This is a genomic window from Corticimicrobacter populi, assembly GCF_003123725.1.
GTDB lineage: Bacteria > Pseudomonadota > Gammaproteobacteria > Burkholderiales > Burkholderiaceae_B > Corticimicrobacter > Corticimicrobacter populi.
This window is the reverse complement of sequence record NZ_QETA01000002.1, coordinates 343,131-555,334: the sequence shown is the minus strand read 5'-3', so window position 1 is coordinate 555,334 and position 212,204 is coordinate 343,131. Positions and strand designations below refer to the sequence as shown.

General features: G+C 60.9%; 192 protein-coding genes, 4 tRNA genes, 1 other RNA gene and 2 pseudogenes (1 of these 199 only partly in view). 65 read left to right on the top strand and 134 right to left on the bottom strand.

The window, feature by feature from the left end; genetic code table 11:
* The coding region (locus tag DD235_RS16920; RefSeq protein ID WP_204524212.1) for a hypothetical protein at positions 1-193 on the top strand (193 nt) is incomplete at its 5' end.
* Positions 194-396: 203 nt separating this feature from the next.
* On the opposite strand, the gene DD235_RS07865 is transcribed toward DD235_RS16920, so the two are convergent.
* The 9 genes from DD235_RS07865 to DD235_RS07825 all read right to left on the bottom strand — a co-directional run bounded on the left by DD235_RS07865 (position 397) and on the right by DD235_RS07825 (position 14,006).
* Complete coding sequence (locus DD235_RS07865) at positions 397-2,049, bottom strand: AMP-binding protein (RefSeq protein WP_109061541.1); 1,653 nt, start codon at positions 2,047-2,049, stop codon at positions 397-399.
* A gap of 71 nt (positions 2,050-2,120) precedes the next feature.
* On the bottom strand, positions 2,121-2,657 hold the full coding sequence (locus tag DD235_RS07860; protein ID WP_109061474.1) for a PaaI family thioesterase: 537 nt from the start codon (positions 2,655-2,657) through the stop codon (positions 2,121-2,123).
* Between the two features lie 4 nt (positions 2,658-2,661).
* Positions 2,662-3,864: an acetyl-CoA C-acyltransferase gene (locus DD235_RS07855; protein ID WP_109061473.1), complete on the bottom strand. Its 1,203-nt coding sequence runs from the start codon at positions 3,862-3,864 to the stop codon at positions 2,662-2,664.
* A 13-nt stretch (positions 3,865-3,877) separates the two neighbouring features.
* Positions 3,878-6,274 (bottom strand): 3-hydroxyacyl-CoA dehydrogenase/enoyl-CoA hydratase family protein, encoded by a 2,397-nt coding sequence (locus tag DD235_RS07850; RefSeq protein WP_109061472.1) that lies wholly within the window; start codon positions 6,272-6,274, stop codon positions 3,878-3,880.
* 15 nt (positions 6,275-6,289) lie between these two features.
* A complete protein-coding gene (locus tag DD235_RS07845; protein ID WP_109061471.1) occupies positions 6,290-7,564 on the bottom strand; it encodes an OmpP1/FadL family transporter in 1,275 nt (424 codons plus the stop codon).
* Between the two features lie 84 nt (positions 7,565-7,648).
* A complete protein-coding gene (locus tag DD235_RS07840; RefSeq protein WP_239990076.1) occupies positions 7,649-9,637 on the bottom strand; it encodes a 3-hydroxyacyl-CoA dehydrogenase NAD-binding domain-containing protein in 1,989 nt (662 codons plus the stop codon).
* Positions 9,634-10,965: an acetyl-CoA C-acetyltransferase gene (locus DD235_RS07835; RefSeq protein WP_109061470.1), complete on the bottom strand. Its 1,332-nt coding sequence runs from the start codon at positions 10,963-10,965 to the stop codon at positions 9,634-9,636. The genes DD235_RS07840 and DD235_RS07835 overlap by 4 nt, the downstream gene beginning before the upstream one ends.
* The gene (locus DD235_RS07830; protein ID WP_109061469.1) at positions 10,962-13,301 is read right to left on the bottom strand and encodes an acyl-CoA dehydrogenase; all 2,340 of its coding nucleotides are present in this window, start codon (positions 13,299-13,301) and stop codon (positions 10,962-10,964) included. The genes DD235_RS07835 and DD235_RS07830 overlap by 4 nt, the downstream gene beginning before the upstream one ends.
* A 33-nt stretch (positions 13,302-13,334) precedes the next feature.
* Complete coding sequence (locus DD235_RS07825; protein ID WP_109061468.1) at positions 13,335-14,006, bottom strand: TetR/AcrR family transcriptional regulator; 672 nt, start codon at positions 14,004-14,006, stop codon at positions 13,335-13,337.
* Positions 14,007-14,190: 184 nt separating this feature from the next.
* On the opposite strand from DD235_RS07825, the gene DD235_RS07820 reads away from it, so the two are divergent.
* Positions 14,191-14,631, top strand: coding sequence for a universal stress protein (locus tag DD235_RS07820; protein WP_162300441.1), 441 nt, complete (start codon positions 14,191-14,193; stop codon positions 14,629-14,631).
* Position 14,632: 1 nt separating this feature from the next.
* Here the strand turns inward: DD235_RS07820 and DD235_RS07815 are convergent, their stop codons facing one another.
* Complete coding sequence (locus tag DD235_RS07815) at positions 14,633-15,856, bottom strand: MFS transporter (protein WP_109061466.1); 1,224 nt, start codon at positions 15,854-15,856, stop codon at positions 14,633-14,635.
* 171 nt (positions 15,857-16,027) lie between these two features.
* Here DD235_RS07815 and DD235_RS07810 point away from each other — a divergent pair, with 171 nt between their 5' ends.
* Positions 16,028-16,891 carry a formylglycine-generating enzyme family protein gene (locus tag DD235_RS07810; protein ID WP_162300440.1) on the top strand — a complete coding sequence of 288 codons (864 nt, stop codon included), beginning with the start codon at positions 16,028-16,030 and terminating at the stop codon, positions 16,889-16,891.
* On the opposite strand, the gene DD235_RS07805 is transcribed toward DD235_RS07810, so the two are convergent.
* The gene (locus DD235_RS07805; protein ID WP_109061464.1) at positions 16,839-17,567 is read right to left on the bottom strand and encodes a Crp/Fnr family transcriptional regulator; all 729 of its coding nucleotides are present in this window, start codon (positions 17,565-17,567) and stop codon (positions 16,839-16,841) included. The genes DD235_RS07810 and DD235_RS07805 overlap by 53 nt on opposite strands.
* Positions 17,568-17,829: 262 nt before the next feature.
* Between DD235_RS07805 and nirK the strand changes: the two genes are divergently transcribed.
* Positions 17,830-18,969: a copper-containing nitrite reductase gene (gene nirK / locus DD235_RS07800; RefSeq protein WP_193519577.1), complete on the top strand. Its 1,140-nt coding sequence runs from the start codon at positions 17,830-17,832 to the stop codon at positions 18,967-18,969.
* 115 nt (positions 18,970-19,084) lie between these two features.
* Here nirK and DD235_RS07795 read toward each other — a convergent pair whose 3' ends face one another.
* Positions 19,085-20,545 carry a PepSY-associated TM helix domain-containing protein gene (locus DD235_RS07795; protein ID WP_109061463.1) on the bottom strand — a complete coding sequence of 487 codons (1,461 nt, stop codon included), beginning with the start codon at positions 20,543-20,545 and terminating at the stop codon, positions 19,085-19,087.
* A gap of 196 nt (positions 20,546-20,741) precedes the next feature.
* On the opposite strand from DD235_RS07795, the gene DD235_RS07790 reads away from it, so the two are divergent.
* The 3 genes from DD235_RS07790 to DD235_RS07780 all read left to right on the top strand — a co-directional run bounded on the left by DD235_RS07790 (position 20,742) and on the right by DD235_RS07780 (position 24,871).
* Positions 20,742-21,272 carry a sigma-70 family RNA polymerase sigma factor gene (locus DD235_RS07790; RefSeq protein WP_109061462.1) on the top strand — a complete coding sequence of 177 codons (531 nt, stop codon included), beginning with the start codon at positions 20,742-20,744 and terminating at the stop codon, positions 21,270-21,272.
* An 18-nt stretch (positions 21,273-21,290) separates the two neighbouring features.
* Complete coding sequence (locus DD235_RS07785; protein WP_162300439.1) at positions 21,291-22,301, top strand: FecR domain-containing protein; 1,011 nt, start codon at positions 21,291-21,293, stop codon at positions 22,299-22,301.
* Positions 22,302-22,381: 80 nt separating this feature from the next.
* Positions 22,382-24,871 (top strand): TonB-dependent siderophore receptor, encoded by a 2,490-nt coding sequence (locus DD235_RS07780; protein WP_109061460.1) that lies wholly within the window; start codon positions 22,382-22,384, stop codon positions 24,869-24,871.
* 78 nt (positions 24,872-24,949) lie between these two features.
* On the opposite strand, the gene DD235_RS07775 is transcribed toward DD235_RS07780, so the two are convergent.
* Positions 24,950-26,068: an NADH:flavin oxidoreductase/NADH oxidase gene (locus tag DD235_RS07775; protein ID WP_109061459.1), complete on the bottom strand. Its 1,119-nt coding sequence runs from the start codon at positions 26,066-26,068 to the stop codon at positions 24,950-24,952.
* Between the two features lie 215 nt (positions 26,069-26,283).
* Between DD235_RS07775 and DD235_RS07770 the strand changes: the two genes are divergently transcribed.
* From DD235_RS07770 to epsC, 3 genes are all read left to right on the top strand, one after another.
* Positions 26,284-27,177: an HlyC/CorC family transporter gene (locus DD235_RS07770; protein WP_109061458.1), complete on the top strand. Its 894-nt coding sequence runs from the start codon at positions 26,284-26,286 to the stop codon at positions 27,175-27,177.
* A gap of 22 nt (positions 27,178-27,199) precedes the next feature.
* Entirely contained in the window at positions 27,200-28,789 is a 1,590-nt protein-coding gene (gene lnt / locus DD235_RS07765; protein WP_109061457.1) for an apolipoprotein N-acyltransferase, read from the top strand.
* A gap of 163 nt (positions 28,790-28,952) precedes the next feature.
* Positions 28,953-29,918: a serine O-acetyltransferase EpsC gene (gene epsC, locus DD235_RS07760; RefSeq protein ID WP_109061456.1), complete on the top strand. Its 966-nt coding sequence runs from the start codon at positions 28,953-28,955 to the stop codon at positions 29,916-29,918.
* A 61-nt stretch (positions 29,919-29,979) separates the two neighbouring features.
* On the opposite strand, the gene recO is transcribed toward epsC, so the two are convergent.
* From recO to clpB, 20 genes are all read right to left on the bottom strand, one after another.
* On the bottom strand, positions 29,980-30,642 hold the full coding sequence (gene recO / locus DD235_RS07755; RefSeq protein WP_109061455.1) for a DNA repair protein RecO: 663 nt from the start codon (positions 30,640-30,642) through the stop codon (positions 29,980-29,982).
* Positions 30,635-31,525, bottom strand: a complete 891-nt coding sequence (era, locus tag DD235_RS07750; protein WP_109061454.1) for a GTPase Era — start codon at positions 31,523-31,525, stop codon at positions 30,635-30,637. The genes recO and era overlap by 8 nt, the downstream gene beginning before the upstream one ends.
* Positions 31,522-32,304 (bottom strand): ribonuclease III, encoded by a 783-nt coding sequence (gene rnc, locus DD235_RS07745; protein ID WP_109061453.1) that lies wholly within the window; start codon positions 32,302-32,304, stop codon positions 31,522-31,524. The genes era and rnc overlap by 4 nt, the downstream gene beginning before the upstream one ends.
* Before the next feature lie 26 nt (positions 32,305-32,330).
* Positions 32,331-33,215, bottom strand: coding sequence for a signal peptidase I (gene lepB / locus DD235_RS07740; RefSeq protein ID WP_109061452.1), 885 nt, complete (start codon positions 33,213-33,215; stop codon positions 32,331-32,333).
* On the bottom strand, positions 33,212-35,005 hold the full coding sequence (lepA, locus tag DD235_RS07735; RefSeq protein WP_109061451.1) for a translation elongation factor 4: 1,794 nt from the start codon (positions 35,003-35,005) through the stop codon (positions 33,212-33,214). The genes lepB and lepA overlap by 4 nt, the downstream gene beginning before the upstream one ends.
* 91 nt (positions 35,006-35,096) lie before the next feature.
* Entirely contained in the window at positions 35,097-36,578 is a 1,482-nt protein-coding gene (locus DD235_RS07730) for a DegQ family serine endoprotease (protein WP_109061450.1), read from the bottom strand.
* 55 nt (positions 36,579-36,633) lie between these two features.
* Positions 36,634-37,623, bottom strand: a complete 990-nt coding sequence (locus DD235_RS07725) for a MucB/RseB C-terminal domain-containing protein (protein WP_162300438.1) — start codon at positions 37,621-37,623, stop codon at positions 36,634-36,636.
* A gap of 56 nt (positions 37,624-37,679) precedes the next feature.
* On the bottom strand, positions 37,680-38,186 hold the full coding sequence (locus DD235_RS07720; RefSeq protein ID WP_109061448.1) for a sigma-E factor negative regulatory protein: 507 nt from the start codon (positions 38,184-38,186) through the stop codon (positions 37,680-37,682).
* Between the two features lie 12 nt (positions 38,187-38,198).
* Positions 38,199-38,798, bottom strand: a complete 600-nt coding sequence (rpoE, locus tag DD235_RS07715; RefSeq protein ID WP_109061447.1) for an RNA polymerase sigma factor RpoE — start codon at positions 38,796-38,798, stop codon at positions 38,199-38,201.
* The gene (locus DD235_RS07710; protein WP_146193455.1) at positions 38,795-39,307 is read right to left on the bottom strand and encodes a hypothetical protein; all 513 of its coding nucleotides are present in this window, start codon (positions 39,305-39,307) and stop codon (positions 38,795-38,797) included. Before DD235_RS07710 ends, rpoE begins: the two co-directional genes overlap by 4 nt.
* A 1-nt stretch (position 39,308) precedes the next feature.
* Positions 39,309-40,538 carry a beta-ketoacyl-ACP synthase II gene (gene fabF / locus DD235_RS07705; protein WP_109061445.1) on the bottom strand — a complete coding sequence of 410 codons (1,230 nt, stop codon included), beginning with the start codon at positions 40,536-40,538 and terminating at the stop codon, positions 39,309-39,311.
* Between the two features lie 232 nt (positions 40,539-40,770).
* A complete protein-coding gene (acpP, locus tag DD235_RS07700) occupies positions 40,771-41,010 on the bottom strand; it encodes an acyl carrier protein (protein ID WP_109061444.1) in 240 nt (79 codons plus the stop codon).
* A 200-nt stretch (positions 41,011-41,210) separates the two neighbouring features.
* Entirely contained in the window at positions 41,211-41,966 is a 756-nt protein-coding gene (fabG, locus tag DD235_RS07695) for a 3-oxoacyl-ACP reductase FabG (RefSeq protein WP_109061443.1), read from the bottom strand.
* Between the two features lie 2 nt (positions 41,967-41,968).
* The gene (fabD, locus tag DD235_RS07690) at positions 41,969-42,901 is read right to left on the bottom strand and encodes an ACP S-malonyltransferase (protein ID WP_109061442.1); all 933 of its coding nucleotides are present in this window, start codon (positions 42,899-42,901) and stop codon (positions 41,969-41,971) included.
* Between the two features lie 58 nt (positions 42,902-42,959).
* Entirely contained in the window at positions 42,960-43,946 is a 987-nt protein-coding gene (locus tag DD235_RS07685) for a beta-ketoacyl-ACP synthase III (RefSeq protein WP_109061441.1), read from the bottom strand.
* Complete coding sequence (gene plsX / locus DD235_RS07680; protein WP_109061440.1) at positions 43,946-45,031, bottom strand: phosphate acyltransferase PlsX; 1,086 nt, start codon at positions 45,029-45,031, stop codon at positions 43,946-43,948. The genes DD235_RS07685 and plsX overlap by 1 nt, the downstream gene beginning before the upstream one ends.
* A gap of 74 nt (positions 45,032-45,105) precedes the next feature.
* A complete protein-coding gene (rpmF, locus tag DD235_RS07675; protein WP_109061439.1) occupies positions 45,106-45,288 on the bottom strand; it encodes a 50S ribosomal protein L32 in 183 nt (60 codons plus the stop codon).
* A 72-nt stretch (positions 45,289-45,360) separates the two neighbouring features.
* Positions 45,361-45,930 carry a YceD family protein gene (locus DD235_RS07670; RefSeq protein WP_162300437.1) on the bottom strand — a complete coding sequence of 190 codons (570 nt, stop codon included), beginning with the start codon at positions 45,928-45,930 and terminating at the stop codon, positions 45,361-45,363.
* Positions 45,931-45,987: 57 nt separating this feature from the next.
* Entirely contained in the window at positions 45,988-47,214 is a 1,227-nt protein-coding gene (locus DD235_RS07665; protein WP_109061437.1) for a GGDEF domain-containing protein, read from the bottom strand.
* Positions 47,215-47,399: 185 nt separating this feature from the next.
* Positions 47,400-50,000 carry an ATP-dependent chaperone ClpB gene (gene clpB, locus DD235_RS07660; protein ID WP_109061436.1) on the bottom strand — a complete coding sequence of 867 codons (2,601 nt, stop codon included), beginning with the start codon at positions 49,998-50,000 and terminating at the stop codon, positions 47,400-47,402.
* A gap of 229 nt (positions 50,001-50,229) precedes the next feature.
* On the opposite strand from clpB, the gene DD235_RS07655 reads away from it, so the two are divergent.
* The gene (locus DD235_RS07655) at positions 50,230-50,955 is read left to right on the top strand and encodes a helix-turn-helix domain-containing protein (protein WP_109061435.1); all 726 of its coding nucleotides are present in this window, start codon (positions 50,230-50,232) and stop codon (positions 50,953-50,955) included.
* Between the two features lie 157 nt (positions 50,956-51,112).
* Here the strand turns inward: DD235_RS07655 and DD235_RS07650 are convergent, their stop codons facing one another.
* The 10 genes from DD235_RS07650 to aceA all read right to left on the bottom strand — a co-directional run bounded on the left by DD235_RS07650 (position 51,113) and on the right by aceA (position 60,237).
* Entirely contained in the window at positions 51,113-52,039 is a 927-nt protein-coding gene (locus tag DD235_RS07650; protein ID WP_109061434.1) for an AEC family transporter, read from the bottom strand.
* Between the two features lie 69 nt (positions 52,040-52,108).
* Positions 52,109-53,248, bottom strand: coding sequence for an oxalate decarboxylase family bicupin (locus DD235_RS07645; RefSeq protein ID WP_109061433.1), 1,140 nt, complete (start codon positions 53,246-53,248; stop codon positions 52,109-52,111).
* 420 nt (positions 53,249-53,668) lie between these two features.
* Positions 53,669-53,920 (bottom strand): FixH family protein, encoded by a 252-nt coding sequence (locus DD235_RS07640; RefSeq protein WP_109061538.1) that lies wholly within the window; start codon positions 53,918-53,920, stop codon positions 53,669-53,671.
* 132 nt (positions 53,921-54,052) lie between these two features.
* Positions 54,053-54,979, bottom strand: coding sequence for a cytochrome-c oxidase, cbb3-type subunit III (gene ccoP / locus DD235_RS07635; protein ID WP_109061432.1), 927 nt, complete (start codon positions 54,977-54,979; stop codon positions 54,053-54,055).
* A complete protein-coding gene (locus DD235_RS07630; protein ID WP_109061431.1) occupies positions 54,972-55,151 on the bottom strand; it encodes a cbb3-type cytochrome oxidase subunit 3 in 180 nt (59 codons plus the stop codon). The genes ccoP and DD235_RS07630 overlap by 8 nt, the downstream gene beginning before the upstream one ends.
* 12 nt (positions 55,152-55,163) lie before the next feature.
* Entirely contained in the window at positions 55,164-55,829 is a 666-nt protein-coding gene (gene ccoO, locus DD235_RS07625) for a cytochrome-c oxidase, cbb3-type subunit II (protein WP_109061430.1), read from the bottom strand.
* 12 nt (positions 55,830-55,841) lie between these two features.
* Positions 55,842-57,338, bottom strand: a complete 1,497-nt coding sequence (gene ccoN, locus DD235_RS07620) for a cytochrome-c oxidase, cbb3-type subunit I (protein WP_109061429.1) — start codon at positions 57,336-57,338, stop codon at positions 55,842-55,844.
* A 77-nt stretch (positions 57,339-57,415) separates the two neighbouring features.
* A complete protein-coding gene (gene ccoS / locus DD235_RS07615) occupies positions 57,416-57,604 on the bottom strand; it encodes a cbb3-type cytochrome oxidase assembly protein CcoS (RefSeq protein ID WP_109061428.1) in 189 nt (62 codons plus the stop codon).
* A gap of 122 nt (positions 57,605-57,726) precedes the next feature.
* The gene (locus DD235_RS07610) at positions 57,727-58,611 is read right to left on the bottom strand and encodes a P-type ATPase actuator domain-containing protein (protein WP_239990089.1); all 885 of its coding nucleotides are present in this window, start codon (positions 58,609-58,611) and stop codon (positions 57,727-57,729) included.
* 312 nt (positions 58,612-58,923) lie between these two features.
* Positions 58,924-60,237, bottom strand: a complete 1,314-nt coding sequence (aceA, locus tag DD235_RS07605; protein ID WP_109061427.1) for an isocitrate lyase — start codon at positions 60,235-60,237, stop codon at positions 58,924-58,926.
* Between the two features lie 311 nt (positions 60,238-60,548).
* On the opposite strand from aceA, the gene queF reads away from it, so the two are divergent.
* The 4 genes from queF to yfaE all read left to right on the top strand — a co-directional run bounded on the left by queF (position 60,549) and on the right by yfaE (position 65,485).
* The gene (gene queF, locus DD235_RS07600) at positions 60,549-61,373 is read left to right on the top strand and encodes an NADPH-dependent 7-cyano-7-deazaguanine reductase QueF (RefSeq protein ID WP_109061536.1); all 825 of its coding nucleotides are present in this window, start codon (positions 60,549-60,551) and stop codon (positions 61,371-61,373) included.
* Positions 61,374-61,730: 357 nt separating this feature from the next.
* On the top strand, positions 61,731-64,010 hold the full coding sequence (gene nrdA, locus DD235_RS07595) for a class 1a ribonucleoside-diphosphate reductase subunit alpha (protein WP_109061426.1): 2,280 nt from the start codon (positions 61,731-61,733) through the stop codon (positions 64,008-64,010).
* 18 nt (positions 64,011-64,028) lie between these two features.
* Positions 64,029-65,162: a class Ia ribonucleoside-diphosphate reductase subunit beta gene (gene nrdB, locus DD235_RS07590; RefSeq protein ID WP_109061425.1), complete on the top strand. Its 1,134-nt coding sequence runs from the start codon at positions 64,029-64,031 to the stop codon at positions 65,160-65,162.
* A complete protein-coding gene (yfaE, locus tag DD235_RS07585; RefSeq protein ID WP_109061424.1) occupies positions 65,159-65,485 on the top strand; it encodes a class I ribonucleotide reductase maintenance protein YfaE in 327 nt (108 codons plus the stop codon). The genes nrdB and yfaE overlap by 4 nt, the downstream gene beginning before the upstream one ends.
* A 60-nt stretch (positions 65,486-65,545) precedes the next feature.
* Here yfaE and DD235_RS07580 read toward each other — a convergent pair whose 3' ends face one another.
* From DD235_RS07580 to DD235_RS07565, 4 genes are all read right to left on the bottom strand, one after another.
* The gene (locus DD235_RS07580) at positions 65,546-67,201 is read right to left on the bottom strand and encodes a methyl-accepting chemotaxis protein (protein WP_109061423.1); all 1,656 of its coding nucleotides are present in this window, start codon (positions 67,199-67,201) and stop codon (positions 65,546-65,548) included.
* A 178-nt stretch (positions 67,202-67,379) separates the two neighbouring features.
* Entirely contained in the window at positions 67,380-68,219 is an 840-nt protein-coding gene (locus DD235_RS07575) for a M90 family metallopeptidase (RefSeq protein WP_109061422.1), read from the bottom strand.
* A 54-nt stretch (positions 68,220-68,273) separates the two neighbouring features.
* On the bottom strand, positions 68,274-69,485 hold the full coding sequence (locus DD235_RS07570) for a multidrug effflux MFS transporter (RefSeq protein ID WP_109061421.1): 1,212 nt from the start codon (positions 69,483-69,485) through the stop codon (positions 68,274-68,276).
* Between the two features lie 158 nt (positions 69,486-69,643).
* On the bottom strand, positions 69,644-70,255 hold the full coding sequence (locus tag DD235_RS07565; RefSeq protein WP_109061420.1) for an NAD(P)-dependent oxidoreductase: 612 nt from the start codon (positions 70,253-70,255) through the stop codon (positions 69,644-69,646).
* Between the two features lie 159 nt (positions 70,256-70,414).
* Between DD235_RS07565 and DD235_RS07560 the strand changes: the two genes are divergently transcribed.
* Positions 70,415-70,783: a winged helix-turn-helix transcriptional regulator gene (locus tag DD235_RS07560; protein WP_109061535.1), complete on the top strand. Its 369-nt coding sequence runs from the start codon at positions 70,415-70,417 to the stop codon at positions 70,781-70,783.
* Between the two features lie 60 nt (positions 70,784-70,843).
* On the opposite strand, the pseudogene DD235_RS17220 reads toward DD235_RS07560, so the two are convergent.
* Positions 70,844-71,119 (bottom strand): annotated as a pseudogene (locus DD235_RS17220) (tripartite tricarboxylate transporter permease); the annotation flags it as partial.
* 85 nt (positions 71,120-71,204) lie between these two features.
* A complete protein-coding gene (locus tag DD235_RS16715; protein WP_146193453.1) occupies positions 71,205-72,389 on the bottom strand; it encodes a hypothetical protein in 1,185 nt (394 codons plus the stop codon).
* Between the two features lie 251 nt (positions 72,390-72,640).
* Between DD235_RS16715 and mutS the strand changes: the two genes are divergently transcribed.
* The 3 genes from mutS (at position 72,641) to DD235_RS16870 (ending at position 77,149) form a co-directional block, all read left to right on the top strand.
* A complete protein-coding gene (gene mutS / locus DD235_RS07540) occupies positions 72,641-75,289 on the top strand; it encodes a DNA mismatch repair protein MutS (protein WP_420810449.1) in 2,649 nt (882 codons plus the stop codon).
* Positions 75,290-75,318: 29 nt separating this feature from the next.
* Positions 75,319-76,518 carry a cupin domain-containing protein gene (locus DD235_RS07535; RefSeq protein WP_109061416.1) on the top strand — a complete coding sequence of 400 codons (1,200 nt, stop codon included), beginning with the start codon at positions 75,319-75,321 and terminating at the stop codon, positions 76,516-76,518.
* 253 nt (positions 76,519-76,771) lie between these two features.
* Positions 76,772-77,149, top strand: coding sequence for a hypothetical protein (locus DD235_RS16870; protein WP_193519574.1), 378 nt, complete (start codon positions 76,772-76,774; stop codon positions 77,147-77,149).
* A 63-nt stretch (positions 77,150-77,212) separates the two neighbouring features.
* Here DD235_RS16870 and DD235_RS07525 read toward each other — a convergent pair whose 3' ends face one another.
* The 5 genes from DD235_RS07525 to DD235_RS07505 form a co-directional block, all read right to left on the bottom strand.
* Positions 77,213-77,680 (bottom strand): DUF4186 domain-containing protein, encoded by a 468-nt coding sequence (locus tag DD235_RS07525; protein ID WP_239990074.1) that lies wholly within the window; start codon positions 77,678-77,680, stop codon positions 77,213-77,215.
* Between the two features lie 95 nt (positions 77,681-77,775).
* Positions 77,776-78,918 (bottom strand): outer membrane protein assembly factor BamC, encoded by a 1,143-nt coding sequence (gene bamC, locus DD235_RS07520; protein ID WP_162300436.1) that lies wholly within the window; start codon positions 78,916-78,918, stop codon positions 77,776-77,778.
* A 14-nt stretch (positions 78,919-78,932) separates the two neighbouring features.
* Positions 78,933-79,838: a 4-hydroxy-tetrahydrodipicolinate synthase gene (dapA, locus tag DD235_RS07515; protein ID WP_109061414.1), complete on the bottom strand. Its 906-nt coding sequence runs from the start codon at positions 79,836-79,838 to the stop codon at positions 78,933-78,935.
* A 91-nt stretch (positions 79,839-79,929) separates the two neighbouring features.
* Entirely contained in the window at positions 79,930-80,580 is a 651-nt protein-coding gene (locus tag DD235_RS07510; protein WP_109061413.1) for a site-2 protease family protein, read from the bottom strand.
* Positions 80,581-80,631: 51 nt separating this feature from the next.
* Positions 80,632-81,258 carry an L-threonylcarbamoyladenylate synthase gene (locus tag DD235_RS07505; protein WP_109061412.1) on the bottom strand — a complete coding sequence of 209 codons (627 nt, stop codon included), beginning with the start codon at positions 81,256-81,258 and terminating at the stop codon, positions 80,632-80,634.
* Positions 81,259-81,380: 122 nt separating this feature from the next.
* On the opposite strand from DD235_RS07505, the gene DD235_RS07500 reads away from it, so the two are divergent.
* The 5 genes from DD235_RS07500 to DD235_RS07480 all read left to right on the top strand — a co-directional run bounded on the left by DD235_RS07500 (position 81,381) and on the right by DD235_RS07480 (position 82,963).
* Positions 81,381-81,457, top strand: a tRNA-Pro gene (locus DD235_RS07500).
* A 16-nt stretch (positions 81,458-81,473) separates the two neighbouring features.
* A tRNA-Arg gene (locus DD235_RS07495) sits at positions 81,474-81,550 on the top strand.
* A gap of 33 nt (positions 81,551-81,583) precedes the next feature.
* Positions 81,584-81,659: transfer RNA gene (locus tag DD235_RS07490), tRNA-His, on the top strand.
* Between the two features lie 57 nt (positions 81,660-81,716).
* Complete coding sequence (locus DD235_RS07485; protein WP_109061533.1) at positions 81,717-82,424, top strand: UPF0149 family protein; 708 nt, start codon at positions 81,717-81,719, stop codon at positions 82,422-82,424.
* Between the two features lie 32 nt (positions 82,425-82,456).
* Positions 82,457-82,963: a nucleoside 2-deoxyribosyltransferase gene (locus DD235_RS07480; RefSeq protein ID WP_109061532.1), complete on the top strand. Its 507-nt coding sequence runs from the start codon at positions 82,457-82,459 to the stop codon at positions 82,961-82,963.
* Here DD235_RS07480 and DD235_RS07475 read toward each other — a convergent pair.
* A complete protein-coding gene (locus DD235_RS07475) occupies positions 82,954-83,868 on the bottom strand; it encodes a LysR family transcriptional regulator (protein WP_109061411.1) in 915 nt (304 codons plus the stop codon). The two genes, DD235_RS07480 and DD235_RS07475, sit on opposite strands and share 10 nt — an antisense overlap.
* A gap of 223 nt (positions 83,869-84,091) precedes the next feature.
* Between DD235_RS07475 and DD235_RS07470 the strand changes: the two genes are divergently transcribed.
* Positions 84,092-84,400 (top strand): DUF4148 domain-containing protein, encoded by a 309-nt coding sequence (locus DD235_RS07470; RefSeq protein WP_162300435.1) that lies wholly within the window; start codon positions 84,092-84,094, stop codon positions 84,398-84,400.
* 4 nt (positions 84,401-84,404) lie between these two features.
* Here DD235_RS07470 and DD235_RS07465 read toward each other — a convergent pair whose 3' ends face one another.
* From DD235_RS07465 to DD235_RS07390, 16 genes are all read right to left on the bottom strand, one after another.
* A complete protein-coding gene (locus DD235_RS07465) occupies positions 84,405-84,701 on the bottom strand; it encodes a hypothetical protein (RefSeq protein ID WP_109061409.1) in 297 nt (98 codons plus the stop codon).
* Positions 84,702-84,768: 67 nt separating this feature from the next.
* Positions 84,769-86,046 carry an ArsB/NhaD family transporter gene (locus DD235_RS07460; protein WP_109061408.1) on the bottom strand — a complete coding sequence of 426 codons (1,278 nt, stop codon included), beginning with the start codon at positions 86,044-86,046 and terminating at the stop codon, positions 84,769-84,771.
* A 76-nt stretch (positions 86,047-86,122) separates the two neighbouring features.
* Positions 86,123-88,117, bottom strand: coding sequence for a TadE/TadG family type IV pilus assembly protein (locus tag DD235_RS07455; RefSeq protein WP_109061407.1), 1,995 nt, complete (start codon positions 88,115-88,117; stop codon positions 86,123-86,125).
* A 35-nt stretch (positions 88,118-88,152) separates the two neighbouring features.
* Positions 88,153-88,809, bottom strand: a complete 657-nt coding sequence (locus DD235_RS07450; RefSeq protein ID WP_162300434.1) for a TadE/TadG family type IV pilus assembly protein — start codon at positions 88,807-88,809, stop codon at positions 88,153-88,155.
* Positions 88,810-88,822: 13 nt separating this feature from the next.
* Complete coding sequence (locus tag DD235_RS07445; RefSeq protein WP_162300433.1) at positions 88,823-89,314, bottom strand: TadE/TadG family type IV pilus assembly protein; 492 nt, start codon at positions 89,312-89,314, stop codon at positions 88,823-88,825.
* Between the two features lie 5 nt (positions 89,315-89,319).
* Positions 89,320-90,345 carry a tetratricopeptide repeat protein gene (locus tag DD235_RS07440; RefSeq protein WP_162300432.1) on the bottom strand — a complete coding sequence of 342 codons (1,026 nt, stop codon included), beginning with the start codon at positions 90,343-90,345 and terminating at the stop codon, positions 89,320-89,322.
* Between the two features lie 22 nt (positions 90,346-90,367).
* Positions 90,368-91,315, bottom strand: coding sequence for a type II secretion system F family protein (locus tag DD235_RS07435; protein ID WP_109061403.1), 948 nt, complete (start codon positions 91,313-91,315; stop codon positions 90,368-90,370).
* A gap of 4 nt (positions 91,316-91,319) precedes the next feature.
* The gene (locus DD235_RS07430; protein ID WP_109061402.1) at positions 91,320-92,303 is read right to left on the bottom strand and encodes a type II secretion system F family protein; all 984 of its coding nucleotides are present in this window, start codon (positions 92,301-92,303) and stop codon (positions 91,320-91,322) included.
* Positions 92,300-93,808 carry a TadA family conjugal transfer-associated ATPase gene (locus DD235_RS07425; RefSeq protein ID WP_109061401.1) on the bottom strand — a complete coding sequence of 503 codons (1,509 nt, stop codon included), beginning with the start codon at positions 93,806-93,808 and terminating at the stop codon, positions 92,300-92,302. Before DD235_RS07425 ends, DD235_RS07430 begins: the two co-directional genes overlap by 4 nt.
* Entirely contained in the window at positions 93,805-95,013 is a 1,209-nt protein-coding gene (locus DD235_RS07420) for a CpaE/TadZ family protein (RefSeq protein WP_109061400.1), read from the bottom strand. Before DD235_RS07420 ends, DD235_RS07425 begins: the two co-directional genes overlap by 4 nt.
* Before the next feature lie 18 nt (positions 95,014-95,031).
* Entirely contained in the window at positions 95,032-95,442 is a 411-nt protein-coding gene (locus DD235_RS07415) for a CpaD family pilus assembly lipoprotein (RefSeq protein WP_109061531.1), read from the bottom strand.
* 21 nt (positions 95,443-95,463) lie between these two features.
* Entirely contained in the window at positions 95,464-96,825 is a 1,362-nt protein-coding gene (locus DD235_RS07410) for a type II and III secretion system protein family protein (RefSeq protein ID WP_162300431.1), read from the bottom strand.
* An 18-nt stretch (positions 96,826-96,843) separates the two neighbouring features.
* Positions 96,844-97,761, bottom strand: coding sequence for a Flp pilus assembly protein CpaB (cpaB, locus tag DD235_RS07405; protein WP_109061398.1), 918 nt, complete (start codon positions 97,759-97,761; stop codon positions 96,844-96,846).
* A 71-nt stretch (positions 97,762-97,832) separates the two neighbouring features.
* Positions 97,833-98,321 carry an A24 family peptidase gene (locus DD235_RS07400; protein WP_109061397.1) on the bottom strand — a complete coding sequence of 163 codons (489 nt, stop codon included), beginning with the start codon at positions 98,319-98,321 and terminating at the stop codon, positions 97,833-97,835.
* A gap of 21 nt (positions 98,322-98,342) precedes the next feature.
* On the bottom strand, positions 98,343-98,528 hold the full coding sequence (locus tag DD235_RS07395) for a Flp family type IVb pilin (protein WP_109061396.1): 186 nt from the start codon (positions 98,526-98,528) through the stop codon (positions 98,343-98,345).
* A 355-nt stretch (positions 98,529-98,883) separates the two neighbouring features.
* Positions 98,884-99,813, bottom strand: a complete 930-nt coding sequence (locus tag DD235_RS07390) for a LysR family transcriptional regulator (protein ID WP_109061395.1) — start codon at positions 99,811-99,813, stop codon at positions 98,884-98,886.
* An 84-nt stretch (positions 99,814-99,897) separates the two neighbouring features.
* Between DD235_RS07390 and DD235_RS07385 the strand changes: the two genes are divergently transcribed.
* Positions 99,898-100,536, top strand: a complete 639-nt coding sequence (locus tag DD235_RS07385; RefSeq protein ID WP_109061394.1) for a DsbA family protein — start codon at positions 99,898-99,900, stop codon at positions 100,534-100,536.
* Positions 100,537-100,591: 55 nt separating this feature from the next.
* Entirely contained in the window at positions 100,592-101,497 is a 906-nt protein-coding gene (locus DD235_RS07380) for an MBL fold metallo-hydrolase (protein WP_109061393.1), read from the top strand.
* Positions 101,498-101,591: 94 nt separating this feature from the next.
* Here DD235_RS07380 and pstB read toward each other — a convergent pair whose 3' ends face one another.
* The 5 genes from pstB to ppk1 form a co-directional block, all read right to left on the bottom strand.
* A complete protein-coding gene (pstB, locus tag DD235_RS07375) occupies positions 101,592-102,371 on the bottom strand; it encodes a phosphate ABC transporter ATP-binding protein PstB (RefSeq protein ID WP_109061392.1) in 780 nt (259 codons plus the stop codon).
* A 9-nt stretch (positions 102,372-102,380) separates the two neighbouring features.
* Positions 102,381-103,244, bottom strand: coding sequence for a phosphate ABC transporter permease PstA (gene pstA / locus DD235_RS07370; protein WP_109061391.1), 864 nt, complete (start codon positions 103,242-103,244; stop codon positions 102,381-102,383).
* 20 nt (positions 103,245-103,264) lie between these two features.
* Entirely contained in the window at positions 103,265-104,203 is a 939-nt protein-coding gene (gene pstC, locus DD235_RS07365) for a phosphate ABC transporter permease subunit PstC (RefSeq protein WP_109061530.1), read from the bottom strand.
* A gap of 129 nt (positions 104,204-104,332) precedes the next feature.
* Positions 104,333-105,376: a phosphate ABC transporter substrate-binding protein PstS gene (pstS, locus tag DD235_RS07360; RefSeq protein WP_109061390.1), complete on the bottom strand. Its 1,044-nt coding sequence runs from the start codon at positions 105,374-105,376 to the stop codon at positions 104,333-104,335.
* A 140-nt stretch (positions 105,377-105,516) separates the two neighbouring features.
* The gene (ppk1, locus tag DD235_RS07355; protein ID WP_109061529.1) at positions 105,517-107,592 is read right to left on the bottom strand and encodes a polyphosphate kinase 1; all 2,076 of its coding nucleotides are present in this window, start codon (positions 107,590-107,592) and stop codon (positions 105,517-105,519) included.
* Between the two features lie 165 nt (positions 107,593-107,757).
* Between ppk1 and ppx the strand changes: the two genes are divergently transcribed.
* Positions 107,758-109,251: an exopolyphosphatase gene (gene ppx, locus DD235_RS07350; RefSeq protein ID WP_109061389.1), complete on the top strand. Its 1,494-nt coding sequence runs from the start codon at positions 107,758-107,760 to the stop codon at positions 109,249-109,251.
* Positions 109,252-109,333: 82 nt separating this feature from the next.
* Here the strand turns inward: ppx and DD235_RS07345 are convergent, their stop codons facing one another.
* The 5 genes from DD235_RS07345 to DD235_RS07325 all read right to left on the bottom strand — a co-directional run bounded on the left by DD235_RS07345 (position 109,334) and on the right by DD235_RS07325 (position 115,114).
* On the bottom strand, positions 109,334-110,122 hold the full coding sequence (locus tag DD235_RS07345) for a GNAT family N-acetyltransferase (protein ID WP_109061388.1): 789 nt from the start codon (positions 110,120-110,122) through the stop codon (positions 109,334-109,336).
* Positions 110,123-110,199: 77 nt separating this feature from the next.
* Positions 110,200-111,549 (bottom strand): phosphoglucosamine mutase, encoded by a 1,350-nt coding sequence (glmM, locus tag DD235_RS07340; protein ID WP_109061387.1) that lies wholly within the window; start codon positions 111,547-111,549, stop codon positions 110,200-110,202.
* 23 nt (positions 111,550-111,572) lie between these two features.
* Entirely contained in the window at positions 111,573-112,406 is an 834-nt protein-coding gene (gene folP / locus DD235_RS07335) for a dihydropteroate synthase (RefSeq protein ID WP_109061528.1), read from the bottom strand.
* A 52-nt stretch (positions 112,407-112,458) separates the two neighbouring features.
* The gene (ftsH, locus tag DD235_RS07330) at positions 112,459-114,387 is read right to left on the bottom strand and encodes an ATP-dependent zinc metalloprotease FtsH (protein ID WP_109061386.1); all 1,929 of its coding nucleotides are present in this window, start codon (positions 114,385-114,387) and stop codon (positions 112,459-112,461) included.
* Between the two features lie 94 nt (positions 114,388-114,481).
* Positions 114,482-115,114: an RlmE family RNA methyltransferase gene (locus DD235_RS07325; protein WP_109061385.1), complete on the bottom strand. Its 633-nt coding sequence runs from the start codon at positions 115,112-115,114 to the stop codon at positions 114,482-114,484.
* Between the two features lie 17 nt (positions 115,115-115,131).
* On the opposite strand from DD235_RS07325, the gene DD235_RS07320 reads away from it, so the two are divergent.
* The gene (locus DD235_RS07320; RefSeq protein ID WP_109061384.1) at positions 115,132-115,767 is read left to right on the top strand and encodes a YhbY family RNA-binding protein; all 636 of its coding nucleotides are present in this window, start codon (positions 115,132-115,134) and stop codon (positions 115,765-115,767) included.
* A 124-nt stretch (positions 115,768-115,891) separates the two neighbouring features.
* On the opposite strand, the gene greA is transcribed toward DD235_RS07320, so the two are convergent.
* The 4 genes from greA to DD235_RS07300 all read right to left on the bottom strand — a co-directional run bounded on the left by greA (position 115,892) and on the right by DD235_RS07300 (position 122,577).
* On the bottom strand, positions 115,892-116,371 hold the full coding sequence (gene greA, locus DD235_RS07315; protein WP_109061383.1) for a transcription elongation factor GreA: 480 nt from the start codon (positions 116,369-116,371) through the stop codon (positions 115,892-115,894).
* Between the two features lie 357 nt (positions 116,372-116,728).
* Positions 116,729-119,974 carry a carbamoyl-phosphate synthase large subunit gene (gene carB / locus DD235_RS07310; protein ID WP_109061382.1) on the bottom strand — a complete coding sequence of 1,082 codons (3,246 nt, stop codon included), beginning with the start codon at positions 119,972-119,974 and terminating at the stop codon, positions 116,729-116,731.
* A 16-nt stretch (positions 119,975-119,990) separates the two neighbouring features.
* Positions 119,991-121,121 (bottom strand): glutamine-hydrolyzing carbamoyl-phosphate synthase small subunit, encoded by a 1,131-nt coding sequence (gene carA / locus DD235_RS07305; protein WP_420810454.1) that lies wholly within the window; start codon positions 121,119-121,121, stop codon positions 119,991-119,993.
* Positions 121,122-121,320: 199 nt separating this feature from the next.
* Entirely contained in the window at positions 121,321-122,577 is a 1,257-nt protein-coding gene (locus DD235_RS07300) for a sensor domain-containing diguanylate cyclase (RefSeq protein ID WP_109061527.1), read from the bottom strand.
* Between the two features lie 258 nt (positions 122,578-122,835).
* On the opposite strand from DD235_RS07300, the gene tal reads away from it, so the two are divergent.
* Positions 122,836-123,786, top strand: a complete 951-nt coding sequence (gene tal / locus DD235_RS07295) for a transaldolase (RefSeq protein ID WP_109061526.1) — start codon at positions 122,836-122,838, stop codon at positions 123,784-123,786.
* Positions 123,787-123,801: 15 nt separating this feature from the next.
* On the opposite strand, the gene DD235_RS07290 is transcribed toward tal, so the two are convergent.
* The gene (locus DD235_RS07290) at positions 123,802-125,001 is read right to left on the bottom strand and encodes an MFS transporter (RefSeq protein ID WP_109061380.1); all 1,200 of its coding nucleotides are present in this window, start codon (positions 124,999-125,001) and stop codon (positions 123,802-123,804) included.
* 95 nt (positions 125,002-125,096) lie between these two features.
* On the opposite strand from DD235_RS07290, the gene DD235_RS07285 reads away from it, so the two are divergent.
* Positions 125,097-125,909, top strand: a complete 813-nt coding sequence (locus DD235_RS07285; RefSeq protein ID WP_109061379.1) for a helix-turn-helix transcriptional regulator — start codon at positions 125,097-125,099, stop codon at positions 125,907-125,909.
* A 25-nt stretch (positions 125,910-125,934) separates the two neighbouring features.
* On the opposite strand, the gene DD235_RS07280 is transcribed toward DD235_RS07285, so the two are convergent.
* The 11 genes from DD235_RS07280 to DD235_RS07230 form a co-directional block, all read right to left on the bottom strand.
* On the bottom strand, positions 125,935-126,729 hold the full coding sequence (locus DD235_RS07280) for an ABC transporter permease (protein ID WP_109061378.1): 795 nt from the start codon (positions 126,727-126,729) through the stop codon (positions 125,935-125,937).
* A 6-nt stretch (positions 126,730-126,735) separates the two neighbouring features.
* On the bottom strand, positions 126,736-127,545 hold the full coding sequence (locus DD235_RS07275) for an ABC transporter ATP-binding protein (protein ID WP_109061377.1): 810 nt from the start codon (positions 127,543-127,545) through the stop codon (positions 126,736-126,738).
* Positions 127,538-128,575, bottom strand: a complete 1,038-nt coding sequence (locus DD235_RS07270) for an ABC transporter substrate-binding protein (RefSeq protein ID WP_109061376.1) — start codon at positions 128,573-128,575, stop codon at positions 127,538-127,540. The genes DD235_RS07275 and DD235_RS07270 overlap by 8 nt, the downstream gene beginning before the upstream one ends.
* 217 nt (positions 128,576-128,792) lie before the next feature.
* The gene (locus DD235_RS07265) at positions 128,793-129,125 is read right to left on the bottom strand and encodes a DMT family transporter (protein WP_109061375.1); all 333 of its coding nucleotides are present in this window, start codon (positions 129,123-129,125) and stop codon (positions 128,793-128,795) included.
* A 30-nt stretch (positions 129,126-129,155) separates the two neighbouring features.
* Entirely contained in the window at positions 129,156-129,776 is a 621-nt protein-coding gene (recR, locus tag DD235_RS07260) for a recombination mediator RecR (protein WP_109061374.1), read from the bottom strand.
* A gap of 9 nt (positions 129,777-129,785) precedes the next feature.
* On the bottom strand, positions 129,786-130,112 hold the full coding sequence (locus DD235_RS07255) for a YbaB/EbfC family nucleoid-associated protein (RefSeq protein WP_109061373.1): 327 nt from the start codon (positions 130,110-130,112) through the stop codon (positions 129,786-129,788).
* 55 nt (positions 130,113-130,167) lie between these two features.
* On the bottom strand, positions 130,168-132,276 hold the full coding sequence (locus DD235_RS07250; RefSeq protein ID WP_109061372.1) for a DNA polymerase III subunit gamma/tau: 2,109 nt from the start codon (positions 132,274-132,276) through the stop codon (positions 130,168-130,170).
* 21 nt (positions 132,277-132,297) lie between these two features.
* An RNA gene (gene ffs, locus DD235_RS07245) (signal recognition particle sRNA small type) lies at positions 132,298-132,395 on the bottom strand.
* A 37-nt stretch (positions 132,396-132,432) separates the two neighbouring features.
* A complete protein-coding gene (locus DD235_RS07240) occupies positions 132,433-132,933 on the bottom strand; it encodes a GNAT family N-acetyltransferase (protein WP_109061371.1) in 501 nt (166 codons plus the stop codon).
* A gap of 48 nt (positions 132,934-132,981) precedes the next feature.
* The gene (locus DD235_RS17140; protein ID WP_109061525.1) at positions 132,982-134,847 is read right to left on the bottom strand and encodes a methyl-accepting chemotaxis protein; all 1,866 of its coding nucleotides are present in this window, start codon (positions 134,845-134,847) and stop codon (positions 132,982-132,984) included.
* A 197-nt stretch (positions 134,848-135,044) separates the two neighbouring features.
* Positions 135,045-135,545: a hypothetical protein gene (locus DD235_RS07230; RefSeq protein WP_109061370.1), complete on the bottom strand. Its 501-nt coding sequence runs from the start codon at positions 135,543-135,545 to the stop codon at positions 135,045-135,047.
* A 137-nt stretch (positions 135,546-135,682) separates the two neighbouring features.
* On the opposite strand from DD235_RS07230, the gene DD235_RS07225 reads away from it, so the two are divergent.
* Positions 135,683-137,617 carry a DUF8189 domain-containing protein gene (locus tag DD235_RS07225; protein WP_109061369.1) on the top strand — a complete coding sequence of 645 codons (1,935 nt, stop codon included), beginning with the start codon at positions 135,683-135,685 and terminating at the stop codon, positions 137,615-137,617.
* 139 nt (positions 137,618-137,756) lie between these two features.
* Entirely contained in the window at positions 137,757-139,073 is a 1,317-nt protein-coding gene (locus DD235_RS17255; RefSeq protein WP_109061368.1) for a methyl-accepting chemotaxis protein, read from the top strand.
* Positions 139,074-139,152: 79 nt separating this feature from the next.
* On the opposite strand, the gene DD235_RS07215 is transcribed toward DD235_RS17255, so the two are convergent.
* Positions 139,153-139,227, bottom strand: a tRNA-Val gene (locus tag DD235_RS07215).
* Between the two features lie 164 nt (positions 139,228-139,391).
* Between DD235_RS07215 and DD235_RS07210 the strand changes: the two genes are divergently transcribed.
* Positions 139,392-140,408, top strand: a complete 1,017-nt coding sequence (locus tag DD235_RS07210; protein WP_109061367.1) for a hypothetical protein — start codon at positions 139,392-139,394, stop codon at positions 140,406-140,408.
* Positions 140,409-140,449: 41 nt separating this feature from the next.
* On the opposite strand, the gene dnaQ is transcribed toward DD235_RS07210, so the two are convergent.
* Genes dnaQ through DD235_RS07185 form a run of 5 tightly spaced genes read right to left on the bottom strand, consistent with a single transcriptional unit; the run spans position 140,450 to position 146,613 of the window.
* Positions 140,450-141,169: a DNA polymerase III subunit epsilon gene (gene dnaQ / locus DD235_RS07205; protein ID WP_109061366.1), complete on the bottom strand. Its 720-nt coding sequence runs from the start codon at positions 141,167-141,169 to the stop codon at positions 140,450-140,452.
* Entirely contained in the window at positions 141,169-144,219 is a 3,051-nt protein-coding gene (locus DD235_RS07200; RefSeq protein WP_109061365.1) for an efflux RND transporter permease subunit, read from the bottom strand. The genes dnaQ and DD235_RS07200 overlap by 1 nt, the downstream gene beginning before the upstream one ends.
* Positions 144,216-145,307 (bottom strand): efflux RND transporter periplasmic adaptor subunit, encoded by a 1,092-nt coding sequence (locus tag DD235_RS07195; RefSeq protein ID WP_109061364.1) that lies wholly within the window; start codon positions 145,305-145,307, stop codon positions 144,216-144,218. The genes DD235_RS07200 and DD235_RS07195 overlap by 4 nt, the downstream gene beginning before the upstream one ends.
* Positions 145,308-145,354: 47 nt before the next feature.
* On the bottom strand, positions 145,355-145,846 hold the full coding sequence (gene rnhA, locus DD235_RS07190) for a ribonuclease HI (RefSeq protein WP_109061363.1): 492 nt from the start codon (positions 145,844-145,846) through the stop codon (positions 145,355-145,357).
* Positions 145,843-146,613 carry a class I SAM-dependent methyltransferase gene (locus DD235_RS07185; protein ID WP_109061362.1) on the bottom strand — a complete coding sequence of 257 codons (771 nt, stop codon included), beginning with the start codon at positions 146,611-146,613 and terminating at the stop codon, positions 145,843-145,845. Before DD235_RS07185 ends, rnhA begins: the two co-directional genes overlap by 4 nt.
* A gap of 14 nt (positions 146,614-146,627) precedes the next feature.
* Here DD235_RS07185 and gloB point away from each other — a divergent pair, with 14 nt between their 5' ends.
* The 3 genes from gloB to fabI all read left to right on the top strand — a co-directional run bounded on the left by gloB (position 146,628) and on the right by fabI (position 149,689).
* Positions 146,628-147,425, top strand: a complete 798-nt coding sequence (gloB, locus tag DD235_RS07180) for a hydroxyacylglutathione hydrolase (RefSeq protein ID WP_109061361.1) — start codon at positions 146,628-146,630, stop codon at positions 147,423-147,425.
* A 7-nt stretch (positions 147,426-147,432) separates the two neighbouring features.
* On the top strand, positions 147,433-148,836 hold the full coding sequence (locus DD235_RS07175) for a transglycosylase SLT domain-containing protein (protein WP_239990072.1): 1,404 nt from the start codon (positions 147,433-147,435) through the stop codon (positions 148,834-148,836).
* Between the two features lie 67 nt (positions 148,837-148,903).
* Positions 148,904-149,689 carry an enoyl-ACP reductase FabI gene (gene fabI / locus DD235_RS07170; RefSeq protein ID WP_109061360.1) on the top strand — a complete coding sequence of 262 codons (786 nt, stop codon included), beginning with the start codon at positions 148,904-148,906 and terminating at the stop codon, positions 149,687-149,689.
* A 103-nt stretch (positions 149,690-149,792) separates the two neighbouring features.
* Here the strand turns inward: fabI and DD235_RS07165 are convergent, their stop codons facing one another.
* Complete coding sequence (locus DD235_RS07165) at positions 149,793-150,155, bottom strand: YbaN family protein (RefSeq protein WP_193519572.1); 363 nt, start codon at positions 150,153-150,155, stop codon at positions 149,793-149,795.
* A 232-nt stretch (positions 150,156-150,387) separates the two neighbouring features.
* Here DD235_RS07165 and DD235_RS07160 point away from each other — a divergent pair, with 232 nt between their 5' ends.
* The 9 genes from DD235_RS07160 to DD235_RS07120 all read left to right on the top strand — a co-directional run bounded on the left by DD235_RS07160 (position 150,388) and on the right by DD235_RS07120 (position 157,614).
* Entirely contained in the window at positions 150,388-150,675 is a 288-nt protein-coding gene (locus DD235_RS07160; RefSeq protein ID WP_109061359.1) for a co-chaperone GroES, read from the top strand.
* A 76-nt stretch (positions 150,676-150,751) separates the two neighbouring features.
* The gene (gene groL / locus DD235_RS07155) at positions 150,752-152,392 is read left to right on the top strand and encodes a chaperonin GroEL (RefSeq protein WP_109061358.1); all 1,641 of its coding nucleotides are present in this window, start codon (positions 150,752-150,754) and stop codon (positions 152,390-152,392) included.
* A 267-nt stretch (positions 152,393-152,659) separates the two neighbouring features.
* Positions 152,660-153,871 (top strand): tyrosine-type recombinase/integrase, encoded by a 1,212-nt coding sequence (locus tag DD235_RS07150; protein WP_109061357.1) that lies wholly within the window; start codon positions 152,660-152,662, stop codon positions 153,869-153,871.
* Positions 153,872-153,918: 47 nt separating this feature from the next.
* Positions 153,919-154,305 (top strand): type II toxin-antitoxin system RelE/ParE family toxin, encoded by a 387-nt coding sequence (locus DD235_RS07145; RefSeq protein WP_109061356.1) that lies wholly within the window; start codon positions 153,919-153,921, stop codon positions 154,303-154,305.
* Complete coding sequence (locus DD235_RS07140) at positions 154,286-154,591, top strand: helix-turn-helix domain-containing protein (RefSeq protein WP_109061355.1); 306 nt, start codon at positions 154,286-154,288, stop codon at positions 154,589-154,591. The genes DD235_RS07145 and DD235_RS07140 overlap by 20 nt, the downstream gene beginning before the upstream one ends.
* Positions 154,592-154,642: 51 nt before the next feature.
* Entirely contained in the window at positions 154,643-154,870 is a 228-nt protein-coding gene (locus DD235_RS07135; RefSeq protein ID WP_109061354.1) for a hypothetical protein, read from the top strand.
* Between the two features lie 208 nt (positions 154,871-155,078).
* Positions 155,079-155,573: a hypothetical protein gene (locus tag DD235_RS07130; RefSeq protein WP_204524211.1), complete on the top strand. Its 495-nt coding sequence runs from the start codon at positions 155,079-155,081 to the stop codon at positions 155,571-155,573.
* On the top strand, positions 155,570-156,304 hold the full coding sequence (locus DD235_RS07125) for a hypothetical protein (protein WP_109061352.1): 735 nt from the start codon (positions 155,570-155,572) through the stop codon (positions 156,302-156,304). Before DD235_RS07130 ends, DD235_RS07125 begins: the two co-directional genes overlap by 4 nt.
* Positions 156,301-157,614 carry a hypothetical protein gene (locus tag DD235_RS07120; RefSeq protein ID WP_204524210.1) on the top strand — a complete coding sequence of 438 codons (1,314 nt, stop codon included), beginning with the start codon at positions 156,301-156,303 and terminating at the stop codon, positions 157,612-157,614. The genes DD235_RS07125 and DD235_RS07120 overlap by 4 nt, the downstream gene beginning before the upstream one ends.
* 125 nt (positions 157,615-157,739) lie before the next feature.
* On the opposite strand, the gene DD235_RS07115 is transcribed toward DD235_RS07120, so the two are convergent.
* From DD235_RS07115 to DD235_RS07105, 3 genes are all read right to left on the bottom strand, one after another.
* Positions 157,740-159,755: a hypothetical protein gene (locus tag DD235_RS07115; RefSeq protein ID WP_109061351.1), complete on the bottom strand. Its 2,016-nt coding sequence runs from the start codon at positions 159,753-159,755 to the stop codon at positions 157,740-157,742.
* Positions 159,756-159,849: 94 nt separating this feature from the next.
* Positions 159,850-161,649 (bottom strand): UvrD-helicase domain-containing protein, encoded by a 1,800-nt coding sequence (locus DD235_RS07110; protein ID WP_109061350.1) that lies wholly within the window; start codon positions 161,647-161,649, stop codon positions 159,850-159,852.
* Between the two features lie 2 nt (positions 161,650-161,651).
* Positions 161,652-163,790, bottom strand: a complete 2,139-nt coding sequence (locus tag DD235_RS07105) for an ATP-dependent nuclease (protein ID WP_109061349.1) — start codon at positions 163,788-163,790, stop codon at positions 161,652-161,654.
* A 443-nt stretch (positions 163,791-164,233) separates the two neighbouring features.
* Here DD235_RS07105 and DD235_RS07095 point away from each other — a divergent pair.
* Positions 164,234-164,584 (top strand): annotated as a pseudogene (locus DD235_RS07095) (DUF2958 domain-containing protein).
* 144 nt (positions 164,585-164,728) lie between these two features.
* Here DD235_RS07095 and DD235_RS07090 read toward each other — a convergent pair.
* Both DD235_RS07090 and DD235_RS07085 read right to left on the bottom strand, forming a co-directional pair.
* A complete protein-coding gene (locus tag DD235_RS07090) occupies positions 164,729-165,733 on the bottom strand; it encodes a hypothetical protein (protein ID WP_204524209.1) in 1,005 nt (334 codons plus the stop codon).
* Positions 165,734-165,777: 44 nt separating this feature from the next.
* Positions 165,778-166,925 (bottom strand): IS3 family transposase gene (locus DD235_RS07085; protein ID WP_109061348.1). Its coding sequence is split into 2 segments (ribosomal slippage): positions 165,778-166,685 and positions 166,685-166,925, totalling 1,149 coding nucleotides; the frame shifts between segments, so codons are not numbered across the junction.
* Positions 166,926-167,008: 83 nt separating this feature from the next.
* On the opposite strand from DD235_RS07085, the gene DD235_RS07080 reads away from it, so the two are divergent.
* Positions 167,009-167,254: a DUF2274 domain-containing protein gene (locus DD235_RS07080; protein WP_109061347.1), complete on the top strand. Its 246-nt coding sequence runs from the start codon at positions 167,009-167,011 to the stop codon at positions 167,252-167,254.
* 324 nt (positions 167,255-167,578) lie between these two features.
* Here DD235_RS07080 and DD235_RS07075 read toward each other — a convergent pair whose 3' ends face one another.
* From DD235_RS07075 to DD235_RS17210, 5 genes are all read right to left on the bottom strand, one after another.
* Entirely contained in the window at positions 167,579-169,915 is a 2,337-nt protein-coding gene (locus DD235_RS07075) for a TonB-dependent receptor (protein WP_109061346.1), read from the bottom strand.
* A 113-nt stretch (positions 169,916-170,028) separates the two neighbouring features.
* The gene (locus DD235_RS07070; protein ID WP_162300430.1) at positions 170,029-171,024 is read right to left on the bottom strand and encodes a FecR domain-containing protein; all 996 of its coding nucleotides are present in this window, start codon (positions 171,022-171,024) and stop codon (positions 170,029-170,031) included.
* Between the two features lie 12 nt (positions 171,025-171,036).
* Positions 171,037-171,537 carry a sigma-70 family RNA polymerase sigma factor gene (locus tag DD235_RS07065; protein WP_109061520.1) on the bottom strand — a complete coding sequence of 167 codons (501 nt, stop codon included), beginning with the start codon at positions 171,535-171,537 and terminating at the stop codon, positions 171,037-171,039.
* A 177-nt stretch (positions 171,538-171,714) separates the two neighbouring features.
* Entirely contained in the window at positions 171,715-172,542 is an 828-nt protein-coding gene (locus DD235_RS17215) for a methyl-accepting chemotaxis protein (protein WP_193519570.1), read from the bottom strand.
* Positions 172,543-172,546: 4 nt separating this feature from the next.
* The gene (locus DD235_RS17210; RefSeq protein ID WP_193519569.1) at positions 172,547-173,314 is read right to left on the bottom strand and encodes a cache domain-containing protein; all 768 of its coding nucleotides are present in this window, start codon (positions 173,312-173,314) and stop codon (positions 172,547-172,549) included.
* Positions 173,315-173,514: 200 nt separating this feature from the next.
* Between DD235_RS17210 and sugE the strand changes: the two genes are divergently transcribed.
* Complete coding sequence (gene sugE, locus DD235_RS07055; RefSeq protein ID WP_109061344.1) at positions 173,515-173,829, top strand: quaternary ammonium compound efflux SMR transporter SugE; 315 nt, start codon at positions 173,515-173,517, stop codon at positions 173,827-173,829.
* A gap of 60 nt (positions 173,830-173,889) precedes the next feature.
* Entirely contained in the window at positions 173,890-174,708 is an 819-nt protein-coding gene (gene pyrF, locus DD235_RS07050) for an orotidine-5'-phosphate decarboxylase (RefSeq protein WP_109061343.1), read from the top strand.
* Here pyrF and DD235_RS07045 read toward each other — a convergent pair.
* Genes DD235_RS07045 through ribBA form a run of 6 tightly spaced genes read right to left on the bottom strand, consistent with a single transcriptional unit; the run spans position 174,692 to position 178,980 of the window.
* Positions 174,692-175,213, bottom strand: coding sequence for a CinA family protein (locus DD235_RS07045; protein WP_109061342.1), 522 nt, complete (start codon positions 175,211-175,213; stop codon positions 174,692-174,694). The genes pyrF and DD235_RS07045 overlap by 17 nt on opposite strands.
* A gap of 9 nt (positions 175,214-175,222) precedes the next feature.
* Positions 175,223-175,759, bottom strand: a complete 537-nt coding sequence (locus tag DD235_RS07040) for a phosphatidylglycerophosphatase A family protein (protein ID WP_109061519.1) — start codon at positions 175,757-175,759, stop codon at positions 175,223-175,225.
* Positions 175,760-175,799: 40 nt separating this feature from the next.
* Positions 175,800-176,768, bottom strand: coding sequence for a thiamine-phosphate kinase (gene thiL, locus DD235_RS07035; protein WP_109061341.1), 969 nt, complete (start codon positions 176,766-176,768; stop codon positions 175,800-175,802).
* Between the two features lie 5 nt (positions 176,769-176,773).
* Positions 176,774-177,277, bottom strand: a complete 504-nt coding sequence (gene nusB, locus DD235_RS07030; RefSeq protein ID WP_109061340.1) for a transcription antitermination factor NusB — start codon at positions 177,275-177,277, stop codon at positions 176,774-176,776.
* Complete coding sequence (gene ribH / locus DD235_RS07025; RefSeq protein ID WP_109061339.1) at positions 177,255-177,776, bottom strand: 6,7-dimethyl-8-ribityllumazine synthase; 522 nt, start codon at positions 177,774-177,776, stop codon at positions 177,255-177,257. The genes nusB and ribH overlap by 23 nt, the downstream gene beginning before the upstream one ends.
* A 22-nt stretch (positions 177,777-177,798) precedes the next feature.
* The gene (ribBA, locus tag DD235_RS07020) at positions 177,799-178,980 is read right to left on the bottom strand and encodes a bifunctional 3,4-dihydroxy-2-butanone-4-phosphate synthase/GTP cyclohydrolase II (protein ID WP_109061338.1); all 1,182 of its coding nucleotides are present in this window, start codon (positions 178,978-178,980) and stop codon (positions 177,799-177,801) included.
* Between the two features lie 121 nt (positions 178,981-179,101).
* On the opposite strand from ribBA, the gene glpD reads away from it, so the two are divergent.
* On the top strand, positions 179,102-180,631 hold the full coding sequence (gene glpD / locus DD235_RS07015; protein ID WP_239990071.1) for a glycerol-3-phosphate dehydrogenase: 1,530 nt from the start codon (positions 179,102-179,104) through the stop codon (positions 180,629-180,631).
* A gap of 76 nt (positions 180,632-180,707) precedes the next feature.
* The gene (locus DD235_RS07010; protein WP_109061336.1) at positions 180,708-182,342 is read left to right on the top strand and encodes a CYTH and CHAD domain-containing protein; all 1,635 of its coding nucleotides are present in this window, start codon (positions 180,708-180,710) and stop codon (positions 182,340-182,342) included.
* Between the two features lie 66 nt (positions 182,343-182,408).
* Here the strand turns inward: DD235_RS07010 and ftsY are convergent, their stop codons facing one another.
* Entirely contained in the window at positions 182,409-183,689 is a 1,281-nt protein-coding gene (ftsY, locus tag DD235_RS07005) for a signal recognition particle-docking protein FtsY (RefSeq protein WP_109061335.1), read from the bottom strand.
* A 46-nt stretch (positions 183,690-183,735) separates the two neighbouring features.
* Here ftsY and DD235_RS07000 point away from each other — a divergent pair, with 46 nt between their 5' ends.
* The 3 genes from DD235_RS07000 to DD235_RS06990 are packed head-to-tail and all read left to right on the top strand — an operon-like array spanning position 183,736 to position 185,149.
* Entirely contained in the window at positions 183,736-184,359 is a 624-nt protein-coding gene (locus DD235_RS07000) for an RsmD family RNA methyltransferase (protein ID WP_109061518.1), read from the top strand.
* The gene (coaD, locus tag DD235_RS06995; RefSeq protein WP_109061334.1) at positions 184,356-184,856 is read left to right on the top strand and encodes a pantetheine-phosphate adenylyltransferase; all 501 of its coding nucleotides are present in this window, start codon (positions 184,356-184,358) and stop codon (positions 184,854-184,856) included. Before DD235_RS07000 ends, coaD begins: the two co-directional genes overlap by 4 nt.
* The gene (locus DD235_RS06990) at positions 184,847-185,149 is read left to right on the top strand and encodes a YfhL family 4Fe-4S dicluster ferredoxin (RefSeq protein WP_109061333.1); all 303 of its coding nucleotides are present in this window, start codon (positions 184,847-184,849) and stop codon (positions 185,147-185,149) included. Before coaD ends, DD235_RS06990 begins: the two co-directional genes overlap by 10 nt.
* On the opposite strand, the gene DD235_RS06985 is transcribed toward DD235_RS06990, so the two are convergent.
* Positions 185,100-185,507, bottom strand: a complete 408-nt coding sequence (locus DD235_RS06985; protein ID WP_109061332.1) for an MOSC N-terminal beta barrel domain-containing protein — start codon at positions 185,505-185,507, stop codon at positions 185,100-185,102. The genes DD235_RS06990 and DD235_RS06985 overlap by 50 nt on opposite strands.
* A 19-nt stretch (positions 185,508-185,526) precedes the next feature.
* Positions 185,527-188,271 (bottom strand): AsmA family protein, encoded by a 2,745-nt coding sequence (locus DD235_RS06980; RefSeq protein ID WP_109061331.1) that lies wholly within the window; start codon positions 188,269-188,271, stop codon positions 185,527-185,529.
* A 397-nt stretch (positions 188,272-188,668) separates the two neighbouring features.
* Here DD235_RS06980 and DD235_RS06975 point away from each other — a divergent pair, with 397 nt between their 5' ends.
* Positions 188,669-189,715: a fatty acid desaturase gene (locus DD235_RS06975; RefSeq protein ID WP_420810453.1), complete on the top strand. Its 1,047-nt coding sequence runs from the start codon at positions 188,669-188,671 to the stop codon at positions 189,713-189,715.
* A 46-nt stretch (positions 189,716-189,761) separates the two neighbouring features.
* On the opposite strand, the gene DD235_RS06970 is transcribed toward DD235_RS06975, so the two are convergent.
* Both DD235_RS06970 and DD235_RS06965 read right to left on the bottom strand, forming a co-directional pair.
* On the bottom strand, positions 189,762-190,928 hold the full coding sequence (locus DD235_RS06970; RefSeq protein WP_239990069.1) for a hypothetical protein: 1,167 nt from the start codon (positions 190,926-190,928) through the stop codon (positions 189,762-189,764).
* A gap of 64 nt (positions 190,929-190,992) precedes the next feature.
* Positions 190,993-192,180 carry an MFS transporter gene (locus DD235_RS06965; RefSeq protein WP_109061517.1) on the bottom strand — a complete coding sequence of 396 codons (1,188 nt, stop codon included), beginning with the start codon at positions 192,178-192,180 and terminating at the stop codon, positions 190,993-190,995.
* Positions 192,181-192,252: 72 nt separating this feature from the next.
* Between DD235_RS06965 and DD235_RS06960 the strand changes: the two genes are divergently transcribed.
* Entirely contained in the window at positions 192,253-192,756 is a 504-nt protein-coding gene (locus tag DD235_RS06960) for an Lrp/AsnC family transcriptional regulator (RefSeq protein ID WP_109061516.1), read from the top strand.
* 91 nt (positions 192,757-192,847) lie between these two features.
* Here DD235_RS06960 and DD235_RS06955 read toward each other — a convergent pair whose 3' ends face one another.
* On the bottom strand, positions 192,848-193,483 hold the full coding sequence (locus tag DD235_RS06955; RefSeq protein WP_109061515.1) for a TetR/AcrR family transcriptional regulator: 636 nt from the start codon (positions 193,481-193,483) through the stop codon (positions 192,848-192,850).
* An 88-nt stretch (positions 193,484-193,571) separates the two neighbouring features.
* Between DD235_RS06955 and DD235_RS06950 the strand changes: the two genes are divergently transcribed.
* Together DD235_RS06950 and DD235_RS06945 are read left to right on the top strand one after the other, a co-directional pair.
* Positions 193,572-194,603, top strand: coding sequence for an SDR family oxidoreductase (locus tag DD235_RS06950; protein WP_109061328.1), 1,032 nt, complete (start codon positions 193,572-193,574; stop codon positions 194,601-194,603).
* Positions 194,604-194,736: 133 nt separating this feature from the next.
* Complete coding sequence (locus DD235_RS06945) at positions 194,737-195,075, top strand: hypothetical protein (protein ID WP_109061327.1); 339 nt, start codon at positions 194,737-194,739, stop codon at positions 195,073-195,075.
* Positions 195,076-195,081: 6 nt separating this feature from the next.
* On the opposite strand, the gene DD235_RS06940 is transcribed toward DD235_RS06945, so the two are convergent.
* From DD235_RS06940 to DD235_RS06930, 3 genes are read right to left on the bottom strand one after another with little or no spacing between them, the layout of a single operon-like run.
* Positions 195,082-196,560, bottom strand: coding sequence for an efflux transporter outer membrane subunit (locus DD235_RS06940; RefSeq protein WP_338028409.1), 1,479 nt, complete (start codon positions 196,558-196,560; stop codon positions 195,082-195,084).
* Positions 196,553-199,723, bottom strand: a complete 3,171-nt coding sequence (locus DD235_RS06935; RefSeq protein ID WP_109061326.1) for an efflux RND transporter permease subunit — start codon at positions 199,721-199,723, stop codon at positions 196,553-196,555. Before DD235_RS06935 ends, DD235_RS06940 begins: the two co-directional genes overlap by 8 nt.
* Before the next feature lie 7 nt (positions 199,724-199,730).
* Positions 199,731-200,930 carry an efflux RND transporter periplasmic adaptor subunit gene (locus DD235_RS06930; RefSeq protein WP_109061513.1) on the bottom strand — a complete coding sequence of 400 codons (1,200 nt, stop codon included), beginning with the start codon at positions 200,928-200,930 and terminating at the stop codon, positions 199,731-199,733.
* A 228-nt stretch (positions 200,931-201,158) separates the two neighbouring features.
* Between DD235_RS06930 and DD235_RS06925 the strand changes: the two genes are divergently transcribed.
* From DD235_RS06925 to DD235_RS06915, 3 genes are read left to right on the top strand one after another with little or no spacing between them, the layout of a single operon-like run.
* Positions 201,159-201,701, top strand: a complete 543-nt coding sequence (locus tag DD235_RS06925) for a TetR/AcrR family transcriptional regulator (protein WP_239990067.1) — start codon at positions 201,159-201,161, stop codon at positions 201,699-201,701.
* A gap of 54 nt (positions 201,702-201,755) precedes the next feature.
* A complete protein-coding gene (locus tag DD235_RS06920; protein ID WP_109061324.1) occupies positions 201,756-202,397 on the top strand; it encodes a hypothetical protein in 642 nt (213 codons plus the stop codon).
* Entirely contained in the window at positions 202,390-202,845 is a 456-nt protein-coding gene (locus tag DD235_RS06915; protein ID WP_109061323.1) for a DUF4304 domain-containing protein, read from the top strand. Before DD235_RS06920 ends, DD235_RS06915 begins: the two co-directional genes overlap by 8 nt.
* Positions 202,846-202,936: 91 nt before the next feature.
* Here the strand turns inward: DD235_RS06915 and dnaJ are convergent, their stop codons facing one another.
* The 5 genes from dnaJ to hrcA form a co-directional block, all read right to left on the bottom strand.
* Positions 202,937-204,070 carry a molecular chaperone DnaJ gene (gene dnaJ / locus DD235_RS06910; protein WP_109061322.1) on the bottom strand — a complete coding sequence of 378 codons (1,134 nt, stop codon included), beginning with the start codon at positions 204,068-204,070 and terminating at the stop codon, positions 202,937-202,939.
* Positions 204,071-204,189: 119 nt separating this feature from the next.
* On the bottom strand, positions 204,190-206,118 hold the full coding sequence (dnaK, locus tag DD235_RS06905) for a molecular chaperone DnaK (RefSeq protein ID WP_109061321.1): 1,929 nt from the start codon (positions 206,116-206,118) through the stop codon (positions 204,190-204,192).
* 101 nt (positions 206,119-206,219) lie between these two features.
* Positions 206,220-206,750, bottom strand: coding sequence for a nucleotide exchange factor GrpE (gene grpE, locus DD235_RS06900; RefSeq protein ID WP_109061320.1), 531 nt, complete (start codon positions 206,748-206,750; stop codon positions 206,220-206,222).
* 58 nt (positions 206,751-206,808) lie between these two features.
* Positions 206,809-207,825, bottom strand: a complete 1,017-nt coding sequence (gene hemH, locus DD235_RS06895; RefSeq protein WP_109061319.1) for a ferrochelatase — start codon at positions 207,823-207,825, stop codon at positions 206,809-206,811.
* 16 nt (positions 207,826-207,841) lie between these two features.
* Positions 207,842-208,846: a heat-inducible transcriptional repressor HrcA gene (gene hrcA, locus DD235_RS06890; RefSeq protein WP_109061318.1), complete on the bottom strand. Its 1,005-nt coding sequence runs from the start codon at positions 208,844-208,846 to the stop codon at positions 207,842-207,844.
* Between the two features lie 142 nt (positions 208,847-208,988).
* Here hrcA and DD235_RS06885 point away from each other — a divergent pair, with 142 nt between their 5' ends.
* The 3 genes from DD235_RS06885 to DD235_RS06875 all read left to right on the top strand — a co-directional run.
* Complete coding sequence (locus DD235_RS06885) at positions 208,989-209,888, top strand: NAD kinase (RefSeq protein ID WP_109061512.1); 900 nt, start codon at positions 208,989-208,991, stop codon at positions 209,886-209,888.
* Between the two features lie 6 nt (positions 209,889-209,894).
* The gene (gene recN / locus DD235_RS06880) at positions 209,895-211,544 is read left to right on the top strand and encodes a DNA repair protein RecN (RefSeq protein WP_109061317.1); all 1,650 of its coding nucleotides are present in this window, start codon (positions 209,895-209,897) and stop codon (positions 211,542-211,544) included.
* 623 nt (positions 211,545-212,167) lie between these two features.
* Positions 212,168-212,204, top strand: partial view of an outer membrane protein assembly factor BamE gene (locus tag DD235_RS06875; protein ID WP_109061316.1) — the start only. Its footprint extends 392 nt past the window's final position; the window shows 37 of its 429 coding nt (coding positions 1-37); it begins with the start codon at positions 212,168-212,170; the stop codon falls past the right edge of the window.

Here is a 212,204-nt window from a genome sequence, read left to right as displayed (position 1 = left end):
CGGAACCAATTTCTTAGCCCCTTCCGGGTTTTCCCGGATCACCCTCAAACTCGAGGAGCGAAACTATAACACCTTTTCACTCTTCAGGTACCGCATCCGGCATATTTATTTCAAACCTCAAAACAAACCTGCCAAATCCCTTCACATCCCCAACTACCACCTGGGCGTTTGCCTCAAGGTCTGGTTCGTCTGAACTGCGAAGGAGCGGAACTATAGCACCACCATTTCCATCATGTCAAACTGATTACAGCCAACATGATATTTTCTGATCCACTCATGCAACCATCCGCCACATGCCCTTGGCGGCATCAGTCCGGAGGCGGTTTGAACGCGCTGCCGCGTGAGGCACTGAACTGTCTACGGATTTGGCGGAATCTCAACAACAGAACAATAGGGTCACCGAAGATTGCGACGCATGATCTTGCCCACATTGGTACGCGGCAGGTCTTCACGGAACTCGACATGACGCGGGACCTTGTAGCCCGTCAGTTGTTGGCGACAATAGGCGATCAATGTTTCGGCGGTCAGGGAGGGATCCTTGCGGATCACGAACAGTTTGACGGCTTCGCCGGAACGTTCGTCCGGCACACCCACTGCGGCAACTTCGCGAACACCGGGATGCGTAGCCACCACGTCTTCGATTTCGTTGGGATAGACATTGAAGCCGGACACCAGGATGATGTCTTTTTTCCGATCCACCAGGAATACGAAACCCTGCTCATCTATATAGCCGATATCGCCCGTGCGCAGATAGCCATCCGGCCAGAAGGCCAGCGCGGTTTCTTCCGGGCGCTGCCAATAACCGGCCGTGACCTGCGGGCCGTGCACGCAAATTTCGCCCGCCTCGCCTTGTGCGACCTCCTGGCCATCATCATTGCGGATCGACAGATCGGTCGAAGGCAGTGGCAGCCCGATGGAGCCATCAATATGGTGACCATCCATGGGATTGATGGTCACGGCAGGTGAGGTTTCGGTCAGGCCATAGGCCTGCACCAGCGGTGTACCGGTCACTTCTTTCCAGCGTTCGGCCACGACCCGCTGGACCGCCATGCCACCGCCCAGCGTCAGGCGCAGGCTGGAAAAATCCAGACTGGTGAACTGGGGGTGATTGAGCAATGCATTGAAGAGCGTATTGACACCCGTGAACGCCGTCATGCCGGCATGACGCATGAGCTTGATGAGACCAGGAATATCCCGAGCATCCGTCACCAGGATATTGCGGGCCCCCAGCTTCATGAAGACGAGGCAGTTGGCCGTCAGTGCGAAGATATGATAGAGCGGCAACGCGGTAACGATGCACTCCTTGCCTTCCCGCACCACGGGACGGATCCAGGCATATGCCTGGCAGACATTGGCGATCAGATTGCCATGTGACAACATGGCGCTTTTGGCCACCCCGGTCGTCCCCCCCGTGTATTGGAGGAAAGCCAGATCCTCGTGCCCCAGTTCCGGTTGCGCGAAGTGATGTCGTGCACCTGCCTGCATCGCAGCATCGAGCTGGACATGGCCGGGCAATTTCCAGGCCGGCACGCCTTTCTTGATATGGCGCACGACGAAATTGACCAGCGGTCGCTTCAGCCCGCCCAGCATATCGCCCACGGCCGTTACCACAATGTGTTTGAGGTAACGTCGATCCTTGACCTGGTCAAGCACACTGGCGAAGTTTTCAGCAATGACGACGACCTTGGCCTGAGAATCGACCAGTTGGTATTCGAGTTCACGTGGTTTATAGAGCGGATTGCAATTGACCATGACGCAACCGGCCCGCAGGATGCCGAACAGGCAGACCGGATACTGAAGCAGGTTCGGCATCATCAGGGCAACGGCATCACCGCGCCCCAATCCCTGGCTCTGCAGCCAGCCGGCAAAGGCACGGCTTTGCCGATCCAGTTCGGCATAGGTCAGTTCCTTGCCGAGCGATACATAGGCTACCTGGTCTGCATAGCGCCGGCAGCTTTCTTCGAACAGATGTACGAGAGACGTGTATTGCCCGGTATCCACTTCAGCCGGCACGCCTTCCGGATAATGCTCAAGCCAGATCTTGTCCATATTGTCTCCTTTGCCTGCCGGCGGATCCATTCCGTGAGGATGTCCTTGTTATGGTGTCACTATATATATACTTACTGCGACTGCCTGTCGTCCATCGTTTCCTTTTCTCGCTTTTTGCGTGCATAGTGCGTGCGCGTTGCGATGTACAGCGTGCGCTCGACCGTTGCATACACCGCACCCTGCCCATCAATGAGATCCACGCTATAGGTACGCGTGGTCTCCTGATCCCGATCCAGTGCGCTGCGAATGTCCTCGACTTCGCTGTCGCGCACCGCAAACTCGGCATACAACGCCTGGTAGGCGGGACGGCGGAAGCGGATCGAGGCCTGCTTGTCCCATATGATTACGTCCCGCCCCAGTCGCAACATCAGCAACAACGGATGCGGCCCATCGGTGACACCGAACAACGACCCACCGTAGATCGCCCCCAGGGCATTGCGGGTACGCCAATGCCAGGGCAGGCGCACCCGCATGGACGAAAAGTCGGACTCGACGCGAATGACCTTGCCGCCCATGCCCCGAAACCCAGGGTGTAGATTGAAGCCCAGTCGCAATGCCCGACCGCGCCAGCGATAGGGCAAACGATGCAGCCACTCCAGCTTTACCATGACCTCAAAGCGCCTCGAACACGCCGGCAGCCCCCATACCGGTGCCAATGCACATCGTGACCATGCCGTACTTGCCGCTGGTACGCCGCAGGCCATGGGTCAGCGTGGCCGTCCGGATGGCACCCGTGGCCCCCAGCGGATGGCCCAGGGCAATCGCCCCCCCCAGGGGATTGACCCTGGCCGGATCCAGACCCAGCTCCCGGATCACCGCCAATGCCTGCGCCGCGAAAGCCTCGTTCAGCTCGATCCAGTCCAGTTGCGCCTGTCCGATGCCGGCCTGCTGCAGGGCGCGCGGAATGGCCTCGACGGGTCCGATGCCCATGATTTCAGGTGGCACGCCGGCCACGGCGTAGCCGGCAAAACGTGCCAGGGGCTGGACATTCAGCTCCTTGATCATGCGCTCTGACATCAATACGATCGCCGCCGCCCCATCCGACATCTGCGAGCTATTGCCTGCCGTGACCGTACCGCGTGCCGCGAATACCGTACGCAGGCGCGCCAGTGCCTCGATGCTGGAATCCGCTCGCGGACCTTCATCCTGCGCAGCAGTACGACGCGTGATCTTTGGCGTACCGTCAGCAACGTTGCCCGGCTCATGCACCACGATCTCGAAAGGCGTGATTTCCTGCCCGAAGTAGCCTGCCTGCTGTGCCGCCACGGCCCGACGATGCGACTCCAGGGCGAAAGCATCCTGATCCTCCCGGGACACCTTCCAGCGCTGGGCGACCTTTTCGGCGGTCAGCCCCATGCCGAAAGCCATCCCCAGATGATCTTCCCTGTCGAAGATCGCCGGGTTCATGGAAATCTTGTTGCCCATCATCTGCGACATGACGCTCATCGACTCGGCACCTGCCGCAATCATCACATCCGCCTCGCCCAGCCGGATACGACTGGCTGCATCGGCCACGGCCTGCAGGCCGGAGGCGCAAAAGCGGTTGATGGTCAATCCAGGGACCTGCTGCGGCAAGCCAGCCAGCAGCAGGCCCATGCGGGCCATGTTCATGCCTTGCTCGGCCTCCGGCATGGCGCATCCGGCAATGACATCGCCAATCCGGCCAGCATCCAGCCCAGGCACCTGGGCCAGCACAGCCTGCAGTGCGGCCGCCAGCAGGTCATCCGGCCGGGTCCGGCCATACATGCCACCACGCTTGCCCACCGGCAGCCGCGTTGCGGCCACGATATAGGCATCCTGTTTCTGCATATTCATGAATGCTCCTCGATCAGTTGCGCAACGGTTTGCCGGTGTCCAGCGTATGGCGGATGCGAGCCTGGGTTTCAGGCGTGCGCAACAGCGCCATGAATTCGCGCCGCTCGACCGCCAGCAGCCACGCCTCGTCCACTCGGCTACCGGTATCGACATCGCCACCACACAGCGCCACGGCAGCCGCATGAGCCACCCGATAATCATGCGGGCTGATCATGCCGCCTTCGCGCATGTTGACCAGCAGCATGTCGAAATTGGCAATACCGCTGCGCCCGGCAACCGGGATGTCACGCGGGTGCGCCGGCACTCGATGCCCCACATCCGCCATCGCGCGGGCACGTCGCAACGCCGTCCACAACAGCTCATCGGGATGGAAGACCACCGTATCCGATGGTTGCCCAAAACCGGCCTCGATCGCCAGCCAGGCGCTCTTGGACACTTGTGCCATGGCGATATTGCGAAAGGCCGGCTGCAGATAGGGGAAGACTTCTGCCGGCGTCTCGGTCTGTGCGGCCAGTCGTGCTGCCCTCACCGCGAACGCCTTGCTGCCGCCCCCCGCCGGAATCAGACCAACCCCAGCCTCCACCAGTCCCACATAGCTTTCCAGCGCCAGGACCCGCGCACTGGCATGCATGAGAAATTCGCAACCGCCGCCCAGCGCCATGCCCTGCGCGGCAGCCACCACCGGCACCTGGGCATAGTGCAGCGCCAGCGAAGCCTGCTGAAAGCGAGCCACCGTCTGCTCCAGGCGCTCGAACTCGCCGGCTGCCACGGCTTCTGACACCTGTTTGAGGTTGGCTCCAACGGCAAACGGTGCCTCGTGCCACAGCACCAGTGCATCGCTGTCGCGCTCGGCCTGGGCCACGGCATGCAGTACGCCTTCGAGCACCTCGTCGCCAATCGTGTGCATCTTGGACTTGAAGGACAGAATCGCGACACCGGCATCGATATCCGGCAGGCGCCACAGTCGAACCCCTTCGTTTTCCCAGAAGATATCCTGCCCTGGTGACACGACATCCTGCCCCCCCAGCACACGTTCCGGAAACACCTGGCGGGTATAAACGGGCAACGATGAGGGTGCGACGAGACGCCCATCGCGGGGCGCATAAGACCCTTGCGGCACATGCACGCCACGTCGGTCGGACTCGACAGCCCAATCAGGCAAAGGCACGGTGGCCATGCTTGCCTTATGGTCGATGTCCTCGCGAATGGCCTGGGCCACGGCTTGCCAACCGGCAGCCTGCCAGGTTTCGAGCGGTCCCAGTGACCAGCCGAACCCCCAGCGCATGGCCAGATCGAGGTCACGCGCATTATCCGCAATCCCTGCCAGATGGTAGGCACTATAGTGGAACGTATCGCGCAGCACCGACCACAGGAACTGCGCCTGAGGATGGGTGCTGGCACGTAGATCCCGCAACCGGGCAGCCGGATCCTTCTGCTTCAGGATGCTGGCCACCTCATCGGCCACCTGTCCCGTCGAGGCACGGTACTCGCCCTGCTTCAGATCAAGCACGAGAATATCGCGCCCCTCTTTGCGATAGACACCGCGCCGGGTCTTCTGGCCCAGGGCTCCCTGGTCGATCAGTTGCTGCAACCAGCCAGGCACCTCGAAAAATGCGTGCCACGGGTCATCGGTCGCACCGTCGCGCAGCGTATCGATCACATGCGCCAGCGTATCCAGTCCCACCACATCGGCCGTGCGATAGGTCGCGCTCTTGGGACGCCCGATCAGCGGACCGGTCAAAGCATCGACCTCGTCAAAGCCCAGCCCGAGCCTGACCGTGTGATGCATCGCGGCCAGCATGGAAAACACACCGACACGGTTGGCAATGAAATTGGGCGTATCCAGCGCCCGGATCACGCCTTTGCCCAGATGGCTGGTCAGCCATGACTCCAGGTCATCCAGCACGTCGGGGCGGGTCTCCGGTGGCGCGACCAGTTCGACCAGCTTCATGTAGCGCGGTGGGTTGAAGAAATGCACGCCGCAAAAACGCGACCGCAATTTCTCGGGCAATGCCTGTGCCAGCACGCCCACCGACAGGCCGGATGTATTGGAGGCCAGAATGGCCTGGTCGCCGATATGCGGTGCCACACGATGGTACAGCTCGGTTTTCCAGTCCAGCCGTTCGGCAATGGCTTCGATGACAAGGTCGCACCCGCCCAGTTGCTCCAGATGCTGGTCATAATTGGCCGGCGTGATCCAGTCCAGACTGGCCGGACTGGCCAGGGGAGCCGGCTCGAGCTTGCGCAGTCCAGCCAGCGCCTTGAGAACGATCCCGTTGGGATCGCCCTCCCTGGCAGCCAGGTCATACAGCAGCACCGGCACACCGGCATTGGCCAAATGCGCAGCGATCTGCGCGCCCATCACGCCTGCCCCCAGAACGGCGGCACGTTTGATTTGCAGTTTGCTCAAGCGACTCTCCTTTTATCAGAACCGGCTGGATACCTGCAGGCCAATGATGTGCCCGCTGCTCTTGTATTCGCCAGAAACCAGCCCCCGGCGCGCAGGTTCGCCATTGTCGTTGTTGATGGGCGTATCCTTGAGATGCAGGTAGGTATAGCCAAGATCGATGGTGGTATTGGCCCCATGGCGATACTGCACGCCAGTCGACAGCCACAGCCGATTGTTGTCAGGCAGGGACGTGGGGCGATACTCCGCACTGCGGATCGGCGACTGGTCGATGGCAACACCGACTTTCCAGGTCCAGCGCTCGTCGACGCGGTAGTTGGCCCCGATGGCGGCTCGCCAGGTATCCCGGAAACGCAGATCCAGGGAGCTGGTCGCGTTGATATTGCCGCCGCTGTGGATATCCAGCTTGGGAATGCTGCTCCAGCCGGTCCACGACACATCACCCAGCAGGGTCCAGCGCGAATTCAACTGATGCATGGCGCTCAGCACGAAGGTATCGGGCAGATCGACGTCTGCGCGGGCCTGACCGCTGCGGACCGTAGTGCCATTGAGATCGATATCTGTATCGCCCTTGGCCGAATGCTTGATCTTGGACCTATACGACAGGCCAATGCGGGTCGCCTCGGTCGGCTGGAAGATGACCCCGGCATTCCAGCCCCAGGCATCGCCATGCATCTTGACCCGCGCATCACCGGGCATGAAGACACCAGGCGCGACCGGCAGGACTTGCGCCAGCTTGTATTCGGCATCGATGCGCTGCCAATTGACGCCGAACCCGAACGACCACTGATCATTGGCCTTGTAGGCTACGGACGGATTGATATTGATGGTCCGGATGTCGAACTTGCGCGAATGGAAGCGCCCCGCCCAGTTGTCGTCGTATTCGGTCATCAGGCCAAACGGTGCGCCGATCCCGACCCCGGCGAACCATTGCGGGTTGATCTGCCAGGACAAATAGGCATTGGGCACGACGCCCCAACTGCCGGCATCTCCGCCATTGGGCCCAACCGCCCCCAGCGGTACCGTACTGCGGTCATCATTGCGAAATTTGAAAGACGGCTTGATGGCCGTGACACCGCCCGATACGTTTAACCCAGGCAAATAGGTCATGCCAGCCGGATTGAAATAGATGATGCTGGCATTCTCGGCATTGACCGCCGACCCGGCGTAGGCATTGCCCAGGCCGCTGGCATTCTGCTCGAGCAGTTGGAACCCCGCACCGTACCCGGCAGCGGAGAATCCGCCCAGTAGCGCCAGAGAAAGTACGCGTCCTGTCAGTAAGCGTGTTTTCATTGCATGTCTCCTGGTGTAATTGGCCCCCTCTGCGGGATGGCCTTGCCGCCGGTGATCCGGCTTTGTTGAACAACGATCTCTATCTCATGACGACAGCCTGTTATGGTGATGCAGGGGCCCACCCGTGAAAGGTGCGTAGCCCGTTCCGAAAATCATGCCGGCATCAGCCAGATCGGCATCCTCGACCACGCCCACCTCAAGCTGCAGCCGGACCTGGTCGGCCAGCACACGGGCCAAGCCGGCCGCCAGCAAAGCTGGATCATTCCCGGCCCCGGCAACGCGCGGCATGTGCCCGGCATCCTTGACGACCTTGCCATCGCGCCAGACGTAGAAACCACGTTCGTTCTTGCGTCCCAGGTGTCCCCGCTCGATCCGTTGCAACAGGCAACGGGGCGGCTCGGCATCGGGTGCCAATTGACGCCCTGCCGCAAGCGCAACATCGAGACCGACGGTATCGGCCAGTTCGATCGGTCCCATCGGCATGCCAAAATCGGTCATCGCAGCATCGACAGCGGCTGGACTGATACCTGCATCCACATGGCGCATGGCAGCCAGCATGTAGGGAGCCAGGGCCGCATTGACGAGGAAACCCGGCGCGCTGTTTACAGGCAAAGGCAGTTTTCCGATTTGCCCGACGAACCCGCAGGCTCTTGCCACCGCAGCCTGGTGCTCGGCATCGCCATCACGCGCCCCCACGACTTCGACCAGCGGCATGCGGGCCACCGGGTTGAAGAAATGGATCCCGATCAATCGCTGGGGACGTTGCAGCACGGTGCGCAGCGTCTCGAGCGACAGGCTGGACGTATTGGTCGCCAGCAATGCATCGGGCCGCATCCTTGCTTCGACCTGCCGATAGAGTGCCTGCTTGGCCTCCAGGTTTTCACTGATGGCCTCGATCACCAGATCGGCACGCGCCACGCCATGCCCGTCTACATCAGGAATCAGTCTGTCGAGGGCTGCCTGAATCCGCCTGCGGTCCTTCAGACGGCGCGTATATAACTTGCCCGCCCGTGCCAGCGCCGGTGCAATGCGCTCGACATTCTGGTCCTGCAGCGTGACGCTCAGCCCCTGAAGCGCACACCAGGCTGCGATATCGCCCCCCATCACGCCGGCCCCCACCACATGCACGTGGCGAACAGCTCGCATCCCGTTCGGTTTGCCCTGGCTCTTGAGCCGCTCCTGCAGCCGATAGACCCGCAACAAGTTGCGGGCCGTGTCCGACGACAGGATGGACTCAACCAGATCCGGAGCCTGCAGGGCATTGCCATCATGCTCGGCCCACAGGGCCAGGATGGCACGGGGCGCAGGATAGTGTCCAAGCGGGTCTTTGCTGTCGAGTTGCCGCGCCGCCTGCCAACGTACCAGCCGCTTCAGCGGCCAGGCATTCATCCAGGCACGCCAGCCGCTGACCTTGCGCACCCGCTTGCCCGACAACACCCATTGCCTTGCCGCTGCATCGCGTACTCGCAGCGGCACGCAGGCATCGACCAGTCCCAGCCGTGCCGCCCGGCGTGGATCGATGCGACGACCGGTCAGCATCATGTCGAGCGCCGCCTGAACGCCAACCACCCGGGGCAACCGCTTGATACCGCCCCAGCCCGGAAAAATACCCAGCATGACCTCAGGCAGTCCCAGCGCAGCACTGGCATCCTCCACGGCCAGCCGATAGCGGCACGCCAGGGCCAACTCCAGCCCACCGCCCAGGCAGTGTCCCTGGATCAATGCCAGTGTCGGATAGGGCACCGCCGCCAGCCGCTCGAAAAGCTTCCAGCCACGCGCCACCAGCGCCTGCGCCGCAGTGCCTTCACCCAGATCGGCAAACTCATCGATATCCGCGCCGACGATGAAACCGGTGTCCTTGCCCGAACGAATGATGAGCCCGGCAGGCGGTGCCTGGTCCAGGCTGTCCAGGACGGCTGCAAGCTCGGCCATGACATCGGCCGACAATGCATTGACGGCACTGCCGGCCCGGTCCAGGGTCAGCCAGGCAAGGCCCTGCCCGTCACGGTCGATCCGCCAGTTCCGCCAGCCGCCAGCCGCCGCCGCAGGCAATGTCTGTACTGTCGCCATCATGCCGCCTCCTGTTCGACCAGTTGTGCCGGCCCGACCGGATCGTCGCCCAGCGCCTCGACCAGCATGGCACCGCCCTGTCCCCCACCAATGCAGATCGAGGCCATGCCCAGCTTGAGTCCACGGGCCTTCAAAGCATGCAACAGGTGCAACACGATGCGCGCCCCCGATGCGCCGACCGGATGGCCCAGCGCAATCGCGCCGCCATCGACATTGAGCCGACCCTGGTCCAGAGTGCCCCATGCCGGTGTGCCGAGCTGTGCCTGACAGTAGTGCTCGTCCTGCCAGGCAGCCAGACACCCCAGCACCTGGGCAGCAAACGCCTCATTGATTTCCCACAGATCCGGCCCGTCCAGCCCCAACTGCTGGCGCTGCAGTATAGGGGTGGCGGCATGCACGGGTCCCAAACCCATGCTGGCAGGATCGAGACCTGCCCATTGCCGATCAACGATACGGCCCAGCGGCTGCAGCCCCCAGCGGGCAACGGCGTGCTCGGAAGCCAGCAACAGCATGGCGGCTCCATCGGTCACCTGTGAACTGTTGCCTGCTGTAATACTGCCGCCCACGCGGTCGAATACCGGCTTGAGCCGTCCCAGTCGCTCCAGGGTCGAATCGGTTCGGATGCCATCGTCTTCCAGGTAGCACTGGCCCTGCCGGTCGATCAGCGGAGCAAGCTCGGCGGCAAACTCACCCGCCGACCTGGCCGCCTGCGCGCGCTGGTGGCTGCGCTCGGCATAGGCATCCATGCTTGCGCGGCTGATGCCGAACTGCATGGCCAGGTTTTCGGCCGTCTGCCCCATCGACAGTCCAACGACCGGATCGGTAAGCCCCTTGAGCAGGCCAATCACCGGCTTGAGAAATGCGGGACGAAAACGCCCCAGTTGACGCAGCCTCTGTCCGGTGGAGCGGGCTGCCATCCAGTGTGCCAGCCAACGCGTCATGTCTTCGGAAAACAGCAGCGGCGCATGTGACAGCGCATCGACGCCACCTGCCAGGACAAGGTCGGCACGTCCGGCCTGAATATTGGTCATGGCAGAATCGAGCGCCTGCATCCCGGAGGCGCAGTTGCGCATGACCGTCCAGCCCGGGACTTTGGGCCCGCAACCCAGACGCAGGGCAATGACCCTGCCTATATTGATCTCGTCGGGCGATGGCGCGGCACAACCGACAATGACCTCGTCAAGATCTTCCGCTGAAAACGACTGTCGCAGCAACAATTCGCGCCCGGCCTGCACGGCCAGATCGGCGGCGGAGAACGGCCCCGGGCCCGTCCGGACCTTGAGAAAGGGCGAACGTGCGCCATCCACGACATAGACTGGCTGAGTACTCATGCCTGGCCTCCTGGAGGCGTGCTGTCAGTCGACAACACATCGAACGGAAAGTCATCGACCCGGACCACGGTATCCCTGAGGGTATCACGCCGCCGCAGCACTGCATATTCGTCATCCGTCAGCGCACCTGCCGCATGGGCGGCTTCGGTCATATCGCGCACATTCGCCAGGGGGTTGCCCGCCAGCAGTCCGCTTTTGTCGATCTGGCGCAGCTTGGCCTGCGCCTCTTCGGCAGCCAGCGTAGCAGCCAGGGCCATTTCGATGGCACCGACGGGCTCATCCGCCGTAGCCGGCAGATAGCAGTCACGGGTCAGTCTGTCACGCGCCGGCCCCGGCTCGGTCAGCAGACGGGCAATTTTCTGCCCCAGCCGATCATCGGGCACAGCAAACGGCAATCCCCAGAAAAAGACCCATCGACGCAGGACAACCGCTGCCAGCCTGTTGGGAAAATTGCGCAGCAGGCCATCCATGGCTGTCTGTGCCCGAAACAGCGCATCCTGCACCGCCCAGTGCAGCAAGGGCAGATCATCACCCTGGCGTCCTTCGTCCTCATAGCGCTTGAGTGCCGCACTGGCCAGGTACATCTGCGACAGGACATCACCCAGCCGGGCCGACAGGCTTTCACGGCGCTTGAGACTGCCACCCAGGATCAGCATGGACATGTCCGACAGCAGGGCAAACGCACTCGACACCCGACTCAGTTGCCGATAATAGTGTCCAGTCGCCGCATCCGCATTGCTCGGTTGTGCGGCCCAGCGTCCGGCGGTCAGCCCATGCCAGCCTGCCCGCAATACGTTACTGATCACGAAGCGGACATGGCCCCAGAAAGCGGCATCGAAATCGTGCAGTGCCTTTTGGGGCGAAGGTTCGCGCACTGCCTGCATTTCAGCCAGCACATACGGATGACAACGTGTCGCCCCCTGGCCAAAAATGATCAGGCTGCGGGTCAAGATATTGGCCCCCTCCACCGTGATACCGATGGGAATCTGCTGATAGGCACGCCCCAGGAAATTGGATGGCCCCAGGCAGATCCCCTTGCCACCGATCACGTCCATGCCATCATTGACCACCAGGCGGGCACGCTCGGTCACGTGGTACTTGACGATGCCGGAGGCCACCGAAGGTTTTTCCCCAAGATCCACTGCACCCGCCGTCATGGTACGGGCGGCCTCTGCCACATAGGCGTGGCCACCGATGCGGGCCAAGGCCTCCTCGACGCCCTCGAAACGTCCGACCGGCACGCCGAACTGGCTGCGTACACGCGCATAGCCGCCGACGGCACGCGCCGTCATGCGTGCCATGCCCGCATTGGAAGACGGCAGTGATATGGATCGCCCGGCCGCCAGACACTCCATCAGCATACGCCAGCCCTGGCCGGCCATTTTGGGTCCGCCAATAATGAAATCCAGCGGCATGAAGACATCGTGCCCACGTGTGGGCCCATTCATGAACATGGCATTGAGCGGAAAATGACGGCGGCCGGTTTCCACGCCAGGGTGATCGGACGGCACCAGGGCGCAGGTAATGCCGATATCCTTCTGATTGCCCAGCAGGCCCTCCGGGTCGTACAGCCTGAACGCCAGTCCGAGCAGCGTGCAGACCGGTGCCAGCGTGATGTAGCGCTTGTCCCAGGTCACGCGCATGCCCAGCACTTCGCGCCCCTGCCATTCTCCACGGCATACGACGCCATAGTCGGGTATGGCGGCCGCATCCGAGCCCGCCCAGGGGCTGGTCAGCGCGAAGGCCGGAATTTCATCGCCGTTCGCCAGCCGGGGCAGATAGTGGTTTTTCTGGTCATCGGTCCCATAGTGCAGCAGCAATTCGGCTGGCCCCAGGGAGTTCGGCACCATGACCGTCACGGCCAGCGCCGACGAACGCGTCGACAGCTTGGTCATGACCTCCGAGTGCGCATAGGCGGAAAAACCCAGCCCACCGAAAGACTTGGGAATGATCATGCCCAGGAAGCCTTCTTTCTTGATGTAGGCCCAGGCTTCGGGTGGCAGGTCGCCGGTCCGGTGCGTGATCTCCCAGTCATCGACCAGGGCGCAGGCCTGCTCGACCTGAAGGTCCATGAAGGCGCGTTCTTCCTGTGTCAGTTGCGGCTTGGGAAACGCCAGCAGCTTGTCCCAGTCGGGACGCCCCCGGAACAACTCACCTTCCCACCAGACCGTGCCCGCCTCCAGCGCATCACGCTCGGTATCGGACATCTGCGGCAGGATGCGCCGGAACTTGCCCAGCAACGGCCGGCTCAGCAACGACTTGCGAATCGCCGGGATACCCAGTACGACCGCCCCCACCACGACCAGCAACAACACGATCCATCCAATGACTTGCATGATTCCGTCTCCTGCCTGTTATTAGAATGAGGGTTACTGCAAGGGTGCCCGCAGCCCTCCGAGCAAGAACCGCATGAGGCGTGGCAGCAGTTGCCGCTCATCTTCGGCCGGGTCGTCGGCATTCGACTGCCACCCCATGACCGCACGCAGTTCTTCGGTACCGGTCAGCGCAAACGACGAAGCCCCCAGCATGAACTGAAAACGCCAGACGATCTCATCCTGCGGCACGCCTGGCAGTGCCTTGTGGAACGCCTGTTTGTAGCGCTCCAGGACATCAGCCGACTCTTGCGCGAACAGGGTCCGTATGAATGCAGTCGGCTCCGTCATGGAGCGCTCCAACAAAGGCCAGATTCCGGCCCGATCCTGGCGTGCCATGCGAATCAGTGTGCCAAAGAAAGCATCGACAATCTGGGAGGGCTTGACCGCCTGCCCGCTGGCCTCGGCCTGGCGTTCCAGATTTTCGAGCAAGCGCAGCCGCTCCTGATTCAGGGCAGCCAGACGGCGCCTGAGCACAGCCTGCACCAGCCCCTCCTTGGAGCCGAAGTGATAGTTGACCGCTGCCAGGTTGACGCCAGCCAGCGTCGTGATCTGTCGCATGGACGTGGCCTCGTGCCCCTGGCGGGCGAACAGCGTTTCTGCGGCCTGCAGGATGGCATCGGGTGTGGATGCCGCCTGCGGGGTTGTCTCCTCGATGACTGTCGACATGTCGCGCCACCTTCTATTCAAACGTTTGTTTGAATTATGGACGGGCATCGTGCCTGCAACCATGATGGTTTACCCTGATCGTGGCGAATGCATAGCGGCCATCACTTGAGAGAAGTCAACAATCGACCGTATCGCAATGTCATAATGAATGCTTGCAAATCACAACAACGACATGAAGGTGACTATGAAAATCGTATTGCTGCCCTACGATGGTTCCGAGCCCGCCAAGCGCGCGCTGGAGTACCTGACCAATTTTGCCAAGGAACACTCCAGTTTCACGGTCCACATCCTGAACGTGCAGCCTGAACCGCGCATGTACGGGCGCGGCCGTACCTCGATCCTGATCGACGTGCTCCAGCAACTGCGCGACGATGCGCGTGAACATGCTGCCGAAATCGCCGAAGAGGCAGCCGTTCAACTGCGGGCGGCGGGCCTCGAGTGCACGACGCACGCCAGCGTCAGCCCCGACACCGTGCATGAGGTCAACCGGATCATCAAGGAAAACGGCTGCGACACAGTAGTAATGGGCACGCGCGGCATGGGTGGCCTGGGCAACCTGTTGCTCGGTTCGATGGCGACCCAGGTCATCCACAGTGTGGATATCCCGGTCATGCTGATCAAATAATTCAGTTCTGCGCCGGTGCGACAGGTCGTGCCGGCGCTTTCACCCACCACGCAGCCAGCCAAGCAACCGCCATCAGTCCTACCAGCACGGCAAATGGCATGTAGCGATTCTGTTCGTACAACAGCGTACTGCCCAGCGGTGCGATGATCGCGCCCATCCCCTGGGTCGAGGCGATCAGGCCAGCAACGGCCCCCTGTCGTGCCGGGCCGACACTGAGCGATGCACCCGACATATAGCCAGGGAACAGCATGCCGGCCCCCATCCCGATCAGCACATAGGCCGCATAGTAGGCCGCTTCGCTCTGCGTCAGCAGCATGACCAACAAGCCTGCCGCAACCAGGGGTGAACCGGTCAGCGCCATGCAACGGGACTGCCACTTGAGATAGCGAATCTGGACAAACTGGGTCACCATCAGCGTCACGCCGACCAGGGTCAGCGAAGTCGCCAGCATGCGGGCCGTCTGCGTGCCCGTCAGCCCCAGTTGATCCTGGAAATAGAAGCCAGCACTGATCTGCAGGGTGACGATGGTGGTCATGGTCATGAGGCCGATGAGCAACCAGCCTCGCACATCCGGATCGAACGGACTGATCTTCTGGACAAGCCCCGCCTGCCGCACTGGCGCATCCGGCAATACCCGGCCGATCACGAAAAAGGCCAGCAGCGGCAAGATCACCACCAGCAACAATGGCCAGATCAGCCCGAACATGGCCAGTATGCCTGCCAGCGCAGGCCCGACCACCATGCCGACACCATTGGCGGCACTGATCAGCGCCATGCCGGAGCTACGTTCCTGCGGCGTGGTGACATCGGCCATATAAGCCTGGGACGCCGATGGCACCGCCGGCAGAAATGCACCCACCAGAGCCCGAGCCACCAGCAGGGCAGCAAACAGACCCACGCCGACCAGGGCACCACTGAACCCCAGCCAGACCACAGTCGTGAAAATTGCATAAGAAAGGAACAGGCCCAGGAATCCCGCCAGGATGACCGACTTGCGGCCGAGCCGGTCGCTGCGTCGCCCCCAGAACACACCGATCAGCGCCATCACGACTGAACCGATACTGACCATCCAGCCCCCCTGACTCTCGCTCAGGCCCAACTCGCGGATCAATGGTGCCAGGATGGGCAGGATGACCGTCATGGCCAGCCCGGAAAAGCAGATGCTGAGGAAAATGGTGGTACGCACCCGACGGCGCTGGGCGTCGGGAGAAACAGCCTGGTTCATGGCAACCCTTTGTGATCAAGCGGGAATATCTCGCATTTTCATTATAGCCAAGCCAGCCATGTCGGCATTTTGGGACTTGTTTGCGCCGACACAAAGACAGCATGCCCCCTCTCGGGCCTAATGACATGGACAGGGTGCCTGCAGCAATGCGCCCTGCTCCGGAGAAATCGCATGCCATTACCCCTGTTTTCCTCCCGTGTCAGCCTGATGCTGGTGCCTGCATTGGCAGCCTTGCTAGCAGCTTGCAGCCCTCCGGTGGCCGAACCTCCCGCGCCGGATCTGTTCATTCGGGTATCGGCGGGCACGGTCGATATGATCCCCGTTGGCGAATTCCTGCAAAACGGCATGCCCACGGTACCCGAGCGCCAGCAACTGCAGATCGCCCAGGATATCGAGATCATGCGTCGGCAGGTCAGCCAGGCCGAATATGCCCGCTGCGTGCAAGCACAAGCCTGTCGCAAGCTGGACAAGCAGGAGCAGCAAGTCGAACCGCGCCCGGACCTGCCCGTCGTGGGTGTCAGTTGGGAGGATGCCACGGCCTATGCAGACTGGCTATCACGCGACACTGGCCAGCTCTATCGGTTGCCCACTTACGAAGAGTGGGCCTGGATCGCGGGTAACCATTATCGCGAAGACACGCCACTCTCGCCGTTCGACCCTCAGAATCCAGCCCGTCGCTGGCTGGAGGAGTATCAACAGGAAATCTCGCGCAGCAGGACGACCGACGACAAGGCCCCACAGCCATTCGGGCATTTCGGTGCCAACGAACATGGTATTCAGGATCTGGGCGGCAACGTCTGGGACTGGACCGACAGCTGCTACACACGCTATGCCGTCATGGCAGACCAATCGGTCATGAGGCTGGGCGAGAACTGCGGCATCCGCGTGCTGGGCGGGGAGCACCGCAGCTATATGACGGACTTCATCCGCGATCCGGTGAGCGGAGCCTGTTCGGTCGGTTTGCCACCTGCCAACCTGGGATTCAGGCTGGTTCGGGATGCCGTGAACCCTGGGCACCCTCGGCGTAACGGATAAGCTCGTCGGGCTGGAGAACGATCACCCGCTTGCGGGCATTTTCGACGATGCCGCGCTCTTTCCAGAGACTCAGAATGCGGCTGACTGTGTGCAGTGTAGTACCGGTCATCTCGGCAATATCCTGCCGGGTGATCGGGAAGTCGATTTCGATGCGACCTTCATCAGAAGTGCGGCCGGACTGGTCCAGCAGGCGCAGGATGGCACGCGCCACGCGCTGCTCGACTTCCTCAGTAGAAAGCTCACGAATCCGGCTGTGCGCGCTCTGCAGGCGCTGGCCTACCGTCTGCAAGGCATTGCCGGTCAATTGGGGGTTGGCCGCCACCATGCGCTCCCATTCCGACGACGGCCAGGCCAGCACCAGGCTTTCCTGGACCGCCAGGACGGTCGCGGGATAGTCAGGACGGCGCATCATGCGCGCGATGCCGAAAACATCCCCCGGGCTGACGAAGCGGACCACGACCTGCTCACCCTCGGCCGTGGCTTGTACCACCTTGAGGGTGCCATGCAACAGGATGAAGAAATAGCCGGCCAGTTCACCCTGCCGGTAGACGGCATCGCCAGGCAGCAGTCGGCGAGGCTGGGCATGTTCCAGCGTGCGGTCCAGTTCATCGTCGGACAGTGCCCGGAACATTTCCATGTTCTGGATGAGCGAGCGGTGCAGTTTAGGTGCTGTCATCGCAGATGATGCCAAAAGTCGTTGATACAGCAGAAAATTTTATCACGCACTGCTCATATTATGCGCAACATTGGTTATGGTATTCCCTCAAGACAGACAATCTGCAACCAATTTGCGTTACAACAATGAGTGTCAGCGCACCGTAAGGTGTAATGAACCCGTCAGACTCATTGCATGCACGACAACACCGCAAACAAGAATCGTCGGGTTGCAGACCATGCAGGTAGTCTTGTTACCATGACTTTGCGGATGGAGCTTTATCATGGAAAGACGTTCGTTTCTCAAGACTGCCGGACTGGGCGCAATGTCCGCCGGCGCACTGGCCGCTGTTACCACGGCTCCTGCTCGTGCCGCTGCGGCACCGACCCCGGCTCGCACAGCCGAAGAAATCGCCAAACTGCCCCACGTGAAGGCACACTTGGTCGCACCGCCTTTCGTGCATGAGCACGAGCAAGTCGCCACTGGTGGCCCCAAGGTCGTGCAGTTCCGCATGGAAATCGAAGAAAAGAAAGTCGTGGTCGACAATGAAGGCACGACCCTGCAGGCCATGACCTTCAATGGTTCGCTGCCCGGCCCGACCATGGTCGTGCACGAGGGCGACTACGTCGAACTGACGCTGGTCAACCCGGCCAGCAACGCCATGATGCACAACGTCGACTTCCACTCCGCCACTGGCGCACTGGGCGGTGCCAAGCTGACCAACGTCAACCCTGGCGAGGAAGCCGTACTGCGCTTCAAGGCAGACCGCCCCGGTACCTTCGTGTATCACTGCGCACCAGAAGGCATGGTGCCCTGGCACGTGACCACCGGGATGCACGGCACGATCATGGTGCTGCCGCGCGAAGGCCTGAAGGATGCCGATGGCAATCCGCTGCACTACGACAAGGTGTACACGATCGGTGAACTCGATTTCTACATCCCCAAGGACGAAAACGGCAAGTTCAAGGATTACGCCAGCGCGGCTGAAAGCTTCCCGGAAACGATGGAAGTGATGAAGAGCCTCACGCCGTCGCACGTTGTGTTCAACGGCAAGGTCGGCGCACTGACGGGCGAAGGTGCCATGAAGGCCAAGGTCGGCGAGACGGTGCTGTTCATCCACTCGCAAGCCAACCGCGACACCCGTCCTCACCTGATCGGTGGTCACGGTGACTGGGTCTGGGAAACGGGCAAGTTCAACAACCCGCCCGAAAAGGACCTCGAGACCTGGTTCATCCGGGGTGGCTCGGCCGGCGCTGCGCTCTACACCTTCAAACAACCGGGTGTGTATGCCTACGTCAACCACAACCTGATCGAAGCCTTCTATCTGGGCGCTGCCGGTCACGTCGTGGTCGAAGGCGACTGGAACAATGACCTGATGACGCAGGTCAAGGCACCGGGTCCGATCACCAGCAAACCCTGGTAATCGCGTATCCGAAGGCTGGCGCGGCCGCCGTCTCCCACAACAGGGAGCGGCGGTCGCGTCGCATCTCAGGCTCGGGCGAACACACCGCCGAGACAACGGCCCCCGATAAGGATCGCTATCCAGCCAACCTGCCGCGCAGCCAGTCAATCAGCACAAACACCGCCAGGCTCGCCCCCATCACCGGCAGGCACCATGCCAGGATGATAGCCAGCAACAGCACGCCTCCCTTCCAGGGCAGCGACAATGCCTTCCAGGCATGCCCCAGAGTCTGCCCCGGCACCGGCACCGCAGGCCGGCGACTCCACCACATGCGGTAGCCCAGCACGATCATGAACATGAGTGCAATCCCCATGGATGCCATCAGCACTTGATTGACAACGCCAAAGAGAACGCCCATGTGCGCATCGATGCCCCAGCGAATCAGCTTGGACACCATCGGAAATTCGGCAAAATCGGCACGGCTGGTCACCTGCATCGTCGCGGGATCCACCGCCACGGTATCGACCTGAGTCGGCCAGCTCCGATCGATTTCGCTGATCCTCCAGGCCTGCCGGTCATTGCGGGGGGGACGTATTTCGAGCATGCCGGCATCGATACCGGCGGCACGGGCTGCCGCCAGTACCGCATCCAGTTGGGCGGCCTCGCCTGCAGGCGCATGTAGAACATGAGACGGCACGGAGGTGTGCCCACTGTGCCCGCCATGTTCCGCATGGATCATGGCATTGTCATGGGACGCATGGCCTTCATGCCCCTCATGGCCTTGTTCATCGTGCCCATCATGCCCTTCATGCCCGGCATGTGGGTCCGTCAGCGCGGGCGCATCGACCGGCCTGTCCAGCGCCACGGTGATGGCCGGGGTGATCCACCCCATGTAGTTGCGCAGCATATCCACCCGCTCCCCGGCCCAGCGCGACCAGGTCAGCCCGGTTGCCGAGAAGAACACCAGCCCGAGCGCCAGCCACAGTCCGATCAAGGCGTGCAGGCGACGACGCCGCAAACGGGGGCTGCGTGTTGCCACGCCAGCCTGGTTGCGCCGGCCTCCCTGCCACCACAGGAACAGTCCGCCCAGAACGGCAATCCACAGCCAGGAGGCAGCCAGTTCACTGTAGTTGCGCCCCAGGTTGCCGAACAGCAGGTTGCGGTGCAGATAATCCAGAGTCATGCGCAGCGGCAGGATGCCACTGGTACCGTAGACGATCTCCTCGCCCAGCACGGTCAGGGTTGCAGGATCAACAAATACGGCACGGGTTTCGGATTCCCCCAGGCCTGGCTGGGTAAACATCACTCGCGTGGTCGCCCCCGGAGCCGGCGCTGGCCGTATCGCAAACAGGCGCGGGCCCTCGCCGACTGACATGCGCGCAGCCGCGACCTGACGCGCCAGCGGCTGTGGCGGACCTTCAGCGTCACTCTGCAGCACATCGGCATAGACATACTGTTCGAGTTGAGGCGTCAGTACATAGAGCGTACCCGTCAGGGCGGCAATGAAAATAAACGGGCCGACGAAAAGACCGATATAGAAATGCATGCGCGTCACAAATGCGATCAGCGCATGCCTGCCGGGATTCAGGGTTTTCATGATTCAAATCTGTATCGATACGGTCGCACTACATGGCAACCGGAGCAGAAGCGCCATTGCAGGCAGTACGGGAATGGCCGCGATTCTAGCATCGGCTCCCGGTGTCTTTACGCCCATATAACCAGGCCAGCTTCCCCGCCCGGGCGACCGGCATTTGCTATAGAATTAGTCCCGATTCTCATTTGCATAAATAACCATGCCGCTGCCGCCCCCTCTGTCCAGCCATGATGCGGAGCATGCCGCCACACTCTGGGTTGCTCATCAGCCCTGGCTGCTGGCACGCCTGCAGCAACGGTTGCGCAATCATGCGGAAGCGGAGGATGTCGCATCTGAAACCTTCGAACGCATCCTGCATACGCGACGGTTGCGTAGCCTGCACGAGCCCCGTGCCTATCTGACCACCATTGCCAAGCACATCCTGCTGCGCAACTGGCGGCGGCGCGATCTGGAACAGGCCTGGCTGGAAGCACTGGCCCAGTGCGCCCCAGCATGCCACCCGAGCGTCGAGGAGCGCGCCATCCTGCTGGAGTCGCTGACACGCATCGACCAGGCACTGGAGGGCATGTCGCCAAAAGGCCGGACCGTGTTCCTGCTGAGCCAGCTCGATGGCCTGACCTACGCACAGATTGCCGACCGCATGGGCCTTTCCATCAGCATGGTCCGCAAATACATGGCCCAGGGTCTGCGCCAGTGCATGCAGGCCATGGACCAGCAGGCGGCAGGCTGACGCAGGATGCCGCATCGCATGCCTGCCAGCCCGACCCGCACCACGGACGAAGACAGTGCCATTGAGTGGATGGTAGAACTGCGTGCCGGCGACATCACACCCGACACACACCAGGCCTTCCAGCGCTGGCTGGACGCCCGCCCCGAACATCGGCAGGCCTGGCAGCGGCTGGGCGGCGCACTGGAATACGCCTTTGGAGATCTGCCTCAGGTACCACGCCAGGCAGGCCTGGATGCCGGCACCGTCGAGGCGACGTTGCGACAGGCCGAACAACACCGGCACCAGCGTCGGCGTCTGCTGCGCAACGCCCTGATCCTTGCCGGCACGGGTATTGGCCTGGGCTGGCTGGTACCACGCACGGCTTTACAGTTGGGCCTGGCCCCTGATCTGCTGGCCGACCTGCATACCGGCACCGGCGAACGCCGCCGCTATACCTTGCCCGACGGCAGCCTGCTGACGCTGGACGCCCGATCCTCGGTCGACCTGATCTTCGACGCTACCCTGCGTCTGGTCCGCCTGCGCCAGGGACAGTTGATCGTCAGCGTCCAGCCTGGACAGACTGCGCCTTTCATTGTCGAAACGGCCCAGGGGCAGGCGCAGGCACTGGGCACGCGCTATCTGGTCAGGCAGGAAAGCGACCTGACCCGGGTTGACGTACTCGCACACCGCGTAGCTGTGCGCCTGCGCGACCACGAAGCCTCGCAGATACTCGAGGCCGGTCAGGGAATATTGATGCGTGCACAGACATTCGAGCGCCTGCCCGAGAGCGGCACACAGCAACCTGATGCCTGGCTGCACGGACAGTTCATCGCCCACGATCGCCCGCTGTCCGACGTGATCGATGCCCTGCGTCCCTATCACCGCGGCTTGCTGCGTCTCAGTCCTCAGGCTGCCGCGTTGCGGGTTACGGGCAACTACTCACTGGATCATCCACGCGCCACGCTGACCGCACTGGCCGAGACGCTGCCCCTCGACATCAAGACATATGCCAACGACTGGATAATACAAATAGATACAAACTTATCCTGAAATCAGGGTGTCACTTCTGGCACCTCGTGACTCATGACAGACAAAGGCCTTGAGTTTTTCCTGTTCACACGATTTCCGGGATGAAAATGTCTATCGTTCTGTCACTGAAACCCTTGCCGTTGGCACTGGCGATCTCGCTGCTGGCTGCACCGGTTCTTCTCGCCCCTGGGCCGGCCCAGGCCCAATCTCCCGGCAACCCGGCTGATACTGCCGCACGCCAAGGACCACAGGTTCGCCATCCATTCAACCTGCCGGCCCAGCCACTGGCACACACGCTGACGCAGATCGCCGAAGCCGGCCAGGCCAGGCTGTCACTCGATGCGACCCTCGTCCGCAACTTGCAGGCTCCCGCAATCCGGGGTGAGCTCTCGATGGAAGAAGCCTGGCGCACCGCTTTGTCTGGTACGGACCTGGCGATCCGGCGTACCGGCAGCGGAGCCTGGACTGTAGAAAAAGGCCTGCAGGACAGCGTGACGTCCTTGGCCCCCATCATGATCCGGGGTGCCCATCCCGCCACGACCGAGGGTTCAATGTCCTACACGACTGGCAGCATGAGTACGGCTACTAGGCTGCCGCTCTCTATCCGGGAAACACCCCAGTCGGTTACCGTCATCACCCGGCAACGGATTGAAGACCAGGGGCTGGGCAGCCTCAGCGATGTCGTGCAGGCGACCCCGGGACTGACGCTGACCCGATGGGGAGGCGAACGCTACCGATTTACCTCGCGCAACTTCCAGATCAATACACTGATGGTGGATGGCCTGCCGATCCAGTATGAAGAAGCCGCGCTTTCCACGGGTGCCCTCTCCATGTATGACCGGGTCGAAGTCATGCGCGGCGCGGCCGGCCTGATGGAAGGTGCAGGCACACCGGGAGGTTCGATCAACCTGATGCGCAAGCGACCAACCGATGCTTTCCAGGGAGAATTCACCGCCAGCGCAGGAAGCTGGGACAACGGGCTGGGCTCCCTGGACATGGGCGGCCCGATCAATGAAGCCGGCACCCTGCGCGGCAGGACAGTCCTCAGTTATCAGGACAAAGGTTCCTTCATCGACGAATACCGCAACAAGCGGACATTGTTCTATGGCATTCTGGAGGCCGATCTGACCCCGTCGCTGACAGCCACGCTGGGGGCTTCCTACAGCAAGGAAGACAACCCCGGTGTCGACTGGAATGGCCGGGGCACCTGGCCCGATGGCCGCTTCCTGGGCATCCCTCGTTCGCAACGCATGAGTCCCGACTGGTCTTACTGGGACCGCAGGAGCACGACGCTTTTTACCGACATCGAGTATCGGCTGGACAACGGCTGGATCGCCAGGGCAGCGGCCACAACCCTCGACAGCAGGATGTCCATGCTGGGCACCTTCATCCGGGGCAATAGCGTCAATGCCCAGGGACAGCCCGTCATCGATCTGGGCGGTGGTGCCTACAAGTACGATCGCACCCAGCGCAGCCTCGATGCCTCGCTGAGCGGCCAGTACGAACTGTGGGGCCAGTCTCATGATTTTGTCCTGGGTGCCAGCTACCGGCGCAGCCGCTGGAATGATACCGGCGGGCCTGCCACGCAAAACGGTAATTTCACGATTGGTACCTTCAATCCGCTGACCGGCATGCCGGACATCGCCATGCCCCAGATCGGCTGGGGCTTGTGGTCACGTCAGGCGAGGATGACCCAGACCAGTGCGTACGGATCAACCCGGGCACACCTGGGAGATGCCACTCACCTAATCCTGGGAGGACGTCTGGATTGGTATGAAAACGAGCAGATCCAGTATGACGGTGACTGGCCCTACGGTGGCACCAAACAGAAGGCCACTCGCCGGTTTACGCCCTACATCGGACTTATCCGGGATTTGGATGAACATCATTCCGTCTACGCCAGTTGGACCAGCATCTTCAATCCGGAAAGCTACCCATCTGCTGACGGCGGCACGCTGCCGCCCCAAGTCGGGCACAACTACGAGTTGGGCCTGAAAGGCGAATACCTGGATGGTCGCCTCAATGCCAGCATTGCCGTCTTCCGGATCGATCTGGAAAACCTGCCCGATGAACTGCCCATCATCGCCTGCGTCCAAGGGATGAACAGTTGCTATCAATCGGCAGGCAAGGTACGCAGCCAGGGCTTCGAGCTTGAAATCGGTGGAGAACTGCTGCCGGGCTGGCAGCTAGCAGCAGGCTATACCTATGCTTCGGCCAAACGTCGCAGCGATGCCTCCGGCTACGATCCCATCGGTACATACACCATGGGCAAGCGTTATGCCACCAATATCCCGCGCAGGCAATTCAAGCTGTCGACGACCTATCGCCTGCCTGGAGATCTCAACCGCTGGCGTATCGGGGCCAGTCTGCACGCCCAGGACGCCATTTCCAGCCCGTGGGGCCCCAGGCAGGACGGCTATGCCACGGTGGGTCTGCATGCCGGCTATAGCGCCAGCCGCCAGCTGGACTTCGGCCTGAACATCAACAACCTGTTCGATCGAAAATACTACAGTAACATCGGATCCCACACGGATGCGAATTTCGTGGGCGACCCGCTCAACGTCCTGCTGACTGCCCGCTACAGGTTCTGATCACCTGGATGCGCACTGGCCTGCCCAAAATCCTTGAGCAGGTCACCACGACCACTGCAAAATGAATGTCGATACACCCTAACCATGCGGCCACGGTGCCGCCGGCACCAGCACGCCTTTGACATCATGCGGTTCGGCACGCAGGTACTGGGGCGCGACCGGCACCGTCCGACCCAGTGCCGCGGCGGCATGCCAGGGCCAGCGAGGGTCGTACAGCACACCCCGGGCAATGCCGATGGCATCGGCCTGCCCCTGGTCGAGAATGGCCTGCGCATGATGGGGCTCAGTGATCAGGCCCACGGCAATCACCGGCGTGCCGACCTGCCGGCGTATCTCCTCCGCAAACGGCACCTGGTAGCCGGCATGCAACGGGATCTGCTGCAACGTGCTCAAGCCGCCACTGGAAACGTGGATGAAATGGCTGCCCCGCTGCTCCAGTTGCCGGGCCAGCTCTATGCTCTGGGCTACATCCCAGCCCCCCTCGACCCAGTCGGACGCCGAGATCCGCACGCCAACGGCTCGCGACGCGGGCACGGCAGCTCGCACTGCATCGAACACCCGCAGGGTCAGGCGCAGCCGGTTCTCGAGCGTCCCGCCGTAGTCATCCTCGCGCCGGTTCGCCAGCGGCGACAGGAACTGATGCAACAGGTATCCATGCGCGGCATGGATCTCAATCACCTCGAAACCCAGCGCAGCAGCACGGCGGGCGGCAGCGGCGAAGGCCTGGACGATATCGTCCAGATCGGACAGACTGGCAGCCTGGGGGGCGGGCCCATCCGGCAGAAATGGCAGGGACGAAGGGGCAATGGTCTGCCAGCCGTGCGGATCACCGGGTGGCAGCGGCAGGCCGCCTTCCCAGGGACGCGCCACGGAAGCCTTGCGGCCGGCGTGTGCCAGTTGAATACCCAGCGGCACATGGCTGTAGCGACGCACCGAAGCCAGCACGCGTGCCAGCGCAGCCTGCGTAGCATCATCCCACAGACCAAGATCGGCCCAACTGATGCGGCCACATGGCTCGACTGCCGTCGCCTCAAGTATCAGCAGGCCGGCACCGGACTGAGCAAGCCCCCCCAGATGCTGCACATGCCAGTCGGACGCCAGGCCATTTTCGGCCGAATACTGACACATGGGCGCGATCACGATACGGTTGGGAATCTCGACCGGCCCAAGTGTCAGGGGTGAAAACAGGGATGTCATGCCAACGCTCCGTCAGAATGAAAAAAGGTATATCGACTATAGAAGCAAATCGTAGCCGGCGGTCATGACGATCCGGCACAACCTCATTCCATCTGCTCATATCCCGGGAGAAGCGCCTGGTAAATGCCTCAATGGCGCAAAAAGACCGCTTGTGTTACAAACGACGCATACCGTTTCGGTTATGCTCACTTTTCCTCAACTTGTCCGGAAGGACGATGTCAGATCCCAACTCTAGCGGGGCGGATACCGCCCAATCCTCCAAATCTCCCAAGCCTTCCCTGCTGGACCGGCTCCAGAACATGCTGCGGCGCGAGCCCAGCGACCGTGAAGGTATCAAGAACCTGCTCGATGACGCCCGCGCCCGCGAGCTGATCGACGCCGAGTCCTACGCCATGATCAAGGGGTCGCTCGCCATTTCGGAGCTGACCGTCGACGATGTCATGGTGCCGCGTTCGCGCATGGACATGCTCGAAGTCACGCAGCCGGTCAATGAACTGGTTACTACCATCATCGAGACGGCGCACTCGCGTTTTCCCGTCTACGAAGATGATCGCGAAAACATCCTTGGCATTCTGCTGGCCAAGGACTTGCTGCGCAGCCTGCTGGATCCGGATCAGGATATCCGGACCCTGTTGCGGCCGGCCATGTTCGTCCCCGAGACCAAGCGACTCGACGCATTGCTGCATGATTTCCGTCGCACCCGCAACCACCTGGCTATCGTCATCGACGAGCATGGCGGCATTTCGGGACTGATTTCGATGGAAGACGTGCTGGAACAGATCGTCGGAGCCATCGAAGACGAATACGACGAGGACAGCGAGCAGACCATTTTTGCCGAATCCGACAGCCGCTGGCGTGTCCTGGCCACGACCGATATCGACCAGTTCAATGCCTCTTTCGGCACGGACTTGCCCGAGGACGAATACGACACCATCGGTGGCTGGCTGGCGAGCGAACTCGAGCGCATTCCCCAGCGTGGCGACCAATGCGAGCGCGGCAACCTGACCATCGAGGTGATCCGCGCCGACAGCCGGCGGGCATTGTGGCTGCGTGTCCAGCGCAACCAGCCCGGACTCCAGCCTGCGCCGGACGCCTTACCCCACGACTGACCTGAAACAACGAAACAGAAGCATGCGCACACTCCTGCTGATCCTGATTGGCGCTTTGTGCGCGCTGAGTTTTGCCCCTGGCCCACTGCCAGCCAGTTTGCTGTCGGTACTCAACCTCCTGTGCCTGGCCTTCCTGGCGCGTCTTGTCCTGCAGGCCCGCTCGTCACGACGGGCGGCTGCCGATGGCTGGGGGTTCGGCACCGGCCTGTTCGGTGTCGGCCTGTACTGGCTGTACATCAGCATGCACGATTACGGCAACATGCCCGCTGCCCTGGCAGGGCTGGCTGTATTCGTACTGGCAGCCTTGCTGGCGTTGTATCCGGCACTGGCCTGCTCACTGACGCGCCTGCTGGCAGGCGCTGATCCCCTGCGCCGCCCCATGACTGCAGCCTTTGTCTGGGCGGCCTGCTGGACAGGCGCAGAATGGCTGCGCGGCACGGTGCTGACAGGATTCCCCTGGCTCAATGCTGCCTATGCCCATGTCGACAGTCCCTATGCCGGCTGGGCCCCGGTCCTGGGCAGCTATGGCGTTGCATTCATGGCAGCCCTGAGTGCGGCAGCTCTGGCTCTGCTGACCTTGCCAGCCGAACCCCGCTACGGGCAACGCAACGGCAGCACACGCAAGCTGAGCCCGCTGCTCATCGTATTTCCCGTCCTGCTGACTGGCTGGTGGAGTCTCTCCAATCGCTGGGCAGAACCTTATGGTGCCCCCCTGCAGGTTCGGCTGGTCCAGGGCAACATAGACCAGGGCGTCAAATTCAACCCCGAGACACTGGCCTCAACACTCGCGCATCACCAGCAACTCAGCCTGAACCCTTTCCCTGCAACTCCGCCGGAACTGATCGTTCTCCCCGAGACTATCGTGCCGGCCTTCCAGAACCAGATTGATCCGGCGCTGTGGGACGACTGGCGCATGCTGGCTCGCTACACCGGCGCAACCGTCATCCTGGGTGCGCCACTGCTTGATCCTGCCAGCGGCGAATATGCCAACAGTGTCATCGGCATCGACCGAGACACCTCCCATGAGGCCCTGCTGGCTGGCCGTCCCGACATGCGCTACGACAAGCGTCACCTGGTGCCTTTCGGTGAATTCGTCCCGCCCGGTTTCCGCTGGCTGGTCGACAGCATGCGCATTCCGCTTGGGGATTTCACCCGAGGCACGACCGCACAGGCCCCTTTCCCGCTCAAAGGACAGTACCTGGCCCCCAACATCTGCTACGAAGACGTCTTCGGCAACGAGCTGCTGCCTGCCCTGCAGCCAGATGCAGCAACCGGAACACCAGGTGCCACGATTCTGGTCAATGTCAGCAACCTGGGATGGTTCGGCGATTCATGGGCCCTGCGCCAGCATCTGCAGATCGCCCGCATGCGTGCGCTCGAAACCGCCCGCCCCATGCTGCGCGCCACCAATACCGGTGTCACGGCCGCCATTGACGACGGTGGTGTCGTGATCGGCCAGTTACCGGTCTACGAAGCAGGCGTACTTGATGCCCAAATACAGGGCATGACGGGCCTGACACCCTATGCCCGCTGGGCCGATCGACCCGTGCTCATCCTGTGCGGACTGATCCTGGTGCTGGCCCTGCTGGCACGCCTGCGCCGGCGCGACTGATCCTGCAACCGCGACGCGCCTTTATAGCCTGTTGAAAGGTCGGCAGGCGCGTTCATTCAATCTGGAAATAATCTTTCAATTTCCCGGTATTTCACCCTGGGCGCAATTCTGCCTAAGCTGTCGGCATCCGATTCCCGAATATCCGATACCACGGCCTATCACCATGACAGAACTCCGCTCGGGCATCCTGCCCTACTCCGGCCCCTCGCGCTGGAATATCGACCAGATCGTCGCTGAACTTTATACGGTACGTGCCCGCTGGCGCAGTCGCCAGCAACGCAACCAGGAAGAAACCAACCGCGAATTTCCCTCACGCGAGGTGCTGCGCCGACTGGTCCAGCAACTGACCGGGGCGCTCTTCCCGATGCGCCTCGGCCCGGCCGACCTGAAGCAAACCCGCGAAAACTACTACATCGGCCATACACTGGGCACGGTGCTTGACGAACTGCTGGCACAGGTAAAACTGGAACTGCGCTATGCGGCTCGCCATACCGACCCCACGCCCGAGGAGGAACAGCGCGCCGTGGATATCGTGGCCGACTTCGCCGCGCAATTGCCGGACCTGCGTGCCCTGCTGGATACCGACGTGCAGGCCGCCTTCGACAACGACCCGGCCGCACGCAGCGTGGACGAGGTCCTGCTCTGCTATCCGGGCATCACCGCCATCATCCACCACCGTCTGGCCCATGCCCTGTATCGCCTTGGGGCCCCCCTGGTCGCCCGCATCGTGGCCGAGATCGCCCACGGCGACACCGGCATCGACATTCATCCGGGCGCGGCCATCGGCGGCAGCTTTTTCATCGATCACGGTACCGGGGTGGTCATCGGCGAAACCACGGTAATTGGTGAGCGGGTCCGTCTTTATCAGGCCGTCACCCTCGGAGCCAGACGTTTTCCGACAGACCAGAACGGCGTATTGCAAAAGGGCGTTCCCCGCCATCCGGTGATCGAGGACGATGTGGTGATCTATGCCGGAGCCACGCTGCTGGGGCGGATCACGGTAGGAAGCCGTTCGGTCATTGGCGGCAATGTCTGGCTGACGCACAGCGTCGATGCCGACACGCACATCACGCAGAACAGCCTGCTCAACACACCTGCTGCCGAGATCCTGGCTGAGCCTGCAGGATGAGTGCGTGCGAGGCGACACACAGTAAATTCTGCCCGGGCGGTCGATAGCGCCGCACAGCTCGTCAACCCAAGCGCTGCAGATCCATCAACACCTTGCGCGTGGCCAGTTCCCGACCACTGAGATGCTGCTCCAGCCGTTCACGCAACTGCTGGCGCAACTGCGGTGCCAGCGCCGGGTCCCCGAAATCCGGCATGGCCTCATCCACGCCATAGCCATTCTCGTGCAACAGAATCCATTCGAAGCGACGCAAGGCCGCCGCCGGCCGCCGCCCTGCTGCCAGGGACAGCAACGCATACTCGTAGGCGTCATACAGCGCGGGATGGGGATCTTCGCGCGGCAACATGCGCAGCAGCAGTTCGTTGAGGTACCAGGCCGACATCCAGGCCGTACCCTGCAGCGGACGGATGCCTGCTGACTCGCCATGAGTCATCGTCTTGACCTCGGCGGCACCACTCCAGGACAGCAGCAACGGTTGGAAGGCCGATAAAACAGGACGCAGCAGGGAATGGGGACGCTTGGCACCTTTCGCAACCAGCGCCAGCAGGCCATGCTCACGAGAAAAAGCCTGCACGACCAGTGATGTTTCCTTCCAGGCGGTGCTGTGCAGAATATATGCAGGCGCATCCTGCACCCGCTGAGTCCGTGCCCGGGGGCGTGACGGGCGGCGTTCACGCCCGGCGACCGGAGCGGCCTCGGGCGCAGTTGTCACCACCGGGCTATTCATACCCCAGTTCGCGCAATGCGCTTTCCTTGTCCGACCAGCCCTTGCGCACCTTGATATAGACCTCCAGGTGCACGGGCTTGTCGAGCAGCTTGATCAGTTCCTGACGCGCTTCGGTGGCGATACGCTTCATGTGCTGTCCACCCGCGCCCAGCAGAATGGGGCGATGGCTGTCGCGCTCGACCACGATACAGGCCGCTACGCTGGCACCTTTCTCGGTTTCTTCCCATTGCTCGATGACCACGGTGCAGGCGTAGGGCAACTCGTCGCCGACCAGACGGAATATTTTCTCGCGAATCAGCTCGGCTGCGATGAAACGAGTGGAGCGATCGGTCAGCGCATCCACTTCGAACATGGGCTCGCCTTCCGGCAGGCGTTGCGCGATTTCCGTCAGCAGATGATCCAGCTGGCGCGACTTGAGCGCACTGACAGGCACGACGGCATCGTAGGGATACAGGCTGGCCAGCTTGCCGACATAGGCAAACAGGTCATCGCGATTTTTGAGCGCATCGATTTTGTTGACGGCCAGGATCACCTTGGTACCATCCTTGGGCAGCAACGGCAGCAGGTTGGCATCGCCTGCCGACCACTTGCCGGCTTCGACCACATGCACCACCACATCGACATCGGCCAGCGTCTGCGTGACCACCCGGTTCATCATCCGGTTCATCGCGCCACCATGGCGGGTCTGAAAGCCAGGCGTGTCGACAAACACGAATTGCTCGTGCTCGCGCGTCAGCACGCCATGAATACGGTGCCGCGTCGTCTGCGCCTTGCGCGAGACAATCGACACCTTGGCACCGATCAGGGCATTGCTGAGCGTGGACTTGCCGACGTTGGGCCGACCGACCACTGCCACAAAACCACAACGGAAAGGCGTACTCATCGGGATTCTCCTTGTGCCGCCCGTCCATGGGTAGCCTTGAACTGTGCCAGGCGTTCAGCCTGCTGGCGCGCCTTGCCGGCGGCCTGGCGACGCTTGATGTCGACCGGCGACAACGGCAGAAGCTGCTCCAGCACCTGCCCGGCGGCTGTCTGTTCGGCCGCACGGCGGCTGCTGCCGTTAGCACGAATATGGATATCGAAGGCCGGTACGGCGCACTCGACCTCGAACTGCTGATCATGGGCCACGCCGTGGATGCAAACCACCTGATACTGCGGCAATTCAAGATGCCGTCCCTGCAACCACTCCTGCAGCAAGGTCTTGGCATCTTTGCCCTGCGTATCGGGATCGACCTTGTCGAGCAACTCACGATACAAGCCGGCAATGACCTGCCGCACGGCCTCGAAGCCCTGATCGAGATAGATGGCCCCCAGAATGGCCTCGACCGCATCGGCCAGGATAGAAGGCCGGCGAAAGCCACCGCTCTTGAGTTCGCCCTCGCCCAGGCGCAGATAGCCCGAGAGGTCCAGTCGCTGCGCGATATCGGCCAGCGTGGATTGCTTGACCAGGCTGGCCCGAACGCGCGACAGGTCCCCCTCGTCAATGTTCTGGAAACGCTCGTACAGCAGCGCTGCCACCACAAAGTTGAGGACGCCGTCGCCCAGGAATTCCAGGCGCTCGTTGTGACGGGCACTGTGGCTGCGATGGGTCAGCGCCTGCTGCAACAGTGCAGGATTGGCGAAGGTGTAATTCAGGCGGCGCTCTAGGGCGGCAAACGACATGCGAAAGTCTATCTAAGTAAAAACGGTTAATCGAAGCGGCCAATACGGCCCAGGTCGCTGAAGTTCATCCAGATGAAGAACGCTTTGCCGACAATGTTCTGGTCGGGCACGAAGCCCCAGTAGCGGCTGTCCTGGCTGTTGTCGCGATTGTCACCCATCACGAAGTAATGCCCCTCGGGCACCGTGCAGCGCACCCCATTGCGGGCATACTCGCACTGATCACGGAACGGGAAATTGGTGATCGGCCCCAGTGCCTGGTAATTGCGCTCGTCGAGCAGGATGCTGTGATCGACATCGCCCAGGTGCTCTTTGTAGCGGGTGGTATACAGCATGCGATCCGGCTCGAAATACTCGTCGGCACGCTCGTGCTTGACCTCCTGCCCATTGACGAAGAGCCGCTTGTCCAGATAGGCCACCTCGTCACCCGGCAGGCCGACGACGCGCTTGATGTAATCGACTTCGGGCTCGACGGGATAACGGAACACGACCACGTCGCCACGCTCCGGCTGCCCGGTCTCGATCACCTTGCGGTCAATCACCGGCAGGCGAATGCCATAGCTGTACTTCTTGACCAGAATCAGGTCACCCGATTGCAGCGTCGGCAACATGGAGCCGGACGGGATTCGAAACGGCTCGACCACGAAGGAACGCAGCACGAACACGAACAGGATGACCGGAAAGAAGCTGACACCGTACTCGATCCACCAGGGCACGTGGCGTGCTTCCTCGAGGGCGCGTTCGCGCTCCTGTGCCACCACTTCGGCCGGACCGGCGGCAATGGCATCGTAATGTGCCATGACATCGGCTACGCGCTGGCGACGCCTGCGCCGCCAGACTGCCACGTCCAGCCCCCAGATCACGCCAGTGACCAGCAACAGGATGAACAGGATCAAGGCAAAGTTCCAACTCATTTTTCTTCCACCTGCAAAATGGCCAGGAAGGCTTCCTGCGGAATCTCGACGCTGCCGACCTGCTTCATGCGCTTCTTGCCGGCCTTCTGCTTTTCGAGCAGCTTCTTCTTGCGGCTAATATCGCCACCGTAGCATTTGGCCAGCACGTTCTTGCGCAGGGCCTTGACGTTTTCACGCGCGATGACCTCGGCACCGATGGCAGCCTGGATCGCCACATCGTACATCTGGCGCGGGATCAGCCCACGCATTTTGGAAACCACTTCACGGGCCCGATAGCGGGCATTGGACCGATGAACAATCAGCGACAGCGCATCGACCCGGTCTCCGTTGATCAGGATATCGACCTTGACCACATCGGCGCTGCGATATTCCTTGAACTCATAGTCCATCGATGCGTAGCCGCGCGAGACCGACTTGAGGCGATCAAAGAAATCGAGCACGATTTCCGCCAGCGGGATTTCATAGATCAGGTGTACCTGCCGGCCATGGTAGGACATATCGATCTGAATCCCACGCTTGGCGGTACACAATGTCAGGACCGGACCGACATACTCCTGCGGCATGAACAGCGTGACTGTCACCACAGGCTCGCGGATATCGAGCAGCCTCCCCACTTCGGGCATGCGTGCCGGACTGTCGACCGAGATCGTAGTGCCATCACGCAGATCAACCTGATACACCACTGACGGCGCGGTCGTGATCAGGTCCATGTCGAATTCGCGCTCCAGGCGCTCCTGCACGATTTCCATGTGCAACAGCCCCAGGAAGCCGCAACGCACGCCGAAGCCCAACGCCTGGGACACTTCGGGCTCGTACTGCAGGGCGGCATCGTTGAGCTTGAGCTTGTCGAGCGAATCTCGCAACGCATCGTACTGGCTCGACTCGACCGGGAACAGGCCGGCAAACACCTGCGGCTTGACCTCTTTGAAACCGGACAGCGCCGAGCTTGCTGGCTTGTTGGCCAGCGTGACTGTATCGCCGACCTTGGCATGCGCCAGGTCCTTGATGCCTGTGATCAGGAAGCCTACCTCGCCTGCCGACAGACTCTGGCGTGGTTCGGCCTTGGGCGTAAACACACCGATCTGCTCGCAGGGATGGGCAGCGCCAGTCGCCATCAGCAGGATTTTGTCGCGCTGCTTGAGGGAACCATTGAACACGCGCACCAGCATGACCACGCCGACATAGTTATCGAACCAGGAATCGACAATCAGCGCCTGCAGCGGCGCATCCGGGTCGCCCTTGGGAGCCGGGATGCGCTCGACGATGGCCTCAAGGATATCGTCGATGCCCATGCCGGTCTTGGCGCTGGCAGGAATCGCGCGCGTGGCATCAATGCCGATCACATCCTCGATTTCCTCGACGGCAGCTTCAGGATTGGCCGACGGCAGATCCATCTTGTTGAGCACCGGCACCACCTCGACCTCAAGGTCGATGGCGGTATAGCAGTTGGCAACGGTCTGTGCCTCGACACCCTGCGAGGCGTCGACCACCAGCAGCGCACCTTCGCAGGCCGCCAGGGAACGGCTGACCTCGTACGAAAAATCGACGTGCCCCGGGGTATCGATCAAATTCAGGTAATAGGTATGGCCGTCACGGGCCTTGTAGCTGAGCGAGGCCGTCTGAGCCTTGATGGTGATGCCGCGTTCGCGTTCAATGTCCATCGAATCAAGCACCTGCTCGGACATTTCACGGTCCTGCAGGCCACCACAGCGTTGGATCAGCCGGTCAGCCAGGGTCGACTTGCCATGGTCGATGTGAGCAATAATCGAAAAGTTGCGTATACGCTGCATGTAGTGTGAAGGGCAATCAGAGAGAGGTCCGTCAGCCAGGACAAAAAAAGGGGCGCAGCGCGCCCCTTCGCGTCAATCCACCATTTTAGCGTTACTTGGCGGGCTGCACAGCGACCCATTGCGTCTGGTCGCCACGGCGCACCAGCAATGCGGCTGCGCGGGAGGTATCCAGACCCGAAACCAGCTGGTTGAACTGGCTGGGCGAGGTCACATCCTGGTCATTGAGCGCCAGGATTACATCCCCCTGGGTCAGGCCTGCCGATGCTGCGGCACCTTCAGCCGATTGCACCAGCACACCGCCACGCACACGCAGGCGCTCACGTGCCTCGGCCGTCAGTTCGGTCACCGCCAGGCCCAATGCGTTGGTCTGCGCAGGTGCGGCACTCTCGGTGCTTTCGCTGTCGGTGGCAGCGGCATTGCCATCTTCCATCTGGGCCACAGTGACCTTGAGCGTACGAGCTCGGCCCTTGCGCCAGACTTCAAGCGAAGACTCGGTGCCCGGCTTGACCTGGCCTACGATGCGCGGCAGGTCGGACCAGCGGGTGATCGGCTGCTTGTTGAACTTGATGATCACGTCGCCCGCCTCGACACCCGCCTTGTCGGCAGGACCATCGGGCTCGACCATACTGACCAGTGCGCCTTCCGCCTTGGACAGGCCAATGGCATCGGCCACTTCCTTGCTGACTTCACCGATCTGCACGCCGATACGACCCCGGGTCACGTGACCGGTGGCACGCAACTGGTCGACCACCTGCATGGCCTCATCAATAGGAATGGCCAGCGAAATGCCCATGAAACCACCGCTGCGCGAAATAATCTGCGAGTTGATACCCACCACTTCGCCATTCAGGTTGATCAACGGTCCGCCCGAATTGCCGGGATTCACTGCGACATCGGTCTGAATGAACGGCAGGTACTCTCCCGTATCGCGGCCCGTGGCACTGACGATACCCGCCGTCACGGTAGACTCAAGACCGAACGGCGATCCGATGGCCAGCACCCATTGCCCCTTGCGCAACAGCTTGGGATCACCGATATCGAGGGGCGTGATGTTCTGGTCGGAATCGATCTTGACCAGCGCCACGTCGGTACGGGCATCGGAGCCGATCAGCTTGGCCTTGAATTCTCGGCCATCGCTGAGCGTGACGAAAATGTCAGTTGCCTCGTCCACTACATGGGCATTGGTCAGGATATAGCCATCGTTGGAGATGAAAAACCCCGAGCCTACGCCACGTGGCACCGTCCGCTCTTCCTGCGGTGCCTGGGGTTGCTGCGGCTGTTGCTGACGGCCGCGCGGACCGGGTGCACCCTGTCCACCCGGATTGAAATCCGGGCCGAAGAACCAACGGAACATGTCATAGGGATCGCCATTGCCGCCAAAATTGCGCACGGGAACGGTCGCAGTGGTACGGATGTTGACGACAGCAGGATCGGTCTTTTCGACGATCTGGGTGAAATCAGGCAGACCCGCCACCGGCTGGGCCATTGCGACCGGCGCCTGCAGCAGGCTGATGGCAGCCGCTGCGGCGGCAATCAGCCGCAGAAAACGATGAGAAACTTTATCAATGTGCATGTGTCATGCTCCGAAAATGATACTGCAATACCAGATGGGGACTGGCATACGATTATCAACGGGGCGCTGCATCCTGCCTGGGCACATATTCACTATCCTGCACCAGACGCTGCAGTGTCCGGGCCGGCACCTCGCCGACCGCCGTCAGCCAGAAATCCGCCAGCCGCGCGCCATATACATGGACAGCGCCAAACTGCAAAGTTCCCTTGGGGTGGCGTTCAGCATCCTGATCTTTGTAAAGTTCGATAAAGACCGACAACGCAGACAGCCCATCAGACAAAACCCATTGGCTGACAGGCCGCTCCGGCCCCATCATGCGCTCGACTTCCAGCACGGGCCTGAACCCGGGAGGCACCGGTATGCGCCAGCCCTGCCCGGCGAGATCGACCGACGACACCACTGGCTCAACCACTTTCCAGTCTCGCGGTGCCCAGTCGCTCTTGAGCCAGTCGGTCTGAACCTGATCCCCCAATTGCAGCATGTTGAAGGCTACCTGCTCGACCAGTTGCCCGTCGGTGTCAAATGTCTGCCGCTTGAGCAGGAGATCATTATCGGTATCAACACACAGGCGATAGCCATAGCGCAGGTCATCCACAGGCTTCAAGGCAAACCAGTTGCAGGCATGGCCTGCGACCCGCTCCTGCTCACCCGTAGACACAACGGTGTAATGGCTGCCGATGTCATGGCTGTCTTCGCGCAGCAGACCCGGAAAGCGATCCTGGCGATGCTTTTCCATATAGACCGTTTTCTGTTCCGGCATCAGGCACTGCACTTCCTCATTGTGACGCAGGAATTCACGGCGTTCGCCATCAAGGGACTCGACCCGCTCCCTTTCACCGGTACCGTCGAGGATATGAACAATCCGAGACGCATACAGTTCGTTGCCATACTGCCGGGTAAAAATACCACTGTAATCCAGGCGGGCTGCAGCCCGCTGGATACGATCCAGCAACGCGACCGCATCCTCGCCAGCCTGCGGGGCATCCTGTGGTGCTGGAGCCTGTGCCTGCACCAGGCCCGCCGCCAGCAACAGACACAAAGCCATGCATCCCCGTGCCAAACCGCCCCGCTCGCTCACAGCCACTGCCAGTCGCGCCGACATTATCGCGGCACCCCGTAGGATGCCTGCTGCACCATGCCACTGCCTGCAAACTGTCTGTGCGCATCAAGATAGCCATGCAGCTTGCTGGCATCCGCGGCCTCGACAGGACCCGTAGAGGCTTCGGCCAATATCCGCGTATTGTCCGGCGCTGGCGTCACCATGTAGGGTTGGGCAATCCAGACGACCGTAGCCACTGCGGCGGCAACTGCCAGCCCGGACAGGCTGGCACGGATAAAGCGTTGCCTGCGTGACAGAGAAACGATGACTGCTTCCTGCTCCAGCGCTGCCGCCATGTTCGCCCGGAAGCGCGCACTGGGGCCTGCAGAAAGCTGTTCGCTGCGCAGCACATCGCCGATCAGGTGCCAAGCCTCCCATTGCGTACGCCCTGCTGCAGTGTGCAGCACATCCGGCAGTGGCCCCGCATGTTCGCCATCCATCCAGGCAGACAGCAGCTCCTGCCGGTTCGGCGAGGCAGCCTGATCGTCAGTTTTTACAGCAGCTTGCATTTTTTGTGACTCCTACCAGCGACGCTCGGCGTCGGTATCCAGCAATGGCCGCAGGCGTGCGGAAATAGCTTCGCGTGCCCGGAAAATTCGTGAACGCACCGTGCCGATCGGACAGCCCATGCTCTGGGCAATGTCCTCATAGCTCATACCTTCAATCTCGCGCAGAACGATTGCCGTACGCAACTCGTCCGGCAAGGTCTCGATCGCATCATTGACTGCAGCGGCGACCTGACGGCTTGCCAGCACGGATTCAGGGGTGCTGATATCGGTTAGGTTGTCGGTTTCGTCAAAAGTTTCACCGTCTTCCGTTTCGATTGCGCTGGGCGCACTCGGACGGCGGCCTGCCGATGACAACCAGTTGCGTGCCGTATTGATGGCGATTCTGTAGAGCCAGGTGTAAAAGGCACTGTCGCCGCGAAACTGGGGCAGCGCCCTGTAGGCCTTGATAAAGGCCTCCTGCACGACATCCTCGACCTCAGCCTGATCGCGCACCATGCGGGATACAAGGCGCATGATCTTGCGCTGGTACTTGAGCACCAGCAGATCGAATGCGGCCTTGTCCCCGCGCTGAACGCGAACGACCAGTTCGTTATCCACATCGCGTTCGGTCATACATATTCCTGTTGGCGGACATCCACCATGCTGCGCTGCCCCTGCCACATGGCGATAAGCTGGAGCCGACGCCAGTCGGGTGCCGGCATGCTGTCACGCCACAGCGTAAACCAGAACGGCCTGCCCGTGGGTGCGAAGGCAGATGTCCCATCATTGCACGGCAGCACCCTGACACGTAGCCAACCCGCTCCGCGCGCAAAGCCGAGCGCCCTGCCACAGCACCAGCCGGTACGGGCCGTCCTGAATTGCCAGGGTGCGCCAGGAGCGGCGGCGATCGCCGTGATGCGTCCACGCCATGCATGGCAACATGCCGCCGTCGCCACAGATACGCCGGCCAGCAACACCAGCCAGGATGTCATCACAGACAGATCCCGGCTCAGCAGCATCATGGAGAGAAGGAAAAGCAGCGCCAGCGACAACGCTGCCAGCGCCATGAAGCGGGACGGCCGGACGGTGGCATTGACCGTCCGGACTGCTGTCGTAGAAACAGGCCCCCGTGCCGCCGTCAACTCAGACCTTGCGTACGGCCATGGAACCGTTGGTTCCACCGAAACCGAAAGAGTTGGACATTGCGATGTCGATCTTCATCGGCCGCGCCTCGTTGGCGCAGTAATCCAGATCGCAATCCGGATCCTGATTGAAGATATTGATAGTCGGCGGCGAAATCTGGTTGTAGACAGCCAGTGTCGTGAATACAGCCTCGATACCGCCCGCTGCACCCAGCAAATGGCCGGTCATGGACTTGGTGGAGTTGACCGTGAGCTTGCGCGCATGGTCGCCAAAAGCCAGCTTGAGCGCCTCGGTTTCGTTACGGTCGCCCAGCGGCGTGGAGGTACCGTGTGCATTGACATACTGCACCTCATCGGGGTTGAAGCCGCCGTTGCGCATCGCATTGAGCATGCCGCGACGCGGACCATCACGATCCGGCGCAGTGATGTGGTGGGCGTCGGCACTCATGCCGTAGCCAGCCAGTTCACCATAAATACGGGCACCGCGCTTCTTGGCATGCTCGTATTCCTCGAGCACCAGTACGCCAGCACCTTCGCCCAGCACGAAGCCATCACGATCCTTGTCCCAGGGGCGAGACGCGGTCTGCGGATCATCGTTGCGCGTCGACAGTGCACGTGCAGAGGCAAAGCCACCTACGCCCAGAGGAGATACGCTCGATTCGGCACCGCCGGCCAGCATGACATCAGCATCGCCGTATTCGATCAAGCGAGCAGCATCACCAATGCAATGCAGGCCCGTGGTGCAGGCAGACACGATCGAATAGTTGGGCCCCTTCAGGCCGAACTGGATCGACAGATGTCCGGAAATCATGTTGATGATGGACGCAGGCACGAAGAACGGCGAGATGCGCCGTGCGCCACGCGCCTGATATTCCATTTGGGTCTGTTCGATCAGCGGCAGACCGCCGATGCCGGAGCCGACCACGACGCCGATACGTTCGGCATTTTCCTCGGTAACGACAATGCCGCTGTCACGCCATGCCTGCATACCTGCGGCCACTCCATAATGGATGAAGGTATCCATATGGCGGGCTTCTTTTTCGGAAATGTACTGGCCGATATCGAATCCCTTGACCTCGCCGGCGATGTGGCAGTTCAGGCCCGAGGCATCAAAACGGGTGATCCGGTCGATACCGGAGCGTCCATTGATGATGTTGTCCCAGGCGGTGGCAATGTCGTTGCCTACGGGAGAGACAATGCCCAGGCCGGTGATGACGACGCGTCGCTTCACGCAAGACTCCTAAAACATACAAACAATGCCCCCATGCGGCACCATCGGCTGGCAGCATGCCGTAAAGCACGCCGTTGCCAGAGGTGCAGCCTGGCGACAAAAAAAGGTGGCCGAGGGATCCGGGAAGCATGAGCCGCTTCTGCGCCCATCATGCAACACGCCGGACCCGCCTGCGCCACCCATGTAGACTGAGCCATGCCGAGACGACATGACCAGCTTCGAACATGCAAGATTACTGCTTGGAATTGGCAGTAATGTAGCCGATGGCCTGTTGCACGTTGGTGATTTTCTCGGCTTCCTCGTCGGGAATCTCGGTTTCGAACTCGTCTTCGAGCGCCATTACCAATTCGACCATGTCGAGTGAATCGGCACCGAGGTCGTCAAGAAAGGAAGATTCGTTCTTGATCTCGGCTTCATTGACGCCAAGTTGTTCAGCGACGATCTTCTTGACGCGCTGTTCGATGCTTTCCATGCAGATCTCCAATAAGGGACAAGTCCCGCGAATTATAGCCAAGCGTAGGCGCTTGCATACACCGGCCATGACAAAAAAACCGCATTGAGTGGGGAAAAAAGCCTTCCGGACAGCGTTTGTCCGGGTTAGCCCCATGTTCAACGCACCTCAAAACCCGGTTTCCGGCCCTGCGCATCGGCGTGCCCAGACCGGATACGGTTTTATTCCATGTACATACCACCATTGACGTGCAACGTCGCGCCCGTCACATATTCAGCACGCGGGCTTGCCAGGAAGCCTACGGCATGGGCGATATCGGCAGCCGCCCCCAGGCGGCCCAGCGGAATCTGCCCCAGCAGCGCAGCCGTCTGGTTTTCGCTCAGGCCACGCGTCATGTCCGTCTCGATGAAGCCGGGTGCGACACAGTTTACCGTAATATTGCGGCTGCCCAGTTCACGTGCCAACGCACGGCTCATCCCAGCAACACCCGCCTTGGCAGCAGCATAGTTGGCCTGGCCGGCGTTGCCGCTGGCACCCACCACCGAGGTGATATTGATGATGCGGCCCCAACGAGCCTTCATCATATTGCGCAGTACGGCCCGCGACAGACGGAATACGGCAGACAGGTTGGTATCGATCACATCCGACCACTCGTCGTCTTTCATACGCATGGCCAGCATGTCGCGCGTGATGCCTGCATTGTTCACCAGGATGTGAGGACCAGCGGCAGCTTCCTTGTTCAGCTCGGCCACCAGCGCCTCGCTGGCTGCCGCATCAGTCACATTCAGCACCACACCACGACCACCGAACGGTGCCAGAGAAGCGCTGATCGCCTCGGCACCTGACTCGGAAGTTGCCGTGCCGACCACGACCGCACCGGCACGCGCCAGTTCGAGCGCAATGGCCTGGCCGATACCGCGGGTGGCTCCGGTCACCAGCGCAACCTTGCCGGTCAGCTCAAGAGTGGTTTCAGACATGTTCATGCTCCCAAAGCAGTCAAAGCGGCATCGAGAGATGCCGGATCGGTAATCGACAATGCAGTCAGGTCAGCATCAATACGCTTGACCAGGCCGCTCAACACCTTGCCCGGGCCACATTCGACCACGTGTGTGACACCCTGCGCCTTCATGGCCTGGATAGTCTCGACCCAGCGCACAGGATGCCAGGCCTGCCGGACCAGTGCATCACGGATGGCATCCGCGCCGGCCTGGGCAGCCACATCCACATTATTGATGACAGGCACCTGCGGCACATTGATCTCGACACCCGCCAGGGCCGACTTCAGCACATTGGCTGCCGGCTCAAGCAAGCTGGAATGAAAGGGAGCAGACACGGGCAACAACAAGGCGCGCTTGGCACCGGCAGCCTTGGCAGCCTCGCAGGCGCGCTCGACGGCAGCCTTGGCACCCGCAATCACAACCTGGGCAGGCGCATTGAAATTGACAGCCTCGACCACCTCGCCCTGCGCTGCCTGCTGGCAGGCGGCAACGACAGTCGCATCATCCAGGCCCAGAATGGCGGCCATCGCGCCGGTGCCTACCGGCACTGCAGATTGCATGGCATCGGCACGTATGCGCACCAGGCGCACAGCATCTTCCAGCGACAGCACGCCGGCAGCCGTCAAGGCTGCATATTCACCCAGGCTGTGTCCTGCCATGACTGCGGGCTGCGCGCCCCCTGCAGCAACCCAGGCGGCATGAATTGCCACATCGGCCGCCAGCATCACAGGCTGAGTATTGGTGGTCAGGTTGAGCTGCTCGGCGGGTCCCTGTGCGATCAGGGTAGCCAGATCCTGGCCCAGTGCCTGACCAGCACGCTCGATGACAGCCGACACAGCAGCATTGCCGGCCCATGCATCAAGCATGCCGACAGACTGGGAACCCTGGCCCGGAAAGACAAAAGCAATTTTCATGAATGGATTTGCCTCGCTTGCAAATGATTGATCGCAGAGAACGCACAGCCCGGCTACATTACATGCGGGCCAGCACGGATCCCCAGGTAAAACCACCACCAACACCCTGCATCAGCACATGTTGTCCTGGCAGGATGCGGCCTTCACGGCGAGCGACATCCAATGCCAGCGGCACACTGGCAGCCGACGTATTGGCATGACGATCCAGCGTGACCACGACCTGCTCCATGGGGACACCCAGCTTGCGCGCCAGCATATTGAGAATGCGCAGATTGGCCTGGTGAGGAATCATCCAGTCGACCTGATCGAGCGCCACGCCAGCCTCTTCGCATACTGCACGTGCCGATTTCTCGAGTACGGTCACGGCCTGCTTGAATACAGCCTGACCATCCATGCGCAGGAAAGGATCGCCCGTCACCTGCCCATAGGCAACGTTACCCGCGGCACAGAGAATTTTCATCTGACTGCCATCCGCATGCAGGCTGGCCGCCTTGATACCCGGCTCGTCGGCCGCACGCAGGACGACAGCACCCGCACCATCACCGAACAGCACGCAGGTACTGCGATCACTCCAGTCAAGAATGCTGGAGAACACTTCGGCACCGATGACCAGTGCACAACGTGCGCGTCCGGCACGAATAAAGCTGTCAGCCGTCGTCAGCGCATAGACGAAGCCACTGCAAACGGCCTGAACATCGAACGCAGCGGCCCCGACCGAGCCGAGTTTTCCTTGCACCAGGCAGGCCGTACTGGGAAACACGAAATCGGGCGTGGATGTGGCCACGATAATGAGATCGATCTCATCCGCCGTCGCCTCGGCATCCTCAAGCGCCTGCCGGGCTGCCTTGGTCGCCAGTTCGCTGGTGGTCACACCTCGCTCGGCGATATGACGCTGCCGGATACCCGTACGCTCGACGATCCACTGATCGGAAGTTTCGATGCCACGACCGGCCAGTTCTTCGGCCAGCATGTCATTGGAGACGACGCGCGGAGGCAGATAGCTGCCCGTACCGGCAATCTGAGCATATTTCATGATGACTCCCATCAAGCGACAGCGCCTCCCTCTGCGCCGTTCGCATCATGCCGCGCATCGGCGGCCGGCAATACACCTGCAGCATCAAGGCTGCGCCGAATCTCGGCAACCTGCTGTGCAGTGCGTGCCAGCAGACCATTGGCCACTGCCTCTCGGGCACGTTCAAGCGCGCAACCGTAGGCATAGACATCGGCCGAACCGTGGCTCTTGATGACCACACCGCGCAACCCCAGCAGGGCCGCGCCATTGTAACGACGATTGTCCACGCGCGTGCGCAGGCGCCCCAGCACGGGACTTGCCAACAGACCAGCCAGCTTGCTCAACAGACCGCGATGAAATTCTTCGCGAATGATGCCCGAAAGCATGCTGGCCAAGCCCTCCACCGATTTGAGCACGACATTGCCGACGAAGCCATCGCAAACCACGACGTCGACCGTACCCTTGAAAATATCGTTACCTTCGACGTTGCCATAGAAATTCAGTGGGCTGGCACGCAGCAACTCTGCCGCATCCTTGACCACCTCATTGCCCTTGATGGCTTCTTCGCCGATATTGAGCAACCCCACGCTGGGCCGTTGCCCTGAGGTCTGGCACTGCACCAGTGCTGCCCCCATCACTGCGAACTGCAGCAGGTGCTCGGGCGTGCAATCGACATTGGCCCCCAGATCGAGAACGGTCGTTCCACCGCCCTTGCGATTCGGCAACGCAGTCGCAATCGCCGGCCGGTCTATACCGTCCAGCGTTTTGAGAACATAGCGCGACACCGCCATCCAGGCACCGGTATTGCCCGCAGAGATACAGGCATCGGCTTGGCCATCTTTGACAGCCAGAGCAGCCAGCCGCATGGACGAATTCTTCTTGCGACGCAGGGCCACTTCGACAGGATCATCCATGGTGACAACCTCGTCGGCATGAACAATCTCGATGCGATCCCTGGGCGCAGCAGCATCGGCCGCAACAAGCGCGCCAATGGGCTCGGACAGGCCAACCAGCAGCACCTGAACATCCGGATAGCGACGCAAAAAATCAAGCGCTGCAGGTACAGTTACGGGCAAGCCCGCATCTCCACCCATGCAGTCAATGGCGATACGTATCACGATGTCAGCTTTTCAGGACCAGAAAGAAGTCGGCGCCGGACCTGCCGGCGCCACTATTCGACCTGACAGGCAGATCAGTCTTCGCTGTTGGTCTTGAGCACCTTGCGACCACGGTAGAAACCGTCGGCGCTGATGTGGTGACGCAGATGGACCTTGCCCGTCGTCGGCTCGACGGCCGTGGGCGGGTTGGTCAGAAAGTCGTGGGAACGATGCATGCCACGCTTGGAGGAAGACTTCTTGTTTTGTTGAACAGCCATGATAACTCCTGGAAACGGATCGTATTGTACGCGATGTACGCAACGGGCGACCCGCAAGTGGTTCAAAAACGATTACTGCTTTTTATCTTTCAATGCCGCCAGCGCCGCAAAAGGTGACGGACGCTCGGGCAACTCGGGTGCCGGCTCGACATCAACCGGCAATTCACACTGCGCATGGCGAGGCACATAGGGCACCGCCAGCACCAATTCATCTTCAATCAGGCTCATCAGATCGAACCGACCAGAGCACAGCAATCGCTCGGGCTCTTCCAGCACCTCGCCGTCTTCATCGACAGGCACTTCGGCATTCAGTTCAGCCTCGCTGTCAACCAGATCGAATGTGGCATGCACATCAATCGGCCAGGGGAAAGGTTCCAGACAACGCTGGCATTCAACCAGCGGATCGGCCTTGACCTCAAGCTCGAAACGCGGCTCGCCACGGACACCCCTGACACAACGGGCAGACCAAGACACACTGGCCTGCGGCAACTGTTCCGGCATACCATCAAGCAGCCTGGAAAAACGCGCCAGTGGCAACTGACCTTCTGCAGAGAGTGACAACCTGCGCCACTCGATCAGGTTCACACTGTGCAGGTTCTGCTCCGCAGCCTGCCGCCCCGCTTTCTGCAATGATTTTTGCAATTTATCCTGGGGTGATCCACTCATTACAGAGGCCTAGCCGACGAAAAACATTGGATTCTAGCTTTTTCTAGCCTGACTGGTCAAATCCTGCCTGCTGACCATCGTCAGTTTCACGACACTATGATCAGGCATCACGATACACGAACGGCCTTCATGCTTGGCCTGATACATCCGGTGATCGGCCAGTTCGACCAACGATGTCCAGTCGCCCGCACCATCGGCGCGCCGCTCGGCAATACCGACAGAGGCCTCCAGTGCACGACCATCAAGCCGGTGCCCCAGCCCGCCCGCCTGTATCCTGCCCAGGAAAATAGGCAATTGCGATACTGCCATATCCGGCAGCACAACGACAAACTCTTCTCCTCCCCAGCGCACCAAGGCATCCCCTCGCCTCAGGTATTTCTTCAACTCCGCCACCAGCGATCGCAACGCCTGGTCGCCCGCATCGTGTCCGAACTGGTCATTGATCGCCTTGAAATGGTCAATATCAAAAAATGCCAGGGCCAATGGCGCATTCGTCTGCTCTGCCAGCAAAAACAGCCGCTCCAGGGTCTCAACCCCTGAACGCCGCGTCAGCGCTCCGGTCAGCGGATCGGTCGTGGCCTGATGTACCAGACTCTCCATATAGTGAGACTGACTCATCCCCGAAAACATGGAGACCCCCGTCATCATGCACATGAACCACAGCGCAGCGCCGTGCTGCGTCCACGACAACACATGATCGGACAATTGCAGGCCCGCAATCGCCGTTGCCAGCGCAGGCAGGGACAGCAGCAGGATTTCGAGCGCAGACAACGGAAAAATCGCCAGGCCACCCAAGACGATGGTCGGCATCAGGGCATACAACTGCACAACCAGCCGCTGCTCCTCGGTCAGGCGTGCCGTATCCACGGCCTGCAACACACCCAGATAAAACAGCGAAGGCACCAGCAGCATGCAGAACAGCATCCACATGGCCCGGCGATAGGGCCTGCGTGGCGGCAGATTGCGCGGCCAGGCCAGCATGGCAAAGATGCCTCCGGCAATAAAACGCAGAATGGTCAGCTTGGTTGCCTCGACCGCATCAAACACCCACCAGTCAACGACGGCACACAATGGCACCAGCCAGGCAAACAGGAAGCAGATCAACTGCACCCGGGCCATGATGACCGACGCAGCATGCCGACGAATGGAAGGAGAGCGCCCAAACGGCACAATCAACCGCAGCAATTGTCGAAACGAAGGATGCGTCGGCCCAACAATATTTTGCAGGATATGGGCCCAGGAGTGCTTGATGTTCAGCATATCGGAACTGCTCCTTCTCAACGAGCAATCGCGTTTTTTTGCTCCTCGATATCCTATTTAATCAAATAGAAACAAAAAATGTCTTGTTCCATATCAACGAGTCCGAGCCCTGGTTGGTCAAAAACGACGACAGGGTCGCACCCCGCCTGGAGATGCGACCCTTCGAGACACCGCCCGGGCCGTATTTATTGCAACACACGCGAGAACACGAACTGCTCGTCGCGCCAGTCTACCGGCACGACATCGCGCGGCCCGAAACGTCCCTCCAGAATCAACCTGGCCACGGGATTCTCGATATGCTGCTGGATCGCACGCTTGAGCGGACGCGCACCGAACACAGGATCGAAGCCTGCCTTGGCGATCTGCGCCAGCGCCGCCTCAGAGACATCAAGCTCCATATCCATTTTCTGAAGCCGCTGAGCCAGGCGCTGCAGCTGGATACGAGCAATCGATTCAATGTTCTTGCTGTCAAGCGCATGGAACACGACAACTTCGTCGATCCGATTCAGAAACTCGGGCCGGAAGGCCTGTTTCAGCTCATCCCACACCACCGCCTTGACTGCCTCGTAAGGCTGGTTCGCCATGCTCTGAATCTGCTGCGAGCCCAGGTTGGATGTCATGACGATAACGGTATTGCGGAAATCGACCGTCCTGCCCTGCCCGTCCGTCAGACGACCATCATCAAGCACCTGCAACAGTACATTGAAGACATCCGGATGCGCCTTTTCGACCTCATCGAGCAACACCACACTATAAGGCTTGCGGCGCACGGCCTCGGTCAAGTAGCCACCTTCCTCGTAACCGACATATCCCGGTGGCGCACCAATCAGGCGGGCAACCGAATGCTTTTCCATGAATTCGCTCATATCGATGCGGATCAGGTGATCCTCTGCATCGAACAGGAACTCGGCCAGCGCCTTGGTCAGCTCGGTCTTGCCGACCCCCGTCGGCCCCAGGAACAGGAATGAACCATAGGGCCGATTTGGGTCAGACAGGCCGGAACGGGAACGACGAATGGCGTCCGACACCAGCCGTACCGCTTCATCCTGCCCGACGACACGTTTGTGCAGAAAACTTTCCATCTCGAGCAGCTTGGTGCGTTCGCCCTGCATCATCTTGGCTACCGGAATGCCAGTGGCACGCGACACGACCTCAGCGATTTCTTCGGTCCCGACCTGGGTGCGCAACAGACGCGGACGCTCGCTGCCCCCCTCGCTGGCAGCCTTTTCGCTACCCTCGGCAGTACGCAGTCGTGCTTCCAGCTCAGGCAACTGGCCATATTGCAGCTCGGCCAGTTTGTCGAACTGTCCCTTGCGCTGTGCCTCCGCCATCTCGGCACGCAGACGCTCAATCTCTTCCTTGATCGCCTGGGTTCCCTGCACGGCGGCCTTCTCTGCCTTCCAGATCTCTTCGTAGTCGTTGTACTCGCGCTGCAGGCTCTCCAACTCGTCCTCGATGGCCTTGAGCCGGCGCAGGGATGCCTCATCGGTCTCCTTGCGCACAGCCTCGCGCTCGATCTTGAGCTGAATGATCCGCCGATCCAGCCGGTCCATTACTTCCGGCTTGGAGTCGATTTCCATGCGGATGCGTGCCGCGGCCTCATCGATCAGGTCAATGGCTTTATCGGGCAAAAAGCGGTCGGTAATGTAGCGATGCGACAGCTCGGCCGCTGCCACAATGGCCGGGTCGGTAATCTGGACGCCATGATGCAACTCATAGCGCTCCTGCAGACCGCGCAGAATTGCTATGGTCGACTCGACATCCGGCTCTCCGACCAGCACCTTCTGAAAACGACGCTCCAGTGCGGCATCTTTCTCGATATATTTGCGATATTCATCGAGCGTGGTGGCACCAATGCAATGCAATTCGCCACGCGCCAGCGCAGGCTTGAGCATATTGCCGGCATCCATGGCTCCCTCGGCCTTGCCGGCTCCCACCATGGTGTGAATCTCGTCGATAAAGACAATGCAATTGCCAGCCTCCTGGGCCAGCTCCTTGAGCACAGATTTCAGGCGCTCCTCGAACTCACCACGGAATTTGGCACCTGCCAGCAGGGCCGCCAGGTCGAGTGACAGCACACGCTTGTTCTTGAGCGTCTCGGGCACCTCATTGTTGACAATCCGCTGCGCCAGCCCTTCAACGATAGCCGTCTTGCCGACACCTGGCTCGCCAATCAGGACCGGATTGTTCTTGGTACGGCGCTGCAGAATCTGGATGGCACGGCGGATTTCATCATCACGACCAATGACCGGATCAAGCTTGCCTTCCCTGGCGCGCGCCGTCAGGTCGAGCGTGTACTTGCCCAGCGCCTCGCGATTGGCTTCACCTTCGGCATCCTGTACCGATGCACCGCCACGAACGGCCTCGATGGCCGCTTCGAGCGGCGCACGCTGCAATCCCGCATCGCGCAGGATGCGGCCCGCCTCACCCTTGTCATCGGCCAACGCCAGCAAGAACAGTTCGCTGGCAATATAAGTATCGCCGCGCTTGGCAGCTTCCTTGTCGGTGCGGGCCAACACCGCCTGCAAATCGCGGCCAACCTGCACATTGCCATCCCCGCCTTGCACCTGCGGCAACGCCTTGAGTGCACCATCAAGCGCTGCACCTACGCGGTTGACCGCCACCCCGGCACGCGCCAGCAGGCTGCCTGCACCGGAGTCGGTATCCGCCAGCAATGCCGAGAGGACATGTACCGGCTCTATATATGGATGGTCGTTGCGTACTGCCAGGCTCTGGGCATCGGCCAGCGCCTGCTGGAACTTGGTCGTGAATCTGTCGAATCGCATGATTTTTTCCCTGTTTGTTTCCACATCCGCGCGGCAAGGCTGGTCAGCCTTGCCCGGACATTGCTGATGGACAATTAGATAAGGGTGAACCCGCAAAACTCAAGACATACCACCACAATCAACAGAGATATGGTAAAAGCGAAGATAGCCGAAAAAGGGGCAGCCTGCCTATCTTCATAGATACAGACTACAATAGCCTCCACTGTTGACCAGATATTCACGCAGATACATGCAAAAACGGGTACCCATCACTGGCGATTCCACCCTATGTTCGACCTGTATGCTCGGGCATGTCTGTCTGCCGGTCGGCATGCCGGCCGAAGACATCGACAAGCTGAGCACGCTGGTGCGCGAACGGGTCCGAGTGGAAAAAGGCCGTACGCTCTACACATTGGGCGACGAGCTGGATGCCGTGTACGGCGTCCGTTCGGGTTCAATCAAGACGCAGATCGAACGCGCCGAAGGCCAGCTCCAGATCACTGGCTTTCATTTGCCGGGCGAACTGGTCGGCATGGACGGCATGCTTGAGGGCCATCACATGTCCACGGCCGTGGCCCTTGAAGACACCGAGATGTGCGTCATCCGCCTGGCCGACCTCGATCGCATCGCATCGCACGTACCTGCCCTGCAGCCACAGTTCCGCCGCTTCATGAGCAAGGAAATCATTCGTTCGCAGCATATGCTGCTGACGGTAGGCTCGCTACGCTCCGAACAACGGCTGGCCGCCTTTCTGCTCAACCTGTCACAACGTCTGGCGATGCTGGGCTATTCGGCCAATGAATTCGTACTCCGCATGAGTCGCGAAGACCTGGGCAATTATCTCGGACTCACGCTGGAAACCGTCAGCCGGCTGTTCTCGCGCTTTGCCCGCGAAGATATGATCCGCATCAACCAGCGCGAAGTCGAAATTCTCGACATGCCCCGCCTCAAGAAGCTCATCGGCCAGGACAGCTAGGGTTTTTCCCGGTCAGGCTGCTCACTGGTGCAGACTCGCCTGCCGGAACCGGGCACGCATCGCAGGCAAAGCCATTCATGCAAAAAACAACGGACTCCATATGGAGTCCGTTTTCATGTCCGCAAGGGATGGGCACTTCTACACCAGTGATCTCTGATCAGCCAGCCGCGAGCACATGGCGGACAATCGCGATCCAGCCGGGCGCGGCAGCAGCAAAAGCCAGCACGCAGACAATCAGAGTCGATGACGCCTCGTTGATATAAGTCTGAAAGCGACCTGCCATCACGATACCCGTGAATGCCGGGGGCAATGCGGCCAGCAACACCATCTGTTCCAGATGCGCATCCGGCACGCCAAGCAACAGGCAAACCACCAGCATGCTGGCAGGCATCAGGACCATCTTGACGATGCTGTTCCAGATGACTTCCAGACTGATCTGGAATTTATGTGCAGACAGCACCAGACCAGCGGCAAAGACCGCCACACCGGAGTTGGCATGCCCGATCAGCGACAACGGTGGGTCGATGGCCTCCGGCACTCTGACGCCAACCAGCACCAGCACGAAGCCAATCAGTGGTGCCAGAACAACCGGCTCCTTGATGGCCTTGATCAGCGCCGCCGTAGGCTTGGTACCCGCAGGTGCCACGAAAAACATGCCCAGCGGCACCAGCAGCACATTGACGATCAGCGCCATGATAGCCACAGTCATGGCCGCAGAACCACCGAAAATCGGCGTCAGCACTGCAATTCCCAGAAAACCGACTGTCGGTGCCCCAGCACTCAGGCCAGCCAACCCCGCTTCTTGCTTGTCATGCTTGAACACCAGACGGGCACCAATCAGCGCAATGAAATACCAGGCGATCAGCACAGCAAAGGCCGCAATGAAAAGGCGGCTGTCGGCAAACAGCTCTTCACGCGAAGACTTGACGATGGATACGAAGAGGACTGCCGGCAAGCAATAATCCAGAACCAGTTTATTGAAGCCGGCGGCCTGGGTCTGGTCAAAAATATTGCGCTTGCCCGCCAGAAAACCCAACAGCAGGACGAAAAATATCGAAACGATATCCTGGATGATTGCAGTCATGACAATGCTCCCTTGCCTGTTGAAAGCCGGGCTTTCCGGCGCGATGCCGAAAAGCCCGGGCACCCACGCTTACTTGACGACGGAGCGTCGTTCGCGGCGCAACGCAGCCATGGCCACATCATCGAGATTGAGATGCCCACGCACCAGGTCCGGCGGAGTCAACGCCAGCCATTGGTTCAGGGAGATATCCTTGTAGATTGGCGTATTGAAAACATTGAGCACCCTGACAGGCTTGTCACCCGTGTTTTCGATGTAATGCGCCAGCGTGCGCGGCACATAGCCCACATCACCAGCCCGATAATTGAAGGTGCGTGCCTTCGACGTTGCATCGAATACGGTCATGCGTGCCTCGCCCGACAGGTAATACTGCCACTCGTCCCCATCCGGATGCCAATGGATTTCACGCAGTGCGCCCGGCTCCAGATCGATGATCAGGGCCGACATATTCGTGATAGGGAAATTCTTCGCATCGATAATGGTCGTGGCACCCGCCGGCCCCCATTGGGTAGGCTTCAGTTCAGACGCATGAATCGTGTAGGGATTGTGCGGACGCTGATTGGGCAGGCCCTTCAACACTTCATCCAGCGGTGCCGGAACAGGCAGGCGGAAGATATACTTTTCCTTGGGCGGCAAATTGTCAAAATGCTCGGCAGGAATGCCGAAGTTCTTGGCAATGACATCGCGCGGCATATGTGCCATCAGCTCGGTAACCAGCAATGTCTCATTTTCCGAGAAATTGCCATCATCGAACACCAGCAAAAACTCGCAGCCCCCTTCCAGCCCCTGGATCGAGTGCGGCGTCCCCGACGGGAACAGCCAGATATCACCGGCCTCCAGATCATCGATGAACACGTTGCGGTCAGGATCGACCACCGTGACGCGACAGCGGCCTTCCAGCACATAACCCCACTCCGCCTCCTTATGCCAGTGCAGTTCGCGCACCACACCCGAGTCCAGGCGCATGTCTACCCCAGCCAGACCCTTGGCTGCCGGCAATTCGCGCACCGTGACCTCACGGGCCCAGCCGCCCTCTTCCAGGCGGTTATGCGCCATGCCGAAGGAGAATTTGAGATTGGGGATGGAGCCGTTGTCGGTTTCGGGAGGAATCAGAATGTCGGGGTTTTGACGATCAAGTTCAATATTGCGAGGGCCAGGGTCAGTCGCACCTTTGTCACCACGAATCGGCTGCAGAGCGTCTTTCTCAGTCATACATATCACCTCGATCAAGTTGTGTCCGGAAAAGCCATTGATCTATTTATCCGATAGATCAAGACTAAATCGATATTATCAGTAGCAACATGACCATTCAAGGTAATACTGAAATTCAATTCCTTATAGGGGAAAACACCTAGTCAGTTTTGAAATATACAAAAACAATGGATTAATATTTGACCGATCAAAATCAAAGCAAAAAAAACCCACAAGATTATGAATACACGATGAATTTATAAAAATAAAACATATTCAAAATATTCCAAAACAATCCACAACAAATAATAAAAACAGCGCCATAACGCGCAGTCGATTCTGCCGCCCCACATATATGATCCGCCACCAGGGTTGTATCGCGCGGCAAAAAAAATGCCTGCCCCAAATCGGGCAGGCATTTTTGTATCAGCAGATGACCTATCAGCGTTCCGTCACATCTACCTGCTCGATCACAACAGACGTTGTGCCAGCCTGGGCAGGCTGCACCCGCTCGATCACCAGTCCGCGCTTGAAGCCATCATTCAGAGGCTGATCGCTGAACTGCTGCAGCGCAAGGGTAATGGTCACGGCACAGGCAATGATCGCAATAGCCGGTCCCGCCATCAGAAACCAGGGCCAGGGCTCACGCCACCACGGGCCGGACTGCAGATTCGTCGCTTTTACTGTTGCCATGTTGACCACCCAAATAAGTGCATGTTGAAACGAAAACGCCGCCCCCGTTTCCTGATGCCGATATCGTCATGATACGCGCAATGGAAAGGGTGCGGCAGGGATCACACCGACTGGTGTGATCCATCTAGCTGTTTACTGCTGCGCCACGGGGGGCACAGGATTGTCCGGGCGACTCCAGACCCAGGCAGCCAGGATCTTGATCTGTTCGGGCGTCAGGATCTTCTCGTGTGCCGGCATGCGGTTGGTACGACCATTCTGGATCGCCTCGACGATCTTGGCTTCGGAGCTGCCGAAGATCCAGACGTCATCCGTCAGGTTGGGCGCGCCCAGCAACTGGTTGCCCTTGGCATCTGCGCCGTGGCAGGCCACGCAGGTTTCCATGAAGGCCCGCTCACCACGAACGGCGCGCAGTTGGTCATGAGCCAGACCGGACAGCGAACGCACATAGTTGGCGATATCCACAGCCGTTGCACCGTCGATCACATCACCCAGCGGTGCCATGATGCCATGACGGCCGTAGGTAATGGTCTGGACGATGGTGTCAGGATCGCCACCATATTGCCAGTCATCGTTGGCCAGGTTGGGAAAGCCGGTGCTGCCGCGTGCATCGGAACCATGGCACTGTGCACAGGTGTTCAGGAACAGCCGCTGACCAATGGCCATGGCATCCGGATCCTGAGCAATCTCGGTGACGTCCATCGCACCGAACTTGGCATAGATCGGACGAACCCGCTCAGCCTCTGCAGCCAGTGCATCCTGGACTTCCTTGGCCTGCGTATGCTGCAGGTAGCCACCATAACTGCCCAGGCCCGGATAGAGCACCAGATAGCCAATACCGAAAACGCACATCAGCAGATACATCCAGGTCCACCAGCGCGGCACCGGATTGTTCAGCTCGGCCACACCATCCCATTCATGGCCCGTGTTTTCGGCAGTGTTGGGCGGCCGCTTGCCCAGCCAGGCGCGCTGGGTCCAGAGCAGCCAGACGCACCAGAGAATACCGGCCAGGGAAATGCCGCCAACGTAATATCCCCAAAAGCCGCTGACATAATCATTCATGCCCGTTCTTCCTTTCTTTTTGTTCCACGGTATCTTCTTCCGGCAGATCGAATGGCAGCATTGCTGCTTCTTCGTTGGCCTTCTTGCGACCCTTGGAAAAAGCCCACCATACGATGCCGATGAAGAACACCAGCCCGACCAAAGTCATGATGCCATTCAGAGTGCCGTTCATATAAGGATCCTGTTATTGCTGAGCAGCCTGCGCTGCCTGTTCACGAGCGTCACGCACGCCCACCCCAAGTCCCTGGAGATATGCGACCAGGGCGTCCTCTTCCGTATAGCCTTGTCCATCTACCTGAGCAGGTGCCGCGGCAATCTGCTCTTCGGTGTAGGGCACGCCCAGGAAGCGCAGTGCATTCATGCGTGACTGGAGTTCGCTGGTATCCAGAGCCGTATTCTGCAGCCAGGGATAGGCAGGCATGTTCGACTCAGGCACCACGGCACGGGGGTTGCGCAGGTGAATACGGTGCCACTCATCCGAATAGCGCTCACCCACACGGGCCAGGTCAGGACCGGTACGCTTGGAACCCCACAGGAAGGGGTGGTCGTAAACCGACTCACCCGCCACCGAGAACTCACCGTAACGCTGAACTTCGGCACGCAGCGCACGAATCTGCTGCGAGTGGCAGCCGACACAGCCTTCGCGAATATAAATGTCGCGACCCAGCAGGCGCAGCGGTTCGTAGGGCTCGACACCCGGCGTTGGCGTGGTGGTCGAGTGCTGGAAGAACAGCGGCACGATTTGCACCAGGCCGGCGAAGGAGACGACCAGAATGCTCAGAATGATCATCAGGCCGACGTTCTTTTCAATCGTTTCGTGCGAAAAGAATTTGGATTTTTTTTCTGACATGACCTTTCTTCCTCAAACTTGAGCTGTCGCGACAGAAGCGGGTGCCGCCGGCTGTGCCTTCGAGTGATCAGCCAGGCTCTCCGGGATCACAGGATTGTTGACAGCCTCGCCAGCCATTGCAGTCTTGAAGGTATTCCAGGCCATGACCAGGGCTCCCACCAGGAACAGCACACCACCCATCAGACGGATCAGGTAGAACGGATAGGTCGCCTTCACGCCTTCGACGAAGGTGTAGGTCAACGTACCGTCAGGCTCCGTGGCACGCCACATCAGACCCTGCATCACACCGGCAATCCACATTGCAGCGATGTAGAGCACGATACCAATGGTCGCAACCCAGAAGTGCAGCTCGATCAGCGAAGTGCTGTACATCTTTTCACGACCGAACATGCGCGGAATCACATAGTAGAGCGAACCGAAGCTGATCATTGCCACCCAGCCCAGGGCACCGGAGTGCACGTGGCCAATGGTCCAGTCGGTATAGTGCGACAGTGCATTGACCGTGCGGATCGACATCATCGAACCTTCGAAGGTCGACATACCGTAGAAGGACAGTGACACCACCAGGAACTTGAGGATCGGGTCGGTGCGCAGCTTGTGCCATGCGCCGGACAGCGTCATGATGCCGTTGATCATCCCGCCCCAGGAGGGAGCCAGCAGGATCAGTGAGAACACCATGCCTAGCGACTGCACCCAGTCAGGCAGCGAGGTGTAATGCAGATGGTGCGGGCCCGCCCACATATAGGTGAAGGCCAGCGCCCAGAAGTGGACGATGGAAAGGCGATACGAATAGATCGGACGATCAGCCTGCTTCGGCACGAAGTAGTACATCATGCCCAGGAACGCGGTGGTCAGGAAAAAGCCCACGGCATTGTGGCCGTACCACCACTGCACCATGGCATCCTGCACGCCGGGATAGGCCGAGTAGGACTTGAACCAGCCCCAGGGCACTTCCAGGTTGTTGAAGATGTGCAGAATTGCAATGGTCAGGATGAACGAACCATAGAACCAGTTGGCCACATAGATGTGGCGCGCCTTGCGCTTGACGATGGTGCCGAAAAACACGATCGCATAGGCCACCCAGACCAGCGTGATCAGAATGTCGATGGGCCATTCGAGTTCAGCGTATTCCTTGCTGCTGGTGTAACCCATGGGCAGGGAAATGGCGGCTGCCACGATCACGGCTTGCCAGCCCCAGAAAGTGAAGGCGGCCAGCTTGTCGCAGAACAGCCGCGCCTGACAGGTGCGCTGCACCACGTAATACGACGTTGCGAACAGTGCGCTGCCGCCGAATGCAAAAATCACTGCATTGGTATGCAGCGGCCGCAGACGACCATAGGTCAGCCAGGGCGTATCGAAGTTGAGTGCAGGCCAGATCAGCTGGGCGGCAATAATGACCCCCACAAGCAAACCTACAACCGCCCACACCACCGTCATGATGGCAAATTGCCGGACTACCTTGTAATTAAAGGTATCCGCAATATTTGCGCTTACCGCGCGATCACTCATGGTCCATCCCCTATTAAGGAACACAAATTTACGGATGCTATTTTGCCTATAAGCATCCGCTATTGTGTTGACCTATATCAACGCCCTTCAGTCTGCTCCGGAGACTCGTTGGACGTATTGGATGGCTTGTCATCGTCCAGCAGGACGGATTGAGCGGCTTTATCGGTTCCTTCGAACTGACCAGAGAAGATCGCCCACCAGAGCGCCCCGCCGATCAACAGCACGAACCCCATGGAAATGGGTAGCAGCAAGTACAGAATTTCCATCGCGCTCCCCTATTTCACACAACCAACGCGTTGTTTTTTGTCACAAAATACCGCTTGCCTGTTCATGCCTTGCACATGAAATGGACGTAAAGAATAGCACATGCATAGCCCCACACTTGGCATCAGGCCATGGCCTTGATGGTATCCAGTGTCGCCGTCTGCGAGCGCCAGCTCAAGCGCCAGGCATTGATTACCACGGCAAGAGACGAAAGCAGCATGCTCAGCGCCGCCAGCCAGGGAGCTACCCAGCCCATGGCTGCCAGTGGCAATGCCAGCAGATGCCATGCGAGCGAGCCATAGAGATTCTGGTTGGCCACACGGCGCACTTGTGCATAGTAAGCCTGCAACTGGCTTTCCCCCAGGCCACCCATACGGGCAACTGTCGCATCACCGGCAGCCATGGCGGTCGGAACCGCCATCGCCAGGGCGCAGGGACAACTCATGACCAGCAGTGCAACACTGATCGGCAGCACCTGCGCTGGATCCAGTCGCCACCAGACCAGCGCAACCACCAGGGTAATGCTGATCTGCAACGTGACGAAGAGACCCGCAATGCGATCCGCCTGCGCCTCCATGCGACGACGCACCTGGATATCATCCGGCAGACGCAAGCCTTCACACGATTGTCGGGCAGCCAATTCAAGATAGCGGGCCGTCAGCAGGAACGAAACAAACATGACCACAGAGTCAAAATAGACATGGCCATTCTGCGTCCAGGTGGCGTAGGCACTCGGAAAAAAAGCCGCCACGATCCCCAGCGCCACCGGCACGTCCATACCCATCCGACCCTCGCGCAACGCAGCCAACGCGCCACGCCAGATCGGCAAGGCCGAATAGAGAACAACGGGCAGCGTCATGACCAGGCTGGCCCAGTTCATCAGATAGATCGCCCAGTCCAGCGTGATCAAGGTATCTTCGGCCATCGAGCTGCTGCGCAGGTAGCCGGGCAGGGCCAGCGTACTGACCTGCATCATCATCAACCAGGCCAGTCCCAGCTTGGCCAGCATGCGCCGCCGCTCAATACGGGATTCAGGGGACAGGCGCTCCCCTGCCTTGAACAGGCCCTCGAGAAAGGACGCCCTTGGAGCGACCGCTTCCGGCTCGGAAGAATTGGGTGCAGAACTCATGATGAGCATGATAAATCAATGCCGCCCTGCCGATTTGATGCATCTCAAGATTGACACGCATCAATACACTTGAGCTACAAAAGCAAAAAACCACCCGTCCTGGGACGGGTGGTTCCATATGTGCCATGCCCCGCCTGGATGACGGACAGCACCTGGACAAACCGACTACGCTCTACCGCAAGGGCTGTGCCATCAGGCGACGGCCGCAGCCTCGAACTGAGCCTCTTCTGTCGAACCGGTCAGTGCCGTGGTCGACGAGCGCCCACCCTCGATCGTCTGGGTCACGACGTCAAAATAGCCGGTCCCGACTTCGCGCTGATGCTTGACGGCGGTAAAGCCGCGCTCGGCTGCATCGAACTCCTTCTGCTGCAGTTCGACAAAGGCGCTCATCTGGCGGCGTGCATAGCCGTGTGCCAGATCGAACATGCCATAGTTGAGCGCATGAAAGCCAGCCAGCGTGATGAACTGGTACTTATAACCCATGACCCCCAGTTCGCGCTGGAACTTGGCGATGGTGGCATCGTCGAGGTTCTTCTTCCAGTTGAATGACGGCGAGCAGTTGTAGGCCAGGAGCTTGCCCGGGAACTGGCGATGAATGGCGTCGGCAAACTGGCGGGCATACTCCAGATTGGGCGTAGCGGTTTCGCACCAGATCAGATCGGCATAGGGCGCATACGCCAGCCCCCGAGAAATCGCCTGTTCGATCCCCGCGCGGGTCCGATGGAAACCTTCCACTGTCCGCTCGCCAGTCAGGAAAGGCTGATCATTTTCATCCACATCACTGGTCACAAGGTCGGCCGCATCCGCGTCGGTACGCGCCAGCAGCAAGGTGGGCACATCCAGCACATCGGCAGCCAGACGCGCGGCGATCAGCTTTGACACCGCCTCGCGAGTCGGCACCAGCACCTTGCCGCCCATGTGACCACACTTCTTGACCGAAGCTAACTGATCCTCGAAATGCACCCCCGAGGCACCCGCCTCGATCATGGCTTTCATCAGTTCATAGGCATTGAGCACGCCACCGAAACCTGCCTCGGCGTCGGCCACGATAGGTGCGAAGAAATCGAGATAGCCCTCATCGCCGGGATTGCGCCCTTCCGACCACTGGATCTGGTCGGCACGCTGCAAGGTATTGTTGATGCGACGCACCACCTGAGGCACCGAGTTGGCAGGATAGAGCGACTGGTCGGGGTACATCTCGCCCGCCAGATTGGCATCGCCTGCCACCTGCCAGCCCGACAGGTAGATGGCCTTGAGACCCGCCTTGACCTGCTGCATGGCCTGGTTGCCGGTCAGCGCCCCCAGCGAATTGATGAAGGGTTCGGTATGCAGCAGTTTCCAGAGTTTTTCGGCTCCACGACGGGCCAGCGTGTGCTCGATGTGCAGCGAACCACGCAGGCGGATCACCTCCTCGGCACCGTAGCCGCGCTTGATACCCTGCCAGCGGGGATCCTCGGCCCACTTCTTCTGCAGATTGCGGATTTCGGTTTCTCGGGTATTGCTCATGGCATCGTCTCCAGTAATGACAGAAAGGGAATCTGTACGCGGGCCTGTCTGCGGCCATCCGTTGAGAAACAGTGTATGCCTATGCTGCGCAGCAATAAATACTTATATCTTATACAAGACAATAAATTTAATTCTTTATTATCAATAAAATAAGAAAATAAATTCATAATATGAAAAGAAAATGCAGCCTATGAAATCGACTTTCATTGCTGCGCAACATGCTTTTTCATATTATGAAACAGACTGCCCGGCATATGAAATCAGCGATCCCCTACAATCGTTTCATCCCGCTTTCTGGCAACTCCGACATCATGACGACACACCTGTCCGCACTGGGCCGCACGGTGCACTACCCCGATCAATACCAGCCCGACATCCTGCAGGCAATTGCGCGTGCCGAGGGACGCCACCGCATTGGCCTGGATGCCTCACCGGCCTTTCATGGCGGCGACATCTGGAATGCCTACGAACTGTCCTGGCTCAACGCGCGCGGCAAACCCGTCGTGGCACTGGCCGAATTCGACTTTCCCTGCGACACACCCTGCCTGATCGAATCCAAGACATTCAAGCTTTACCTGAACTCGTTCAACCAGACCCGCTTTGCCGACACCGACACCGTACTCGGTCACCTGCGCCAGGATCTCGGCACCGCCGCCGGCGGCCCGGTCGAGATCCGGCTGCACCTGCAGGACACACTGGCACAGGCACGCATCGCGGAGCCCGACGGTACCTGCCTGGACCTGCTCGACATCGACATCCACGACTACCACCCGGCCCCCGCACTGCTTCAATGCCTGCCCGAAGCCCCTCACCTGGAGGAACGGCTGTATTCAAGACTGCTGCGCTCGAACTGTCCTGTCACCGGCCAGCCCGACTGGGGCCACGTGGAAATCCACTACCGGGGTCGGCAGATCGACCACGCCAGCCTGCTGCGATATATCGTCTCGTTCCGCCTGCATACCGGCTTCCACGAACTGTGCGTGGAGCAGATCTACAACGACATCATGGGCCATTGCCGCCCCGATGAACTGTTCGTATATGCACGCTATACCCGGCGCGGCGGCCTGGACATCAATCCCTGGCGTGCCAGCCATGCACGCGCAGCGCCGCCGAACGTACGCAGTGCGCGGCAATAACAACGCACACATTTACAAAAAGATTCATTTAATACAGAGCGTTCCACCAGCCGCCGTCCACAGGAAAAGTGGCGCAGCATCCCGCTCTGACTGCTTTTCGGAAATTAGGCGCATATAAATTCACTGTTTTCAAGACTACGCATATCGCCTCGAAAAGGGTACACTCCGGCTCATCAACAGGCGATCGATATCTACCATATATATGGCTCAGGCTATCGGCACGCCGCTACATGTAGTTAATTCCACGATTCATTCCAGACAGTACCCGCAGGTGCCCGCCGGCCATCCGGCGCATTGCGCCCGGCCCGGCACTTGCAGAGTCAACTCTATATTCACGTACAGCAAAAGGTTTTTGCCATGACCAAATACGAGACGATGAAAGTCACCAAGCGCGACGGCCGTCTGGAGCCGATTGAGCTCGACAAGATTCATCGCGTTATCGACTGGGCCGCCAAGGATCTCAACAATGTCTCCGTCTCGCAGGTCGAACTGCGGTCGCACATCCAGTTCTACGACGGCATTCGTACCGACGACATCCACGAAACCATCATCAAGTCGGCAGCCGACCTGATTTCCGAAGAGACGCCTGACTATCAGTACCTGGCCGCACGCCTGGCAATCTTCCACCTGCGCAAGATCGCTTATGGCCAGTTCGAGCCACCGCACCTGTACGACCACGTCCAGCGCCTGACCGAACTGGGCAAATACGATCCGCACCTGCTGGCCGACTACAGCCGTGCCGAGTTCGATGAGCTGAACGACTACCTCGACCACTGGCGCGACATGAATTTCTCGTATGCCGCCGTCAAGCAGCTCGAGGGCAAGTATCTGGTCCAGAACCGTGTCACCAAGCACATCTACGAAAGCCCCCAGTTCCTGTACATCCTGGTGGCGATGTGCCTGTTCGCCAAATATCCGGCAGAAACCCGGCTGACCTACATCAAGCGCTTCTACGACGCCGTATCGCAGTTCAAGATCTCGCTGCCGACGCCGATCATGTCAGGTGTGCGCACACCCACCCGCCAGTTCAGCTCGTGCGTCCTGATCGAGTGTGGTGATAGTCTGGACAGCATCAATGCCACCACCAGCGCCATCGTGCGCTATGTGTCGCAACGTGCCGGCATCGGCATCAACGGCGGGCGCATACGCGCCGTCGGCAGTGAAATCCGGGGGGGTGAAGCACAGCATACCGGCTGCCTGCCTTTCTTCAAGATGTTCCAGGCTGCGGTCAAGTCCTGCTCTCAAGGCGGCGTCCGAGGCGGTGCGGCCACCCTGTTCTATCCGCTGTGGCACCTGGAAGTCGAGTCGCTGCTGGTGCTCAAGAACAACCGCGGCGTCGAGGAAAACCGTATCCGCCACCTCGACTACGGCGTGCAGATCAATCGCCTGCTGTACCAACGCCTGATCAAGGGCCAGAACATCACGCTGTTTTCGCCGCATGATGTGCCCGGCCTTTACGATGCCTTCTTTGCCAATCAGGACGAATTTGAACGCCTGTACGAACAGTACGAGCAGGATACATCCATCCGCAAGCGCAGCCTGCCGGCCGTCGAACTGTTCTCGCTGATGATGCAGGAACGTGCCAGCACTGGCCGTATCTACATCCAGAACGTCGATCACTGCAACACGCACAGCCCGTTCAATCCGGACAAGGCCCCCGTGCGTCAGTCCAACCTGTGCATGGAAATCGCCCTGCCGACCAAACCGCTGGACGACATCAACGATGCTGAAGGCGAAATCGCGCTCTGCACGCTGTCGGCCTTCAACCTGGGCGCGCTCGAATCGCTGGATGAACTCGACGGCCTGTCCGACCTGATCGTGCGTGCGCTCGACGCCCTGCTCGACTACCAGGACTATCCGGTCAAGGCGGCGCTCAACGCCACCGAAAAGCGCCGCTCACTCGGCGTGGGCGTGATCAACTATGCCTACTACCTGGCCAAGAACGGCACCCGCTATTCCGACGGCTCGGCCCTGGGCCTGACGCATCGCACCTTCGAAGCCATCCAGTACTACCTGCTCAAGGCCTCGGTCCAGCTTGCCCGCGAATACGGCCCCTGCAAGGCTTTCGACGAAACCACCTACGCAGCCGGCCTGCTGCCCGTCGATACCTACAAGAAAGATATCGATGCCATCTGTACCGAACCGCTGCACCTGGACTGGGAAGCGCTGCGCGCCGATATCCTGGCCCATGGCCTGCGCAACTCGACGCTGACGGCGCTGATGCCCTCCGAGACCTCCAGCCAGATCGCCAACGCCACCAACGGCATCGAGCCACCCCGGGGCCTGGTCTCGGTCAAGCAATCCAAGGATGGCATCCTGCGCCAGGTGGTCCCCGAGTTCGAACGTCTCAAGGACCAGTACGAGCTGCTCTGGAAAATTCCCAGCAACGACGGCTACCTCAAGCTGGTGGGCGTCATGCAGAAATTCGTGGATCAATCGATCTCGGCCAATACCAACTATGATCCGCAGCGCTTCGAAGGTGGCCGCGTCCCCATGAAGCAACTGCTCAAGGATCTGCTGCAGGCCTACAAGTACGGCGTCAAGACGCTGTACTACCACAACACGCGCGATGGTGCCGAAGACGTCCACGGCGAAGTCGAAGACGACGGCTGCGCAGGCGGCGCGTGCAAGATCTGACGAAAGGCGTACACCACCATGGCATACAGCATTTTTTCCAAGGCCGACAATGACCAGCTCAAGGAACCGATGTTCTTCGGTCAGCCGGTCAACGTGGCGCGCTACGACCAGCAGAAGTATCCAATCTTCGAAAAGCTGATCGAGAAGCAGCTCTCGTTCTTCTGGCGTCCCGAGGAAGTCGATATATCGCAAGATCGCATCGACTACCAGAACCTGCCGGATCACGAAAAACACATCTTCATCAGCAACCTGAAGTACCAGACCCTGCTCGACTCCATCCAGGGGCGCAGCCCCAACGTGGCACTCCTGCCGCTGGTGTCGTTGCCGGAACTGGAAACCTGGATCGAAACCTGGGCGTTTTCGGAAACGATCCATTCGCGCTCGTACACACACATCATCCGCAACATCGTCAATGATCCGTCGATCATCTTTGACGACATCATGCGCAACGAGCAAATCAGGCTGCGTGCCAGCGATATATCGTCGTACTACGATGAACTGATCCACGACACCATGCTGTATTCGCAGTTGGGCGCTGGCGAACATGTCATCAACGGTGAAACGCGCCACGTGAGCGAGTACGAACTCAAGAAGAAGATGTACCTGTGCCTGATGAATGTGAACATTCTCGAGGCCATCCGCTTCTACGTGAGCTTCGCCTGCTCGTTCGCCTTTGCCGAGCGCAAGCTGATGGAAGGCAATGCCAAGATCATCCGCCTGATCGCACGCGACGAGGCTCTCCACCTGACCGGCACCCAACACCTGCTGAACATCATGCGCTCGGGCCAGGATGACCCCGAGTTTGCCAAGGTAGCCCAGGAAGTCGATCAGGCCTGTTTCGAGATGTTCAAGCAGGCTGCGATCCAGGAAAAGCAGTGGGCGGAGTACCTGTTCCGCGATGGCTCCATGATCGGCCTGAACAAGGATATCCTCAGCCAGTACGTCGAGTACATCACCAACATCCGCATGACGGCGGTGGGCCTGAAACCCGCCTTCGAGCAGGTCAAGCACAATCCCATTCCCTGGATCAATACCTGGCTGGCATCCGATACCGTACAGGTCGCTCCCCAGGAAGTGGAACTGAGTTCGTACCTGGTGGGCCAGATCGACGCCGAGGTTTCGGCCGATGATCTGAATGACTTCGAGCTATGACGCCACTTGTCACCACTTGGGACAAGCAATTCACGCTGCGCGAAGGGGAAACCTTACTGGAAGGTCTGGAGCGCACCGGCCATGATGTCGAGTACCAATGCCGCAGTGGCTACTGCGGCATGTGCCGCCTGACCCTGCTGGAAGGCCAGGTCAGCTACCGGGAAAAGCCACTGGCCTTTGTCGGCCCCAGCGAAGTCTTGCCGTGCTGCTGCACGCCACTGGAACCTGTCATGGTGGAATGTGGACTGCGCACCGACCACGACAGCCAGTTCGAACTTTTTCCAACCGACCTGCTCGGCACCTCGGACGCCCCTTCTGCATAATCCCGAGGCTGGCACAAACAAGTTGCCCCGCCCCGGAATCAAATTTGTCCCTGATGGCAGCTATGCCAGCGCCCGTTGCCCTGCCGGCAGGGCAGCAGGCCCGGCCTCATCTTCCATATCGATGATCTGACCGCCCTCGGGCAGTCGGAACACGGCAACAGACTGCTGCAACTGATCGGCCTGCTGCTCCAAAGAGCTGGCAGCCGCAGCAGACTGCTCGACCAGCGCCGCATTCTGCTGCGTCACCTGATCCATCTGGCCAACGGCAAGATTGACCTGTTCGATACCGCTGGATTGCTCCCTGGCAGCCGCCGCCATTTCACTCACCAGTCCGTTGACATCGCGTACAGCCTTGAACAGTTCGTCCATGGTCCGCCCCGTGGACTCAACCAGGCGCGCACCGTTATCGACCGTCGACACCGATGATCCGATCAGTTCCTTGATCTCGCGGGCAGCATTGGCGCTGCGCTGCGCCAATGCCCGAACCTCACTGGCTACCACCGCAAAGCCCCTGCCCTGATCGCCGGCACGGGCAGCCTCGACGGCGGCATTGAGCGCCAGGATATTGGTCTGGAAGGCAATGCTGTCGATGACGCCGACGATCTCGCCGATCCGCTTGGAGCTATCGGAAATTTCGGCCATAGTCTGCACCACCTGCTCAAGCGCCTGCCCACCGCGCTCGGCTACCTGGCCGGCCGTCGTCGCCATATGATTGGCCTGCACGGCATTGTCGGCGCTGTGCCGCACCGTAGAGGCCAGCTCTTCCATGCTGGCAGCCGTTTCTTCAAGGGAGGCAGCCTGCTGCTCGGTACGACTCGAGAGATCCGTATTGCCCATTGCGATCTCGCGAGCGCCTGTATGGATTTCATCCACGCCTTGTCGCACGGTACCTACGGTACGGATCAGGTTGCCCTGCATATCGCGCAGGAAGGGAATGATGCGCCCCACACAATTCCGCCCGAACAGCTCGATCCGTCCTGTCAGATCACCTGCGGCAATGCGCTGAAAATGTCCGCGCAGTTCGTCAAGAGGCCTGCGCACATATTTGACAACATAACGATCAGCCAGCAGCACGACCAACAGGCAGAATCCCAGCACGGCCAGCATGGCAGTAATGGCCCGCTGCCGATCCTCATTGGCCTGTGATATCTGATCGACTTCGTATTCTTCTATGGTCTTGATGTAGGCACTGACACGCTGATCGAAGGCACGGCTCAGGCTGACCATGGTATCGACATTATGCTTGCTGAAGCCCTGCAAATCGCCACGTGCCAGAAACTGCACCAGTGGTTCCACCCCCTGGTCGAAGACGGTCTTGAAGGCATCTCCCAGTTGGCTGACTTCTTGCGTGAAACGCGGCTGTCGCGAAGCCAGTTCCTGGAAGCGCTGAAAGCTCTGACGCGAAGCCTCGATGGCGGCCCTGACGCTCTCACCCTCGGTACGCACCTGCTCGGTACGCCCATCTTCCACGTATTCATATTGTCGATTCAGCCGCAACCGGGCCCGCATGAACTGGTCATTGCTCTTGCCCAGTTCTGCCACTTCCATGAGGTAACTATGGCTGCCATCGAGTACCCTGCCGGCACTGTTGAGTGCACCGATACCAAGAGCCGATAATGCCAGAACCAATACGCTGATCAACAGCAGAATAAAAAGAACCAGTGCGCGTATCGTGACATTACGCAAAAAGCCATCCAAACCCCGAACCTGCTTCATGATGCTTCATCCTATTGTCATGCGAGCTACTGGGGGCAGATGCTAACACGAAGGTGTTTCATAAGGTTATGTCGTTATCGATAATAGGAAAATTGGTAAAAAAACGACGTGCATGGGGTGTTGAATGGCCACAGAACAAGCCATTAATGACAGTAAAATTTCTATTTATTGCCAATTATCACGTTTGCGGAAATCGTGACAACGGGTCTTGCCGATAGAACTTCGAGAGCAGCGCATACCAGTCGGGAAACCAGTCGGCCAATGGCACCGGGTCAGCGAAGAACACCTCGGAACTGACTGCAAAGAACTCCGCTTCGTCCGTTGCCGCATAAGGATCCATGGGCAGGCTGGCATACCACGGAAACGCCTCCTCAGACTCCGGATCCACGTCTGAAGGAATGGCAGCCCCGACCTGCAGGACAGCCGCCTCGAAAGCATCCAGAGCCTGTTGCAGGGTCTGCTGCCAGACAGCAGGTGAAATGCCCGTCCCCACCAGGCTGGGCATCCCCTCCATGTCGCCACTGCGCAGATCCAGCTTGTGGGCGAACTCATGGATGACCACATTGTCACGCAGCGCCTGTCCCGGCTCCGCATCTTCCCAGGACAGGATGACCGGCCCCCCCTCCCAGGCCTCGCCCGAGGCTTCCTGCAGGTACTCGTGCACGACACCACTATCCTCCTGCTCACGACGCGGGATCATGAAGCCACCAGGATAGATGATGATCTCGACCCACCCTTCGTACCATGCGGGATCCAGCGCCAGAATGGGCAATGCGGCCTGAATGGCGATCGACAGCATGATGTCGTCAGTGACCACCATGCCATGTGCACCGCTGAAGGTTTTGCTGGCCAGCAGCCAGGCTGCCCGGGCCCTCAGACTGGCATCCTCTTCGGCGCTCAGCCCCACGAGGAAGGGCAACGCCGCACATGCAGCCTGCCAGGCCGCATCCTCGATGCGAGCCTGCTGCAATGCCGTATCACGCGATGTCGCACCTCGACCCGCCAGCCATCGAAACATCGCCCCTCCAGCGCAAAGAAATGCATTGTACCCATGGCATGGGCAAGGCCGCGATCATCCCTGCCGCCGCCCCCGAAGGCACAATGCGAAAGCAAGAGCACCGCACAGGGCGATGACCACCGGCAAGGCTGCCGGCCCGGACGGTGCCATGCTGAGACCGTAGCCGACCAATGCCGACATCAGATACTGCACCATCCCCATCAGCGCCGAGGCCATGCCAGCCTGTGGCCCTGCGCTGGCCATGGTCAATGCCGTCAGATTGCCAAACACCAACCCCAGTGCACCTATCGCCAGTGCAATCAAACCGATGTACACACCCAGCGTCGCCATGCCAGCCTGCACCACTCCCCAGAGCGCCAAGCCTGCCACCGTATGCACGGCCAGCCCAAGATACAGGACCCGCTGCTCTCGGATACCTCTGCGCAGCAGGAGGTTGCAGATCTGCCCCCCAGCCACCAGGCTCAGGGAATTCGCAGCGAACAGATAGCTGAACTGTGCAGGGGTCAGCGAGAAATGCCCACTGAAGATAAATGCCGCACCACTGATATAGGCAAACAGTGAGCTGAGAACAAAGCCGCCCGCCAGCACATAGGCCATGAAGTCGCGGTTGCCCAGTTGCTGCATCCATGTTCGGAACAACGGGCCTGGTCGCAATGCGACCTGTGCCGATGGTGCCAGGGTTTCCGGCAGGGCCCGCCATGTCCAGATGAGTCCCAGAACCGATAACCCCGCCAGCGCCCAGAAAATGGCACGCCACCCACCCAACACCAGCAACTGGCTGCCCAGCAGGGGGGCCAGGATGGGCGCAATCATCATGACCTGCATCAACAGCGAGAAAATCCGCGCGGCCTCGAGGGTGGAGCAGCAGTCTGCGACCACGGCCCGAGGTGCCACCAGGCCTGCCGCCGCACCCAGTGCCTGCAGAAAACGGGCTGCCATCAGCCATTCGATGCTGGGTGCCAGAGCTGCCAGCGCCGACCCCAGGGCAAAAACCAGTACACCCACCAGCAACGGCAGGCGCCGTCCATAACGATCCAGCAAAGGCCCATAAAGCCCCTGACCGATCGCCAGCCCGATCAGGAATACAGACAGCGTCTGTTGCGCCTTGCCTGCCGGCACGCCGAAATCCTCGGCAATAGCCGGCATGCCTGGCAGATACATATCGATTGCCATCGCATCCAGTGCCGTCAACAAGGCCAGCAAAAGAATCATTGATGTGCCAAGCGGCAGTGAACGCGCTCCAGCGCCTGCTGCGACGGTTTTCATACCAGTCCTTCCTGTGCCAACCATGTAGCCATGTTGGCGTTTTATATACAATAAGAGGCCGAATGCTACCTATCGTTAGGTAGGCTGTCAAATTCAAAGTAGCCGGTCAATCCTGCCGTGGCTTGGCGACCACGACAGGTGTGGCCTGCCTCCTGATATCAATAGCCGACGGTGAAGCGGCGGCGCGAATGCGCCGGCTTTTCGATTTCATCCACCATGGCAACGGCGTAGTCCTCGAAAGAAATACGGCTCCCCTCTTTACCTACCAGCAACGCATCATTTTCGAGACGAAATTTTCCAGTGCGCTCACCCGGCACGAACTCCGCCGATGGCGACAGAAAAGTCCAGTCAAGATCAGGCTCTTCTTTCAGACGTGCCAGAAAAGCGGCACCACGAGAGGCTTCGGGACGATAGGCCTCAGGAAAATCAGGCTGGTCGATCAGACGCTGGCCCGGGGCAACCTCCAGACTGCCCGCCCCGCCTACAACCAGATAACGCGGCACACCCGCCTCCTTGACCGCACCGATCAGCACCTCAGGGTTCGACTGACCGAACATCACGGCACTGACAACAGCATCGTGCCCCTGGAGCAGTTGAACCAATGCCGCACGATCCTGCGCATCCCCCTGGCGTGCCGTCACACCAGGCAGTACAGCGATTTTCTCGGGATGGCGCGCGATAGCGGTAATCGTATGTCCGCGATCCGACAACTCCTTGAGAATACGTGCCCCTGCCCGACCCGATGCGCCGATCAATGCGATATGTGCCATGCTCCAGACTCCTTGAAATCACATATAAGAAAAAGGTCTACAAAATAGACCATTGAGATAAGCGATGCTACAGTAGCCCAGCAGCAGACACAAGAAGTCACCACCGTGTGACCTGGTACCTGCATACTGACCTTTGCCCTCATCCTCCTTACGACACACATGTCCACCTCCGAATTGCCCAGCTTCGATCAACCCTGTCCGATCCGCGATGTCCTCGACCGGATCGGCGACCAGTGGAGCCTGCTGATTCTGGAGGCATTGGCGCAACGTACACTGCGTTTCAATGAGCTGAATCGGGAAATCGGCGATATCTCGCGCCAGATGTTGTCGCGCACGCTCAAACGCCTTGAATATGATGGTTTCGTCAGTCGCACGCTGTATGCAGAAGTGCCACCTCGCGTGGAATATGCACTGACTGACCTCGGACGCTCGTTCCTGGAGCCCATGCAGCGATTGGTGGAATGGGCCGACCATCATCACGCGGCTATTTGCGAGGCCCGCCGCGCGGCTATGATTCATCCGGTCTGAGCGGGGTCCGAACAGGCAATGTCCGTATAATCGGGAGGGGGGAACCATATCGATGATGCTGCTGTTGACGTAGGTTCCGATGGCGATGAGCATCCACACCGACGGATACAGATAGTGATAGGGATCGGTCAGCACCTTCACCCAAACACCGATCAGGGGAACATTCAGGATGACCAGCAGGATGTTGCCGATTCAGAAGCTCATGACCAGGCTCCAGAACAAGGACGGCTGCCCAGTCATCAGTTGCGGACCCAGCGCAATGCCGTGAATCATCAGGGCACCCAGCATCAACGTCATCGTGGGGCTTCCGGGAATTCCCAGCGACAGCGTCGGAATGAACGAGGTCTAGTCGGCGGCGCTATTGACGGACTCGGGGCCGGCACCGTCTTCGATGGCACCGCTGCCGAATTTTTCCGGGCGATTACTGTCTCCGGCTTTTTAAGGGTTTTTCGGGTAAAGGCTCCAACTTATCCTCAGCCAACAGCCCATGCAGCCATTGTGAGACTTGCTGAAGTCGCTTCACAACATGCTTCTGCGCTATAGAGGCAGCGAGAAGGGCATTCCTGAAATCATTGGCGGTCCATACTTCAGCAGCGGGAGCATAGATACCCATAGGATTGTTGAAGGTCATGTTAAACGCTTCAATCCTAGAGGGACTGTTTTGTCGCGACATTACCATTTTGAAGATAGTTCGTGCGTCGACCTCGGACAGGCTTGACCCTCCCTCTCCAGCCACAATCCGCGTTAACGTTTGCGCTTCCTCATCGGCATGTCGATGACCTAAAAGTTGCGAGAGTGCTGCGTGACCAATCAGTTGATCCTTTGGATTAGCAAGAAGTAATGCATCGGGCAGCGCAGGACATTCACCCCAAATATGATGTGCAAAGGCATTACGTATTTCGTAAATGGGTTTTGAAAATCTATATGCCCACTCGATTGTCTCTGACACTCGTGGACGACCGGTCTCTTTTGCAAATGATCGGATGTATTTTGCTTTTTGCTCATCACTTTTAAGCATTGGGAATGCAGTCCCAATTGCCAGTAACGACTCACTTCCGTGCTGACTTACCGCAGTGCGCAACATCTCGAGATCAAGTAAAGAAACAGTACCAATTACATGTGCGACCACAGCGCCAAATTCCGGAAATTTTGCGAATGGCCCTGCATGCTCGCTGAAGTAGACTCCTTTAGGCATGTCCCTAAGAACGAGCCGCTTCGGAACCTTGATTTCATAGTTATCTTCAGTAGTTTCGAGGTTCTTATTTTCAGCCAATTTCGCGGCAACAGCTATGAGAAGATCTTCATGATCCTCGTCAGGCCCCTCATAAGGAGGAAGCTCAACTGGTCCGTCGGTAGACACACTAATCGGGTCAGGAAACCGCGTCGCGCGGGGAGCAGGCGATCCGTGTGGAAGAATTACAGTGACTGACCAACCGCCTTCAATGGCTTCCGGTCGCCCAACTATCCACTGGCAGCTAGGCCGTTTTTCATCATATGCTAACGGGTCGAATAACTCTCCATTAAAGAGCAGGGTAGCCCCGCGCTTTTCAAGGTGCAGACGATCATCCCGCCCCTGTGGCGAAAGTTTAATGAAAAAGGTAGTCATCGTGTTCCATTGACCGTTCTAACATCATCATTTGGTCAAGATGCTAACAGAATGGTAGCAACGATAAGTGCCAGGCAGCTGTCTGAGCTTGGGTAGCGCCGCTATTATTGGCGGCTTACTCGGACGGCAAGCATACTCATTACAATGTCTGTTCTGTGAGCACATGCCTTCCTCTCATGAACACAGCAATATCGGAATTGCACTGAATTTGCCCCAGCCTGCCACCCAAAAAAAGTAACTTATTGATCTTAATGGAAAAACAAGATTTATCCTCGCACACGCCGATGATGCAGCAATACCTCCGTCTCAAGGAGGAGGCAGGCCCCCTGCTGCTGCTCTATCGCATGGGCGACTTCTATGAGCTGTTCTATGAAGATGCCGAACGGGCCTCGCGCCTGCTCAATCTCACGCTGACCAAGCGCGGTACCTCCAATGGCGTTCCCATTCCAATGGCAGGCGTTCCGGTGCATGCACTGGAACAATACCTTGGCCGGCTGGTGGCGGCTGGGGAATCGGTCGCCATCTGCGAACAGATCGGCGATCCGGCCGCCAGCAAAGGCCCCGTCGAACGCAGGATCGTACGCATTGTCACGCCCGGCACGCTGACCGACGAAGCCCTGCTGCCTGCCAAGGCCGACCGCGTACTGGCGGCCGTGCAGGTCGGACGCCGCAGCGCACGACAGTCGCCGGAAAATACACCAGTCGGGCTGGCATGGCTCAACCTGGCCAGCGGTGAGTTCCGCCTGACCGAATGCACGCTGGCGCTGCTCGACTCCGAACTGCACCGCATCGATCCGGCCGAAGTCGTGCTGCCCGACAGCCTGGAACTGCCCATCGATCTCGATGGTGCGCGCAGCCGTGCCCCAGACTGGCATTTCGAAGCCGACAATGCCCGCAGCCATCTGCTGGCGCATTTCAGGCTCGATAGCCTGGACAGCTTCGATGTAGGTGACATGCCGGTTGCCATATGTGCGGCCGGTGCCCTGCTGCGCTATGCCGCGCGCACCCAGTCACAGGCACTGAGCCATATCCAGACGCTGAGTTCCGACCGGGCCGGTCAGTACGTCATTCTCGACCCGGTGACCCGGCGCAACCTGGAACTGACGCTGACCCTGCAGGGCGAAGAGGCCCCCACCCTGTTCTCTATCCTTGACCATTGCCGCACGCCCATGGGCAGCCGCATGCTGCGCCGCTGGTTGCACCATCCCTTGCGGGACAACGCGCCGGTACAGGCGCGCCAGCAGGTCATCGCCACTTTGCTGCAACACCATGAATACAGCCTGCAGCACGGCACAGCCGGCAGCCTCGACCTGCTGCAGGACGCATTGCGGCGCATGCCGGATCTGGAACGGATCTCCAGCCGCCTGGCGTTGCGCGCCGCCCGTCCCCGCGAACTGGCCAGCCTGCGCGATGCACTCCATACGCTGCCCGCGCTGCACGAGCTGCTGCACCATATCGATACCGCCACAGGTTCGACCGATGCCCGTCTGACGCAGCTTTGCCAACCACTGGCACTGGATTCCGCCCTGGCAGCCCTGCTGACGGCATCTATTGCCGAAGAGCCCGCCCTGCTGATCCGTGATGGCGGAGTCGTCGCCCCCGGCTACGATGCCGAGCTGGATGAACTGCGCACGCTGGCTGCTGACAATGGCGACTTCCTGCTGCAGATCGAGGCACGCGAGCGCGAGCGCACCGGCATCCCCAACCTGCGGGTCGAATACAACCGGGTGCATGGCTTCTTCATCGAAGTCACGCGTGGCCAGACCGACAAGGTGCCTGATGACTACCGACGGCGGCAGACGCTCAAGAATGCCGAACGCTACATCACCCCCGAACTGAAAAGCTGGGAGGACAAGGTACTGTCCGCCAAGGATCGCGCACTGGCACGCGAAAAATGGCTGTTCGAGCAACTGCTCGACGCACTGGCACAGTATGTCCCCAACCTGTCGGCTGCCGCCACGGCGCTGGCCGAACTCGATACCCTGGCGGCACTGGGCGAGCATGCACGCACGCACGGCTGGGTGGCCCCCGAACTTGACGAACAGGCAGGCATCCACATTGTCAGTGGCCGCCATCCGGTCGTCGAACTCAGTATCGAGCGGTTCACGCCGAATCACTGCACGCTCGACAATACCCGCCGCATGCTGCTGATCACCGGCCCCAACATGGGGGGTAAATCGACCTACATGCGCCAGATCGCGCTCATCGCACTGCTGGCGCGCACGGGCAGCTTCGTCCCCGCGCAGCAGGCCCGCATCGGCCGCATCGACCGCATTTTCACCCGCATCGGTGCTGCCGACGATCTGGCCGGCGGTCGCTCCACTTTCATGATGGAGATGACCGAAGCGGCCGCCATTCTTGCTGCCAGCACCCCCAACAGTCTGGTCCTGATGGATGAGATCGGTCGTGGCACCTCGACCTACGACGGTCTGTCGCTGGCGTGGGCGATTGCCTGGCGACTGCTGACGCACAACCAGGCCCTGACCCTGTTTGCCACCCACTATTTCGAACTGACGCGCCTGCCTGCGGAACAACCCCTGGCGGCCAACATCCACCTGGCCGCGGCCGAATCGGGCAGCGGCATCGTCTTTCTGCACGAAGTGCGCGAAGGCCCGGCCAGCCGCAGCTACGGTATCCAGGTCGCCCAGCGGGCCGGCATTCCCCAGCCTGTGATACGCATGGCGGCCCGCGAACTCGAAAAACTTGAAAGCCAGGGCGCACCCTCGCCACAACTGGGCCTGTTTGCCGCCCATCAGGCGACAGAAACCAGCGAGCCCGTGGCCCCTGCCCTGCAGGCACTGCACGACGAACTGGCGGCACTCGACCCCGATGCCCTGACGCCGCGTGAAGCCCTGGATGCGCTATATCAACTCAAGAACCGTTTTGCCGATCTATCCTGATCTTTTTCTCCGGACACCAGCCACCTGCCATGCATGCACCCATCGACATCAATCAGCCCCTGGCCCTGCTGGGCGGCCTGACACCCAAGACTTTCATGCGGGAATACTGGCAGCGCAAGCCGCTGCTGATCCGCCAGGCCATTCCGGGCTTCAAGCCCCCCGTTTCCGTCGCCGACCTCAAGCGCATGAGCAAGCAGGACGAAGTCGAATCGCGCCTGGTCTGGAAGGAAAATGCGCGCTGGCAACTTGAGAAAGGCCCATTCTCACGCCTGCCCAAGGCCAGTGAACCAGACTGGACCCTGCTGGTGCAAAGCGTCGACCAGCATGTCGATGCTGCCGCCGCGCTGACGCACCAGTTCCGTTTCGTGCCGGATGCGCGCATGGACGACCTGATGATCAGCATTGCCACCGATGGCGGCGGCGTAGGGCCCCACTACGACAGTTACGACGTCTTCCTGCTGCAGGGCGTCGGCCAGCGCCGCTGGCGCATTGGTGCCCAGCAGGATCAGGCCCTGATCCCCGGCCTGCCGGTCCGTATCCTGCAGAATTTCCAGCCCGAAGCCGAATATGTGCTGGAGCCGGGCGACATGCTCTACCTGCCCCCGCAGTATGCCCATGATGGCATCGCAGTCGGCGACTGCATGACATTGTCCATCGGTTTCCGCACCCTGACACAACAGGCGCTGGCACAGGGCATGCTCGAAGCCGCGCTCGACCGGATGGCTGCCAGCGCCGGCATGCAGGGCGGCCTCTATGCTGATCCACCGCTGCCCATGCCGCGCCTGGACAATGTGTACTATCGTGATCCCGGCCAGCCAGCCGTCACCACGCCTGCGGCCCTGCCCGACGGTATGATCAAGGCCGCCCTGCAGGCCGTCGGCAAGATCCGTTTCGACGAAAAGCTCGCGATCCGATTCCTGGGATGCTGGCTGACCGAGCCAAATGCGCTGGCCGAGTTCGACAGCCCGGAAGACGCCCCCGACTTCACGGAGGCATGGCCAACCTCCGGCTCACTGCGACTGGACCGGCGCAGCCGCCTGCTCTACCGCGACAAGAGCTTCTTCATCAATGGCGAAACGCTCCAGCATGCTGCCCATCCCCTGCTCTACGCCCTGGCCGACCAGCGTACGATTGCCTGCGCAGACTATCGACGCCTGCCTGCCTCGCTGCGCGATCTGCTGACGGCCTGGGTCGAGGATGGCTGGCTGCATTACGACGACGCGCAGTAGGCTGAGCAGCCGCTTCCTGCTGGCAAAGGGGCAGCAGGAAGCGCATGAATTCACACCCGCCCAAAAGAAACATAAAGTCACTATAGATACTATTTTTAGTTTCTTGTTGCATTGGCGAAGCCAGCGCTTTAACTTTTCTACTTTTCCTACTAGGGTTTTCCGGTAATCTGCTTTCCATGCCGGGACACATGAATGGTCATGAGAATTATCCCGCCCTGTATTCACACAGATGCTTCCTCATAGGAGAATATATATGCACAAGTCCCTGATTGCCGGTGCCATCATTGCTTTCGGTCTGGCTGCTTGCGGCCAGAAAGACGACGCCACACCCCCGGCAAGTACCAATGCACCTGCCGCCACCACACCGGCACCTGCTGCAACGCCCGCTCCCACGGCACCTGAGACCCAGGCACCTGCAACGACAACTCCGGCCAGCACAGAAGGCACCACTGAATCCCAGCTCGACCAGAAGATCGATCAGCTCTCGCAAAGCGCCGATCAGTTGAAGGAAGACGCCAAGACTGCTGCCGGCGACGTCAAGGATGCCGCTGCCGAACAGATCGATCGCGCCAAGGAAGCCATCGACGAACACCGCGATGCGCAAAAGGCCGAGGAAACCAAGGCCAACTAAGCGATACAAGCCCGCAGGGCGAAAGTTGAAAACGGCGTTCTCTCAAAAAGAGAACGCCGTTTTTTATGCTTCAGTCTTCATGTGCCAGGCGATCCAGGCCATCAGGATATCCACCAACCACGCCTGCTCGATCGTCGACAGGGCACGCCCCAGGGGCAATCCATGCCATTTTTCGAGACATCCTCGGCAACAGGTGGCTGTGGCGTGCTGAGCGACAAACACAGGATGTCCACGCATTGGGGTCTGCCGACCGTCGTTGGACAGATTGGCTGGCGCTAGTCGTTGCGCAATGAAGTCAGCCGCATGGAGGCGAATGGTTACCATGCCTCGTGAAAGACAATAGGCCGACTCCTGTGAGCCGAGCCGAAACCGCTGGCGAAAACGCGAACGCGCAAGCCTCGCGAACAGGGCCTCCATGTTTGCCGGCACTACAGGATCCGGCCATTCATGGATGAACTGCGCCGCGGACTCGGGAAACAATTCACCCTGGCCTGCCTGCATGGCAGAAAAAACGTATCTGGACTCTTTCATCCTTTGATCCTCCGCCAGCCTTCTTGAAATCTAGCGCAGGAAAATAAAAACCCGCCTGACCATATCGATCAGGCGGGTTTCCATGTCAATTACAGTCAGCGGAGGCTATCAGCCAACACACTCAGCATGCGGCGCGCCGTGGCGCTCTGATCAGGCTGACCATTGGGATCAAGCACCGACACCGTGGTACGCCCCTGATCCGATTTCAGAACCAGGCGATAGACAGGCTCCTTGGAGGGATCGCTGCCACCGAAGAGACGACCGAAGAAGCCCGGCTTGTCATCACCTGCGCCCGTATCGGTATCGTTGTAGCGCATGTAGTATTCACCGGTGCTGCGATTGCGATCCTCGACGGCAAAGCTGGCCTGATCCAGTGCCAGGCCCACGCGACGCCAGGCCTGGTCGAACGAATCGGACAATACCAGTACGGGATCGCCACCCGAGACTTCCTGGACCTGGGCACGCGCCGGCGTATTGCGGCTTTCTGCCGCCTCGACCATGGCGCGGGCACGCTCCTGATCAGTACCCAGCTGCACCATCAGACGGGCCAGCATCACAGCATTAAGACCAGGGTCCTCATCGGCCATCTGCCACATGACATTGCTGCCATCCTTGGAAAGCTGCTCACGCATCTGACGGTGGCTGATATAGATTTCCGTCGAACCATCGGGCATGCGCTCCAGGCGCGTACGGAAGCGCTCACGCTCGCCGCTGTCAAACACCGAGTCCAACACCCGGCCCAGCATGTTGCGCAACCAGCCCTCGGGTACCTTGGCACGATTTTCGGCCCAGTCCGTCTCGACTACACCGATATTGGGATCATTGATCGCCAGCGTGAAGCCTTGCTCCACCCAGAAATCGCCAACCTCAGGGAAAATGGACTCGACCGGACGCTGCACCACCAGCCAGCGCATGTCGCCATCCCGCATGATGCGGATATCGTCGCGCTGCGGCAGGACGGTAGTGGCCGTAGGTGCCTGTTGCTGCTCCTGAGCCAGTTGGGTCTGGCCCTGGGCGTATTCGGAGAACGTGGTACTGCCAGAAGCAGGAGCCCGGTAACGGGGATCACTGGCAGCCTGGGTCAGGTCGGGAGGGATGCTGAGCGTCTCACGCGGCGCAGAGGCCGTGCTCTTGTAGTCGATGGAATCTTCGGTACCCAGCAGTTCATTGACTTGGCTGCAACCGCTGAGCAGAGCCAGTCCAACCAGGGCCGACAGGCCCGTGTAACGCTTATTCATGCAATTCCTCATAATCAGGCCGTCTGTGCGGCACCAATATCCAGCAAGGCACGACGCACCACATCGTGATGCACCGCAGACAGTTCACACAGCGGCAACCGGTATCCCAGTTGTGTACGACCCATTTCGGCCAGCGCCCACTTGACCGGAATGGGATTGGACTCGATAAACAGCACCTTGTTCAACACAGACAGGCGATTGTTCAGTTCGCGCACCCGGGGCAGATCGCCCTCGAGCGCTGCCACGCAGAGTTCATGCATCAGTCGCGGTGCCACATTGGCGGTCACCGAGATATTGCCCTCTGCGCCCATCAGGATCAGGGAAGCCGCCGTAGGGTCATCTCCGCTGTACACGGCAAACCCCTCGGGACGATCACGCAGCAGTTCGATACCACGCGGCAGGTTGCCGGTTGCGTCCTTGATGCCGATGATGCCCGGCACCTCAGCCAGTCGCAACACGGTCTCGTTGGCGATATCGGCAACGGTGCGTCCCGGCACGTTATAGAGAATGATGGGCAGGTCGACCGCTTCGGCAACTGCCTTAAAATGGCGATACATCCCTTCCTGGGAAGGCCGGTTGTAGTAAGGCACCACCGACAGACCAGCATCTGCACCCACGCTCTTGGCATGTTCAGTCAGGTGGATAGCCTCGGAGGTGGAATTGGCCCCCACACCGGCGATGACCGGTACGCGGCCTGCCGTATGCTCGACGGCAATTCGGATCAGCTCTTCATGCTCCATGATGGAGACCGTGGGCGACTCACCCGTCGTACCCACCACCACCAGCGCATCGGTGCCTTCCTCGATGTGCCAGTCGATCAGGGCACGGTAGGCATCGAGGTCAAGCTTGCCATCCGGTTTCATGGGGGTCACCAGCGCGACCAGACTGCCCCGGATCATTGTCCCTGTATCGGTTGCCATTTGAAATTACTCCTGACCCTGCGGTATGCAAACGCGCCAGTCACCGTGGCGCATGAAAGAAAAATCGTATTATGCAGCAAGCGGCACTGCGTCATGGAAGAAATAATCGCACAATCATCGTGCCTACGGCCATGATCGGGCGCAAAAGCGGCCACAACACCCCGGTTACCAGCAAGAGAATGATGATCATCATGCCGTAGGGTTCGAGCTTGGCATACTGCCACGCTGCGCGACTCGGCAGCAGGCTGAATACAATACGTCCGCCATCGAGCGGTGGCAGCGGGAACAGGTTGATGGCCATCAACACCAGATTGACGCTGATACCGGCCAAGGCCATCTGCCCCCAGAAACCCGATATGCCCTCGCTCTGATAGAGCAAACGCAAGCTGATGGCCCAGATAATCGCCATGATCAGGTTGGACATGGGACCCGCCAGCGCCACCCACAGCATGTCGCGCTTGGGATGACGCAACCGCCCCCAATCCACCGGCACCGGCTTGGCCCAGCCGAACAGCATCCCCGCCCCCCCGGCCAGCTTGGACAGCAACAGCATGCCCAGCGGCACCAGGATCGTGCCAACGAGATCGATATGAGGAATGGGATTGAGCGTGACACGCCCGGCCTGATAGGCAGTGGGATCGCCGAACATGCGGGCGACATAGCCGTGAGCGGCTTCATGCACCGTGATCGCAAAAATCACGGGCAGTGCATATACCGTAATGGTCTGTATGAGTTCGTTCATGGCGCCGATTGTACGCTGACTGCGCGAGCATCGCCCCTGGCGTGAACGTGCTCAGCTCAGCCCAAGCGTGGCCGGATCGCCCGCCCCGAGCCGCTGGATTTCGACCGGGGAAGTGGTGAGATCCAGCACGGTAGTGGGCTGCAACGGGCAACCACCACTGTCGAGGATGGCAGCCAGCTCGTGGCTGTACCGCGACTCGATCTGCTCGGCATCATTGAGCGGTTCATCCTCACCATCGGGAATCAACGTGGTGGAAATCAGCGGTGCTCCCACGGCCTCGAGCAGACCAAGCGTGACGGCATGCTGCGGCACGCGGATACCGATGGTCTTGCGCGACGGATGCGAAACGCGGCGCGGCACTTCCTTGGTGGCTTCGAGAATGAAAGTCCACGGTCCCGGCGTAGCGGCCTTGAGCAAGCGGTACTGGCTGTTGTCGACGCGGGCGAAATGACCAATCTCGGTCAGGTCACGACACAGCAGCGTAAGATGATGGCGCTCATCCAGACCTCGCAGCCGTCTCAAGGCATCGGCCGCATTCTTGTCGTCGAGCCGGGCCACGACAGCGTAGCTCGAGTCGGTCGGCACGGCCGCCAGGCCACCATTCTGGAGCAGCATGGCTGCCTGCCTCAGCAGGCGCGGCTGCGGATTCTGGGGATGGAGTGAGAATATCTGAGCCATATGCCTATGCTAACTGATTCTCGCCCGGTGAACAGTTTTTTTTGGCATTAGCCCAATTCGCCGACTCGTTGTACAATGCGCCTCCGCCTTCCTCTGGAAAGCGGAGCACGTTGTAATGTCGTCGGGGCGTAGCGCAGTCTGGTAGCGCATCTGGTTTGGGACCAGAGGGTCGTAGGTTCGAATCCTATCGCCCCGACCATGAACAGAGCGGCGAACTGCCCATAGCTCAGTTGGATAGAGCAGCGGTCTTCTAAACCGCAGGTCGGGGGTTCGATTCCCTCTGGGCAGGCCAGAAAAAATGTGCTAGAATATTTTTCTTTCAGCGGTGGCTGTAGCTCAGTTGGTAGAGTCCTGGATTGTGATTCCAGTTGTCGTGGGTTCGAGCCCCATCAGCCACCCCAAGTATTTCAAAAAAGGCCCGTCCACATGGATCGGGCCTTTTTTTCAGGAATTTTCACATGCAGAACGCTCCGCTTACTCAACCGCTCGCCGACGAAGAACTCGACCAGCTGGATGCGCTGCTGGCGCAGATCGGCCCCAACTCCATGACGCTCGAAATGGTCGATGGTTATTTCGCCGCCCTGCTGTGCAGCCCGGAACTGGTACAGCCCAGCGGCTGGCTGCCACGCATCTGGGGTAAAGGCTACAGTCTGGAAAGCGAAGAACAGTTCACGCTGGCTACCACCCTGCTGATGCGCCACTGGAATGCCGTGGCCGCATCCCTGCGTGCCATGCAGGATAGCGAGACCCCCTATCAGCCTGTCGTACAGGAAGACGATGACGGCGTGATCCTGGGCAATGACTGGGCCATGGGTTTTCTGGAAGGCATCGATACCAGCCCAGCCGGCTGGGATGAACTGCTCGACAGCGATGACCCGGAAAATCCCCTGATCCCCTTCATGATCCTGGCCTACGAAAACGATCCGGATCCGGAAATGCGCGCCAAGGAAATTTCCCCCGAGGAGCGCGAATTCGTACTGGGTGCCATGATCGACGGCCTGGAGGCCGTCTACAACTACTTCGAACCCATGCGCCAGACCGGCAACGCCTCGCGTGAGCCAGTAAGGCGCAGCGAGCCCAAGACAGGCCGCAACGATCCCTGCTCCTGCGGCAGCGGCCGCAAGTACAAGCAATGCTGCGGCGCAGCCACCCCGACGCAACACTGATCCCGGCAGGCCATGATGGCGCTCACACAACCATGCTGAAGAAACGCATCTACCTGGCTGGTTTCGATGTATTCCGGCCTGATGCAATCGCCTATGGTCAATATCTGCGCACGCTCTGCAGCGAGCATGGTTTCGAAGGCCTGTATCCCCTCGACAACGCCGCCCCGGCAGACCTGCGCAGCACAGAACTGGCACACTGGATCTGCCGCGCCAATCTCGATCTGATTGATCGTGCCGATATGGTAGTAGCCAATGCCAATCCCTTCCGGGGGGCTGAACCGGACTCCGGCACGGTCTTCGAAATGGGCTACGCCCACGCCCTGGGAAAACCGGTATGGTGCTATACGGACATGGCCGACTCGCTGATCGAACAGCTCGATGCCGAATGGCACGAAGACGAGCAACGCCATACCGACCTCCAGGGCTACACCGTGGAAGACTTCGGCCTGAATCTCAATCTGATGCTGGCGTGCTCGACTACCGTGGTCCAGGGTGATATTGCTGTCTGCCTGGCACAGATGGCGACACGCTACGCCTGAACCACTGTCCTGCCCAGGGCCAGGCGTGCCTGCAGAAATTCGATGAACACGCGCGTCTTGGCTGGCAACATGCGCGAAGGGAAAAGTGCCAGGAACGGAATTGGGGGAAACGTCCAGTCCGGCAATACCCGCACCAGATTGCCTCCGGGAGACTGAGCCTGCATGTCTTCCGCGTTGAGCGGCACGATCCCCATGCCCAATTCGGCCAGTTGCCGCAGCATCGATACATTGTTGACGGCCATTTTTCCTGCCACAGCCACCTTTTCGCGCCGCCCCTGATTCTGCAGTGTCCAGAACGTGCCTTCGCGACCACCTGAACTGCGCAGGCAGTCATGACGCACCAGATCGCCCGGCTCCTGGGGCACACCATGCCGTTCGATATAACTGCGCGAAGCATACAGCCCCAGATCAATCACGCCGATCTGCCGTGCAACCACGTTGGAGTCCGGCTGACGACCAAAACGCAGCACGATATCGTAAGGGTCCGACAGCAGGTCAATATGCTGGATGCTGAGGTCGATCTCGCAATGGATACCTGGGTATTTTTCCTGAAACTCGCACAACAGCGCCGGCATGCGCAGCAACGCAAAGCTGGCCGGCATTGAAATCCGCAATTCCCCCTTGGGTTGCTGGGCCACCTCGACCAACGCCTCGTGGGCAATCGCAGCCTCGGCCACGATTTCACGACAGCGCTCGAAGTACACCCCGCCAGCCTCGGTCAGTTCCACTTTGCGGGTGCTGCGCTTGAGCAACTTGACGCCGATGCCACGCTCGAGTCCAGCAATCCGGCGCGACAGCGTTGAGGCCGGCATGTGCAGGGCATCGGCTGCCCGCGTAAAGCTTTTGGTCTTGGCGATCTCGACAAACAGCGCCATATCGTCCAGCGACGGGCGTGTTGCATCCATACCCTGTTTTCCTTGAAGCAGGCACGTGTCGACAATATGGCAGCGCCTTTGGTTCCCTAATAATTATTCCATAAATGGAATTGTATTTGCGCAAAACACCTATTTTTCAACCTAGGGGAAACGCGCACAATTCACCCATCGAATCGAGCTTGAAACCAACAGGGACAAGGGTCCCGACAAGCCCGACTCTAAATTCCTTTATCCTGATTACGGAGTAATGAATATGAACACCCTGCTCAAGACCGCCGCCCTTTCCCTCTCCCTGAGCCTGGCTGCCGGTGCTGCCTATGCCGATACGGTTGAATTTACCGAACTGACCTACCCGGTCATTCAGGACACGAGCAACAAGAGCCGCGCCGATGTCGTTCATGAACTGGATGCGGCCCGCGCTGCCGGTCAACTCAACTTCACCGAGTTGAGCTATCCGGTGACCGCTGCCGGCCAGCAAGACAGCAGCCTGAGCCGCGCTCAGGTCCGCGAAGAGCTGCGCGCCTACCGCACGCAGCACCCCGACGAGCACATTGCTTCGTAATGGCTCAATGGCCTGCGATGCGCAGTGCCTTGTCAACGGACTGCTGCCATGCTGGCGAGCAGTTCTCTCCGCCGTCGTCGCGCACACCGAACACCCGCCAGTGCGCGGCGCGGCACCATTCGGCTGAACCATAGTCAGGACCATGTCCCTGGCCATCGGACACGCCAGCAGCCTCATCCACCCAGGCATACCAGGCTTTGCTGCCTATTTCAGGATGTGCCTTGGCACTCGATGCACTGCCTGCATGCTGGCAACCGGCAAGCAATCCGGCCAACGCCAGCAGGACGATTGTTTTTTTCATGTCTGACTCCTTGTGCCGACGATTTTAGATATACAGGCTAAAGTAACACAATGCTGCCGCCTGTTTGCTACAGCATCAGTATCCAGCCTGCGGCGAGCACCATGCAGGCCAGCGTGACAGGAACGCCCGCACGGGCAAACTCTCCGAACGAAATCTTCACCCCGCAGGTCGCGGCCTGCTCGACCACAATAATTCCGGCCAGGCTGCCGAACACGATCAGGTTGCTGGAAAACCCGGTGCCCAGCACCAGCGCTGCACCCAATGCATCAGCATGACCTGCTGGATTCAATACGGGCACCAGCAGCATGACTGCCGGATTATTGCCAACGATATTGCTCAGCGCGCCCCCTACCAGAAACAGTGAAATCGGGTCATTCAGGTTGATGCCTGCGCTACGCAGGTCAGCCAGCAACATCTGCGGCAGGCCGGTGGTTGCCATAGCCCCGTTGACGACGAACAGCCCCATGATCAGCAGCAGCAGGTTGCCATCCACATGCCCCAGCATGTCACTCGAGGCAATTTTGCGATTGATGAGCAGCACACTGGCCGCCCCCAGCGCGATCAACTCCTTGGGCCAATCGCTCAGCACGAAAGCAGTCACCACCGCCAGCGTCACAATACCGGCCTTGCAGGTTTCCCAGACGTTGAGCACGACCTCATCCCTGGTCGCATCCGACGTATTCTCGTTTGTCGTACATGCATCTGCTGTCGACTCAGTTGCCGCCCCCCCTGCTGTGGCTGGCAGCGTCCAGCATCCCCGGTACATGAGTGCCACGATCCCCCAGATAATGGGCAGAGACAACAGTGCAGGCAGCAGGGTAACTTCCAGGAAACCGTTGAAAGACAAGCCCAGCCCCTGGGCAGCAATCATGTTCTGCGGACTGCCGATCAGGGTACCCGAGGAGCCGGTATTGGCAGCAAAGCAGAAAGCCAGCAGAAAAGGCACAGGATTGAGGCCACGCGCCAGCGTCAAGGCCACCAGCAACGGCGTCATCGCCACAACCACAACATCATTGGTCAGCAGAGATGACAACAGACCGGCCACGCCGATGAGCACCGCCAGCAGCACCGGCGGACTGACCGGAAGCAGTGCCACGCGACGCGCTGTCCAGGCGTAGAACCCGGAGACGACAAAGGCGGCCGACACCACCATCAGGCCGAACAGCATGCCGACGCTGCGATAGTCGATAGCCTCCCAGGCCGCCTTGGGCGTGATGCTGCCGGTCGCCATCAGTGCCAGGGCCCCGACCACCGCAGCGCCGGTTCGGTCTACCTTGAACCCGGGCAGTTTGCCGAACCCCATGGCGACATAGACCAGCAGGAAAATCAGGAGTGTCATATCCATGGCAGAAGGGTCCACTGGCGGACATCATGAGGTGGAAACGGCATCATGATACGCGATGCACAGACGGACTATGCACTCAGTCGGTGAGCCGCAATTCCGTCAGGCTCCCGGCAATGGTCGCAAACACCTCTGGCAGGTCGTTGACGTTGCTTGCATCGAAGAAATAGCCAGGGCCGCTGGCGCAATTGCGCATCAGGTTGATGGCAGCCTGCCCGACATCCTTGCCCAGCGTCACGGTATAGACCCGGATACCGTTGCCGTCGGTTTTGACGTTGGCGCACAGTTCAGCCATATATCGGTTATAGGCGCTGGCGCTCAGCCGACCACGCCGGGCCGCCGTATCGTTGCCATCCTTACCTGTGTCCCAGCCCGTGTGGTAGCCGATATCCGTATCATGGCTGCGGCAGTCCTGTGCATAATTGTCCGGCCTCATGGCACGCGGATCATGCGGTTTCAAGGCATCGACAGGACACTGCGAGAAATTCGGTACCTCATTGCTCCTGACCTGGATATCCTCTTCGACACGCACTGCCTGCGACTCGGGCACCCAGCTCACGCAGACATCACGCCAGCCCATGACGGGCCGCCCCCACCAGTCGGTACCGGTCTGTACATATTTGCGTTCCGTACGGGAACAGGCCTGGTAAGCATAGGTCAACCTGAACCAGGCCTGCCTTTCTGCGTTGATTTCACGCGTCACCACAGGCGCATTATCACCATCGGTCAGCAGCACAATCACTTTATTGAGCCGTCCGGGGTCAGGATCACGAGGCATATCACCACTGCCCCAACCTGCCGCGCCGCGCCAGGCCGGCGACAGCATGCGCCAGGCCCACAGCAGCCCGGCCGGTACACCCGTACCGCCATAGGATCGCATATCGTCAATGGCAACATCCAGCGATTGGCGTGTGTTATCCAGAAAACGTACCGGGGTATCCAGACAGTACTGTGGCTCCATGGCCAGATTGATCTGGAAGACATTCTGTCCCACCTGCTTGACGGCGGAAACACGGCGGTCATAGTTGCTCCGGCCAGGCACGGCCACAAACTCCGGATAGGCAACGCCTGGCCGTTGCAGCTGAGGAGGATAAGCGTCCAGAATTTTGGCATCGCTGGGCAGGCGGGCAAGCTTGCTTTCGTTCAACACATAACTGTATGTTGCGATCAGGGGCTGAAAACGGGCAGCGGGTGTCAGTGCCTGTGCGGGCAGCGGATGCCCTGCCTGCCAATTGCCGGCAGGCTCGGCGATACATCCTGACCAACGCTGCTGGATATAGTTGTCGGAAACCGCAGCGCCATTGAGCCAGCCCCGCGCACTGGGCACACTCCCTACATTGACGACATCGGTAAACGGTACCAGCCCGATGAACACGCCACTCGGTGCGCCCTGCTGCCGGGCCACATCGGCCGCATCCAGCACCGTCTTGACCAGACTCTTGGCGGCCTGCTTGAGCACGGTCATTCGTTTGGGGCTATCGAAGTCCATCGAACCCGTATTGTCCAGCGCCATGACCAGTTCCAGATCGCTGCGCGTACGTCGCACGGCCTGGTTACTGGCCGATAGCGCCCAGGCGGTCTGCTTGAAATAGCCGGTGCTGATCAGGGGCAGTTCGCCGTTGACGCTCATTTTCACGAACTGGCCGGACAGGTAGCTGTTGTTGGCTCCCCCCCGCTCTTCGATGTATTCGATATGAAAGTCTTCCAAGGCCACCTGACTGCTCAGGAAGCCAGCCGGCATATTGCTCAGGAAATAATGATAGGCATCGTTGCGCCATGCCGCCTCGTCCTTGGAACCCTCGACGGGTGCGTTATAGACCGACAGGCTGCGTCCAGCAGAAATGACTGCTGCATCAAGCGCATTCTGCAGGCGGGATTGCGCCACGTTGTAGCGAATCATATCGATGGCACCGAAGGTTCCCCCCAGCATCAGGGTGGCACTCACCAGAAAAGTCAGCGCGACCGCACCGCGCTCGCCGCCACGCAAGTGCCAGCCCGCCCTCAAACGGCGACCGATCCGACGACACCATCCTGCATCCTGACGCTGCAGCCTCGTCTTTATGGAAGCCACCATGTCGCTCTCCTGTGCCAGCACTTGTGCGAGCAGGGTTATTGCAATGTACTCAAATCCGCAAAGCGCGGCCGATAGAACGCCCGGCTTTCCAGAAGCCGCTTGCCGCCCAGTGCCTGCCAGAAGGCACCGCTGATGGCAAACGGTTCGAAATCCAGGAAGGTCTCGACCACCACCACACTGTCGACCTCGCCTGCCACCACTGGTTTTGTCATGGGCTGGGGAAAACCGTCTGGCGGTGTCAGCCTGCTGGCCACTGTGCCCCCATAGCTGTCACCGGCATAGGTCCGGCGCCACTGCGGCGCATTTTTCCAGGCGGCACCCTTGCCTTTATCCTCGGCCACATACAGGCTGATGACCATTCGTCCATGTGCCCGATAATTGAGCGGCGTCATCAGGTCGGTCATGATTGCGCCATAGGCACAGACATCATCGGTATCCGCACAACGTCCCTGATCCTTCAATCCACGCTGCATGGCCACACCATTGGCCACGGTAAAGGCCGCGCGATCCAACACGGAGGCCGCCCTGAAATACTGATACAGCTCAAAAGAGCCGATGATAATGAACACCATCAGGGGAATCACCAGCGCGGCCTCGATGGAAACAGCCCCGCGCTGCCCCAGGATCACAGGCCGCAGCGCAATGCGGCAACGCTGCACGAGCATGGAAATTTTTTTTGACCAGGGTTGCATGTCCACGCTTCCGTCAGGGCTCATTCTGGATCAGCACCACCCGTTCGAACCTGAACAGGCGGATGCCGAACCAGTCCAGCACACCGCTCAGGCCGGCTCGGTCGAATCCCAGGCGATAGATCACCATATCGCCCCGCTCTCCGGCATCGCAAACCGGCTGGTAGTTTTCATCATCAATATCACCAAACCCGTTGTCCGCGCCCGGGGTGTAGCGCTTGACATCGGCACGCAGCTCGGCATCGCCGGCCACCCAGTTGGACAGTGTCTCGCGCATCACACGCTGCACAGCTTCCTGGCAGTCTCCCTGGATGCCCAGCTTGCCCAGGCGCGCCACGCGGTTGGCCGCCGTCTCCAGGCTGGCATCAGCCATCATCATCACGATCATTTCGATGGAAAAGATCAGGACGGCCATCAGCAACGGGGCCACCAGCGCATACTCAAGCGCGGCCAGACCGCGCCGGTCCCCGAGCAGGCGTTTCAGGCAAGTGCGACTGCGGACAGGCATGGCACTCATTGCATGACCGCGCCGCTGGCATCGGGACGGCCTGCCACCAGCCGCCCATGCTCACCCGACGCCCAGCCCGTGCGCGGCATACTGCCTGCCGGCACAGACGCGGGCATACGCCCGGCATCCACGGGCAATACCTGGACTGCAACAACCGGCACGGCAGGTTCCACCGCTGCACGAGGCGTCACGACAGGTGCAGTCTGCTGCGACGGGGCTGCTGCCGGTACGCTACGCTGTTCCAGTTGCTGACGCAGATAACGATAGAAAGCCAGATTGTCCTGCACCACACCGGCGGGCTGATAGCTGGCCAGAATATCTTCGGCGGCATCTTCACGCCCCATCAGGCCATAGGCCAGGGCCAGGTTGTCGCGCTCCTGGGGTAACGGCCCGGACAGCCCGGTTGCCCCCAGCAGGATGTTGATGGCCTCGCGGGGTTGGCCATTGAGGGCCAGTGACAGCCCCAGATTGGTACGCAATGCCGTGTTGTCCGGATGCGCCCGCAACCCCTGGCGATAGATGGCCTGGGCCTGTGCCGCCCTGCCGGCCAGATCCTGCGCCACCCCGAGCCCGGCCAGGGCCAGGGGATGATCGGGCATGCCCATCAGGATGGCCTGAAAACGCTCGGTCGCTTCCTCCAGCCGGCGCTGGCGCAAGGCGATCCGTGCCTGGCCCAACTGGGGTTCCAGCATGTCCGGGCGCAACTCGCCGGCCTTGAGATATGCCTGGCGTGCTGCCTCCAATTCTCCCCCCAGGAAATGCGCATCGCCCAGCCCCATCCAGACAATGGCCTGCCCGGGGTGAGCCTGCACCAGTCGCCGATAGACCGACATGGCCACGCTGAGATCGCCGCTTTGCAACGCGCTTTCTGCAATTCTCAGATCACTGGCCTGCAGCGTGGCCTCGTCGTAGACCGTCTCGGCCGGACGCACGCCGTCATGCGGACGCAGCCCGGTACAACCGGACAGCAGCGCAGCCAGTGCCAGGCACAGGATCACGCCCGTCCTTGGCAGATTCAGGTTCGTCCTCATGCTCATACCGTTCCTCTCTCACTCACTGCGTCGCAAAAAATTGCATCAGGCCCAGCACCGCTGGCCCAGCCGCCACGATCAGTACCGTGGGCAGGATGAACAGCATCATGGGCAGGGTAATCTTGACCGACAGCTTGGCAGCAGCCTCTTCAAGCCGCATCATGCGGGCCGTACGCTCCGTGCGCGCCAGAATGCGCAACGCCTGGGTAATGGCCGTCCCATACTGACGCGACTGCAACAGCGTCGTCACCAGGGTACGCACGGCTTCGAGCTGGGTACGCTGTGCCAGCCCCTTGAGCACGGCCTCCATGTCGCTGCTGATTTTCAGTTCGCTGGCGGTCAGTTTGAGTTCATCGGACAGGGCCGGATAGACGATTTCCAGTTCATCGGCCACCCGCTGCAGGGCACTGTTGAGTCCAAGACCGGCATTGGTGCAGATCACCAGCAGATCCAGTGCATCAGGCAAACTTTGCTGGATGGCCTGCTGCCTTTGTGCCACCAGCCGATCCAGAATCACGCGCGGCAGCAGGCTGCCCAGGTAGACACCCATCAGGCAGGACAGAGCCTTGAAAACCACCTGGTCATCCAGCACTGGCCAGACAAACAGCACCGGCAGCAATGCCAGCATCAGCACCGAAATCAGCGACAGCGCCATGATGGTGACCAGCGCCTGCGGACTGCGAAAACCCGCCGCGACCAGCTTGGTGAGGGTTTCCGATCGTTGCGCCGCACTGAGCATGGGTGCCTGTCGGCCCAGCCAGCGCAACAACCGTGCAATGCGCTCCGACAGTGACTGGCGCACCTGCCCACGCCGTCCCTGCTGCTGCATACCCTGGCGCTGCACTTCCGTTCGTGCGCGCTCGGCCAGCCGAGCCCGCACTCCGGCGCGCCCATACAGATACAGGCCCACACCCGCCAGCGCCAGCAGAATCGGCAGGGCATCCAGCCAGGGCAACAGCGCCGTCATCATCGTGCTATACCTCCAGCTTGGCCAGCTTGCGGATCGACAACACACCGATTGTCAGCATGACCCCGGCCACGCCCAGCAAGCTATGACCGGTATCGGTCTCGAACAGGATACGGATGTAGTCCGGGCTGGAGGCAAACAGCGTGGCCCCAATCACGAATGGCAAGGCCGCCAGGATCATGCCGGACAAGCGCCCTTCGGCCGTCATCGCTTTGGCCTTGAGCCGCAGATCGCGTCGCGCCCGGATCACGCCGGCCAGGTTTTCCAGCGCCTCGACCAGCGAACCGCCGGTATCGCGCTGCAGAGACAGGCAAACCGAGAAGAACGAGAAATCCGGCAGCTCGATACGCAGCACCGCTTCGTCGAGCACTTCCTGCAGATCGTTACCCAACAGCAAGCTGTCACCAACCTTTCGAAACTCAGGCCCCAGGGGCGCACTGAAATGTTCACCGATATTGCGGATCGACTGATTGACCGGCACCCCCGCCTGACTGGCGCGCACAATCATGTCCATGGCATCCGGCAACTGCCCCAGGAAACCATGTTCGAACCGTTCCAGCATCTTGTGATAGGCCAGCCAGCCGGCCAGCAGCGGCACGCCGCCCAATGCCAGCGGCCACGACCACCACGACAACGGCAGAATCCCCAGCATCAGCCCCAGCAAAGCCAGCATGGCCGCCGCGCCCATGGCCAGCAGGACATTGCGGCTCCCCTTGCCCAGCCCCACCGTGTCCAGCCGGTTCAGGTAATAGCCCAGACTGCCCATGGCCTGACGCCGACGCCGACGACGCGCCTCGCTCTGCGCCCGCTCGAGATCGGCCAGGATTTTCTGGCGCGCCAGATTGCGCGACACACCGACCGAGGCACGCAAGCGCGCCCGGATCCGGTGTCCGGCCCGCTGCCGCAACGCATCGCCCAGCACCAGGAAGGCCAGACCCGCCAGCACACTGGCCATGAAAACAAACAGTGTCAGCACATCCGTAGTACTCATGGCCGCATCGCCTCCAGCAGCGCAGTTTCCATCCCGTAGTAGCGGGCCCGGTCGGCAAAGATCGGACGCATGCCACTGCTGTCGTATGATCCCTTGACCTCATCGTCATAACCACTGGTGTCGTAACTGAAGCGAAAAAGCTCCTGGGTCACGATCACATCGCCTTCCATGCCGGCCAGCTCGACGATGCTGGTCACGCGCCGGGTCCCATCGCGCATCCGCTCGGCCTGCACCAGCAGATTCACGGCGCTGGCGATCTGGCGTCGGATGGAATAGAGCGGCAGGTTGCCGTTGGCCATCATCACCATGCTTTCCAGCCGGATCAGGGCGTCGCGCGGATTGTTGGCGTGCAGCGTCGTCATCGAACCGTCATGGCCGGTATTCATCGCCTGCAGCACATCCAGCGCCTCGGCTCCTCGCGTTTCACCCAGGATGATGCGGTCGGGACGCATCCGCAAAGCATTGCGCACCAGATCGTTCTGCGTGATCGCGCCTGTCCCCTCCAGATTGGCCGGCCGGGTTTCCAGCCGTACCACATGGGGTTGCTGCAATTGCAACTCCGCTGCATCCTCGATGGTCACGACCCGTTCATCTTCCGAAATGAACCGCGACAGAGCATTGAGCAACGTGGTCTTGCCCGACCCGGTCCCGCCCGAGACGATGATGTTGAGCCGGCAGGCACCGGCAATTTCGAGCACACGGGCCATGCTCGGCGACATGCTGCCGCGCGCAGCCAGACGCTGCAGGGTCAGATCCTTGCGCGAAAACTTGCGGATCGAGATCGAGGCCCCATCGATGGCCAGTGGCGGCAGGATCACATTGACGCGACTGCCATCGGCCAGCCGGGCATCCACCATCGGGCTGCTTTCATCCACGCGCCGACCAACCGAGGAGGCAATGCGCTGTGCCACATTGATGACATGAGCATTGTCGCGAAACTTGAGAGAGGTCAGTTCCAGCTTGCCGAAACGTTCCACATAGATCTGGTCCGGCCCGTTGACCATGATGTCGGACACGGTATCATCCTGCAGCAGCGGCTCGATCGGGCCGACGCCAAACATGTCGTTCAGTATCTCGCGCCCCATCAGACGCTGCTCGGACTGGGTGACGGGCAGATTTTCGGCCAGTACCGACTCGGCAATGATGGTATCGACCTCGAGCGCCACCTCGTCACGCGTCCGATTCAGGGCGGCCGAGACATCGATCGTGGCAAATACTGCCTGGCGGATACGGGCATAGTATTCGGAACGCACGACATTGGCGTCCGTCTGCCGGGGACGGCTGCGCACAGCCGCCACAGGCTGGGCGGATATCTGGGCAGCAGGCGGCCGCCCTGCCTCGACCTGCCTGGGCGATGCGACAGATACAGACACCGGCATGGGGGCAGCAACAGATGTCACCTCCCCGACGGCCGGCACGGGTACTGTAGCCGGAGAAACAGGCATTGCCACATTCGGCGACTGTGGCTCAGCCGGAGCAATAACAGGTTTGCGTCCAAAACTCATACCGGCCCCCTGTGCAGCACACGCTGCCACCAGACCGTCTTGGCCTGACGCACCGCCTCGCCTGTCACCAGGCTGGACAATGTACGCACGCCTGCGGCAAACGGCCCCTGCCCGGCCAGCGGCTCACCCAGGTTTTCGGCCAATGCCGTGGTTTTCGGGTCATAACCAATCTGCACCTGTACCGGCAGTTCAACCGCTGCCAGGAAATCCTTGGGCAAAACACGCCCCTGCAGGGAAGGCTGGGTTTGATTGAGCACGCTGTAGACGGTTGGCGGATGCGGTCGCGCCTCGATGTGACGCACCATCCTCACCAGCGTCCGCGCCGAATGCACCGACAGGTCTGCCACTACACAGGCCAGGCCGGCGTGCGCAATGGCCTCGTTGGCCAATGCGCTACCGCAGGATGGCACATCGATCACGACATAGTGGAAATACTGGCACAGTGTATCCAGCACATCACCCAGCACACCAGGAGCCGGCACGAACTCATCGGCATAGGCCAGTTCCGAAGCCAGTACATATAGTCGGTTGTCCGTCGTCGCCAGGGTCCGCTCCAGGTACTGGGGATCCAGGCGGCTGACATTGCCGATCACTTCGGCCAGGGCGTTGCCGCCCGCCATGCCCAGCAGACTGGCACCGCAGCCATCATGGGCATTCAGATCCATATAGACAACCCGGCGCCGCGCCCCGCCTGCAGCCAGGTCACGGGCCAGATGGGCCGCAATCGAGGTCGCACCTACGCCGCCACGCGTACCCATGACGGCAATCGCCTTGCCATGTCGCCCTTTGCGCACGGCCCCGCTGTCACTGTCATCAAGGGCACGGCGCAGCAACTCGGCATTGAGCGGCTTGACCAGATAATCCTGCACGCCACGCATCAGCAGATTGCGGTAAAGACCGACATCATTGCGATCCCCCACCACATAGACCTGCACCGATGGTTCGCAGGCGTTGGCCAATCGGTCAAGCTCATCCAGTGGCGCACTCGATCCGGCGATATCAACCAGCAGGCGCTGAGGCGAACGTCCCGCCTTCTGCAACCAGGCGATGGCGGCATCGATATCGCCTCGACCCACGCGGGTATCGGTCAGCGTACCGGTCTTGAGATAACGTCCCAGTTCCTCTTCGCTGTCGGCATCCTTGACGAATGCGGCAAACGTGATATTACGCAGATCATCCCGGTCCTTGTCTACCAACCCTGCCATGTCCGCTCTCCCTCGTGTCTAGTTGCCGGTCTTGGACATGGAATCGGTTTCGCGCAACGGTTCCACCTCGTTCTCGCGATAACGCTGCACCGCCAGCGTGGCAGCATCGGTCTGAGCACCGCCGTATTCGGCCGGCTGCACCAGATCCTGCGGACGTGCCACACTGGCTGCCAGATTGGTATAAGTCGCACAGCCGAATGCAACCTGCGGCCGGTCGTCGTGTGCCAGCCGGCGACGGGCCGGATACAGCAATTCACAGTCAGGAGGACTGGCCTTCCAGCCCTGCGCCCCTTGTTCGACCCGGATCACCCGGTTGTCCGGCATGAAGCCATAGTCCCGTTCAGGAAAAGTGCAGCCGGCCAGCAGCAGGAGCGATGCGCCGAAAAGAATCGGCACGCCACGTCGTGCCATGTTCATTGTCAGATTCATGATGCGATTCGCTCCCATGCCTCAATAGACGAAACCTGCAGAGCCCGTCAGGCGCGGCACTGTCCCGGACAGGGGATCGAAACCGATCCGCTCCTGCAACACATATTCGATATCCGTATTGGCCCGCATGCTGGCCAGCGGCGTGGTCAACTGATCGGGACCGGTCGGCCGCACCAGGTATGGGGTCACAATCACCACCAGCTCGGTCTTGTTGTTCTGGTATTCCGACGAGGAAAAAAGCTTGCCCAGTATCGGCAACGATCCCAGCCCAGGCACCTTGCTGAGCACGTCGCGCACATTGTTCTGCAGCAGGCCGCCGATGGCGAAACTCTGGCCGCTGGCCATCTCGACCGTTGTCTCGACGCGCCGTACCGTCAGACCCGGAATGGACAGACCGTCCATGACAATGCTGCTGTTGGGATCGATTTCACTGATTTCCGGGCGCACCTTGATGCTGATGCGGTCATCGGACAGCACCGTCGGCGTAAAATCCAGCGCCACGCCAAAGGGCTTGAACTCGACTGTCATGGTGTCCTTGTCCTGCTTGACCGGTACAGGAAATTCACCGCCGGCCAGAAAACTGGCCGTCTGGCCCGACACGGCCGTCAGGTTGGGTTCGGCCAACACGCTGACCAGCCCTTCCTTGTCCAGCGCATCAATCATCGCCTGCACCGAATTGCCATTCTTGGAATAACCGCCCAGGAACGAATAGCTGCCATCTGCCGCCATCATGTAGGTCGGCACGCCATCGACGTCCTGCAAAAAGTCGCGACCATTGATCAGCCCCCAGGTAAAGCGTCCCGGCGTGGCCAGTGCCTGCCAGTTCACCCCCAGCTTTTGCGTGACCGACTTGGATACTTCGGTCACCCGCACCTGCAGGTAGACCTGGGTCGGACTGCTGATCGCCACCCGGTTGATCACCTGCTCCTTCTCACCCAGGTAGGGCTGGACCGTACGGGCAATAGCCTCGGCCGTCTCGGCATCCGGCACGCTACCCTTGACCATCATGGAGCCCGGCGCAGACTCCAACGTCAGCCGTAGCGCAGGAAAGCGCTGGCGCAAAATCCCCTGCAGTTCATCTACATTGTGGCGCACGACAATGCGACGCTCCGCCAACCGGCGGCCACCGGCATCCAGCACATACAGCGCCGTGGTACCCGCCTTGCGGCCCAGCACCAGCACCGCCCCCGGGCCGGGCACCTGCACATCGGCGATCTCGGGATCCGCCACGAATACCGTGGCAATATCACCCGCGACCTGCAGCAACTGACTATCGCCAACGGACACGGCCGTTTCGGCACGCGCCTGCACCGGAACCGGCCACGCCAATGCTGCCGCAGCAGTGAGCAGACTGCTCGCCGCCGCATATCCCCTGAAGGTCATCATTGTTCCCATCGCAGTTCAACGGGCAGAAATGCCCAGCTCCTGTTCCTGTATCTGGTTGCCGCGCATAATCACCACTCGGCGTGGTACGGCAGACAGCGCTACAGCACTGGTTTCCTCATCCTGGCTGCCCAGAGCCCTGGAGACATCTCCGCCCCAGACCGGCCCCTCCGGCACGGGTCCGGTCACAGCCTCCCAGGCCACCACGGCCGCATCGCTCCCCGCAGTTCCCTCCGGTACGACCGTGCGATCTTCGATGGCAAAACTGCGCAGCGCCATTGACAGGCTGCCCAGTTGGGCGGCCACGGTGACAGCCTCGGCCGCGCGCGGAGCCACCTCAATGGTCACGGTACGGGCCCGGATCGGCTGGTTGCCGTCGGACTGGCGCTGAAAACTCGACCCCACCGCAATAATGCGGGCGTGCTCGACCACGGTTTCACTGACCACCTGGCGCTGGCCCCGCCGTTCAGCATCACCACGAGTCAGGCTCTGTGTCAGGATCATGTCCACATAATCGCCCGGCTGAATCAGACCGGCATTGCCGGACACATCATCCACCGGCACGGATACCGCCCGCATGCCCGGCTTGAGCGCCGCCGCCAGAAAACCCGGCGTATCGGCACGGATCACATCGCTGACCAGCAGCACGCGATCTGCTGCCACGCGATGACGCAGCAAAGCCCCTCTCAAATCAGCTTCGGTACTGCCCTGCACCAGGGCTCCAGAAGGAATGCGCGAACGCGGATAGGCCTGCCAGGCAAAATCACTGTCGCGCAACAGCAGGCCAGCCGGCAGATCGGCCGCCGCAATCAATACCGACACATCAGGCGCTTCGACGGCGACAGGCTGGCTACTGTTGATGAACCACATCCGTCCCATCACGGCCAGCATGGCTGCCGCCAGCAGAATCAGGGCGAACTTCAGCACCGATGACATAGAAGATTATCTCCACGCATCGCATCCTCCATTGCAGAATCCGGATCCGACGTACCGCAGTCGGCATCCCGTCAAGACCAGAGTGCGCACAGGCCGCCCGCTGCCAGCGCCACCCCGTAGGGGACGCCGCGCCGAGCCGACAATGCATGCAGCACACACTTGCCGGCCAGTGATCTGCCATTTTTCATATACAAGGCTGCGTAGCGATCGCACAGCCAGCCCAGAATACCGATCAATGCGCCTGTCCACGCGACGACGGCAATGACGGGCAACATCTTGAGCGGCCCCGCCCAGAAGAGCACGGCAGCGCCCAGCTTGACATCCCCACCCCCCATGCAACGGACAGCAAACAGCAGAAGCAGTACCAAAAAGCCAACCACCCCCACCATCAGATGCAGTCCCGCCTGTGCCCAACTCAAGCCATGCAGCCAGGCCCAGGGCAGGAAAAATGCGGCATAAGTCAGTACCAGGACATTGGGCAGACGCCGCTGCCGCAGATCAGTACGTGCCAGCAAGAGCAACAGGGACAGCGCGCATCCTGCCAGGACAGCCGCTATCATGTTCCCACTCAAGCCACAGACTTACTTCTTGGGTTGAGTAGCAGTATCAACCTGATCGCCGAGATTTTTGAAACCAGCTTCAATCTTTTCGCCAAACATCCCCACACCTGCCACCACCGCCGCCACGATCACCCCGGCCAGAATGGCGTACTCCAGAGCCGACACACCGCGCTCATCACGCTTCAATGCATTCAAGAGTTTGCGCATTACCTTCTCCTATGAAAATTTCATTCGTGATATAAAGGCAAGCACTGATCAGGACATTCTGCAAAAATTATGCACCCGTCGTAATCAAATGCTTCACAACGGTGCAAAGCATATCAACGCAGAATCTTTATTGACACAGTATTTATTGATTCCGATCAACATTCTCAGAAATTCAGCCCTACAAAAAATAAGTCTTTCATGAAAACACTATTGAAATATACTAAGTAGTAACCCGTACCTATCGTTAAAATAGGAAAAATATATTTCTCAGACTATTGTCTTAGCAAAAAGGCGATCACTGTGCTCAATATATCGGGACATTATTCTGAGGGTGCGTGAGGATGCGCGCTCAGAGTCAACCGCGTTGCCGCTCTACCAGCAAGTCGACAAAAGCCCGCACCTTGGCCGGGCGAAAACGAGCGGACGGGAACACGGCGTGGATCCCGCCATCGGGTAGCCTCCATTCGGGCAACACCTGGATCAGACGCCCCGCAGCCAGATCATCGCGAATCGCAAAATCGGGCAGTACAGACAGCCCCACCCCCTGACGTACCGCCTCTACCACGGCCAGCGTGGCATCCAGAGAAATCACGGCCTGCATCGATACACTGCATTCGGCACCTTGCGGACCGGCGAACGACCAGCGTGCCGGCTCGCGCAACAGCGTGTTGGCAACGAAAGGCAATGCCTCCAGCCCGGCCGGATCACGCACTCGGGCAACGCGTGCCTGCCAGCCCGGAGCCGCCACCAGCAGTTGTCGGAAACTGCCGATCCGGCGCGCCTGCAGGTGTTGCTCCTTCAACCAGCCCACCCGAATCGCCACCTCGATCTGCCCGGACACCAGATCCAGCGACTGATCACTGAGTACCGCATCAACCTTGCACTGAGGGAAACGGCGCACATACTCTGCAATTGCCGGCACCACAGCCGTGATGCCATAGTCGAGCGGCGACGTGAGACGCAGCGTACCGGATGGCTCTGCTGCCACCTCACCCAGCTCATCGAATGCTTCGCCCGCCTCGCGCAGGATCCGGGCACAGCGCTGGTAAAAAGCCTGCCCGGCCTCGGTCGGCTGCACTTTGCGCGTGGTGCGTGTCAGCAGCGCAGCCCTGAACTCGCGCTCCAGTCGAGCCACCTGCTGGCTGACCACGGCCTTGGTGATGCCCAGGCGATCGGCTGCCGCCGTGAACGAGCCGGTTTCGACGACCGCCGCGAAATAGGCCAGTCGCTTGAGATTGGCCAGATCGCCGAGTCCTGCTTTGCCATCAATGTTTGCTTTTGACATACATTGAATTTAATACACCTATATTTTTATCTCAAGCATCCATCCTTAATATGTCCACATCACGAACCCATCAGGAAGCGGAACATGTCCAGAACCATCCACTACATCTACGACCCACTCTGCGGCTGGTGCTACGGCGCATTGCCCGCCTTGCAGGCTTTGCAAGCCCAAACGGGCATCACGCTGCAGATGCATCCCAGCGGGCTGTTTTCCGGGGCGGGAGCACGTCCGATGGACAGCGAATTCGCGACCTACGCATGGCGCAACGATCAGCGCATCGCAAGTCTGACCGGTCAGCGCTTCACGGAGCGCTACCGCAGCCAGATCCTGGAAACGGCCGGCCTGCGTTTTGACAGCGGTCCCGCCACCCTGGCGCTGACCGCTGTGCATCTTGCGCAGCCAGAGCGCGAGCTGGATGCCCTGCAAGCCATTCAGCAGACACGTTACATCGACGGTCTGGACACGACTCGCACAGACGTATTGGTCACCGTGCTGCAGGCGCAGGGCCTCGGTACCGCAGCGACATTGCTTACAGCATCAGATGAAAACTTGCAGGCACACAATCTGGCGCGTGTCGAACAGGCCCGCTCATTGATGCAGCAACTGGGTGCGCGTGGCGTGCCCTCCCTGGCCGTCAACATGGACAACCAGTTGTACACCATCGATACCAGCGAAGCGTATACGAACCCGCAAGCATTTGCCCATCAACTGGCAACGGCCTGACGCCTCATTGCCCCACCCCATCCACACCATCACTTCCAGACCACAGGCATCCGTCATGTCCATTACCCGCAGAGACTTCATTCGCCAGACACTGGCCTTTACCCTTGCAACCGGTATCGTCGGCAGCAGCAGCGCCGCGCTGGCGGCACCCGCCCCTCTTCAGTGGCAACATTTTCCGGCAGGTGAGCGCGGCTTTTTCCGCGCCCCCGTGCTGCTGTCCGGCAACCACGATGCCATCCTGATCGATGGCGGCTTTTCCCTGCCCGATGGCCGTGCAGTTGCCGAAGCCATCAAAGCCTCCGGCAAGAACCTGACCACCATCTACATCAGCCAGAGCGACCCTGACTACTATTTCAGCCTGGGCCCTATCAAGGAAGCCTTTCCCGCCGCCAGGGTCATTGCCGCCAGTGACACCATTGCCGCCATCCGTGGCAATGTCGAAAAGAAACTGGCCGTGTGGGGCCCGCAGCTCAAGGAAAACGGTCCGCAGCAACTGTCGGACATCGTTTTCCCGGAAGCATTCGACGGCCCCACGCTGGAGCTCGAGGGCAACGTGATCGAGATCGTCCCGGCCGAAGGCCTGGGCAACCGTCGCTACCTGTGGGTCCCATCGCTGCAGGCGGTATTCGGTGGCGTGATGATCTTTTCCGGACTGCACGTCTGGACGGCCGACACGGCGACCCCGGAAGCCCGCGCTGCCTGGATTCGCAACCTCGACGCCATCCTGGCCCGTCAGCCATCCGTTGTCGTACCGGGGCACCTGGGGGATCAAGGCACGACTGATGCAGCGGCCGTCAGCTACACACGCGACTATCTGCTCGCATTCGAGGAAGAGCTGGCCAAGGCTGCCGACAGCGCGGCCCTGATTGCCGCCATGAAGCAGCGTTATCCCGATGCCGGCCTGGCCCCCGCGCTGGAGATTGGCGCGAAAGTCGCCAAGGGCGAGATGAAGTGGGGCTGACACCGCGTCAGCAACCATGAAAAAGCGTCGGACTCCAATACGGGGGCCGACGCTTTTTCCACTGCCCTGCCTGCAGGCAGGGCGGCACAATCACTCAACCGAAGCGGCCAGTGATGTAGTCCTCGGTTTCCTTGCGGGCCGGCTTGACGAAGATCTGGTCAGTCTCGCCATACTCCATCAGTTCGCCCAGGTACATATAGGCCGTATAGTCGGAACAGCGCGCCGCCTGCTGCATGTTGTGGGTCACGATGACCACGGTGTATTCATGCTTGAGTTCGGCAATCAGCTCCTCGATCTTGGCGGTCGAGATCGGATCCAGCGCCGAACACGGCTCATCAAGCAGCAACACTTCGGGCTTGATCGCCACGCCACGCGCAATACACAGACGCTGCTGTTGCCCACCGGACAGGCTGTTGCCGCTCTGGTGCAGCTTGTCCTTGACCTCGTTCCAGAGCGCTGCCTTGGACAGTGCCCACTCGACACGCTCGTCCATCTCGCCTCTGCTGAGTTTCTCGAACAGACGCACGCCAAAGGCGATGTTGTCGTAGATACTCATGGGGAATGGCGTAGGCTTCTGGAATACCATGCCGACCTTGGCGCGGATCAGTGAAATATCGGTCTTGGTGGTCAGCAGATTCTCACCGTCGAGCAGGATTTCGCCCTCGGCACGCTGGCCGGGATACAGTTCGAACATGCGGTTGAAAGTACGCAACAGCGTGGACTTGCCGCAACCCGACGGTCCGATGAAGGCCGTGACCTTGTTTTCCATGATGGACATGTTCACATTGCGGATCGCATGGAACTTGCCATAGAAGAAATTGAGATTCTTCACTTCCAGCTTGGGTTTCGACTGGATGATCTCAGCGGTTTTCATGACGGATCCTTATTGTTTGCGGAACATGGAGCGGGCCAGGATATTGATCCCCAGCACCAGCAGCGTAATCAGCGCCGCGCCGGCCCAGGCCAGGCGGTTCCAGTCCGGGAAGGGGCTGGCGGCGTACTGATAGATCACCACGGGCAGGTTGGCCATGGGCGCGTTCATGTCCCACGACATGAACTGGTTGGACAGGGCGGTAAACAGCAGCGGTGCAGTTTCACCGGCAATACGGGCAATGGCCAGCAATACGCCGGTGATGATGCCGGACTTGGCGGCGCGATAGCAGACCAGCACGATCATGCGCCACTTGGGGCAACCCAGCGCGGCAGTCGCCTCGCGCAGGCTGTTTGGTACCAGCAGCAGCATGTTGTCAGTGGTGCGCACCACCACGGGAATCACCAGGATGGACAGCGCCACCGCACCGGCCCAGCCCGAGTAATGTCCAACCTGAGCCACATAGACCGCATAGATGAACAGACCGATCACGATGGACGGTGCCGACAGCAGCACATCGTTCAGGAATCGCGTGGCCGGTGCCAGCCAGCCACGCTGGCCATACTCGGCCAGGTAGGTACCGGCCAGGATACCGATCGGCGTACCGATCAGCGTACCCACGCCAGCCATCATCACGCTGCCCATGATGGCATTCATCAGGCCACCGGCCTGTCCGGGGGGTGGGGTTTCCTGTGTGAACAACGTCAGCGACAGCGCGCCGCCGCCCTTCATCAGCAGGGTCAGAATGATCCAGAACAACCAGAACAGACCGAAGGCCAGAGTGGCCATCGACAGCACCAGCATGATCCGGTTGACGATGTTGCGCCGCTTGTACAGCGTATTCTGGCGGCCAAACTCAGCAATACTCGAAGACATGTGTGATTCCTTCTGCGCGCTCAGGTCTTGGTGCCTTCGCTCTTGGACAGGCGCAGCAACAGCACCTTGGAGCAGGCCAGCACAACGGTGGTGATCAGGAATAGGATCAGGCCCAGTTCGATCAGCGCCGATTTCTGCAGGCCACCGGCCTCATTGAATTCGTTGGCAAGTGCCGAAGCGATCGAATTGCCCGGCGCAAACAGCGACTCAGGCAGGCGGAAGGCATTGCCGATGACAAAGGTCACCGCCATGGTTTCGCCCAGCGCACGCCCCAGCCCCAGCATGATGCCGCCGATCACACCGGTCTTGGTGAACGGCAGGACTACACGCCACATCACTTCCCAGGTGGTACTGCCCAGGCCATAGGCCGACTCCTTGAGCAGCGGCGGCACCAGTTCGAACACATCGCGCATCACAGCGGCGATGAACGGGATGATCATGATCGACAGGATCAGTCCTGCCGTGAAGATACCGATCCCGAACGGCGGGCCCGAGAAAAAGCTACCGATCAGCGGCAGGCTGCCAAACGTATCGATCAGCGTCGGCTGCACGTAGCGCTGGAAGATCGGCACGAATACGAACAGGCCCCACATCCCGTAGATGATGGACGGAATGGCTGCCAGCATCTCGATGGCCGTACCCAGCGGGCGACGCAGCCAGGCAGGAGACAGCTCGGTCAGGAACATGGCAATCCCGAACGAAACGGGCACGGCAACGATCAGGGCGATCATGGAGGTCAACAGCGTCCCCACGATCGGCACCAGCGCGCCGTACTGCTCGTTGACCGGATCCCATTCGTTGGTCCAGAGGAAAGACAGTCCATACTTGGACAGGGTCTCACGGCTGCCGAAAATCAGCGAGACCATGATCGCCGCGAGCAGGATGAAGACGAAGAAGGCGAAGAACCGGGTCAGGTTCTTGAACCCCGTATCCATCAGGGCATTCGAGGATTTCATCATGAAGATTGCCGTACCAGTGATGACAAAAACCGAAAGGCGCGGCCCGCGATGCTGTCGGCGGGCGGCGCCCTGGCTACCGGGAGAATGATACCGCCGCACGGAGGGCGGCGGCATCATGTGGCCCGATGATTACTTCCAGATGGCCTGACCGTTGCTGTCCTTCAGCTCGGAGGCCCACAGGGCACGGATCTGGTCGGTCACGGCCTGGGGCAACGGTACGTAGTCCAGGCTGTTGGCAGCTTCGCCACCGTTCTTGAAGGCCCAGTCGAAGAACTCCAGAACGATCTTGCCCTGTTCCGGACGCTGCTGCACCTTCTGCATCAGGATGAAGGTGGCGGCAGTCACGGGCCAGGAAGCAGCACCCGGTTCGTCGGTCAGCACCACACCCATGCCCGGTGCGCTGTTCCAGTCGGCGTTGGCGGCAGCCGCAGCGAAGGCTTCGCTCGAAGGTTGCACGTACTGGCCTTCGCGGTTCTGCAACTGGGTCCAGGACAGGTTGTTCTGCTTGGCGTAGGCGTACTCGACGTAGCCGATCGAGTTGGCCAGTTGGCCGACGTAGGCGGCGACGCCTTCGTTACCCTTGCCGCCCTGGCCGGTGGGCCACTTCACGGCCTTGCCTTCACCTACCTGCGTCTTCCAGTCGGCCGACACCTTCGACAGGTAGTTGGTCCACAGGAAGGTCGTGCCCGAACCGTCCGAACGGTGCACCACCACGATGTCGGCGTCAGGCAGCGTAACACCGCTGTTCAGGCCGGCGATGGCCGGATCGTTCCAGCGCTTGACCTTGCCCAGGTAGATATCGGCCAGCACGGCACCGGTCAGGCGCAGTTGGCCCGGCTGCACGCCCTGGATGTTGACGACGGGCACAGCACCACCGATCACGGCCGGGAACTGCAGCAGATTGTTTTCGCTCAGCTTCTGGGCATTGAGGGGATCGTCGGAAGCGCCGAAGTCAACCGTATTGGCGATGATCTGTTGCTGACCGCCGCCCGAACCGATGGACTGGTAATTGACCGCGTTGCCGCTCGCGGCACGGAAGTCGGAAGCCCACTTGGCATAGATCGGGTACGGGAACGATGCACCGGCACCGGTCACGGTAGCGGCCTGCGCGCCGACCGCGACGGCGGCCAGGGCCACACCCACGGAAATCTGCTTGAAAACTCGCTTGAACATTTCAGGGTTCCTTTGATAGCGGTTGAACGAGGCGATCACATTTGATTACCACGATGACGGCATCTTAGAACCCGAACATGACAACACTATGACAGTCATGCGACGCTTTTACGACGCATGACTGCTCATGGCCGGCGGGCCTATGCACCACCCAGTTTTTGCATCAGTTGACCATGCAGGCTGAAGGGCTTGCCCCGGCTGCGCACGCGCTGGTAGTCGCCACCCGGCTTTTGCACCCAGGCCAGCGTGTTGTCCCGCAACGCATAGGTGAAGGCCTCCGAAATGACCCGACGCTTGAGCGTCTTGTCGAGCACCGGAAACGCCACCTCAACCCGGCGGAAGAAATTGCGGTCCATCCAGTCGGCCGAGGACAGATAAACATTTTCCTTGCCGCCATCGAGAAAATAGAAAACCCGCGAATGCTCCAGGAAACGGCCGACGATGGAACGCACCCGGATATTCTCGGACAGACCCGGCACGCCGGCGCGCAGCGTGCACAGCCCGCGCACCACGAGGTCGATCTTGACGCCCGCCTGGCTGGCCTTGTAAAGCTCCTCGATGATCGAAGGCTCCAGCAACGAATTCATCTTGGCCATGATGCGAGCCCGCTTGCCCTGGCGGGCATGCTCGGCCTCGCGCCGAACCATTTCGACAATGGTTTCGTGCAACGTGAACGGTGCCTGCAGCAGCGCCTTGAGCGAACGCCGCATGCCCAGGCCCGTCAGCTGCGAAAACACCTTGTCCATGTCTTCGCACAGATCGGGATTGGCCGTGAGCAGACCGAAGTCGGTATACAGGCGCGCCGTGCTGGGATGGTAATTGCCCGTTCCCAGATGGCCGTAGCGTCGAAGTTCGCCGTTTTCACGGCGCAGCACCAGTGCCATCTTGGCGTGAGTCTTGTGCCCGACCACGCCATAGACCACATGCGCTCCGACCTCTTCCAGACGCGCTGCCCAGTTGATGTTAGTCTGCTCGTCGAAACGCGCCATCAGTTCGACCACCACGATGACTTCCTTGCCGGCTCGCGCCGCTGCCAGCAGCAACTGCATCAGCTCGGAATCCTCGCCGGTCCGGTAGATGGTCTGCTTGATCGCCACGACCTTGGGATCCGCTGCCGCAGCCGTCAGGAAATCGATCACCGGACGAAATGACTGGTAAGGATGATGCAACAACTGGTCGCGTGCCGCAATCGCGGCGAACAGCTCATCGGGCTTGCCAACCACATGCTTGAACGGCTCCGGCACCGGCGCATGATAGGTCGAATACAGCAGATCGGGGCGATCCACCGAATTGCAGAGCTGCATCAGCCGCGACAGATTGACCGGACCATTGATCCGGTAGGTATCGATGGGTGCCAGGCTGAATTCCCGCTGCAGGAAGGTTTCGAGTTCATAGGGCATCTGCGCATCGATCTCGAGCCGCACCGCTGCGCCGAAGTTGCGCTGCGACAGTTCGCCCTGCAGGGCCAGCCGCAGGTTGGTGATTTCCTCATCGTCGACGAACAGATCACTATTGCGCGTGACGCGCCACTGGAAACACCCCTGCACCGCGATGCCGGGAAACAGTTCGCCCACGAAGGCCCGGATCAGCGAGGTCAGCAGCACAAAACCATGCGGCTGGCCGCTGACATCGTCCGGCATGCGAATCAGGCGCGGCAAGGCACGCGGTGCCGACACGATAGCAATCGAAGCCTTGCGCCCGAAAGCATCACGCCCCTGCAACGGCACGATGAAATTGAGGCTCTTGTTGAATACACGGGGGAAAGGGTGCCCGGGACTGAGGCCGATGGGCGTAAGCAGCGGCATCACCTCGCGGCGGAACACCTCTAGCGCCCAGGCCTGCTGCGCCTCATTCCATTCGGACGCCAGCGGCAGCACGATGCCCTCTTCCTTGAGTCGGGGCAGGATGCGCTCATAGAGCACGGAATACTTGCGTGCCACCAGCGCCTGCACGGCAGCCGTGACCTGCCCGAAGGTTTCCGAGGGAAGCTGGCCATCCGGCCCGCGGGTCTGCGACTTCTGGCGCTGCTGTTCCTTGAGGGTGGAGACCCGGATCTCGAAGAACTCGTCCAGGTTGGAACTGACGATGCACACATAGCGCAGTCGCTCGAGCAGCGGGGTATCGGGTGACTCCGCCAGAGCCAGAACCCGCTCGTTGAACTTGAGGAGGGACAATTCCCGATTGAGGAACAACGGTGAAGCTGCGTCAGAGGTCATTGTGCCAACCCATTCGAAAGCATTATTTTTTACCATCGAACCATGACAGGACGATGACAATACATCATGCCAGAGCCACACATCAAAGCCAAGAGCCGGCCACAAGGCAAATCGGCATTTTCCGTATAATCCACTTCGGACCCACTTTGCGCCACAGATATACGCATGGAAAATCTTCTCGCTGCCGTCGACCTCGGTTCCAACAGTTTCCGCCTCTCGATCGGACGGGTCGTACAACGCGACGGCGTCCCCCAGATCTACCAGATCGACCGGCTCAAGGAAACCGTGCGGCTGGCCGCTGGTCTCGACAGCCAGCGCCGACTCGACGCCCCGACCATCGAGCGGGCCGTTTCCGTACTGCAGCGCTTTGGCGAACGCATCCGCAACTTCCCGCCGGCCCGCGTGCGCGTGGTGGCGACCAACACCTTCCGCATCGCCCGCAATATCGGTGATCTGCTGCCGCGCGCCGAAGCTGCGCTCGGTTTTCCGATCGAAGTCATCTCGGGCCGCGAAGAGGCCCGCCTGATCTTCTCGGGCGTGGCACATACCCTGCCCCCCAGCGAAGCCAACCGTCTGGTGGTGGACATCGGCGGCGGCTCGACCGAACTCATCATCGGTCAGCAATACGAGCCGCGCCAGATGACCTCGCTTTACATGGGCTGTGTCAGCTACAGCCGCCAGTTCTTTCCAGGCGGTGCCATTGATGCCCACCAGATGAAACTGGCCCAGTTGGCCGCGCTCAACGAACTGGAATCCATTGCCCGCCCCTACCGCCAGACCGGCTGGCAGGAAGCCTACGGCTCTTCGGGCACCAGCAAGGCGCTGTACGCCATCCTGACCGAATCGGGCTTTGCCAAACAGGCCATCACCCGCGACGGCATGGAAAAGCTCCGGAAAAAGCTGATTGCCGATGGCCGCGTCATCGCGGCTGAACTGCCCGGCATCAAGCTGGAACGTGCTGATGTGCTGCCCGGTGGCCTGGCCATCATGCTGGCGGTCTTCGAGGCGCTCGGCATCGACACCATGCAGACCGGCGACGGTGCCCTGCGCCTGGGGGTCCTGCACGACCTGCTGGGGCGCGATGCCGCCAGCGACAAGCGCGATGAATCAGTACGTCAGTTCATGGCGCGCTACCACGTCGATGTCGCCCAGGCGGCACGGGTACGCAAGACCGCCCTGTCCTTTTTCGACCAGATCCGTCCCGACGACGGCAGCTCGGATCGCCAGGAAATGGCCACGGCACTTGGCTGGGCCGCCGACCTGCATGAAATCGGCCTGTCCATCGCCCACAACGGCTACGCCAAGCACACCGCGTATGTCCTCGACAACGCCGACATGCCCGGTTTCTCACAGGATGACCAGGACCGCCTGGCTGCCATCACGCTGGCCCACTACGGCAAGCTGAACCGGGCCGGCACACCGATCATCAAGCAACCTGAATGGCCTGCCATCCTGTGCCTGCGTCTGGCCGTACTGCTGCATCGCGGCCGTGCCGACCTCGACGACCTGCCCCTGTCGCTGTCGGTCAGGAAACAATCCATCATCATCCGCCTCCAGCGCGACTGGCTGGATGCGCACCCGCTCACCGAATACAACCTGCAGGCCGAAGAAGAGGAATGGCGCAAGGCCGGCTTCGACTTCGAGATCATGGCGCGCTGACCTCAGGTCAAGACGCAACAAGGCCCGCATCATGGCGGGCCTTTGTCATGTCGGCACTCACTGCGCTGCCCAGGATCAGCGATCAGTTCACATCAGGCAGTCCAAAATGACGCCGATAACGTGCCGTCATCTCATCAAGACACAGCATCACGGGAAAATCGGCTGCATTGAAATCAGGATCCCAGGCGGGTTCGCCGCACACCTTGGCTCCCACTTTCAGATATCCCTTGATCAGGGCAGGAATGCGCGCAGGCAGATTGCTGTCGAGCTTTTCGAAGGGATAGCGATGCAACGGCTGCACCGTCAGTGGCAAGCAACGATCCACATGTGGCTGGACGGTGCGCCAGACCTCGGCGGCCGTCACGCCATCATCGCGCAGGCTGACACTGGCGCAGCCAAAAGCATAGCGATAGCCACGCAGGTACAGGAACTTGGTCAACCCCGACCAGAGTTGCATGATCACGCCACCGTTGCGGTATTCAGGATCCGTGCATGACCGGCCAAACTCGACCAATTCGTGGCGAATGCTGCTCAGGCCTGCCAGATCGAACTCGGATTCCGAATAGTAACGCCCTGCCTCACGGGCCTTTTCGGGCGTCAGAATACGGTAGGTGCCTACCACGCGACCCGTATCGACCTCACGCACCAGCAAGTGCTCGCACCATTGGTCGAAGTAATCCACATCGATACCACGATGCCCATCCGGGAAGCGGACACCCAGTTCCTCGCTGTAGACCCTGAATCGCAGACGCTGAGCCTGTTCGACTTCGCCCGGCGAACGCGCCAGTCCAACGGTCAGGCCCGCTGCCGGGCTGACCGCCAAATGAGTTGACATCTGCTTTCCTGCATCCATATGCACCAGTTCAAGCATTGCCCAAGTCTCCTGAAACGATAAGTCCGGCTGGAGACGACAGTGTCGCCGCCGGATGTTTCAGGTTCTTGACGCTATTATGACGCCACCGTGAAATTCACGGTAGCCAGTTTTTCGACGCCGGCCTGGGCCAGTGCCTCATCTTCGGCTTCTACCATCAGGCGCAGCTTCGGTTCCGTGCCGGAAGCGCGGATCAGCACACGCCCACGCCCTGCCAGTTCGGCCTCGACCTCACGGGTCAACTGCTGCAACTGCGCATGGTTTTTCCAATCCGTACCCCGCGCCAGCGGCACGTTGATCATTTTCTGCGGATACATGCGCAGGTCTGCGATCCAGTCTGCCAGCGTCGTCTGCTGACGGCAGATGGCCGTCAAAACCTGCAGGGCAGCGATGATACCATCACCAGTCGTATGCTGATCGAGGCACAGCAAATGCCCTGAGCTTTCACCACCGTACTGCCAGCCATGCTGCAGCAACAGCTCCAGTACATAGCGATCCCCGACCTGAGCCCGTTCGAACGGCACGTCAAGCTCAGCAAGTCGCTTTTCAAGGCCGAAATTGGTCATCAACGTACCCGCCACGCCCGGCACCTTGCCATGCAGCAGACGCTCACGCACCACGGCATAAAGCAATTCATCGCCATTGAAGATACGCCCGCTGCCATCGACCATCTGCACCCGGTCAGCATCGCCATCAAGGGCAATGCCCAGGTCAGCCTGGTGCTGCTTGACGACGGCCACCATCGCCTCGGGATGGGTCGCGCCCACGCCTTCGTTGATGTTGAAACCATCGGGGTGACACCCCATTTCGATCACCTGCGCACCCAGCTCGCGAAACACATGCGGTGCAATGTTGTAGGCTGCACCATGCGCGGCATCGACGACGATGCGCAAACCATTGAGGCTCAATTCATTGGGAAAGCTGCTCTTGCAGAACTCGATATAACGCCCCGCCGCATCACTGAGGCGACGCGCACGGCCAAGGTTCTCGGAAGAGGCGCAGCCCATCGGCTGCTCCAGCTCGGCCTCGATGTCCGATTCCACGGCATCGGGAAGTTTCATGCCCTGAGCAGAAAAGAACTTGATGCCATTGTCCTGGTACGGATTGTGAGAGGCACTGATGACGACACCTGCGGACAGACGCAGCGTACGTGTCAGGTAGGCCACAGCCGGCGTCGGCACAGGCCCCGCCAGCAAAACGTCGACACCTGCTGCCGACAGACCGGCCTCAAGCGCCGACTCCAGCATGTAGCCTGAAATGCGGGTGTCCTTGCCGATCAGTACGGTTGGCCGGCCATGGCCCCGGTAATCCTTCGCCAGCACCTTGCCGGCGGCATAGCCCAGCCGCATGGCAAATGCCGGATTGATCGTGGCCCCGCCCACTTCGCCGCGTACACCATCGGTACCGAAATATTTACGTTGAGTCATTTTGCCTATCCTGTTCTTGTTGATTATGCGGCAGTTTCGACTGCTTGCCAGACCTTGAGTGCATCTACTGTTTGAGCCACATCATGAACACGCACAATAGCGGCACCACGAGCGACGGCAGCCAGCGCGCCAGCCACACTACCAGCGATCCGCGCCTGGGGCGGTCGATCCACCACGTGGCCAATCATGGACTTGCGCGACAGCCCGATCAAGAGTGGCAAACCCAATTCTTGTAACAGGTCGAGTCGTCGCAACAACAGATAATTCTGTTCCACCGTTTTGCCAAAACCAAAGCCGGGATCAAGTGTCAGTCGTTGCATCCCTATGCCGGCAACACGCAGTTGTTCCACCTGCTTGCGCAGAAAATCGGATACATCTTCCAGCAGATCGCCATAAACAGGGGCCTGCTGCATGGTACGCGGCTCACCCTGCATGTGCATCACGCACAGGCCGCAATCGGATGCAGCGACCGCCTCGATGGCACCCGGCAACCTGAAACCATAGATATCGTTGATCATGTCCGCCCCGGCATCCAGCACAGCACGCATGACCTCAGGCTTGCAGGTATCGACGGATATCGGCACGCCCAGCTCGCGAACACCTTCGATCACCGGCAGCAGGCGGGCCAGCTCATCGGCAGCAGATACCGGATCGGCCCCCGGCCGGGTGGACTCGCCCCCCAGATCGAGGATATCAACGCCGTCGTTCAGCAATTGACGGGCATGGGCGATGGCCTGATCGGCTCGGTCATGGCAGCCGCCATCCGAGAACGAGTCGGGCGTCACGTTGACAATACCCATGACATGCGGACGCGCCAGCGCAAGCTGGAAACGGCCACACTGAAAATCGTGGTTCATGGTCATCCGAAGACAGGATCAAAAAGACCCGGCCTGGCCGGGTCTGTGCACATCAGACAGCGGCAGTTGCCTTGCCGTCTTCCTTGCCTTCATCATCCTTGGTGCCGGAAGCATCACCAGCCGAAGGCGTCGAGGGGCCAGAACGGTTGCTGCTCGACGAAGGATCGTCGGGCTTGTGAGGAGGACGCGGCTTGCGGCCCTCCATGATGTCGTTGATCTGCTCGGCATCGATGGTTTCCCACTCGAGCAGGGCAGCCGTCATCACTTCAACCTTGTCACGCTGTTCTTCGAGGATCTTGCGTGCCACGCTGTACTGCTCGTCGATAATGCGACGAATCGCGGCATCGACCTTCTGCATGGTGGCCTCGGACATGTGCGTGGTCTTGGTCACGCTGCGGCCCAGGAACACCTCACCTTCGTTTTCGGCGTAGACCATGGGACCCAGCGCCTCGTCCATACCATAGCGGGTCACGATATCGCGGGCAATGGCAGTAGCACGCTCGAAGTCGTTGGAGGCTCCGGTCGTCATCTGATCCATGAAGAGTTCTTCGGCGATCCGGCCACCGAACAGCACGGCAATGGTATCCAGCAGACGCGTCTTGTCCATGCTATAACGGTCGCCCTCGGGCAGTTGCATGGTCACGCCCAGCGCACGACCGCGCGGGATGATGGTGACCTTGTGCACAGGATCGGTCTTGGGCAGCATGCGTGCCACGACCGCGTGACCGGACTCGTGATAGGCGGTATTGCGGCGCTCTTCCTCGGGCATGACGATGGAACGACGCTCGGCCCCCATGATGATCTTGTCCTTGGCCTGCTCGAAGTCGATCATATCGACCGTGCGGCCATTGCGACGGGCAGCGAACAGCGCAGCCTCGTTGACCAAGTTGGCCAGGTCGGCCCCCGAGAAGCCCGGCGTACCACGCGCCAGCACATGAGCATCGACGTTGGGTGCAGCCGGCACCTTGCGCATGTGAACCTTGAGGATCTGCTCGCGACCACGGATATCCGGCAGCGGCACCACGACCTGCCGGTCGAAGCGGCCCGGACGCAGCAGCGCGGGATCCAGCACGTCGGGACGGTTGGTGGCGGCGATCACGATCACACCTTGCGAAGCCTCGAAACCATCCATCTCGACCAGCATCTGGTTGAGGGTCTGCTCGCGCTCATCGTTGCCACCACCCAGGCCGGCACCACGCTGACGGCCCACTGCATCGATTTCATCGATGAAGATGATGCAGGGAGCCTGCTTCTTGGCATTCTCGAACATATCGCGGACACGGGCAGCACCCACACCCACGAACATTTCGACGAAATCGGAACCGGAGATGCTGAAGAACGGCACCTTGGCCTCACCGGCGATGGCCTTGGCCAGCAGCGTCTTGCCGGTGCCCGGGGAACCGACCATCAGCACACCGCGCGGGATGCGCCCGCCCAGTTTCTGGAAACGGCTGGGATCACGCAGGAAATCAACCAGTTCCTGGACATCTTCCTTGGCCTCGTCGCAACCGGCGACATCGGCGAAAGTGATGGGATTGGTGTTTTCATCCAGCATGCGGGCGCGCGACTTGCCGAAGCTGAACGCGCCGCCCTTGCCTCCACCCTGCATCTGACGCATGAAGAAGATCCATACACCGATCAGGAGCAGCATCGGGAACCAGGAGACGAAAATGCTCATCAGCAGCGAGGGCTCCTCGCGTGCCTTGCCTGTGACCTGCACACCCGCCTTCATCAGGTCGGACACCATCCAGAGATCGCCAGGAGACGTGATCGTGTAGGGCCGTCCGGTATCCGGCGTGACATGCAGGACATCGCCCTGCACATCCACCCTATGGATGCGACCGTTGCGTGCGTCTTCCATGAACTGGGTGTAGGTGACGCCGGAATTGACCTGGCTGCGGCCGTCAAACTGCTTGAAGACCGTGAACAGCACCAGGGCGATCACCATCCAGATGGCGACTTTGGAAAAAGAATTGTTCAAGGAGTTTCTCCTGCTTGGTACATATACGTGCGCTCCAGTCTCACGAGTGACAATGTTCCCATGGTAATTTCACCATTCTACCCTCATCCGCCGATTATTTCAGACCGCGTCCCACCAGGAAAGTTTCGGAGGATTTGTCCCGTGAAGCCTGGGGCTTGCGCTCCACCACACGCCGGAACTGCTGCCTGAATGCATCGACGATCTGGGAAAATCCGCTGCCATGGAATGCCTTGACGATCAGAGCACCCTCCGGGCGCAGATGACTGGCCGAAAACTCCAGCGCCAGATCACAGACATGCTGGATGCGGGCAGCATCGGCCACCCCCACACCAGAGAGATTGGGGGCCATATCCGAAATAACAAGATCGACCGACTGCCCCTGCAGTGTTTCTTCGAGCTGTCGAAGCACACTGTCCTCACGGAAGTCCCCCTGAATGAACTCCACACCTGCAATCGGCTCCATCGGCAGCATGTCCAGTGCGATAATCCGCCCATGGATTTCGCCACCAGCGCCCTTGAGACGCTCACGCACAACCTGTGACCAACTGCCGGGCGTCGCCCCCAGATCGACCACGACCTGACCTGGACGCAGCAGTTTCTCGGCATCCAGGATCTCGGTCAGCTTGAATGCGGCACGCGCCCGATAGCCTTTTTGTTGCGCCAGTTTCACATATGGGTCATTAATATGCTGGTGGATCCAGTCTTTGGAAAATTTTTTCTTGGCCATTCCCGTACAATCCGCTTATGTCGATATTAGAAATCACCCCACGGGAACGCAGCGCGCTGCGCGCCGAAGCCCACCCCCTGCGTCCGGTCGTGCTGATCGGTGACAAGGGCCTGTCAGATCCGGTCCTGAAGGAAATCGATCGCAACCTGAACGCGCACGGTCTTATCAAGGTCCGCGTGAGCGGTGCTGACCGCGCCGACCGCGAAGTGCTGCTGCAGACCATCTGCGAATCGCTTTCCTGCGCCCCGGTGCATCACCTGGGTAAAACGCTTATTTTATTCCGTCGTGCCGCCGCGCAGCCGGAGAGTGTCGCCGACCTCGGCGTGCAGCCCCGTCAGCACAACGAAGCCTATGTCCCCAAGCGCCAGGCCGCTGCGGGCAAAAGCGTGGCCCCCAAGCGCGCCAAGCCGATCAAGCGCACCGTCAGCTTTACATCGGCACGTACCGCAGCCGGCCTGCCCGCCACCAAGAGCACCAGCCGCCCCACCAAGGCTGGCACCGGTTTTGCAAAGCCGGCCAAGGCAGGCAGCACAACCAACAGCCCCCGTGGAGCAGCCCGCCCGGCGCGCAGCGCCCTGTCGCTCAAGGCAGGAGCCCGCAGCAGCGGCGGCATCCGCCGCACCACCCTGGCACGCAGCGGCAAGAAAGGCTGAACAGCACTCCGGGGCTGACTGCCCCGATCAGGGGAGTGGTTTCGGCCTTCCCCTGAAAAACACAGGCCGATCAAATGATCGGCCTTTTTCATGCTGACTCGACCTTGACGGTCGCCGGTCAGGCTCAGACGTAACGGACTTCGAGTACTTCGTATTCGCGCAGTCCCGACGGTGCCTGCACTTCAGCCACATCACCGGCACTCTTGCCGATCAGCGCACGTGCCACGGGACTGGCAATCGACAGCAGATTGGCTCGTACATCGGCCTCGGCATTGCCGACGATCTGGTAGCAGACCTTGTCACCCGACTCGAGATCTTCGAGGTCCACGGTGGCACCGAACACGATGCGGCCATCGGCGTCGAGTTCGGCCGGCTCGATAATGTGGGCGTTGGAGAGCAGCCCTTCCAGTTCGTTGATGCGGCCTTCGATGAAGGCCTGCTTTTCGCGGGCAGCCTCGTACTCGGCATTTTCGGACAGGTCACCCTGTGCACGCGCCTCGGCGATCGCCTCGATCACCGCAGGACGCTCCTTGGATTTCAGACGCGCCAGCTCTTCGCGCAGGCGTTCGGCCCCACGGGCAGTCAGAGGAATAGCAGAAGACATGTTTCACACTTCCTGAAAAATAAAAAACGCTCCCTGGGGAGCGTTCTGTCCGATGTGCAGGATCCGTCTACGGATCATTCACCCAGAACGCACATGTGCCAGCTGGCAGCGAAGGCCATGAGCCTGCGCTGCGGCAACAAAGACAAAGACACGTTCATGTACGGACAGCTCCAGTCAAAAGAAAACCCCGGCTCGGCAAGAGCCAGGGCAAGACGTTGGGTGTATTGTGGTCAAAATCGGGGCATAAAGCAAGCCCCGCCATCAAGCCTTGCACCTGCCAGCGGGTTACCCCCCAGACAGGCGCGGATGGAAACCACTCTTGCCACATCGGGCATGGATGGTCTCCACGTCAGGCGATCAGCCCTGCTTGAGTTGCTTGTGCAGGTCCTGCAGGGCATAGACCCGCAGACCGGCCCCCTGGCGCATGTAGAGCATGCCCTCGACCGCAGCCTTGGCACCTGCCAGCGTCGTGAAGAAGGTCACACGCGCTGCCAGGGCCTGGGTACGGATGGTACGCGAGTCGGCGATGGCATTGCGGCGCTCCTCGACGGTATTGATGACCAGCGAAATTTCGCCATTTTTGATGGCATCGACGATATTGGGGCGACCTTCGTTTACCTTGTTCACCAGCTGCACCGGTACGCCAGCCGCCTCGATGGCCGCAGCCGTGCCACGCGTCGCAACCAGTTTGAGACCCAGTTCATGCAAACCGCGCGCCACAGCGACGATCTCGTCCTTGTCCTGGTTCTTGACGCTGATGAATACCGTACCCGACTCGGGCAGGTTGACGCCGGCAGCCAGTTGCGATTTGACGAAGGCCTCTCCGAAGGTTTCACCCACGCCCATGACTTCGCCGGTGGACTTCATCTCGGGCCCGAGAATGGTATCCACGCCGGGGAATTTGACGAACGGGAAAACGGCTTCCTTGACCGAGAAGTACGGCAGCGTGACTTCGCGCTCGACACCCTGCTCACGCAGGCTCTGGCCGGCCATCACGCGCGCGGCGATCTTGGCCAGTTGCAGGCCGGTCGCCTTGGAAACGAACGGTACCGTCCGCGATGCACGCGGATTGACTTCGAGCACGTACACGTCGTTGACATTCTGAATGGCGAACTGCACATTCATCAGGCCCTTGACGTTGAGCGCCCGCGCCATGGCGGCCGTCTGGCGCTTGATTTCCTCGACCGTGGAGGCTGGCAGCGAATACGGCGGCAGGCTGCAGGCCGAATCGCCGGAGTGGACGCCTGCCTGCTCGATGTGCTGCATGACACCGCCCACGAATACCTGGTCGCCATCGGCCAGGCAATCGACATCGACTTCGATGGCATTATTCAGGAAGCGGTCCAACAGCACCGGCGAATCATTGCTGACCTTGACGGCTTCGCGCATGTAGCGCTCCAGCTCGACCTGTTCATGGACGATTTCCATGGCGCGGCCACCCAGCACATAGCTGGGGCGCACGACCAGCGGATAGCCGATTTCCTGGGCATGGGCCAGCGCCTCGGCTTCGGTGCGTGCCGTACGGTTAGGCGGCTGGCGCAGGCCGAGCTTGGTGAGCAGCTTCTGGAAACGTTCGCGATCTTCGGCCACGTCGATGGACTCGGGGCTGGTGCCGATGATGGGCACACCATTGGCCTCGAGCGCGCGCGCCAGCTTGAGCGGAGTCTGGCCGCCGTACTGCACAATCACGCCGACAGGCTTTTCCTTGTCGACGATTTCGAGCACATCCTCGAGCGTGAGCGGCTCGAAGTACAGGCGGTCGGACGTGTCATAGTCGGTCGAGACGGTTTCGGGATTGCAGTTGACCATGATGGTTTCATAGCCGTCTTCACGCAACGCCAGTGCGGCATGCACGCAGCAATAGTCGAACTCAATACCCTGGCCGATCCGGTTCGGGCCGCCGCCCAGCACGATGATCTTCTTGCGGTCGGTGGGCTGCGCCTCGCACTCTTCCTCGTAGGTGGAGTACATATAGGCGGTATTGGTGGCAAACTCGGCCGCGCAGGTGTCGACCCGCTTGTAGACCGGGCGCACGTTGAACTGGTGGCGCAGCTTGCGGATTTCGGTATCGCTGGTATCGAGCAACCAGGCCAGGCGACGGTCGGAAAAACCGCGACGCTTGAGCTGAAACAGGGTGTCCGCGTCGAGATCGGCCAGCGTACGCTGTTCGAGCGCCAATTCGATGTCGACGATTTCCTTGATCTGGGCCAGGAACCAGGGATCGATCTTGGTCAGGTTGTGCACTTCTTCCAGGGTAAACCCCTGGGCAAAGGCGTCGCCTACGTACCAGATGCGCTCGGGGCCCGGCTCGCCCAGCTCGACCTCGAGCTTTTCGCGATCGGTGGTTTTCTGGTTGAGGCCATCTACGCCCACTTCGAGGCCGCGCAAGGCTTTCTGGAAGGACTCCTGGAAGGTGCGGCCGATGGCCATCACTTCGCCCACGGATTTCATCTGCGTGGTCAGGCGTGCGTCAGCCTGCGGGAATTTCTCGAAGGTAAAACGCGGCACCTTGGTGACGACATAATCGATGGTCGGCTCGAACGAGGCCGGCGTGGCACCGCCAGTGATCTCGTTCTGCAGCTCATCGAGCGTGTAGCCCACGGCCAGACGAGCCGCCACCTTGGCAATCGGAAAGCCCGTTGCCTTGGAGGCCAGCGCCGAGGAACGCGACACGCGCGGATTCATTTCGATCACAATCAGCCGGCCATTGGTCGGATTGAGTGCGAACTGGACGTTGGAACCGCCGGTTTCGACCCCGATCTCGCGCAGTACGGCGATCGAGGCATTGCGCATGACCTGGTATTCCTTGTCGGTCAGCGTCTGGGCAGGGGCCACCGTGATGGAGTCGCCTGTATGCACGCCCATGGGATCGAGGTTTTCAATGGCGCAGACAATGATGCAGTTGTCGACCTTGTCGCGCACGACTTCCATCTCGAACTCTTTCCAGCCGAGCAGCGATTCTTCGATCAGCAGCTCATTGGTAGGCGAAGCTTCCAGACCGCGACGGCAAATGGTTTCGAACTCTTCGGCGTTGTAGGCAATGCCACCGCCCGAGCCGCCCAGCGTGAAGCTGGGACGGATCACGGCAGGGAAACCGGAGGTACCGATTTCCTCGGCAATCCGACGCTGCACGGCCCATGCTTCGTCGAGAGAATGGGCCACGCCGGACTTGGCCGACTCCAGTCCGATGGCATCCATGGCCAGCTTGAATTTCTGACGGTCTTCGGCCTTGTCGATGGCATGCGCGTTGGCACCGATCAGTTCGACGCCATATTTGGCCAGTACACCTTCGCGATCAAGGTCGAGTGCGCAGTTGAGCGCCGTCTGGCCGCCCATGGTGGGCAGCAGCGCATCGGGCCGCTCGCGCTCGATGATCTTTTCGATGGCCTGCCAGGTAATGGGCTCAATGTAGGTGACGTCGGCCGTTTCCGGATCCGTCATGATGGTGGCCGGATTGCTGTTGACCAAAATGGTGCGATAGCCTTCGGCCTTGAGAGCCTTGCAGGCCTGCGCGCCGGAGTAGTCGAACTCGCAGGCCTGGCCGATGATGATCGGACCTGCGCCAATGATCAGGATGCTTTTTATGTCAGTACGCTTGGGCATGGAAATTTCCGGCTAATTATTTCTGGTCGGCCAGCAGGCTCATGAATTTGTCGAACAACACGCCGATATCGTGCGGGCCGGGGCTGGCCTCGGGGTGCCCCTGGAAGCCGAAGGCAGGCCGGTCGGTCAATTCCAACCCCTGCAACGTGCCATCGAACAGCGACACATGAGTCACCCGGGCATGCGCCGGCAACGTGGCCGCATCCACGGCAAAGCCGTGGTTCTGGCTGGTGATGAAAACACGCCCCGTGTCGATGTCGCGTACCGGATGGTTGGCACCATGGTGGCCGGTTTTCATCTTGACCGTCTTGGCTCCGATCGCCAGGCCGAGAATCTGGTGCCCCAGGCAAATACCGAACACAGGCAGTTTTTTGTCCAGGAAAGTACGGGTCGCGGCGATGGCATAGTCGCAAGGCTCTGGGTCCCCAGGACCGTTGGACAGGAAAATGCCGTCAGGATTGAGCTTGAGGACCTCTTCGACAGGCGTCTGCGCCGGCACCACCGTCAGGCGGCAGCCGCGATCGGCCAGCAGGCGCAGGATGTTGAACTTGACGCCGAAATCATAGGCCACGACGTGCGGGCCATCGCCTTGCGGCTGGGTATAGCCGCTGCCAAGTTGCCAGGAACCCTGGGTCCAGGGCTGCACCTGGTCGGTAGACACCACGCGAGCCAGATCCTGACCCGCCATGCCCGGGAAGCTGCGGGCCAGCGCCAACGCGGCCCCGGCATCCGTGCCGGTCATGATGCAGGCGCCCTGGGCACCACCGTCACGCAGGATGCGAGTCAGCTTGCGGGTATCGACGCCGGAAATGGCAACAATGCCTTCCTTCTTGAGATAGTCGGGCAGCGAGGAGGTGGCGCGAAAATTGGACAGCAGCGCCGGACAGTCCCGCACCACCAGCCCTGCCGCGAACACGCGTCGGCCTTCTACATCCTCTTCATTGACGCCAGTATTACCGATATGCGGGTAGGTCAGGGTCACGATCTGGCCGTTGTAGCTGGGATCGGTGAGGATCTCCTGATAACCGGTCAGGGACGTATTGAAGACGAGTTCGGCAACCGAATGGCCTTCGGCACCGATTGACACGCCATGAAAGACGGTGCCATCGGCCAGGGCCAGGATCGCGGGATGAGAGGCAGGGAACAGGGGGGACGACAAGGAAGTCTCCGGGGAATTCATGGACAGGACGAGCAAACTGGACGTTAAACCTTCCTATTATAACCTACCTATCTGCTGCCATTTATGGGCAATTTGCGCATTCAGAACGGTAAATATGCCAGTTTGTACAACCAATTGTGCAGTTTCTCACAACAACAAAAACGACACTCCTGCAACGGCAATGTTTTTATACTCTTGAGGACTCCACGCGATTGCGTCCGCGCTCCTTGGCCTGGTACAGCGCCTCGTCGGCACGCTTGAGCACGTTGCGCCGCGACTCTCCGGCACACCACTCGGCCACGCCCAGAGACAGCGTAACCGCACCGACCGGCGGAAACGTCATGCCAGCGACCTTGGCACGAACACGCTCAGCCAGCGTTGTCGCCTCGGCCAGTGCCGTATGCGGCAGGAGCACCAGCAACTCGTCGCCACCCCAGCGCACGATCCTGTCCGTGCCGCGCATGCCTGCCGCCAGCCTGGCCGTTACCTGCCGCAGAATCTCGTCACCGCAATGATGCCCATGGTTGTCATTGATCTGCTTGAAATGGTCAATATCGCACAGGATCACGCTGCAAGGCCCATCGCCCGCCTGCGCACGACCCTGCTGGGCACCCAGCAACCGCTCGCCATAGCGGCGATTGAACAGACCAGTGAGGGCATCGTGATGTGCCCATTCCCTCAGCTTGTTTTCGGTTTCGATGCGATCGCTCACATCCCGGCTGACACTGACGTAATAGGCAATCTCGCCCTGGTCGTCGGTCAGGGCTGCCACACTCTGGTCTGCAAAATAACGCTCGCCCCCTTTTCGGCAATGTACAACTGTGCGGCGAATGACCTCGCCAGCCTGCATATGCCGAGCCAGGTCAGCCGGCTGCAGCAAGCCTTCACCTTCCGGGTACAGAATGGCCGGCACCCTGCCCTGGACCTCATCCAGCAAATAACCGGACATTCGCTCGAAGGCATGATTCACAAACAGAATACGCGTCTGGGCGTCGGTGATCACAACAGCATCGGGCGTAGCATGGATGGCCGCCACCAGCATGTCGCGCGACTGCTGCAGGGCCATGCTGGCAGTGATATCCCGCTGCACCGACACGTAGTGCGTGATTTCGCCCGCCTCGTTGCGCACTGGCGAAATATTCCACTCGACATGATAGGGCGTGCCGTCCTTTCGATAGTTGACCGCATCACCATGAAAGAAGGTGCCGGACAGCAGACAATCACGCAGCCGTGCAATCACGTCGGGATCCGTGTCCTGGCCCTGCAGCACGCGCGGCGACAGTCCAACCAGCTCATCGGCCAAGTAGCCGCTCATGGAGCAAAAGGCCGGATTGCAAAAGACAATGTAGGGGCCGCCATCATCCAGGCTGGCATCCGTGATGACGACTGCATTGAAGGATTGCAGGACCGCAGCCTGCCACAGGCCGGAAAAATCGTCAGGCATGGACATAGGCATCCTTCTCGCCAGTGATCCCGGTCGACACGGCGCACTTGAACGCCATCAATCGCCAACCCTAAATCGATAGCCGACCATAGTACCACGTGCCCAATTACCCAATGCCTGATGACGGACCCGTAAAACCCGCGATCCACGACAGCGCCAACAGGAGGGCATCCACCTGCAGCCGAGCCCGTGTATCATCTTCGGATGGCGGGCCACCGCCGCTTCGGCATCCACATTGACCTGACGGACACCAGCAACATGACCACCCTGCTCGACTCCCTGCGCCGTTCCACCACCGTTGTTGCCGACACCGGCGACTTCGAATCCATGCGGGCGCTCAAGCCGACCGACGCCACCACAAATCCCTCACTCATCCTCAAGGCCGTACAGCAGGATGCCTATCGCCCTCTGCTTGAACAGGTCCTGCACGACCATGGCAACCTGTCGCTGGAAGCGCGCACCGACCGGTTGCTGGTCAAGTTCGGCCGCGCCATCCTCGATATCGTGCCTGGCCGCGTCTCTACCGAAGTGGACGCCCGACTGTCATTCGATACGCGCGCCACAGTCGAACGCGCGCGCCGTCTGATTGCCCTGTACCATGCCGTCGGAATTGAGCGTGAACGTGTGCTGATCAAGATCGCTGCCACCTGGGAAGGCATCCAGGCCGCACGCATCCTGGAAGCCGAGGGCATTCGTTGCAACATGACGCTGATTTTCTCGCTGGGGCAGGCCGCTGCCTGCGCGGACGTGGGAGCCCAACTGATCTCGCCGTTCGTGGGCCGCATCTACGATTGGCACAAGAAGGCAGCCGGCAGCCAGTGGGACGAACAGACCCATGGTGGCCCACAGGATCCCGGTGTACAGTCCGTGACCCGTATTTACCAGTACTACAAGCAGCACGGCTTCACTACCGAAGTCATGGGTGCCAGTTTTCGCAATGCCGGACAAATCCTGGCGCTGGCGGGTTGCGACCTGCTCACCATCAGCCCCGACCTGTTGACCCAGCTCGCCAGCGTGACAGGCAATGTCGAGCCGCGACTGCGAGCCGGTGGTGCCTATCCGGTCCAGGCCCGCGTGGGTGTGGATGAAATCAGCTTTCGCTCGCAACTCAACGAGGATGCCATGGCCACCGAGAAGCTGGCCGAAGGCATCCGGGCCTTCGTGGCCGATGCCCGCAAGCTCGACACACTGCTGCAGGACAGGGCCTGACCGCCACCCGACCACTCAGCGGCGGGCGCAACGCAGATTGAATACCTGCAGCGCCGCGCCCACTGCTGCCACGGCACCCGCTGTCACCCCCAGGGCATCATACGAAGCACCCGCGGCCAGCAGAATGCCACCGCCCGCCGCACCCAGGGCACTCCCAAGGTAGAGCGCCGACTCATTCAGGGCAACGGCCAGATCGCCATCCCCCTGTCGCTCGCGCTCATTGACCAGCAGATTGTTCTGCGGCACCTGCAACGCCCATCCCACCGCGCCCCAGACAGCGACGGGCAGCAATGCCAGCCAGGGCTGCCAGGCAGCGGCAAACGGCGTCACCCCCAGCGCCACGGCCAGCCACACCATGATGCCCAGAGTCAGTCTACCCGGCGCAACCCGGTCGGCCAGCGGCACGACCAGAAAACTGCCCAGCAGGCCGCCTGCCCCCCACGCCCAGAGCCAGGGTGTCGCGTCGACCAGGCCGCCAGGCGACACCGCCAGCAACAGTGCAGCCAGATAGGTATACAGCCCCAGGCTGGCGACAGCGGCCAACAGCGATACCAGCAACGTACCCAGGACACGGCTGTCGCGCAGCAGGCACAGCCGATCATGCCAGCGCACAGCCGGACCGTCTTGCGGCAATTCCGGCAACCGCATCCACAGGCCCAGCCAGGACAGCCCCCCCAGCACAGCCACCAGCCACAGTGCAGCCGTCCAGCCGAACCACTGCGCAAGCATCAGCCCCAGCGGGACGCCCAACACCGTACCGCCTGCCATACCGCCCATCATCAAGGCAATGGCCCGGCCTCGCTGCCCAGGTGCCACAATAGCCGTGCTGGCGGCGATCCCCAGCGCCAGATACACCCCCGCGCCGACACCCGCCAACGATCGCCAGAACAGCAGCCATGCAAACGAACCGGCACACGCACTGGCCACATTGGCCGCCACGAACAGGCCCAGCGCCCAAAGCAGGCCGGCACGTCGCCGCCGTGCAGGCAACACCGCCACGCACAATGGCGACCCCAGTCCATAGGCCAGCGTAAAGACCGTCACCAGTTGCGCCGCCACGGACACCGGCACTGAAAATGCCCCTTCGATCAACGGAATCAGCCCCGCAGTGACATAGGACGCCATACCCAGTGCAAACGCGCCCAGCGCAATCAGACCCACCACGGCAAACGACTTTGTCGATCCCCGGGCCGCATTTTCAACATCTGTGTGCATTTGATGCATCCATCCATAAAGAAAGCATCATTCTGCAGAGATCCATAAAGGATTACAATTTAGCCAATTATGCTATTACAAAAAGTGCCTTGCCCATGGATAGACTCCACCGCCATCGCACGGCCCTGGCCGATTTCCTGCGCACACGACGCCAGCGCATCACACCCGCACAGGTCGGCCTGCCTATCGGCGGGCGGCGGCGCACGCCGGGCTTGCGGCGTGAAGAAGTCGCCGCGCTGGCGGGTGTCGGCCTGACCTGGTATACGTGGTTGGAACAGGGTCGGGATATCGGGGTCTCCGCCACATTCCTCGACAATCTCTGTCGCGTCCTGAAACTGGACGCCGCCGAACGGCGTCATCTCTATTTGCTGGCCCATGCACGCCCGCCTGCCGAGCCCGGCAAGACCTGGTGCACTGTCCCGCCCCTGGTGCTGCGCCTGATGCATGACCTGGCCCCACACCCCGCCTTTATCCTGAACCTGCGCTGGGACGTGCTGGCCAGCAACCGGCCGGCTGAGGATCTGTTTGGTTTTTCCGGACAGCTGCCCGATCGGCGCAACCTGTTGAGCATGCTGTTCACCGATCCAGCGCTGCGCGCCCTGCATGTAGACTGGGACAGCGAGGCGCCGCGCATCCTGTCCAGCTTCCGGCGCGACCATGCCCAGGCTGCCCCGGAGGCCGACCTGGACGGACTGGTGTCGGAACTGCAAAAAATTTCACCTGATTTCCGGCAGCACTGGCAAGCGCACGAAGCGCATGCCCCCTGCAGCGGACAGCGGGAACTGATGGTAGATGGCCAACGCGTGATCTTCGACCACACCTCGCTGACACTGGATGGCGATCGCCATCTCCGATTGATCGTCTATGCCAGACGCGATGCCGATACATCGGCCATGCCCACCGCCTGATGGTGTCGGCGGGCATGGGATGGCATCAGAGCTTTTCCATATCGCCGGTCTTGGGTTGCCAACGCATCAGACGCTTCTCGGCGATGCCGACCGCACTATCGAGCACCAGCGCGCAAGCCGTCAGTACGACAATCCCTGCGAACACGGTATTGACCTCGAAGGTGCCTTCAGCCTGCAGGATCAGGTAGCCAACGCCGGCTGCCGAACCCAGGTATTCGCCCACCACGGCCCCCACGAATGCCAGGCCCACCGATGTGTGCAGGCTGGAGAATACCCAGCTCGTGGCCGACGGCAGGTAGACATGGCGCAGCAGCTTGCGGCGATCCGCTCCCAGCATCCGGGCATTGTCCAGCAGGATGGGGCTGACTTCGCGCACGCCCTGATAGACATTGAAGAACACGATGAAGAACACCAGCGTGACGGCCAGTGCTACCTTGGACCAGATACCCAGACCGAACCACATGCCGAAGATCGGTGCCAGGATCACGCGCGGCATCGAATTCATGGCCTTGATATATGGATCCAGAATGGCACTGGCCAGCGGCGACAGCCCCAGCCACAGCCCGCAAGCCAGGCCACCCGCCGTACCGATGCCAAAGGCCAGCACGGTTTCGGTCAGGGTGATGTACAGGTGATGATAGATGTCGGCATCAGTGACGAACCAGGCCCAGATCTTTTCAGCCACCATCAGCGGTTGCCCGAAGAAGAAGGCAACACCCGGATCCTGCGAAAAGAAATGCCATGTCCCCAGGATGATGACCAGGAGCAATACCTGCCAGAAGCGCATCGTTGCTGCGCGGGGTTTGATCAGATTCCACATGCTTGATTACCCCTGTTTCTGACGGGCATAGCCCTTGAGCACTTCTTCGCGCAGCACATCCCAGATGGCACCATGCAGTTCCACGAAACGCGGATCCATGCGCACCTCGGCCACGTCACGCGGCCTGGGCAGGTCGATGGCGAATTCACCAATGGGATGGGTGCCCGGTCCTGCCGACAGCACGATGACTCGATCGCTCATGGCAATCGCCTCGTCGAGATCATGCGTAATGAACAGCACCGCCCGGCGCTTGGCCATCCAGATATCCAGCACCTCGTTTTCCATCAGTTGGCGCGTCTGGATATCCAATGCCGAAAACGGCTCGTCCATCAGGATGATGTCCGGGTCGCGGATCAGCATCTGTGCCAGCATGGCTCGCTTGCGCATGCCGCCCGACATCTGGTGCGGATAGCGTTCGCCGAAATTGCCCAGGCCGACGCGGCGCAGCCAGTCCTGGGCGCGTGATTCCGCCTCGTCCTGCGCCACACCGGCAAACTCCAGCCCGGCCATAACGTTGGACAGCGCACTGCGCCACGGCAACAACGCCTCGCCCTGGAACATGTAGCCGGCACGCCGATTGATGCCATCAAGCGGCTGGCCGAACACACGCACGCTACCCGAGGTAGGACGCAGCAGACCTGCGGCCACGTTGAGCAGCGTGGATTTTCCGCAACCGGTCGGGCCGACCACGGAGACGAACTCGCCTGCACCCACGGTCAGAGTCGTGTCGGCCATCGCCGTATAGCGCTGGCTGCGATCTTCCCGGGAGACAAACGTGCAGGTAATGTTTTCAAAGGACAACGCAGCTTCAGACATGGGGATATTTCTCGTCGGCGCGCTGCGCGTATTCGTTGGTCCAGACCTTGGACAGGTCGATCTTGTCGGCCGGGAAACCTGCGTTGTAGGCAACCAGGGCCTTGAGCGCCGTTTCAGGGCCATCCTGAGCGACCAGACCGTCAGGCGACAGGCCATCGATATTCTTGCCGATGGCAAAGGCATACAAGGCCGGATCACCCAGGCGGTAGGACTCGGGCATGGCTTCGACGATCTGCTCGGGCGGCGTGGCATGCACCCAGCGGTCGGCACGCACGATGGCATTGGCCAGGCCCTGCACGATCTCGGCATTGCCATCGATGAATTTCTGCGGCGCATACAGGCAGGACGAAGGCATGTTGCCGCCAAAGATTTCCAGCGTATCCCTGACCGTGCGGGTATCGACAATGATCTTGATATCACCCGACTGCTCCAGGATCGAGATCACGGGATCAGTATTGAGGATGGCATCGATCTGCCCCGAACGCAGTGCCGCCACGGCGCCTGCACCCGCCCCCACGCCAATCACCGCGACATCGCTGATCTTCATGTCATGCTTGGCCAGGAAGAAGCTGAGCAGCATGTTGGTGGATGAACCCGGAGCAGTCACGCCAATTTTCTTGCCCTTGAGATCTGCTGCCCCCTTGTAGTCGGGCAATGTCTTGGTCGACACGCCGAACCCGATCATGGGTGCCCGCCCCTGCATCACCAGCGAGCGGTAAAACTGCCCCTTGGACTGCAGGCTGATGGTGTGCTCGAAGGCACCGGACACCACATCAGCGCTGCCACCGACCACGGCCTGCAGGGCGCGCGAGCCACCGGCAAAATCGGAAATGGTCACGTCCAGGCCTTCATCACGGAAGTAACCCAACTGTTCGGCTGCCGACAGCGGCAGATAATAGATCAGCGCCTTGCCCCCTACGGCAATGTGCACTTTGCGTGCTGAACCTTGGGCGCGTACAAAGGCGGGGGCCAGCCCCAGCATGCTGCCAGCGGCCGCCAGCTTCAGTAAGTCGCGTCGATGCATGGACACGGTCAAGCTCCTGTCAGGATGAACAAATAATTATCGACAGGCACGCCCGCTGTCTCGTACGGGCTGTGCCGGATTCACACAGGTTATTCAGGACGGTGATCCTGCCTGGCCTGCGTCCTCCGCTGGCACCGATATGCACCAACTCGGCAAGAAAAGAAGGAGAATCATACTCCACCCCTGCCGCAAAGCCGCATGGCAGGCCGATCTCCGCCTGAAATCAGTGCCCGGACGTCCTGGAAAACAGATTGATCACCAGCACGCCGCCCACGATCATCAGGATGCCAAGCAGGGCCGGCAGATCCAGCCGCTGATGAAATACGAAATGCCCGATCAGCGCGATCAGCACAATGCCGATGCCAGACCACAGTGCATAGGCGATGCCCACCGGAATCGTCCGCAACGTCAGCGACAGGAAATAGAAGGCCACACCATAGCCGATTACGGTAATCACCGACGGCACGGCCCTCGTGAAACCATCGGATGCCTTCAGGGCACTGGTGGCAATGATCTCGGCCAGGATGGCGACGAGCAGGAACAGGTAATTTTTCATGCGTTACGGTCAGGCTGCCGCGCGATGCGCTCAGTCCTGGTGTGAGTCGCGACGCTCCATCAGCGCCCAGGCCAGCGTACCGGCATCGACGTATTCGAGTTCGCTGCCTGCCGGCACCCCGCGTGCCAGTCGCGAAACGCGCAAACCGCGCGAACGCAGCAGCTCGGCAAGATAATGGGCTGTGGTTTCGCCTTCGGCGGTGAAGTTGGTCGCCAGGATGACCTCCTGCACCACGCCATCGCAGGCCCGATCCAGCAGGTTCTGGAAACCAAGTTCCTGGGGACCCACGCCATCCAGCGGGGCCAGCCGTCCCATCAGTACATAGTACAAGCCATGGTAGCCATGACTGGCTTCGAGCATATTCTGATCGGCTGGGGTTTCGACGATGCAAAGCTGTGCCGGATCACGACGCGGGCTGAGGCAGGTGCCGCAGACTTCGTCTTCGGTAAAACTGTTGCAGCGCCGGCAGTGCTTGAGGTCCCCGACGGCATGGCGCAGCGCCTCGCTCAGATGCAATGCGCCCGAGGCGTCATGCTGCAGCAAATGATAGGCCATGCGTCGGGCCGACCGTACACCCACACCGGGCAGGCGACGCAATGCGTCGATCAGTGCCTGCAGCGGCTGTGGTTCGGGCAGGGAGGGATCGCTCATGCTGGGGCATCAGAACGGCAGCTTCATTCCCGGCGGCAGCGGCAGACCGGCCGTCACGCTGGCCATTTTTTCCTGGGAAGTGGCCTCGGCCTTGCGCAGGGCATCGTTGAAGGCTGCAGCGACCAGGTCTTCAAGCATGTCCTTGTCTTCGGCCAGCAGGCTGGGATCGATTTCGACGCGGCGAACGTCGTGGCGGCAGGTCATGCTGACCTTGACCAGGCCACCGCCTGCGGCACCGTCAACAACGATTTCAGCCAGAGACTCCTGAGCCTTCTTGACGTTTTCCTGCATCTGCTGCGCCTGGCGCATCAGGCCGGCCAGTTGTCCCTTCATCATGGTGTTGCATTCCCTTGTGTGGAGTAACGTATCACCTGTTGCCGACGGTAGCCGACTACAGGCCCTGCGTGGATGGTCGGATGGACCCTGACAAGACACGGCCGCCGAAATCCGACTGCAATGCCTGCACCAGAGGATCCGATGCGATGGACTGCTCGGCAGCCAGTTGTCGTGCTCGCCGGGCAGCTTCATCCTGCGCATGCGCTGTTTCGCTTCCCGTGGCCCCCACCTCGATCTCGAGACGGATATCCTGGCCGAAATGCTCACTCAACGCATCGCGCAACCTATCCTTGGCGGAAATATCAGCCAAAGCCTGGTTGGCCACCCGGATTCTAACAACATTGCCCTGCGTGCCCAACCACTCGCTCTGCCGCGCCAGTTGCTCGGCACCACCGCGTACGGGCAATGAGCGGGAAAACACATGCCACGGCTGTGACAGGGCCAGCTCGCCCGGCGCTGCCGGCCTGGTGGCTGCTGCCGCAGACGGCTCAACCGCTGCCTGCGATACGGGGTCACGCACCTCGACAGGCGCAGCAATCGATTCCGGCGTGACTGCGTGAGCCTGCTCGGGCAACGACAGCGCCTCCGTCTCTGGCCGGACCGCTGACACGGGTGCAATCGTCTGGCGCTCAGGCTCAGGCGTGGGCGTGGGCGTGGGCGTGGGCGTGGGCGTGGGCGTGGGCGTGGGCGTGGGCGTGGGCGTGGGCGTGGGCGTGGGCGTGGCAACAGTCTGAACCGGATCCGATGCAACTGCATCCTCTTCGGCCCAGGTCGAGGCACCTGCGGCCTCGGCATCAGGCGGAATGTCATCCCAGGGAGGAATATCGGCTGAAGCGGACGTGTTCGCCGTCTCATCGCCCGCAGTAGCCACAGCCTCGCTCGACTCGGCAACAACGGGCTGGGCAACTGCCATCACGGCAGGTACAGCAACGGGCGCAGCAACCAGCGTATCGGCCACAACCGGCGTTGCATCCACAGGAGCGGCAACCGCCACCGGCGCAGGTGCGGATACCGTCCGGTCCGGTGCGACCATAGCCGGCGCAGGCGGAGGCGTCACAGGTGCCGCAGGCGCACCACCAGCCTCGGCAAACAATGCCAGCATGCGCAGACAGGCCATGATGAAACCGGCATATTCATCGGGTGCCAGGGACAGCTCGCTGCGACTGTGCACGGCCACGCTGTAGAACAATTGCACCGCATCGGGATGCATCTGCCCTGCCAGCCGCACGTATTCAGCCGTCATGGGATCGTCATCGGGCAACGCACCCGGCGCGCGCTGGGCAATCGCAATGCGCGACAACATCGTCGAAAGATCGGCCAGCGCACCGGAATACGAGAGGCCTCGCGCGGCCAGCTCATCAGCCAGGGCAATGACACCTTCGGCCTGCCCGGCGGACAGCACATCCAGCAGCCGCACCAGGTGACGCTGGTCGATGGCCCCGAGCATGCCGCGCACGGACTCCTCGGTCAGGTTGTCGGCGCTATAGGCAATGGCCTGATCGGTCAGCGACAGTGCATCGCGCATGGAGCCGCCGGCCGCCTGCGCAATCAGACGCAGCGCAGGCACCTCGAATGCAATGCTTTCGGCCTGCAGCACATGCTGCAGATGGCCCACGATGGCTTCGGCAGGCATCTGCTTGAGATTGAACTGCAGGCAACGTGACAGCACCGTGACCGGGATTTTCTGCGGGTCGGTGGTCGCGAGGATGAATTTGACGTGCGGCGGCGGTTCTTCCAGCGTCTTGAGCATAGCGTTGAACGCATGCCCGGTCAGCATGTGAACTTCATCGATCATATAGACCTTGAAGCGGCCGGAACTCGGTGCATACACCGCCTGCTCCAGCAACTGGGTCATTTCCTCGACACCGCGATTGGAGGCGGCATCGAGTTCGATATAGTCGACGAAACGCCCGGCATCAATCTCGGTACAGGCGCGACATTTGCCGCAGGGCTGAGCCGTGATGCCGGTTTCACAATTGAGGGATTTGGCCAGGAGACGCGACAGCGTGGTCTTGCCGACGCCACGCGTACCCGTGAAGAGCCATGCGTGGTGCAGACGCTGGGTCTGCAAAGCGTGTGTCAATGCCCGGACAACGTGATCCTGCCCGACCAGGGTCTCAAACGAACGAGGCCGCCATTTGCGGGCCAGCACAAGATAGGTCATGCGTCCATTGTACGGCAGATGAGAGGCGAGCCTGACTTCGGCACTGATTCGAAACGACTATGGCTGCTTCGTTCCCGACCTGACCAGGTTCGCCGCAGAATCATGCGAAGGGGCCCGCCGGGGCGTATTCTAGCATCGATTGACGGACCGCGCCGGTCAACCCTCGCCTGCCTCGGCAAAGGCACGCAGGGCATCGCCTGCCAGCCGGTAGCGGATCCACTCCGACTGCGGCCGCCCACCAATAGCGTCGTAGACACGGATGGCCGGTTCGTTCCAGTCGAGCACGCTCCACTCCATCCTGCGACAGCCCTGCGACACGGCAATCCGGGCAACATGCCGCAACAATGCCCGGCCAGCGCCTGAGCCTCGATGCTCGGGAGAAACGTACAAGTCCTCAAGATAGACCCCATGCCGTCCCAGCCAGGTCGAATAACTCAGGAAATACACGGCAAAGCCGACGGCCTGGCCGTCACGCTCGCATATCAGAGCAAAGGTTGAGCCGGGCTCGTCGAACAGCGACCGCTCGATATCGGCCACGCTGGACTCAACCTCGTGCGCCGCTTTTTCATAGACGGCCAGCTCGTTGATGTACTGCATGATCTGCGGTGCGTCGGAACGCACCGCGGGACGGATGACGATATGCTGTGCTGCGGACATGCGGGCCCCGTTGATCAGGAAATAAAGGCCCAGATTATGCCTGGTCGGTCACTTCAACGCCAACACCGGCGCACGCCGGCCGTCGGTATGCGCGGCAGGTGCGGCAGGTGCGGCACCATGCTCGTCAAGCTGGAAACTGCCGACCACCTGGGCCAGATGCGCCGCCTGATCACGCAGCATCTGCGCCGCAGCGGCCGACTCCTCGACCAGAGCAGCATTTTCCTGGGTGCCGCGATCCATCTGGGCCACCGCATGACCGACTTCTGTAATGCCGGTCTGCTGCTCGCGGCTGGCCACGTTGATTTCACCCACGATGGTTGTCACCCTGGCCACGCTGCCGACGATCTGATCCATGGTATCGCCCGCCTGATGCACCAGCTCGCTGCCCGCGGAAATCTGCTGCACCGAAGCCTCGATCAGTTGCTTGATCTCGCGCGCCGCCGTGGCACTGCGCTGGGCCAGCGTGCGCACTTCGCCTGCCACCACGGCAAAGCCACGCCCTTGTTCACCAGCCCGGGCTGCCTCGACGGCTGCATTGAGCGCCAGAATGTTGGTCTGGAAGGCAATACCATCGATCACACTGATGATATCCACCACTTTGCGCGCCGAGGCATCAATGCCATCCATGGTCGTGACGACGTTCTTGACCAGATCACCGCCATGGCCTGCCACTTCCGATGCCTGCTGCGCCAGGCCCGTGGCCTGCTGGGCATTCTCGGCGTTCTGTCGCACGGTTGAGGTCAGTTCTTCCATCGCAGCAGCCGTTTCTTCCAGCGAGCTGGCCTGCTGCTCGGTACGGCTGGAAAGGTCTGCCGAGCCGCTGGCAATTTCTTCGCTGGCATAGCGCACAGACTCAGCCGATGAGCGAATATCACGCATCACGGCCGCGATTTTGCCAACAAAATGGTTGAAGGCTCCGGAAATCTGCGACAGTTCATCCTTACCCGTGGCTGGCAGGCGGCGCGTCAGATCACCCTCACCCGACGCAATATCCTCGAGCGCATCGCGCACCCGGCTCAGGCCACGCAGCCGATGCCGGACAGCATAGACCAGCAGCAGAGTTGCCAGCACCAGGCACAGCAAGGTCACGCCCACGGAAGCATTGACCAGTTTGCTGACTGCGCTCATGGCCTGCACATGATCCACCGCCACGATCAGCGTCCAATCCGTACCGGCCACAGGCGCTGCAAACAGGCGCTGCTGAATGCCGCCAAAGCGCACCAACTCCGTCTCGCCCGAGCGCACCATGTCCTGTACTCGCGCCGGTGTCAGATCCGGCGTGAGCGTGGTCAGCGGCTTGAGCGCCAGCGCAGCATCGGGATGCGCGAAGATATTGCCACTGCCATCGATCATGAAGGCCAGACTGGAATCCGTAGGCCGAATCAGACCCACTGTGGCCGCGATGCTGTCCAGCAGCAAATCGGCACCGAACACCCCGGCCACCTGGCCATTGACACGAAAGGCTTCCACCAGACTGATACACAGTTTGCCCGTAGTGGCATCAACATAAATCGGCGTCACGACGTTGCCGTTGGCTACTGCGCCCTGCTTGTACCAGGGACGTTGCGTACCGTCATAGCCGACTGGCATGTCGTGCAGGAACAGATGGGAGCCATCCGAATACACGATATAGGTATCATCAAAACCACCCGCATCCTTGACGGTACGGATAAAGAGTTCGGGGTCAGGCTGCGTTGCACCGTATTTGAGCGAAGAGACAATGCGCTGCTTGGACTTGACCTGCTCGGAGAGCTCGTGTGCCGAGTTCCGTGTAATGCGCCAGAGACCGCTGTCGATCGACTCTATCGTATCGTCGCGTACCAGCAGGAACGAAACAGAGGCCAGGATAATCAGCGACACCGCCGTAATGGCGATGCACAGCAGAATGAGCTGATTGCGAATCGAATGAAACATGAACTTTCCGATGATTGAATCTTGAATCCGGTCAACCGGCTGCAGCTTCAAGGCCCGACCGGCAAAGGGCACAGGCGCACATGATAGTGTTCTGCAACCAGCGACAATCAGGCGAACTGGCGCAGTTTCCCCCCGCTTTAATTAATATTTGCTAACATTATTTCAAACAAAGCATCATAATTTCACAATGAAAACATTTATTTCGACATCAGCGCCATCACTTCCGTCTTCTGCGTATCATTCAGATCCATGCTATTCATGAGCTTGTTGAGTGTGATCGTTGCGCTGACCAGCGCGCCCGAGAGCGACCCCATGGTCGCCTGAATGGCTGCCATACGGGCATTGCGCTCCTCATTACCCAGTGTCTGATCTGCCATCACCTCGACCAGTTCCTGCTGTTGCTCACGCAGCCGCGCCTTGATCTCTCTGATCATTTTGAGCATCTGCTTGATTTCATCCGGCAGACTGCTTGAGTCGATATCATCGTTATTGCCAATTTCCTGCCGGGTCCGATTGCTGGCATACAGTGCTTGCCCACTGCCTGAGATGCGCACGGACGCAGCCTGACCCGCCCCTGCCATCGCCTGCCCGACACCACCATCTGCCGCACTCGCTATCAGGCCCGGTCGCTGGATTGCCGCCCCCGTCTGCCGGGTAGCAGACATGGCCAGCCTGTTCAGCGAAGTATTGACGTCCATTGGACCTCCCGTACGAGTCATGTGCATATGCCATTGATAACGGCATTGCTTGGCACTTTTTTACCAAAAGCCAATAACGGCGCTATAGTAAGCGCCGCCTCCCCGGCCCAATCCGTTGTCCTTGCTGCACGCACATCATGACTTCGACCTCTGCCCGTCGCTCCCTGGCCAACTTCCTGATCTGGCTCTGCGGCATCTGGTTTCATGGTGCGGTCCTGGCTGCCGGCACACCCCCTGCAGACTGTCACGGCATACGCGACCTGGTCATCGTCGCCCACATGGATGACGACCTGCTGTTCATGAATCCGGATATCGACGCTACTCTGGCTGCAGGCGGCTGCGTACGCACGCTGTATATGACCGCCAGCGAACGCAATGACGGGGCTTCCTACATGCGCAGCCGCGAAAGTGGCGTACGAGCAGCCTATGCCCGCATGGCAGGCACACAGGACAACTGGTCGATGCAGCTGGAAACCGTTGCAGGTCGCCCATTTGCCAGTTTCACGCTCGAACATGATCCGCGCATACAACTCTGGCACATGCGACTGACCGACCCCTGGCTAGGCAAAGGTTGGGGTAGTCTGACCCCACTGAGCCAGGCAGAGTCGGTGCCAGGTCAAAGTGTGGCCACACTGGCCCTGCCCCCGTCGATCTATACGCGCCAGGGATTGGTCGACACGCTTGCACAACTGATCCGCGAATATGCGCCCACCGTCATCAGACACATGGATGACTCCGTGGCCATCCCTTATGCCAGACTGTGCTGGCGCTGCAGCGGACACGATCATCCAGACCATATCTCCAGCGCACGACTGACCCGCGAGGCCAGTATGCGGGCCCCCGGTCCTTACGCCCGAATCGGTTACGTGAACTATCCCACGCAGGAGCGTCAGGTTAATCTGGCCGACAGCGAAACCGCACGCAAGACCGATATATTCCAGCGCTATGCCTGGCAGGACAATCGCTATTGCCCCACGGGCCGCGACTGCAACAGCCCGGCCGGCCCCACTGCGGCCTGGGTAGCCCGTATCTACTATGTCACGCCACCTGATAGCACCGTCAGTCTGATGCCGGGCACTGCTGGATCGCTGCAATTGCTGGGCACAAACCAGTACGACAGCACCCCCCATGTGTGGCAATCCGCCACCGGCCAATGGCAGTCGCCGGGCGGACGGCCCGTCACCGCCCCCCTGGGCGTCCGCTATCCGGACAATTCGACCGGCCTCCTGGCACTGGATGCCCAGGGCCAACTCTGGACCAACAACTCGGACAATACGCGCACCTGGCACGGCTGGCGACGCCTTGCCGGCTTTACCCAGACGCATCTGCCCGCCATCAGCCAGGAAGGCACGCCGGCACTGGTTGCACTGGATCACCAAGGACAGATACGCTGGACCGAAACCCGCGAACACAGCCACATCTGGCGCGAAGCAGTGACCTTGCCGCCGCTGGCCCATATCCGGGCAGAAATGGCCCTGGTCCGTGACCTGTCCGGACGCCTGACTGTGTTCGCCCTGGATCGGGCCGGCACACTCTTCACCCTGCGCCAGCGTGCCCCCAACAGTCATGACTGGCAACCATGGCAACGCCTTGATGCCCCCGCGAGCAATGGCGGGCTGGCAGCCCTGCGCAATCGACAGGGTGCCATTGAACTCTACTTTCGCGACCAGGCCAGCCAGCATCTGCTGCGCCTGACCCAATCGTCGGATGATCAATGGCAGACAACTGATCTTGGCGTGGCCTACCGTGGCTCGCCCGCTGTTGCACTGGACACGCTCGGCACCAGCACAGTCGCAGTCAGGGGAACAGACCAGGATGCACTCTGGATCCTCTCGGCAGGCGTGGCATATCGACTCAGCGAACACATCACATCCTCTCCCGCGTTATTGCTGCAACAGGATGGACTATATCTGGCAGCACGCCTTGCGGAGACGCCACAGGGCTATCGGATATGGACACAGCGGCCACCGGGCTGGAAAAGGCTGGATACGATGGCAGTTTCCCCGGACACACGAGGAACCCCTTTTTCGACCAACGTCGAACACAGACAGGTCTTTCAAACATTGAAATAACGTGGCAAGATATTGCTGTCCCGCTTTCTCACCCGCCTAGACTGGCGGCGTGGCGCATGGGCACCGCACGCATCAGAGCAGACCCCCAGCATCTCACTCTCCCGCCTCAGCAGTGCCACACCACCCAACGGAGGAAGCCATGGCGCAGGGCATTCTGGATCGCATATTTCCCTCATCCACCGGTCTCGACCGGCGCAACATGGAAGGCCAGATCGCGGCCATCCACCGATCTCAGGCAGTCATAGAGTTCTCGCTGGACGGCATCATCCTGAATGCCAACGATAATTTTCTGGATACCATGGGCTACAGTCTGGGCGAAATACAGGGCAAGCACCACGCCATGTTTGTCGAGCCCGAGCTACGCACCTCCCCGGTCTATCTGGGGTTCTGGCGCAAGCTGGCTGCAGGAGAAAACGACTGTGGACGCTATCGCAGGGTGGCACGCGATGGTCGCGAAGTCTGGCTGCAGGCCAGCTATACCTCCATCCTCGACAACGACGGCCAACCCGTCAAGGTCATCAAATACGCCACCGACATCACGCTGCAGCAGCGCCGCATGGCCGATGCCGAAGGACAGCTTGCCGCCATCTCCAAGGTCCAGGCCATCATCGAATTCGGCCTGGATGGCACCATCCTGCGCGCCAACCCGCTCTTCCTGCAGGCAACCGGCTACCAGGAACACGAGATCGTCGGGCGTCACCACAGCATATTTGTCTCGGAGGCGGAAAGAAACAGCCCGGCATATCGGGAGTTCTGGCGCCGCCTGGGTGCGGGGGCCTATGAAACCGGACGCTACCTGCGCATTGGCCGGGATGGGCAGCCGATCTGGATAGAGGCCAGCTACAACGCCATTCTCGATCCAGACGGCCAGCCCTTCAAGGTCGTCAAGTTCGCCACCGACATTACCGCCCGGGTGCAGGCGGCACAGACCTTGCGGGAAGCAGTCCATGACCTGACCGAGAACGCAGAACAGGCCACACGCGCAAACGAACTGGCGCGTGCCGCCTCGGAAGTCGCCGAAATGGGCGGGCAGACCGTAACAGAAGTCGTCAACACCATGGGAGCCATCACGGAAAGTTCGCGCCGCATCTCGGACATCATTGGTGTCATGGACGGCATTGCCTTCCAGACCAATATCCTGGCACTCAATGCCGCCGTGGAAGCAGCGCGTGCCGGCGAGCAAGGTCGGGGCTTTGCCGTGGTGGCCTCCGAAGTTCGCAATCTGGCGCTCAACAGCGCCTCGGCAGCCAAGGAAATCAAGGATCTGATCAACACATCGGTCGAGCAGGTCCGCAGTGGAGCAGTACATGTCCAGGCGGCAGGCACCACCATGCGCGACATTGTCGATTCCACTCACAGGGTGACCGAGATCATGGGAGTCGTCGTTGACAGCTCGCTTGCCCAGTCCGCCGCGCTGAGCCGCATCACCGAAGACCTGGACCAGACAGGGAGTTGAGACAGCCCCTTTTGCCTGCAGCAACTTGTTGGACACGAAAAGCAAAAAGCCCCGGCATTGACCGAGGCTTTTTTGTATCTGGTGGGCAGTACAAGGTTCGAACTTGTGACCCCTGCCGTGTGAAGGCAGTGCTCTACCACTGAGCTAACTGCCCAGACAAGAAAGAAACTATAGCACACCAGAAATTCTTGTGCAAGCAAGAGCACCCACCCAGATGTCTGTTTTATGGCCGGACCCTGCTGTTGATTTTCACCCTATGCTGTCGCGGCCTGTGCATGTCGCGCAGGCCGTGTTTTTCATACATAAGTTGTCCAATCCATGACTGCCTTGCTTTCACGTTCTGCCAAATCCCTCCTGCTGGCCTCGTCCCTGTTCCTTGGCCTGTCGTCGGCCGCCCAGGCCCAGGCGTCCCTTGAGTGCGGTGTCTACAAGAGCCCCGACACCAGCTACCAGATCCGTGTCCTGAGCAGCAACCTGATCCAGAAAACCGGCCTGGGCAGCCCTGAACTGCTCTACTACGCCATCGAAGGCGACAAACTGTCTTATTTCAATATTGATCTCGACGGCGGCGACACGTACAAACTCCCTGCGGACGGCAAGTCCATCGACGTGGGATTCGACTTTGTCTACAGCCTTCAGGAAGCAGCGCCCTGCGCCGCCCCCACTCAGTTCCCCGAAACCAAGGTCTGGCCATTGTGCTGGAAAAGCGACCTGATGACCTGTCTGGAAGCATACGGCGCAACCTCCCTGCTGGAACTGGAATCGATGTGCAACAGCGGCATGGCATTTGCCTGCAAACGGCTGCCCGAAGCCTACCGTGAAGCAGCCGGCATCGAATCCAGCCTGTTCGGCAAGTCGGACCCCCTGCCCGACGAAGCCATTGCCTCGCTGCGCAACGCCTGCCTGAATGGCATTTCAGCCAGTGTCTGCAATACGGTCGCGGCTGAAGCCTGGAACGCGGGTCGCTATCTGGACGTGCGCGAGATCGTGCAACACACCTGCAACGCACCCATCGGCGACAGCGATGCCTGCGCAATTGCAGCAAGCCTGTCCAAACTGACCCCTGAGCTGTTGGCACAACCCGCTCCGGCCAGCCTGCCCCAAGGTACGTTCACGGCCCCCGTGGGTGCCGTGCGCGAACTGATTTTCGGTGCGGATGGCATCGTCAAGGACGGTGACGGCTTCATCACCATGCAGGCACGCCAGGAAGACGGCCTGATCCGCATGCAGCATAACAAAGGCGGGGATTTCGAGTTCAAGCCGCTGGGCGACCAATATCTGCTGGGCCTGGATTACTGGAATCAGTTGGCCCTGTTCTCACGTACCGGCGACTGAGTATCGGCAAAGAAGATCTGGCCCATGACGGGCCAGCGCCGTCAGACCTGTGCTGACGGCAAACTGCGCCAGGTACACTCGCCGCCCACGGCCTTGTCCAGCTCGGCCAGGTAGGCTTCGTGCGCAGCCAGTTCCTCGGCATTGGCCGGCAACACCCGCAACGACGACAGGTCAAGGCTACCGACCCGCAGGCCAGCCGCACCCGCGTCGGCACCGGTATCATCGATATCGATCACCAGCGAATTCTGGCCACGCGTCATGGCCAGCCAGACCTCGCCCAGCAACTGCGAATCGAGCAGCGCGCCGTGCAGGGTACGGTGTGCGTTGGAAATTTCGTAGCGGTCGCACAGCGCATCCAGCGAGTTGCGCTTGCCCGGATGCATCTCGCGAGCCACCTTGAGCGAATCGGTGATACGCAGGCAATGATCAATCAGCTTGCCGCGCCCCAGGCGAGCCAGTTCGGCGTCGATGAAACGGGTATCGAAGTCGGCGTTGTGGATGATCAGCTCGGCATCGCCGACGAAGGCGATGAAATCATCCACCACATCTTCAAAGCGCGGCTTGTCGGACAGAAACTCGGTGGTCAGTCCGTGCACGGCCAGTGCGCCCGGATCACTGTCGCGATCCGGATTCAGGTACTGGTGAAAATCGTTGCGGGTAAAGCGGCGATTGACCATTTCCACCGCACCGATTTCGATGATGCGATGTCCCTGGGAGGGTTCGAGACCCGTGGTTTCGGTATCGAGGATGATCTGTCGCATCATGACTCCATGGTTGCTTCTATGTGGCTGCGGCGCGGAGCAATCAGGGTATAGACTGCCGGCACCACGAACAAGGTCAGGATTGTACCCAGCGTCAGGCCGCCCACGATCACCCAGCCGATCTGCTGGCGCGATTCGGCACCGGCACCGGCCGCCAGCGCCAACGGCACGGTGCCCAGCACCATGGCACCGGTGGTCATCAGAATGGGGCGCAGCCGCATGACGCTGGCTTCGATCACGGCATCGAACAATTCATGCCCCTGGTCACGCAACTGGTTGGCGAACTCGACGATCAGAATGCCGTGCTTGGTGATCAACCCCACCAGCGTGATCAGGCCAATCTGGCTGTAGATCGACAACGAGCCGCCACTGAGCCAGAGCGCCAGCAGGGCACCGGTCATGGACAACGGCACTGACAACATGATGATCAGCGGACTGCGCCAGCTTTCAAACTGTGCAGCCAGCACCAGATAAATGAAGGCCAGCGCCATCGCGAACGCCAGATAGATGCTGCCGGACGAATCACGAAATTCCCGCGACTGGCCATCGAGGTCTGTCTGTACGGTGGCCGGCAAGTGGATCTGCGCCAGGCGATCCATTTCGGCCAGCACCTCGCCCATTGAATAGCCCGGCGCGACGGCAGCCTCGATCTTGGCTGCCCGCAGCCGGTTGAAGTGATTGAGCGACTGCGCCGAGACGCCTTCGCGCACAGCCAGCAAGTTGTCCAGCTGCACCATGCCGCCTTCACGGGTACGCACATAAATTCCGGAAATGTCGTCTGGCCGCGCCCGCTCCAGCGGCTTGACCTGGACAATCACGTCGAACTGTTCACCATCATCCTTATAGCGGGTGATCTGGCGCCCACCCAGCATGGTTTCGAGGGTACGGCCGACCGTGGCGACATCGACGCCGACATCGGCCAGCTTGTCGCGATCAACCTCGACGCGCAGCTCGGGGGTATTCAGGCGCAGATCGCTTTCAAGATTGATCAGTCCAGGATAGCGTGACAGCTCACCCATGAAATCATCGACCATACGCGCCAGTTCGGGATAGGAAGCTTGGCTCATGACGATGAATTCGATGGGCCGCGAACTGGCCCGTAACCCGAACGACGGCGGGTTGTTGATGTAGATGCGTGCACCCGGCAGCTCGGACACTTCCGACCGCAGGCCCGAGGCAATGTCCTGCTGGCGCGCCTCGCGCTCGCTCCACGGCTTGAGATTGAGGATGGCCATGCCGTTGGAGACGGTCGGAAAGCCCGCGATCACCCGGTAGCTCTCCCCTTCGGGAATCTCGCGGTACAGGTCCTCCACTTCCAGCAGGCTGTCGAGGGTGTATTTGAGCGTGGCACCTTCCGGGGCCGTGACCGAGCCGAATACCACCCCCCGGTCCTCGACCGGTGACAGTTCGCTCTTGATGTGCGTGAACAACCAGCCGCCGGCCAGCGACACCAGCACCCCCGCCACGACGATCCAGCCACGTGCGGCCAGCGCAGCGGTCAGCCAGCGTCGGTACAGGTCATTCCAGCTGTCCATCCACTTGCCGATCCAGGCCTGCAGGCGATTCTGCCGGGTCGAATGGCGCAACAGCGTCGCGCACATCATCGGCGTCAGGGTCAGTGCCACGAAGCCCGACACCAGTACTGCACCGGCCAGCGCCAGAGCGAACTCGATGAACAGCCGGCCGGTCCGGCCGGTGGCAAAGGCCAGCGGCGCATAGACCGTGACCAGGGTCAGGGTCATGGCCACCACTGCAAAGCCGATCTCGCGTGCCCCCATGATGGCGGCCTGGATGCGTGGCACGCCCTCTTCGATATGGCGATAGATGTTCTCGAGCATGACGATGGCGTCATCGACCACCAGGCCAATGGCCAGCACCATGGCCAGCAGTGTCAGCGTATTGATCGAGAACCCGAACAGATACATCAGCGCGCAGGCCCCCACCAACGACACCGGGATGGTCACGATGGGAATCAGGCTGGCCCGCACGCTGCGCAGAAAGAAGAAAATCACCAGCACCACCAGCGCGATGGCCTCCAGGATCGTCGCATAGACCGCCGCGATGGACTCTTCGATAAAGACAGACGTGTCGTAGGACACGGTCAGCAGCATGCCTTCCGGCAGGTTGGTATTGATTGCATCCACCTCGGCCCGCACCGCCTTGGACAGGTCCAGCGGGTTGGCAGTGGATTGCTTCATGACGCCGATATTGAGTGCCGCCTGGCCATTGAAGCGCGACAGTACACGCTCGTCGGCCGGGCCGATTTCCACATCGGCGACATCGCCCAGGCGCACCAGATAGCCACCAGCGTTGGCAAGCACCACATCGCGGAACTGTTCGGGCGTGCGCAAGTCCGTGGACGACACCACCGAAAACTCGCGGTTGACCGACTCGATGCGACCGGCAGGAATCTCGACATTCTGGCTGGAAAGCGCATTCTGCACATCCTGCACGGTCAGGTCATAGCCGGCCAGCTTGTCACGATCGACGTACACCCGCATGGCCGGCAAGCGCTCGCCGAACACCCGCACCTCGGCTGCCCCCGGCAGCACGGACAGCCGCGTCTTGACGTAGCGATGCAGATAGTCCGAGGCATCGACGGTGGACAGCACACCGGACTGTACCGAGATATAGATCACCGGCTGCGAATCGGCCTCGACCTTGCCGATGATCGGCTCATCAATTTCATCGGGCAGGAAACGGCGCGCCCGCGAGACCTTGTCGCGCACTTCGGCAGCGGCCGCATCAGGATCGCGCGACAGATCGAAGCGCACGTCGATGAAGCTGCGCTCGGAGCGGCTGCGCGAGGTCATCACATTGACGCCCTCGATACCTGCCAACTGGTCTTCAAGGGGCTTGGTGACCTGCGACTCGACCACCTCGGCGGACGCCCCCTTGTAGTCGGTACGCACCGAAACGATCGGTTCGTCGATCTGCGGATACTCCCGCACGGTCAGCCGAGAATAGGAAATCAGGCCGATCAGCACGATGGCCAGCGTCAGGACGGTGGCAAACACCGGGCGGCGGATGCAGGTCTCGGAAATTTTCATTCGCGTACCTGTACGCGTACGGGCACGCCATCGCTGATGCGCTGCAGTCCGGCCACGATCACGACATCGCCGGATGCCAGATCGCCGGCCACCTCGACCATGCCATCGCGGCGCTGCCCCAGCGTGACGGCCACCTGACGCGCCTCGTCCCCTGCAACCACATAGACATATTGACCGTCACCCGAAGGGGCCAGCGCCGCCTCGGGCACGGCCAGCCCCTGGTAGGACGACAGCAACAGCGCCACGCGGGCAAACAGGCCGGGCCGCAGCGCGCCATCGCCATTCTCGACCTCGGCACGCAACCAGACGGAGCGACCATTGGCATCCACGGTTGGGCTGATGGCAAAAACGCGGCCCGTACGAGTCTGCCCCGGCAGGGCATCGACCTGTATGTCAAGCTGCTGGCCTTCGGCCACATGGGCCAGATATTGCTCGGGCACCTTGAAATCGAGCTTGAGGGGGTCCAGCGCCTGCAGTGCCACCAGATCCTGGCCCGCCGTCACGTAATCACCCACCGAGACACTGCGCAGACCGATCACACCATCGAAGGGCGCACGCAACACGGTCTTGTCGAGCCGTACACGCGCTGCCTCCAGCGCTGCCTGCTGGACCCGAAGCTGGCTGGCCGCATCATCAAGCGCCTGCTGACTCACAAAGCCCTGCCGGCTCAGCTCACGGGCCCGGCCGTGCTGACTGCGAGCCAGGGCCAGCGCCGCATCGGCCTGGGCCAGTTCAGCGCGGGCTGTCGCATCGTCGAGGCGAAACAGAACCTGCCCTTTCTCGACCGGCTGCCCTTCGCGAAAACCGATGAACTGGACCCGGCCCGCCACTTCTGGCCGCAGCACCACCGACTCGTCGGCACGCAGACTGCCTACGGCCGTCAGGCGCTGGGTGAAAGCCTGGCTGCTGACCGGAGCTACCCGTACTGTGACAGGTGCCTGCCGGGCCGGTGCAGACGCTGGGGACGCCCCGTCAAGGACCGCGGCATCCGTCGCGGCAGGGCCGGCTGGCGCAAACCGGCTACCCAGCACGACGCCCACTGCCAGGGCAGCCACGACGGCCAGTCCCCATAAAGTATGTTTTTTCATCGATATTCAGGTGATTCCGCAAACTGCACTTTACCAGCAATCACAGGCTATCCGGCACGTGCTGGCACACGCCCCAGCGCCACTTCGACCCCCTGGTTGGCCAACTGGTCGGCACGCTCGTTGCCCGGGTCCCCGGCATGGCCCTTGACCCACTGCCAACGCACCTCATGTCGGGCGACCTGCTCGTCCAGCCGCTGCCAGAGATCGACATTCTTGACCGGTTTCTTGTCGGCGGTTTTCCAGCCGCGCCGCTTCCAGTTGGGCAACCATTCGGTCATGCCCTGCTGCACATAGCGCGAGTCCGTATGCAGCACTACTGCGCAGCGCCGCCGCAGCGCACCCAAGGCCTCGATCACCGCCAGCAGCTCCATCCGGTTGTTGGTCGTATCGAGCTCTCCGCCATAGAGAGTTTTTTCGTGTGCCCCATAGCGCAGCAATGCGCCCCATCCGCCCGGCCCCGGATTGCCCTTGCAGGCACCATCGGTCCAGATATCAACCTTGCTGGCAATATCCCTGTCAGTTGTCTGTGTGCCGCTCATTGCGCCCCCCGCGTCGAGGAGACTACCGGCACGGCTCGTCGCACCATGCGTCGACGCCGCTTGCGTTTCCAGGCAGGCGTGACCAGCGTCATGCCCCCCACCCGCTTGACTGCGGACACGGCATACACGCCACCGCCGGGTGCCCACCAGCGCTCTCCTGCCGCATCCAGAAAACGCCAGCGCTGCAGCCAGCGTTCCGAGCGGCAGCCTGGCGCAAAGCAGCCCAGCCGTCCCTTGCCTGCCTCGAACGACAGCAATTTGAACCAGTCCCGCAGCCGCAGCAACGAGACCAGCCGCGTGCTCTGCTGCGGCAGATAGGTCCCGAATGGCAACCAGGAGGCCATGCCCCACAGGCTCCACGGATTGAAGCCGGTCACGACAATACGCCCTTCCGGCATCAGCACCCGCTCGGCCTCGCGCAGAACCGCATGAGGATCCTCGGCCCATTCGAGGGTATGTGGCAGAACCAGCAGGTCCAGGCTCTGACTGTCGAATGGCAGGGCCTCGGGCCGTGCCACCAGCAAGCCTGTGTCGGACGAGGCCCCCGACAGGCCGTCCCAGTCGGCCACGACCACCGTTTTGCCTGAAATCCGGTTATTCTGCAGGGTATCGAACCCCGGTAGGCCGATCTGCGCAGCCTGGAATCCGAACACATCTGCGACGATCTCGTCGATCTGCCGCTGCTCCCATTCCAGGGCATAGCGGCCGGGTGGCGTGTCGAACCACGCCGTCAGATTTACAATAGGGGGTTCGCTGCCTGCCGTCACACCTTTTCCTCTTGATGAATACCTTTGCCCATCCTCACCTGCTGGCCTTGCCCGCGCTGTCCGACAACTATATATGGTTGTGGCATGCGGGACGTCATGCCGTGGTGATTGATCCGGGCGAAGCGGTGCCCGTGCAGCGGGCGCTCGACGAGCATGGGCTGCAACTGTCCGCCATTCTACTGACACACCACCACCATGACCATGTCGGCGGCGTGACCGAATTGTCACACGACAGCAGCATCCCTGTGTATGGACCAGCCAGGGAATCCCTGCCGCGCTGTGACATACGCGTCGAGGGCGGCAGCCGGTTCACGCTCGCTGCGGCAGGTATCGACTGTACCGTCTACAACGTCCCCGGGCATACTGCCGGACATGTCGCCTACCTGGCCAGTCCCGCGCAGGGCCCCGCCTTGCTTTTCTGCGGCGACACTCTGTTCTCTGGCGGCTGTGGGCGGCTGTTCGAAGGCACGCCGGCACAGATGCTGGCCTCGCTCGCGCAATTCACCGACCTGCCCGGCGACACCCTGGTCTGCTGTGCACACGAATACACGCTCTCCAACCTGAAATGGGCAAGGGCCGTCGATCCTGGCAACGACGCCCTGCAAAACTGGCAGCAACGCGCCACGCACCTGCGTGCGCAAGGCCTGCCCACCCTGCCCGTGCCACTGGCACAGGAGCTTGCCATCAACCCATTCCTGCGCACCAGGGAACCTGCTATCCGACAGGCAGCCGGCCTCTGGGCAGGCCATGCCCTGGATAGCGAAGTCGAGGTTTTTGCTGCCCTGCGCGAATGGAAAAACCAGTACAAATGAAGCACCCATGATGCACCTTTCCCATTTTTCCAGACTGATTGCCTGCGGCCTGCTGGGCTGTGTGGCACTGCTTTCCGGCTGTGCCAGCGTTCAGCGTACCGATGGCAACGCCGATGCGGGCAGCGAGCGCGTCCTGCGTGCGCACGTGACCCAGACCAGCACCGGCCGCCTGATCGCCACCGACACATCCCGCACCATCGACCTCACCCATCCAGCCACCGATATCTGGGACCGGATCCGGCGCGGCTATACCATTCCCAATCTGGATACCCCGCTGGTTGAACAGTGGACGCAGTATTATGCTGCCCGCCCCGAGTCGGTCCAGATGATGGCGCAACGGGCCAGCAAGTTCCTGTTCCACATCGTCGAAGAAATCAACCGCCGCGGCCTGCCCACAGAACTGGCCCTGCTGCCCTTTATCGAAAGCGCCTACAACCCGGCCGCCTATTCACGCGCCAAGGCAGCAGGACTGTGGCAATTCATCCCCAGTACCGGCAAGAACTTCAAGCTGCAGCAGGACTGGTGGCGCGACGAGCGACGCGACCCGATCGCCTCCACCAATGCCGCGCTCGATTACCTTGAGTACCTGTTCGACTTCCAGGGCGACTGGTATCTGGCGCTGGCCTCCTATAACTGGGGCGAAGGTGCCGTTCGCCGGGCCATGGAAAAGAACATCGCGCTGGACCAGCCGACCGACTACCTGTCGCTGACCATGCCCGATGAAACCCGCAACTATATCCCCAAACTGCAGGCCATCAAAAACATCATTTCCGACCCCGAGCGCTACGCCATCGCACTGCCCGAGGTCCAGAACGAGCCCTACTTCGTCACCATCCGCAAGCAGCGCGACATCGATATTGCGCTGGCCGCCCGCTTCGCGGAAATGCCGCTCGACGAGTTCCAGGCGCTGAATCCTTCCTACAATCGCCCGGTCATCCTGGGTCGCCACCAACCCACGCTGCTGCTGCCCATTGACCGCGCACCGATCTTCGAAAGCAACCTCGCCGCCCACCAGGGTGCCCTCACCTCCTGGCAGACCTACCAGAGCAAGCGCAACGAAACCCTGACCAGCATCGCCCGCAAATTCGGTATCACGGTCGCCCAACTGCGCGAAATCAACGACCTCGGACGACGCGAGAACAGTGCCCGCGGGCGCGCCCTGCTGGTGCCGTCGCAGGGCCAGGCACAACTGGCCTCGCTCGAGCCAGTCGCGGTTCCGGCCGGCACCACGCGCAACACCTCGGGCAGCAATGTTCGCTACCACCAGGTGCGCAGCGGCGATACGCTATTCGGGCTGGCACGCCAGTACGGCACGACCGTCGAGAATCTGCGTTCGCTCAACAACATCAAGGGCAATAACCTGCGGATTGGGGCTCGTTTACGCATTCCGGGCACACGAATCCGTGGCTAAACCGCAAACGGCTGATAGAATGCCGACTTCCGTAATCTGATAGCAAGTACGAAAAAGGAACTCCAGCATGGGCTTTCTTGCCGGCAAACGTCTCCTGATCACAGGCGTCATCTCCAATCGCTCCATCGCCTACGGGATCGCGAAATCCTGCCACGAGCAAGGCGCAGAGCTCGCCTTCACCTACGCGGGCGACCGCTTCAAGGAGCGTGTGGAAGAATTCGCCGCCGACTTCGGCAGCGACATCGTCCTCCCCTGTGATGTCGGTGAAGACAACCAGATCGACGATCTGGTTCGCGATCTGTCGGCCCGCTGGGACGGACTCGACGGTCTGGTGCACGCCATCGGCTTCGCTCCGCGCGAAGCCATCGCCGGCACCTTCCTCGATGGTCTGTCGCGCGAAAACTTCCGCATTGCCCACGATATCTCGGCCTACAGCTTCCCGGCCCTGACCAAGGCGCTGCTGCCCATGTTGCAAGGTCGCCCCTCCTCGGTGCTGACGCTCAGCTACCTGGGTGCCGAAAAGGTCGTGCCGCACTACAACACCATGGGCCTGGCCAAGGCCTCCCTGGAAGCCAGCGTGCGCTACCTGGCCGCGGCCCTCGGCCCCCAGGGCATCCGCGCCAACGGCATCTCGGCAGGCCCGATCAAGACGCTGGCTGCGGCAGGGATCAAGGACTTCAACCTGATCTTCAAGTTCGTCGAGACCTACGCACCGCTGCGCCGTAACGTCACTATCGAGGATGTCGGCAACACGGCAGCCTTCCTGTTGTCCGACCTGGCAGCAGGTATTACCGGCGAAATCACCCATGTCGACGGCGGTTTCTTCGCCACCGTGCCAGGCATGGATCGCTGAGGCAACCGCGCTTCGGTACGACAGATGTAAAAAACCGCCGCAAGGCGGTTTTTTCATATCAGGCCCCTCAACCGATGACCTGACATGCATTGCGCGCAGCCACTCAGTCCGCCGAGGGTTCGGGACGACGTACCAGCCAGACCAGCACACACAGCATCACCAGCGTAAGCGTGACCGCCAGCCAGGTCTGCGGGATGTTGTAGAACATCACCACGGCGCTGAGGCTCATGCAGATGCCCGCCATCCACTTGGCGCGCCGCGACACCTTGCGCCCGGCATGCCAGTTCCAGAGCGATGGCCCCAGCAGCGGATGATGCCAGAGCCAGGCGTACAGTCGGGGCGAGCAGCGCGCTGCAGCCCAGGCTGCCGCCAGCAGGAAAACCGTGGTCGGCATGCCCGGCAGGATGGCACCGATGATCGCCAGAACAATGCAGATCACCGCCAGCACGCCATAGCAGAATCGCATCCACGGACTGCGGCTCAGACGCACCACGTCCGGTATGGGAGGAGCAGCAACCTTTTGAGATCGCTCGGTTTTCTGGCGTGGCATGGACATTGGTAACAAAATGCGTCAACGCTCTTGAAGCGTCGGTTTTCGTCCCTATAATTAGCACTCGATGCAGGTGAGTGCTAAACACTCCCTGCTCCTGACAATCCGGTCATTATTTCATTTTCTTCACCATCACAGGAGTTTATCCATGGCCCTGCGTCCCCTGCATGATCGCGTGATCATCAAGCGCCTGGACAACGAGCGCACCACTGCCTCCGGTATCGTTATCCCCGAAAATGCCGCTGAAAAGCCCGACCAGGGTGAAGTCATCGCTGTCGGCCCGGGCAAGCGCACCGAAGACGGCAAGCTCCAGCCGGTCGACCTGAAGGTCGGCGACAAGGTCCTGTTCGGCAAGTATGCCGGCCAGACCGTCAAGGTTGATGGCCAGGAAGTCCTGGTCATTCGCGAAGAAGAAATCCTCGCCGTCGTCGAGTAAGCTCGTCCGGCATACCGAGACAGCGCGCCCATCTGGCGCGATCTCCCGATAAACGTATTACTGCAAGGAATTCAACATGGCTGCTAAGCAAGTCCTGTTCGGCGATGAAAGCCGTAGCCGCATCGTCAATGGCGTCAACATCCTGGCCAACGCCGTCAAGACCACCCTGGGCCCCAAGGGTCGCAACGTGGTGCTGGAGCGCTCGTTCGGTGCCCCGACCGTGACCAAGGACGGTGTTTCCGTCGCCAAGGAAATCGAACTGAAGGACAAGTTCGAAAACATCGGCGCGCAACTGGTCAAGGACGTCGCTTCCAAGACCAACGACAACGCCGGTGACGGCACCACCACGGCTACCGTGCTGGCCCAGTCGATCGTCCAGGAAGGCCTCAAGTACGTGGCCGCCGGCTTCAACCCCATCGACCTCAAGCGCGGCATCGACAAGGCTGTCGCCGCTGCCGTCGCCGAGCTGAAGAACCTGTCCAAGCCCATCACCACCAGCAAGGAAATCGCCCAGGTCGGTTCGATCTCGGCCAACTCCGACGCGACCATCGGCAAGATCATCGCTGACGCGATGGACACGGTCGGCAAGGAAGGCGTCATCACCGTCGAAGACGGAAAGTCGCTGGAAGACGAGCTGGACGTGGTCGAAGGCATGCAATTCGACCGTGGCTACCTGTCGCCCTACTTCATCAACAACCCCGACAAGCAAGTTGCTGCCCTGGATGACCCGTTCATCCTGATCTTCGACAAGAAGATCAGCAACATCCGTGACCTGCTGCCGGTACTCGAGCAAGTCGCCAAGTCCAGCCGTCCGCTGCTGATCATCGCCGAAGACGTCGAAGGCGAAGCCCTGGCAACCCTGGTGGTCAACAACATCCGTGGCATCCTGAAGACCGTGGCCGTCAAGGCTCCCGGCTTCGGCGACCGTCGCAAGCAGATGCTGGAAGACATCGCCATCCTGACCGGCGGCACCGTGATCTCCGAAGAGACCGGCCTGTCGCTCGAAAAGGCAACCCTGGCCGAACTGGGCCAGGCCAAGCGCATCGAAGTGGCCAAGGAAAACACCACGATCATCGACGGTGCCGGCGATGCCAAGAACATCGAAGCCCGCGTCAAGCAGATCCGCACCCAGATTGAGGAAGCCACTTCCGACTACGACCGTGAAAAGCTGCAAGAGCGCGTGGCCAAGCTGGCCGGCGGTGTTGCCGTGATCCGCGTCGGTGCTGCCACCGAAGTCGAAATGAAGGAAAAGAAGGCTCGCGTCGAAGACGCCCTGCACGCCACCCGTGCAGCCGTTGAAGAAGGCGTGGTCGCCGGCGGCGGCGTAGCCCTGCTGCGCGCCAAGCAAGCGATCGCCGACCTGAAGGGCGACACCGCCGACCAGAACGCCGGTATCCAGCTGATCCTGCGTGCTGTCGAATCGCCCCTGCGTACCATCGTCCTGAACGCCGGCGAAGAAGCCAGCGTCGTGGTCAACAACGTGCTGGCCAACAAGGGCAACTACGGCTACAACGCAGCCACCGGCGAGTACGGTGACCTGGTTGAGCAAGGCGTGCTGGATCCGACCAAGGTCACCCGCACCGCCCTGCAAAACGCCGCCTCGATCGCCAGCCTGCTGCTGACGGCCGAAGCTGCCATCGCCGAGCTGCCTGAAGACAAGCCCGCTCCCGCCATGCCCGGCGGCGGCATGGGCGGCATGGGTGGCATGGACTTCTAAGTCCCTTCCGCCTGAGCACGGTGCCGGTTTCGGCCGGCATCGAGTACATGCAAAAAAAAACGGCACGGGTCGCTCCCGTGCCGTTTTTTTCATTTCACCATGTCTCCCGCACCGAACTTCGCTGGACCACGCCCAAGCCCGATACAGCAGGTTTATCAATCACTTAGGCGAGTCCAACATATGACGGTGCTTTCCCAAACCTGACCCGGCTTGTGCCCCCATGGCTCCCATGAGGCTCTTGGAAACTGGGTCTTTCAAGGAGTCATCGTGGCAAAACTCAAGCTCACCAAGTCCGCAGTCGATGCGGCACAACCCCAGGCCTTGGCCGTCGAACTCCGGGACACGCTGGTGCCCGGCTTCCTGTGCAAGGTTACACCAGCAGGGCGCAAGGTGTTCATGCTGCAGTACCGCACTAACGCCGGCGAGCGCCGCAAGCCCGCCCTGGGCGTGTACGGGGAACTGACCGTCGAGCAGGCCCGCTCGCTGGCCCAGGAGTGGCTGGCGAAGGTACGTAAGGGCGGCGATCCCAGCGCCGCCAAGGCTGCTGCCCGAGCCGCACCGACAGTCAAGGAACTGTGCGAGAAGTCCATGGAGGACCACTCCAAGCAGCGCAACAAGCCCAGTACGCAGCGCGGATATCAGGCGGTCATCGACCGCTGCATCGTCCCGATGCTAGGCCGGATGAAGGTTCAGGACGTAAAGCGGCCGGATGTGGCCATAGCGATGAAGAAGTGGTCGCACAAGCCGGCCGAGGCAAACCGCACGTTCAGCGTGATGCGCAAGATGTTCAACTTGGCTGAGGTCTGGGGCTACCGGCCGGACGGCACCAACCCCTGCCGCCACGTCCCGATGTACCCTAACGGCAAGGCCACACACCTCATCAGCGACGAGGAGATGGGCAAGCTGTTCCGGTATCTCGACTATCTGGAAACCGATGGGCTGGGACTGGATCACGCCGTCCTGCCACTGGCCATCCGGCTGCAGTTCGAGTTCGCGGGCCGACGCTCCGAGATCGTCACGCTGCAATGGGACTGGGTGGACCTGGAGCACCGACGCGTGGTCTGGCCCGACAGCAAGACCGGTGGGATGTCCAAGCCCCTGAGTGAGGAGGCCTACCGGCTGCTGTCCACCGCGCTGCGTCAGGACGGTTGCCCTCATGTGTTTCCGTCGCCGAACCACCCAGGGCAGCACATGACCACGGGTGAGTATTACGGCGGCTGGACCCGCATCCTCAAGCGTGCCGGTGTGAGCCACGTGGGCACACATGGCATCCGTCATCGCTCGGCGACCGACATCGCCAACTCGGGCATCCCCGTGAAGGTCGGCATGGCGCTGACTGCGCACAAGACCGTGGCAATGTTCATGCGGTATGTCCACACCGAGGACAAGCCGGTGCGCGAAGCGGCCGAACTGGTGGCCCAGCGGCGCAAGACGGTGGTGGGCGCACGGTTGGCCACAGACCTGGTGGCAGCACCGTGACGGGCACGCTGGAAAATTATACCCGTCTCGGGTATAATTGTGATTCGTTGCCGCAGGTTCTCAAGCGCAAGGACTTCGCTCGGTGGCAGGCGGGCGAGAAACTGTCCGATGCTGCTTTGTGCAAAGCGGTGCGGGAGATGGAAAGTGGCCTGATCGATGCGGATCTGGGCGGCCACCTCTACAAGAAGCGCGTGGCGCGTGCAGGCGGCGGCAAGAGCGGTGGTTACCGCACCTTGCTCTTGGCCCGCATCGGCACCCGGTACGTGTTCTTGCACGGGTTTCCCAAGAGCGCCACGGCGAACATCGGGCAGGACGAAAAGAAGGCGCTGCAGTACGCAGGCAAGGTGTTCCTGGACCTTCCCGCGGCAGCGTTGGTTCAGGCATTGCAGGCAGGAGTTCTACTGGAGGTGCATTGTGACGAGCAAGCTCATTGAATCGCTGCGCAGCGACCTGGCCGCGCTGCACGAGGCCGGCGCGATCGGCAAAGTGACCATGCGCCAGTTCGACGCCATCTGTCCGCCGCCGGTGCGCGAGTTCAGCGCTATGGACATCAGGCGGCTGCGCGAAGCGCTGAGCTTCAGCCAGCCTGTGTTCGCGCACCACCTGCACACGTCGGCTTCGACCGTGCGCAAGTGGGAGCAAGGCGAGACTCGGCCGGCGGGGCCTGCGCTCAAGCTGCTCAACGTGATCGCGGACAAGGGCCTGCAGGCCATCATCTGAAAGGAAGCTCGTGCATCTGACCGGCTGAGGCCGCTCAGGACTCGCTGACGCATGACGGCTTTACAAGGGATACCCGACGAAGAACTGGCCGATTTGGCGCGGCATTGGCGCGCTGAGGCGCTGCGTGGCTCCAAGGATGCGCGTGGAACTGCGCACCTGTACGAGGCAGAACTGAGGCGCCGGGGAAGGAACAACAGCGACGAAGCCACGCAGGTCGTCCTGGACATGCGGCCGCTGTCGGCTCGCGAGGAATCGCGGCGATGGTGGCGTCTCTGGTAGACGATGACAAGACCGCGCTGCTGATCGTGCTGTGTCAAACACTGCGGATGGTTAGCGGGCTGAGGCCGTGGCCGAGTTTCCTACTTACGTTGACATCACCGTTCAATTCAGTGTGACTTGCTCTGACATGGACCTTTTAGAGAATTGCCTTCCGCCGCGCCTTGAACCGCTCGTACTGCCTTGGCCGAGTCGGGGAAACCCAGCGGGCTTGATGCAGTTCCACGAGGTCAGCCAATGGCAGAAATTCCTTCGCGATCTCGATCTTGACGTCCGCGTCCCAGCGGTTGTGCGCCTGAAGTACGCTCGCGCACAAAAGCTGTATCTGCTCGGTTGGAGCGATGCGGAGTTGATCAAAGCCGGCGAACTAGTTGCGCTGACAGCTCTGGAAATCGCATTGGTTGGCAGCCATGGAGGTCGGGTTGCGAAGAACAAGCGAACGCTTGCGGCCTTGCTCAAACACCTAGTTGAGTACGACGGCCTGAGCGATGACAACTTGCCCATCGCCGTGCGCTGCAATGCCTGCGTCGTCGGTCAACTTACGGGTGAATCTGAGCCCACCCTGGCCCAGCTCCGAAACAAGATGGCGCATGGGGACCCGTTTGACGGTCTTCCGTACGCTGGGCTTCTTGAGCTAGTGCGGGACCTGATCAATTTCGCCTACCGCGGCTTGATCACTGAGCATCGGCTTGGAGACAACATGTGACCATTTTTCGTTGGCAGAACTGTCACGCCGATGTCGCCACGGCGATGCACGGGATCAGCGTTCAGTCATTCCTTGACGATGTCATCGTGCCATCGATACAGGTGCTCGAAGAGAAGATGCACATACTTAGCCGCAGCGATGAGCCGGCGGCCGCGTTTGCCCTTTCCGATGCGGGAGACGTGCTCCGCGAGACCAAGATGGCTTTTGGCCTTTCCATCCAGTCGATCTGGGAGCGTCAGCTGCGTGGTTACCTGCGTGGATGTGCTGCGGCGTTGCGCCCGCACGAAGGCTTGGCTGCTCAGGCAGAGAAGGGAAACTGGCGCAGACTTCGCGAGTTGTTCCTTGAACTTCGCGGCATAGGGCTTGAGGCGTTCCCCAGCTTCTCCGAGTTGGACAAGTTGCACCTGTTGGGTAACGCATGCCGCCATGGCGATGGGCCCTCTGCCACCGAGTTGGCCAGGCATTGCCCCGAACTGTGGCCGGACTACCTTTTGGCCCCGGCCAATGCGAATCAAGTCACGGCGACTGCTCCTCCCGTCGAATTGATGGACATTCCTTTGGATCGACTTCGATTATTCTGCGCGGCAATCGTCACCTTCTGGGACGATGCGGAGTACATCTACAACGAGAGCATCGAACGCAAGCACCCCAGCCTCGAAGCCAGGCTTGCGCAGGAGCGGACGCAGCGGTCATGGTGGCCGGCGGCTGCATCCGATGAGGTGGTTAGATGATATCGGTAGACGAGAAACTTCTCGCCACGTTGGAAGCCCTGTGGCGGATTCCGCCGCCAGGCCCCGACAACCTGTTGTCGGCACCCGCCTTCACAGCGCTGAGCGAATTGATCGCGCAACGCACTGGCAGCGGCAAGGCCACCTTTGCACTGAGCAACGCACTCAGATCCCTTGGCCTGCCATGTGGCTTGCCTGCCGGTCACAGGGTGCAGGCTCTCGACTTGCCGACCGTGGCAGAGATGTTGGTGAAAGCCTTCTCGCGCAGTTCCATCACCCGGCGCCATCTCTGTCCTCTCGATCTTGCCGACGAACTGCCCTCGATGACGTTCGGCAACGCACGCGTTGCATGGTTCAGCGCGGCAGAACTAGACGATCTCTTCGACTGGCCGAGACTGAGCCGCCACTTCCATACTTTGACTTCGGACGCGAAGCGCCTGTCCGAGTTCCAATGGCTGGTCGTGGAGGAAGAAGTACTTGTTCAAGCAAAGCCGAATGCGCGCGCGTTCTCATTCGGGGACATGGATTTCTCGCGTGATCTTGGTGAGATCGAGCCGCATCGTGGCCGTTTTCCCCAGGCCGTAGAGGATGCGCTTTTTTTCCTTCTCCTCGCCCCGTGGGAGGATTGGTCTACCTTGAACGAGGTCGATTGGCGCGGATTCCGTGTGCCATGGATATACACGCTGGACGACGACTTGTTCGTATCGCCCACTCTCCCGCCCAGCGCAGAGACTCTGTCCTTTGAACCTTACATCTACCAGGATGAGTGGGGCGAGGAAATAGAAATCGAGCGCCGCACCATACTGCCCCTCGACAACGCGGCGACAGCGGGACTGCAATGGGTCAACGACACTGCATGGAATGAAGTGCAGGCCGCTCGTGCGACCTCCCTGTTCGAAACCCCGGTGGTGCATTTTCTTGTGCGAGCGTTCCTCGCAAGTGGCATCGACGAGTTCATCGCCCACCTGACGGTCATCGAGGCGGCATTGGGCTTGGAGAGCGACCACAGGCGAGGGTTGCGACCCAATAACGATCCCCGTCCCAAACTATCGGCGACCAAGCGCGTCGCAGCCCGCCTACGTGCCGCGGTCGGCGAAGAGAAGGCAGAGCGGGACTATGAGAGTCTGTTCGACTTGAGAAGCGCATTCATTCATGGGCGGTCTGGAGTTCAACGCATTTCAACGAAGCAAAGATTGTTGGCACGCAGTCTGGCAAGGCGAACCGCAGGCGCATTGGTTCGACTGTCCCGGCAACCAGGAATGGCACGGGAGCAGGCGCTGTCGGATCTTCTTGGTCCTTCTCGTCCCGCTTAGGACAGCCTGGAAAGCCGTATGGATGGAATCACTTGCTCGGTTGACGTCCAATAGCAGTGAGTCGCCGCTGTCAGTCCTGACCGGCCCTTCAGAATGCCGCGACAAGTTGATGATCGCGCGAGAGTTCAGCCGCCAGACTCCTGTTCCAACTGTGCGGGCCGTGGCTCTCTGCCGTAGCCATTCGCAAGGCGCGGTGCCATGTCGGGGAAAAGCACGCTGAGTACCGCGTCGTAGCGCGCCGGCCGCAGGTGGGTTGCATCGCCGGCTTCCACCTTGTCAATGATCCTTTGACGCCAGGATGCGTAGCGCTCAGCCTGCTTGGCCGTGAATCTGGACTCCAGGCCGTAGGCTTTGACCGCCATGGGGTACAGCGTATGCCATTGCTGGTAGTCGGCGCCGCTCTGCATGATGGCGTTGAGAACCTGATAACCCGTGTCGAATGCATAGCCGACGCCGCGGTCATGCTGGATCGACAGCAGCCTTGGGACGATGCCCGCAAGCCCCGCCATCTCGGGGTCGGCTGCGCCTGGGTAGCCGTGAACGGCAAGTGCTTCGGCTGCCTCCGTGAGCCGCTGCCAGGGCTCGCTGTCCTTGCCCAATAGTTCGGGCTTGGGGCCTTCTCCTCGATGCGTTCGCCTGGCCTTGTCGATGCGGGTGTTGGTATCGTGGAATTCCGTGGCGGCCGCCAGATAGATCGATGCCCACTCCGATGCCGGTGTCGCGAGCAGCCGAGGGCGCCTCAGTTCGGTCAAGCGCTGCTGGAAGCGGACTGTGACCGGGTGCTGGTCCAATTCCATTTCGAGGAGTTGGCGACGAAAACGCCAGGCTGGGTGATGGACCCAGCGCTTGCCGATGGTCTCGTCCACCACCAGGCGACGCAGTCCCTCCCGGGTGACCCGGCCGCCAAGCGATCCGATGTCTATTTCCAATGTTGGAAGGTCAAGCGCCTGGATGCGGCGCAGCTTTTCCTGATCGATGCCGTGCGTCACGGTGACTTCAACCAGCAAGGTCTCAGGCCAACGCTGGCTGCTGTGGCTGTCTTCGATCAATTCCTCGAATCCATCATCGAGCCAGGTTTCCACCACCCCGAAGATGAAAGGCCGAGGCTCGCGCAGCGTGCTGATGACGTCGGGGACGATGCTGCCCTGCTGCTTTTCCAGCCGAGTCTTTTCAAGCGACAGCGTCGTGGATCCGGTCAACCATTGCATGCGAAGCGTGTTGCTCTCCCATTCACCGCTGAACTCGTCAGGGGCGTCGCGGATCACCTCCACATCGAGGCCCGGCGTTGCGATGTGCGAGGACTGCTCCAGGATCGCCTTCACTTCGCTGTGCAGCAGCGTCTCGCGACGCAGTTGCAGGGCGACGGCAGGATCCAGATCAGGAGACAGGCTGCGATGAAACGAGGTTTCCTCCGCATCTCCCCATGCATCCATGGCGTCCAGCGCGGCCTGACGGGCCTGTGCGGCAGCTGCCGCCTGCAGAGCCTGGTCGTTCCAATGGGTGCACCACTGGATGTCTGGGAGCAACCGCAGCCGTGCGCGGATCTCTTCTGGAGCCATCATCGCGATGGCGGGATCGGACAGGGATACCGTAACGATCGCCCGCCAATGGCCATCGCCGCCAAGCTTGCGCTGGCCGGTGAGATCGACCAGGAGTTCGCTGCCGTCGTCCAGCGTCAGCAGCGCAGTGGCATGGTCGTGGAGTACCGCGCCGGCAATCGAGACGCGTCGTGCCGGTATCTCGGCCCAGCCCTCATACCCTTGACCGCTGAACCCGACGGCAGAAGCCGATCTCCTGTGTCGAGGCAGATCTATGAAACCTCGCTCCTGGAGGTTTCGAATCGCCGCGAGCCGCGCAGCGACAAGCGTGCAGTCATCTTTCTGAGCGCCCTTGGGGTGGCGAAAGTGCGCTGTGGGGTTGCGGTGCAGAGGCTGACCAGCCAGCACCGGCGTCAGAGAAAGATGGCAGGACGGGCATTGGCATTCGGCCCGACCTTCGGAGACCTCGGCATCGTGGATGTAGCGAGGCTCGCCGGTGCGCGCATCGTGGGCCCACTTCAGCGGCACGCTGCTGCCGGAGATCGTGCGCCGATCTGCGGAAGTCGCGCTTCTCACCTGCCAGGTGCTGGACCCTTGTGCCATTGACACCTCTGTGTTTCTAGGGCCGAACCGCCCTACAGCAAGAAAAAATCTCTGCCACATGTATATGGGGCGACGGCAACGAGTATCCCAAGGGCTATGGAATCTGGTTGTACTTGAAATTGCATGCAGCAAGCTTCAAAGTTGTTTGGTACTCGTCACGGGTATATCCATCGATGCGTTCTCGCTCCGAGATTAGGTGCAGATTCTTCCTTGCACGTGAGCCGATGACATACAGCAATTTCATCGCACTCTCTTGGCCATTCGGGTCATTCCGATTGGGAAGAACGTTCTCCAGTAAGGCATAGGCGATGACCGTATCGAACTCTGCGCCCTTGATTCCGTGGATCGTGGAAATAGTGATCCCGCTCCTGCTTTGAAAAACCTTCCGGAATGTCGCAATGTCGCCGATGATCTCGGTACCTTCCTTCTTCAGTTTTTCAATCCGCACCTGCGAACTTTCGAAGAATGCGTCGTGATGTTCTCGTAGGAGCGTGAAGAGGCGAAAGTCGATCGCTAGGTTCGCAAACAGCGTTTCGAAAAATGCACGGAGGTAGTTGAGGCCATCCTCTTCGTCGATCTTGATCGCGTTGCACTCCCTCAAAAATGACTTCCGCGTGAGCTTGGATACGCTCACACCCGCAGCCTCCAAGTCATTCAGAATCTCCCCGGCCCATCGCAGTCTTCGCACATACATGCCCGGCGACGCCTGTGTAAGGGTAATCTTTGAAAGCCTGTACCAAAAATTATCTGGATCTCTTGCGAAGGGGACCATGCCGGGACCATCGAATGGATACTCCGGCATGCTCGCGACAAGGCGGCGGGTCATACTTGCCAAATGCATCCACTGCGGTGCAAGCACGCATACCTCATGCGGGGCTATTCCAACCGTCTCGATGTTGAAGCGAATGAGTCGAATCAGCTCCGCCTCCAAACCCGCCTTATTCACCGCGTCGTTGAACGAAATAAGGCTTGGATACGCCTTTTCGCTGGAAGCGGCCTCGATGAGAGTGGCGTGGACGTTGTAGTTTCCGAAGTAATTGATAATGCGCTCGGACGAGCGGTAATTCCTCGATAGCTGAAGCTCCTCAATGTCGATGCCAGCCATCGCCTTGAAATCCTCGAAGGCAATCGGGTATCCGCCGAGCGATTGGTAAATTGCTTGGTTGGGATCTCCAACGATGAAGGCCTTCGTCGCCCCGTGACCGGCTTTCAAGATGGCCGTGATGATCGAATACTGAATTCGCTTGGTGTCCTGATACTCGTCGACCAACACGAAAGAGAACAACTGCGCCAGAAGGGTGCTGATTGCAGGCCGACGGGCGATGAGTTGGTACGCATAGTAGAGAATGAATTCGAAGTCTATCTGCCGACTTTCCTGCAGAACCTCGAAGTACTGGCCCAATATGGCGTGCAAGCCGGCATGCTTCCAATCCTGCTGGCAAGAAAGCACATAGCCAGCTTCGGTGAAATAGAAGTCACAGTCCCATACCGTTATTTTTGGTTTCTGGTAAGGCTTGCACAGCGCTTCCAGAAGCTTCTCGCGTTCGTGCTGATCGATCACGCGGAAGCCGCGATCCAACGCCTCGTGATAGATGCCGTACGGCTTCAGTATCCACTCAAGACAGAACGAATGGATCGTTCCTATCCATAGTCGGGATGTGTCCACCCCAAGGTCCTCAATGCGCTCATGGATCTCGTCGGCCGCGCGGTGCGTATACGTGATTGCAACAACGAACTGCTTGTTCGATTCCAGTCTGGACAACTCATAGGCGATCTTGTAGGTCAGCGTGCGGGTCTTTCCGCTGCCAGGGCATGCTATGAGAAAAACGCTTCCAGGCTCCAGAATGGCAGCTTCCTGCTCCGGATTCAGATCATCCTTGTCCCATTCGAACATGGCTAAAAGACCCTGAGGATGTCGTTGATGCGATCGTCGGGGAAGGTGGCCAGCATTTCGTTTCTGATGTCAACGAAATCGAGGTCTCCCTTTCTGAAAGCCAGCAATTTGGCCCTGAATCCGTCAAAGACCGCCGATGCGGTGACAAGATCCTCCGCATCAATGTAGTTGACGCGATAGCTGAGCACATTGAACCAGACTTCTTTTGTGACTACTGGGTGCGCGAAGGCGATGGCATCAAGGATGTACGCCGGGATGGCTGTTTGTGGATCGATCTTCTTCCCCAGCAAAATGGCGAACCACCCTTTGCCATAGTTGCCCGCCATGGTCAGCACGCGCTGGCCGTACAGCGCGATGTCCGGTGACTCAAGCTCTGCTGTGGCCGTTGCGATAGTTGGCGCGTCTTTATAGACATCAGGAAGTATGCCGACCACTTTGCGCCCATTTCCAGCAGCAACGAAATCAACCTCGAAAGTGTGGGGAGAAAAAAATGACGTAACCCAAGGGTTGTCTTTGAACGACTCTTCCAGAATCACCTTCCTGGCGATGCCCTTCTCCTGAGAGGCTTGGTATTTTTTCTTGCGCCGAAGCACCTCCTCGGGGTCGCCCCCCGCGGGCGTTGTGTCAATGATGGACTTGTCGAGGTCGGTGACGATGCTGCACCGCTTTCGGATTCGATCATCGTGGAAAAGAACGGCTACGTTCTGGAAACCGGTGCTTCGGATGTTGATCAAACTGATTCCGAGTTCATCCAGACTGATGCCCAGCACCTTCTTGACCAGAATCGGGATCAGGATTTCTTCGGCATCGCCCTCTACCAGAATGACACTCTTGGCAAACAACAGGTTGCTGCGAACCGCATCCAGATAGCGTTGGATGTTGCCGATCTCTTCTGGGCCCAGGCCCGTGGACGGTTGGTAGGCCTCGCACCGATCTCGCTCCCGGCCAAGAATATTTACGTTCTGGACGTTGCTGACCTCTGAGATATGCGTCGAATGGGTCGAGTAGATGATCTGGGTGTCGTCGTACTGAAGTCTGTCGAACAGCGTCTTCTGAATGTGTGTGTGGATGTGGGCCTCTGGCTCTTCGATCAACAAGAAGTTGGCGATCGACTGCTTGGCTTTCTGATACTTGAATTCCAGCAGTTTCAAGGTGAGGAAGATCAGGTTCGCGCCACCCAGGCTCAACTCATGGATCGGCCCTTCGTGGCCTTCTCCCGATTCGCCGACAAACAGCTTGAGCGACTGGAACAATTTGTCAGCTTCGTCAGGCAGATCGGACTTGATCGACAAGGATGAGGGAGAGTACGCCTCGCCCGCTGCATCCTTGATGGTGTCCCTTATATCGGTCCGGACGGCTTGCACATCCGGCAACGCCTCGATCGAGTCATTCAAAGCCTTCACCCCGTCGGTGATGAGCTGGAATGCCACTGGGTCGATATCACCACTTTTGCCTTTGAGCAGCGACAAAAGTGGATTGGTCCTGTTGTTGTGGAACTCCGATACAACGTCTCTAAGTGCCTGTACGAAGGTGAAGGAAATCTCCTTGGAAACGGACAACACGCTGGGAATCTTGGCGCCGATGGCGGGAAACTCGATTTCTTCGTTGAACCTGGCGTTCTCGAAGTCACCGACCACCTCCTTGTAGAAGGCCTCGTCATTGAAGTCAGCGTCGCTCCGGCCCGTGAAGATGGTTTCGTAGTCGTCCAGAGTGACAGGAGCCAGGATCGCAGCGAGACCAGCGTGGTCGCCATCGTCCAATTGAGAGAGGCGAAGCCTGATCTCTTTCTTTGGGCGGAAGATGAGGTTGTAGGTGGCTTTGCCGATTGCGTCATCATCGATGCCGCCCGTCCCGTGCCGGAACAAGGCCTGGACTGCTTCATCAGCGGAGATCTCCTCGAATTCAAGGCTGATGATGATCCAATGGCCTTGCCACCTTCCCAAAGCTCTATGAAAGTCCGTGGAATCCAACCGGTAGGCGGATCGGATCATGTTGTCATCGAGCAGTAGCCTGATCGCTCGAAACAGGTTCGTTTTACCTGATCCGTTTTCGCCAATGATGGTGTTGATGCCCTTCTGGAACCGGAGTTTGGTGTTGGCGAAGTTTCTGTAGTTGACCAGGCTTAGCTTGGAGATGTGCATAAAGGTTCTCGTTTTCTAGAAGCGCCGCACAAATGCCGGCCCGCCGCTGCCCATACATGTTACAAGGCGTTTGCCAGAGCGCAGGCGTTTTGCACGCATGCAGGTACTGTGTCGCGTCCCGGCGTCCCGGCGTTCCGCCGTCGGGCTCGCGGGCTCCGCCCCGCGCCTCGTGCCGAATCTCATCAATTCGGCTCTGATCCCTGACGCCTTCGGCCCTCGCGGGCCTGCGCGCTCCGCTTGCTCAAAGACGGGTGTGTCTATTGGGCAGGGTGTGGGCGGTCTTGCTGTTCCCTTCACCGTATCACGGCGTTCTCGCCGTCAAGGGCGGCGCGCGCCGAGCGCGCTTGCGTCCTGGCGGCCGTCTGCGCCCCCTGACTCCTTGCGCTGCGCCGTGCCCCGGAAGGGCTGGGCAATTCCGCCAGGCAACCTTTCAGGAGTTCACCATGAACCACGCACTCATCACCGACGAGCAGCGCATCGTGCTGCTGGCCAACGGCCGCGAATCGCTGGGGAACCCGGACTTCGACCCGGCGCCCGTGGTCAAGCTGTTCACGCCGAATGCCGGCGCGACCTGGCTGTTGACCTAGATTGATCCCGATGACCACGATCACGCCTTCGGCCTTTGCGACCTGGGGCTGGGGGCGCCGGAGATCGGCTGGGTCAGCATGGGCGAGCTGGCGACGGTGCGCGGCCGACTAGGCCTGCCGATCGAGCGCGACCTGTCGTTCCGCGCCGAGATGCGGTTGAGCGCCTACGCGCGCGACGCGCGGCTGGCCGGGCGGATCGTTGTCTGAATGGATCTTCGGCTCTTGGGGTGCTGCAAAGTACCCCGCTGCTCTCCCGCATATTTAGCTCAGCCACGACCGGTCAGCTCATTTCTTCGTGACTACACACCCCTGCAATGAGAGTCATGGCTGTTACCCATGTCGGCCTATGAACTATTGCAATTGCCACCCGTTCGTGTCACCACAGTCGTTCCAAAGCTTGCCAGTGAGCGCTTGAAGCTGTTGCAGCAAATCAGGATTCCCGTCTTCCCACTGGGTGCGGTCAGCGCCGCGGAAAAGTCCCCAAAGTTCCGAAGGCCGCTGCCACGGATGGATCATAAAAATTAATCCAGCGACAGCGGAGAATTCTTGATCTGCCAGGATGCCGACTTTGTCGAACAAACCTTCGACGCATGGCTTTCCCTCGAATTCAGGGATGCCCAAGATGGGCATCCCTGTCCTGCCAAAGGCGAGAGTCCAAAGGTCGCCGGTGACAGCTTTGGGAAACATGTAGTCGTCGGGATATGCAGGTCTCAAGGCCTTGGGTTCCGTGATGAATGGCGGAATAATGCTGAGGTTGATGACCAAGAACGTGTTCGGCATCGCGAACTGATCTGCCTTGATGTTTCCGCGGGCTTTCTCGACGAGCGTATTGATGACGCTCAACAAGGTCTGATCATGCTTGACCTTGTCGCCGTAGGGCTGCGCTTCCGACATCGCAATGGCAACGCGAGCGCCGGCTCGCTGCTGAGCCTCTAAGTCGATGTGCGCGTCAAGTGACGAGTGCAGGGCGTCCGCGATGCCTGCATCGCCCCCCACAACCGACAGCGTCTTCACTTCAAAGTAAATGGACTGGCTGCCGACTGGAGCTGAAAAGTCTGGCGTTTTCTTGTTCTTGACTTCGGCGATGCGCGTCAACCGAAGTCCTTTGTCAAGACACATGAGCCAAAAGTGCGCTTCGCCAAGAATCTGTGCGAATTTGTTGGTCAAGTGCGGGTTGACGCCAAAGCTTGAATCGTCAAGCAATGCATTCAACGCGGACGCATAGGCTTGAAGCTCAGGATCCGCTGCCTGCCTCGCATCGATGGCCGCGACAGCGTTATTGAGATGAACAAGATAGGTGTCTTGCGCGGCGATGCGTGCGTTCGCCAGAGCGTCTTGGAATTTTTTCTTAAGCATCGGAATCCCCCTTTGTGGAACTGTGAAAAGGGGTTCTACCCCGATTAAACGGACGCCTCTAAAAGATCGGAAAACTGCTGGTCAATCTTGGCAATTCTGCGCCGCATACGCGGATTATGGAAGCATTCAATGTAGTTGAATACATCGGCCCTGGCGACATCCATCGTCCGGTATGTCTTGCGATTGACTCGCTCACGTTTGAGCATGCCAAAGAATCCTTCGCAGGCCGCGTTGTCGCCACAATGGCCCACAGCACTCATTGAGCAGATCAGCCAATTGCGTACCAGCAACGCCTGATAGTCACCACTGCGAAATTGGCTACCTCTATCCGAGTGCAGAATAACTCTGCCAACGCCTTGGCGTTGCCAAATAGCCATCTCCACAGCACGCATCACCATCTGACGATCCTGGCGGTGATGCATCGACCAGCCAACCACCAATTTGTTGTACAGATCCAGCGCGATGCACAAGTAAAGTACGCCCTCTCCGGTTTTGATCTCCGTAATATCCGTCACCCATTTGGTCTCTGGCTCTTGTGCACTGAAATCTCGCGCAAGAATATTCTCGACCTGAGGCATCGGTGTTTCCTGCTTCCCACGCTGCCCCCGTTTTCTTCTGCGCGGCCAGCCCTGAAGACCATCGCCAGCCATCAAGCGTGCAATGCGATTCTTGCTGGCCGTCTCTCCTCGCTCCACCAGGTCTTCATGCATGCGAGGAGCCCCTAACGCGCCTTGGCTATCTGCGTGCATCTGACGAATGAGGATGAGCAAGCGCTGGTTTTCCTTCTGGCGCGTGCTGACCGGGCGCAATAACCAGTCATAAAAACCACTTGATGATACCCGCAGCAAACGACACATCATTCGGATGGGAAACTCATGGCGACAACGCTCGATGGCCTGATATCTCAGGACGACTCCCTGGCAAAGAACGTTGCCGCTGCGCGCAAAAAATCCCTCTCCTTCTGAACTCGGGTCAACTCCCGCTTTAGTCGCACTACTTCCTCATCACGTGCAGCTCCACTACCAATAAAGGCCTTGGAGCCTTGCGTATCAGCCTCCCGCTTCCAGCGAGAGAGCAAGTCCGAGGCTATACCCAACTCCCGAGCGACCTGGGCACAACTGACATCCGACCGGCGCACCTGTTCAACCGCTCCCGCTTTGAATTCGGCACTGTATTTCTTGCGTTTCATCACTCACACTCCTTTACGTCCAGTATGACGCGTTTCTGAAGTGTCCGTCTTAACGGGGTAGAACCCTTCAACCGGGGGGCTTCTCGATGAGCACGACCAAGAAGCTGCGGCTCGGGCCGCTGCCGAAAACGGAATCCACGAAGCTGACCTTCGCTTGCCCGGCTAGCCTGAAAGCCGACCTCGACCGCTACGCCGCGCTGCACGCGCAGGCGTATGGCGAAGCGATCGATGCGGCCACGCTGATCCCGCACATGCTGGAGGCGTTCATGGCCGGGGATCGGGGATTCAGGAAGGGAGGCGCGGGCAAGGTCGCGCCTCCGAAGCCAAGTTGACGATGCAGATAGCCATCATTCCCCCACGATGAAAGCGCAGCCCACGGGCTGCGCTTTCGCTTTTGAGGATGACTTGTGGCTGGTCATGGCTACGATGCCGATGCGACCTTGCCCGCTGCGACGCTCCTACGCCTTCCACCGCGAAGCGCCTATGCGGCACCTAGCTCGAAAAGCGGCAACCGCACACAGCGGCCGGAATCTGGCCTAACCTGCTGCCCCATAAGACCTTTCATGCCGCTGCGTGGTTCGACAAAGAACTTGACAGCGGACATTTTTCATGCCTGCCCGGCACCTGTACCTGCTGTGCCGGGCACGCCATCCCGCCTAGAACGCAACATTCACCCCCAGTACCGCATGAAAGCCGGGCTCCGGCAGTGGGCTTGACGGACTGAACGGACTGGCGATCTGGTAGCTGCGATCCAGCAGGTTGCGCAGGCTGAGCGTTACGCTGTACTCATGCTCCTTGCCTCCGGCGAGGCCCACCGTGGTATTGAGCGTGTACCAGGAACTGGTGCGGTCCTTGACGTTGCCATTGGCCTGCAGCGTATAGGCCCCCTTGCCGGCCATGGCATTGAAGTCGGCAAACAGGGTTCGTCCGCCGCTGAGGGTCTTTTCCCAACCCACGCCCAGCGTACCCCAGGCTGGCGAACGACTGCTGTGGCGTGTCTTGAAGCCGTTCTTGTCTTCCGTTTCGTAACGCAGCAGGTTCAGATTGCCGTAGACCGAAAAGCCGCTGCGCCCAAAGGTATAGTCGGCAGCCAGCTCTGCCCCCCAACTGCGCGCCCGGTCCACGTTGTAGGCCTGCCAGCGGGTCGGCCCGGTCGAGACGATCTCATTGAGAATACCGTTGCGAAAGGTGCTGTGGTAAAGCGTGAAATCAACATTCAGGTCCTGCCCGGAATAGCGCGCGCCCAGTTCGAAATTGTTTGATTTTTCCGGTTTCAGATCGGGATTGGGAATGATCACCCCTGAGCCGATCATCATCTGGGTCAGGTTCGGTGCCTTGAAGCCCTGCGAGAACAAGGCACGCAAGGCCACATCCTCGATCCCCCGATACACCAGCCCCATGCTGCTCACGACGTTCGAATAGCTCTTGCTATCGACCCGGTCCGGATTGGCAGTATCACGATCCAGGGAAGTCCGGATCCAGGTCTGGCGCACGCCTGCCGTAAAGGTCAGGTCGGGCGTCAGGCTCCATTCATCCTGGGCAAACAGCGCGGTCGTGCGCAATATCCCTTCCGATACATTGTGCACGGGCAGGTAATCGTGCTTGTCCATGCGGATATGATCGAAATCCAGGCCCACCGACAGCAGATGATCGTCGAACATCGCCCAATCGGTCTGCAGCGAACCGCCCCAGGCTTCGTGCCGGTATAGATGGCGGCCGCTGTAGACACCGGTCCTGTAGCTGTAATAGTCGAATCCCTTGTCCAGTTTCTGGTAGTAGATATTGGTCTTCAGGCCCACCAGATTCTCCCCAAGATCGCGCATGTCCAGCGCCAGCACATAGGCATCCCGGTCATTTTTGGGGACTTCCGAGATCGTGGTGCGCTCGGCCGGATCGGCAGGCCGGTAGCGGCCATCGGCATCGGCAATGACAGGGGTGTAGTTGTTGCTGCCCCGGAAACGCTCGGCCGTGAACTGCAACGAACCGTTGTCCCACTCGTAGCCGACCAGCCCACGCACGCTGCGCTGCCGGTAGCTGCTGTTGAAGAGGGTGACGTTGTCGCCGGCCTTGCGGTCGTCGGCATTCAGGCCACTGCCCGTGACCCGGTAGTACAGGCCGTGGCTGCTGCCATACAGCGACAGGCGAGGATCGAAGCTGTCGGTCGATGAGTCGGCGATCAGGCCGATGCTGCCGCCCAGTGGCTCCGGCCCGCCTTTCTTGGTAATGATGTTGATGACACCGCCAATCGCATCGGAGCCATACAGCACCGACGCCGGCCCCTTGATCACTTCGATACGCTCGATATCGGCCGTGTTGATGGTAAAGCCGGCACCCGCCGTATTGCGGATCTCGGGCTGGCGTATACCATCGACCAGGAGCAACGTTGCACCGGCAGAATGGCCACGGATCATGATGCGCCGGTCACCTGCCACATTGGCCCCGCCAAGCTGTACCCCTGGGATGGCGAGCAACTGATCACCGACATTGCTGTTGGGCATGCGGGTGAAGTCTTCGCCTCCCACTACGCTGACCGACAGCGGAATATCCATCAGGTCATGCTCGGTACGCGTCGAGGTCACAATCACCGGCTGCAGACTGGCCGGCGCGACCAGGACATATTGCCCCTGGGCATTGCGCAGCGCCTCCAGCCGCGTGCCTTCCAGCAGTTGGGCAAATCCGGCCTCGACAGTGAAGCCCCCTGCCAAGCCTGGGCTTTGCAGGCCGCGCGTCAGTGCCGCATCTGTGGACAGCGTCACCCCTGCCTGTGCGGCGAACTCGGCCAGCACCTGCCCCAGCGGGCCCGCCGCGATGCGGTAATCCTGGGCAGCCTGTGCGGCAACCGCCTGTGCCTGCACCGGCAGGCTGGCACTGCACAGGCCACCGATCACGAGCGCGCTCCACAACAACGTGCCAACCCATTGCGGTGCCCTGTACGGCGTCCCCGCAACCGACCCCTCTTTCTTTCTGGAAATATTTCCGTGCTTGATTTGCATTACAGCTTCCTGTGATGTTCCCGGACATGCGATGCCTGTGCATCGCTCCTGTCTCTTAGCCGAACGAAGCCTTCGAAACACAAACCCCCTGGGCAAAAAATATCGACCTCGCCTCAGGCGACGGACGACACCCGCACCAGATAGCGACTCAAAAAACGTACCTGTACCGGATGCGAGCCGGCCAGGCTCTGCAGCGACAGCGCCACGTCATCCAGCCGATAACTGCCGGTGACGCGCAGGTCGGCCACCGCAGCATCGCAACTGATATAGCCTGCATGGTAGCGACCGATTTCCTCCAGGAAATCGGCCATTCGCATGTCCACGACGGCCAGAATGCCGCGTGTCCAGGCATCCAGATTGTCGGCAACCGGCTGCACAGGCTCGGCCTGCCACTGCGACCAGCGGGTCTGCTGGCGCGCTTCAACCCGCACGGGCCGGGTCATGGCGGTCACAGGCTCGACCTCGACCGCTTTTTCGAAGACGGCAACCTGCACCGCATCTCCATCGAGCAAACGCACGCTGAAGCGCGTTCCCAGTGCCCGCACGCTGCCGTGCGGCGTCCCCACCCGAAAGGGTCTGTGGATGCCACCGGCAAGCGCATCAGGCCCGGTCTGGATCAGGATTTCGCCTTCATGCAGCCAGACCAGCCGCTGCTGCGCATCGAATCGGATATCGACCGCCGTACGGGTATTGAGCTCCAGCAGGGAACCATCCTCCAGCACCAGACTGCGCCGCTCGCCCGTCGCAGTCGCATAGTCGGACTGCCAGCCGGGCTGGCGGCGTACCGCCACGACACCCAGGCCGACAGCCATCAGTGCCGCCAGCGCGCCCACAGCCTGACGGCGCTGGCGACCCCGCGTACGCAATACCGGCAGCGCCAGTTCGGGCGGCACCTTGTCGAAGCGGCCAGCCATCTCCTGGGCCAGGGCCCAGGCGCGCCGATGCTGCTCGCTGACCTCCAGCCACTGCGTCAGAGCCTGCGATTCGGCGGCATCCAACGCCCCTTCGCGGACACGCACCAGCCAGCCCGCAGCCTCCTCAAGCACCGCACGCTCCAGTGCGGGACGAGCGACAGCAGACGGAACGGTGGCTTCAGGCCGCTGCATCATGGGCATCCAGGATCACCCCGCCGCCAGTACGAGACATTCGGTATAGGCTCGCACCAGATGCTTTTTGACCGTAGGCAGCGATAGTCGCAAGTGCCGCGCAATCTCGACCTGACTCAGCCCCTCGATCTGTGCCAGCAGAAAAATATCCCGGGTTCGCGCACCGAGCCGGCACAGCAGCCTGTCGATTTCCAGCAGGGTTTCGACCAGAATGGCATGTGCCTCCTGGGAAATGGTTTCCGGCTCCGGGTAGACGGCCAGGGCATCCAGATAGGCCTGCTCGATGGCCCGCCGCCGAAAGCGATCGACCATCAGCCCATGGGCAATGGTGGTCAGGTAACTGCGCGGCTCGGCCAGGATGATGCCGCCGCGCCGCGCCAGCACGCGCATGAACGTATCATGTGCCACGTCTTGCGCATCGAACCGATCCCCCATCCGCCGACACAGCCATTTGTACAGCCAATCGTGATGATCGCCGTACAGGGTCGCAACGGGGTGAGAAGCGTCGGAAAGCATGAAATCCAGCGTGCCGGGATGCGCCAGGGCATCGGGATGATAGACTGAAGAATTATCATTAGCGATTTTATCATGCAGGCAGGACAACGGCGGTACTCCACCAACGCCCCCGGACAGACAGGGGAAATCGAATGAATAGTATCCTGGCACCGATCCGCCTGCCCCCAGGCGCAGTTGCTACCGAAGTGCCAGCACATTCGCCCGGCGTGAATCCTCCGCACTGACCCGAAAGAAAGCCACTGCATGGGCCAGCGCCTGCGCCTGCTCGCGCAGGCTTTCAGCAGCCGCACTCGACTCTTCCACCAGTGCCGAATTCTGATGCGTCGAGAGATCCAGGCTGCCGACGGCTGCATTGATCTGGTCAATCCCCTGGCTCTGCTCCAGCGTTGCGGCGTGGATCTCGCCCACGATATCCGTCACGCGCTGCACGCCATGCAGGATTTCCGTCATGGTATCGCCTGCCTGTTCGACCAGGGCCGACCCCGACTGTACCTGTTCGTTGGACGACACGATCAGGGTCTTGATCTCGCGGGCCGCACTGGCAGAGCGTTGCGCCAGATTGCGCACCTCGCCGGCCACCACCGCAAAACCACGCCCCTGCTCACCGGCCCGCGCGGCCTCGACAGAGGCATTGAGCGCCAGGATATTGGTCTGGAAGGCAATCCCGTCGATCACCCCGATGATGTCATTGATGCGCCCGCTGCTATCCTGGATCGCATGCATGGTCTCGACGACCTGATTCACGACCGCGCCCCCACGCTGCGCGACCTGACTGGCGGCACCCGCCAACTGCTGTGCCGTCGTCGAGGAATCGGCCGTCTGCCGCACCGTGCTGGTAATCTGCTCCATGCTGCTGGCAGTGGTCTGCAGATCCGCCGCCGTGTGTTCGGTGCGCTGGGCCAGATCCTGAGTGCCGTGCGCAATCTCGCTGGAAGCCAGCGCGATACTCTCCGTCGCACTGCGCACATCACCCACCAAAGTGCGCAACGCCTGCACCATCCGCATCAGGCTATCCAGCAATGCCCGGTACCGAGGCCGGCACCGTGACCGTCAGGTCGCCCGCCGCGACTCGCTCCATGGCGGCGATTGCCAGCGCAGGATCGCCACCGATCTGGCGCAATACCGCACGCACCACCATGAAACCGATCCCCCCCACCACCACGGCCACCAGCAGCACGCCCAGCAAGCGCATCAGCAGATCATGACGGATCTGCTGGTCGATATCATCGGTATAGAGCCCTGAGCCAATCATCCAGTTCCAGTCTTTGAGCAGCATGACGTAATGCTGCTTGGGCTTGAGCCCGGTCTGTCCAGGCCGCTCGAACATCGTATCGACCATGACGCGTCCATCCAGACTCCGGCGCATGGCATCCGCAATCAGCCTGATGATGTCCTGGCCCGTACCATCCACGACCTTGCCCGTCATGTCCTTGCCTTCCCACTCCGGCTTCATGGGATGCATGACGCTGACGATATCGGGACGCCAGATATAGAAATACTCGGTCTTGCCATCCTCGCCCCCATAGCGGCTGACCCGGATCGCTTCACGGGCGGCACGCTGGGCCTCTTCCTGTGAAATCGCGCCCGTGGCAGCCTGCTGCTGGTAATGTGCAGCAATGCTGTAGGCAGACTGGACTGCACTGACAAGCTGATTGTGGCGTGCCTCGATAATGAGATTACGCTCCTGATAAAGCGCCGAGGCTGCCAGCACAAAGACAGCCGCCAGGGCAACCGCCATGAGCAGAATGATTTTCGAGCGAAATCCGAGCCGTTCCATGTCAAGACTCCTGCACTTTTCAAGTGCAATATTTCAAATGATGACATTTTATTTTTAATATAAACGCCATGCAACTCGACGCCAGGATTGCACTGCACACAGATCGCACGCTCGGGCTACAATAAAGACAGAGGACGACCTCACCCATTCAGGGCGATCACCTCCGGGACGGCCCGGCTCTTGTATCCAAGGAGAGCCTCATGGCCTGGATCCTTCTCACGCTTGCCGGTGCCCTCGAAATCGTATGGGCCTTTTCCATGAAGCAGTCGCACGGCTTCACCCGGCTGGTTCCCACGCTCGTCACCCTCGTTGCCATGATCGCCAGCTTCGGCCTGCTGGCCGTCGCCATGAAGACCTTGCCGCTGGGCACGGCCTATACCATCTGGACCGGCATCGGTGCCGTCGGAGCCTTCGTGGTCGGCCTGCTGGTCCTGGGCGAACCCGCCACGCCCATGCGCATCCTGGCAGCCATCATGATCGTCAGTGGCCTGGTCCTGATGAAACTGTCGTCCTGACTTTTTGGTATCCTTGCGGCTCCTCGTTCATTCGGTGCCGCAAGGCCAGCCACTCAGCCCATGACAGCCTTCTACCAAAAACTCGACCATGCCTGGACGACCAACAATTCACTGCTGATGGTCGGGCTGGATCCGGACACGCAGCGCTTTCCGGCCGAACTGGACAACCGGCCCGACGCGATCTTCGAGTTCTGTCGTGCCATCGTGGATGCCACCGCGCCCTATGCCTGCGGCTTCAAGCCCCAGATTGCCTACTTCGCCTCGCAGCGAGCCGAAAGCCAGCTCGAAGGCCTGTGCGACTACATCCGCGAGAAATATCCCACGCTGCCCATCGTGCTCGATGCCAAGCGCGGCGATATCGGCTCGACAGCAGAACACTATGCCCGCGAAGCCTTCGAGCGCTACTGCGCCGATGCCGTCACCGTCAGCCCCTACCTCGGCTACGATTCGATTGCCCCCTACCTATCCTGGAGCGACAAGGGCGTGATCATCCTGTGCCGCACCTCCAATGCCGGTGGCTCCGACCTGCAATTCCTGGATGTCGACGGTGAGCCACTCTACCTGCGCGTCGCGACGCTGGTGGCAGAAAAGTGGAATCGCAGCGGCCAGTGCGGCATGGTAGTTGGTGCCACCTTTCCGAAGGAACTGGCAGCCGTACGCCAGCGTATCGGCAATGAGGTTCCGCTGCTGGTGCCCGGCATCGGGGCACAGGGCGGCGACATTCAGGCCACGGTCACCGCCGGCGGCAATACTGGCGGTACCGGGCTGATGATTTCATCCTCGCGCGCCATCCTGTATGCCAGCCAGGGGGATGACTGGCGTGAAGCCGCGGCCCGCGTGGCCCGAGAAACCCGCGATGCGATCAACGCATTTCGCTGAAGTGCCGGGCCAACCTTAGGGCAAACTCGACGGCCGCCAGCCTGACCTGGCGGCGATCGCCTGCGAACAGGCAGGTTTCGGTGCGCGTCAGGATTTCGCCGGCATCGCGCCAGGCCATCCCGAAGCACACCATGCCGACCGGTTTGCCATCAGTCGCGCCACCCGGGCCGGCAATGCCGGTGGTCGCCAGCGACAAGGCCGGCCGGACACTCGCCTTCAATACACCAGCGGCCATCTGTGCCGCCACCTGCTCGCTGACCGCGCCATAGCGGTGCAATGCATCCGCCGTGACCCCCAGTTCATCCTGCTTGGCTGCATTGCTGTAGGTCACGTAACCACGCTCGAACCAGTCGCTCGAACCCGGCAAATCGGTGATGGCTCCCGCCAGCAATCCGCCCGTGCAGGACTCTGCCGTAGCCAGCATCCAGCCACGTGTGCGCATCTGGCTGGCCAGCAACTCGGCTTCCTGCCCGATGCGGGCACTCAGTTGCTCAATGCTTTGCATATACAGGACTCAGAAAAACGCACCGCGCAGCAGGCCCGGCGGTTGCAACCAGGCCGTGAGCGCCAATACCAGCACCGCGAACAGCGCCGCCAGCACATCATCCAACATGCAACCAAAGCCATTCTTGAGCCGCCGGTCAAACACGCGAATCGGATAAGGCTTGAGAATATCGAAGAAGCGAAACAGCACGACCGCCCAGACCTGCGCCAGCCAGTTGACCTCGAAGAAGCCGGGCAGTAGCCACAGCACAAGCCAGATGCCGACGAACTCATCCCAGACCATGCCACCATGATCGGGCTGCCCCAGTTCCACGCCAGTACGGTGACAGGCCCAGCACCCCAGCAGGAAACCGGCCAGCAGCACGGCACCACCCGCAGCCCAGCCAGCGGGTGCCAGCCAGGCCCACAGTGCCCAGCCGGCTAGCGTGCCCCAGGTGCCGGGTGCCGGTCTGATCAAACCGCTGCCCAGGCCGAAGGCCAGCCAGCGGGCCGGATGCCCGAATACCCAGGCAGTCGTTGGCCAGGAAGTCGTCTTGGAATCGGTCATGGTGGTGGCGATATCCTTCAAATAAATACGTATGCGCCGGTCAGGCACGGAAATGATCGAAACCGGCAAATCCATCTGCAACGATACGCCCCTGGGCATCGATCAACCGCAAGCCTGTCTGCGGCTCGATGACGCCGATCCGCGTCACCTGAGTGTCGGCTGCTACCGCCGCCTGCAGTATGGCATCGCGCTGCCCAGGTGCGGCCGTAAAACACAGTTGATAGACATCCCCGCCGCCCAGCAAAGCCTCGAGACGCTGTACCTCGTCCAGCATCTGCAGACCGTCTGCCGCAGGCAGCAGCGTGCAATCGATGCGGGCCCCACAGGCGCTGGCAACCAGAATGTGCCCCAGATCCTGAGCCAGCCCATCGGAGATATCGATCGCGGCATGAGCCAGCCCGGCCAGTCGCCCGCCCAGCGCCAGTTGTGGTTCAGGATGCTCCAGCGCCTGTCGCCAGTCCGGCACAGGCGCATCGGCCGGCACGGACCATTTTTCCAGCATCACCTGCAGGGCGGCATGGGCCGCGCCCAGCCGACCCGATACCCACAGGTCGTCTCCGGGCCGGGCAGCATCACGCCGCAGGGCCTGGGCCGGATCGACATACCCGAATATGGTCACGCTGATGGTGCGCCCCGAGAGGCTGCGGGTCGTATCGCCGCCCAGCAATGGGCAGTTGGCACGCTCGGACAGGGCGCGAAAACCGGCCGCAAAGGCGGCCAGCCAGTCATGGTCGATATCCGGCAATGCCAGGCCCAGCACGCAGCCCGCAGGCTGCGCGCCCATGGCGGCGAGGTCGGACAGGTTAACGGCCAGCGATTTGTGGCCCAGGGCGCGGGGATCGACATCCGGAAAAAAATGCCGCCCCTCGACCAGCAGGTCGGTACTGACGGCAACCTGCCGCCCGGCAGGCGGCAGGAACAGGGCACAGTCATCGCCCACACCGAGCGTGCCGGCCATCGTGACCGGCCAGGTGAAATGGCGCCGGATCAGATCGAACTCAGGCGCCATCCGGATCAGCCCCGGCTGGCGCGGCGTCGCTCGATCTCTGCAGCACGCACGTCGGCCGCCAGTTTATCGAGCACACCATTGACGAACTTGAAGCCGTCGGTGCCACCGAACTCCTTGGAGAGTTCGACCGCCTCGTTGATGGCGACGCGATACGGCACCTCAACATGATGCACCAGTTCGTAACTGCCGATCAGCAGCACCGCATGCTCGACCGGCGACAGTTCGGCCAGCGGACGATCCAGGAAGGGCGTGAACTGCTCGCGCAGCGTGGGCGCTTCGGCCAGCACGCCATGAAACAGCGTACGGAACCAGCGCACGTCGGCTTCGATGAACTCGGGGTCCTCGCCGACATGCGATTCGATATCGCTTGCGTACTGGCTGGTTTCGCCATCGCGCATGAGCCACTCGTACACGCCCTGCAGGGCAAACTCGCGTGCCCGGCGGCGGGCGCTGCGATCACCGGCACCTGCCGGTGCACGGGCCGGCTTAGTGGCGCTGTTCGTCGTCATGGGACTCATCTTCCTCGTCAAATTCGATTTCTTCTTCCTCGGGCTCGAGCGTCGCCACCAGATTGGCCATCTCGACGGCCGCACGGGCGCAGTCGCGGCCCTTTTCTGCAGCACGCGACAGCGCCTGCTCTTCGGTATCGGTCGTCAGCACGCCGTTGGCGATCGGAATGCCAGTCTCGAGCGAGACGCGGCTGATGGCCGAAGCGCTTTCATTGCTGACCACTTCGAAGTGGTAGGTCTCGCCGCGCACCACGGCACCCAGCGTGATCAGGGCATCGAACTCCTGGGACTCGGCCAGATGCGCCAGCACCACGCCCAGTTCGAGCGCGCCGGGCACGGAGACGACCATCACGTCGCGCTCGTCCACACCAAGCTGCTCCAGCTCGGCCAGACATGCCTCGAGTTCGGCCTGGCCGATCTCTTCGTTGAAGCGGGCGCGCACCACGCCGATGTGCAGGCCTTCGCCATTGAGGTCAGGGATCATTACGTAGGGATTCATGTCAGGTCCGCCTTGAGGTGGTTCAGGATTGTCCGGGTTCGCAATCGTAACCCGTAATGGTGAGTGCAAAGCCCGCCATGCTGGGCATCTTGCGTGGCCGTGCCAGCAGGCGCATCTTGCCGACATTGAGATCGCGCAGAATCTGCGCGCCGATGCCGTAGGTGCGCAGACCCAGGCGGTCGGTATCGGTGCTGACGGCTGCCGCGCCGGTCTGGCCTCCTTCTTGCTGGGTCTGCCAGGCAGCGAACTGGCTGAACAGCACTTCGGCCGGGGCCTGGCAGTTGACCAGCACCAGCACGCCCGACGGTGCTGCCTGGATGGCCTTGAGCGCCTGGCCTATGCCCCAGCTGTGGTGACTATTGCCAATATCGAGCACGTCGAGCACCGAGGCCGGTTCGTGCACACGCACCAGCGCCTCGCTGTCGGGATGCAGGGTGCCATGCGCCAGCGCCAGGTGCGGCGCATTGCCAACCGTATCGCGGTAGGCATAGGCCTGGAATACGCCCCAGGGCGTCTGCATCTCGCACTGGCCGACGCGCTGGACTACCGATTCATGCTCGCTGCGATACTGGATCAGGTCGGCAATGGTGCCGATCTTGATGCCATGCTCGCGGGCAAACAGGATCAGGTCAGGCAGGCGCGCCATCGAGCCATCGGGTTTGAGGATTTCGCAAATGACGGCCGCGGGTGCCAGACCAGCCATAGCCGTCAGGTCGCAACCGGCCTCGGTATGGCCGGCACGCACCAGCACACCGCCGGGCACGGCACGTACCGGAAAAATGTGGCCCGGCTGCACGAGATCTTCGGGGCGGGCATCGCGCGCCACGGCGGCACGAATGGTGCGCGCCCGGTCGGCTGCGGAAATGCCGGTTTCGACACCGTGTGCGGCCTCGATGGACACCGTGAAATTGGTGCCATAGCGAGCACCGTTGCGACTGGCCATCAGCGGCAGGTTAAGTTGCTGGCAACGCGCCTCGGTCAGGGTCAGGCATACCAGCCCCCGGCCATGGGTCACCATGAAATTGATCGCTTCGGGCGTGACGAACTCGGCCGCCATGACCAGGTCGCCTTCGTTTTCACGATCCTCTTCATCGACCAGGATAACGATGCGGCCGGCACGCAGCTCGGCCACGATTTCGGACACGGGCGCAATGTCGCCGCCTGACACGCCCGCGACGGACGTATCGTTCAGTGATTCAGACATAAATGGAGCCGCCAGGGGCTGAGATTGGATGACAATTTCCGATTTTACTGCCGATGACAGATATCTGCCCGCCAAGATTGATACACTGCGGACTGTCATCGAACCCACAGGAACAGGTCACGTGTCCGTCCCTCCCGTTTTCGACCCGACCGCCCTCCCGTCCGAGATCGACCTGCTGGTCATCGGCGGCGGCATCAATGGTGCCGGTATCGCGCGCGACGCCGCCGGGCGCGGCCTCAAGGTTGCGCTGTGCGAGCGGCACGACCTGGCCAGCGCCACCTCGTCGGCCAGCAGCAAGCTGATCCATGGCGGTCTGCGTTATCTCGAACAGTATGAATTCCGCCTGGTGCGCGAGTCCCTGGCCGAACGCGAAGTGCTGCTGTCCAATGCGCCGCACATCGTCTCGCCCCTGCGCTTCGTGCTGCCGCATGATCGCCACCTGCGACCTGCCTGGCTGATCCGGCTGGGCCTGTTCCTGTACGACCACCTGTCACGGCGCTCGGTGCTGCCCAGTTCGCAGCGCCTCGACCTGCGCCTGCACCCAGCCGGCATCCCTTTGCAGGATCGGCTCAAGCAGGGCTTCATGTATTCGGACTGCAGGGTCAACGACGCCCGGCTGGTGGTACTCAACGCCCGCGACGCCGCCGACCGGGGCGCACTGATCCTGCCGCGTACCGAGTGCATGCACCTGGAGCGCACGCCCACACACTGGCAGGCCCGGCTGCGCCACCAGAGCGGCCAGACGCACGACCTCACGGCCAAGGCGGTGGTCAATGCAGCCGGCCCCTGGGTCTCCCAGGTCCGCGCCATGGCCCAGAACACACCACCGGCCTCATGCCGTGTACGGCTGGTCAAGGGCAGCCACATCATCGTGCCGCGCCTGTACCAGGGCGACCATGCCTATATCCTGCAGAACGATGATCAGCGCATCGTATTCGTGCTGCCCTACACGACAGACACCCACCTGATCGGCACCACCGATGTCGCCTTTGAGGGCGATCCGGCCGACATCCGGATCAGCACCGAGGAAACAGACTACCTGTGCGCCGTCGTCAACAGCTATTTCGACAGCCAGATCGAACCTTCGCAGATCCTGCATACGTTTGCCGGCGTCCGTCCGCTCTACGACGACCAGTCGAACAATCCGTCCAAGGTCACCCGCGACTATCTGCTGGACATGAATGGTGACCTTGCCCTGGGCCAGCCCCCCATCCTGTCGGTCTATGGCGGCAAGCTGACCACCTACCGACGCCTGGCTGAGCAGGTCATGGCCAAGCTGGCAGGCTGCCTGGGGGCCCGCCCGCCCTGGACAGCCACCGCCCCCTTGCCGGGCGGCGACATCGAACACGGCGACGTGGACGGCTACATCGACGATCTGCTGCACAGCCACCCCTGGTTGCCGGCCGATCTCGCAAACCGCTATGCACGCACCTACGGCAGCCTGACCACCACGCTGCTGCAGGACACCCACAGCCTGGACGACCTGGGCGAACACCTGGGCGATGGTCTGTACACCCGCGAAGCCGACTGGCTGCGCACGCATGAATGGGCAGAGACCAGCGAGGACATTCTCTGGCGACGCACCTGGCTGGGCCTGTCGGCAGCACCAGATACCGTAGCAGCACTGGAGCGCTGGCTCGCCCGCACATGATGCTTTCATGACGCGTCATCAAATGCGGCAGGTGGCAGGGCTATGATCGCAACCTTATTTTTAGGCACTTACCCCCATGTCTGAACAAGAAATCAAGTTGCACATCCCTCCCGCCGCACGCAAGGCCGTCAGCCAGGCCGTACTCAAGGGCGACGGCGCACAGCGCATCGCACTGCGGGCACTGTATTTCGATACGCCCGACCGCGCCCTGGCTCGCGCTGGCGTGGCCCTGCGCATCCGCCTCGAAGGGCGCAAATGGGTCCAGACACTCAAGATGCCCGGCCCGGACAGCATCACGCGACTGGAACTCAACCATCCACGCCCTGCAGCCGAACTTGACCTGAGCCTTTACCAGGGCACGCCTGCCGCCGACGTCATCGCCGCCCTGAATGCCCCCCTGTCAATCCGCTACGAAACAGACGTCAAGCGGATCACGCGCAAGGTGCGCACCCGCTACGGCACGGTCGAACTGGCCTGCGACAGCGGCTTGCTGCGCGCCGGCGCACTGGAACTGCCGATCAACGAACTCGAGTTCGAGCTGGTCTCGGGCCGCCAGCAGGCGCTGTTCACCCTGGCGCGCCGCTGGCAACAGCAATACGGCCTGATCATGGACCTGCGCAGCAAGGCCGAACGCGGCGACGCCCTGGCCACGGCCGCGCAGGAAATCTCCCGTTCCGACAGCGCGCCCAGCCATGGCGACCCCCAGCGCCATGCCGCCATCCAGGCTTTCTGGGCTCCGCGCATGGCCTGCAGCGTCAAACTGGACGGCGACGCCTCGTCGGCTGCCGCCCTCACGGCCATCGGCATCGAATGCCTTGAGCAGATCGTCCATAACGCCGCCATCCTGGCCGAGATCGACACCGATGGCCACTATCGTGCCGGTCGTCCTGAACACATCCATCAGTTGCGCGTCGGCATCCGCAGACTGCGCTCGGCCTGGCGACTGTTTCAGGACTGGGTCGAAGCCGTGCCCGACAGCCTGACCCAGGATATCCGCGGGCATTTCAATGCTTTCGGCAATGTCCGTGACGGCGACGTCCTGAGCGGCACCGTCACGCCACGCCTGCTGGCCGCCGGCATGCCCCCGGTCCCGCTACCCGTCGCCGACAGCAGCACGGCCCTCGATCCGCGGACCCTGGCCAGCGACCCTGCCTTCCAGGGCTGGCTGCTGGACCTGCTGGGCTGGACACTGGGCATTCCACCGGCAGCGCGCAACGGAACCCGCCAGCCTGTTCCAGCGCCGACGACCGAAGGCAATCTGGCCGATGTGGCCCGCGCCGTTGCCGCCCAGCCGACAGCAACGGGCGAACTGCGCACACCACCGACCCTGCGGCGACGACTGAGCAAGCGCCTGCAACGCTGGCACTTGGTCATGGTGCGCGACGGCGCACGTTTTGCGGCCCTCAGCGAAACCGAAAAGCACGAGCTGCGCAAGCGGGGCAAGCGATTGCGCTATGCCCTCTCGTTCGCCACCTCAGTGCTGCCGGCCGCCCGCTCACGCGCCTATCGCAAGCGCCTGACGGCCGTGCAGGAACTGCTGGGAGAATTCAATGATCTGGTCGTGGCCCGCGAAGCCTATCGCAGCCTGACCGCCCAGCACCCACAGGCCTGGTTCGCACTGGGCTGGATTGCGGCACGGCTCGATGCGCTGGCCCAGGAAGCCCAGGTCGAATTCGGTCGCCTGGCGCAATTGCGGCCATTTGGCCGCTGACAGATACGCCATCCCCCAGAAGAGGAGCCGAAGGCACTCATCGGGATGGCGTGCCTGTCGCCCGCTTCAATCGCCCAGCAACGCCTGCGCAAACTCACGGGCATCGAAGGGCTGGAGATCCTCCATGCCCTCGCCCACGCCGATCCAGTAAACCGGCACCGGCCGTACGCCCTGGCTGCCTGCCGCGACGGCTGCCAGAATACCGCCCTTGGCCGTGCCATCCAGCTTGGTCACCACCAAACCTGTCAGTCCCAGCGCCTCGTCGAACGCCTTGATCTGTGCCAGCGCGTTCTGGCCCGTATTGCCATCGACCACCAGCAGTACTTCGTGCGGTGCCTCGGCATCGGCCTTGGCAATGACACGCCGGATTTTCTTGAGTTCTTCCATCAGGTGCAGTTGGGTCGGCAAGCGGCCGGCCGTATCCACCATCACGACCCCCATGCCGCGTGCGCGCCCGGCATTGACGGCATCGAATGCCACTGCGGCAGGGTCGCCACCATCCTGGGCAATCACCGCCACATTGTTGCGCTGGCCCCAGGCCACCAGTTGCTCGCGGGCTGCTGCGCGGAAGGTATCGCCCGCAGCCAGCAGCACGCTGGCCCCCTGACGCTGGAAATCATGCGCCAGCTTGCCGATCGATGTGGTCTTGCCCGCGCCGTTGACGCCCGCGATCATGACCGTCAGCGGGCGGGCCCGCCCCAAATCGAGCCGCTGCTGCAGCGGTGCCAGGTGCGCAGCCAGGATATCGGCCAGCGCAGCCTTGACCTGCCCGGCATCCTCGATGCGCTCCTTGCGGACTCGGCCCCGCAGGGCTTGCAGCATCGACTCCGTGGCCTCCATGCCGGCGTCAGCCATGATCAGGGCTGTTTCCAACTCCTCGAAAAGGTTTTCATCGACCTTGACGCCCACGAACAGGTGGCTGATGTTTTGGCCGGTACGAGACAGGCCACTGCGCAAGCGGGCCAGCCAGGATTTGCGTGCCGGCTGCGCCTCGGTGGCATCAGCCGGCACGACGGCGGGCAAAGGTTCAGGCACGGACGTGAACCCGGGCATGGCCGCAGGCCCGGCAGCGGGCACAACCTCAGGTTCGAGCATGACCGGGGCAGTTGTCTCGACAGGGGTCGGCACCGACACGGACGGCTCACTGGCCTGTATCGCTTCAGGCAAGGCCACCTGCTCCTCGGAGACAGGCGCAGCGACGATCGCCTGCGCCTCGGCAGCAGCGGGCACCGACGCAGCCGTGTCTGCCTGCAACGCCGGCAAGGCGGTCTCGGCGACCTGCGCCTGCTCGGTTGCAGGCTGCCCGGCGGGCTCTGCGGTTTTCTTGCGCTTCAGGAAACTAAACATGGACTGGCAGTATGATTTCGGTTTGGAAAATCGGATGGTATTTCGTATGTCGCGACACCAAGTGCGTATTGTAGGCGGGCAATACCGTCGTACGCCAATCCCGGTGCTGGAATTGCCCGGCCTGCGCCCCACGCCCGACCGCGTGCGCGAGACGCTGTTCAACTGGCTGAACCATTTCTGGGATGGTCGCTACGAGCAGCGCCACATGCTGGACCTGTTCGCAGGCACCGGCGCTCTCGGCTTCGAGGCGGCATCGCGCGGCGTCGGCCACATTCTCATGGTCGAACAGAACGCCCAGGCCACCGCCGCGATGCGGGCCCTGCGCAACAAGCTGGGGGCCCATGCCATCCGCATCCACCATGGCGATGCGGGCCATATCCTGGAGCGGGCAGAGGGCAGCCGCTACGATCTGGTCACGCTCGATCCCCCGTTCGGTGCCGACTGGATGTCGCGAATCTGGCCCTGTCTGCCATTCCTGCTGGCCCCCGACGGGCTGGCCTACATCGAAACCGAATCACCACAGACGGCACCCGAAGGATTCGAACTGCTGCGCAGTGGACGGGCCGGCCAGGTCCACTACCATCTTTTCCGGATTGCTGCGCCGCAAAAATCCGTTGATAATCGGCTTTCCGGCCCTTCCGAGCCGCCCGCCCACACGGAGACAACATGATCACTGCAGTTTATCCCGGCACCTTCGACCCCCTCACCCGTGGACACGAAGACCTGGTACGTCGCGCCTCCGGCCTGTTTGACCGGGTCGTGGTCGGCGTGGCCCACAGCCGCAAGAAGGGTCCTTTCTTCTCGGTACAGGAACGACTCGAGATCGCCCGCGAAGTGCTGGGCCACTACCCGAATGTCGAGGTCCACAGCTTTGCGGGCCTGCTCAAGGACTTCGTCCGCGAACAGGATGGCAAGATCATCATCCGCGGCCTGCGGGCCGTCTCGGACTTCGAGTATGAATTCCAGATGGCAGGCATGAACCGGCACCTGCTGCCGGAAGTCGAAACCATGTTCATGACGCCTTCGGACCAGTACCAGTTCATTTCGGGTACCATAGTCCGGGAAATCGCCATACTCGGTGGCGACATCAGCAAATTCGTGTTTCCCTCGGTCGAACGCTGGCTGCATGCCAAGGCCAAGGAATACCGGGAACAATCGTGGCCCTGACCATTACCGAAGAGTGCATCAATTGCGACGTCTGCGAGCCGCAATGCCCCAATACCGCCATCTACATGGGCGAGGAGATCTACGAGATCAATCCCGACCTCTGTACCGAGTGCGTGGGGCATCACGACGAGCCGCAATGCCAGGTGATCTGTCCGGTCGAGTGCATCGTGATCCATCCCCAATGGCAGGAGGGGCAGGATGCACTCATGGAAAAATACCGGCGTCTGACCGCCGGCACGGATGTCAGTGCGTCGCTGGCTGAGCCAGCCCTGGCGCATCAGGATGAATCTTGAATAGCCTCGCCGGCGTATCCAGCCACTGACTGACCCAGGCGGCCGCCAGATCGCCTTCATCGACTACCGTAATATCGCGACCCAGCAACTGCACTTGCCGTTGCACACTGTCGTCGTCCTCAATCACATCGAGCGGGATGTCGAGCCGCAACATGCCGGCTGCCCGCAGCACCATGTAGCCAAAACGCAGACTCACCTCGATATCGCCAGCCCGCTGTTGCAAGGGTGGCAGCAACATCTGTCCGGCAGCATCAAGAATGACCCAACGCCCCGCATACTCGGTGGCAGCCCCTTGATAGCGGCTACCATGCAGCGGACTGGCCCGCACGTCTGGCCCACTGTCGGCCTTGTGATTCATTGCGTCTCCTCCGTGCCGTTTATTTTCCGAACAGACCCTTGAGCGCCTTGCCCAGCTCTTCCACGCGTTGCCGGGCGCTGCCGGGTGCGGATGCGGCCGGTTCGGCTTGCGTCGCGGCGGCATCCGGTGCTGCCGGCTCGCTGCCTGGCAACAGCCCCTGCAGCAGGGGTGCCAGTGCGCCCTTGAGCGCCCCCTCGGCCAGACCCTGCCACTGTACCTGATAGTTCAGGCCACTCCACGGCCCGGAAATGCGCAACGGCACATCCAGCCGCCTGACCGAGGTTTTAACGCCCCCCGTCGAAATCGACACGTTGTTGAGCCGCGCCGTCGTGGTCAGATCCAGCGTGCCGGCAGGCAGATCGAGACGCCCGCTGGAATTGCGGAAGGTTACGGCGGCATGCGAGAAGGTCAGCCGATCGATCGTGCCGATGCCACTGTCGAAGGTCAGCGCGGCATCGAGCGCCTTGAATTCGGTCAGGCGGGCCACACCATCGCCGGTACTGAGCACACCCTTGCGCTGCAGCAGGTCATCCAGCCGGGCCAGTTCGCCCAGATCAATGCCGTGCAGTTTGCCATCGGGCATGCGCAAACGCGCCTTGCCGGACAGGGTATTGAGCCAATAGGCCGGTTCCAGCCCCTGTCCGCGCAGGTCGAGCTGCAACTCAGCGGCCCCGGACAGGTAGTCGAATCCAGCCCAGTGTGACAGCAGCGGCTGCATTTCCAGCCCCTTGCCCTGCAGGGTCAGATGCCACTGATCGGGTTCGGCACCCGTACCGCCCAGACTCAGCTTGCCGGTCAGGGCGCTGCCGTAGGCACGCAGACCGAAACGACTGACCTGGAGATCATCCGGACGCAACGTAGCCTGCGCAGAAATATCATCGATCTGCTGCCCCTGGAAGATCAGTTGCTGAACGGCGAGCTGCACCTTGCCGGCATATACCGTGCGCGGTTTTTCGGGTTGCTGCGCATCCTTGTCCTGAGCGGCCGCAGCAGGCGACGCGGCCGGCTGTTCGGCTGCAGGTTCGGCATCCGTCCCCGCAGCAGGCACCTCAGCCGACCCAGCAGCCTCATCTTCGGTCGCCTTGGCATTTTCTTCGGGTTGCAGTTGCGCCACCTCGGACGCGGCAAAGGCAACCGCAAAGGGCAGCAGTCGATCCAGGTCAAGTCGGCCAGCTTTCAGATTCACGTCGAATGCAGGCTTGGCAGACCATTTGCTGAGCGTGGCCTTGAGTTCGGCCGTACGCCCCGGCCCCTCGATCACAGGAGCCGGCTTGGCAGGCTCGGGGACTTCGGCAGCCGTCTCACCGGTGGCAGCATCGCTGGCCGCTTCGGCAACAGGAATGGGCGCTGGCGCAGGCTCCAGCACAGCAGCCAGATCGAGCGCCAGCTCCTCGGCCTTGCCCTTGATCTGAAGATTGGCATCGAGTGGTATGGTCAGCGATGCGTCATCGGCTTCCAGGACCACCTGCCCGGTCAGGCCAGGTAGGGAGAAATGTGTCTCAGCGGCCTCGAACTGTGCAGGCGACACCAGTGCGATGCCGACCTTGCGCCCCTGCTGCTCGAGCGTGGCATCCATGGACAGGCTATCCGACTTGAAGATGCCCTTTTCACCCTGTATCGGTGCCAGATCAAGCTGCGCATCGAGCGTACGGCCCGCACCAAACAGGCGGAAACGAGCCGTTGCTGCCGTATCGCGTATCTCACCCAGTCCAAGCGCATACTTGGGCAGATCCAGCGCAAACTCAAAGGACTCGGCCGCGCGCTGCCCCTTGGCGCGAGCAGTCAGCTTATCTCCCGACAGCATCAGGGAAGACAGGTCGAACTCTGCAGCAGGCACCGACAGGCCAGACTCTACCTGCTCAAGCAGCCCCTCACCGGTCTCGACCTGCCCACGGAAGGCCAGCTCACCACTGCCAATACGGAATGCCCGCACCACTGCATCGTAGGTCAGGTTACCGCGCAGTGACAACGGTTCTGCCGTGGCCCGCCCCAGCGCACCCGTCACCTGCACGTCCAGCTTCTGGACAGCGTACTTCATGGCATCAGGATCAAGCATCAGGACGGCATTGGCCGTCAGGTCGGCATCGGTATGCGGCGCATCGCCTTCGAGTCGCCCGGTGAGGCTGAAATCGAAAGGCTGGCGAAAAGTGACACGGCCAGCCAGAGCCGCCAGATTCGCCAGCTTGACGTGGGTGCCCGACGCCTGGTCGACAAAGGCAATCTCGCCCTGGCGCAGGTCCAGGCCGGCAATGTCGATCTGCATGGTCGAACGCCGCACACGCTCACTGCCCGACGCCGCCACATGAGAAGCGGCATCCTCCGTCTTCGAATCGGCCTGCGCATCGACTGCCGGCGCATCCGCCGGGTCGTCGAGCAGATCCTGGAAATTGAGCTGTCCTTGCTCGTTGCGTACGATATTCACGCCAAAGCCTTCGACCATCACGTTGTCGATGACCAGGCTATTGGACAGCAGGGGCCAGATCGCCACGGCAACCCGCGCCCGATCCACCGATGCGAACGTCGCCTCGCTGTCCGGCTCCGACAGTGACACGCCAGTCAGCGTCAGCCCGATACGGGGAAACAGCGACAGTTCGACATCACCCTCGATCGTCAGCACACGCTGGTATTTTTCGAGCACCGCCTCTTCAAGCTTGCGTGCGTAGGTGTTCGGATCGAACGTCAGCAGGAACAGTGCGGCACCGACCACTGCGACCAATGCCAGGGCGGCAGTGCCGATCACTATCCGTTTGAACCATTTTTTCATTGACTGCCTGCGGGAAGGAAGAATACGGCCGTAGCAAGTAAAGCGAAACGGCTGGCGGCGGGGATTCTACGCCATGCCATGGAGGATGTAATCATAGTTCTGAAATGCAAGGACGGCGACCTGTCTAAATTACCCAATAAGCGACAAAAAACCAAATCCGGCATGCCTCAATTGGCCACCGGATTGCCAAATGCCACCCTTCGTAACATCCTCACAGGAAGGCTGCGGCAATCCTTTACATACCCCTACTTGTGATAAGGTTTACATCAAGCTGAAAGCTGCATACTGCTAATATCGGCGCGCGCCTATTATGCCGCGCACATGCTTGTCAATACGAAATATCAAATCAGGACGCACTTTGAACCCGCTAGACACGCCTATTGCTCCCGGCGAACCCCTGCCGCACCGTAAAGTCATCCGCAACTGGATCGCACCCCTGGCAGACCGCTCCACCCTCTTTGCCCTGTCGCTGGTCGTGCTGGACTTCGCGCTGTATGGATTGGCGCTGGCGGGCATCATTCTGTTCGACAACCTGGCCGTCAAGATCCTGCTGGGCATGGTGATGGGTTTCATCATCGGCCGCCTGTTCATTCTCGGCCACGACGCCTGCCACCAGGCTTTCACCGACAACCGGCGCCTGAACCGCTGGGTCGGTCGGCTGCTGTTCCTGCCCTCGCTGACCACCTACAGCCTGTGGGAAACCGGTCACAACACCGTCCACCACGGCTACTCCAACCTCAAGGGTTTCGATTTCGTCTGGTGCCCCAAGACGCCTGAAGAATATCGTGCCCTGTCGCCTGCCGCCCGTGCGCTGGAACGTATCTACCGCAGCGGCTGGGGTCCCTGGCTGTACTACCTGATCGAGATCTGGTGGAAGAAGATGTACTTCCCCAACGCTCGCCAGATGCCCACGCGCCGCCGCATCTTCACGCTCGACAGCCTGATGGTCACGGCTGGCGGCATCGTCTGGATCGCCGGCCTGATCTGGGCAGCCTCGGCCACCGGCCAGTCGGTCTGGCTGCTGCTGTTGACTGGCTTCGTCATCCCGTTCATTTTCTGGAACGGCATGATCGGCATGGTGATCTACATCCAGCACACCCACCCCGAGATCGAGTGGTACGAGAACAAGGCAGAATGGGCGGCTTGCCAGCCATTCGTCTCGACCACCGTGCACCTGACCTTCAAGTACTTCGGCCGTCGCCTGCTGCACAACATCATGGTGCACACCGCGCACCACGTGGACATGAGCGTGCCGCTCTACAGGCTGCCCGAAGCCCAGCACAAGCTGGAAACCATGCTGCCGGGCCGCATCGTGGTGCAGATGTTCTCGTGGCGCTGGTACTTCCAGTGCGCACGCTACTGCAAACTGTATGACTTCACCAACAAGCAGTGGCTGGACTTCAAGGGACGCCCGCAACCGGCCTTCCCCAACGTGAACCACTGATTCCGGTCCGTACAATATGCCAGCCTTCGGGCTGGCATATTTTGTTTTACGATGACGCCAGACCGCACTCACGCAAAGCCAACCTCCGATACACCTCAGCAATCCGGTAGAAAGCTTCTTTTGGCTCCCAAGGTGGCATTGCCTGACCTTTCTCGTGATCTTTGGGATAGGTTTTGACGAGTGAAAAACTCATCATGTCAAAATCCCGCGCCCCCTCTCCATGCGGAAAGGTGGGAAAGGAAAACACGTAGATGAACACCCCATCAATGTTCGCGCCGCTCAGCAGTTCAAGCTGCTCTTGCACATAATCAGCTTGCTCGCGCTCACTGCGCGTGGGCACAATGCCGTCTTTGAATTTACCTGTACCGTCAGGGTTGGCCCCCTCCAGCGCCATAAAGCCGCCAGCGCCCAGTTTGGCAGCCCCCTCATAGGCGCAGCAACCGACTTCCATGACCACGAGTGGCTTGTCGAGGCGATAGTGATCGAGTGTTTTCACGTATTCCTCGGGAGTTTCGCTAGCGCGATAGTGATCCACGCCGACGATATCGAACAGGCTCCAGTCGATCTTCTCCCACATTCCGGCCGAGTAGGTCACCCTACCTTTGAACTGCTTGCGCACAGGCTCGAGGATGCGCTTGAGGGTGTCGTTCAAAATTGTCCCTGCCTGCTCGCCTGGGCTCGGGTCGTTGGCCTGTTCTGCCATCATGATGGCCACTACGCCCTGTGTTCTCTCGACGATTGTCTTGCCTGAAAAAACTCCTTCGTTGAACAAACTCATTTCGCAGCCAGCGACGAAAACCAGGTCAATTCCCTCTGCGCGTAATTGTTCCGCCGCACGTGCGCCCTCCTCAAAATAGGCCGGCAATTCCGCGATTGATACATTCATCTTCCATGGGTTGAAAAAAACCTTCAGCCCGTTGGTATGCGCGATACGCGTGGCAGTGATCAGTCGATCAATGTCCTCACCTTCGATTCGAATGGCGTTGCAATGCAGTTCGGTAGCGATGGCCTTGATATCGTGCGTAACCAGTACAGGATCAAAGTGCTCAACGGAATACGGTTGCCCGACGGTAAATGTAAGGCCTACGTCATAAACGACGCCGCGATATTTCATATATTCAGTTCCTTTCAATGATGAGCACCCAGCCAGCGTCGGAAGGGTGGTCAAGGCAGCAGAACTTGCGGCAAGTTTAATCAGTGTTCGTCGATGCATGTGGCTTAATCCCCCACTCCGTGCAGGCGGGCTGGGAAAACTGCCTCGCCAATAACATCCACGCTCAGTATGGCTTTAGTGTAACGTCGCCGAGCGTTGACACTTGCCGGCGATCCAACCAGCCGGACATGAGCGCAAGACCCAAGGCAGCTATCGACAGGAATCCCCCAGCCCAATTTGGTGAAGTGAACCCGAAACCGAATGCGATTACGATGCCGCCCAACCAAGCACCCAAAGCATTGCCTAGATTGAAAAGCCCAATATTGACTGCGGACGCCAATGTCGGTGCACCTGCGGCCTTGGCTTTGTCCATTACCAGCTTCTGGATGGGAGACACTGTGGCAAAACCAAATGCCGCCATCAGGAAGATACAGATCACAGATGCGACTTGGCTTTCCGCGACAAAATGGAAAACGAACAACACCACTGCTTGGGCCAGCAGCGTGAAGTAAAGCATCGGCATCAACGCTCGGTCTGCATAACGACCACCCAGCCAGTTGCCTACAAAAAGCCCGAAGCCGAACACCATCAACAGCCAGGTGATGGAGCTCTCAGAAAATCGAGCGATATCGGTCATCATGGGAGCGATGTACGTAATCGACGTAAAAAATGCCGCAGGCCCAAGAATGGTGATGCCCATGGCAAGCAGCACCTTGGCATTGCCAAAGGCAGCGAATTCATGGCCAATGCGTTGTGCTTTCGGCTTGGGCGTGTTCGGGATGAGTGCAATCACTCCTACGAACGTGGCCACTCCAATAGCGGTAATAGCATAGAAGGTCGCTTGCCAAGAGTACACCTGGCTCAGCCAAGTGCCGACCGGAACGCCCACCAATGTTGCTACCGTCAGGCCTGAAAACATGAAAGCGATGGCTCGGACGCGCTTTTCTTTGGAAACCATCTCTGCCGCAAGCACCGATCCAATTCCGAAGAACGCACCGTGTGTCAGCGAAGTGATGATGCGCCCCACAACGGCTACTTCAAAGGTCGGCGCTACCGCTGTGACCAAGTTTCCAAGTACGAACAACAATGCCAAAAAAGCCAGCATCGTTTTCTTGGACGTACGACTGCCCAGGATGATGAGGACGGGAGCGCCTACGAAGACACCCAGTGCATAACTGGTGGCCAAGTATGCTGCTACCGGGATGCTGACGCCGAAGTCAGCTGCAATGGCTGGCAATAAGCCGGCAATGACGAACTCGGTTGTTCCAATACCGAAGGCTCCTATGACGAGAGCCCAGAGTGCGAGAGGCATGACCATTCCCTATAGCAAAAAATGTGAGAATGATGCATGATAAGCCTAACAATGTTAGGAGTTAAAGAAGATATGCCTAATGAAATCAAAGAAACGAATACTGTTAAGCAGGTTAGGCATCAGCCCGCAAAGTTGGATGATGTTGACCGAAGAATATTAGGGATACTCGCCCAGGACAGTTCACGCAGCTATGTAGATCTGGGGCAAGAGCTTCATCTGTCGGCGCCCGCAGTGCACGATCGCGTGAAACGCCTCAAGCGCGACGGCGTTATCAAGGCAACTGTGGCAAAAATTGATGGATGCAAGGTGGGCAGGACATTGTTGGCGTTCGTGCTGGTCAACACGAAGAACGTCGTCAGCACCAAGCGACTGCTATCGTTGGGCAACTTGCCTGAAATTGAAGAGATGCATACTGTTGCCGGCGACAGTGGCGTTCTATTGAAGGTACGTGTACGGGAAACAGAAGGCCTTGAGGATCTTCTGGGGAAACTCCAAGATATCGAAGGCGTGGACGGCACTCGGAGCTACATAGTGCTTTCGACATTTGTCGAGCGTGGGCCAGATCCGGGAGAATGATACCCTCAAGCGACCAACGAGTGACGGCCTCTTTATCGGTTTGCAAGAAACAAATCGGAGTGTCTTGAGCATCACAGGGAACGTGACACGCTCAAGCCGGCCTGGCCATCGCCAGCAATCCGCGCAACAGCACCACCATCATTCGTCCCGATACCTCCGTACCGGTCGAGGCGCGCTGCAGGGCCAGCCCATGCGCCAGCGCCATGAAAGACGCCGCCAGCGCCTCGATCCCGACAGGCGGCTGCAACCCGTGTGCGGCAAACAGTTGTGCCAGCCAGACAGCCAGGGCATCGCGGTGCTGCTGCCAGACCGCCCGATAGGCCACCGCGAAAGTCGTGCTGCGCTGCGCCTGCATCTGCAACTCGATGGACAGCATGGACCAGTTGATATCCTGGTCCAGGGTAGAGGCCCAGGCCTCCAGATCATCAAGCACCGTTTCCAGACTGGTGCCGGCCCGCTCCGACAGTGTGGCCAGGTGCGCGGCTTCTCCGGCCATGTGCCGGCGCAGCATTTCGAGCAGCAAGGATTCCTTGCTCTCGAAATTCGAATAGAAGGCTCCCTGCGAATAGCCGGCCTGCTCGGCAATGTCCCTGATTGAGGTGCCACCATAGCCCTGCCCCACAAACAGCCGCGTGGCGGTTTCGATCAGTCGCTCGCGGGTTCGGGCCTGACTCTCCTCTCGGCTGAGGCGCGGGCTTGTCGTGCCTGATTTGCGTGTCTTCTCCATGGAAATAATCATAGCACTCCAGATATCAATTGACATTCGAAATCCAGACGCATACATTTCAAATCTCAATCGATATCTGGAATTCATCATGTCTACCGACATCCATACCGCTTTCGTCACCGGAGCCACCGGCCTGCTGGGCAATAACCTCGTCCGCGCCCTGCGCGAGCAAGGCATCCAGGTCAAGGCACTGACACGCTCGCTGCGCAAGGGGCTGCAGCAGTTCGGCACGCTCGATGGTATCGAGCTGGTCGAAGGCGACATGACCGATGTCGCCACCTTTGCCCCGGCCTTGCGCGGTTGCGATATCGTGTTCCACGCGGCAGCCTTTTTCCGCGAGAACTACTCGGGCGGACGCCACCGGGATGCGCTGCACCGCATCAACGTCGACGGGACACGCCAGTTGCTCGAGCAGGCGTATGTCGCCGGAGTCAGGCGGTTCATCCAGACTTCGTCGATTGCCGTCCTGCACGGCGAGCCGGGCACCCTGATAGACGAAACGCACACGCGGGTGCTGGATGATGCCGATGACTACTATCGCAGCAAAATCCTGGCCGATGACGTCGTCATGCAGTTTCTTGCCCGGCATGACGGGATGCTGGCCAGTTTCGTGCTGCCGGGCTGGATGTGGGGACCGGCCGATCTCGGGCCGACCTCGTCCGGCCAGCTCGCACTGGATCTGGCACAGGGCCGGCTGCCGGGTCTGGTGCCCGGCAGCTTCTCGGTCGTCGATGCCCGCGATGTCGCCCAGGCACACATTGCCGCCGCATACAAAGGGCGGCGCGGCGAGCGCTACCTGGCGGCAGGACGCCACATGACCATGCAGGAACTGATCCCGCTACTGAGCCGGGCAGCCGGTGTCACCGCACCGACCCGAAAAGTCCCTGCCCCCCTGCTGTATGCGCTGGCCTGCCTGCAGGAAATCTATTCCAGGCTCAGCGGCAAGCCTGTCCTGCTCAGCCTCTCCACGGTGCGCCTGATGCTCAATGAGGCAGACCGCAGCCACTTCGATCACAGAAAGAGCGAGCGCGAACTGGGCCTGCGTTTTCGACCACTGGAAGAAACCTTGAACGACACCCTCGACTGGTACCGACAGCACGGCTGGTTGCCCGCCAGCTGAGTACGAGCGGCTGAAAATTACCCAGTTTCAGTGATGTTGCAAATTCTGACACTTACGTAAGATTGCTGCGTTACCCACTCGCATGCCGGGGTGGGTGCCTTCTTTCCACAAGCTCTCTTCGAGGTGTTACGCCATGCCCATCAAGTCCCGCCTTCTCCTGCTTGCTACCGTCGCTGCCGGTCTGTTTGCAGCAACCGGCCCAGCCTCCGCGGCCGACCGCAATGTCACAGTCCACAACAAGACCCAGTCCGTCCTGATCTCCTTCTACGCTTCGCGTACCTCGACCAGTGACTGGGAAGAGGACATCCTGGGCTCGGAAGTCATCGGCCCGGGCGAATCGATCAAGATCGACATCGACGACGGCACCGGTGCCTGCCGCTTCGACTTCAAGGGTACCTTCGACGATGGCGAAGAGGCCACCCGCAATAACGTCAATGTGTGCGAAGTCGCCGAGTTCTCGTTTACGGACTGAACTGCATCACTCTCGGCTGGCCAACGCCTGGCCCTGCGCAGCGGGCACGGACTGCGGCCAGCCACCGGCCAGCGTCCGATAGACCGCCACCCATGCCGTGGCCATCTGCATGCTGCTGCGCGCCAGCAGTTCTTCGGCCTCCAGCCGGAAACGCTCGGCGTCCAGCACATCCAGCACACTGATCACGCCCGCCTCGAACTGGAGCCGTGCCGTTGCCACGGCCCGACGGCTGGCCTGCGCCGCCTGCTCCAGCAGCGCATGCTCGGTCTGTGACCGGGACAGGCGCACCAGCGCATTCTCCGTTTCTTCCAGGGCGCGCAATACCGTGCGTTCATAGAGGGCCAGGTTTTCACTGGCCGCCGCATTGGCGGCAGCAATACGTGCCCGAACCCGGCCAACATCCAGGAACGAGCCCCCTACGCCCAGTGAAACCATGCGCGTCTCGCTGTCGCGTTCGAACAAAGCCCCCCAGCCCAGCGCCTGCGTTCCGATCAGGCCACCCAATGTGAACTGCGGAAACAGATCGGCCGTTGCCACGCCGATGCGGGCCGTCGCCGCCGCCAGCCGGCGCTCGGCCGCTGCCACATCCGGTCGCCGACGCAACAACTCTCCGGGCGTACCGGCGTTGATCTTCATGGGCAACGTCGGCAGCGCGGCTGCCGGGTCCAGCACCGCTGCCATCGCCGCCGGCGTGCGTCCCGTCAGGACGGCAATGCGATGCGCAATCACGGCAGCCTGCGCTTCAAGGGCAGGCACCCGCGACCGGGTCAGCGCCAGCTGGGTTCGCCCCCGATCTGCATCGAAAGACGTCCCGCGACCATTTGCCAGCATCGTTTCGATCAGCTGGAGGGTATCGGCCTGATTGGCCTCGTTATCCTTTGCCACCTGCAACTGGGCCTGCAGACCACGCAACTGGAAATAGGCATCCGTCACCTGTGCCACCATGGCAACCTGCATTGCGGCCAGGTCTGCTGCATCGGCCTGCATATCCGCACGGCTGGACTCGACACTGCGCCGGACACGTCCAAAGAAGTCAAGTTCCCATACGACCGACAGCCCTGCCGTATGGAACTCGCCGTCCCGGTCATCGCGGGACACGCCGGGTGCCTGCGAGGCGCTCACACGCCGGTCACCCGATTCGGCCGATGCGCTCAGCGTCGGAAACCTGTCGAGACCAGCCCGCCGCGCCAGCGCCTGACCTTGTTCGTAACGCGCCAGGGCAATGCGAATATCATGATTGGCACGCAACGTCTCTTCCACCAGCGTCGCCAGCAAGGGATCATCGAGCGTGCGCCAGAACGCAACATCGGCATCGGGCACCGCCAGACCGGCAGCATCCGGCTCCTGGCGCGCAAAAGCTTCACCTGCCGCCATTTGTGGTGCCCGGTAATCCGGGCCGACCGTGCAGGCTGCCAGCACCAGGCCTGACAACACAACTGCCGCACTACGCCAGGCCCCTGCCAACATCAAGAAAAAACTACGCATCGAATATCTCCAGCGTTGTGTGGTCTGTCGTGCGCCGCGCCTTGCGCGTCGCAAGGCGGCGCAATACCACATAGAAAACAGGTGTCAGGAACAGCCCGAACAAAGTGACGCCCAGCATGCCGGCAAAGACGGTGACGCCCATGACCTGCCGCACTTCGGCACCGGCGCTCACGCCGATCATCAGCGGCACCACACCGGCAATGAAGGCGATTGAGGTCATGATGATGGGGCGCAGGCGCAGACGGCAGGCTTCCAGCGCCGCCTCGACGGTACTGCGGCCCTGCTGCTCCAGTTCACGGGCGAACTCCACGATCAGGATCGCGTTCTTGCATGCCAGGCCGATCAGTACCACCAAGCCGATCTGGACAAAGATATTGCCGTCGCCCCCGGTCAGCCAGACCGCCGTCATGGCCGACAGCAGGCACATCGGCACGATCAGAATTACGGCCAGCGGCAACGTCCAGCTCTCATACAAGGCGGCCAGCACCAGAAAGACCAACAGCACCGCCAGGGGAAACACGACCAGCGCCGCGTTGCCCTGGGTGGCCTGCTGATAGCTCAGGTCCGTCCACGCCATCTGCATGCCGGGTGGCAGCGCCTGTGCCGCTGTCCCCTCAAGGATCTGCAACGCCTGCGACGACGACACCATGCGCGGGTCGGCCTCGCCGATCAGGTCGGCCGCCGGATAGCCATTGAAGCGGATGACCGGGTCCGGGCCATAGGTTTCGCGCACCTCGACCATGCTGCCGATCGGCACCATCTCACCCCGGGCGTTGCGGGTGCGCAGGCTGGCGATATCCTCGACGGTGCTGCGATACGGTGCCTCGGCCTGCGCCATCACGCGAAAGGTGCGGCCAAAGCGCGTGAAGTCGTTCACATAGCTCGATCCCAGATAGACCTGCATCGTATCGAACAGATCGCTCAGGGCCACGCCCTGCGCCTTGGCCTTGGTACGATCGACGACCGCATCCAACTGCGGGACATTGGCCTGATAGGAACTGATCGGATATTGGAACCCCGGCAGTTGCGATACGGTGCCGGCCAGGGTATTGGTAGCCGTCTGCAGGGCACCATAGCCTGCCGCACTGCGGTCCTGCACATACAGCGAGTAGCCCGAGCCAGTGCCCAGCCCCATGATCGGCGGCGGCATGATGGCAAACGCCAGGCCTGCCTGCTCCTGGGCAAACCGCGCATTGAGTTCGGCCGCAATCTCGGCTGCCGTGCGCGAACGCTCGGCGGCCGGCACCAGGCCGAAGAAGGCCACACCGCTATTGGGCGTATTGGTCAGTTGCAGCACATTCAGGCCGGGAAAAGCCACCGAGTTCTTGACGCCCTCGGTCTCCAGGGCAATCTGCGTCACGCGGCGCACCAGCGCTTCGGTGCGCTCCAGCGAAGCCCCTTCCGGCAATTTCAGAGCACCGATCAGATACAGCTTGTCCTGCGTCGGGATAAAGCCGCCGGGCACCGCCCGGAAGACCAGCCCGGTTGCCGCGATCAGCACCAGATAGACCAGGAATACGGCACCACGCCGACCCAGGATGCGCGCCACGCTGCTTTCGTAGCGCTGAGCGCTGCGGTGGAAGAAGCGGTTGAACGGTCCGAACAGCCAGCCCAGACTGCGATTGAGCACACGCGTGAGCCGGTCAGGCGGTGCGCCATGTGGACGCAACAGCAGTGCTGCCAGCGCGGGCGACAGGCTCAGCGAGTTGATGGCCGAGATCACCGTCGAGATCGCAATGGTCACGGCAAACTGCTTATAGAACTGCCCCGTGACGCCAGACAGAAAAGCCATGGGCACGAACACGGCGCACAGTACCAGCGCAATCGCGATGATGGGGCCGCTGACTTCGCGCATGGCCTGATGCGCCGCTGCACGCGGGTCCAGGCCCTCTTCGATGTTGCGCTCGACATTCTCGACCACCACGATGGCATCATCGACCACGATTCCGATGGCCAACACTAGACCAAACAGCGTCAGCGTATTGATCGAAAAACCCAGCATCAGCAGCACGGCAAACGTACCCACCACCGACACCGGCACCGCCAGCAGCGGAATGATCGAGGCACGCCAGGTCTGCAGGAACAGAATCACGACCAGCACCACCAGCAGTACTGCCTCGAGCAGCGTGCTCACCACCGACTTGATCGAGTCGCGCACGAATACGGTCGGGTCATACTCGACGGACCAGCTCATACCTTCGGGAAAGCGTACCGACAGTTCAGCCATCCGGGCCCGGATCTGGTCAGAAACATCGATGGCATTGGCTCCCGGCGATTCGAATACGGGAATGGCCACCGCCTGCTGGTTGTTCAGCAACGACTTGAGCGAATAATCGGACGCCCCCAGCTCGATGCGTGCCACATCCCGCAGGCGCGTCACCTGTCCCTGGTCTCCGGTCTTGACTATAATGTCGCCGAACTCTTCCTCGGTCGCCAGACGGCCCTGCGCATTGATGGACAGCAGAAAATCGCTGCCATCGGGATTGGGCGGTGCCCCCAGTTGCCCGGCCGATACCTGCAGGTTCTGTTCGCGCACGGCAGCCACCACCTCGCCGGCTGTCATGCCCAGCGCGGCAATCCGGTCCGGATCAAGCCACAACCGCATTGAATAATCACCCGAGCCGAACAGCTGCACATCACCGACGCCGGGCAGGCGTGCCAGTTCGTCACGCACGTGCAGCACCGCATAATTGCGCAGATAGAGTTCGTCGTAGCGGCCGTCGGGCGAGCTCAGCTGCACCACCAGCGTGATGTTCGGCGACTGCTTGGCCGTGACCACCCCCTGGCGGCGTACGGCTTCGGGCAGGCGCGCCTCGGCCTGCGCCACGCGGTTCTGCACCTTGACCTGCGCCTCATCCGGATCGGTCCCGGGGCGAAAAGTAGCCGTCAGGACCAGCACGCCATCGCTGCCGGCCACCGACTTCATGTAGAGCATGTCCTCCACACCCGTAATGGATTCCTCCAATGGCGCGGCAACGGTATCCGCAATCTCGCGCGGATTGGCCCCCGGATAGGTGGCACGCACCTGCACGCTGGGCGGAACGACTTCGGGATACTCGCTGACGGGCAGCAAGGGAATTGCAATCAGCCCGCACACGAAAATGATGATAGACAGGACCGCCGCAAAGATCGGCCGGTCCACGAAGAAACGGGAAAAATTCATGGCAGGCTCAGTGGCTGGCGTTGGATTGCTGGGCAAGCTGCAACGGAGCCATGGGGGCCTCCTGAACCGCAACCGTCATGCCCGGGAAAAACACTTTCTGGATGCCGGTCACGACAACACGCTCGCCCGGCTCCAGCCCCTGCTCGACCACGCGCAGTCCATCGCTCTTGCGACCCAGCCGGATATCGCGGCGCTGCGCAGCGTTCTGCTCATCTACCACGTAGACATACTTGCGATCCTGGTCGGTCATGATGGCCTTGTCGTCGATCAGCACGGCATCGAATGCGCTGCTGGCCTGCAGGCGTACGCGGGCATACAGCCCGGGGGTCAGGTGTCCGTCTGGATTGGGCAGCGTTGCCCGGACACGGATGGTGCCGGTCCCTGTATCGACACGGTTGTCGATGAAATCCACTCGGCCCGCATGCGGATAGCCCGCTTCACCGGTCAGCCCCACCTGTACCGGCACACCGCCATTGCGCTCATCGGGGCGCTCACCATTGCGTGACATCCGGGCATAACGCAGATAAGTGCGCTCATCACTGTCGAAATGGACGTACACAGGATCCTGCGACACCAGTGTCGTCAGCACGCTGTCCTGGCCATCGGCCGTGACCAGATTGCCGACCGTGACCAGGGCGCGTCCGGCCCGCCCCGTAATGGGGGCACGCACTTTCGTGAAATCCAGATCGAGCCGGTTCTGTGCCACGGCGGCCTGGGCGGACTGCACATCGGCCTGGGCCTGCTCGACAGCCGCCCGCCGTTGTTCCAGCATCTCCGTGGAGACCGCCTGCACGGCCACCAATTTCTGCGACCGGACGAACTCGCTGCGCGCCAGCCGTTCACGCGTCCTGGCGCGTGCCAGTTCGGCCTCGGCCTGGTTCAGGGCCGCCTGGTAGCTGCGCGCATCGATCTCGAACAGGACATCGCCGCGCTGGACGATCTGGCCTTCCTGGTAGGTGATTTTCTCGATGTAGCCACTGACGCGTGGCCGCAGGGCCACACTCTCGACGGCTTCGATATGCCCGCTGAAATCATCCCACTGGATGATCTGTCGGGAAAGGGCGGGCGCGACGCCGACCGTGGGCGCGGCAGGTGCCGTGTCTTCAGCCGCCTGGCTGCGACAGCCGGACACTGCCAACGCCAGCAACAACGGTGCCAGCAGCACCAGGGCACCACGCGACGTGGTACCGGAAAAAGTAGAAGTCATCATGCCTGTCTGGTTTCCAGCGTTGAAGTACCGCGCAGCGCTACGCAGCACACATTGTTTTTTATTTTCATAACGACCGTTATGAAAACCAGACAGCACTCTAAACGCCATTGCCAGGACAGGTCAAGCAATTTAATATTATCCACTATGAAAATAACGGACAGCAAACCTGGCCGCCCACGCGGAAGGCCAGTCTCCTTCGATCGCGAGACAGTGCTCGAGCGCGCCATGCATGTTTTCTGGCGTCAGGGCTACGAAACCACCACCATCCAGGACCTCACCGAGGCCATGGAAATCACCGCGCCCAGCCTGTACGGCGCATTCGGTGACAAGGCCGGGCTCTACTTCGAGGCCGTGGCCTACTATCGCCAGCGCTATGGCGACGACCACGCCAAATGCCTGCTCAATACCTCACCCACCGCCAGGGAAGCCGTCCGCAACCTGCTGTTCGAAGCCGTACACACAATGTCCGATCCGGAGACGCCCGCCGGCTGCATGGTCGTCAACTCCGCCATCAACTGCTATGCACAATCAACCAAGGTGCAGACGGCCCTGGCCGAATTCCGTGCCGAGGCCGAAGGCGACCTGCGCCAGCGCATCGAGCGCGGCATCGAGGAAGGCGACGTACCGGCCGGCACGAACGCAGCCATTCTGGCCAAGTTCTACACTACGGTCATCATGGGCATGTCGCTCCAGGCCCGCGACGGTCTCGATTGCGCCGGACTGCAGGCCATCATCGACTCCGCCATGCAGGCCTGGCCCCAGGCCTGACCCACCTGCGGCATCGAACCTGCGTCGATGCCGCTTCACCCCCTACAAGAATGCATGAACCTCCAGCAACTCGCCGACGCCCTGTATGACGATCTGAATGGATATATCCATCGCGTCGAAGACACCGGCACCGATGCGTTGCTGATCCATCTGGGCTGCGACGACTGGGTCCTCAATGAACAGCAGCAATCCATCCGCAGTGACGCACACGACGCACAGCGCCGCTTCGTGATCCGCTGCCGGCAGGTCATGGAGTCGAACGTCCGGCCCACCCAGACCGGGGAACTGATTTTCACGGACCATCATCCTCTGCTGTGGGACTACACCGAGCCCCATGGCGGCCTGTACTACGCCGGCGAGACAACCGCTTCGGCGCATGAAATCCTGGGCAGGATATACGATGCCCAGACACGGATACTGCGAAGCTGGCGGCCCCTGCAGCACTATGCGAACAGCTACAGGCGCGAGGGTAACCTGATCTTCGGCACTGACCGTGCCGGCCTGCTGGCGCGTGGCCCGAAACCATTGCTGGATGCCTACCAGACAGCTCTGGACGGCGTGCTCAGAACCTATTTCGTTCCCTCTCATACCCCACAGGGCAAGGCTATGGCCCTGATTTTCGATGACTGCTTCCTGATCTGCCGAGAAGCGGAAATCATGGAGACAGACGTCTCATTACAGACACGCCATGAATGATCACAAGCAACACATGCTCACGGCGCTGAAAGCCGTATTCATCCCGGCCCTGCGACAACGCGGCTTCAAGGGTTCGCTGCCACACTTCTACCGCAATACACCCGCAAGAGCCGATTTCGTCAGCATCCAGTTCTATAGCGCCGGCGGCAGCTTTGTCGTGGAAATCGCCTGTTGCCCGCCCGATGGCCCTGCCGCCGGGCCAGGCAAAGGCTTGCCCATATCCAGGCTGAACACGACCTACTTCGGCACCGGACGCATCCGCCTGACCCAGGAAGCAGATAAACAGGCTGGGGAACAATGGTTCAGCTTCGGGCCGCGCAGCTACGAACCGGACCAGCCGATCCAGCCCCCCGCCCATTACGAAGCAGTTGCCGCGTCGCTACTGCCACTGCTGGATACACAGGCGGAAAACTGGTGGGCCTCGCATCAAGAGTCCCACGCCAGGTAGCCATCCCGGCAAATTCACAGCGTAGATACAACAAGGGCCGTCTCCATCAAGACGGCCCTTGTTCGTTTCATTCACGCCCAGCGTCAAAACCTCAGCTGAAGAATTCCTTGACGCGGTCGGTCCAGGACTTGCTCTGCGGGGAGTGGCGTTCACCACCGTCCTTGAGCGAAGCCTCGAACTGACGCAGAATGGCTTTCTGCTCTTCGTTCAGGCGCACCGGCGTCTCGACTGCCACATGGCAGTACAGGTCGCCGGGGTAGGAACCACGCACGCCGCGGATACCCTTGCCGCGCAGGCGGAACGTCTTGCCCGACTGGGTGCCTTCGGGAATGGTGATCTCAGCCTTGCCACCCAGCGTCGGCACCTGCAGATCACCACCCAGCGCCGCCGTGGTGAACGGAATGGTCAGTTCGCAGTGCAGGTCATCGCCATCACGCTGGAAAATCTTGTGCGTCTTGATATGGATCTCGACGTAGAGGTCGCCCGGCGGCCCCCCATTGACGCCCGGTTCACCATTGCTGGCTGAACGGATGCGCATACCGTCGTCGATGCCGGCCGGAATCTTGACCTGCAGCGTCTTGTTGCGGCGAATGCGGCCCTCGCCGTGGCAGGACGGACATGGATCGGCAATTTCCTTGCCTGAGCCGTGGCAGGTCGGGCAGGTCTGCTGCACGCTGAAAAAACCCTGTTGCATGCGTACCGCCCCCGCACCGCCACAGGTGCGGCAAGTGACCGGCTTGGTGCCGGGCTTGGCTCCCGAGCCGTGGCAGGTATCGCAGTCATCCCAGCTCGGCACGCGGATCTCGGTATCAAAACCCGCGGCAGCCTGCTCGAGCGTGATCTCCATGTTGTACTTGAGATCAGAGCCCCGATAGACCTGCGGCCCGCCACCTCCGCCACCACGGCGGCCCGCCCCGAAGATCTCGCCGAAGATATCGCCGAAGGCATCCGAGAAGCCGCCCATGCCACCCATCCCGCCCGGGCCACCTCCCATGGAGGGATCGACACCGGCATGGCCGAAGCGGTCATAGGCACCACGCTTTTGCGGATCGCTGAGGGTTTCGTAGGCTTCCTTGACTTCCTTGAATCGCTCTTCGGCCTGGGTATCGCCTGCATTGCGATCCGGGTGGTACTTCATCGCCAGTTTGCGATAGGCTTTCTTGAGTTCATCGTCGGAGGCGCTCTTGGATACGCCCAGAACCTCGTAGTAATCGCGTTTTGCCATGGTCTGTATTGGTTGCTTATTAAACGACTATGCCCGGTTGCCGCCTATGCAGCGGACAACCGGGCCTGGCAGGCATGTTGCGCCTGCTTGATCAGCCACCCTTCGGGCGGCAGATCACGTTACTGCTGATCACGCTTGACTTCCTTGAAGTCGGCATCGACGACGTTGTCATCCTGCGGCTGGGCCTGCTCGGCACCGCCCGGCTGTTCAGCGCCCGCCTGGGCCTGCATGTCGGCATACATCTTTTCGCCCAGCTTCTGGGCAGCCTGGGTCAGCGCCTCGACCTTGGCATCGATGGTTTCCTTGTCGCCATCCTTGAGCACAGCCTCAAGATCCTTGATGGCCGTCTCGATGGCTTCCTTCTCGCCGGCTTCCAGCTTGTCGCCGTACTCTTCCAGCGACTTGCGGGTCGAGTGCACCAGCGCATCGGCCTGGTTGCGGGCCACGGCCAGCTCGGCGACCTTGCGGTCTTCCTCTGCATTGGCCTCGGCATCCTTGACCATGCGATCGATCTCGGCTTCGCTCAGACCGGAGTTGGCCTTGATCGTGATCTTGTTTTCCTTGCCGGTGCCCTTGTCCTTGGCGGACACGTGCAGGATGCCGTTGGCATCGATGTCGAAGGTCACTTCGATCTGCGGCGTGCCACGCGATGCGGGCGGGATGCCTTCAAGGTTGAACTCGCCCAGCGACTTGTTGCCGGCAGCCACTTCACGCTCGCCCTGGAACACCTTGATGGTCACGGCCGGCTGGTTGTCGTCAGCCGTCGAGAACACCTGCGAGTAGCGGGTCGGGATCGTGGTGTTCTTCTGGATCATCTTGGTCATCACACCACCCAGGGTTTCGATACCCAGGGACAGCGGGGTCACGTCCAGCAGCAGCACGTCCTTGCGGTCGCCCGACAGCACCGAACCCTGGATCGCAGCACCGGCGGCCACGGCTTCGTCGGGGTTGACGTCCTTGCGCGGCTCCTTGCCGAAGAATTCCTTGACCTTCTCCTGCACCTTGGGCATGCGGGTCATGCCGCCGACCAGGATCACGTCATCAATATCGGAGGCCTTGATGCCGGCATCCTTGATGGCCACGCGGCAGGGCTCGATGGTGCGCTCGATCAGATCCTCGACCAGGGCTTCCAACTTGGCGCGGGTCACCTTGAGGCTGAGGTGCTTGGGACCGGAAGCATCGGCCGTGATGTACGGCAGGTTGATTTCGGTCTGCTGGCTCGAGGACAGCTCGATCTTGGCCTTTTCGGCGGCTTCCTTCAGGCGCTGCAGGGCCAGCACGTCCTTGGACAGGTCAACGCCCTGCTCTTTCTTGAACTCTTCGATGATGTATTCGATGATGCGCTGGTCGAAATCCTCGCCACCCAGGAAGGTGTCGCCGTTGGTCGACAGCACTTCGAACTGCTTTTCACCGTCCAGGTCAGCGATCTCGATGATGGACACGTCGAACGTACCGCCGCCCAGGTCATACACCACGACCTTGCGGTCGCCCTTTTCGTTCTTGTCCAGACCGAATGCCAGCGCAGCAGCTGTCGGCTCGTTGATGATGCGCTTGACTTCGAGACCGGCGATGCGACCGGCATCCTTGGTGGCCTGGCGCTGGCTGTCGTTGAAGTAGGCCGGCACCGTGATCACGGCTTCGGTCACGGGCTCGCCCAGGTAATCCTCGGCGGTCTTCTTCATCTTGCGCAGCACTTCGGCCGACACTTGCGGCGGTGCCAGCTTCTTGTCCTGGGCTTCGACCCAGGCGTCACCGTTGTCGGCCTTGATGATCTTGTAGGGCATCAGATCGATGTCCTTCTGCACGGCCTTCTCTTCGAACTTGCGGCCGATCAGGCGCTTGACGGCGTGCAGGGTGTTCTTGGGGTTGGTGACGGCCTGGCGCTTGGCCGGCGCACCCACCAGGGTCTCGCCGTCTTCCATGTAGGCGACGATGGAGGGCGTGGTGCGGGTGCCCTCGGCGTTTTCGATGATGCGGACCTGGCCGCCTTCGAGGACAGCGACGCAGCTATTGGTCGTGCCCAGGTCGATACCGATAATTTTGCTCATGATCTGTTTACCTTGCTGAATACGTTGAATTCGTTGTGTGGAATCACGGAATGGCCCGTGTGTTGCCTATGCATCCAGAAATGGGGACGGCAGCCTGGAAATCAAGACCCGGCAGCCACTGTCACCAGTGCCGGCCGCAATACGCGGTCGGAAATCAGGTAGCCCTTCTGCAGCAAGGCCACGATCGTGTTGGCCGGCTGGTCGGCCGGCACCGAGGAAATCGCCTGGTGCAGGTGCGGATCGAACTTTTCACCCACCGCCGGCGCGATGTCCTTGAGATGATGGCGCTCGAAGGCACCGACCAGTTGGCGCAGCGTGGTTTCTACACCCTCGCGCCAGGACTCGGGACTCTGCTCGGTCTGGGCCAGTGCGGCCTCCAGACTGTCCTTGACCGGCACCAGGCTTTCAGCGAACGATTCAATGCCGAACTTGCGCGCCTTGGAGACATCTTCCTGGGCGCGACGACGGACATTTTCAGCCTCGGCATGCGTGCGCAGCAGTTGTTCGTAATGCTCGGCCGCCTTGGCCTGGGCTTCGGCCAGCGCGGCTTCCAGCTCGGCAATCTGTGCGGCGGCCTGCTCGGCGGCTGCCGCCTCTACCTGCTGCTCGACGGATTCGGGCTTGTCTGACATGCGTATTCTCCTGGAGTTCCTTCACGTGCAGCCAATAATGGGGACGCCTGGCCAGAATTCAAGCCCAGCCCCGGATATTTTTTTCAACCAAGTCGGCCAGCCCGCCGATCCAGTCGGGTCGCGCATTGAGGGCCGGAATATAACGCAGGTCTTCGCCACCCTCCTCGATAAAGGCCTCGCGCACGCCCATGGCAATTTCTTCCAGCGTCTCGATGCATTCGGCCACGAAGCCCGGACACATCACATCCACGCGCCGCACACCCTGCCTGGCCATGTCACGCAGCGTTGGCTCTGTATACGGTTCGATCCAGGGCGTACGCCCGAAACGACTCTGGAAAGTCGCCAGCCAGCGCTCGCGGGGCAGCCCCAGGCGAGCCGCCAGTTGATTGGCGGTCTGCATGCAATCACGAAAATAGGGGTCGCCCTTCTCGACCACCGCACGCGGCAGGCCATGGAAGCTCATCACCAGCTTTTCCGGTTCGCCATGCGCCTGCCAGAATTCGCGCACACTGTTGGCCAGCGCATCGATATAACCATCCTCGACATGGAAACGCTTGATGAAGCGCATTTCGGGCTGGTCCCGAAAGGTCGCCAACTGGCGACCGATCTCATCGATCACGGTCGCCGTGGTCGAGGCCGAATACTGCGGATAGAGCGGCACCGCCAGGATGCGCTCGCAGCCCTGTTCGCGCAGCCGGTCAAGACCGCTGCGCAGGGAGGGATTGCCATAGCGCATGGCCAGCTCGACCGTCAGGTCATGGCCGCGCCGCGCCAGTTCGGCACGCAATCCAGCCAGTTGCTGCAGGCTGTAGGCCCTCAGCGGCGAACCCTGCTCGGTCCAGACGGCGGCGTAGGCATGCCTGACCTTGGCAGGACGGGTCGTCAGCACATACAGGTACAGAATCGGCAGCCAGAGCGCGCGGGGCAACTCCACCACCCGCGGATCCGACAGAAATTCGCGCAGGTAGCGCCGGATGGCACCGACTTCCAGCGCATCCGGCGTGCCAAGGTTGACCAGCAAAATGCCGGTACGCAAGGGCTGCAGGGGCGGATCGATATCGAACGGATCGGACATGCGGGAAATTTCCTGGTTAATGCGGGCTCAGCGCGTTGGAGAGCAACCGCGCCGTGATATCGACAATCGGGATGACACGCTCGTAGGCCATGCGGGTGGGGCCGATCACGCCCAGGGTGCCGACCACTTCACCGTTGATGCCGTAGGGCGCGGTCACGACCGTCATTTCTTCCATCGGCACCAATTGCGAATCGCCACCGATATAGATTTGCACGCCCTGGGCATGGCTGGAGACATCGAGCAGTTGCAGCAGGTCAGTCTTTTTCTCGAACACCGAGAACATCTTGCGCAGGCGATCCATGTCGGAAGCGATGTCGCTGACATCGAGCAGCTTGCGCTCGCCCGCGATCACCACCGACTCGCTGGTATCGGCGGCCTCGACGCCCACTTCCACCGCCGCCTGCATCAGGCTGGAAATATCCTCGCGCAACTGGGCCAGCTCGGTCGCCAGGGTCTGGCGCACGGCGCTGAAGGACTTGCCGGCAAAATGCTGGTTGAAGAAATTGCCGGCCTCGATCAGTTCGTGTTCGACATAATCCCGGGGCGTCAGCAAAATGCGGTTCTGCACATCGCCATCAGGCGTGACGATGATCAGCAGCACCCGCCGCTCGGACAGGCGAATGAATTCGATCTGGCGAAAGATCTGGGCACGTCGGGGTGCCAGCACCACGCCGGCAAACTCGGTCAGATTGGACAGCAGTGCCGCCGCCGTGTTGACTGCGCGAGAAGGCTCGGATACCGGCAGCAGTTCGCGCATGCGTGATGTCTGCTCGGCCGCGAAAGGCTGCACCGTGAGCAGCGAATCGACGAACAGCCGATAACCACGCGGCGTCGGCACGCGACCGGCGGACGTATGCGGACTGTGCACCAACCCCTGGCCCTCAAGGTCGGCCATGATGTTGCGGATCGTGGCCGGCGACAGATCGAACACCTGCGACAGCGTGCGCGAGCCGACGGGCTGGCCTTCGGCGATATAGCGCTCGATCAGGACCTTGAGCAACGCACGGGAACGGTCATCCATATTTTATGTATGTCGTACTGACTCGAAATGGAAACTGCATTCAGGCCGCTATTCTATCCTGCGGTTTTTACCATGATCGGCCCCGCTCTGCCTGCGGGCTTCTATAATGGCCCGATTCCAAAGCACTGATGACGCCAAGACCATGCATTTCCCCATTGTTGCCCTGATCGGCCGCTACCAGGACACCGGGCTCGACGCACCGTTGCGCGAGCTGGCTGCACTGCTGTCCGAAGCCGGCCGCACGGTACTGGTCGAGTCGCGTACGGCGCAGAATACCGGCGTCAACGAATACGACTGTGCCGAAATCGACGAAATCGGCAAGCGGGCACACCTGGCCATCGTCATGGGCGGAGATGGCACCATGCTGGGCGCGGCTCGCGAACTGGCTCCCTACGGCATTCCGCTGGTCGGCATCAATCATGGCCGGCTGGGTTTCATCACCGACGTGCCGCTGCAGGAAGTCACCCGTGCCGTCACCGACCTGCTGGCCGGCCGCTTTGAAACCGAAGAGCGCATCATGCTGCAGGGCCGCGTGGTCCGGGGCGACGAGGTCCTGTTCTCGGCCACTGCGCTCAACGACGTGGTGCTCAACCGTGCCGGGCGCGGCGGCATGATCGAAGTCCGCGTCGAGGTCAATGGCGTGTATATGTCCACCCAGCGCGCCGACGGCCTCATCATTTCCACGCCTACCGGCTCCACCGCCTATGCGCTGGCAGCCAATGGCCCCATCCTGCACCCCGCACTCAAGGCTGTCACGCTGGTCCCCATCGCGCCGCAGTCGCTGTCGAACCGGCCCATCGTGCTGCCCGACACCAGCGTGCTCGACATGACCCTGACCGCCATCAGCCGCGTCGAAACCGGTGCCAGCGTGCACTTCGACATGCAGACCCTGTCGGAACTGCAGGCAGGTGACCGCATCGTCGTGCAGCGCGCAGATCATGTCCTGCGCCTGCTGCATCCCGTCGGCTACCGGTTCTTCTCCACGCTGCGGCGCAAGCTGCACTGGAGCCAGATGCCGCAGGCCACCGACAGCCTGGAGTGATTGCCTATGCTGCGCGCGCTGCATGTCCGTGATTTTGTCATCGTCGAACAGACCGACCTCGAGTTCGATGCAGGCTTTACCGTTTTCTCGGGCGAAACAGGCGCAGGCAAGTCCATCCTGATCGACGCGCTGGCGCTTGCGCTGGGCGAACGGGCCGATGCCGGCAGCATCCGCGAAGGTGCCGAGCGCGCCGACATCAGTGCCGAATTCGACACACCCGACAGCGCCCATGACTGGCTTGATGCCCAGGGCCATGAGCGCGAGCCCACACTGCTGCTGCGTCGCACAATCGACCGCCAGGGGCGCAGCCGCGCCTTCATCAACGGCACACCGGCCACGGCCAGCCAACTGCGCGAGCTGAGCGACCTGCTGATCGACATCCACGGCCAGCATGCCCACCAGCGCCTGCTGCGCACCGACGCCCAGCGCGACATGCTCGACGCCCACGGCCAATTGCAACCGCAGGTACTGGCCGTGCAACAGGCCTGGCAGCACTGGCAGGCACTGCAGGCCCGGCTCGACACGCTCGAACGCGACGCCGGCGCACTGGCCCAGGAGCAAGAACAACTGCAGTGGCAGATCGACGAGCTCGACGCCCTGGCGCTGCAACCCGATGAGTGGGCGGCACTGCAAACCGAACAGCAGCGCCTGGCGCATGCCCAGACGCTGATCGAAGGCATTACCCACGCCCTGGCCGCGCTCGACCAGGACGACATGGCCATCCACAGCCAGTTGGCCAGCATCGTGCAGCGCATCGGCCATCTGGTCCGCCACGACGCCCGCCTCGAACCCATCCGCGAAACCCTGGAGTCAGCCCGCATTGCCGTGGCCGAGTCGGTCTCCGACCTCAACGGCTACCAGGACCGTCTGGAACTCGACCCGGGCCGACTGGCCGAGGCCGAGGCCAGGATGGGCCGCATCTTCGACCTGGCCCGCAAATACCGCGTCGAACCGGACGACCTGCCCAAATTGCTGGAAGAACTGCAAGGCCGCCTTGATGATCTGGGTCAGGCCCAGGACATCGAGGCCCTGCGTACCCAAGCGCAATCCGCGCACGACAGCTACGACAGCTTGGCACAGGCCCTGTCTGTGGCACGCCGCAAGGCCGCCGACGATCTCGGCAAGCAGGTCACCCGTGCCATGCAGACGTTGGCCATGTCCGGCAGCCGCTTCGAGGTGGCTCTCGAACCCGCCAAGCCCGGCCCGCATGGCCTGGAAAGCACGGTGTTCCAAATCGCCGCCAATCAGGGCAGCACCACGCGCCCCCTGCACAAGGTCGCCTCGGGCGGCGAGCTGGCCCGTATCTCGCTGGCACTGTCCGTCATCGCCAGTCGGGCCGCACAGGTCCCCACGCTGATTTTCGACGAAGTCGACAGCGGCATCGGCGGTGCCGTCGCCGAAGTCGTGGGCCGCCTGCTGCGCGAACTGGGCAGCCGCCACCAGGTCCTGTGCGTCACGCACCTGCCACAGGTCGCCGCCTGCGGCCACGCCCATTACCTGGTCGGCAAGGCCCGCCGCAGTGGCACCGTCCGCTCCACCATCACCCCGCTCGACGCCCCCGCCCGCGTCGAAGAAATCGCCCGCATGCTGGGCGGTATCGACATCACCGCCACCACCCGCCAACACGCCCAGGAAATGCTGACGCGCGTATTTTAGGGAAAGGGGGTTCCTCTTTCTTATGACGCGCCCGTCAGGGCCGTGTGGGGTATGCCGCTCAAGCGGTCCGGCCCTCGGCCAGACTTCCCGTGGCAGGCAGGGATGGCCGGGCGGCGGGCAAAACTCGCCCCGGCCATGCCGGGGCTCAGACAGTGCCCACCGAAAACTCCCGACCATCCCTGCCTGCCACGGCGCTTTCGGACGGCACACCCCACACGGCCCTGACGGGCGCTCATGCTGGTGGTTTTTCCTCCTCTTCCGGGGCAAGGAGGGACAACCCTCGCTGCCATCCAGCCGGGAGGCCTGCCTGGTGAACGGGATAATGTGGCTGGGTCCCTGCGCTTTGCGCAGGGACTGCCCTGTGTTGCCGCCATGAAGCGGGCGGTGGGCGAACTCACCCCGGCGTTGCCGGGGTTCAGACAGCGCCCACCTTGTTTCCCGCTCCATGGCGGCAACACAGGCCAGCCTCAAATTCTCCCGTTCACCAGGCAGGCCTCCCGGCGGCTTGAATACGCAATCATTGCCCCCCCTACCCCCAATTCACCTGCGAGCAGCATCCCTTTTATGCTATGTTTGCGCCTGATATGTTTTTCCCACGCACTTTAAGTCGAGCGTCTGCTCCCATGAATCACTTTTTCGCCCGCGTTTCCTTCCGTCCCC

Excerpts from the sequence above, each read along its gene's own strand:
- DD235_RS07865 (WP_109061541.1), bottom strand. The coding sequence starts at position 2,049 with ATGGACAAGATCTGGCTTGAGCATTATCCGGAAGGCGTGCCGGCTGAA.
- DD235_RS07860 (WP_109061474.1), bottom strand. The coding sequence starts at position 2,657 with ATGGTAAAGCTGGAGTGGCTGCATCGTTTGCCCTATCGCTGGCGCGGT.
- DD235_RS07855 (WP_109061473.1), bottom strand. The coding sequence starts at position 3,864 with ATGAATATGCAGAAACAGGATGCCTATATCGTGGCCGCAACGCGGCTG.
- DD235_RS07845 (WP_109061471.1), bottom strand. The coding sequence starts at position 7,564 with ATGAAAACACGCTTACTGACAGGACGCGTACTTTCTCTGGCGCTACTG.
- DD235_RS07840 (WP_239990076.1), bottom strand. The coding sequence starts at position 9,637 with ATGATGGCGACAGTACAGACATTGCCTGCGGCGGCGGCTGGCGGCTGG.
- DD235_RS07835 (WP_109061470.1), bottom strand. The coding sequence starts at position 10,965 with ATGAGTACTCAGCCAGTCTATGTCGTGGATGGCGCACGTTCGCCCTTT.
- DD235_RS07830 (WP_109061469.1), bottom strand. The coding sequence starts at position 13,301 with ATGCAAGTCATTGGATGGATCGTGTTGTTGCTGGTCGTGGTGGGGGCG.
- DD235_RS07825 (WP_109061468.1), bottom strand. The coding sequence starts at position 14,006 with ATGTCGACAGTCATCGAGGAGACAACCCCGCAGGCGGCATCCACACCC.
- DD235_RS07820 (WP_162300441.1), top strand. The coding sequence starts at position 14,191 with ATGAAAATCGTATTGCTGCCCTACGATGGTTCCGAGCCCGCCAAGCGC.
- DD235_RS07815 (WP_109061466.1), bottom strand. The coding sequence starts at position 15,856 with ATGAACCAGGCTGTTTCTCCCGACGCCCAGCGCCGTCGGGTGCGTACC.
- DD235_RS07810 (WP_162300440.1), top strand. The coding sequence starts at position 16,028 with ATGCCATTACCCCTGTTTTCCTCCCGTGTCAGCCTGATGCTGGTGCCT.
- DD235_RS07805 (WP_109061464.1), bottom strand. The coding sequence starts at position 17,567 with ATGACAGCACCTAAACTGCACCGCTCGCTCATCCAGAACATGGAAATG.
- nirK (WP_193519577.1), top strand. The coding sequence starts at position 17,830 with ATGGAAAGACGTTCGTTTCTCAAGACTGCCGGACTGGGCGCAATGTCC.
- DD235_RS07795 (WP_109061463.1), bottom strand. The coding sequence starts at position 20,545 with ATGAAAACCCTGAATCCCGGCAGGCATGCGCTGATCGCATTTGTGACG.
- DD235_RS07790 (WP_109061462.1), top strand. The coding sequence starts at position 20,742 with ATGCCGCTGCCGCCCCCTCTGTCCAGCCATGATGCGGAGCATGCCGCC.
- DD235_RS07785 (WP_162300439.1), top strand. The coding sequence starts at position 21,291 with ATGCCTGCCAGCCCGACCCGCACCACGGACGAAGACAGTGCCATTGAG.
- DD235_RS07780 (WP_109061460.1), top strand. The coding sequence starts at position 22,382 with ATGAAAATGTCTATCGTTCTGTCACTGAAACCCTTGCCGTTGGCACTG.
- DD235_RS07775 (WP_109061459.1), bottom strand. The coding sequence starts at position 26,068 with ATGACATCCCTGTTTTCACCCCTGACACTTGGGCCGGTCGAGATTCCC.
- DD235_RS07770 (WP_109061458.1), top strand. The coding sequence starts at position 26,284 with ATGTCAGATCCCAACTCTAGCGGGGCGGATACCGCCCAATCCTCCAAA.
- lnt (WP_109061457.1), top strand. The coding sequence starts at position 27,200 with ATGCGCACACTCCTGCTGATCCTGATTGGCGCTTTGTGCGCGCTGAGT.
- epsC (WP_109061456.1), top strand. The coding sequence starts at position 28,953 with ATGACAGAACTCCGCTCGGGCATCCTGCCCTACTCCGGCCCCTCGCGC.
- recO (WP_109061455.1), bottom strand. The coding sequence starts at position 30,642 with ATGAATAGCCCGGTGGTGACAACTGCGCCCGAGGCCGCTCCGGTCGCC.
- era (WP_109061454.1), bottom strand. The coding sequence starts at position 31,525 with ATGAGTACGCCTTTCCGTTGTGGTTTTGTGGCAGTGGTCGGTCGGCCC.
- rnc (WP_109061453.1), bottom strand. The coding sequence starts at position 32,304 with ATGTCGTTTGCCGCCCTAGAGCGCCGCCTGAATTACACCTTCGCCAAT.
- lepB (WP_109061452.1), bottom strand. The coding sequence starts at position 33,215 with ATGAGTTGGAACTTTGCCTTGATCCTGTTCATCCTGTTGCTGGTCACT.
- lepA (WP_109061451.1), bottom strand. The coding sequence starts at position 35,005 with ATGCAGCGTATACGCAACTTTTCGATTATTGCTCACATCGACCATGGC.
- DD235_RS07730 (WP_109061450.1), bottom strand. The coding sequence starts at position 36,578 with ATGCACATTGATAAAGTTTCTCATCGTTTTCTGCGGCTGATTGCCGCC.
- DD235_RS07725 (WP_162300438.1), bottom strand. The coding sequence starts at position 37,623 with ATGGCTTTGTGTCTGTTGCTGGCGGCGGGCCTGGTGCAGGCACAGGCT.
- DD235_RS07720 (WP_109061448.1), bottom strand. The coding sequence starts at position 38,186 with ATGCAAGCTGCTGTAAAAACTGACGATCAGGCTGCCTCGCCGAACCGG.
- rpoE (WP_109061447.1), bottom strand. The coding sequence starts at position 38,798 with ATGACCGAACGCGATGTGGATAACGAACTGGTCGTTCGCGTTCAGCGC.
- acpP (WP_109061444.1), bottom strand. The coding sequence starts at position 41,010 with ATGGAAAGCATCGAACAGCGCGTCAAGAAGATCGTCGCTGAACAACTT.
- fabG (WP_109061443.1), bottom strand. The coding sequence starts at position 41,966 with ATGTCTGAAACCACTCTTGAGCTGACCGGCAAGGTTGCGCTGGTGACC.
- fabD (WP_109061442.1), bottom strand. The coding sequence starts at position 42,901 with ATGAAAATTGCTTTTGTCTTTCCGGGCCAGGGTTCCCAGTCTGTCGGC.
- DD235_RS07685 (WP_109061441.1), bottom strand. The coding sequence starts at position 43,946 with ATGGGAGTCATCATGAAATATGCTCAGATTGCCGGTACGGGCAGCTAT.
- rpmF (WP_109061439.1), bottom strand. The coding sequence starts at position 45,288 with ATGGCTGTTCAACAAAACAAGAAGTCTTCCTCCAAGCGTGGCATGCAT.
- DD235_RS07665 (WP_109061437.1), bottom strand. The coding sequence starts at position 47,214 with ATGCTGAACATCAAGCACTCCTGGGCCCATATCCTGCAAAATATTGTT.
- clpB (WP_109061436.1), bottom strand. The coding sequence starts at position 50,000 with ATGCGATTCGACAGATTCACGACCAAGTTCCAGCAGGCGCTGGCCGAT.
- DD235_RS07655 (WP_109061435.1), top strand. The coding sequence starts at position 50,230 with ATGCAAAAACGGGTACCCATCACTGGCGATTCCACCCTATGTTCGACC.
- DD235_RS07650 (WP_109061434.1), bottom strand. The coding sequence starts at position 52,039 with ATGACTGCAATCATCCAGGATATCGTTTCGATATTTTTCGTCCTGCTG.
- DD235_RS07645 (WP_109061433.1), bottom strand. The coding sequence starts at position 53,248 with ATGACTGAGAAAGACGCTCTGCAGCCGATTCGTGGTGACAAAGGTGCG.
- DD235_RS07640 (WP_109061538.1), bottom strand. The coding sequence starts at position 53,920 with ATGGCAACAGTAAAAGCGACGAATCTGCAGTCCGGCCCGTGGTGGCGT.
- ccoP (WP_109061432.1), bottom strand. The coding sequence starts at position 54,979 with ATGAATGATTATGTCAGCGGCTTTTGGGGATATTACGTTGGCGGCATT.
- DD235_RS07630 (WP_109061431.1), bottom strand. The coding sequence starts at position 55,151 with ATGAACGGCACTCTGAATGGCATCATGACTTTGGTCGGGCTGGTGTTC.
- ccoO (WP_109061430.1), bottom strand. The coding sequence starts at position 55,829 with ATGTCAGAAAAAAAATCCAAATTCTTTTCGCACGAAACGATTGAAAAG.
- ccoN (WP_109061429.1), bottom strand. The coding sequence starts at position 57,338 with ATGAGTGATCGCGCGGTAAGCGCAAATATTGCGGATACCTTTAATTAC.
- ccoS (WP_109061428.1), bottom strand. The coding sequence starts at position 57,604 with ATGGAAATTCTGTACTTGCTGCTACCCATTTCCATGGGGTTCGTGCTG.
- DD235_RS07610 (WP_239990089.1), bottom strand. The coding sequence starts at position 58,611 with ATGCTGGCCAAGCTGGGACTGGCCTGGTTGATGATGATGCAGGTCAGT.
- aceA (WP_109061427.1), bottom strand. The coding sequence starts at position 60,237 with ATGAGCAATACCCGAGAAACCGAAATCCGCAATCTGCAGAAGAAGTGG.
- queF (WP_109061536.1), top strand. The coding sequence starts at position 60,549 with ATGACGACACACCTGTCCGCACTGGGCCGCACGGTGCACTACCCCGAT.
- nrdA (WP_109061426.1), top strand. The coding sequence starts at position 61,731 with ATGACCAAATACGAGACGATGAAAGTCACCAAGCGCGACGGCCGTCTG.
- nrdB (WP_109061425.1), top strand. The coding sequence starts at position 64,029 with ATGGCATACAGCATTTTTTCCAAGGCCGACAATGACCAGCTCAAGGAA.
- yfaE (WP_109061424.1), top strand. The coding sequence starts at position 65,159 with ATGACGCCACTTGTCACCACTTGGGACAAGCAATTCACGCTGCGCGAA.
- DD235_RS07580 (WP_109061423.1), bottom strand. The coding sequence starts at position 67,201 with ATGAAGCAGGTTCGGGGTTTGGATGGCTTTTTGCGTAATGTCACGATA.
- DD235_RS07575 (WP_109061422.1), bottom strand. The coding sequence starts at position 68,219 with ATGTTTCGATGGCTGGCGGGTCGAGGTGCGACATCGCGTGATACGGCA.
- DD235_RS07570 (WP_109061421.1), bottom strand. The coding sequence starts at position 69,485 with ATGAAAACCGTCGCAGCAGGCGCTGGAGCGCGTTCACTGCCGCTTGGC.
- DD235_RS07565 (WP_109061420.1), bottom strand. The coding sequence starts at position 70,255 with ATGGCACATATCGCATTGATCGGCGCATCGGGTCGGGCAGGGGCACGT.
- DD235_RS07560 (WP_109061535.1), top strand. The coding sequence starts at position 70,415 with ATGTCCACCTCCGAATTGCCCAGCTTCGATCAACCCTGTCCGATCCGC.
- DD235_RS16715 (WP_146193453.1), bottom strand. The coding sequence starts at position 72,389 with ATGACTACCTTTTTCATTAAACTTTCGCCACAGGGGCGGGATGATCGT.
- mutS (WP_420810449.1), top strand. The coding sequence starts at position 72,641 with ATGGAAAAACAAGATTTATCCTCGCACACGCCGATGATGCAGCAATAC.
- DD235_RS07535 (WP_109061416.1), top strand. The coding sequence starts at position 75,319 with ATGCATGCACCCATCGACATCAATCAGCCCCTGGCCCTGCTGGGCGGC.
- DD235_RS16870 (WP_193519574.1), top strand. The coding sequence starts at position 76,772 with ATGCACAAGTCCCTGATTGCCGGTGCCATCATTGCTTTCGGTCTGGCT.
- DD235_RS07525 (WP_239990074.1), bottom strand. The coding sequence starts at position 77,680 with ATGAAAGAGTCCAGATACGTTTTTTCTGCCATGCAGGCAGGCCAGGGT.
- bamC (WP_162300436.1), bottom strand. The coding sequence starts at position 78,918 with ATGAATAAGCGTTACACGGGCCTGTCGGCCCTGGTTGGACTGGCTCTG.
- dapA (WP_109061414.1), bottom strand. The coding sequence starts at position 79,838 with ATGGCAACCGATACAGGGACAATGATCCGGGGCAGTCTGGTCGCGCTG.
- DD235_RS07510 (WP_109061413.1), bottom strand. The coding sequence starts at position 80,580 with ATGAACGAACTCATACAGACCATTACGGTATATGCACTGCCCGTGATT.
- DD235_RS07505 (WP_109061412.1), bottom strand. The coding sequence starts at position 81,258 with ATGGCTCAGATATTCTCACTCCATCCCCAGAATCCGCAGCCGCGCCTG.
- DD235_RS07485 (WP_109061533.1), top strand. The coding sequence starts at position 81,717 with ATGCAGAACGCTCCGCTTACTCAACCGCTCGCCGACGAAGAACTCGAC.
- DD235_RS07480 (WP_109061532.1), top strand. The coding sequence starts at position 82,457 with ATGCTGAAGAAACGCATCTACCTGGCTGGTTTCGATGTATTCCGGCCT.
- DD235_RS07475 (WP_109061411.1), bottom strand. The coding sequence starts at position 83,868 with ATGGATGCAACACGCCCGTCGCTGGACGATATGGCGCTGTTTGTCGAG.
- DD235_RS07470 (WP_162300435.1), top strand. The coding sequence starts at position 84,092 with ATGAACACCCTGCTCAAGACCGCCGCCCTTTCCCTCTCCCTGAGCCTG.
- DD235_RS07465 (WP_109061409.1), bottom strand. The coding sequence starts at position 84,701 with ATGAAAAAAACAATCGTCCTGCTGGCGTTGGCCGGATTGCTTGCCGGT.
- DD235_RS07460 (WP_109061408.1), bottom strand. The coding sequence starts at position 86,046 with ATGGATATGACACTCCTGATTTTCCTGCTGGTCTATGTCGCCATGGGG.
- DD235_RS07455 (WP_109061407.1), bottom strand. The coding sequence starts at position 88,117 with ATGGTGGCTTCCATAAAGACGAGGCTGCAGCGTCAGGATGCAGGATGG.
- DD235_RS07450 (WP_162300434.1), bottom strand. The coding sequence starts at position 88,809 with ATGCAACCCTGGTCAAAAAAAATTTCCATGCTCGTGCAGCGTTGCCGC.
- DD235_RS07445 (WP_162300433.1), bottom strand. The coding sequence starts at position 89,314 with ATGCCTGTCCGCAGTCGCACTTGCCTGAAACGCCTGCTCGGGGACCGG.
- DD235_RS07440 (WP_162300432.1), bottom strand. The coding sequence starts at position 90,345 with ATGAGGACGAACCTGAATCTGCCAAGGACGGGCGTGATCCTGTGCCTG.
- DD235_RS07435 (WP_109061403.1), bottom strand. The coding sequence starts at position 91,315 with ATGATGACGGCGCTGTTGCCCTGGCTGGATGCCCTGCCGATTCTGCTG.
- DD235_RS07430 (WP_109061402.1), bottom strand. The coding sequence starts at position 92,303 with ATGAGTACTACGGATGTGCTGACACTGTTTGTTTTCATGGCCAGTGTG.
- DD235_RS07425 (WP_109061401.1), bottom strand. The coding sequence starts at position 93,808 with ATGAGTTTTGGACGCAAACCTGTTATTGCTCCGGCTGAGCCACAGTCG.
- DD235_RS07420 (WP_109061400.1), bottom strand. The coding sequence starts at position 95,013 with ATGGCAGGGTTGGTAGACAAGGACCGGGATGATCTGCGTAATATCACG.
- DD235_RS07415 (WP_109061531.1), bottom strand. The coding sequence starts at position 95,442 with ATGAATCTGACAATGAACATGGCACGACGTGGCGTGCCGATTCTTTTC.
- DD235_RS07410 (WP_162300431.1), bottom strand. The coding sequence starts at position 96,825 with ATGACCTTCAGGGGATATGCGGCGGCGAGCAGTCTGCTCACTGCTGCG.
- cpaB (WP_109061398.1), bottom strand. The coding sequence starts at position 97,761 with ATGTCATCGGTGCTGAAGTTCGCCCTGATTCTGCTGGCGGCAGCCATG.
- DD235_RS07400 (WP_109061397.1), bottom strand. The coding sequence starts at position 98,321 with ATGATAGCGGCTGTCCTGGCAGGATGCGCGCTGTCCCTGTTGCTCTTG.
- DD235_RS07395 (WP_109061396.1), bottom strand. The coding sequence starts at position 98,528 with ATGCGCAAACTCTTGAATGCATTGAAGCGTGATGAGCGCGGTGTGTCG.
- DD235_RS07390 (WP_109061395.1), bottom strand. The coding sequence starts at position 99,813 with ATGTCAAAAGCAAACATTGATGGCAAAGCAGGACTCGGCGATCTGGCC.
- DD235_RS07385 (WP_109061394.1), top strand. The coding sequence starts at position 99,898 with ATGTCCAGAACCATCCACTACATCTACGACCCACTCTGCGGCTGGTGC.
- DD235_RS07380 (WP_109061393.1), top strand. The coding sequence starts at position 100,592 with ATGTCCATTACCCGCAGAGACTTCATTCGCCAGACACTGGCCTTTACC.
- pstB (WP_109061392.1), bottom strand. The coding sequence starts at position 102,371 with ATGAAAACCGCTGAGATCATCCAGTCGAAACCCAAGCTGGAAGTGAAG.
- pstA (WP_109061391.1), bottom strand. The coding sequence starts at position 103,244 with ATGTCTTCGAGTATTGCTGAGTTTGGCCGCCAGAATACGCTGTACAAG.
- pstC (WP_109061530.1), bottom strand. The coding sequence starts at position 104,203 with ATGATGAAATCCTCGAATGCCCTGATGGATACGGGGTTCAAGAACCTG.
- pstS (WP_109061390.1), bottom strand. The coding sequence starts at position 105,376 with ATGTTCAAGCGAGTTTTCAAGCAGATTTCCGTGGGTGTGGCCCTGGCC.
- ppk1 (WP_109061529.1), bottom strand. The coding sequence starts at position 107,592 with ATGACCTCTGACGCAGCTTCACCGTTGTTCCTCAATCGGGAATTGTCC.
- ppx (WP_109061389.1), top strand. The coding sequence starts at position 107,758 with ATGGAAAATCTTCTCGCTGCCGTCGACCTCGGTTCCAACAGTTTCCGC.
- DD235_RS07345 (WP_109061388.1), bottom strand. The coding sequence starts at position 110,122 with ATGCTTGAACTGGTGCATATGGATGCAGGAAAGCAGATGTCAACTCAT.
- glmM (WP_109061387.1), bottom strand. The coding sequence starts at position 111,549 with ATGACTCAACGTAAATATTTCGGTACCGATGGTGTACGCGGCGAAGTG.
- folP (WP_109061528.1), bottom strand. The coding sequence starts at position 112,406 with ATGAACCACGATTTTCAGTGTGGCCGTTTCCAGCTTGCGCTGGCGCGT.
- DD235_RS07325 (WP_109061385.1), bottom strand. The coding sequence starts at position 115,114 with ATGGCCAAGAAAAAATTTTCCAAAGACTGGATCCACCAGCATATTAAT.
- DD235_RS07320 (WP_109061384.1), top strand. The coding sequence starts at position 115,132 with ATGTCGATATTAGAAATCACCCCACGGGAACGCAGCGCGCTGCGCGCC.
- greA (WP_109061383.1), bottom strand. The coding sequence starts at position 116,371 with ATGTCTTCTGCTATTCCTCTGACTGCCCGTGGGGCCGAACGCCTGCGC.
- carB (WP_109061382.1), bottom strand. The coding sequence starts at position 119,974 with ATGCCCAAGCGTACTGACATAAAAAGCATCCTGATCATTGGCGCAGGT.
- DD235_RS07300 (WP_109061527.1), bottom strand. The coding sequence starts at position 122,577 with ATGCCTGACGATTTTTCCGGCCTGTGGCAGGCTGCGGTCCTGCAATCC.
- tal (WP_109061526.1), top strand. The coding sequence starts at position 122,836 with ATGACCACCCTGCTCGACTCCCTGCGCCGTTCCACCACCGTTGTTGCC.
- DD235_RS07290 (WP_109061380.1), bottom strand. The coding sequence starts at position 125,001 with ATGCACACAGATGTTGAAAATGCGGCCCGGGGATCGACAAAGTCGTTT.
- DD235_RS07285 (WP_109061379.1), top strand. The coding sequence starts at position 125,097 with ATGGATAGACTCCACCGCCATCGCACGGCCCTGGCCGATTTCCTGCGC.
- DD235_RS07280 (WP_109061378.1), bottom strand. The coding sequence starts at position 126,729 with ATGTGGAATCTGATCAAACCCCGCGCAGCAACGATGCGCTTCTGGCAG.
- DD235_RS07275 (WP_109061377.1), bottom strand. The coding sequence starts at position 127,545 with ATGTCTGAAGCTGCGTTGTCCTTTGAAAACATTACCTGCACGTTTGTC.
- DD235_RS07265 (WP_109061375.1), bottom strand. The coding sequence starts at position 129,125 with ATGAAAAATTACCTGTTCCTGCTCGTCGCCATCCTGGCCGAGATCATT.
- recR (WP_109061374.1), bottom strand. The coding sequence starts at position 129,776 with ATGAGCGATCCCTCCCTGCCCGAACCACAGCCGCTGCAGGCACTGATC.
- DD235_RS07255 (WP_109061373.1), bottom strand. The coding sequence starts at position 130,112 with ATGATGAAGGGACAACTGGCCGGCCTGATGCGCCAGGCGCAGCAGATG.
- DD235_RS07250 (WP_109061372.1), bottom strand. The coding sequence starts at position 132,276 with ATGACCTATCTTGTGCTGGCCCGCAAATGGCGGCCTCGTTCGTTTGAG.
- DD235_RS07240 (WP_109061371.1), bottom strand. The coding sequence starts at position 132,933 with ATGTCCGCAGCACAGCATATCGTCATCCGTCCCGCGGTGCGTTCCGAC.
- DD235_RS17140 (WP_109061525.1), bottom strand. The coding sequence starts at position 134,847 with ATGTTTCATTCGATTCGCAATCAGCTCATTCTGCTGTGCATCGCCATT.
- DD235_RS07230 (WP_109061370.1), bottom strand. The coding sequence starts at position 135,545 with ATGGACGTCAATACTTCGCTGAACAGGCTGGCCATGTCTGCTACCCGG.
- DD235_RS07225 (WP_109061369.1), top strand. The coding sequence starts at position 135,683 with ATGACTTCGACCTCTGCCCGTCGCTCCCTGGCCAACTTCCTGATCTGG.
- DD235_RS17255 (WP_109061368.1), top strand. The coding sequence starts at position 137,757 with ATGGCGCAGGGCATTCTGGATCGCATATTTCCCTCATCCACCGGTCTC.
- DD235_RS07210 (WP_109061367.1), top strand. The coding sequence starts at position 139,392 with ATGACTGCCTTGCTTTCACGTTCTGCCAAATCCCTCCTGCTGGCCTCG.
- dnaQ (WP_109061366.1), bottom strand. The coding sequence starts at position 141,169 with ATGCGACAGATCATCCTCGATACCGAAACCACGGGTCTCGAACCCTCC.
- DD235_RS07200 (WP_109061365.1), bottom strand. The coding sequence starts at position 144,219 with ATGAAAATTTCCGAGACCTGCATCCGCCGCCCGGTGTTTGCCACCGTC.
- DD235_RS07195 (WP_109061364.1), bottom strand. The coding sequence starts at position 145,307 with ATGAAAAAACATACTTTATGGGGACTGGCCGTCGTGGCTGCCCTGGCA.
- rnhA (WP_109061363.1), bottom strand. The coding sequence starts at position 145,846 with ATGAGCGGCACACAGACAACTGACAGGGATATTGCCAGCAAGGTTGAT.
- gloB (WP_109061361.1), top strand. The coding sequence starts at position 146,628 with ATGAATACCTTTGCCCATCCTCACCTGCTGGCCTTGCCCGCGCTGTCC.
- DD235_RS07175 (WP_239990072.1), top strand. The coding sequence starts at position 147,433 with ATGATGCACCTTTCCCATTTTTCCAGACTGATTGCCTGCGGCCTGCTG.
- fabI (WP_109061360.1), top strand. The coding sequence starts at position 148,904 with ATGGGCTTTCTTGCCGGCAAACGTCTCCTGATCACAGGCGTCATCTCC.
- DD235_RS07165 (WP_193519572.1), bottom strand. The coding sequence starts at position 150,155 with ATGCGATTCTGCTATGGCGTGCTGGCGGTGATCTGCATTGTTCTGGCG.
- DD235_RS07160 (WP_109061359.1), top strand. The coding sequence starts at position 150,388 with ATGGCCCTGCGTCCCCTGCATGATCGCGTGATCATCAAGCGCCTGGAC.
- groL (WP_109061358.1), top strand. The coding sequence starts at position 150,752 with ATGGCTGCTAAGCAAGTCCTGTTCGGCGATGAAAGCCGTAGCCGCATC.
- DD235_RS07135 (WP_109061354.1), top strand. The coding sequence starts at position 154,643 with ATGACGGCTTTACAAGGGATACCCGACGAAGAACTGGCCGATTTGGCG.
- DD235_RS07120 (WP_204524210.1), top strand. The coding sequence starts at position 156,301 with ATGATATCGGTAGACGAGAAACTTCTCGCCACGTTGGAAGCCCTGTGG.
- DD235_RS07115 (WP_109061351.1), bottom strand. The coding sequence starts at position 159,755 with ATGGCACAAGGGTCCAGCACCTGGCAGGTGAGAAGCGCGACTTCCGCA.
- DD235_RS07110 (WP_109061350.1), bottom strand. The coding sequence starts at position 161,649 with ATGTTCGAATGGGACAAGGATGATCTGAATCCGGAGCAGGAAGCTGCC.
- DD235_RS07105 (WP_109061349.1), bottom strand. The coding sequence starts at position 163,790 with ATGCACATCTCCAAGCTAAGCCTGGTCAACTACAGAAACTTCGCCAAC.
- DD235_RS07090 (WP_204524209.1), bottom strand. The coding sequence starts at position 165,733 with ATGCTTAAGAAAAAATTCCAAGACGCTCTGGCGAACGCACGCATCGCC.
- DD235_RS07080 (WP_109061347.1), top strand. The coding sequence starts at position 167,009 with ATGAGCACGACCAAGAAGCTGCGGCTCGGGCCGCTGCCGAAAACGGAA.
- DD235_RS07075 (WP_109061346.1), bottom strand. The coding sequence starts at position 169,915 with ATGCAAATCAAGCACGGAAATATTTCCAGAAAGAAAGAGGGGTCGGTT.
- DD235_RS07070 (WP_162300430.1), bottom strand. The coding sequence starts at position 171,024 with ATGATGCAGCGGCCTGAAGCCACCGTTCCGTCTGCTGTCGCTCGTCCC.
- DD235_RS07065 (WP_109061520.1), bottom strand. The coding sequence starts at position 171,537 with ATGCTTTCCGACGCTTCTCACCCCGTTGCGACCCTGTACGGCGATCAT.
- DD235_RS17215 (WP_193519570.1), bottom strand. The coding sequence starts at position 172,542 with ATGCGGATGGTGCAGGCGTTGCGCACTTTGGTGGGTGATGTGCGCAGT.
- DD235_RS17210 (WP_193519569.1), bottom strand. The coding sequence starts at position 173,314 with ATGGAACGGCTCGGATTTCGCTCGAAAATCATTCTGCTCATGGCGGTT.
- sugE (WP_109061344.1), top strand. The coding sequence starts at position 173,515 with ATGGCCTGGATCCTTCTCACGCTTGCCGGTGCCCTCGAAATCGTATGG.
- pyrF (WP_109061343.1), top strand. The coding sequence starts at position 173,890 with ATGACAGCCTTCTACCAAAAACTCGACCATGCCTGGACGACCAACAAT.
- DD235_RS07045 (WP_109061342.1), bottom strand. The coding sequence starts at position 175,213 with ATGCAAAGCATTGAGCAACTGAGTGCCCGCATCGGGCAGGAAGCCGAG.
- DD235_RS07040 (WP_109061519.1), bottom strand. The coding sequence starts at position 175,759 with ATGACCGATTCCAAGACGACTTCCTGGCCAACGACTGCCTGGGTATTC.
- thiL (WP_109061341.1), bottom strand. The coding sequence starts at position 176,768 with ATGGCGCCTGAGTTCGATCTGATCCGGCGCCATTTCACCTGGCCGGTC.
- nusB (WP_109061340.1), bottom strand. The coding sequence starts at position 177,277 with ATGACGACGAACAGCGCCACTAAGCCGGCCCGTGCACCGGCAGGTGCC.
- ribH (WP_109061339.1), bottom strand. The coding sequence starts at position 177,776 with ATGAATCCCTACGTAATGATCCCTGACCTCAATGGCGAAGGCCTGCAC.
- ribBA (WP_109061338.1), bottom strand. The coding sequence starts at position 178,980 with ATGTCTGAATCACTGAACGATACGTCCGTCGCGGGCGTGTCAGGCGGC.
- DD235_RS07010 (WP_109061336.1), top strand. The coding sequence starts at position 180,708 with ATGTCTGAACAAGAAATCAAGTTGCACATCCCTCCCGCCGCACGCAAG.
- ftsY (WP_109061335.1), bottom strand. The coding sequence starts at position 183,689 with ATGTTTAGTTTCCTGAAGCGCAAGAAAACCGCAGAGCCCGCCGGGCAG.
- DD235_RS07000 (WP_109061518.1), top strand. The coding sequence starts at position 183,736 with ATGTCGCGACACCAAGTGCGTATTGTAGGCGGGCAATACCGTCGTACG.
- coaD (WP_109061334.1), top strand. The coding sequence starts at position 184,356 with ATGATCACTGCAGTTTATCCCGGCACCTTCGACCCCCTCACCCGTGGA.
- DD235_RS06985 (WP_109061332.1), bottom strand. The coding sequence starts at position 185,507 with ATGAATCACAAGGCCGACAGTGGGCCAGACGTGCGGGCCAGTCCGCTG.
- DD235_RS06980 (WP_109061331.1), bottom strand. The coding sequence starts at position 188,271 with ATGAAAAAATGGTTCAAACGGATAGTGATCGGCACTGCCGCCCTGGCA.
- DD235_RS06970 (WP_239990069.1), bottom strand. The coding sequence starts at position 190,928 with ATGCATCGACGAACACTGATTAAACTTGCCGCAAGTTCTGCTGCCTTG.
- DD235_RS06965 (WP_109061517.1), bottom strand. The coding sequence starts at position 192,180 with ATGCCTCTCGCACTCTGGGCTCTCGTCATAGGAGCCTTCGGTATTGGA.
- DD235_RS06960 (WP_109061516.1), top strand. The coding sequence starts at position 192,253 with ATGCCTAATGAAATCAAAGAAACGAATACTGTTAAGCAGGTTAGGCAT.
- DD235_RS06955 (WP_109061515.1), bottom strand. The coding sequence starts at position 193,483 with ATGGAGAAGACACGCAAATCAGGCACGACAAGCCCGCGCCTCAGCCGA.
- DD235_RS06950 (WP_109061328.1), top strand. The coding sequence starts at position 193,572 with ATGTCTACCGACATCCATACCGCTTTCGTCACCGGAGCCACCGGCCTG.
- DD235_RS06945 (WP_109061327.1), top strand. The coding sequence starts at position 194,737 with ATGCCCATCAAGTCCCGCCTTCTCCTGCTTGCTACCGTCGCTGCCGGT.
- DD235_RS06940 (WP_338028409.1), bottom strand. The coding sequence starts at position 196,560 with ATGCGTAGTTTTTTCTTGATGTTGGCAGGGGCCTGGCGTAGTGCGGCA.
- DD235_RS06935 (WP_109061326.1), bottom strand. The coding sequence starts at position 199,723 with ATGAATTTTTCCCGTTTCTTCGTGGACCGGCCGATCTTTGCGGCGGTC.
- DD235_RS06930 (WP_109061513.1), bottom strand. The coding sequence starts at position 200,930 with ATGACTTCTACTTTTTCCGGTACCACGTCGCGTGGTGCCCTGGTGCTG.
- DD235_RS06925 (WP_239990067.1), top strand. The coding sequence starts at position 201,159 with ATGCATGTTTTCTGGCGTCAGGGCTACGAAACCACCACCATCCAGGAC.
- DD235_RS06920 (WP_109061324.1), top strand. The coding sequence starts at position 201,756 with ATGAACCTCCAGCAACTCGCCGACGCCCTGTATGACGATCTGAATGGA.
- DD235_RS06915 (WP_109061323.1), top strand. The coding sequence starts at position 202,390 with ATGAATGATCACAAGCAACACATGCTCACGGCGCTGAAAGCCGTATTC.
- dnaJ (WP_109061322.1), bottom strand. The coding sequence starts at position 204,070 with ATGGCAAAACGCGATTACTACGAGGTTCTGGGCGTATCCAAGAGCGCC.
- dnaK (WP_109061321.1), bottom strand. The coding sequence starts at position 206,118 with ATGAGCAAAATTATCGGTATCGACCTGGGCACGACCAATAGCTGCGTC.
- grpE (WP_109061320.1), bottom strand. The coding sequence starts at position 206,750 with ATGTCAGACAAGCCCGAATCCGTCGAGCAGCAGGTAGAGGCGGCAGCC.
- hemH (WP_109061319.1), bottom strand. The coding sequence starts at position 207,825 with ATGTCCGATCCGTTCGATATCGATCCGCCCCTGCAGCCCTTGCGTACC.
- hrcA (WP_109061318.1), bottom strand. The coding sequence starts at position 208,846 with ATGGATGACCGTTCCCGTGCGTTGCTCAAGGTCCTGATCGAGCGCTAT.
- DD235_RS06885 (WP_109061512.1), top strand. The coding sequence starts at position 208,989 with ATGCATTTCCCCATTGTTGCCCTGATCGGCCGCTACCAGGACACCGGG.
- recN (WP_109061317.1), top strand. The coding sequence starts at position 209,895 with ATGCTGCGCGCGCTGCATGTCCGTGATTTTGTCATCGTCGAACAGACC.